This window comes from Ruegeria sp. HKCCD6157 (assembly GCF_013110685.1).
Classification (GTDB): Bacteria; Pseudomonadota; Alphaproteobacteria; order Rhodobacterales; family Rhodobacteraceae; genus Ruegeria.
The window spans coordinates 1-225,766 of sequence record NZ_WVRB01000002.1 but is presented as its reverse complement, the minus strand read 5'-3'; the positions used below and the strand labels follow the sequence as shown (position 1 = coordinate 225,766).

The following is a 225,766-nucleotide window of genomic DNA, read 5'->3' as shown; positions in this document are numbered from 1 at the left end:
GCATTGGCCATCGCTTCGATACGGGTGGCGTCGACACCTTCGGGCGCAACCAGCGCCGCGGTTCCAGCGGACTGAGACGCGTAGCGGTCGAAGGCGTAGCCTGTCATCAACCAGCCAAAGCATTCCGTCTCCAGACGGTCAGCGGGAACGCCGGACGCGATATGATAGGTTCCTTCGGGCAAAGCCGTGGCTGCGGCGGCCAATGGGAACCTTTTTCGCGCGCGCTTGTCTTCTGTTCCATACCCGGCCAGCACAAAATCAACCGCGCCATGCGCGCCGGGCGCCAGCAGGGTCTGACCCATCGCACCTGTAAACCCGTTTGCGGCAACCCAGGCCCGGACGGTATCCGGCTGGTCCTGCAACCAACTGTCCAAATCCGGCTGTGCAAGCACATGAAGCGGTATGGACGGGTCAGAGGATGGGGCGAAGGACAGGGTCATGGGCGTCTCGGCTGATGGTTTCTGCGCACAGACTAGCCGCGCATGATCTGCCCGCAACCCCTGTCAGACGGAAAGGTCCTGCTGGTCCCAGACGGCGGTCAGCGATCGTTCGCCCACGCGGATCAAACGCCCAAGCGTCGCGCCCGCCGCAACTGCGTCACCGGCATCGACGGTGTGGGCCACGTCACTCGCCACCTGGGCCAGGGCCGTCATCCCGATCTGTTCGGATATAGCGACCAGTGACCTGGCGCATTTGCGCAGGTCCGCCCATTCGCGCCGACGCCAGTAGCGTTCGCAGTTTGACAGGCGCACGGCAAGCTCTTCGACCGTGCGACACAGAACATCCAGCGCATTCTTGTCGCCAAGTTGCCGGTACAGTCCGCTCAGTTGATCCGAGTCCAGACGGACGGATTCCTTGTGTTCAAGCGTGATAATCTTTTCCACCACATTCACCCTAGTTCAAACGCCCCCACGGCGCGGTGTTGATCCTGGCAGAAAATTCCTTTGCAAAACCTTGCAGGGAAACTGGATAATGGCTCGAATTTTCTTTGAATTCGGTTTAGATCATCCGTCAGCGACAAGAACGGGGACATTGAAATGGAATTTGCCAAACCTCTGCCGAGCTACCTTGTAAAACGGTATCACGGATGGAAGGCCACAACATATTCGGAAAACCAGGTTTGGTATCGCCGTCTCGCCGATGAAGGGCAACGCCCCCGCGCCATGGTCATATCCTGCTGCGACAGCCGGGTTCACGTCACGTCTATGTTCGGCGCTGACCAGGGCGATTTCTTTATTCACCGCAATATCGCCAACTTGGTGCCGCCCTATGCTCCGGACGGGGACCACCACGGCACCAGCGCCGCCATCGAATATGCCGTAACGGCGCTCAAGGTCGCTCATTTGATCGTGCTGGGGCATTCGCAATGCGGCGGCGTGCAGGGCTGCATCGACATGTGCAAGGGGCAGGCGCCGCAGCTGGATGCCAAGGACAGCTTTGTTGGCCGCTGGATGGATATTCTGAAGCCGAAATTCGAACTGGTCGCGGATATCGAGGACGGTGTCGAACAGGCCCGGCAGTTCGAACGTCAATCGGTTGTCGCTTCGCTGGAAAACCTGATGACCTTCCCCTTCGTCTCGTCAGCCGTTGATCAAGGCGCGCTGAGCTTGCACGGCTTGTGGACGGATATCGGCGCAGGCGGGCTTGAAAGCTATGACCCTTACCAAAAAAAGTTCGTCCCAGTTTGATAGCGGCAGAGCTGGAGATCCGAAACAGCAATGGTGGCTCTGATTCAGGGCTGTTTTTGGTATTTTCCACCCATTACAAATGAAAATCGGAGCCTGCCATGAAAGTCATCAAGCGCATCTTCGCTGGATTGGTCGTTTGTATTCTGGTTCTGGTCGCGGTTTCCTATCTGTTGCCGGGAAAGGCGGAAGTTTCGCGTAGCATCGCGATCGACGCGCCGCCAAGCGCCATCTTTCCTTACGTGAATTCGATGCAGGAAACCGAAAAGTGGTCTCCGTGGCTGCACCGGGACCCCGAAACCAAATTGACTTATTCCGGCCCTGCCGCCGGGGTCGGGAACACTCTGAACTGGGCGTCGGATCACCCGCAGGTCGGCACGGGATCCCAGGAAATCGTCGAGAGCGTGGAAAACCAACGGGTCAAAACGGCGCTGGATTTCGGCCCGATGGGTACTGCCACAGCGTCCTTCATCCTTGAGCCTGACGGGGCGGGAACCAGAGTGACCTGGGGGTTTGACTCGGATCTGGGCCTGAACCCCATGTCCCGCTGGATGGGGTTGATGATGGATACGTGGGTGGGCGAGGATTATGACCGTGGTCTGACCAATCTGAAAGCACTGGTTGAAAACCAAAGCTAGGCCGCTTGTTTGTATGGAAGCATGCGTCGGCGTGCTTGACCGAAGTCCTAGCCCAGTCGAAACCGGGCAAGCTTTCCCAGGTGATCGGATCCCATGAAGGGGCGCAGTTCAACCGTTCCGGTTGTGCCTTTGGGGAACAAAAGGTTGTCTATCGGCAATGGGATTTTCCAACTGCCGAGGTTGTGGGTGTTCAGGACGGTTCCAAAGCTTTGGTTATTTGCGGCTGCTCCGATCCGTCTGACGCTTTCGCCCCAGGGCACCATATTGAAATCCCCGGCAATCAGAACCGGTCCTTCAAGTTGGCTGATGCGGTCGGCAATCACCTGGCTTTGCCTGGACTGGTCGTAAGGAAATGGCCAGTTCAGATGAACTGAAACAACCCAGACCAAGTCACCGCCGGGCGCTTTGACCTGTAACCCCACAAGCCCATAACCTTGCAGACAGAACTCGGAATTCTCGACGATCGGCAAGGTCGTCAGGATGGCGACGTTTTGTTCAGGACGGAATTCACAGATCGCCTGTTCGGGGTAATGCTCGAACAGATTGCTCATGTACTTGCGGTTGTGGCTGGAGACTTCCTGCAAGGTCACGATCTGCGCGCCTGATTCAAGGATATCATCGGCCAGCGAATACCGGGGCCAGGCTTTGCTCATGAGGTTCTTCTGGTACAGCGTCAGGCAGGAGTCGTCGCAATCGTCCGAGGGCGCGGCAACGCTGGCCGCGATGGATCCGATGGCCACCCCGGAAAAGACCAAGGTGGCCAATGCAAGATATCTGGCGCGCATAAAAAGCAGAATTACCGCGCAGAGGAGAAGCAAAACACCAGCCTGAGGCCGGAGCAGAGCGATTGAATCTCCTACGGCAAAAACCTGCCCCGTAAAGCCAATGACGACCAGTATCATCAGAATGCATGTGCATCCGATGGTCAGGGTTCTGGCAATCCTGCGTCTGGTCGAAATGTGCATGCCCTGCCTCATCTACCTTGCACGAGACACTATTATTCGGACTTCTGACATCCGCCACGAACAAGGTTCAATTTTAGGTGGCAAGCGCGTTCGGTTTTGTCAACAGTTCGGCGACTTTCACCGCGCGCAAGACTGTACCCCAACCGAGGTTCATAGCGCAGCCATGATGGATGTGGGTGATGGACCTGAAGGTGCCGGTTTGGTGGGAGAGGTGATCCGAGGCGGTTCTGCTGAGCGCACGTAAGGGCCGCTCCGGACGCGGCTCACCTGTGACGTTTACTGCTGATCACGGTCGTAACGGTTCGTGTTGCGCGACTTTGTGCAAGTGCAATGGCGCTCAAAACCAAGGCGCAGGCCACTGCTTGCGCACCTGTGATTGTTTCACCGAAGGCAAAAACGCCCACGGCAAACATTGTCGGCAGTTCAATGCTGCCGATAACGGCCGTGCGCGATGCTCCGATGACAGGGGAACAGACGGTGTAAATCAACTGGGGAACCAGTGCCGTCATAAGACCGATCCCGACGATCAGAAACCAGTCACTGCCGCCTGCTGGCAGGACTTCGCCAATTTCCGAAGAGATAATCAAAGGGGTTAGCCCGACGACCGACCCCAGCGACACCGACGCTATCCTGGCCAAAGGAGCAATTCGTGAAAGACGGTGTACAAGCACGCATATGCCGAAGCCAAATCCGAAAGGTGCAGCCAAAGAGACAAGCAGCGTTGGAATTTGGTCAATCGGTACAGATGCCGGAGACCCTGCAATGACTGCCGCAAGAACAATCAAACCGGCCGCAACAAGGCTGCGCCGCGTCGGCGGATCGGCGAATATCGCCCAGGCGATGATGATCGTAAACACCGGGTAGGTCATGTAAAGAACACCCAGCGTTGATGCTGGCACTGTTTCAAGTGCGGTTACATATCCGACCCACCCAAGCCCCATGACCGCCCCCGCAGCCATACCCCATGCTATTTCCCGCCGGTTTGAGCGATGCTTCAAAAGGGCGGGCAACAATAGGATCGCCGTCAAGATGTACCGATAAAACGCAACTGCGTAAGGCGCGAGTCCCTGGTCAGTGAGTCCACGGCTGAAATAGGGTACAAAGCCAAAACAGATGGATGCAAAGAACACTCCCGCCCCGGCAAGGGCGTAGGGTATTGGATCGTGCTTGGTTGATGTTGGCCGGCCCATCTTTGACACCTACCATGCAGTATTTCCGTTGGCATCAGCAACCTGAACGAACCGTCACATCGTCTGCAAACCGGCTATTGGGAAACGAAAAAAAAACCCGCCGAACAGTCAGCGGGTTTCCTGGTTTTCAAGCTTTGACGAAAATCGGGATGTCAGCCCTTTTTCAGAACCTCACGGCCCAGCAGTTCAGCGATCTGCACGGCGTTCAGCGCGGCGCCCTTGCGCAGGTTGTCGCTGACGCACCACAGGTTGATGCCGTTTTCCACGGTCGAGTCCTGACGGATACGGCTGATGAACGTGGCGAAATCGCCCGCGCATTCGACCGGCGAGACGTAGCCACCCGCTTCGCGCTTGTCGATCACCATGATGCCCGGTGCTTCGCGCAGGATGTCGCGGGCTTCGTCTTCGTCCAGGAATTCCTCGAACTCGATGTTCACGGCCTCGGAATGGCCGACGAAAACCGGCACGCGGACGCAGGTCGCGGTGACCTTGATCGACGGGTCGACGATCTTCTTGGTCTCGACAACCATCTTCCATTCTTCCTTGGTCGAGCCGTCTTCCATGAAGACGTCGATCTGCGGGATGACGTTGAAGGCGATCTGCTTCTGGAATTTCTTCGGCGGCACGTCCGTGGTGGGGTTGTAAACCGCCTTGGTCTGATCCCAAAGTTCATCCATGCCTTCCTTGCCCGCGCCCGACACCGACTGATAGGTCGACACCACGACGCGCTTGATCCTGGCGCGATCATGCAGCGGCTTGAGTGCCACCACCATCTGCGCGGTCGAACAGTTCGGGTTGGCGATGATGTTCTTGTTCTTGTAGTCGTGGATCGCCTGCGGGTTACATTCCGGCACGATCAGAGGGATCTCGGGGTCATAGCGATACAGCGACGAGTTGTCGATCACCACACAGCCGGCCGCAGCCGCCTTGGGGGCATAGGTCTTGGTTGCGTCCGAGCCGATGGCGAACAGGGCCATGTCCCAGCCGGTGAAATCGAAGGTGTCGATGTCCTGGGTGGTCAGTGTCTTGTCGCCAAAGCTTACTTCCGTACCCAGCGAACGACGGCTTGCCAGCACGGCAAGTTCATCGACCGGGAACTGGCGTTCCGCCAGAATGTTCAGCATTTCGCGGCCCACGTTACCCGTGGCGCCGGCGACAACGACGCGATAGCCCATTTCATGTCTCCAAAGTTAAGGACGCGCGTTCATAGCCGCGTTGCAGCAAAGAAAAAAGGGCTATCACGGGTGAATTGGCCGAATTGACGTCGATTTTAACCCGAATGCGCGTTTTCACCCGTGTTCAGCAAAGACCGATAGACCCGCACGATGGCCTCGGCCTCACCTTCGATTCGAAAATGCTGCTCGACACGCTGTCTTGCGGCCTGACCGGATTGCACCAGCTTGTCCGGATCGCTCAACATCTGTTCCAGTGCTTCGGCCAGCGCCCCGGCGTTGTCCTTTTCGATCAAGCGGCCGGTTTTCCCGTCCTCGATCTGGGCGCTGAAGGCTCCGACCCCGTGGCAGGCGATTGCAGGCACGCCGGAGGCCATCGCCTCAAGCGGTGTAAGGCCGAACCCTTCGTGTCGGGCCGGGGCCACGAACAGGTCAAGGGCGCGGTAGGTTTCAACGATTTCCTCCCAAGGACGCTCGCCCAGGAAGTGCACCCGGTCCGACAGACCGGCAGCTTTGAGTTTGGCCTCCTGTTCCCGTTGGAACGCTTCAAATTCTTTGGTGGCGCGCCCGGTGAATACGATGCTGGCGTCGGGATGGTTCGGCAGAACCTCGATCGCCGCATCCACCAGCAGATCGACGCCTTTCTGAGGTCGAATGCGCCCGAAACACCCGATCAAGGTCCCTTCTGGCAGCCCCAGTTTCTGCCGCAGGGCGGTTTTGTCCTCGGCCGGGTGAAACAGTTCGGTGTTCACACCGTGCATGATGACGGTTGCGGGATGTTCCAGAAACGACGCCGCTTGCGGCGTTGTGGCGATCAGCGCATCCATTTTCGAAATCAGCCATTTAGTGAACCCCGAATGATTTCGTTGCGCAGCCGAGGTGAACAGAAGTTTCAGATTGCGTCGCAGCACATGTTTCAGAAACAAACCCATCAGCATCTCGGTGTTGCGCCGTGCATGCCACACCCGAAGCGTTCTGTTCGAAAGGAACGGAATTTTGATCAATCGGATGTGGGGCAGATCATCCGGCAGGCCGGGTCCCGTGGCAACGATCCCGATCATATGCTTCTGGATCGGCAGCAGGCGGATGACGGTTGTGGTGACGCCGGAGAGGCTGTGTTTCAGGTTCGGCGCTATAACCTCGATTTCCTGCACGGCTTGCTCCGCAATTGCTTCAATCCACATTATCCCGGCTGAATAGATATATCACGCAACCGAAGGCAAGGGTTACGGCAAAAAACCCGAAAATCGCGGTGTAGGGCGCGGTCGTTCCGGCCTGGGTAGTGGCGGCATGAATGCGCCCGGTGACGAATTGGGCGATGCCGACCCCTCCGATTCCGAAAAGGTTCAACAGGGTTACGCCTCGGCCCACCAGATTGGGGGGAACGAAGGCCCGACCATGGGCCATGATGACCGGAAAACTGGCCCCGGTGAACCCTATGATGGCCAACAGCAGAACGGACAGCCATGTGGCATGGTCGATCCAAACGCAAAGCAGGGTCAGTGCCACGACACCCAGCGCGTTGCCCGTGAAGATAACCCATTTCCGAGTGCCGAAGACGCGATCCAGCGGTCCGTAGACAAATGTACCGACGATCATCGCAGACCCCATGACCAGAGTCGCGGTGCCGATCTGGGTGGTGCTGAGCCCGAAGACATCGTTCAGATACGGCCCGGCCCATAGCCCGCGCAGCGCGGCAGAGGGCGCATAGGCCACCAGCATCAAAGGCATGATCAGCCACAGTGCAGGCTCTTTCAGCAGGTCCAGAAGTGAACCCTTGTGTTCCGTATCAACCTTTGCTGGGTCACGCAGGCTCAGCCAAATACCCAAAGCAATCGCAGCAGATATCACGGCCAGCCCAACCATGGTGGCGCGCCATCCCATCCATTCGACAGCCAGCGCAGTCGGATAAGAGGCCACGAGATTGCCCACCGAGCCAACACCCAGCATGACGGCGGCCAGGGTCGCGAATTTCGCAGGCGGGTATTCGCGGGCAAAGATGAAATAGGAAGCCATCAGAACCGGAGAGCACCCAACCCCGATCAGGCCCATGGCAACACTGACATGCAACGGTGAGGTCGCGACCGCAAAAATTGCGGATCCTCCTGCGCCGCCAACCAGAAGAAGCGCGGCTGCGGTCAGCCTGGGCCCAACCTTGTCCAGCGCCCAGCCGACCGGGATTTGCATTGCAGCGAACACCAGAAACCAAAGGCCGGATGCAAAGGCCAGATCTTCGGGTGTAGCACCGATATCGCGTTCAAGATCCAGGCTGAGCACAGCCAGAAAGGCACGGAAAAACTGGCTGAGCACATAGCCCAGGCACAAAACCACCAAACCCGCCTGCATATCCCGCCTCTTTTCCGCTCATCCGAAAGGAATGCTTGGCACGCAATGATGCAACGCACAAGCATGTGTACTATGTTTCAAAACGAGGACTCGGGCCGCATTCCGGCTATCATTGCCAGAAGTTTGATTTCGAGGGGGAAAATGAAAGACCTCCATTCCGCATTTTACGAAAACCTGCCCCTGCTGAGGGATTTCACCCGTCTGGCGGACCCGGCACAGTTTTCGCCGATGCCCGACGACTGGTTTCTGGGGGTCGCCGACATTGTCGATTCAACCGGCGAGATCGCGCGGGGACGATACAAAACCGTCAACACCGTGGGGGCTGCCGTTATCTCGGCGATGATAAACGCGATGGACGGCAAGTTGTTTCCCTATGTCTTTGGCGGCGACGGGGCGGCGTTTGCGATCCCCCCCAGCGAAGTTGAAGCAGCGCGGGATACTCTGTCAGCCATGCGGCGCTGGGCGGAAGAAGAGTTTTCCATGCCGTTGCGTGCGGCGCTGGTGTCGGTGGCGGATATCCGAAAAGCCGGCAGGGACTTGCGCGTCGCTCGTTTTGCGCCCTCTTCCGGGGTGGATTATGCCATGTTCTCTGGCGGAGGCTTGGCCTGGGCCGAGGCAGAGATGAAAGCGGGTCATCATATGATCGCGCCTGCCGAACCGGGTGCGCAACCGGACCTGACAGGCCTGTCATGCAGATGGTCCAACAGCCCGGCGCGGCACGGTCAGATCGTGTCACTGGTCGTTGAACCCACTGCGTCGGCAACTGAACGCGACTTTGCCGACCTTGCGCAATCGGTTCTGTCCGCGTCAGAAGAGCTGGAGCGCGCAGGTCATCCGGTGCCGATGAATGGTCCGCCCATGAGTTGGCCGCCCCCCGGCCTCGACATTGACGCGCATGTTTCGCGCAACGGGCGGAATTTGTTTCTGCACAAGCTCGTTCTTCTGTTTCAGAACCTGCTGATCGCGATATTGTTCAAAACAAGCAAGAAGCTGGGGCAGTTTGAACCCGAACATTACAGGACGATGGTCAGCAGCAATGCCGATTTCCGCAAGTTCGATGACGGCCTGAAGATGACGTTGGATTGTGACCCGGCCACTTTGCGACAGATCGAACACTTGCTGAAAGAAGCACGCGGGCGCGGCAAAATCCGATACGGTCTGCACGTGCAGGACGAGGCGATGATGACCTGTTTCGTCCCGTCGGCCACACGGGACGATCATGTGCATTTCGTTGACGGTGCCTCGGGCGGCTACGCCCAGGCCGCAGCGGCCATGGTCCGTTGAGCGGTTAGTTGGCTTTCCATCGTGCGGCGAGATCACGTGCCGTTTGCGTCAGCAGCATCACATCAATGCCAACCGCCAAGAACTGTGCGCCCATATCCAGATATGCCTGACGGGCCTCGTCATTTGTGGCCAGAATGCCCGGCGCTTTGCCTGCGGCCTTGATCCGGGCCAGTGCATCCCGGATAACCGCTCGCACCTCGGGTGCCGCGCTGTTGCCCTGATGGCCCATATCGGTCGACAGATCAGCAGGGCCTATGAATACGCCATCCACACCTTCAACATCCAGAATGTCGTCCAGAGCAGCAATTCCGGCGCGGGTTTCCACCTGCAACAACAGGCAAATCTCCTGATCGGCGGTCTGAATATAATCTCCGACCGATCCGTACATCGTCGCCCGCGATGCCATCGCGCCCACGCCGCGGACACCGGCAGGGGGGTAACGGCAGGCCCGAACCAGCTCTTGCGCCTGCTCGGCGCTTTCCACGATCGGAACCAGAATGGTCTGAGCACCCGCATCCAGAACCATCTTGATCAGCCAGGTCTCACCCACGGGAACCCGCACAACCGCATGAGAGTCGCTTGCCGCAAGCGCCACAAGCTGGTCCCGGATCGACCGGATATCGTTGGGGGCATGCTCTCCATCGATTACCAGCCAATCGAAACCCGCGGTTCCCATCATCTCGGCCGCTGCGGGCTCGGCAAAGCTCATCCAGCACCCGATCTGCGTTTTTCCCTTTTTCAGAGCCTGTTTGAACGCGTTCTGCTGCGCAGCCATACTGTTTCCTTTTGTTGCAAAACCTTCGGCGCGACGTGGTCGCGAAAGTGGCCATTTTCTCATCTTCTTCCGTGGCGCGAAATTGTCCAGTTTTAATGCAATTTGGCGTCATCGGATTGATGTCGGCAAAGGCGTGTCTCGCAAGGGCGGCGGCGTCCCGGCGGTTCTTGTGCTTCAAACCGAAGACCGAGGGTTCCCTTGCGTAAATCACGGATTTCGGCGATAATTTTGGCATGACCGACGACCTCCCTCTGACGTCGCGATCTTTGCCCATTGCGCTTTTGCGGGCGCGGGAAAAGGTTATGGGACCCATCCGAGCAATGCTGGCCGACGCCGGTGTCACCGAACAGCAGTGGCGCGTGTTGCGCGTGTTGAACGAAGAAGGCCCACAGGAACCCACGCATATTGCCGAACGCGCCTGTCTGTTGTTGCCAAGCCTGACACGGATATTGCAGAAACTGGAGCATCGCGGCCTGATCTCCCGACGGTGCCATCCGGCGGACCGGCGTCGCCAGATTGTCGAGATCGGCGAGCGTGGCGTTCAGATCATTCACGCCAATCAGCCCGCCAGCATGGCGCAGGCGGAACGCATTCGTTCCCGCCTGGGGCCGGAAAAACACGAATTGCTGCTGGATCTTCTGAACGAGTTGAACGACCTGGATACCTGATGCCGGTCGCCGAACATGGGTGTCATCTGCAAGGACCCCGCCGGAGATTTTAGGGGCGATCTCCGACGGGGTGGCCAGACTTGGATTTGGGTTAGGCCTGGCCTGAGGCCGGTTGCGTCACGCCTTGCCTGACGGTCCGGCCTGCGCATCGGAGTATATGGCGAGCCGGAAATGTGGCTCTGATTAGGGCCTTTTGGCCTTTGGGGGAAAGGCCGTGCACCTATGCTCTCCGAAACAGTCTTGGGCAATTGCCGAAGGAAAACCTGGCCCGCAAGGCATGACTTGGCGTCATTCTGGCCAATTGTTTGCGCATGCGCGGTGATGTGCTGCCATCGCATTCCTCAAGATGGATGCGCCCCGCATTTCCTATTCAAGACCTAGCCCGACTTGCGCCAGAGCCAAGTTAAATTCCGATCTGCCCAAGTTCCGGTGCATCAATAAAGACGGATGTGAAGCTGCTTTGGAACGGCACTGGGCGTTCAGGTCAGAATTGAGCAGGTTCGCGCTGAAACAACTCTTGGATATTGGCGAAATCCAGCGTGCATTCCCGGCTTGCTGGCAGCTCTGGCAGGCGTAAGATGGCAGCGATGAAAAATTCAGGAACCACGATGTCAGACAACCTGTTTTCCCTTCCCGATCCCATAACCATTCCTGTTGTTGGCGAGACGGCCGGGTACCCTGTCGGACGCATTTTCTGCGTCGGGCGAAACTATGCCGCGCACGCAGCAGAGATGGGCAACGAGGTGGATCGCGATGCGCCCTTCTATTTCACCAAATCCGCGCCAAACGCGATCCTGTCCGGCGCGACGGTTCCGTATCCGGCGGGGACGAAGAACTACCATCACGAAATGGAGCTGGCGCTGGCAATCGGAAAACCGGTGTTTCGTGCCTCGAGTGCGCAGGCTTGGGATGCGGTTTATGCCTATGGCTGTGCGCTCGACATGACACGTCGCGATCTACAACTCCGCGAGCGGGACAAACAGCGGCCTTGGGATCTGGGTAAAGATGTCGAAAACGGAGCAGTCTTCGCGCCGCTGACCCCTGCCGCGGACTGGTCGCCGGACGATGGCAAACGCATCCGGTTGAGCGTGAACGGCGAATTGCGTCAGGACGCTACCCTGGAAGAGCTTATCTGGAAGATCGATGAAATCGTCAGCCATCTGTCCGGTTTCTACCATCTGCGCCCAGGCGATCTGATCCTGACAGGTACACCGGCCGGCGTAGGCCCGGTTGTGGCCGGCGACATCATAACAGGAGAGATTGACGGGCTGGAGCCGATCAAACTGATCCTGACGGACGCGGAATAGCCCCTATTTAGGGTCTTTCAGCCAGCCCCTTGCAAATTCCACTTGGGTAACGCATGCCAGCCGGCGCACCCGGTCCAGCTCGGCGTTCAGGCGTCGGCTGCGGGCGTCAGACCAGCGCACCCCGCGTTCGGGCCAGAGCGCTTTGACATGCAGCAGGTCGCGATCGCGATGCGCCTTCATGTCGATCCGGCCGATCAATCGATCGCCTTCAAGCAAGGGGAAGACGTAATACCCATATGTGCGCCTGGCTTCGGGAACGAAAACTTCGATGCGATAGTGAAAGCCAAACAGCCGCTCGGCCCGGTTTCTGTCCCGAAGCATGGGATCAAACGGGCTGAGCACACGGATCCGACCGGGCGGTTGCGGCAAGTCGGTTTCTCGATCCATCAAATCAGGGCGGGCAAAGGTTTTGCGCAGGCGTCCATCGGCGCAAGTGACCTCGATCTCTTCGATATTTCCTTGAGCCAACGCCGTGGCACACCAGTCTTTGGCTTCGGCGGCGGTGACCGTGCCCCAGAACGCGGCCAGCTCTCCGGACGTGGCAAACCCCAACCGGTCCAGCGCTGCGTTGCACAGCCAATCCACGGTCGCCGTCGCATCACAGGCCATGTTCCCGGGGCACAGGTGGGTTTCGATCACACGTTCGGTCAGATCATACCGTTTCTGAAACCCGTCGCGGCCCACAACGGTCAGGGCCCCGGAACGCCACAGAAACTCCAATGCGGTTTTTGACGGGTGCCAGTCCCACCAACCGCCCGAGCCTTTCTTTTCATCCTTGCCAACGTCTGACGAACACACGGGCCCGTGGTCGCGGATGTGTTGCAAGACAGTCTCGAACTGTTGCTCGAACCCATCCCGCCGCCAGTTCTTCCAGCGCGCCTTCAAGAGATCCGCATCACGCTGAAAGCGCAGATGCCAGTGCGGATAGAACGACATCGGGATCACGGCCGCATCATGTGTCCAGTGTTCGAACAGCGCTTTTTCCCTTTCATAGAGCCTTTTCAGGTTGGCGCTTCGATACGCAGGCCGTCGGGAAAACAGGATCATGTCATGAGCGCGGGCAACCGTGTTGATGCTGTCGAGCTGCACGAACCCCAACCGCTGGACAAGGTCCAGAAGCCCGGCGCCCTTGGCCGCGCCCGTGGGCTGTTCGGCCAAAGCATGGCGATCCAGAAAAATGGCGCGGGCCGTTCGGTTGTCGAACCGCTTCAGGGGCGCATTCATCGTCGTTTCAGGGTATCGCCATAGCTGATCTTGGGGGTCAGCGTGACCCGTGTCTCGATTTCGGACTCCGGGTCCTTCAGGCGTTCAGCGATGATCTGTGCGGCCTGACGTCCTATGTCCAGACGACAGGCATCCATCGTCGCCAATTTGCGCGGAAGACCCTGCAAAAGTTCCACGTTGTTGAACCCGGCCAGACCGATCTGCCCCGGAATATCCACGCCTTGCTCCAGCAGGTACAACAGACCACCGGCGCCGATCATGTCGTTGGAATAATAAAGAAAATCCAGATCAGGCGACCGATCAAGCATGGCCTGTGTCATCTCGCGCCCCTTGGCCAGGGCAGAGCCACCGGAGTAGAACTCGCGATCTTCGATCTCGATCCCGTGTTTGCCCAGCACTTCGGTAAACCCTTCAAAGCGTTTTCGGGCACGGTGATCCAATGGCATCTTGGTGCCCATGAAGCCGATATGTTGATACCCGGCCTTCAGAATCGCCTGCGCCATCTCGCGCCCGGCGCGGCGATGCGAGATGCCCACCATCGCGTCGACAGGTTTGCCGTCGGTATCCATGATCTCGACCACCGGAATGCCCGCCGAATCCAGCATGGCGCGGGCCGCGTCGGTGTGTTCCAGCCCGGCAATGATCACGCCCGAGGGTCGCCACGAGAGCATCTCGTACAGCACTTTTTCCTCTTTCTCGGGCAGGTAATCTGTCACGCCAACCACGGGTTGCAGTTCGGTATCTTCCAGCACCTGATTGATGCCGGTCATCACCTCGGGAAATACCATGTTCGAAAGCGAGGGGATGATTACCGCGACCAGGTTGACCCGGCTGGATGCCAGCGCGCCCGCGATCTTGTTGGGGACATATCCCAGCTCTTTCGCGGCCGCCAGAACGCGGGTGCGGGTGGCGTCGGACACATCCCCCCTGTTACGCAGAACCCGGCTCACCGTCATCTCTGAGACACCGGAAGCCTCGGACACATCACGAAGGGTAAGCGGGCGTTTGGTTTCACTGTTCACGGGAGGCACCTGCGTAGTTGTTTTGTCCGATGCTAGCGCGAACAGGTCGGTGTGTACAACAATTGTGCAAAGGCGATGACAACACGGAAATTCCCGGTTACAGAAGGCGGGCGCGGCCCCGTGGCTCAACTGGATAGAGCAGCCCCCTCCTAAGGGGCAGGTTGCAGGTTCGAATCCTGCCGGGGTCGCCAGTTTTTGTAAGTCTTTTTTTTAGTGATCATTTGGCGTGCGTGGTGTCACGGGGGTGGTGGACTTACGCGACGAATTTAAAACACGAAAAGCAGGCCATGAGTAATGATAGGAATCTTGAGCAACCAAGCGAACCCGGTACAGCTTGGCGGGTTAGGATGTCTACGCCCAAGATTTTAAAGGGCACCACTGATCCAGAGACGGGTAAACCTTTTGGTCGAAACATCACAAGAAGCCTTGGAGGTGTTTAGCACAAAGTCACGGCACGACTAAGTTACGCGAGGTGGAACTTAGCAAGGTTCGAGAGTTGGAATTATAAGCGCTAGCCTCAGAGCTCATAAGCAGTATATGACGATAGCCGCGAGTGCGATTGCTTACAGGAAAGTCTTCGGGCAGCGGTCGTATCGCGTTGAAACTCACCGCCAATCTTTCAACCTGCCGAACATGATCTCAATACGGTTGCGACGTTTGTAGCGTCGCTTGTCGTATCGGATGGGCTTCTTTCGCTGTCTTCGACCAGGTGTGCAGGCCTTTATCCCTTTGTCTTGTAACGCTTCTCTGAACCAATCGGCATCATATCCACGATCTCCAGGCAGCCAATCCACGTCCGGCAGACCGTTTAGCAGGGCCTTTGCACCGGTATCATCACTGACCTGACCGGCGGTCATAAAGAAGTTCAACGGGCGCCCCTGGCTGTCACAGATGGCATTTAGCTTCGTGTTCATGCCGCCTTTGGTGCGTCCCCTCTCGGCAGCATCCTGTAGATGCGCCTGCCAGGCAGTGTATCGGTCGTCCTCGCCCCTTTTTTGACCCCAAGAATGGATGCCATGCGGTACGCCGTCAGATAGGTCGCATCAATCACCACGGTCTTTTCTTCGCCGTGATCGGCGGACAGGCCCATCATCATTTCCGCGAAGATGCCCTTATCACTCCACCGCTTCCAACAGTTGTACAAGGTCTTGTGTGGCTCGTATTCCTTGGGTGCATCACGCCATCTTAACCCGTTACGATTAATGAATATAATCCCACTCAAAACACGCTTGTCATCGACACGAGGTTTCCCGTGGGACTGCGGGAAGAAAGGCTCAAGACGCGCCATCTGCGTGTCCGTTAGTCAGAAGTGATCAGACATGTTAATCGCTCGTTTTCGAACCGTGAATCACGCCGCATAACTTAATCCAATGGGTCATGAGGCTGGTAAAAATAGTGTTCCGTTTCCAGCAAGCATCCTAATCTGGCTATTATCCTGACTTTTTTCTACTTTCCGACAAGAATTGCGTGTTCCCGTTCGATGACCTTTTCCCAATCGCCTTGCGCCTTCAGACCAGTCGAAGAGTCTCCCATTAGCGACGTGACCATGAGTCTTCCACGCGCTTTCGCTTCCTCATTCGAGAAACCGGCCTGTTCAAACATCCAGGCGGCAAATTGGAAGCGTTTGCCGATGGTTCTTTGATACGATTCATTCACCTTCTCATCGGTATTCGCCCAGACTGAGACAGCGTGATCTGGCAATGCGGCGTCCTCTTCAATGACCTTTTTCATAAGAAGAAGAATTCGGTCTTCCGGGGGGCCGCCAAATGTCTTTGCCTGTGCGATCACTTTGTCAGTCAGTTCCTGCTCCCAATATCTGAGAACCTCATCCAAAAGCTCACGGACGTTTTTGAAATGCCAATAAAAGCTACCGCTTGTCAGGTTCAGTCGCTTTGCCATTGGTACGACTTTTATCGCGGAAACGCCGCCCTCGTTCAGGACTTTGTAGGCCAGCAATATCCAGTCTTCTTTGGTCGCGGCGTTTTTGGGTGAGGCTCGGGTGATAGTTTCTGACATTCAGATTACAGCATTCTTTGTTTGACATAGAGCAGTCTATGGACTTACCGTAGAGAAGTCTATGGTTGACTGGGAGTTCACGACATCGTGCTCTCCCAAACGCCATGCAGAAAAGGGGGGGATCAATGAATAGCATTATGAATTCCACGACTGGCGCACTATTGGCATTGGGTTTGTCGTTGGCTGGCACCGCTTCAGCGCAAAACGCGCTGCCGACTGGTCGAACTGCTTCTGCAATTGAAAACGGTGTTTATCCCGCGTCATACTTTCCCAACACTGAAATCCTGGGCGCGGATGAAATGCGTATCACGGCATTGGGGACGGGGATGCCCAACCAAACCAAAGCTGCCGTTTCGATTTCATTTTATGTTGAACTAGGAAATGGAGACGTTTTCCTGTTTGACGTGGGCACGGGTGCAACTGGAAACTTGTTTTCATTGAGACCGGATTTTGCGAAGGTCGATAAGGTCTTTTTCAGTCATTTGCATGTCGACCACGTTGGAGACTTCATGGGTCTTCATGTTGGGGGTTGGCTTTCGGGCAGATATACTCCGCTCCGCGTCTTCGGCCCGTCCGGATCAGAGGATGAACTGGGCACCAAAGCCTATGTAGAAGGCATGTCAAAAGCCTATGCTTGGGATCTGGCCACACGTACGGGGGCGCTGCCGGATGATGGTGCCAAGCTTGAAGTTACCGAATTCGATTACATGCAGGAAAACGAGATCGTTTATCAGGAGAACGACGTAACTATCCGTTCCTGGCCTGCTATCCACAGCTTAGATGGCTCGGTGAGTTATTCTCTGGAATGGAATGGACTGAAATACGTCTTTGGCGGAGATACTTACCCAAACAAATGGTATGTAGAATATGCCAAAGGGGCGGATATCGCTTCTCACGAGGCTTTTCTGCCACCTGACGCTTTGGCCCCGTATTTTGGCTGGGACATGAAACAGGCGACCTATGTAGCCACGCGCGTTCATACCGAACCTGCGGCCTTTGGCAAGGTGATGTCTGCGGTCGAACCGCGCATGGCGCTGGGGTATCACTCTGTTCTTTCACCCGAAAATTATCAGGCGATCTTGGAAGGTGTCCGTTCGACTTACGATGGACCGCTTACGCTGGCGCGGGATCTTCAGGTGATCAACGTAACCAAAGACCAGATCGTTGTTCGGGAAGCGAGTGTTGATGACTATGCGTTGCCACCTGCTGTGAGCGACGAGTACATCACTGCCCAACGTTCAAAAGAAAAAGAGCCGTCCGACAAAGTCAAAGCGGGAAAATGGGAGGGTTACACGCCACCGCCAATGCCGGATAATTAACGTTCAGGGGTGAACAAAATTCCGATTTGGCAGTATCTGTACCGACTAATCCTGATGCTGAGCCTGATGGCCTCAGGTGCGCGCGCCGTTTCGGCGGATGTCGTTCTGACTAACGGATCAGAAGTCGCCCCCAACATCGCTGTCCTTCATATCAAAGACGATGGGGTCTACGTCGACCTTGAGATCTATGTCGAAGATATTCCGTTGTTTACTGATATGTTGCCAATCGGTTGGTCATCGGATTTCGTCGAGGGTGAGCCGGAGGCTAAACAAGAGACCAATCAAGGTTTTGCCCAAGCCGAAAGTCGGGCGCTATCGATTGTTGGACGGGACAAACAGCCCCTAAACGCTGAAATCAGAAATTTAGAATACCGAACACGCATCGACCGGGCCTCGCCACTTGCAGGTCAGCGGAATCCATTCTCGGGTCAAATTGTTCCCAGCCCGCCAAAAGATCCGCGTGTTCTGTTCGTCAAAGTGTTCTTTGCGTTTCAAAACACAGTTCCCAACGAGCTGACTATAGTGCCTCCATCGCGGGATGGTGAACCACTGGCGACTATCGGGATGCAGGTTTTTGACCGAGAGGTTCCGGTCACCGATTTTAGCTTCTTGTCAAAGCCGGCAGAGTTAAAGATTCACTGGCCTGATCCGTGGGATAGCCGTTTTTCTGCTGAAAGCCTAAATCGAAAAGCGCAGGACGGGACATCCACCTTTCTCTACATCGAACCTCGTGAAGTTCGGCATGAGACGCTGATCCGCTTGCGTGAACTGGCGCCTTGGATTGGTGAAACTACCGAAGTCGGTCAAACACTTTCGCCACAGCGTAGCGCCATGATCGTAAACCAAGCGGCGTCCTTCCTGGCTTCTCGTAACCCGGTGACAATTGATGGCAAATTAGTGCAACCGTCGAACGCTACAGCAAAGCTCCTGGAGCTGACATCGCAGGGTTATCAGGTTGTCGAGCCTGGAAAGGAAGTGTCCGTGAACAATGCGTTTATCGGAGCTATCCTGTCCTTCTCATCGGTAGAGCTTCCCGATCAGGTGACAGTCACATGGGATATGTTTGACGAGGAAATTTCCCGCGTTGCAACCATTTCAAACGATATCGCTGGGCCATTCTTTGGAGCTGTGACACCTGCGGACCCTCAGTTTCACTGGCAGAACCACCTGCTCCAATACCAAAGAGCATCTGTTACTCAGATTCCATTTGAGCAGCAAAAACGGCAGAACCCGGCTATGGCGTTGATCGCCGGGATTATCAGCGCCGTTTCACTCGGTTTTCTCCTGCTAACCAGGGACAAAGTCGCAAAGCGTGCCAGTTGCGTGACTATGATTGCCGCTGCTTCGGCAACGTTTGTATTTTCGGGATATTTGCCGGAATTACTTTGGAACAAGCCCGAGCCCCCTGAGCAGCAGGTTGCGGAAGACATACTGCGCTCGATGGTCAAAAACTTGAACACGGTGACCCTGGAAACTTCGCCGGCAGCAAGAAAGGCAGAGCTGGCCCACATTGTAACGGCGGCATCTCTGGGCGACATCGCAACGGAGGTAGAGCGTGGTCTCGTGATCCGAACGCCAGGAGGCAGTCTTGCTACGGTTACTGATATTAGAGACCTGAAATTAGAGCGCGTTGACCCGACCCTCAAACCGGGTGGATTTAGCACTCTGGCAAAATGGACAGTGAAAGCCCAAGGCGGTCATTGGGGACACGCTCATATGCGCGCGGTTGCGTTTCGGGTGCTAGCCGAGGTCGTACCTGAGTCAGGGCAATGGAAGCTGGATGGATTAACTGTAATCGAGGCTCGCGATCCAAATGCATAAGTATTTAAGATCAAAGGTTTTTACTTTCGGCGCTCTGTTTGTCGGTGTGCTTTTATCACTGACGCTGTCAGCCTCTGCGCATTTTTTGCTTAACCTCAACGTTCGAATTTCGCATGTCGAGCATTCCGAGGGCGGTCTGCGTGTCTACATGCGTACGCCCATGCCTTATCTGGTTGCAGACAAGGTCGGTGATCAGAATGGAGATGCCTTGCCGGAAGCTGCACCATTCACTACCAATGCCATGAGCGATGGTCAGGTGGTCCACTTCGTCGACTTGCCGGCTGTCATGAGCGATCCCAATGGGCTGGGGCAATTCGCGGAAGGTGGGTTGCATCTGTTGGGCGACAATCAGCGCTTGAGAGGAACAGTTAAGTCCGTTCGCTTGCATCGCGTTGGAAATGAGCCCGGATTTGCAACTTTGGCCGAAGCTCAACAGGCCGTGGACACCGAAACGGCCTTAACGCCACCGCTTTTTGTTGGTGATACGATTGTCGATCTCGTCCTGTATTATGAGACTGACGGCCCGATCCAATCGTACAGCATTTCTAACGTGCTGGACCCCGGCTTGCCGGATCAGCACCAAACGGCCAACCTCATTCTCGACTACGCGTCTGACACGCCTCAGATATTCCGATCTCGGGGCCTGATGACTGAACCATTGGTGGTTCAGAAGAAGGGGTATGGAGGATTCCTCAGTTTCGTCTGGGAAGGCATACGACATATCCTCGAAGGGTTGGATCATGTTTTGTTTGTTGTGTGTTTGGTCATCGGAGCGCAGACACTCAGGGCACTATTGCTGCGTGCAACCGGTTTTACCGTTGGGCATAGCGTGACGCTGTCGCTGGGGTTCTTCGGGTTTGTGCCATCGGGCGCGTGGTTTGTTCCTGCCGTCGAAACCGGGATCGCGATTTCTATTATTTTTGCAGCCGCAGCAGCGTTTATGAGTTTCAAGGACAACGCGCGTTCTGAGGTCACGATGGTGCTTCTGACGACACTGATTGGCCTCCTGCATGGGCTCGGGTTTAGCTTTGTGTTGCACAAGATCTTGCAGGTCACCTCCCCAAACATCTGGCAAAGCCTGCTTGCCTTCAATCTTGGCGTCGAGCTTGGCCAAGTCGCCATTATTCTTGCGCTCTGGCCTGCCTTGATAATGTGTCGGCGCGTGAACTCCAGTTTGTGGATGTCCCTACGAGTGGGCTTAGCCGGTGGATGCGCGGCTATCGCCTGCTTTTGGACCTTTCAGCGAGTTGCCGAGGTTTATTCCACGTTGGCTTAGGGTCATTGCGAAGGCGCGGTCCGTGATGGTCGCCTAAGACATGCGGACTTCGGCTGTTCCGAAGAATAAGGCAGATTAGGCTCAATGCAGTCGTTTGCTGCGCAGCGCATCAATGGCCGCTCTGGGGACAAAGCTAACGTTTATTGAGGTCGTTCTCCGAATATCTTCAAACTCGGGAGGTTAAGCCAAAAGTCGCAGCTAACCATAGCAACACGCTTAACAGTCCGGCATCCGACAAAAAGACAAGACCGCTTATGGACTCGTAACGCCAATCTCGCTCAATGCTTGACCCGCAGCACTGCTCGGTTGGCTGATACCTAGAATAGTGCTCAGAGTGACGGCCACGTCTACCGTGGAAACAGGACGGTTTACACGAGTTGGCTTGATACCTGGACCAGCAAAAATGATTGGAACATGTGTGTCATAGCGCCACGGCGATCCGTGCATCACGGCAATTGGACCATCCTCAAAGAGAAATGAATAGGGTGTCTGTACAACATAAATATCGCCGGAGCGTGTTGGATGATAGTTCCGCCGTATCTGCTCTTGAAGAGTATGCCCTCGCTGTTCAGCAAGCGGTTCGGTCGGCATTGCCAGCTCAATGCCAGATGCAGCCATCAGGATATTGACGATGCGTCGTTCGATTGCACGCCGCTCAACACCTGACGCTTCTACCTCGCCATTGTCCAGATAAACGTAAGGGCGGAAAAAAAACTGTATTGCGGCTTCGACTCCAAACTCATCGGCGATCACCGAATTCACGTCCATCATCAATGCTTCGGTTGAGTTACGGAATGTAGAAAGACCAGCTTCGGCCATCTCCTCTGGCGCCTCTGGCATGCCATGATCGGCGGAAAGCACGTAAAGCACATTCGCACGTCCAACCTCTCGATCCATGAACTCAAAGAAATCTGCCAATGTTTCATCCAAACAGCGCACCATTTCTTCATTTTCTAGGCTGGATGGTCCGAAGAAATGGTTGGTTGCGTCTACACCAGAAAAACTGACGCTTAGGTAGTCGGGCCATTCGTCAACACCAAGCCCTTCCTCTTTGACTATAGTTTTTGCGAAGTCGGCCGTAATCCGGTCCCCATGCGGCGACAATAAGACCTGTGTGTAGTAAAGCCCGTCGTCCGGCTTCCCATAGAAATGCGGGAACGTGCGACCGAACGTGCCAAGGTTCGTTACGAAGGAGCGTTCCTTTCTTTCCATCAGGTAAGGCGCGTCTGAACACTCCGGCCACCACTCACTTTCGATCTTCGCATCTGCGGGGCGCTTAGAGTTCCAATCGAGAACCCAATCAGGATACGCGTCGTAGTAAAATTCACTTGTTTCAAACGCTCCTGTGGCCGTCGACAACCAAAAAGCCTTTCCAGAGTGTCCCGCCATTGCAACCGCTGAACGGTCTTTACCAGATACGGAAAAAACTTTTGATCGCCCAACATTGGCTTTTACCAGTTCATCTCCGAAAGTCGTCGCCAACAAGTTAACGGGAGAACGTCCCGACGTCGCAGCGGCGGCTTGCGTCGGGTCGACTTGATCAACGTTTCCACCGAAGCCAGGGACTGGCAACATCGGGTAGTCCGGATCTTCAATATTGTAACCCAATCGCTCTTCAGCCCTGTTGAACCAGGCATTACCAATCATTCCATGTTCGGAAGGATGGGCGCCAGTAGCGAGGGTCGCGTGACCAACGATGGTTTCGGTGTTGGCGTGACGATGATGAGCATCGGTGTACCAGACGCCGTTTTCAATCAGTCTATTGAAGCCTGATCCCCCGAAGGCGGCCTGATAGCGAGAGATCAAGTCTCCGCGTAGTCCATCAACTGTAATTTGTACAACAAGCCTGATGTCTTCCGTCGCACTGGCTGCCGTCGTGGAAATTGATAGAAGGAGAGTTGAGACTAACGCCAGTGATCGCTGCATTTATGACCTCCTAGGACAAACTAGTGCCCTGAATACCAGAATCTGCATCCACCGGCCACTGAGGGGCAATTAAGATGCCCTTTCAAACATCCGCTATGGGCTCGAAGCGATCATTCGCTATAAAGCGAGCGGATGTCCGTTTTAACCGCGTAAAACATATCCCGGCACAAGAACATAGTAAGAACAATTCTTTCTTAGCAGAAGTATTTCCCTTACGATTTCGATGAAATCTGGTGCCGCTGAAGGGACTCGAACCCCCGACCCCATCATTACGAATGACGTGCTCTACCAGCTGAGCTACAGCGGCACCGTAGGTCATACCGAACACATTATGACCGGATGCGAAGCTTCGTTTAAACTGTCAGTCTGGCGCCTGCAAGCCCGGTTGTAACCGTTTTGGCGTTGCTCAGCACGGCCGGGCCTTAAGTTGTGAACCGAAAGCCTGCGGCCAATCTTTCAAATTGGCGCTCTGATCCGTGAATTTTTTGTGACGACGCGGAATGAAATTGAGTCGCTCGCTATATTTCAATATTTCATGAAATATGATAGAACAGATAACCGATCAATTGACCATCCTTGGCCACCCGCAGCGCATCACCGTGTTTCGCATGTTGATGCGACGGTTTCCTGACAGGGTTCCCGCAGGCGAGCTGGCGGCGGAGCTGGATATCAAGCCCAGCACCATGTCGAACTATCTGAATGCTTTGCAGCGGTCGGGGCTGGTGAAACAGGAACGATCCGGGACGTCTCTGCTCTATTCGATTGAAATGAAAACTGTGCAGCAAATGCTCGATTTCCTGATCGTGGATTGCTGCCGTGGCCGCCCGGATATCTGCATGCCCTTTCCCAAAGACACCGCGACGAACCGAAAGTTCAATGTGCTGTTCATTTGTTCCGGCAACTCAGCCCGTTCGATTTTTGCCGAATCCTTGCTGCGACAGATCGGCGGCGACCGGTTCAACGTTTATTCAGCCGGGACGCGGCCCAGTTCAGAACTCAATCCCTTTGCTGTGCAGGTTCTGCGCGACAAGGGGCACGATATCTCGGTCCTGCGGCCGAAGAATCTGTCCGAGTTTTCGGCGCCGGACGCGCCCGTCATGGATTTTGTCTTTACTGTCTGCAATCAGGCCGCCAACGAGGAATGCCCGGCTTGGGAGGGTCAACCGATAAGTGGCCATTGGGGCGTGGAAGATCCGGTCAAGGCCGAAGGTACCGACGCCGAGAAAAGCCTGGCCTTTCAAACCGCCTACGGCGCACTGAAGCGCCGGATTCAGGCCTTTTCGTCATTGCCGGTCGAAAGCCTTGACCGGATCGCATTGCAATCCGCCGTCGATGAAATCGGGCGCACGCCTACCGAGGAAACGAAATGACCACCTACGCACTGAACGGCCTTGGCCGTATGGGAAAACTGGCCCTGAAGCCCTTGCTTGAAAAAGGCGCAAAGATAGACTGGATCAACGATGCCGTCGGTGATCCCGAGATGCATGCGCATCTGCTGGAGTTCGACACAGTCCATGGGCGCTGGGACGCGGAATTCGACCTCAATGCAGACAGCATCACGGTCAACAGTACCCGCCTGCCGTTCGTTGGCACAAAAGACCTGAGCGCGTTGCCGCTGGACGGTGTTGACGTGGTGATCGACTGCACCGGCGTGTTCAAGACCGAAGCGAAGCTGGCACCGTATTTTGACGCTGGGGTGAAGAAGGTTGTTGTCTCTGCTCCGGTCAAGGACGGGCCGACGGCCAATATCGTCATGGGTGTGAATGACGGAACCTACGACCCCGCGGCGCATAGGATCGTGACGGCGGCCTCGTGCACGACAAACTGTCTTGCGCCTGTCGTGAAGGTCATTCACAAAAACCTGGGCATCCGCCATGGATCGATGACGACGATTCACGACGCAACCAACACGCAGACAATCGTGGACCGGCCTGCCAAGGATCTCAGGCGCGCACGCTCGGCCCTGAACTCTTTGATCCCCACCACGACCGGCTCGGCCACGGCCATCACTCTGATCTATCCGGAACTCAAAGGTCGTCTGAACGGCCATGCGGTTCGGGTGCCGTTGCTGAACGCCTCGCTGACCGATTGCGTGTTCGAGGTTGAGCGTGAAACCACGGTTGAAGAGGTCAACGCCTTCTTCAAAGCCGCTGCCGAGGGTGAACTGAAGGGCATTCTGGGCTATGAGACGCGCCCGCTGGTGTCCACCGATTACACCAATGACGAACGCTCTTCGATCGTCGATGCGCCCTCGACCATGGTTGTGAACGGGACGCAGGTGAAAATCTATGCGTGGTACGACAACGAGATGGGCTATGCGCATCGGCTGGTGGATGTCGCGTTGATGGTCGGGGCATCATTGTGACGCAACGCCCCGAAGGACTGTCGGCCTATTTCGCGGTCACGGCTGCCTATTGGGCCTTCATGCTGACCGACGGGGCGCTCAGGATGTTGGTGCTGTTGCACTTTCATACCCTGGGCTTCTCGCCGGTTCAACTTGCCTATCTGTTTGTGCTCTATGAAATCGCCGGGATCGTCACCAACCTGTCCGCCGGCTGGATCGCCGCACGGTTCGGGTTGACCTCGACCCTCTATGCAGGGTTGGGGGTGCAGATTGTCGCGTTGCTCGCCATGACGCAGCTTGACCCGAACTGGACGGTCGCGGCTTCGGTCACTTTTGTCATGATCGTGCAAGGGGCCAGCGGCGTGGCCAAGGATCTGGCCAAGATGTCTTCGAAATCGGCGGTCAAATTGCTGGCTCCTTCCGAAGGAGGCGCGTTGTTTCGATGGGTTGCGGTTCTGACGGGTTCGAAAAACGCGGTCAAAGGGCTGGGATTCCTGTTGGGTGCCGCCATGCTTGCAACGCTGGGCTTCATTCCGGCAGTGCTTGCCATGGCCGTCGTTCTGGCGGTGATCCTGGTCGCGGTGATGCTGTTCATGCCAGCAGGCCTGCCGAAGGGGCGCAAGGGCGCAAAGTTCTCTGAGGTTTTTTCAAAATCCGCAAATGTGAACTGGTTGTCCGCGGCGCGTGTCTTCCTGTTCGGCGCGCGGGACGTCTGGTTCGTGGTCGGCATTCCGATCTATTTCTATGCTGTTCTTTCAGACGGCACCGAAGAGGGCAATCGGGCCGCGTTCTTCATGATCGGAACATTCATGGCGGTGTGGATCATCCTCTATGGCGCCGTGCAGGCCAACGCCCCAAGGATCCTTCGTGCGTCAGATCGAACCGAAGGTGATCTGATCCGTGCCGCACGCAGCTGGGCGGCGATCCTGTTCTGCGTTCCTGCGGCTCTGACACTGGCTGTTTTGCTGTCACATGGGCCCGAGACCTGGCTGACCCTGACGCTGGTCGTCGGGCTTTTGGTCTTTGGTGCGATCTTCGCGGTCAACTCATCGCTGCATTCCTATCTGATTCTTGCCTTCACCCGGTCCGAGCGTGTGACGATGGATGTCGGCTTTTACTACATGGCAAACGCGACGGGGCGGTTGGCCGGCACCGTCTTGTCTGGCCTGACCTATCAGGTCGGGGGGCTGCCCATGGTGCTGGGCACGGCGGCCGTGATGGTCGGGCTTGCCGCGCTGACCTCTGGCAAACTTACGGATCAAACGGCTGAGGCGCTATCATGAGCATTTTTGAACGGTATCTCACGATCTGGGTTGCACTTGCGATGATCGGTGGCGTCCTGATCGGACTGGCCGCGCCGGGGCTGGTGCAGCTGGTGGCAAGCGCTGAAATTGCCAGCGTCAACCTGGTGGTGGCGGTGCTGATCTGGGCAATGGTTTACCCGATGATGGTCAATGTCGATTTCGGTGCAGTCGCCGGAGTCGCCCGCCAGCCACGTGGTCTGATTGTGACGCTGGTGGTGAACTGGCTGATAAAGCCTTTCACCATGGCGCTGCTGGCCGTCCTGTTTTTCGACTATGTCTTCGCACCCTGGATCGCGCCCGAAGATGCGGCGCAATACACTGCCGGTCTGATCCTGCTGGGGGCCGCCCCTTGCACCGCCATGGTGTTCGTATGGTCGCAGCTAACCAGAGGCGACGCGACGTACACGCTGGTTCAGGTCTCGGTCAATGATCTGATCATGGTCGTGGCATTCGCGCCGATCGTGGCCTTTTTGCTGGGTGTCACCGACATCGAAGTGCCGTGGCAGACTTTGGTTTTGGCCACGGTCCTTTATGTGGCGCTGCCGCTTGTCGCCGGGTTGATCACCCGCCGCAGGTTAGGCTCTAAACAGGCGATAGAAGCCTTTTCTTCGCGGGTGAAACCGTGGTCCGTCATGGGATTGATTGCAACCGTGGTCATCCTGTTCGGCCTGCAAGGTCAGACCATTCTGGCGAAACCGACGGTCATCGTTCTGATCGCCGTTCCCATTCTGATCCAAAGCTATGGTATTTTTGCCATTGCCTATGGCGCCGCTTATGCGCTGAAGGTTCCCCACCGGATCGCAGCGCCCTGTGCCATGATCGGGACATCGAACTTTTTCGAGCTGGCCGTTGCCGTCGCAATCAGCTTGTTCGGTCTTCATTCCGGCGCGGCACTGGCGACGGTTGTGGGGGTCCTGGTCGAAGTACCGGTAATGCTGTCGCTTGTGGCTTTCGCCAACCGAACACGCCAGCGTTTCCCGGAACCTGCGACATTATAGAATCGGTCAACGCGGCAGGGCGATAATCGGAACTGGCGGCCATGCACCGCCAGCCTTGCAGCAACGCTGCTTCAGAAATCCACACCGCGCTGTGCTTTGATGCCCGCTTGGAACGGGTGTTTCTCCTCGGTCATTTCCGTGACCAGATCAGCATAGTCACGCAGCGCGTTCGGCGCGTCGCGGCCAGTCAGGAATACGCTGGTCTTTTTCGAGCGCGCGTTCAAACCTTCGATGACCTGTTCGACCGACAGGTATTCGTAACGCAGGGCGATGTTGATCTCGTCCAGAACAACCAGATCGTATTCGCCGCTGGACATCAGCGCGCAGGCCTTGTCAAAGGCGGCATTGGCAGCTGCAATATCGCGCTCCCGGTCCTGTGTGTCCCAGGTAAAACCTTCGCCCATCGTATGCCATGTCACCAGATCACGCTCTTCGAAGAAACGGCGCTCGCCGGTTTTCCACTTGCCCTTGATGAACTGCACCACAGCAACCTTCTGGCCCCAGCCCAGGGCGCGAATGACCACGCCGAACGCGGCCGAGGACTTACCTTTGCCCTTGCCGGTATTGATCAGGACCAGACCGCGGCCTGGATCCACGGCCTCGGACACTTTCTTGCGGTGCTGGGCCTGCACCTTCTGCATCTTTTCCTTGTGATCCTGCGCGTCGCTCATTTGGGAACCTCTTTGACTGTTCGGCCCAACCTAGGGGAAGATTGCAAAAGGTAAAGTCATGCTTTGGGGTCTGTAACCGACCGGACCTTGCCGCGCTCCAGCCCCAACTGGTGTTCGCGCCAGATGACGACAACATTGCCTGCAATCACCAGCGCGGCCCCGATCAGGATTGCAAGCGTTGGCAGTTCATCGAACCAGACATAGCCGATCACGATCGCAAAAAGCATCGTTGCATAGTCATAAGGTGCCAGCATCGAGGCCTGGCCAAACCGATAGGAAGATGTGACCAAAATCTGCGCGACGCCGCCGATCAGGCCCATCATGACCATGATCAGAGCCTGATTCCATGTGGGCATCGTCCATCCCCAGAATGCCGTCAGAGCGGACAGAAGCGTCGCGGTCATCGAGAAATAGAACACGATGGCCGCAGGGTGATCGACCTTGACCAATTGCCGGATATGGATCTGAACGAAGGCACGGGCGAGGGTTGCACCCAGCACGCATAACGCGCCGATGGTGGCGGCGACCTCCATCTCGGTGGTGCCCAGGCGCGGCCAGATCATGATCAGAACGCCCAACAGACCAAGAGCCACGGCGCCGATACGGATAAGCCGAATCCGTTCGCCCAGCATGACGGCGGCCAGAATCAGGGTGAAGATCGGTGTCGCATAGCCGATGGCAGTGACTTCCGGCAGGGGCAACAGGCTGAGGCCGGTAAAGGTAAGACCCATGGCGCTTGTTCCCAGAACACCGCGCCAGAAATGGCCCATGGGTTTCTTGACCACAAAGCCTTTCGACAACTCCCCCCGCGCGATGAGCCAAAGAATGATCACGGGGATTGCGAACAGGGACCGAAAAAACACCAATTGGCCCGGCGGGAATTCATCAGAAAGTGCTTTGACCAGCGCGGACATCGACGTGAACAGGAACAAGGCGCACAGCTTCAGCGTTACGGCAAGCAGAGGTCGATGCGAAGTTAAGGGTTTTGTCATCGGCGCGAACCTGCGTCTTTGACGGGCAAAGATCAACGGGTGGATTCAGCAATTCACCCAGGATTGCGGCAAGGAACAGCCGATTTCTTCGGCGAATTCTTCAAGAAAGCGGATCATGCGCGCGGTGCGTTGTTCTGCAATCCGCCTTCCGGTCTCGGTCAACATGTCACCTGGCAGGCGCAGCAGTTTCACCTTCCAGTGGTCGAGCGAGAAATGAAGGTCATCCAGTGGCCGAGCTTGGGCAAAAGGGTCAGCCGGATCGTAAAGAGTACGCCCCAAGGCTCCGGAAACGGAAAAGTTGCGGGCGATACCGATGGCGCCCAGGGCGTCAAGGCGGTCTGCATCGCGCAGAATGCGTGCCTCGATTGTTTCAGGGGGGATATCGGCCGAAAAACTATGGGCTTCGATCGCGTGCTGGATCGCACGGACCTGATCGGCCTCAAACCCGATTTCTTCAAGAATAGGCTCTGATTCCGTTGCGGATCTGCGCGAGGCAAGATGCCGGTCGGGATCGTCCTTGGGCAGATTCACAAGATCGTGCAGGTAACTTGCGGCCAGCAGCACGGACATATCGGTTTGATCATCTGCGATGGCCCGGGCGTTGGTCCAAACACGATCCAGATGGGCCAGATCATGGGCCGGATCCGTTTCCATGCGATGTGCGACCACGGCCCGCAGGCGGGTGCGCAGATCAGCCGATCCGTCCACGGTTCTCTCCGATCTGGCCGCGATGCAACAGCAGGTGGTCGAGGATCACGCAGGCCATCATCGCCTCTCCTACCGGGACCGCGCGAATGCCTACACACGGGTCGTGACGGCCCTTGGTGATGATCTCGGTCTCTTCGCCTGATTTGGTGATGGTTTTGCGTGTGGTCAGAATCGACGAGGTCGGCTTGACCGCAAAGCGCACGACGATGTCCTGCCCGGTAGAGATACCGCCCAGAATCCCGCCCGCATGGTTCGAGCTGTATTGCGGGCCGTTCTGTCCCATGAATATTTCGTCGGCGTTGGCCTCGCCCGTCAGTTCAGCCGCGGCCATGCCTTCGCCGATTTCGACGCCTTTGACCGCGTTGATCGACATCATCGCAGCAGCAAGATCAGTGTCTAACTTGGCGTAAACCGGCGCGCCAAGCCCTGCGGGCACGCCGCGCGCCACAACTTCGACAATTGCGCCAACCGAGTTGCCGGACTTGCGCAGATCGTCCAGATAGGCGGCCCACGTCTCGGCGGCTTGCGCATCCGGTGTCCAGAACGGGTTCTGTTCGATCTGGGACCAGTCGAAATTGTCGCGCTCGATCTTGTGCGGCCCGATCTGGGTCATGTACCCGGTGATCTGCACGTTGGGTGCGATCTGTTTGATCGCCTCACGCGCCAATCCACCCGCAGCCACACGCGCGGCTGTTTCGCGTGCAGAACTCCGCCCGCCGCCGCGATAATCCCGGATCCCGTATTTCTGCCAATAGGTGATATCGGCGTGCCCCGGGCGGAACTTTTCCATGATATCGCCATAATCTTTCGAGCGCTGATCGGTGTTCTCGATCATCAGCTGCACAGGCGTTCCGGTGGTCTGCCCTTCGAACACACCGGACAGGATCTTCACCTGATCGGGTTCGCGCCGCTGGGTGGTGAACTTGTTCTGTCCCGGTTTGCGCTTGTCCAGCCAGTGCTGGATCATGGCCTCGTGGATGGTGACACCCGGCGGACAGCCGTCAACGGTGGCACCCAAGGCGGGTCCATGGCTTTCACCCCAGGTGGTAACACGGAATAGATGGCCAAAACTGTTCATCGACATGGGGCGGGCTCCTTTGGGATCGTGATTAGCGGGGAGCGCCTTGAGCCTCAAGGGGATTTGCGAATTGGTGGGCGCCACCTTGCGGTGGCGCGAATGAGTATTTTTGAAAAGATGAAGATCAGGCGGCCTGCGTCAGCGCCGTTCGGGTTGCTGTGATTTTCAGCGCAGCTTGTGCGGCTTCGCGGCCTTTCTCAACAAAATGCGTGCGGTAGATGGCGTTGTGGTGATCGGTTTCCTGATACTGGTGCGGCGTCAGGGAGACGGACAGGACCGGTACGCCGGTATCCATGCCGGCGCGCATCAACCCGTCCACGACGGCCTGCGCCACGAAGTCGTGCCGGTAAATGCCGCCATCCACGACAAATGCGGCGCAGGCGACAGCCGCGTAGCGGCCGGTTTGGGCCAGATCGCGGGCCAGCAGCGGCATCTCGAACGCGCCGGGAACGTCGAAAACATCGACCTGATCGGCCGGGATCCGTTCAAGAAAACCGTCAAGCGCGCGGTCGACGATGTCGGAATGCCAGTTGGCTTTGACAAAAGCATAGCGGGTGTGTGTCATCGTGATCTCCTTTCAGTTCGGTGGCCTGCTGGCGGTCGCGAAAACCCTCGCTGCCAGCCCGGCATGACACGTCACCCAAGGCGATCACGAGCAGGCGCGCCGGTTCTCCGGCACGGCTTGCACGTTCTCTTCCATCCGGACTTTGACCGTCGGCTCTGGCCTCTCACCAGATCTGCTGACACTCTTTCGTGGTTCCACACTTTGTCCGAATACCGGCCCCTGCCGTTCGGATCGTGGTCACGGCAGAGCCGCTCGCGGGCTTGCGGGTCATGGCCCGCATACCGCCGGTGGGGAATTCCACCCCGCCCTGAGAACGAGGCAGACCTTGCCAAGAACCAACCCCATCTGCAAGAGATTTGGCAGGAGGTCGCCCATGCACCCAAATCCAGCCTTCCGCGTCGAGGATCGAGCGCGTCATATTGAATTCGCCCGTGACCGGGCTTTTGGCGTTCTGGCGATTTCGGGCGACGGCGCGCCATTGATCAGTCACGTGCCCTTTCTGCTGTCAGAGGACGGTGCGGTGGTCGATCTTCATCTGGTGCGATCAAACCCGATTGTCCGTATGCTGCACGGGCCGAAAGAGGTCAGGATCGCGGTGCAGGGGCCTGATGGCTATGTCTCGCCCGACTGGTACGGTGTCGCCGATCAGGTTCCGACTTGGAACTATGTCGCCGTGCACCTGACCGGACGGCTTGAACTGCGCCCGCAGGACGAGCTGCGTGATTTGCTGGATCGACAATCCGCATTCTTTGAAGATCGACTGCTGCCCAAAGCGCCATGGGTCACCGGGAAAATGTCGGATGACGCGTTGGCCAGAATGATGCGGATGATCGTACCATGCCGGATGCAGGTAGAGGATATCCAGGGCACCTGGAAACTGGGCCAGAACAAGCCTGAGGAGGCAAGAATCGCTGCCGCCGACAAAGTGCCCGGCGGATTTGGCAGTGAAACCGGTCAGCTGGCCGCCTTGATGCACAAGGCGTAACCAGCACCGGGAAACAGGATTACTCGGAACTGAACGTTGCCAGATAGGCGGCGATATCTTCCGCGCCTTTTCTGAGCTTGACGCTCATGTTCGGGCGGGCGGTTTCGTCATCCAGATACTCTTTGATGAAACCGATGGGGTCTTTGGAATAGGCGGCGATGTTTTCTTCGGTCCAGATCAGACCTTCTTCGCCGGCGCGGATCATGTCATCGGTGAACATGCCGACCGGCAGGCGCTCGCTGCCATAGCGATAGTCTTTTTCGGACCCGGCGACACGTCCGACGACGCCATAGAGATTCGGGCCGGTGATTCCGCCTTTGACCAGTACTTCGCCGTCCTTGATGATCGCATGACACGAGGAACAGCGGTTGTACATCGCCTCGCCTTTCGCAGGATCACCTGCTGCAAGTGTTTGCGAGGACAGGGCCAATGTGAACATCGCAGTGGCCAGGGTGATTTTTGACATAGGGGTCTCCTTGCAGGAGTTCGCGCGATTTTCGCGCTGTCCGGTATTCGCGCAAAAAGTGCAACTGTGTAATTGCGCTCAATTTTCGATTTAATTCATCTATTTGGCGAATATGATTTACTCAGCAGACAATCGTTGCTTCGTGATGCTGATTGTCAAGAATACGCTCTCAAATGACTGGCCGACTGGTGGTCAGAATCGGGCTGGATTTCGCCTGCAAAACGGAGTTCGAGGTTCGAATCAACCCCACTTGATTCGAAGCCGCAGGCAAAGTTGCGGACGAGAATCACCAAAAAAAGCCCCTCGTCACGTGCACGAAGGGACACATGCGGCGTATTGCGCGTTTATGAACGCTGGACGAACACTATTCTCCCCGATAGTAAGCGCGGTTAAGACACCGCATTCGTGCGGTGCGCGAGCTATTTGCCCGTCCTCGGGCGCCAGATAATCGGAGATAACCTCGTGTCCCACGCAGAAGACCACGAAGGCACCCGCAGAGATTTCCTGTACTACGTCGCTGGCGGCGCAGGTGTCGTTGCAACGGGTGCAGCCGTATGGCCACTGATCAACCAAATGAACCCGTCGGCAGACGTTCAGGCGCTGTCCTCGATCCGTGTGGATGTGAGCGGCGTCGAGCCGGGCACGCAACTGACGGTAAAATGGCTGGGAAAACCCGTTTTTGTCCGTCACCGCACCGGTGCCGAGATTCAGGAAGCACAGGAACAGGACGCCGAAGGTGTTGATGCGCTGCCAGATCCGCTTGCACGCAACTTCAACCTGAGCGCAGATGCGCCTGCGACTGACGCAAACCGCGTCATGCCGTCACCGGAAGGCGAAGCGCCGGGTGCCTGGATCGTTCAGATGGGCGTTTGTACGCACCTCGGCTGTGTGCCTTTGGGGGATGCCGGCGACTTCGGTGGCTGGTTCTGCCCGTGCCACGGTTCGCACTACGACCTCGCCGGTCGTATCCGTAAAGGCCCCGCGCCTGAGAACCTGCCTGTCCCGCCCGCAGAATGGGTGGACAACAGCACAATCAAACTCGGCTAAGGGAGACCCAAACTTATGTCCGGAATTCCCCACGATCATTACGAGCCGAAGACAAACGGCGAGAAGTGGCTGAACAGCCGCCTGCCGATTGTCGGCCTGCTGTACGATACCCTTATGATCCCGACCCCCAAGAACCTGAACTGGTGGTGGATCTGGGGCATCGTTCTGGCATTCTGCCTGGCGCTGCAAATCATCACCGGTATCGTTTTGGTGATGCACTATACCCCGCATGTTGATCTGGCCTTTGCCAGCATCGAGCACATCATGCGCAACGTGAATGGCGGTCACTTTATCCGCTATCTGCACATGAATGGCGCATCGCTGTTCTTTGTGGCGGTTTACATCCATATGTTCCGCGGCCTGTATTATGGCTCGTACAAAGCCCCGCGTGAGATCACGTGGATCATTGGTATGCTGATCTACCTGATGATGATGGGCACCGCCTTCATGGGCTATGTTCTGCCCTGGGGTCAGATGTCCTTCTGGGGTGCGACCGTGATCACCGGCCTGTTTGGTGCGATCCCGTTTGTTGGTGACGCGCTTCAGACCTGGTTGCTGGGCGGGCCCGCCGTGGACAACGCCACGCTGAACCGCTTCTTCTCGTTGCACTATCTGCTGCCGTTTATCATTGCGGCATTGGTTGTGGTGCATATCTGGGCCTTCCACACCACCGGCAACAACAACCCGACAGGTGTTGAAGTGCGCCGGGGCTCGAAAGCTGAGGCCGAGAAAGACACGCTGCCGTTCTGGCCGTACTTCGTGATCAAGGACCTGTTCGCCCTGGCCGTGATCCTGGTCGTGTTCTGGGCCGTCGTGGGCTTTATGCCGAACTACCTGGGCCACCCCGACAACTACATCGAAGCCAACCCTCTGGTGACACCTGCACACATCGTTCCCGAATGGTACTTCCTGCCGTTCTACGCGATCCTGCGCGCGTTCACCGGTGAGGTCTGGGTCGTTCAATTCGCCAGCTTCATCACCGGCGGTATCATCGATGCCAAGTTCTTCGGTGTTCTTGCGATGTTCGGCGCGATCCTGGCCATGGCGCTGGCGCCCTGGCTGGACACGTCTAACGTGCGTTCAGGTAAGTACCGTCCGATGTTCAAATGGTGGTTCTACCTGCTGGTCATCGACTTCTTTGCCCTGATGTGGCTGGGTGCGATGCCCGCGGAAGAGCCCTATGCGACCTTCTCGCTGATCGCGTCCGCCTACTGGTTCGCCTATTTCTTCGTGATCCTGCCGATCCTCGGAGTGATCGAGAAGCCTCTGGCACAGCCTGAGACCATCGAAGAAGACTTCAACGCGCATTATGGCAAGGCTGATGCCGACGCCACGCCGGCCGAGTAAGAAGAGGGACCGGAAACATGTTCAAGAAACTTGCAATCGGCGCCGCGTTTGCCTTGGCCCTGACCCCTGTTGCATCCATTGCAGCAGGTGGGGGTGAGCAGCATATCGAAGACTTCGACTTCTCGTTCGAAGGACCCTTCGGTACCTGGGACCAGCATCAGCTGCAGCGCGGCCTTCAGATCTATACCGAGGTCTGCGCAGCCTGCCACGGTCTGCAATACGTGCCTCTGCGCGATCTGGAAGCGCTGGGCTATTCGGAAGAAGAAGTCATCGCCTATGCGGCTGACAACTTCGAAGTGTTCGATCCCGAGCTGGACGATTTCCGCCCGGCGATTCCGACTGACCACTTCCCGGCCAACAACGGTGTCGGCGCACCGGACCTGAGCCTGATGGCCAAGGCCCGCGCGGGCTTCCACGGACCTTACGGTCTGGGCATCAATCAGTTGGTCAAAGGCATGGGCGGAGCCGAGTACATCGCCTCACTGCTGGACGGCTATACTGGTGAAGAGAAGGAAGAGGCAGGAACTGTCCTCTACGAAAACAAGGCCTTCCCCGGCGGCTGGATTTCGATGGCACCGCCGCTGGCGGATGAACAGGTCGAGTTCGCTGACGGGCACTCGAACTCTGTCGAACACATGTCAGAGGACGTCTCGGCGTTCCTGATGTGGGCGGCCGAGCCGAAGATGATGGAGCGCAAGAACGCTGGTTTTGTTGGCGTGATTTTCCTGACCGTTCTGTCGGTGCTTCTCTATCTGGTCAACAAGCGCCTGTGGGCTCCGCATAAGGGCAAACTTCGTAAAGAAGACTGAGACCCTTTTCAGTAAGCATAAATTGAAACCCCCGCGCCATCCGGTTGCGGGGGTTTTTGTTTCCAGAAGGGGTCACAGGGCCTTGCCCCCCCTTCTTGGCCATTGGCCAGTTTCTTCCCGGGGTCTTTCTTTACTGATGAAGGGAATCAGGCCGTGAGTTGGGTCATGGTCTGCCCGGTGATTGCAGCGCGCACGATCTGGCCTTCGGGTTGAGGTGCTTTGAACGAAACCTCGGTGAACTGTTCGGTTCGGCCCATATGCGGGTTTTCCATCAGGATGTGATGGGTTTTGCCGATTTGTTGTGACAAGTGCTTTGCGACCTGAGCGTCGCCTGCCGCGCGCAGGCGGGCGGCGCGATCCTTGATGACCGTTCCATTCACCTGCTGCGGTATGCGGGCTGCCGGTGTTCCTTCTCGCTTGGAATAGGGGAAGACATGCAGCCAGGTCAGGTCGCAGTCGGTGATCAGCTTCAGCGAGTTTTCGAAATGCGCTTCGGACTCGGTCGGGAAGCCTGCGATGATATCCGCGCCAAAGGTCATGTCGGGGCGCAGCTTGCGTGCCTCTTGGGTAAAGCGGATGGCGTCGTCGCGCAGATGGCGGCGTTTCATGCGCTTTAGAATCAGATCGTCGCCGTGCTGAAGCGACAGGTGCAGGTGCGGCATCAGGCGCGGTTCGGTTGCGATGGCCTGCATCAGATTCTCATCAACCTCGATCGAATCGATCGAACTGATGCGCAGGCGTGGCAAATCCGGCACCAGCTTGAGGATGCGCATCACAAGATCGCCCAGCTTGGGGCTTGCGGGCAGGTCGGCACCCCAGGATGTCAGATCGACCCCGGTCAGCACGACCTCGTTATACCCCTTGTCGACAAGCCGCTTGATCTGATCCACCACCACACCGGCCGGGACGCTGCGTGAGTTGCCCCGGCCATAGGGAATGATGCAGAAGGTACAGCGGTGGTCACAGCCGTTCTGAACCTGCACATAGGCGCGCGAGCGGGTGCCGAACCCGTCGATCAGGTGGCCTGCGGTTTCGGTGACCGACATGATGTCATCGACCTGCACCGCCTCAGTCTGGCCGATGAAATCGGCAGCCATGCCTTGCCAGGTCTGGGGGCGCATCTTTTCAGTGTTGCCGATGACCGCATCGACCTCGTCCATCCGGGCAAAGGTTTCGGGCTCGGTCTGGGCGGCACAGCCTGTGACGATCAGACGGGCATTCGGATTCTCGCGCCGTAGCTTGCGGATTTCCTGCCGGGCCTTGCGCACGGCCTCAGTCGTCACTGCGCATGTATTCACCACCACAGCGTCTGTCAGACCGGCCTGTTGCGACAGCTCTTTCATCGCCTCGGTTTCATAGGCGTTCAGGCGGCAGCCCAACGTGGTGAACTTGGGCGGGTTCATCCCAGCGACCTCAGAAATTCAGGCGTCAGAGTGCCAGAGAAAACGTGACATGTCGGGCCGGTCATCCAGACACCATCGTCGCGCCAGTCGACCCAAAGCGTGCCACCATCCAAATCAATCCGCACCTTGCGCCCGGTCAGCCCCCGTCGCGCGGCAGCCACGGCTGTTGCACAGGATGAAGACCCAGATGCCAAAGTGATGCCTACTCCGCGCTCCCAGACGCGCATACGGATGTGATCCGGGCCAATGACCTGGGCCACCTGGACATTAGTGCGTTCGGGATAAAGCGGGTGGTATTCGTAACGCGCGCCGAATTCTGCCAACGGGATCGCTTCGGCGTTTTCAACGAAGAATGTGCAATGCGGGTTTCCCATTCCCGTTGCCGTCGGGGTGCCTTCGATTGGCAATTCCAGCGTGTCCATCTCTTCTGCCAGAGGAACTTCGCGCCAGTCCAGCTGCGGGTGCCCCATGTTGACTGAGGTAAGCCCATCGCCGGCATCCCGCGCATGAAGGGTTCCACGTTCCGTGGTGAGCTTCAGGGCAGAGCGACCCGTCTCATCCATAAGCAATCGTGCAATACAGCGGGTGGCGTTGCCGCAGGCGGCCGAGGTTGATCCATCGGAATTGTAGAACACCAGATGCGCGTCGGCTTCACCTTTTTCGATAACGGCCAACTGATCGAATCCCACACCAAATTGCCGATGCCCGATTCCCCGGGCCAGCGCCGGCGTGATCGGGGCATCCTGCGCGCGTGCGTCAACAATGACAAAGTCATTGCCCAGCCCGTGCATCTTTATGAACGGCAGTCCGGTGTCGAGTCTCTGTTGCATGGCGGGCATATAACGTCGGTCCGAACATGAATCCACCCTGTCGAGAAGATTCCTCAAAAAAGGGGTTGACCCTCCAGCGCCACCTGCCTAATTAAGCCGCCTATCGGGTCGCCGGAAACACGCGTTGTTACGGTGAAACGAGGCGCGAAATAAGGGCTTGAACCCGGTCGGGGAATTGCCATAAAGAGCGCCACGGATCGACAGATCCAACAAAAGAGTGGGCCGTTAGCTCAGTTGGTAGAGCAACTGACTTTTAATCAGTGGGTCGCAGGTTCGAATCCTGCACGGCTCACCACTTTTTTCAGTAAAAACAATTATTTACACGGAGTCGTGTAAAATGCGCTTCATGGCGTTCGGCTTGCCGGAAGCAATACGGAAGCACTGTGACAAAGAATTAAGTGTGCCTATCGGGTCATAAAAATTTATCGCGGCGGCAGCTTCTGGACACGTGTGTGCAATCTCCCAGACAAACTCAAGCGGAACTTGAGCGGGTCGGCCACAGAGCTGCCGTTCGCTGCAGGTAAAGTGTTGATCATTTGAAATAGCAGTGATGCGGAGAAACCTGACTTAGAAGTGTTGATTGATCTCCTAACGCTAGTTTTGTCATTAGAAAACCAGAAGCATTCACTCACTCAAGGATTTGACGATAGTAGGGTTAGGGCCTGCCTCCACGACCCCAATACTCCTTATCACGATCTTGGTATCCAACGCCTTCATAACTGTCATGGCTGCACACTTTGAAAACAATGATTGCGAAGAGTGCCATGAGGATAGCCTTGGCAGTTGGGGTTCGGAGTAAGTATTTCATTGTTCTATTTTAATATTGCATAATTGACCTCGAAAAGAAGCTCTGCGCCTTTTCATTCAGCTATCCAGTAGAGCCGAACTAGACGAACGCGAACTTACACTAATGGCTGCACAGGGGCAGATCGCTTCCGTGGCGAACTTTGCGTGAGCGTCGTCCAACTTCTTTGGCGCAGCAAAAAATCTAACCCTCGAATTGACTCCCGTAGTTGGTTGCATGCTCAGGATACTTTCAAACAATTGAGCTATTGACACCGACGCCGCGAGCGCCACCCGTTACATCGTTGGCAGAAAGGGACGTGCTTATTGCTGTACCTCGCAAGCCTAATTCGAGAAAGTCCTCTATATCTAACGCATAAATTGGAATGGAAATAGACGGATGCCGAGTATCGAGAGAATAATTGAACCAACCAACACTTGAACGGCTCAATAGAATTTAAGCGACAGTAGAAGCGCAGGGTTGGAAGCCCATTGGATCACCTGTGAAATCCGAGACGGGCTATCCACAACTCATCCAACGGAACTGCTGTTTGTGCTGAACGCCCATTTTAAGTTCCGAACGTTTCTGCTGTCCGGCAGCTTGGGTGTTGCTCATTGGGGCGTTGTCAAGCCTCGGTACAATCCACTCGCCAATAAAGTCTAATACACGAAGAAAAATGGCATAAAATAAAAAGTGCTCGTCGGTTATACTCTCTATTTTAGCCCAAAGCCTTTTTGCTTGAGTTTCATCGTGACCGACATGTCCAATTCCCTTCCACCTCTCACCAGCTCTTTGCGGCCCAAATTGCGCGCCGATCAAGCAACATCGGAAATAGCTACGCATCAATTTGATTTTCTGTTCAGTACAACCGAATTGGAAGACGTGGCAGTATTGGCCCCTTTAATCCTTTTTGGCCTCGTTTTTTTGGCATTTCGCTTTGCGCCTCGCTCAAATAGCAGGGCTAAATTCGGGAACTCCGCTCAGTATCGCCAAACTCCCGAAAAGCCAAAGGCTGTTACGCAGTCTTCAAGACGGCAACCCACACCATTTGATGTCAAAACCGCAGATCATTTACCGGTAAGAATAGTTTTGCAAGGGAAAGCATGGGTTACGGATGGCGATACAATCGTCATCAACAAAACGCAGATACGATTGTTCGGTATTGACGCACCCGAGATCGATCATCCTTTTGGGCAGAAGGCAAAGTGGGCGATGGTGAAACTTTGCAAAGGTCACGAAGTAAAGGCGGTAGTAACTGACGTGGATCATTACGGCCGTACCGTTGCGCGTTGTACTTTACCTGATGGTCGAGATTTATCAGCTGAACTTGTGAAAATGGGATTGGCAATCGATTGGCCTAAATTTTCTGAAGGTAAATACAAGCATTTGGAGGTTCCGGGTGTGCGCAAAAGGTTGTGGTTGGCTAATGCGCGTCAGACAGGGAAGATGTATCTCTGGGAACAGTTTGAATACGATCAACGAAATCCGAAGAAGCGGTGAACGAAACGACTTGGATTTTAAGTCGGAAACTGGGCTCGATGCTGTCGAATGCACTCGCAGCATCCTGTTGTCGTGGCGACCGCTGCATAGGACTCAAACTGCACAGATGGACACGGCACAAATGAATGCGGCCGACCGTCAGTGGTTTACGCAGTAAACCGATACCTACTCTTGGCTTCATGCAGTTTCTTTGCGGCTCGCTGAGGATCCGCCTTAATGCTCTCTGCGAGCTTGCCTCTAACACTGTCGATAGAATCACTAAGCTCATTTTCCTGAATGTTTTCCAGTGCGGCCAATGTAACTCCAAGGCCTGCAAATTTCGTCGTTATCAACCTAATATGCTGATAGCGATGCGCGCGCTTAACGCTTGTGGTGTCGATGTGGCCGCGCATTTCCAGTAGGTCATCCTCGGATGATCCAGCAACCAAGCCCTACATTGTATGGTTAGACCACCGCGCGTGGTTTCCATCGTCAAGATCAGGCTCGCAGTATCGTACCTTCTTTAAAGCCTCGGCAATGGCATCGTCGAACAAGGCATCGAACTGGGACCACGTCCTGATCTGCCAACGATCTGTGGCAAGCTATTCCCCGCAACGCGCCACACGCAGCTTTGAGACGCATCAGAAGGGTCAAATGGGGGTGTAAATGCGGACATCGTCCAAGCCCGCCGACTTACGTATGCGCCGCCGCGATTTTTACAGGTCATTTCGCGGTCCACTGTCAGAAGCGCTTAATTTTATACATGGATTTCCCGGTTGACGAGGTAATTCCATCAGGATGTCATAGGCTTCTCTCGGTAGAGGAATGCGGCGGCTTCCGGTCTTGCTGCCCTGCAATTCCAGATGGTGCGACGTTACATAGCCCCAGCGCAGCGTCAGAATCTCGCTGATGCGACTTCCAGTGTAAATCAGCAGCAATAGTGCCGACACTCTGTCCCGCTTCCGGCGATTAATCTGAGTGTCAGAAGACCAAAAGCATCTAGTCGGACACTGGGAAGACGTGACTCTCATGGTTGTTAAGTCATTGAAAATCAGGAAGTGGTATAGGGTAGTTGTGACCGAAGGGTCGTGACAATGCGTGATCTGGTCTTTGAGAATAGATTCGCCGACTGAATCACTGGCGTGGTTGCGGTCACGCGACGACGGCAATTTGGCAGAAAGAAATCATCCAACAGAATTGGTCAGATGACTACAACGAGCCCAAAGCAGACAATCTCGGAACGAAATGATATGGTCGCGGAACCAGAGGCGCTCATACATTCAGGAACCGTGCTTTACGGAGGTCGGATGAATGATCATGCGTATTTTTCAGGTCGTGACACGGCCGGGCAAAGAGGAAGAGTTCAGCAAGTTCTTCCATGAAACAGCTATCCCCTTGATGAGAGGTACCAAGGGCATCGTTCAAGTGTTTCCTGGTGCCGCACGTGCTGACACACCGCGAGAGTTCAGCTTTGTGATGATTTGGGAAAACCTGGAGTCACTAAAGGCTTTTGTCGGCGATAACTACCAGAGTCCGCATATCGATCCGGCGGAGGCCGAATTGGTCGAGTCGCGTTCTATCAAGCACTACGAACTTGTCCAATAAGAGCGATGGCTTGAATGCAAAGAAGCAATTCGGGGGGAAACAATGATCAAGGGGAAATGCGGTTGCGGAGCCGTAACGTATCAGATGACGTCACCACCCATGTTCGTGCATTGCTGCCACTGCAGCGAATGTCAGCGACAAACCGGAGCGGCCTACGTCTTGAACGCCATCATTGAGGCTGATCGCGTGCAGTTTGAGGGGCCAATCACTGAATATGAGCTCTCTACTCCAAGCGGGAAAGGTCAGATCATTACGCGCTGTAGAGATTGTGGCGTCGCCGTTTTTAGCAGCTATATGATCCGCCTTGGCAAGCTAAGGTACGTGCGTGTCGGAACACTGAACAACCCGGATCAATGTCCTCCGGATGTACAGATTTTCACCAAAAGCAAGCAGGCCTGGGTGCCACTCAGCAAAGACATTCCTATCTTTGAGGAATTTTACAAATTCGATGAGGTGTGGCCGCCCAATGCGTTGGACCGTTTGGAGATAGCTCTATCCTGACGGGTCAGTCGCTCGGGTCAAATGGCAGCTTTGTCCGTATTTCGGTCGTTCGCAAAACTATGGCGAACGCAGCCATCGAGATCAGTGCGGACGCTTTGGCGAGGCTACCATTTGGCGCAAAGAACGCTTCTGTTGGTGTCAAAAAAACGTTGATGCTACTCTGGCCCGGCTTGGAGGATGCATGAACGGCCTAAGTGATTTTGAAAAGTTGGAGCGCGAAGGCTGGGCCAATCCAGCTATCGCCAAAGGTTATGCTGATGGATTCCACCATGCAACGCGCCTCGTTGCGCAGAGGCTCTCGGATGCGGTTTCCGCAGGACCCAAGTCAACGGTTCTTGATTTATGCACCGGGCATGGTGTTGTTGCTGCAGAACTGTCGGCAAGAGGGGCATCCGTAACGGGGCTCGACTTCTCGGGAGTTATGATATCTCTTGCTCAATCAGCTGTGCCAGACGCTTCCTTCATTCAAGGAGATGCGATGTCAATGGACTTTGCTGATAGCAGCTTTGACGCCGTCACTATTGGTTTTGGTGTCCCGCACTTTCCCGATCCTGGACGCGGTTTGGCGGAGGCGGCAAGGGTTTTGAGACCAGGAGGGCGAATCGCGTTTTCAATCTGGAAGGGGAAAGGATCAGATGGTGCTTTCGGTTGGTTGTTCGATGCGGTTGGGCGACTGGGCGATCCGTCTGTAGAACTGCCTTTAGGACCGGATGCCCATATGCTTGCCGACCGTTCTTCTGCTGAGCCTATGGTCACTCAAGCGGGATTTGCAGAGTTTCAGTTGTTCGATGTGCCTTCTGAATTGCACGTACAACACCCTGAGGACTTGTTTGATGCATTTGACCAGGGTGCCGTTCGCGCGGCATCACTATTAAGATCGCAACCTGCTATGAAACGAGATTCAATTCGCTCCGATCTGGCGGAACGCACTCGCTCTTTAGGCAACATGCACAATGGCGGTTTTCTTGTCCCGGCCCCGTCTGTCATCATATCAGCCGTTCGCCGCTAACTTTTTCGAACCTTTGACGATTACGCACGCTCTTCGAACAGCAGCTTTGTCCGCATAACAGACTTGAAAGCACTTGAACCGCTGGTTCAGGAGTGGCAACCCGAAAGGGAACCAGCGTCACTTAGGAAACGTAATATGAAAAACCTTATTCTAACGTGTTGCTTTGGAACTATTTCCCTATGTTTCACAGCGTTTCCGTTGACTGCACAGCCGCGGCTAGGTTGGGCGTATCAGGTTGATGGGCTTGCCGCTTTTCAAGGGGATGCGGATTTGAGCGGCGGTGGCGAATTCTCTGCAAGTCGAACATTTCTTCGTGCGACCGCACTATACAATCTGGACGGAGGAAATTCAGTTGGGCTTTCCACCAGCTTTGGCAAGCTGGATTATCGCTTCAGCCAATCGAACAACCAGCCATGGGAAAACATCCGTGACCTCCGCGTCGCCGTTCCTGTGCGGCTTCGAGTGAGTGATACAGCAACAGTTTTTGTGTCGCCACAGATCAGATGGGACTATCAAAGCGGGGCCTCCTCATCTGAAGGAAGAACCCATGGTATTTTTGCAGGAATTGCTTGGCAACTGAGCGAGCGCTTGACGATAGGTCCGGCCTTTGGCGCGTTTTCTCAATTTGACGAAAGCGGTACAGATTTTTTTCCAGCCCTGCTGATCGACTGGGACATAAACGATCGCTGGAACTTGAATACTGGCTCTGGTGTCGGAGCGACGCAAGGTCCCGGACTGACACTGAGTTACGCGTTGAATGACGCCTTGGACATTTCGTTGACCGCGCGATCGGAAAAAATTCGATTCAGGTTGGATGGGGATGGCCTTGCCCCGAATGGGGTGGGTGAGGATAAAAGTATCCCTGTAGTTCTTTCTGTTGGGTATAACCCGAACCCTGGGGTTTCATTAAGTGTCTTTGCTGGCGCAGAATTTGACGGCCGCCTGACGCTAGATGATGCGAATGGATTGGAAATTAGTCGTCAGAGCTATGAAACAGCGCCATTGGTTGGGCTGGCGTTCAGAGTCAGGTTCTGACCACAGCATTGAGCCAGTTTGCCAGTTGTGTGCAGAGTTTTCTCGGGGCTGAGTTCACGCGTCTACTTTGTCCAGAAAGTAGACGTTCAATGAATTTGGGCGAACGATTACAACGAACCCATTTTCGCCATGAAACATGAGCGCGTTTTTGGTGAAGTTCTATCCCTCCGGAGTGTACCAAATGGGCGAAGTATAAGCCCGTTCTTGTGTGGATGTCGGTACTTCTTCGGGTAGTTCGTCGCCGAACCTAATAGCTTCGTAAACCGTCCATCGCGGCGTGGGGATTTCCAGCACGCGCGCGTAGTAAAAAGCCTTTTGTTCCGGATCAAATTCGGGATCAGACCAGACGGTTATCAATTCTGGCGATCCGATTGAGTTCGTGAACGTACCGGTTTCGACGTCCACGGTGTTGCCGACAGGCGGCAGCTTGCCTTCCGCGCCGAGATCCCGATCGCCGGACCAGACGACATCAAAAACCTTTTCTTGTGTCTCACCGTCTTCTGTTACCCAGCCCTTGACTATCTGAATACGATCCAGATTACCCGAGTACGGATCTTTGAGTGCAGCGACGAGAAAATTTGGCGCTAAGGCATCACCGGGCGCTTCCGGTAGATCTGCCCCCATGGGTACGCCTTTGTCATAACCAATCTTCGCAGGAAGCCGCGATTGAGCGTCGTTTTCTTCGAAATCCCATCCCCCGAAGAAACGTACCGTGATCCGACTACCTGTTGTCCCATATACTTCCTTACGTTCCATCGCGTCGAAAATAGATGCTCGTGTATTTTCTTCGGCCCAAACCGCCGCATAACCAGAGGCAGCCATCTGCCAGCCCAGAATTTTGGTCGCTTCAAACTCGCCGACAACATGCTGCCAACGCCCAGGCTCAGGTTCCACGCCCGAGTGCTTACCAAAAAAGTTATCTTCCTGGGCTGTCGCCAAAGCCGTGTGACTGTCTGTGGATCCCACGACACCAAACTTGTAAGGGTTGGTCCCAAGCTGCGCCTCGAGCTTCAGGCCATTTTTTAAAGCCTCGCGAGCATACTCGTACTGCAACATCCAGTCTTCTTTGGGGACAGGGCCAAGGTTTGCGACATCCCATGTTTCGTAATCTGCAAACTCATCATTTGGGCTCAGGAACGGGTGGGCCTCGCCGTCGCCTTTGATCTGAGTGATCTCATAAAGTGGCTCCCATTTTGCGCGTCTGTCCGCGTAATCTCCTGTGAGCGGTTCGCCGGTATCGGGGTTTGTCTCGACAGGAAACATCAAGCCATTGGAAACATTGCCATTGTGCGCCAATGCGAGGACGCGCCCTCCTGTCGTTTCTTCGTATCTTTCCATCCAATCCCACAGATCTTCCGGATTGAATGTCTCGGCAGTCGTAAACGGCAACATTTGCCGCGCCCGAATCCTGTCGTCCCTATAGATGACATTGCGGTGCAAGTTGTTGCCACCTTCCGTCGAGGTCCATTCGTAGCCGATAAACGCGGTAAACGATCCCGGTTGATCATAAGCATCTGCAGTTTCCGTAAAGTCATCCCAAACTGACTGTACGAAACGACGGTCAGCAATCGCCTCCGGCAAAGCTTCACCGGTAATTCCAGCGAAAGTCTCGATAACCTCCATTGTCGCTCCAAGGGCAACATTCCCTCCTTGGTTCAACCTGTCGTTCCAGTCGCGTAACGTTGGATCGCCCATCAAAGTTGCGTTCCCCGCGACGATCTCGTTCATCGCGCCCATCGCGTCTGAATGGTCTGAAACAACGAGCCAATCGAGCGGGCGAGACAGCTTCGCCCGTAGGCCGTGAGAAGTAGTTACTTCTTCTCCACGCGCAAATCGAAACGCGTCTGAAGGCGAAAGAAGTACACCAAACGCACGCGCGTCGAGTGAGAGCGACGTATGCAAGTGGGTGTCGCCCCAAAGAGGTCTAGTTGGAAAGTCACGTCCTGCATAAGGCGAAAACGCATCTGATGCAGGGGCATGCATGTCGGCCCCCGAGATGGTCATTTCACCAACTTGTCCACCCTCGGCGGTTTCCTGTGCCCAAGCAGAGGTCGAGGACAAACAGAGACAAAAGAAAAAGGTCGCACTGAAAGGAACTTTCATGGCTGTATTCCCAGCTAATCAGATTATAACTCATGCGACCATTCTCATATGCTTGCTGTCAACCTCGTTTTTGTTTCCGCGAAGAGCGTCTGTACTTGGTTGAATTGGTGTGTAACTACCCAAATCCCTCGCCGCGTCTTAGTCTCGTTTACTGCGGAACCAAACAGCGGCTTTGTCCGCAGAGCATTCACTGATGCACTGCGCAACGAGGACTGCTCCGAGCCCAGATCAACGTTCATTTCTAACCGTTTATAGCCTTTGAAAGTCGCATGCGGGTGTTCAGCGTAAGCCTGATGGTAGCTGCTTTCGTTGACTTCCGACTTCCTCAAAGTACGCACATGCGATTGCACTATAGCTTGATGCGGAATGCCGCGAAGCCATCTGCACCATCTCCGGCATCTTCGATTAAAACGCCTTTGACATCGGCGATGTAGTCTCGGGCCTTTGGGCCGGTCTCGAATAGCACGGTTGTGTTCTCTAAAGGAGCAAATGACCAGTTGCCGTCCGCTTTTGGGTTGATCGTTCCCTGTTCGACAATATAGCGCACGATAACGTCGCGATTAGTGTCCGGGGCTTCGAACACGATTGTATCACCCAATGCGCCGGGGAATGAACCGCCACCCGACGCACGATAATTGTTTGTGGCGATGATGAACTCCATGTCATCGGTGACCGGTTCGCCTTGGAAGGACAAGTTCACAATTCGGGCCGCATCGGGATTCACCTCTTCCCCCTTTGGCCCAAAGCGCGACGGCTGCGACAGGTCGATCTGGTATGTTACGCCATCCATCACATCGAAATTGTAGGATGGAAACTCTGGATTCAGAAGAACCGCATCCTCTGAGCCTCGCTCGATCTGGTTGAACATACCGGCCGAACGCTCCAGCCAACCACGCAGTTGAACACCGTTCACTCGCACCGCGCGCACTGTGTTGGGATAGAGATACAGATCAGCCACATTTTTGATAGCAACATCCCCGACCGGGACGTCGGTGTAATAGTCCGGGCCCCCGCGACCACCCGCCTTGAACGGCGCCGCCGCTGACAGGATCGGCAATCCTTCGTGCTCGGTGCCTTTCAGCATTTCTTCGACATACCATTTCTGTGCGATCGAAACGATCTGTACAGACGGATCATCAGCAACCAATGCAAAATAGCTGTGCAACGGGGCAGATGTTTTGCCAACGGCTCGACGGACATAGGCGAGCGTTTCGTCGTGATCCTTCGCAACCGAGTAGAGAACCTTCTGATCGTCTCCGACCAAAGCGGTGATTGAGCGGTCTTCATTGCGTTTGGAAATCGCGCGGGCCTCGGACGTGGTGGTAACCACGCGCCACTCATTTCCTTCCCGTTCCAGCAGCAGGTCCAACAACCCAAGATGTGAGCCCCAGAAGCCGCCCATAACAGCAGGTTTACCCATCAGGGTTCCCTTTTCGACGTCGATGCCGGGTCGGTCCGCAAATGTCGGCGAGGGAAAGACAAGGTGATTGTGCCCCGCAACCAGAGCGTCGATACCGTCAACACCCGCCAAAACGACTGAGGCGTTTTCCATACCGTCCACATGATTGGCGTCGCCGATCCCAGAATGTGAAAGGGCGATGATTAGGTCACATCCTTGTTCCTTCATCTCTGGCACGTATGCCCGCGCGGTTTCAACGATATCGCGGGCCTGAACATTGCCTTCCAGATGCTTTCGGTCCCAGTTCATGATCTGCGGCGGCGTAAAGCCTATGACACCGATTTTGATTGAGTGCTTGGTTCCATCACCCATTTCGATTTCACGGTCGATGATTGTATATGGTTTGATGAGCGTTTTGTCGTCGCGCGGAGTTGCGCCTTGTGCCTTTGCAACATTGGCCAAAACGACCGGGAACTCTGCGCCCGCGAGTGATTTTTCCAGGAAATCCAGCCCGTAGTTGAATTCGTGATTGCCCAGAGTTGCAGCATCATAGCCAACCGTGTTGAACGCGGTGATGATGGGGTGCGCGTCCCCTTCTTTCATGCCACGCTCATAGGCGATGTAGTCGCCCATTGGGTTCCCTTGAAGAAAGTCACCGTTGTCTACCAAGATCGAATTTGTCGCCTCAGCGCGAATTTCGTTGATGATTGAGGCCGTACGGGACAAGCCCACCGTGTCACGGGGTTTGTCAGCATAATAGTCATAGGGGAACACATGAACATGGATGTCCGTTGTTTCCATGATGCGCAGATGCGCTTGATTGTTGGATGCCAAAACTGAAAAAGGATGCAAGGTGATGGCCGCTGCACCGGCTGTTGTTGCAAGAAATTGGCGACGCGAAATTGACGAGCGGTTGGAAAAAGACATGGGTCACCTTTCGAGTTGGCTGGCAATGAGAATAGTTGCCGGTATTGCATAACGATCTTATGACAGTGTCTTCTAACACATTTTGCAGACTTATTTCAGGGGGTATGGACGAGGCCATGCGCCAGATCCGTGAAGTCGCTGAATGATTGGATCAGGTGAAACCAAGCCGGGACTGGAGTGATAACGTATGTGAAGAATACCCGGTGCCTTTTACCATCGCCCGTGCTGTATTGTCGGCGCAAAACTATTCTGGAGATGGTTGTTGGAGCCGGCATTTGCCGATGTGTTGCCCATGCCCGCCAGCGACGTACACTACCGATAATCGACGTGAACGACGCTGCCGACACTACCGTCGCCATGACTAAAGGAGGACGCACCGGGATACATCTTTTTTTGTCACGCAATCTCCGTACCTGCGGCCCAGTGAAAGCTGACTGTAAACATTTAGCCAATCGTCGACTCAGAGCAGGCGGCCGAGAAACATTTAGCTCCGCCGCGACATTTCGAAAGTCTGGTGCTACTGACGGTGAGTTATGATGCTAAAACCCTCTTCGGGTGATGGTGGCACAAAATGCCGCGCAATACGCCGATATTGATCTTCCGTCGCTGCAAATGCATGTGCGCCTTCTCTGTTGCGCTTGTGCAGCCGGTGCAGACAAACCTCATCTGACACATCCAAAAAGTGAAGGTGGTGCTGCGCAGCAGTGTCTTCCAGCAGGTCGCGCATCCAGGCCCTGTTTTCAATTGTGTTCGCTGGAAAATCGAGAACGACCGAAACGCCAGCCTTCAGCAGAGCAGCCACGTGAGGACCCATGAGCAGTCGCAGTTTCAAAGCGCAGTCTACATAATCCTGCAGGGACTTCATTTGATCCCCAAACAGCGGGCCAAGCCATTCATCTTCTGAAATGAGCACGGCCCCGTCTCTTTTCGCAAGTCTCGCTGCCAGAGTTGATTTTCCAGAAGCAACTTTGCCGCATAACAAGTGGAGCGTTGGAATAGCCTGTGACATAGAGCGAACTCCCGGATTACCTGATGGTCCCTGCGCTAAGTTGGTCTGCCAGTTGATCAAACACCAACCTGATCCTTCGAGCGGTATGTAGCTCGGAGTGCGTCGCCAGCCAAATCGGGAACTTAAACGGCTCGCGGTCGGGAAACACGCGCTCCACTCCTGGTGTTAAGGCAGCCACATCATCCGACATTACACTTATGCCAAAACCTTGGCGCACCAGTTCCCAGGATACGATCCCGCTTTGTGAGCCGACCCGGAAGCTTTTTCGGGTGACCTTAATGCCCGCCGGATCAAGAAAACCGATCATCGTGTCAATGTCACCAAATCCGACAAAGTCCAACTTAGCGAGTTCGCCTTCATTTTTTGGCCGTCCAACCTGATCAAGGTACGAAGGTGCCGCGTAGAAATGTGCCGTGGCCTCGGCGACAAGCTTTGCCGTCAGATCCGGCTGCGTCGGACGTACATGTCGGATGGCGATATCAGCCTCACGTCGCTGTATGTCTCGTATGTCATTTGTAGCAACGATGTCTATCTCCAGTCGCGGTGCTGCAAGTCGGATCTTTTTCAGTATTGGCGGCATCTGATAGGCAGACATCACGTCGGACGCAGTGATCCTGACTTGACCTTCAACAGCTTGCGACTGACTTGTCGCAGTAAGTGAAATCCTGTTTGCCACATCCGCCATTTCTCTGACATGCAACAAAAGCTCGGCGCCAGCAGTCGTCAAATTAAGCGACTTTCCGACTCTTTCAAACAAGGTGATGCCAAGCGCCGTTTCCAGCGCAGCAACTTGACGGCCGACAGTGGGTTGAGTTTGCTCAAGAACGCGCGCCGCTGCTGAAAACGAGCCTTCTTCGGCGGTGGCAAGAAAGGACCGCACCTGATTCCAGTCGAAATTGATGGCTTTCCAGTTCATGCATTTATGCATAACACTTCTGCAAATTGGGGCAATTCCATAAATGAATGTTTGGTATTACAGGATACGGCGACAACCTTGTTAGAGAGTATTGAAATGGCTGCTTTGTCTAAGGATGCCGCGTTCTGGAGCAAAATCTCGCGAAAATATGCGGCAGACCCAATCCGCAACATGGAAGGGTACCTGAAAACACTGGAACGTACCAAGTCGTACCTGAAAGCGGAGGACAGCGTACTCGAAATCGGGTGCGGGACGGGTTCAACTGCGCTGCTGCTTGCACCGAATGTCGCCCATGTCACTGCCACGGATCTCGCTCCGGGCATGATCGAAATTGCCGATGAGAAGCTTGATAAAGAAGGGCTGGAGAATGTCACTTTCAAGGTGGCCGACGTTCTTGAGCACAGTCTTGACGAAGGCTCTTACGATGCCGTCTTGGCGCATAACTTGCTTCATCTTCTGCCCGATTTGGACCAAGCGCTCGAGCACATTGCTGCGCTGACAAAACCGGGTGGGCTTTTCATATCCAAAACCGTTTGCGCGCCTGAGAGCGGTGGTTTCAAGTTTGCGATGATCAGTCGGATCGCAATCCCAATCATGCAGGCTTTTGGGAAAGCCCCATTTGTGAGTTTCGTGTCTGGATCGGCACTTGAGAGGAAAATTGCGTCCGCAGGCTTCGAAGTCCTCTATACTTCTGATCAAGCCTCGATGCTCCGGAGTCGTTATATTGTCGCGCAAAAATCATGAAGCTCCAGTTCGTGCAGCTCCGTCCTTTGAAATGATCTTTGCATCACAGTGTTTTATATAAACCATTCTCAAGTGATCGGATGTTACAAAGGTCTGTTTTCAATTTCATTAAGCGACTGCGAGTGGCAGCATTGTCCGCATAGCGATCGTTCGCGATATTCAGGCGAATGTCAGCATCGATTCTCAAGCAGAAGAAAAAGTGGTCCAGCAAACGCTTTGGCGGGGTTCCGAAATGCGGCGAATTCAGTCTTGACCAATTACGTGTTTGAAGCGCTGGAAAACGGTATCGGCCAGTTCGTTTAGTAAAGCCATTTAAGTCGACAGGGTTTTAAACTTCACTTGCGCGTTTCCGCCTGAAATCCTGGAAACCACAAGGGCCCCAACAAAAAACTTCGAATTTGTGGTAGGTTATTCGGTGTTAGCAAGAAATTTTGGGAGGACGAATATGAAAAACAGAACAAAATCCACCATAGTAGCGGCATTATTTGCCGCAACCGCTACGGCCGTTTACGCACAAGATGAACCTCCTATGAACTTCCTGATTATTTGGGGAGATGACATTGGGTTTTGGAATATTAGTGCCTACAACCATGGCATGATGGGTTATCAGACACCCAACATCGACCGTATAGCCAAAGAAGGCGCGCTATTTACTGACTGGTACGGAGAGCAGTCCTGTACTGCAGGACGAGCAGCTTTCATAACTGGACAATCTCCCATTCGTACAGGTTTGACAAAGGTAGGTCTTCCTGGCGCACCTGAGGGCATGCCCGTGGAAGACCCCACCATCGCTGGACTACTCAAAAACCACGGGTATATGACAGGCCAGTTTGGCAAAAACCATTTGGGTGACCGTGACGAGCACCTCCCCACCAATCACGGTTTCGATGAATTTTTCGGGAACCTCTACCACCTCAACGCAGAAGAAGAGCCTGAAAATCCAGATTATCCCAAGGATGAAACCTTTAGGGAGAATTTCGGCCCGCGCGGGGTGATCAAGTCAACCGCAGATGGCTCGATCGAGGACACCGGGCCGCTTACGAAAAAACGCATGGAAACCGTTGACGAAGAAGTCACGGCAAGCGCGTTGGATTTCATGGATAGAGCTGTTGAACAGGACAAGCCTTTCTTCCTTTGGTGGAATTCCACTCGCATGCACATTTTTACGCATCTTAAGGAAGACTCCGACGGAGTGACGGGACTTGGTGTTTATCCTGACGGTATGGTCGAGCATGATGGGCACGTCGGTGTACTACTTGATAAACTTGAGGAGCTTGGGATCGCCGAAAACACTGTCGTAATGTATTCAACAGACAACGGAGCCGAGACCTTCACGTGGCCGGACGGTGGTACTACCCCTTTCCGCGGCGAGAAAAATACGCAATGGGAAGGTGGCTATCGTGTCCCGACTGTCATCAAGTGGCCGGGCGTCATCGAGCCGGGATCGAAGATCAATGGCGTAGCTTCACATGCGGACATGTTGCCAACCATTATGGCTTCTGTCGGCGAGCCAGACATCAAAGAAAGGCTACTTGATGGTGGCGTTGAAGCGATCGGTCGCCAATACAAGGCACATCTGGACGGCTACAATCTACTTCCGTCGCTCTCAGGTGAAACTGATGATTGGCCACGCAGTGAATTCATTTATTGGACTGACGATGGCAGCGTAGCCGCCTTGCGCTATGAACAGTACAAGGTGACATTCCTAAAACAGAACGCACATGGACTTGATGTTTGGCTCTCACCTTTCGAGGTGTTGCGCGCACCGATGCTTTCAAACTTACGGAGTGATCCGTTCGAGAGAGCCGAGGAAGAGAACGCTATGGGTTACCAGCGCTGGTTCCTTGAACATATGTTCGCGATAGCTCCTGCTGCTGCCTACGTTGGGCAGTGGTTGCAAAGCTTCGAGGAGTTTCCGCCAAGGCAAAAACCCGGCAGCTTTAACCTCGACAACGTTATGGAGGAACTCACCAGCCGTGCCGGCAACCAATAGCTCTGACGGAAGCCAGTGAGCTTGAATTCAAAGACAACATTCTGTCGAATTTCAACGCGCGAATCATCCTCTTGGACTGAAAATTGGCGCAGTCCAAGGGAGAGAATGAACGGCGGCTTTGTCCGCGAAGTATTCGTTCACGCCGAGTGCACCGAATGACTCTGCCGAGCCCATTGCCGACTTTGCCGGGTGATTGAAAACAGAATTGACTTGAGTAGTCCTGAAGCGATTGAGCGAGAAATTGGTTAACATTCCTGCCGGACACACACGGTGGGAGCGCAACAGGGTTTTGGAAAAATACAAGAAAATTCAAAAAATTCTATGTATATATAAATCCCTTGGTATTCTTACGTTATGAATTCACTAACGAGAATTACGCGAGGTATAAGCGTCGCCTTTAAAGATGGCAGGGTGAAGGGCCTTCTAGCATTCACTACTGGCATGATCCTCTGGGCGTCGGTGTTTTACCGTTATGTCGAAGGTTGGAGCTGGCTTGACTCAATCTATTTTTCTGTTGTGACAATTTCGACCGTTGGGTTCGGTGACTTTTCCCCTGAAACAGCGGCAGGGAAAATATTTACAATTTTCTACATCATCGTTGGGCTCGGTATCTTCGTGACCGCAGCGACTACGGTGGCAGATACAATCCTGTCCCAGGACGACAAGCAAGAGGACAACTAGTTTTGCCCCGCCGAGCCAATGCGATTTCATACGCAGGCAATACGTCGACCGAATAGCCCCTCTGAAATCCAGGTTATCGATTTACTTCAAATGGTTACAGGTTTTTTGGTATTTTAAATATACATATTAATTTATTTGAGTGTAAAGTTTGAACAAACAAATGTTGGAGGGATGGTATGGAAAAGACTCAGGACGCGAAGATTGTCGATCTCGCGATTAGATTGCTGTTTCTCGGGCTATTCCTTTACAGCGCTTTGGTAATGGTCGCCCCGCTGGCAAGCGTGGTCATCTGGGCGACGATCCTGTGCGTCGCACTCTATCCGGTTTTCGATTGGCTGCAGTCCAGGTTGGGCGGAAGAAAGAAGCTTGCGACGACGATACTGGTGTTGTTGGGCCTCGTTCTGACCTTGGGGCCGGTCGCGACAGCGGTATCCGGAGCAGCCGAACTTGGGTCTGGATTTGCAGAACAAGCTGACAACGGCGAGCTAAAAGTCCCACCGGCACCCGATGGCTTAAAGGAGCTGCCGCTGGTCGGAAACAAAATTGCTGAAGTCTGGGGCTTGTTTGAACGAAACCTTGACGGCGCGCTTGCCAAATACGGCGCGCAGATTCTTGAGATCACCAAATCACTGTTCGGAAAGGTGCTAAGCATCGGGCTTGGGCTCTTGGCGTTGGCCCTGTCCGTCTTGATCATGGGGGCTTTGTTCAGCCCTGGTCCAAGTCTGGTGCAAGGCCTGCAGCGCTTTGCCAACCGTGTCTTTGCGCCCCGTGGCGGTGAGTTCGTTACACTTGCCGGCGCTACGATCCGCAACGTGACAAAAGGTGTGATTGGCGTGGCTGCGATTCAGGCGGTCGTGGTTTGGATATTGTTGGCGCTGTTCGGAATTGGCTCGGCCGCCACGCTGGCGTTTATCTGTTTGATCCTCTCGATTATCCAGATCGGGCCCGGCTTGGTTCTTTTGCCAGTGATTATTTACGCTTGGAGCACCATGTCCGGCGGTGCTGCGTTGATCTTCACAATACTGGCTATTCCCGTTGCGATAATGGACAGCTTCCTAAGGCCTGTATTCATCTCAAAAGGCCTCGAAACACCAATGCTGGTCATACTCATTGGTGTTCTTGGCGGCATGATGGCCTATGGCTTGATCGGCATTTTTATGGGACCTGTTCTGTTTGCCGTGTTTTATGAGCTTTTCAAGGTCTGGATCGACGCCCCTGCAGAAGCTGAAAGCGCGGCTGAAGGAGCCACGAAATGAGAAAGACGATTTGGACCACTTTGGCCGTCATTCTTGTTTTTCTTGTCTGGTATCTTGTCGCTGACCGAAAAACGCCGTTTACCGGGAATGCCAGAGTAAAGGCCATTGCGACCCAGATCGTTCCACAGGTCACGGGTACAGTGACCGAAGTTCTTGTCGAAAACGGACAGATCGTCTCGGCAGGTGATATTCTGGTTCGGATCGACCCCAGGCCCTACGAAATTCAACGCAACAAGGCGGAAGCTGATCTGGAAGCGGCAACGCAGGAGGTGGGTGCATCCTCGGCAGAGGTAAGAGCCGCGCAAGCCAAACTGGCGCGGGCCCAGAGCGATCTGGACACAATACGCATTCAAACAGAGCGTGTTTTTGCGCTGGAAAGAAAGGGATTGATCGCCGTCTCAAAAGCCGACGATGCCCGAGGTCAACTGGCAGAGTCCGAGGCAAATTACGAGAACGCCAAAGCGGATCTTGAAAAAGCAAAGCAGAGGCTGGGTGACGACGGGATCGAAAATCCAAAAATTCAGCGCGCGTTAGCTGCCTTGGCGGATGCAGAGCTAAACCTGGAATGGACTGAACTGCGTGCTCCGGCGACGGGTGTCATATCCAATCTGTTGATCGCCCCGGGTACGTATGCACGGTCCGGTCAGGACCTTTTGACGTTCCTGGATGCAACCGACATATGGATAGAGGCGTATTTTACGGAAAACAACCTAGGCCGGGCTGGGGTGGGTTCTCCTGTTGATGTCGTGTTGGATATGCACCCCGGTCAAATTATCCCGGGTGTCATTGAGAGCTTCAGCGCGGCTGTATCCTTGAGCGGTGGCGATGAACCTGGCCAGTTGGCCAGCCCGCCAAGTACCAAGGGGTTTCTGCGCGAACCAGAACGGTTTCCCGTTCGGATCGTGCTGCCGGGATACGAGGCCGGAAACGCCGAAGACGAACTGCGCTTCCAACTCAACGGGCAGGCCGACGTGATCATGTATTTGAGCGACAATTCCCTGCTGAATGTGGTCGGCCGGACCTATATCCGTTTGGTCTCAATACTATCCTATGCCTATTGAGGATCGAAAATCCGTTATCCGGCTTGCGCTGGGTGTGACCGGCGTTTTCGCCTTGGGCTTGTTTCTTGGGTGGCCTTTGGCGGTTGTGGGAGCAGTTTTCACCGCGCTGTTCCTACAAGCGCCCACCGCGCTGCCGTTGGCGGCATTCGCAAAGCTGTTTGTTTTCTCTATAGGATTGATGTTCATCTCATTCCTGTTGTCGTCCGTTTTCGCTCCCTATCCCGTGGTATTCCTTATTCTGGTTGCCATCGGGATCATCCTGTCCTTCATGTGGTCAGTTTCAGGGGCCGGAGTTCTACCCGGTGTCATAGCACTCATGGGGGCGTTGATGATCCCGAACCTCGTTTTGCAATCGCAGGATCTGGCGCTTGTGCTTGTATTTTGGATACCGATTAACCTGCTATTTGCAGGTTTCGTATCCACGCTGATGTTTGTGATGATCCCAGCGGAACCTCAAACAGTCGCCCAGAAAAAAGCCGACGCGCCACCAGATTTTGACCGGTACCGGCGGATCGTCAGAATGTCGCTTGTGACGCTTCCATTTGCCATGGTGTTTTTTGTGTCCGGGGCATCTGCTTTGCTGGTTCTGTTCTTTGTCGCTCTTTTGAGCCAGCAGTTGGCCGCCATGCCGTCGATGGGAAAAGCCGTCGCCAAAGCTATGCTTACGGCAAACCTGCTTGGGGCAGCGGTGTCGATCATTTGTTACGAGGTGAACGTGATCGCACCGGTTATTCTGACGCCCATTTTGTTATGTCTGTTCTTCTGCTTCACCCTGGGAGCGCTTGGGAAGTCTCAGGCCGCACTCGCGGCAGCAGCCGGTTCGGCGTTGACAACGGTTCTGATCGTTTACGGTGGGTCGGTTGCACCGTTTTCGGATGAAGCTGACGTCAAAAGTATCACGCGCGTTTTGCAAGTTGCAGGGGCCGCTTTCTTCGTGATTGTCGCTTATGTCATAGTGGACGAGTTCTGGCCGGAGAGGGAAATGCAAGCTTCATGAGTTGCCTGAAGTAAAGCTTTCAGGCCTCCACTCCAGCAACAAGAAGATTGCGTTTTGAAATCAGTGTTACTATCCAAGCACGCGTCGACAACTCAGGTTAATCCGTTTCAGATTCAATACTGTTCTTCCGAATTTGGCAAACACGGCGCGCTTATATTGCCGGCGGAAACACGGGTGCGATCGTATAAACCATCGTCTGCCTAGCCCGCCAAGTAGACACTCAAGCAAAGCTCAGCGAAAGTCGGCGATGCGGACAAAGCGGACGCTCAATCGTTTGGCTTTCGCTCTGGTTTGTATTCTGGAAGCTTGGACAAGGCCGATTTCAACGCGTCGCCCCACACCTCGGAAATGGTGCGAAAGTACTGATCGTCGGGTTCGAATCTGGACCGTGTGCCGCCTTCAAGACTGTCTTCATCGTAAAGAAGAAGGTCAAGCGGAGCTCCGACAGATAGATTGGCCTTGATCGTGGAGTCGAAGCTGACAAGCAGGAGTTTCACAGTTTCCGCAAAGCTCATCTCCGGATCATAGGCGCGCACCAGAATTGGACGACCGTATTTCGTCTCTCCAATCTGAAAGAATGGAGTGTCAGCGCCAGCCTCGATAAAGTTGCCTTCGGGGTAGATCAGAAACAGGCGAGACGGGCCACCTTTGATCTGGCCACCTAAAATGAGTGTCGCATGAAAGGCGCTGTCGGCTTGCTGACCGGATCGGGAATGCTCCTGTATGACGTCATTCAACGTAGCCGCGACCAGTTGCGCGACTTGGAACATTGTCGGTGCTTCCAGTATGGACGGCGAGCGATCTTCTGGCGCTTTGGTCCGCTCTTCCAGAAGGCTTATGGTGGCCTGAGTAGTCGCAAGGTTTCCGGCCGTTAGGATAGTGATCGACCGATCGCCATCAACTGTCCAATTGAACATCTTGTTGAAGGTCGAAACATTATCGACGCCTGCATTCGTGCGCGTGTCGGACATGAACACCAACCCGCGATTCAGCCGCATACCCACAGCATAGGTCATCAAGTTCTCCGTTATTGCTGTGCGACCTGCAACTGCACTGTCAATTGCTCACCCGCTGCCCCAATTCTGTTCCCTATTACTGGGGCAGCTTGGGAATAGTCCAGACCGGTCGCGACGCGTACGTATCGATCGTCAGGTGAAATCCCGTTTGAAACGTCGAACCCAACCCACCCAAGCCCGTCCAAGTACACTTCAGCCCAGGCATGGGTCGCGTCCTGTAGTTCCGTTTCGTTCATCATCAGGTAACCCGATACATAGCGTGCCGGAACTCCGATCTGTCGTGCGCAGGCAATGAAAATATGCGCGTGGTCCTGACACACGCCGCACCCGGATTCGAGTGCGTCTTCTGCGCTCCAGCCCGGGTGCGAACTTCCAATCTCGTACGCGACCTGAGTGCGAATGCTTTCGGAAAGGGCATGCATCTTTTCCAGCGGTTCGCCTTTGGGCAACGCGCCTATAACTTCGGCAACCCCTTTCCCCGGCGTTGTCTGCGGGGTGCTCCTTTTGAATAACCATAATGGAGTCGACCCTTCGTGACGCCCGAGGACGCCATGTGTGTCTTCCACTTCTACAACGCCTTCTGAAATCAACGAGATGCTTTGGGTGTTTACGTCGAAACTGATCAATTCCACGGTGTTGCGGTGGTAGTCTTCAAAAGTCAGTTCTTTGCGCCCGCCAGTGATTTGGGTGCTCCAACTTACAATGTTCTGATTGCGGAATGACTTTGGTGTCTTTCTCAGCTGTTGCAGCCCGAAGGGAACGGGTGCATCGAAATCGTATCGTGTCTCGTGTCGAATGTGCAGTTTCATTGGCTACTCGTAGAACCTGTAATCAACCTCGATCTGTCGACTTAAGCTGCCGAGATCTGTCAGAAAATCCTGAATGTACTCATGCAGACCGATTTCGAAGATATCAGAGATTTTTTGATCCAGGTATTTCTCGTAGAGGCCATTCGAGGCCTCGCAGGAAGGCCCGGCAAAGCCATAGTCTTTCTTTAGGTAAGAAAGGTTTTCTTGAATTTTTCTGCAGCAAAAGTGAAGGCTGCGCGGCATTCGCTGATCCAAGATCAAAAACTGTGCGATATCAGACGGCTGGGTTTTCTCACCGTGGGTCATTCGATATCCTCCGCCAGCGCCGACGGAACGGAGAATGCTTTCCCATTGGATGTTGTCCAGTGATGAGCCAACTGAGAAAGCTGTGGGCAGAAGAACGTAGTATTTCACATCCAGAATGCGCCCGGTATTGTCGGCTCGTTCGACGAAGGTACCAATGCGGGTGAAGTCGAAAATGTCATTGCGTAGCATCGTGCCCAATGTAGCGCCACGAACCAGGGCCGCCTGTTGGCGAATAAGCTCCAGCGTCGCAGGCAGGTCCCGCTCATTCACGCGGCGCTTCATGACATCATCAATCTGCATCCAGGTAGAGTTTACTGCGCTCCAAACATCGTGTGTCAGTGCGGTTCGAACAAGGCGCGCATTGTCTCTTGCCTGCTTGATGACTGACTTGATCGAGGATGGATTATCCGCATCACGCAGCATCCAATCCACCGCGTTGTCTTTTGAAACATCATCGTATTTGGCGTGGTACCCATCCAGAACGCCGGCCGTTTTCAGAACAGAACCCCATTCTTCGGTCGAATTCTTGGTGCGGGTCAACGCCATCCGCTGACCTGTTTCAAGCAGCCTGGCCGTGTTTTCCGCTCGTTCCAGGTAGCGGGACATCCAGAACAACCCACCAGCAGTTTTTCCCAGCATGGTCAGTCCTCCAGAACCCAGGTGTCTTTGGTTCCACCGCCCTGGCTCGAGTTGACGACCAATGACCCCTTTTTAAGTGCCACGCGGGTCAGGCCGCCGGGAGTGATCTTGATCCCCTCAGGCGACACTAATACGAAAGGCCGCAGATCGACATGTCTGGGGGCCAGCCCCGAGCGCGCGAAGATCGGAACGGTTGAAAGCGACAGTGTCGGTTGAGCAATATAGTTCGCCGGCCGCGCTTTGAGCTTGTCGCGGAAAGCTGAAATCTCTTTCTTGCTGGCGGTCGGGCCGATCAACATCCCGTAGCCGCCAGACCCGTGCACTTCTTTCACAACAAGCTCGGACAGATTGTCCAGTACGTAGGACAGAGATTCGGGATCGCTGCAACGCCACGTGGGAACATTTTGAAGCAGGGGCTTCTCACCCGTGTAGAATTCAACGATTTCAGGCATGTATGAATAGATCGCCTTGTCATCGGCTATACCTGTTCCCGGGGCGTTCGCAATCGTGATACCGCCAGCGCGATAAACGTCCAGAATACCCGGCACGCCCAATGCGCTGTCGGGGTTGAAATTCAACGGGTCCAGAAAGTCGTCATCCACTCTGCGATAGAGAACGTCAATGGGTTTATAACCTCTGGTGGTGCGCATGCAGACACGCCCGTTTACAACCCGCAAGTCGTGACCTTCGACCAATTCCACGGCCATCTGATCTGCCAAGAAGGCGTGCTCGTAGTAGGCTGAATTGTAGATGCCAGGCGTCAACACGGCGACAGTGGGTTCTCCCTCGGCGCAAGCTGGCGCGCATGCAGCCAGGGACCGTCTTAAACTACGCGGGTAATCGGAAACATTCCGGACATTTGTGGCGCTAAACAGTTCCGGGAACATTTTGAGCATCGTTTCCCGGTTCTCGAGCATATAGCTCACACCGGACGGTGTACGCGCATTGTCTTCCAGCACAAAAAACTCGTCCGGCCCGGTTCGCACCAAATCAACACCGACTATGTGCGTATAGACCTTACCAGGTGGCGTGATGCCCAACATCTGCGGCAGGAACGCTTCGTTTGCGGCGATCATCTCAGCCGGCACACGGCCAGCGCGAACAATTTCCTGACGGTGGTATATGTCATGAAGAAACGCGTTGATTGCCCGAACTCGCTGTTCGATACCTCGTTCCAGCCGCTGCCACTCTCGTGCCGAAATGACACGCGGCACGATATCAAACGGTATCAGTCGTTCTTCTGCCTCTGCTTTGCCGTAAACATTAAAGGTGATGCCCGTCAGCCTAAAAACTTCTTCGGCTTCACGCTGTTTCGCCCTCAGCCGTGATACGTCTTCAGCATTGAACCAGCGGCCGATCTCTTCATATGGACCTCTGAGTGATCCATCGCCGTTGAACATTTCATCAAAATACTCACTCATGTGTTAAGTTTCACGCTCAAATCAGAATTTTCAAGTCGTTCAGGCTCGATTTGATACTGTCGTCGTAAGTAACGTCTAATTTTCAGGCGAATTGAATATCGTGGTGATTCTAAAACCGTGGCGTTGTTCGCGTTTCCAGCTGTTGAAGCACAACGCAGCGAACGGGCAAATGAAGCCTATAGATATTGCCAATTTTTGGTGAAGGATGACCGCCCAAACTCGGATAGAGAAGGTTAAGTTCGCGCCAAGACGCCACGAACTCCTCCAATGGCTTCATCAATCAGCCTAGCCATTTTGAGTAGTCGCTGACCAGAAGATGTGTCGGCGCGACGTCCTCCTGAACCTCGGCAAATCGGCCAATTGGGTCGCGAAAAACATTGTCGGTCTCGTCGTCATTTACGGTCGAGACCTCGCCGATCAGCACATCGCCACCTTCGCCCCAAAACGCGTGCCAATCACCAGGGCGAAGGGTGACGCTTTCACCGGGGGCCAGGCGCAGTTTCTCGCCCGGGCCGTAGTCGCGGCGGATACCATCCAGCCAGACTACGCCGCCGCGATCCTCTGCAAAACCACCGGTATCATCCGAGCCGAAAAGCTCGACCACTAGGGTCGCGCCACCACGGTTGATGATATCTTCTGCCTTCAGAACATGCGTGTGCATCGGCGAAAGCTGATCCTGCCGTGAAATCAACAGCTTCTCAGCGTAACACATGCCACCGCCTTTCGCTAAGTCGTTCTGCAGACCGTTGCGCAGGGTGAAAAGAAACAGGCCCATCCGATCAAAATCACCGTCGCCGTAATCAGTGATATCCCAACCGCAACGCGCGTCAATCACGTGACGGGCATCGCTTTCACGAGCCTTAAATTCTTCTGGCGTCCAATAGGCAAACGGCGGCAATGTGAAACCGTGAAAGCGTATTAACTCATCTGCTTGAGCCATAATCTCGTTGATGCGCGAACGTTTCATGCGGGCACTTTTTGAATCTTGAGAATTTCAATCACCATTGCAGCTGTCCAAGTGAAATCTCCACCCCCACACGGTTCACCGCTGATGGGATCATAGTATTCCGCAAAGCCGCTTTTCTCAATGAGGCGCAAGCTGCCAGCAAGGATACGTTGTGCCATTGCTTCCTGTCCTGATTGGATAAGCCCTTCGGCAATCATATAGTTCACGACCAGCCATGTCGGTCCACGCCAGTAGCGTTTACTGTCAAAGGCGTCATCCGCCGGGTCGTGGCTTGGCACCAGATAATCGCATCGCTCGGACAGCAAGGCGATCCTTCGCACCAGGGCTTCGGCGCGCTCGGGAGGCACCTGAGCAATTGCCGCAAGTAACCCGCCGACCGTTGGCGTGTCTTGCAGAATCCCGGCGGCGCGATTGTAACACGTGTATTGTCCAAGATTTGCATTCCATAAGCTTTCCAACGCTTCACGGCCCTTGGTGGCCATTTCGCGTGCTTCAGAGGCCATAGCAGGAATACCCAAAATCTCCGCCAATTCCGCAACATCGTCACAAGACCGAATAAGGATGGCATTGAACCCTGGGTCAACCAGTCGGAAAGGCGAGGCGTCATGTAGTTTTGTGTTATCCCATCGCAATCCGCGGAAGTGTTCCACCAACCAGATATACCTTTGGTACTGATCATCTGTCGGGCGATGATCGGGATTGGCATGAGTTGTATCGCGTCGCGTGAACGGTGCTATGCCCTCAGTCGGTACAGCATCCAGCCCTTCGTCCCAGTCCACCGAGTTGTCTCGCCCGGATTCCCACGGGTGAATGATTGCCACCAGCCCGGTGTTTTCTGGATCGCGGTTGCGGTAGAACCACTGATGCCATGCGTGGACCTTGGGCAGAAGTTCAGCAAGCCGCGTCCGGGCGGCGGCTTTGTCTTCGGCCCGATTATAGAGTTTTCGCAGGGCAAGACCCGCAACCGCCGGCTGGGTGATACCGGTCGTCGGTACAGATTGGCCGGTTTGCCAGACGTCAGGACCGGGGAAATAGCCGTCATCGGGTTCGTGAAACACGATATGGGGCACCATACCGTCTTCCCACTGATGGGCCATTAGAGTCTCGACCTCGACCCAAGCCCTGTCCATGTCGAAATGCGAAAAGCCTAACGCAGACAATGCGCTATCCCAGTTCCACTGAAAGGGATAGAGACCGTGGGTAGGCACGGTATAACTGCCACGGTCGTTGCCTTCCATTACTTTGCAGGCCTGATCGATCAGCGCTTGGCTCATCGTGGTTCTCCTTTACGCAACGGCCAGAGTTGTTTTGGGGTCAAACCAGCGTCCGCGACCCTCTTGCGGCGCCAAGGTGAGTACGTCACCGGGTTTCACGTCGAGCTCACTATCCAGCACAGCGCGGAATTGGTGCCCGTCCACATCGCAAGTCACCAGCAAGTGCGCGCCCAGAGGCTCCACAACTTTGGCCCGCGCTCCGAAACCCTGATCTGCAATGCGCAGATCTTCCGGTCGAATCGCCCATTTCAGCTCTTTGCCGTTTGCCGGCCCGTCAAAGTTTTGCCCGGCCACATTCCAGCGCCCGGAACCCGCTGCTTCGGCAGGAAGGAAGTTCATTGGCGGATTGCCGATAAAGCTGGCCACAAACTCGGCCGCAGGATCCCGGTACACCTCGATAGGCGAGGCGGCCTGAACTATTTTGCCCTGATGCATGACGCTGATCCGGTCAGCCATGGACATGGCTTCGACCTGATCGTGGGTCACGTAGATTGCCGTGGTTTTACTTTCAGCCAGAACACCCTTCAGCTCGGCCCGCATCTCCATCCGCAACAATGCGTCAAGGTTAGACAGCGGCTCGTCCATCAGGATCACATCCGGTTCCATCGCCAACGCACGGGCAACGGCGACCCGTTGGCGCTGTCCACCCGAAAGCTCGCCCGAATAGCGCTTCAGAAGCTGCTCGATATGCATCAACCCAGCGGTGCGTTCGACCCGACGTTTGACTTCCTCATCGGGCAGTTTCTGCATCCGCAGACCAAAGCCGATATTTTCGAACACCGTCAGATGCGGGAACACCGCGTAATTCTGGAACACCATCGAGATACCGCGATCCTTTGGCGACAGGTGATCCACCCGGCGGCCACCGATCCAGACCTCGCCGGTGGTCGCTGTCTCGAGCCCCGCAATGATACGCAAAAGCGTGGACTTGCCACAGCCCGAAGCACCTAAAAGCACCATGAATTCCTGATCTGAGATGGTCAGGTTGATGTCGTGCAGAGCCTGGTAGGACCCAAAGTTCTTGGCGATGTTTTTGATCTGTATTTCAGCCATAACAGTTTCCTTTCAGCCACCGCTCAGCGGTTGGCAATACCCCACATGGCAAAGAGATATTTGCGCACGGCGAAGATAAAAATCAGTGCAGGCACCACGAGAATGAACCCGCCTGCAAATTTCAGATGCAGCGGTGCTTCGCCCAGGGTCTGCAACAGGAACGCGGGAAGCGTCCGGTTTTCGATGGTCAGAACGGCGGCCGCGAAAACCTCGTTCCACGAGATTACGAAGGCAAAGATAGCCGAGGCCGTGATCCCCGGGAGGACCAACGGCAGGATCACCTTGGTAAAGGCGGTCAGCCGCGTGCAGCCCAATGTCCAGGCCGCTTCTTCCAGCTCAAGCGGAATGCCTGAGAATAGCGAAAAGGTTATGAGCACCGCAAAGGGGATTGCCAGTGTGGTGTGGACAAGGGCCAGACCGAAGGCTGTGTCATCCAGACCCGTGCGGATAAAGAGAACCGCCAGAGGCAACGCCAGCAGTGGCAGTGGGAAAGCCCGTGTCAGCAGGATCAACAGGCGGAACAGTTCCTTCCCCCGGAAGTCGAACCGTGACAGGGCGTACCCAGCCGGGGCTCCGATCGCGATGGACATCACCATCGTCATCAAAGCAACCACAACTGAATTCCACAGTGCCGCCAGCATTCCCTGGAACCCCGCAAAGAATTCCAAGGATCCCATGTCAAATTCCGGGAGGAAGCTCTTGGGGAAGCTGTTCACAGTATCCGGTGAGGACATCGTATTCACAAACAGCAGGTAGAGCGGGACGATCACCCAGGCGCACAGCAGGATAACCCCGGCCCGGTAAAGCCCTTTGCCCGCCTTACGCGCGTCGGGGGCAACTACGTCTGCAACAGCCGTCATATCGTGGCTCCTTTCGGGACGCGCAAGGCGCGCATAATGATCAGAGTGAAGACGATCGAGATAATCAGAACGATGATCGCGAGTGCTGCTGCCGCACCGCCATTTTGCAGATCAAACTGATAGGCGTAGATCTCGCCCATAAGCACCGGAAAAATCGTGCCCCCAAGGGCTGCGACCACGGCAAAAACCTCAAAGGCAAGGATGACGCGCAGGACCAGGGCCGTTTGCAGGGACGGGCGCAAAAGGGGCAGGGTGATCCGCGTGAATTGCTTCCAGCGCGAGGCTCCGAACACGTCTGCGGCCTCATAGTATTCCTTGGGTATCAAGCCGATGCCTGCGACAAGGATCACAAGCATAATCGCGGTTGCGCGCCAAATCTCGGCCAGCATAATCGCAAGGAATACAATCCAGGGGGTCTGATAGCTCAGCAAACTCACAGGTTGGTCAGTGACACCCAATCCCACCATCATCGAATTCAGGAAGCCTGACTGCTCGAAGATAGCCAACCAGATGATACCAGCTGCAAGGTCCGAAATGCCCAGCGGGATGGTCCAAATGTACAGAACCAGATCGCGTCCCCTTTGCATCTTCGTGACCATTGTGGCCATCAGAAGCGAAAGGGCCAACTGGATCGGCACCACAGCCGCTGCCAGAAGAAAAGTGTTCTTCATTGAAATCGGGAACTTCCAGTAGTTCACAACCTCGCGAAAATTATCCAGTGAGAAACCGCTCTCGGTTCCAAAAGCCTGCTGCGCCACCAACGCAAACGGGTAAAGAAAGAACAGGCAGAGAAACAGAGTCACCGGGAGGATCAGAAGGTATGGCAATAGCCGCGCTTCCATCGGACCGCTCCTTCAAGTTGGGAAAATGCTGGGGAGCCGGGCCGCTATTTCAGCGGCCCGACCGTTGGAAGGTCTTACTCAACCGGGCAAGCGCCTTCCGAAGGTGCATCAGGTGCCCAGCAGGGCGCGCCGGTTTCAGTCATGATTTTTTCAAGCTGTTTCTTCTGATCATCCAGGACCTGCTCGATGGGCTGGCCAGCCAGAACAATGCGTTCAAACGTATCTACGTAGACACGATTGAAATCACCGCCCATGCTGCCCAGACCCGCGGGCAACAATCCGGGATTGGCATCTGCCGAACCGCTCATCTTGGCGACGGCTTCACCGGCAGCTTTTACCGAAGGCGGCAAATCGTCTGGCAACTCGACGTCAACTACAGGGAAGAAGTTAGTGGCTCTCAGAGTTGCGATCTGCGTCTCTGGCTGCATCAGATAAGTTACCAGAGCTTTGGCACCTTCTGCATCCGGCGCGGTGCGCGGGATGGCAACACCTGCCAGAACAGGCATGAAGCCACGGCCGGTCGGACCTGCGGGCGCCGGGAAGGCGACGAAATCATCGGGGCGTTCATTGAATGCCTGCGCCAGGCGTGAGGTGTGATCGAAGACGATCCACGCATCTCCGTTCAATAGCTGTTCCTGCATAAACGAGAAGTTGGTTGATGCAGGGTTCGTATGGCTCCAAAGCTCTTTGAACTTCTCCCATGCGGTCACAGCCTCGGGCGAAGCAAACGTTCGCACGACACCGTTAGTGTAGGACGGGTAAAGATAGCCTTGGAAGAAACGGTGTTTCAGCCCTTTGGGCCCAGCCGGAAAACCGAATTTCTTCTGACCAGTCGCTTGTTCGACATTGGCTGTCCATGCGATCAACTGGTCATAGGTCAGCGCGTTAATGTCTGCACCTTCTGGCAAGTATTGCAGCGCTTCCTTGTTGGCGGCCATGATATAGCTCGCTTGCATCCACGGCATGTATTGCAGGCTGTCCGTTCCCAGCTTAGCCAGATCGTTGAAAGTGTCCGACGCCGACATCACACCCAGATCGCTGAGATCCATCAGATCATCGGGGTTCATTGCCGAGAAGTTGCCGTGCAAAGAGCCCAGCAGATCAATACTTCCCGAGCCCGCCTGCAACTCGGCTTGGAGCCGGGTTAACCAAGGGCCATCTTCGTTTGGCTGGTAATCAACTTCGCCATCAAATCCACCAAGCACCTCGGCCCGCATGGCTTGCGCCTCTTCAGCAGGACGGGCTTGGGTCGACCAGAACAGAGTTTCGGCTTGTACGGCAGCTGCGCCAACAAGAATAGCCAAACCTGATACGGCACCCGCAAGTTTCGATTGAATGGACATGTTTTCCTCCGTTTGTCTGAGGCTGGCCAAAATCTGGCAACCTCCCTCCCTCGCCGACAATCTTGGATCAGTCTATGGCGAATGTTGGCACTATGATATATCGTTTTATCATGAGTCAAGTCAGATAGCCCGTTTATATTCCCATATTTTACTTGAAGTATTCGATTTCGACTGCAAAATAGACAAAACGTTATATCTGTAAAAACTCATCCATGGCGAAGAAACCCACCCTTTCCAGCGTTGCCAAAGAAGCTGGCGTGTCAGTACCAACTGTTAGTCAGGTCTTGCGCGACACAGGTCGAATTTCAGAAAAAACGCGTCAAAAAGTTTTGAGCGCGGCTAAGCGGCTTCGATACGTCCCAAATCACGCAGCGGCCACAATGCGATCGGGCGACAATCGCGAAATCGGCTTTATCCTTAACAAGTTGGCAAACCCGTTCAACGCAGAGGTTGTTAGCGGTGCTGTTAACCTGCTGGAGGCCGAGGGCTTTATGGTTTCGGTCCTCGATGCTCAAGGAAACCTTCAGCGCCAGGACCGCCTTCTGGAAGCCTGCATCAGATTTGGTCGACGTGGTCTGATCTGGGTTCCGGCACTCAACACCAGCGGGGACGCCATGGGGCTTCTGGATGCTCACGGTGTTCCTGCTGTCACATTCATGCGAAAGGTGTCTCAGTCTCTGGATCACGTTGGTGTTCTAAACAAAGAGGCCCTCGTGCAGGCCACACAACACTTGATTGACTTGGGGCACAGGCACATCGCCTACTTAGGCGGAACCGAACAGACGTCTGTGCGCGAAGAGCGCATCGCCGGTTATCTGAGTGCCTTGGAGAAATTGGGCGGCGTGCATCCGGTTATCTGGCCATGCGAAGAAACCAAACGCTCTGGTGTTGAAGCGATCACCGCACTTCGTCAGCGACACCCTGAGGTAACAGGCGTTGTTTGCAATGGCGATGTTGTTGCACTTGGGGCATGCTTTGGCTTGATCCAATCCAATTTGAAACCCGGGCGTGACTTTTCAGTAGTAGGCTTCGACGACATCGAAGATGCCGCCGTCTCGACGCCTGGCCTCACAACAATGGCGATCAACCCAAAAAAATTGGGTACGCGATTGGCTGAGATCCTTCTGGACCGCATGCGAACACCTGAAATGCCAGTTCGCCATTTCGAGTATTCTGCAACCCTGACAATTCGAGGAACATCAGGGGCAGCCTCTGACCAATAAAGTGTACGTCTTGGCTGCTGTTGCGCGTCCATTCCGGGTTTCGCATTGTACTGTCCGTCTTGCCATGGCCAAGCAACAGTTGGACAGCGCGCATAGTACCCGTTTTCTGATAGATCAACTGAATCAACGCTGCTTTGGTGCGTCTTAGTGAATGGGTTCTCTGGCCTGATGACGCTCATCCAATCGCTTACACCTACTCTCGGACAAGCTTAGCGTATTGGCTCCGGGCCCAAGCTTCGACACCGCGCCGACGAACACATTATCCACTGCCATGATTGATCAACCGGTCTGCGGACGATGAAGTCGTCAGCTTGAGCTGATTGCCGCAAGGGGTCGTCTGCGAGGCGCGTGCCTGTGATCATGTTTTCGTTGGTTTTCCAGATGTGCTGTCTTTTTGACTGACCGCCAGAACTTCTTCAAACTCTTGTAAGGGTGCTCAGGATCGGCCGCAGGGAACAGCCACGGGCATTGTGGGGCTCTCTCTTCTTGCGTTTTCGATGACAGCGTGATGGCCGGCGAGGACAAAGGCAGATGCTTGCGCCGCGTCTGTGAGATGGCGGGAAGGCCCCGAAAGCGCCGGACATCCGGCGACCCGATCTGGCCCGCGTTCTGCAACGGGCAGAAAAACCGCGCCGAAAACCGCAGCGGGTGTCAGCCACGCTGCGGCTTTGATCGGGATGCGAAGCACCTAAACCTCGACTTCGACCTTGCCGATCGGGTTCGAGCAGCAGGCCAGAATGTACCCCGCGTCGATGTCGTCTTCCGAGATCCCTCCGTTGTGGACCATATGGACCTCTCCGGCAGTTTTCTTGACCTTGCAGGTACCGCACACGCCGAAGGTACAGCCTGACGGAATGTTCAGGCCAACCGAGCGGGCGGCGGCAAGCACCGTGTCGGTCTCGGCAACCTTGGCCGTCACGCCCGAGGTCGCGAACAGGATCTCGGCGCTGCTGTCGTCGTCCAGAACAACGTCATCCAACTCGGGCTGATCCGCCTCGGTTTCCACCGGCGCGCCGAAGCTTTCCTGATGGTAGTTGTTCATATCAAAACCAAGACCGGCCAGCGCGTCGCGTACCGCTTGCATGAAGGGCTCAGGACCGCAGCAATAGACTTCGCGCTCAAGGTAATCCGGCGCCATCAGCCCCAGCATCAATTGGTTGAACTGACCCTGATATCCCGTCCATGGGCGGTAGCGGTCCGGCTCTTCCACCACGAATTTCAGGTCCAAACCATCCGTGCGGCTGGCCATCTGTTCCAAGCGCTGGCGGAAGATGATCTCGGATGGCCTTTTGGCGCAGTTGATGAAGACAACGTCCAGATCGCGGCCTTCGTCCCACATGCAGGTGGTCATCGACATCATCGGCGTGATGCCTGAGCCAGCCGAGATAAACAGGAACTTGCGCGCATCGCTCAATGCGTTGGTGAACAGGCCCGCAGGCCCAATGGCCTTGATCCGCATGCCGGGTTGAAGATTGTCCAGCATCCAGCGCGTGCCGATACTGTCGGGTTGCGCTTTGGCGGTGATGGTGATCGACCGCGGCCGCGACGGCGACGATGAGATCGTGTAGGTGCGATGCACAACGCCTCCGGGCTGGCCGGGCGCCGGAATCTCGAGCGTCAGGAACTGACCGGGGTGATAGGCGAACTGCGCCCCCGAGGGGGCACGGAACGAAAAGCTGGCGGTGTTCGGCATCTCGGGCACGACCGAGACACATTCCAGCATCTCTCCATCCTGCCAGACGGCTGATGAAAGCGTGTTCAGGTCTTTCATCAGCCTTACTCCGCCGCCATGGAGTCAGGCGCCAGGCGGGCCGAAACTGTGTTGCAATACCAATCCACGAATTGCAGCACGCCGGATTCCTGAATGGCTGAATACGGGCCGGGTACATAGGCCGGGCTGTTGATGCCCTGCTGGTTGTCCTCGACCACCTGACGGTCTTCGTTATTCGTGGCGACCCAGACTTCGGTCAGACGTTTCACGTCATAGTCAACGCCTTCAACGGCATCCTTGTTGACCAGCCATTTGGTCGTGACCTCGGTCTCTGTCGGGCTGATCGGCGTGACGCGGAAAACAATCGAGTGGTCGGCAAGAAAGTGGTTCCACGTGGTCGGATAGTGGAACTTCAAAAGCGATCCCGCATCCGCAAAGGGCGACCGGCCCAACCAGCGGCGCACGGCGGATTTCCCGTCCATCGTATAACTCTCGGCCCCTTCTTTCAGCGGCATCCGCGCCAGTCGATATTGGCCGTCCTCGTGCAGGTAGAACTGCGATGGCATACCCGCTGCCTGGCACCTGTCGAAATGGGCTTGCATATAGGCTGGGGTTTCACCGCCTTCGATCCCCGTCACGCCCGGATCATCAGGGAAGGTCCGGCACAGCGCAGGGTGGTTGCCGCCGCAGTGATAGCACTCGCGATTGTTTTCCCAGACCAGCTTCCAGTTGCCGTTCTCGATGATCGTGCTTTCGAAGGCGACCTTGGCATTCGCAAGATCATGCGGCTCAAGATACGGGCGCGCGATATTGGCGAACGTGTCAAAATCCGGGGCGACATCCGCCAGACAGATGTAAACCAACCCGGCAAACTCGCGGCAATGAACCGTCTTCAAACCATGCTGCCTGGGATCAAACTCCGGCCTCATGTCGCGGGCCCACAGCAAAGAGCCGTCAAGCTCATAGGTCCATTGGTGATATGGGCAAACCAGCTTCGGCGCGTTGCCTTTTGCCGCCTTGCATATGATCGAGCCGCGATGGCGGCAGGTGTTGTGAAACGCCCGGATCTGGTTGTCGGCGCCGCGCACGATGATCACGCGATAGGCACCCACGTTGTATGTTACATAGTCGCCGGCTTTCACCAGTTCGCAAGCAGGAATGGCAAAGAGCCATTCGCGATAGTGGATGGTTTCCAGGTCGGTCTGAAAGATCTCGGGGTCGGTGTAAAAGGCCCGTTCCAGAGCATAGCCCGGGATTCGACGCGCCAACAGGTTTTGGACATTGTTCACTTCTGGCTCTCCTGCCGCGCCCCGCGGCATTGCTTGGGCAGATGACAGGGAGGAACCGTCCGGAGGCGCGCGAGGACCACGTCCGAAACCCGTGCCCCCACCGCCACCCGCGGTTTGACATATCTGCAAGGCTGGTTTCCGGACTTGAAAGGGGCTTGCACCCGGTTGCGACACCTTCCCGGGATCCTCGTCCCAGTGGTTGATTGTCGAACCTGACCTTCCTTACCGTTGCGGGGGCAGTGCCGGAATTCCACCGGCTTCCCAATTCTCCGCTGTCTGAGAATCAAGCAGCGGCACCTCACGATGGCAGCCTACTTTTTACCCGCTTGAGCGCTGAAATGCTTGCGACATTTCCGGTTTCAAAACAGACATGGCAATTTTCCGGCAGCGTGGACGGCGCCGGGATCACAGTCCTTGGCACAGGGGCGTGGCAGGCCCGCCAGCATGGCGTTTTGCGGTGGCCGATGGCCTTGCGATGGATGCGGCCACGTCTGACATCGGCGCCGCCAAATTATCCCCCAACCGCGACGGCGAAGGCCCGGCTGCTCTGATCAGAAACGAAACGCTGCACGTCGCCTGAGCATGGCTGGAAAAGAGAGTGTCAAGCCAAGTGAAGGAGGTTTGCAGCAAGCCCTTTTGGGTGAAGTTGATCCTTTTGGGATAGCGCTGGCTTTCAATGGGACAGGTGAAGAAGGCGAATATCCGTCATGCGAGAGTTGTCAGTCCACCTTGTCAACGGCCGGTAGAAAACCTCATTTTGTCCATAAAAAATTGTCTTTTTCGGGAAAAACCATTACGTTTTCCGAAAATGGTGGAAAACACCGGAGGCAGTAAGAGAGCAGATGCCAAAACCGAAAACAGGTGTTTTGCGGACAACAGTTCCTTCGCGCCTCATGGGAAAACGAGATGGTCTGTTTTTCCTCTGGGGGCAGATAGAACGCGCGCGCCTGAAGGTCGAGGGCGGCGAACGCGCCGAGGGTGCAGCCTCGGACGGGCCAAGGGCAAACACGGCCGGTGAGGTCAAGGGATCGACGACAGCATTGGTGGACGAGTTTATTTTCTACTGACTTTTGTGATGAAACCGGTCCTGGCGGCCCTATTTCTTCTCGAAGAACAGGATGACTTCACCCAGACGGACGCCATAGCGTGAGACATACGCGCGGTTCAGCAGACGGTCGTCATCCAGCAGCCACATCCAATCGTCGAATTTGACACGCATGGTCCCGTCCTTGATCGGCAGGTCGATCTTGTATTTCCAGTTGAACGTATCCCCGCGCTCAATCCCGCTGGCGGTGCCCAGCACGCCAGGCGCCGTACCGGTCCACGTATCCTCTCCGGTTTTGGTCAATGTCCAAATGCGCTGTTCCGTCGCGCCATCGTCGTAGACGAAGTCTTCGACCAGGGTCAGGGTTTCGCCGTCCCATGTCCCGTCGATATCAACCGTGAATCTGCGGGGGATATTTCCCAAAACATCCTGAAACTGACCGTAGGCCACTGTTTTGCCTTCGAAAAATTCCTCGAGGTTCAACTGTCGGTCCGACAGAAACGTTTTTGGTATCTTCGGTTTGCTGGAGCAGGCCGCCAAAATTGCAAGGCTTGCGATGGCAATGCAGGCGATGAAAGAGCGAAAGGTGATCATTGCAACGGCTTCCCTTCCGAAGTCGCGTCATACCCGTTTGACCCACTTGGATGAATCGGTTTCGATCTGGGGCTTGGACGCATTGTGGCGATCAGTTCCGCGACCTTGACGCCAAACTTGCGCATCTCGGACCGATTCATGATGACGCCGGTTTCTGTCAGGTACATCCAATCGGTGACGTCCAGCGTATGTCCACCGGCGTCATCTGGCAGAATGATGCGATAGGTCAGTTTTACCGTGGACCCCGAGATGATGCCCCGACCTTCGCCCACGATATCATCCGCCATTGCCGTGAACGTGTTGCCGGTTCCCAGCGTCAGGTACCATTTGCGGGTCATCTGTTTTCCGTTGGAATAGGTGAAGTATTCGGTCAGCGTGCCCGAGTTGCCTTGCCATTCGCCGAACATGCGCGCGACAAAACTGTTCGACATTTTGCCATTGGGGCCATAGATCAGGCCCTCGGACAAGATCTCTCCGTTCAGGTGTTTTTTCAGCGAAAAATTTGGCCCGGTGCCACTGTAATCCGACGGCGATTGCGCGCGAAAGCTCAGCAGCCTTGCGCGGATGAAGACAGCGGTCAGAAGGACCAGAAGGATGATGGTGAAAGCGTTCATTTGCTTGTGACCTCGGTGGGCAGGGTCAACACCATCCCGAACGCTCCGACTTTCAGGATACAGGGCAGCACCGCATAGGCAAGATTGAGTGTATCCAGCGCCTGTGCGGAATTGGTTTGACCGGGGGTGAAACCGCTGCGTTCCAGCAGCGGCAGAGTGAAAAAGGCAGCTAGGGCGAGGCCCAGTTTGCCAGCGAAGGACCAGATGCCAAACGCGGCTGATGCGTTCAGCCCGGCCCGTGTAAGGACGATCGAGAACATTGCCGGCAACACGACCATATCCGCGCCCAACGCCGCGCCCGAGGCGAGACAGATCATTGCAAAACCCGCAATATTTCCTGCACTCAGTGTGGCAGCGCCGATAAAGCCGGCAATCGAGAGCGGCATGGCGATAATCAGAGTCTGTTTCGGGCCAATTCTGTTGCTGAGCTTTGCCCAGAGCGGGACGCTCGCGCCTGCGCTCAGGAAGAACAGGATCAACAAAGGACCCGCCTTGCCCGGCAGTTGCAGCCGATCTTCCACAAAAAACAGAAACAGGGTGGAGGTTATGGCAACCGGGAGGCTGTTGACCAAAGCCAGCGCAAGAAGACGCAAGCCACCGGCCTGACCCAGACCTGCAAAGGACAAGCCTGATCCGGTGATCGGTCCGCGTCGCCAGATCGGGATCGTCAGTATCAAGGTCAGAACGGACAGCAGCCCCAGAAACGCTCCGAATGCGGGGTAGCCTTGGGAGTGTGCCCCGAAAGCAACCAACAGGGCCGGAGCGCTGGCTGCGATGACCACCCCGGTCAACTGCCCGCCTTCACGATAGGCGGCCAGTGTCATCAGCTCTTTCGGATCGGTTCGCTTCGCCAGAGTTGCGCTGCGACCATACAGAAGAATGGTTCCCAGGCTGTACGCCGAGAACAGCAAGATCAGGATCGCGACCAGTTCCGGCACGCTGGCACCCTGCGGCAGATTGAAAAGCAGGGGAAACCCGATTGCCAGCCCCAAAGCCGCCATCGCCGCAAATGCAAGCTGGCCGCCGGGCCATCGGTCGATTGCCCAACCGATCAGCGGATCCTGCACCAGATCCACCAAGCGGATCACCAGCAGCACCGTACCAATGACCCCAAGGCCAATACCCAGGTTCACGGCTGCAAAGCGCGGCAAGTGGATATAAAGCGGGATACCCGCCGCAGCGAGCATCAACGCATAGAGACTGACCCGGGGATAGCGCATCACCGCCCCTGTAGCCTGCGCGTGAAGGACGCGGACCGCGTGTTGTCTCCCAGGAACACGGACATGAAACTGCGCTTGATGCCCGGATACGCCATGGTACAGGTCTTTTGCCCGTTCAGCCAGAAACTGACCTTGTCGGGACCATCAGAAACCGCCAGATAACTGTCCCCTTTCGCCACGGCTTTGAAACACCGGTTCAGTTGGTCGCGAACGGGTGCTGAACGGCCGATGCGGTCCATCTCGTCAAGCGTCGAGTTGACCAGCGCTTTCTTCTTGATGTTCTTGCGATAGGTCAGTTGCAGGGCGATATCTTCGCTCCAACTGAACGGCGCACCTTTGGGCGTATAGAGTTTGGCGTCATAGATCGGCAAACCCAGATACCGGAACGTCGCGGTTCCGCGCAGCTGGGCATCGTTCAGTTCTTCCGTGACCGGCGATGCGATCAGCCCATTAGGGATCAGCAAGGAAAGTGCAAGAAACGCTGTGCGCCATATCGCCTTATTCAGCGGCAACAGATAGGGCCGGGTCTTTCCCAGGAATGCCATTTTCAGCTCCGATGGTTTGCGGGGCACCATTTATTCGAGCAACGACATGCATCGCGCTGGCTATCCCGTCTTCGTGAAATCCGTGCCGGTTGTAAGCACCGGCAAACCAAGTTCGGTTCTGTCCCTGCATCTCGCGGATTTGCCCTTGCGCCTTCAGGGCGGCCTTGTCGAAGACCGGATGGGCAAATTCGACCTGGTCATAGATCTTTTCCGCGGGAATTTCTGATGAAGCGTTCAGCGTTACAAACAGCGGGTCACTGTCCGGAATGTTCTGAAGCCGGTTCATCCAGTAGGTTACCCCCACATCTCCGGCTTGCGAACGATAGGTCCAGCTTGACCAGCAGGCGCGCCGCTTGGGCATCTGACCTGGGTCACAATGCAATATGGCCGTATTGGGCTGGTAGCGGATTGCGCCCAATGCAGCGGCTTCCGCGGGGGTCGCGCCATCCCCCAAAATGGCAAGCGACTGGTCCGAATGGGTGGCCAGGATGATTTCATCGAACTGATCCACGGCGCCCTGGCTTTGGATGGTGACGCCCATCTCGTCACGGGATACATTCTGAACAGGGCTGGCCAGACGTATTTCTGCCCCCCGCGCACGAAGGGCCGCGTCGATCCGGCGGACATACTCTATGCTGCCGCCTTTGACCGTGTACCATTGATGCTGGTTTGCGCGACCACTTGCCAGCAAAGCGTGATTGCGGAAAAACTGCACCAAAGAGCGTGCGGGAAACTGATCCACGAACTCGACCGGCGTAGACCAGATGGCACCGCACATCGGCATCAGATAATTGTGCCGGAACCAATGACCCAACCGCAGCTGGTCCACCAATTCGCCAATCGTGGTGTCATCGTCCTTGGCGGCTTCTGGGGCTTCTTTGCCAAACCGCAGAATATCAGCGATCATTTTATAGTAAGCCGGACGCGCCAGATTGCGCTTTTGAGCGGTCAGTGTGCGCAGATTGTTCAACCCGTATTCAATGCGGCCATTGTCGATTGTCGCGCCAAAACTCATCTCGCTTTCGATCACGGGCACGCCCAGCTCATCAAACAGCCGGGTCAGGTAGGGATATGTCGCATAGTTGAAGACGATGAAGCCCGTATCGACCGGTTGATCCCCGTTCTTTCCGGCCATCACCGTGCGGGCATGGCCACCAAGCCGAGGTTCGGCCTCATAGACTGTCACGTCGTTGTTTTCTGAAAGATAGTAAGCGGCGGAAAGTCCCGAAATGCCTGCACCTACAATCGCGATTTTCTTCCGTACACCCCGGGGTTCGTCGAACATTCCAGCCTCTTTATGTGACAGTTTACAAGAAGATACGCAGGGTAGGCACAAGTGGATCAATCCGATTAGAAGTTTTTAACAGATGCACTATCTTGTGGCTTCTGGTTTGAGCTTCCGTGACCTGCGCCACCGTTTTGATCCGAAGCGGATGCGAGGCCGTATTATGGTGAAACACAACTGAATCGGCCCACACATGAGCAGCTTTGACGGCAAAACCATTTGGATCATCGGCGCAAGCGAAGGGCTGGGTCGCGCTTTGGCGCGTGCGCTTGGCCAACAGGGTGCTTCCCTGATCCTGTCTGCGCGCAATCTTGAGCGGTTGTCCGAACTGTGTTCTGAACTGCCGGATGCGCGCGCGATCCGGTGCGATGTGACCGAGTTAGACTCTGTTCGTTCGGCTGTTGCCGAGGCGGGGCATGTCGACGGGCTGGTTTACAATGCAGGTGCGTATGACCCCATGCGTTCGGCCGAATGGGACACCGAGGCGTCGCTCAGGATGAGCGATGTGAACTATCTGGGTGCGCTGCGGGTTCTGGGTGAAACCGTTCCGGGTTTTGTCCGAGCAGGCCAGGGAGAGGTTACTTTGATCGGGTCACTGGCCGGATATCACGGGCTGCCCGCCGCCATCGGGTATGGCGCCAGCAAGGCCGCACTGATTTCTCTGGCCGAGACGATGCGGCATGATCTGGCAGGTACGGGCGTGACGGTGCGTATCGTCAATCCGGGCTTCATCAAGACCCGCCTGACCGAGAAGAACGGTTTCAAGATGCCGATGTTGATGTCGCCCGAGGATGCGGCGGATCGCGTGGTCAAGGCGATGGCGCGTCGTCGTTTCCGTACGGATTTTCCGGCACCGTTTTCCTGGTGCATTCGTCTGATCGACTGTCTGCCGGATCTGCTGGTTTATCGTGGAAAATAGACTCTAACAAAACTGCCCCTGACAGAACCAGCCGGCGGACATCGCGCCTCCGTGGCCATAGAACAACCACAGGCGCTCTCCCTGTTCTGTCACCACCACCCAGTAATCGCGTACTCCGCTGCGCCAGTTGGGGTCATCCAGCCACCATTCCGGCGCGATGCGTTCCGGGCCGGTGGCCTGCGCCAGTCGCCAATCTCGTCCACGCCAGCGAAAGGTGCAGGGCACATTCGGGGTTTCCGGGGCCATCACGGGTTCGGGCTGCCACATCTGCAAGGGGCGGGGGCGCGGCGGGGCAGGCCAGTCGCGCGCGGGTTCCGACCACGCAGCCGCCAGCGTTTGCGCCGTTTTCTCGGGGATATGAGAGGCCGCAGGATGCCGCCGGGTGATCGCGTCCAGCCCGACCCGCGCGCCCAGCTTGGCCGTAAGGTCATCCACGGCTGTATTGCCCTCAAGCCGGTTGCGGGCCACGCGGCGCGCTTCGGCATGACCGGCGATGGTGCGGGCGTGGATGGGTTCTGTCTGGATCGCTTCAAGCCGCAGCAAGTCGATGCCATAGCCTGCGTCGATCTTGTCAACTTTCATCTCTAACAAAGGGCGAATGCGATTTTTGTCATAGGTCGGACGGGCCAGGCCGATCTCGATGATTTCAGCGGCCTGATCCGCACGGTGGGCTTCCAGCCGCAGCGTGCGGGCCCCGCGCCCCTTCTCTTCCAGTTTGGTGCAGAGCGTTGGCAGAATCCGATCGACAGCGGCCATCACGTCTTCGACCAGGCCAATCGGGTTGGGCAGAGTCATCCGCACCGCAAAGTGATGTGGCGGACGGGCGGGCGAAACCGGCTCGGGCGCGCTGCCCATGGCCTGATCCAGACGCAACACCAGCCCGCGGCCGAACCGCCGTGCCAAACTGGCACGCGGCTGGCCCAGCAGATCACCGATCCGGCGCAGGCCCAGGCGGTTCAGTTGCGCCACGGTCTGATCGTCCAGCCGCAGCGCCGCGATGGGCAGGGGGCTGAGCGCGCCATAGGCCTGCCCCGGCGCGGCAATCCGCGCGCCACCGCCCAGCGCCATCACCTGTGGCGCGGCCCCGCCCCTGGTCCAGTGCCGCCGCTTGCTTGCCCGGGCGCGGGTGGCGCGGGCCTCTTGGGCAATGGCGTCGCCGTTGCGGTCAGACGTGGCCTCTTGCCCGGCATAGCGGGCCAGCGCCCAGGCCGCGCCCAGCGTGTCGGCGATACCCATCTGCACGCTCAGGCCCATGTCGGCGCAGTCGGTCTCAAGCACGCTCAGCAAGGTCTCTTCACCGCCGAACAGATGGGCACAGCCTGACAGGTCAACGATCAGGCCATCGGGGGCCTCTTCGGCCACCCATGGGCTGAACTTGCCCGCCCAGCGGCGCAGCGCGGTCAGAAACGCAGCCTCGGCCGGGGCGTTGCGAGGGCGGGTGATCAAGCTGGCGCACATGGCATGGGCATCGCGTACCGGCTGACCCACGCGCAATCCGGCGGCCTGTGCCTCGGCATTCAACGACGTGACGATCTGCATGTTCGACTGTTCGGCCACAACGGCCAAAGGCCCGCTATGCAGGCCCCGCGCGGCGCGGACCAGCCGTTCGGCCCCCAGACGGGGAAACCACAGCGAAAGAATTCGGCGTTTGGGCATCGGCAGGCATCATTGATGTTCTTATTTTGTTCTTAATTCAGAATCACCTGCCGAGTCCACGCTTACCCGCAGGTCAGACGCTGAATAACACCGGCGTCGTTCACATAGACGTTCAGCCTGTCGATACGGTAATCCTGTGTGGCGATGTCATCCGGGCCCAAAACACGAGACCGTTCGGGAAGGTCGGCTTGAATCGTTGATACGGGCTGACCGACCGTTTCGGCAAAGGGCTCGCCCTTGCAAAATGCCAGATCAACAGGAGCGTCTTCTGAGGTGGTGGCGACATCCTGCGGAACGCTTGTGTCTGCGCAGGCCGCCAGAAAGATAAAGATCGGTAAAAAACGGTGCATTGGCGTTCCTCATTCTGGCAATGTCGTTTCTGCAATATCAAACAATTAGCCAACCTGCCAAGAAAGCACAGTTGAAAACACCCTGTATTTGACGCAGGGTCGGGGCAAAAGTGACAGGGAGATAAGTACCATGCGTACCCGTGCTGCCGTCGCCGTACAGGCGGGCAAACCTTTGGAAGTGATGGATGTGAACCTTGAAGGCCCAAAGGCGGGCGAGGTTCTGGTTGAAATCAAGGCCACTGGCATCTGTCATACGGATGAATTCACCCTGTCGGGCGCCGACCCCGAAGGCCTGTTCCCGGCCATTCTGGGGCACGAGGGCGCCGGCGTGGTGGTCGAGGTCGGCCCGGGTGTGACCAGCCTGAAGCCAGGCGATCACGTGATCCCGCTCTACACCCCCGAATGTCGCGAGTGCGAATACTGTCTGCATCCCAAGACCAACCTGTGCCAGGCCATCCGCGAGACGCAGGGCCAGGGGCTGATGCCCGACGGCACCTCGCGCTTTTCGACGCTGGATGGCGATCCGATCCTGCACTACATGGGCTGCTCGACCTTCTCGAACCACACGGTTCTGCCGGAAATCGCGCTGGCCAGGGTGCGCGAGGACGCGCCGTTCGACAAGATCTGCTATATCGGCTGCGGCGTGACCACCGGCATCGGCGCGGTGATCAATACGGCCAAGGTGGAAATCGGCAGCCGCGCCATCGTGTTCGGCCTGGGCGGCATCGGTCTGAACGTGATTCAGGGCCTGCGTCTGGCCGGGGCCGATCAGATCGTCGGCGTCGACCTGAACCCCGCCAAGGTTGAGATGGCCACCAAGTTCGGCATGACCGATTTCGTCAACCCGTCCGAGGTCGAGGGCGATCTGGTGCCCTATCTGGTGAACCTGACCAAGGGCGGCGCGGATTACACCTTTGATGCCACCGGCAACGTGCAGGTCATGCGCGCGGCGCTGGAATCGGCGCACAAGGGCTGGGGCGAATCCATCATCATCGGCGTCGCACCCGCGGGGGCCGAAATCTCGACCCGCCCGTTCCAGCTGGTCACCGGCCGGTCGTGGCGCGGCACCGCTTTCGGCGGCGCACGTGGGCGGACGGACGTGCCCAAGATCGTCGACTGGTACATGGAAGGCAAGATCGAGATCGACCCGATGATCACCCACACCATGGGTCTGGACGACATCAACACCGGCTTTGACCTGATGCACAAGGGCGAAAGCATCCGGTCGGTGGTGATTTACTGACAACCAGAAATTGCAAGGGCGGGGTTTAACCCGCCCTTTTTGTCTCCTATCTTCAGGATATTGATAAATATCTGAATTGAGGGACTAAATTGACCACTGCAGCAACGGAACGCCTGGCCGTTCTGATTGACGCCGAAAACGTTCCGGCAAAGCATGTTGCCGAGATTTTCGAAGAAGTTGCCACACTGGGTGAGGCAAGCCTGCGCCGGATCTACGGAGATTTCTCGGGCGGCACGCCGCAGGGTTGGAGCGCCGAGAAACTGGCGGAATACGCCATCGTACCGCACCAGCAATTCGCCAATACCACTGGCAAGAACGCCGGGGATATCGCCCTTGTGATTGATGCCATGGACATATTGCATTCCGGCCGGTTCGGTGGGTTTGTACTGGTGTCGTCAGACAGCGACTTTACCCGGCTTGCCAGCCGGATCCGAGAACAAGGGTTGAGCGTGTTCGGGATCGGTGAGGAAAAGACGCCCAAAGCCTTTGTCGCGGCTTGCAACCGATTCATCTACATCGAGAATATCAAAAAGGAGGAGGTGCAGGCGAACGATTCCCCGGAGAAAGCTAAGAAGCCCTCTGCCAAACAAGAGCTGAACCATGCTTATCAGTTGATCCGGAATGTCGTGCTCAAATCCGAGGAGCCGGACGGGTGGGCGGGCCTTGGCTGGGTCGGCAGTCAGCTCGGCATGAACTATCCGGATTTTGACACGCGAACCTATGGCTTCAAGCGGCTGAGCGACTTGGTACGAGCCACCGGGAAGTTCGAGGAAACAGGCGAAAACGGTGGCCGGAAGATCAGACTGAAAGATCAGTAGCAGCCGCCCTACGACCCTGGCCGCGCCGAGGCGCCGGTGTCAGAGCGCGGCGAGCGGACGCGCAGAACCGGCTTGTTCGGCGATACATTGGCGCGGCTCTCGCGCCAGACAACGAACACACCGGACGCGATGATGATGCTGGCCCCGACTGCGACCCACATGTCAGGCGTTTCGCCAAAGAACATCATGCCGAATATCGTGGCCCAGATGATCTGGCTGTACTGGCTGGGCGCGACCACGCCGGCGGGCGCAGCCCTATAGGCCAGGATGATCAGGTGCTGGGCGATCACAGAAAACACGCCGACCAGCGCCATCATGGCCAGATGCAACAGGGACGGCGGCTGATAAACGGCCGGTTGGGCCAGGCTCATGACCACGATCGCCAGCAGCATCGGATACAGGATCAGGACGGCCGAGCGTTCCTCGTTCCCGATCTTGCGCACCAGCACCGATGCAAAGGCGCTACAGAATGCGGCCATCAGGGCGGCCAGATGGCCGAGCGTGATATCCGTTGCGCCGGGGCGCAGAACGATCAGCACCCCGATCAGACCCACGCCAACCGCAGCCCAGCGCTGGGCCCGGACGACTTCGCCCAGTATCGGAATCGACAGGACCGTGACGATCAGCGGGAAAGAAAACAGCAACGAATAGACCTCGGCCAGGGGCAGGACCGAAAAGGCATAGAACGCGCAGGACATGGCCGTGACCATCAGACCCGAGCGTAGCAACACCAACCAGGGGTGATGCGGCAGGAAGTTGCCCGTGGTCCGGTCCGTCAAGATCGTCACTGCCATCGGGACAAAGGAAAACAGCGTGGCAAAAAAGATGATCTGCATCACCGAGTAGGTCCCGCCCAGCGTCTTGATCAGCGCGTCATGGGTGGCAAAGACCGCAAAGCCCGCGAATGCATAGCCAAGACCCCGGAGGGTGGTGTTCTGAGTGCTCATGGGTCGGCCTCGGGTGATGTGTCGATGTGAAGGGGCAGCGCAAAAGGGGCTGTCTTGTCTCTGACTAACCCTATTTCCTCGACCCGCATAGCCCCTAATTTACCGCTAACATCGCAAGGCAGCCATGACGTGGGCTCAACGCAGGATCGGTGGCGCGTCCTTGGGCTGGCGGGCCGATTGCACCCCAGCCTTCATCCCAACACCGATGCGGCGCGCCAGAGCGACCCATGGTGTGGCGGTTTCCGGAGGCAGGGTCTGGGTGGCGACCTTTTCGAACAGGTCCAGCCAATGGGCGAACATCTCGGGCTTTACGTCCGGTCGTTCGATATGCACCCGCTGCGGGTTGCCGTCATAGCTGCGCTCGAACAGGATGGCGTTGCGCCAGAAGGATGCGATCTTTTCCTCATGCGCGGGCCAGTCGGTGACATGGTTGGCGAATACCGGGCCAAGTACCGCGTCCTGCCGCACTCGGGCGTAAAAGGCGCGAACCTGTGCGTTGATCTGCTCGGGCGTCGCGGGAAAGCGCGGCGAAAGGGTTGGTCTGGTCATGGTGGCCTGTTTTCGACTCTGTTTTTTGGCAGATAGGCGGTTCCGGCGTTATGTGACAGAGGTGGTATTGTCGCGCCGGCCCGGCGTCAGCAGGTGCCGCAGCAGGGCCACCGGGTGCGCCCGCAGGCTCAGGCGGGTGGCGACGTAATCCTCGACCACCTGTTCGCCCAGCGACATCCGGGGCAGATGGGCGGCGGGTTCGTCCAGCGCCTCGCCTTCCAGGTCCTGTGCAAACAGCGGCAGAGGACGGGCGGTGGCGATCGCCTTGGCCTGCCACAGCGCCTCGCGCCGGGTCAGGCCACAGGCGGCAAAGGCATCCGCTTCGGCCAGCCGCTCGATCACCGAGGGGCCAAGGCCCGCGCGGCGCCAGACGTCGTCAACCTGATGGTAGCCGTTGCCGCGCGCGGCGGTCAGCCAGCTGGCGTCCTCCTCGCTCAGGCCTTTGATCTGGCGAAAGCCCAGCCGCAGGGCCAGCCCGCCATGGCCGTCGGGCTCCATCACGTTGTCCCAGAAGCTGGCATTGATGCAGACCGGGCGCACCTGCACGCCATGCTCGCGCGCATCGCGCACGATCTGGGCCGGGGCATAGAACCCCATCGGCTGCGAATTCAGCAGCGCGCAGGCGAAAATCCCCGGATGGTGACATTTGATCCAGGCCGAAGCATAGACCAGCAGCGCAAAGCTGGCCGCGTGGCTTTCGGGGAATCCGTAGGAGCCGAATCCCTCGATCTGCGAAAAACACCGCTCGGCAAATTCGGCGTCATAGCCGTTGCGCTGCATCCCGCGCAGGAACAGGGTGCGGAATTCGCTGACATTGCCGTGTTTCTTGAAGGTCGCCAGCGACCGCCGCAGCCGGTCGGCCTGTTCGGGGGTGAAGCCCGCGCCGACGATGGCAATCTGCATCGCCTGTTCCTGAAACAGCGGCACGCCCAGCGTCTTGCCCAGCACCTCGCCCAGTGCGTCCGAGGGAAAGCTGACCTCCTCCTCGCCATTGCGGCGGCGGATATAGGGATGCACCATGTCGCCCTGAATAGGGCCGGGGCGGATGATGGCGACCTCGATCACCAGGTCATAGAAATTGCGCGGCCGCATCCGGGGCAGAAAGTTCATCTGCGCACGTGATTCCACCTGGAACACGCCCACCGAGTCTGCCTTGCACAGCATGTCATAGACCGCCGGGTCCTCGGGCGGCAGGGTGGCGAGCGTATAGCTGGTCTGATGATGCTGGCCGATCAGGTCGAAGGCCTTGCGGATGCAGGTCAGCATCCCCAGGCTCAGAACATCGACCTTCAGGATGCCCAAGGAATCGATGTCATCCTTGTCCCAGCAGATGACGGTGCGGTCCTCCATGGTGGCGTTCTCGATGGGCACCAACTCGTCCAGACGGCCCTCGGTGATGATGAACCCGCCCACATGCTGGGACAGATGACGGGGGAAGCCGTTGATCTGATGCACCAGTGTTAGAGTCTGTTTCAGGCGGCGGTCTTGGGGATCGAGGCCGATTTCGCGCATCCGTTCCGCCTCGAGCCCCGAGGCCGAGAAAAACCCCCACAGCTGCGAGGACAGGGCGGAAATCGTGTCCTCGGTCAGGCCCATGGCGCGACCCACCTCGCGGATGGCGCGCTTGCCGCGATAGTGGATCACCGTGGCGCACAGCCCCGCGCGGTGGCGGCCATAGCGGTCATAGATGTGCTGGATCACCTCTTCGCGGCGTTCATGTTCGAAATCCACGTCGATGTCGGGCGGCTCGTCCCGCGCCTCGGAGACGAAACGTTCGAACACCATGGTGCCCATCTCGGGGCTGACCTCGGTGATGCCAAGACAAAAGCAGACCACCGAATTGGCCGCTGACCCGCGCCCCTGGCACAGGATACCGCGCGAGCGCGCGAAATGGACGATGTCGCGGACGGTCAGGAAGTAGGGTTCGTATTTCAGCTTGCCGATCAGCGTCAGTTCATGCGCCAGCATCTTTTGGGCTTTCTCGGACGCCCCGGCGGGATAGCGCCATTTCAACCCTTCATGCGCCAGCCGATGCAGGCGCTGGGTCGGGGTTTCCTTGTCGCTGCCCTCGCTGGGATATTCATAGCGCAGCTCGTCCAGCGAGAATGTGAGTTCCTGGCTGAGCGCATAAGCGCGGGCCACGGCGTCCTCAAAGCCCTTGAAGATGCGCAGCATCTCGGGTTCCGAGCGCAGGCGCTGTTCGCCATTGGCCAGCGCGTGGCGGCCCAGATCGTCCACCTTGCGGCGCAGGCGGATCGCGGTCAGCACATCACCCAGCTTGCGGCGCGAGCCGTGATGCATCATCGGTGCGGCGCTGGCGAGAGTGGGCAGGCCCAGATGATGCGATTCAGCCTCTAACAAATGGAAAAATGCCGTGTCCGCCCCGTCATAGCGGGGATGCATCAGCAGATGCATGCGCCCGGCAAAGCGGCGCGTCAGCTGTTGCGCCTGTGTCCGCCACCCGCTCGCGCCGCCGGTCGGACGGCCCGCCTGTGGCCAGAGCAGCAGGTGCAGACCGTCGGAAAATTCCAGCAGGTCGGACAGGTGCAGGATGCACTCGCCCTTGGCCGCGCGCAGCCGTCCGGTGGACAGGAGGCGGCACAGGCTGGCCCAGCCCTGCCGGTTGATGGGCAGGGCGGTGACGGGCGGGGCATCGGTAAAAATCAGCCGTGCCGCCGGGATCAGGCGCGGCACCACATGCACCGGGAACGAGGGCGGTTTCGGGATGTGATCGGGGCAGGGCGGGCCGATGGGCGTGTTCTGCTCCTCCCACGCGCGGCGCTCACGCACCTTGCGGGCGATCTCGCGCGCCTGGGTGTGGGCGCGGACGATGCCCGCCACCGAGTTGTCATCGGCGATGGCGATGGCGGGCAGGCCCAGGGTGACGGCGCGCTCCATGTACTCCTCGGGGTGCGAGGCCCCGGTGAGGAAGGTGAAGTTCGACGTGATCGACAGCTCGGCATACATGGCGATTCGTCATTATATTCTTGTTTTGTTCTTTTTCGAGTCCTTTGCGCAGGAAACGGGTCGTCTGGACCAGGCCAGGCGCGCATGCTTGCAGAAAAAGGAGACCTGATATGTTCAAGATCACCGCTCTGCCCACTGACGAAGTCCGCGCCCTTCAGGCAGGTCAGCCTGATGCATATGGCGCCGCGCCCGAGCGCGCCGTTTCGTCGGGGGCTGGCAATCCCTGTCGCCACTGTCTGAAGAACATTCCCGAAGGCGCAAAGATGCTGATATTGGCGCATCGCCCCTTTTTAGAGCCACATCCATACGCTGAAACAGGGCCGATCTTTCTGTGCGCAACGCCTTGCGAGCGCTATGAAGGCGACGCCCTGCCCGAGATTTTGACCAGTGCACCCGACTATCTGATCAAGGGGTATGGACCGGATGACCGGATCGTTTATGGCACCGGGGCAATCACGCCCAAAGATCAGATCGACGCAAAAGTCAGCGACATTTTTACCCGCCCGGACGTGGCCTATATTCACGTCAGATCGGCGCGGAACAACTGCTACCAAGCGCGGATAGACCGGGCTTAGAGCTTGACCCGGTGCAGGCCCCGGCGCGGCTGGTCCTGATCGTCGGCCGGGGCATCGTCGGTCCGCGAGGAGGTCAGGGCCAGGAACACATCCTCGAGATCGGCCTCTTCGGTACGCACGTCGCGGATGCGGATGCCCGCCGCCCGGACGGATTCCAGAACCTGCTCGGCGCTGGTCCGGGCGCTGCGATATTGCAGTATAAGGCTGCCGTCTTCACGTAAGCTGGCCTCGACGCCTTCGGTCACCGGCAGGTCGACCACCGGGGTGTCCGGCACAATGACCATGGTCCGGCTGTCCATGCGGCCCAGCAGGTTGGCGGTACTGTCCTGAGCGATCTTTTCACCGTGGTTGATGATGGCGATTTCGTCGCACATCTCCTGCGCTTCTTCCAGATAGTGGGTGGTCAGGATGATGGTCACGCCCTGCTGGTTCAGCTTGCGCACATTGGCCCACAGCATCTGGCGCAGTTCGATATCGACGCCCGCCGTGGGTTCGTCCAACACGAGGATTTTGGGGTGATGCACCAGCGCCTTGGCCAGCAGCAGCCGCCGCCGCATCCCGCCCGACAGCGTGCGGGCATAGGCCTCGGCCTTGTCGCTGAGGCCGACCAGTTCAAGGATTTCATCGCTACGACGTTCGGATTTCGGAACGCCGTACAGGCCTGCCTGCACCTCGAGCGCGCCCCGCGGGGTGAAAAACGGGTCAAGGTTCAGTTCTTGCGGCATCACACCAATCGCGGCGCGGGACTGCCGCGGATTCTGATTCTGATCGAAACCCCAGATCGACACACGGCCCGAGGACTTCACCACCAACCCGGCCAGAATATTGATCAGGGTCGATTTCCCGGCGCCGTTCGGGCCCAGCAGCCCGAAAACCGAGCCCCTGGGAACAGTCAAATCAATGCCTTTCAACGCGTGTTTCTCAGGCTGACCCTTGCCGCCACGATAGGTCTTGCGCAGACCTTCGATCCTGATTGCCGCATCGCTCATGTGGCTCTTGCCCCCGGATTGCTCATCGCTCATAAACGCACCTAATACATGCCCGCGAGGCCGACAACCGAAGAAGGATCGCCAGCCGTGACCATCGAAGCGCCGGAAACTAAGATCGTCGAAACCGCCCGTGTCGCCTGTGACGGCGGCGAAGGCGCATTGGGCCATCCGCGCGTCTGGCTGCAAATCCCCGAGGATACGGGCTGGGTCGAATGCCCGTATTGCGACTGCAAATATGTGCTGAAGGGCCGTGAACAGGGCTGATTGCCCGATCAACCGGGTTTTGCCCAAATCTTGCCTCGGTTTTCATGTTAGTGCTTTGCCGCAACCAAAGCAGGGATACGTGATGACCGGAACTTCGGCCACTGACACTGTGAACCCGGTTTTCGGCTGGGTTGGGTTCTGCATCGCGTCTTTGGCGTTGCTTGCTGCGTTGTTCGTATTCTGGGCGGGGCCCTTTGCACCTCAGCAGACTGCGGGTGTGTCGCTGGGCGAACTGGCGGCCGAGATCGGCAAATCGACCCTGAGGGCCGCCGCGGGGATGGAACAGCCCGAACCCGTTGCCCGCGCCCGCGATCTGGATGATTTCCTGCGGATCGGTGTCGCCATGCTGGGCGGGCTTGCGATCGTCATATCAGCCGTTGGCATCCTGCGTCACGAAAAGCGGCGCCCTGCCATCGCCGGAATGGTTATAGGTACGGGGGCAATCCTGTTCCAGTTCTTTGCCTTTGCGTTTTTTGCCTTGCTGGGGGTGTTGGTGATCATGGCTTTGCTGAACAGTTTCTCTGACGTCTTCTCGGGATTGTTTGGCGGTTAGGCTGCGTTCTTGGCTGGTCACCCGCGCGACCCTGTGGCAGAACCATCCCTGACCGACAGGGAGCGCGCGCATGAGCAATTTCGGAAAAGGATGTCACCTGCATCTTATCGACGGATCGGCCTTTATTTTCAGGGCCTATCACGCGCTGCCTCCGCTGACACGCAAGTCGGATGGTCTGCCGATCGGGGCGGTGTCCGGGTTCTGCAACATGCTTCAGAAATATGTCGAAGGAAACACCGGGCCGGATGCGCCAACCCATGTGGCGGTGATTTTCGACAAGGGGTCGCACACATTCCGGAATGATCTGTACGACCTGTACAAGGCCAACCGCGAAGCGATGCCCGAGGACCTGCGCCCGCAAATTCCACTGACCCGCGAGGCGACAAAAGCGTTCAACATCGCGTGCAAGGAACTCGAAGGCTATGAGGCCGACGACATCATCGCCACCCTGACCGTGCAGGCGCGCGAGGCTGGGGGCCGCGTGACCATCGTAAGCTCTGACAAGGATCTGATGCAGTTGGTCGGTGACGGCGTCGAGATGCTGGATGCGATGAAGAACAAGCGCATCGACCGGGACGGGGTGATCGAGAAGTTTGGAGTTGGCCCCGAGCGCGTCGTGGATGTTCAGGCGCTGGCGGGGGATTCCGTTGACAATGTGCCGGGCGCTCCGGGAATCGGGGTCAAGACGGCGGCGCTGTTGATCAACGAATACGGTGATCTGGAAACACTGCTGGACCGGGCCGAGGAAATCAAACAGCCCAAGCGCCGGCAGACCCTGATCGAAAAGCGCGATCAGATCGAACTGTCGAAGAAACTGGTGCAGCTGGACGAGAACACACCGCTGGATTTCACGCTGGATGACCTTGAAGTGAGAGAGCCCGATGCAGAGACCCTGCTGGGTTTTCTGGCGGATATGGAATTTCGCACACTGACCAAACGGATCGCCGACAAGCTGGGGGCCGAAGCACCGGCCATCGCCGACGCTCCGGCGCCTGCGGCCAAGGAAGTTGAGGCCGAGACAATCCCGTTTGACGCGGCAAAGTATGAATGTGTCCGTGATGCAGCGGCTTTGCAAAAGTGGATCGATCAGGCCCATGAACGAGGCTGGATCGCTGTTGATACCGAAACCACCGGTCTGAATGAAATGATCGCCGATCTGGTCGGTATCTCGCTGTGTGTCGAGGCCGGCGAAGCCTGTTACATCCCGCTGACCCACCGCGATGGCGCGGCGGATGATCTGTTCGGGTCGGACGCGCTGGCTGAAGGGCAAATGCCGCTGGATGAGGCGCTGACGCTGCTGAAGCCGGTGCTTGAGGATCCGTCGATCATCAAAATCGGGCAGAACATGAAATACGATGCCAAGATTTTCCGGCGTCACGGTATCGATGTGGCCCCGATCGATGATACGATGCTGATGTCCTATGCCATGCATGGCGGTGAGCACGGGCACGGTATGGATACACTCTCGGAACGGTATCTCAGCCACACGCCGATCCCGATAAAGCCGCTGCTGGGGTCAGGCAAATCTGCGATCACCTTCGACAAGGTGCCGATCGACGAGGCCACCGCCTATGCCGCCGAGGATGCGGATATAACGCTGCGCCTGTGGCAACTGTTCAAACCGCAGCTCCACCGGGTGCAGGTGACGACTGTCTACGAGACGCTCGAACGACCACTTGTGCCGGTTCTGGCCGAGATGGAGATGCATGGCATCAAGGTCGACCGCGACGTGCTGAGCCGTATGTCGAACGCCTTTGCCCAAAAAATGGCCGGTTTAGAGGCTGAAATCCACGAGTTGGCGGGTGAGAATTTCAATGTCGGCTCACCCGCGCAGCTGGGCGAGATCCTGTTCGAAAAGATGGGGCTGGAAGGCGGCAAGAAGGGGAAAACCGGCAAGTACTCGACCGGGGCCGATATTTTGGAAGATCTGGCGACCGAGCATGAACTGCCGCGCAGGGTGCTGGATTGGCGCCAGTTGTCCAAGCTGAAATCGACCTATACCGACGCGCTTCAGACCCATATCAACCCCGACACGGGCCGGGTGCACACGTCTTATGCCATCACCGGGGCGAATACCGGGCGTCTGGCCTCGACCGACCCCAATTTGCAGAATATCCCCGTGCGCACCGAGGAGGGCCGCCGCATCCGCGAGGCCTTTGTCGCCGAGCGGGGCAATGTTCTGGTCAGCCTCGACTACAGCCAGATCGAGCTGCGCATCCTGGCGCATATCGCCGACATTGCGACCCTGAAACAGGCCTTTGCCGATGGGTTGGACATCCACGCCATGACCGCGTCGGAAATGTTCGACGTGCCGCTGGACGAGATGACGCCGGACATCCGCCGTCAGGCCAAGGCGATCAACTTTGGTGTGATCTATGGCATCTCGGGCTTCGGACTGGCGCGCAACCTGCGCATCCCGCGGGCCGAGGCACAGGGTTTCATTGACCGCTATTTCGAACGCTTTCCGGGCATTCGCCAGTACATGGATGACACGGTGGCATTTGCCAAAGAGCACGGTTATGTCCAAACTCTGTTCGGGCGCAAGATCCACACGCCCGAGATCAACGCCAAGGGGCCGCATGCAGGATTCTCGCGCCGGGCGGCGATCAACGCGCCGATTCAGGGCACGGCGGCGGATGTGATCCGACGCGCGATGGTGCGGATGCCGGGTGCGATCAACGGGCTGCCCGCCAAGATGCTGTTGCAGGTCCATGACGAATTGTTGTTCGAAGTCGCCGAGGATTCCGCGGATCCGCTGATCGACGTGGCGCGCGAGGTGATGGAGGGTGCCTCGGACCCGGCGGTGAAACTGGATGTGAAGCTGAGCGTGGATGCCGGCCAGGGTGCGAACTGGGCCGAGGCGCACTAGCACCAGGTCAGCCTTCCGGGTCAGCCCTGTGGCCTGACCCACCCTTCGACCAAACGTTTCACCGAAGGTCCTAGGACCAGGATCACCGTGAACGCGATGGGCCAGCAAAAGGCCCAGGACGCCATCCAGTCGCCCAGCGTTTCAGGATGGAACCCCACTGCCTTGACCGTAGCGATCCCGGTGACAATGCACGACATCAGCCCTGACATGATCAGACCAAAGATGGCATTGGCAAAGCGGGCAGGAATCATATCGGGCATCCTCGAAAGCGATTTGCCCGTTTTGTGCGCCTTTCGGGCAGCGAATTCCAGCCCGATGAACGGCGTCAACGTCGCATCCAAGCCAGTGTCGCATCCGTTCGAGCCGTCGAAGGCGCGTATTCGGCGCTGACCCAACCGCTGTAACCAGCATCATCCATTGCCGCGAAAAGCTGCGTGAAATCCGTGGGCCCGCGCCCCGGTTCAGAACGTTCGGGGGCGGCCCCAATCTGGGCGTGGACAACACTGGGGTGAAAACGCTCCCAGACGGCCAGCGCGTCGCCGTGGATCATATGTGCGTGAAAACTGTCATATTGCAGACCGACATTCGGGCGATCCACGCGGCCCAGTACCTCGGTCGCCAGATTATAGTCGTTCAGGAAATAGCCGGGTTGGGACATCGGATTGAGGGGTTCGATCGTAAATGTCTGCTGCGGTGCGAAATCGGCGGCCCACTGCAAGTTTTGCACGAAGCAGTCCAACGCATCCGTCCCGGCTGCGTATCCGGACATGATATGAATGAAGCCCGGCCGCAGCACCTGAGCGTAGCGCAGAACGCGGCGGATATCAGACTGAAACCGGGACGCACCGCCGGGGATGGCGGCATAACCCGGTGCGCCACCGGTATAATTCGGCGGGGGCGCGTTGATCAGAACCAGTTCGAGCCCGTTGGCCAGCAAGGCACGCCGGGTTTCTTTTGCAGCAAGTTCGTACGGAAACAGGATCTCGACCGCCTGGAACCCGGCATCTGCCGCTGCCTGAAACCGATCCAGATACGGAAGTTCGGCAAAGAGCAATGAGATATTCGCGGCGAATTTTGGCATAGGCGGCCCATGGATTTCTGGTGGCCCGACCTTATCCGCGCGTTGATTTCTGTGAAAGTGACAGAAAACGACAGTTTGTCGAAATTCGACCAGATCGACCCGATGAAATCGGAAACGCTTCCTGCATTGCGGCGAATCAATTTTCTGACGCCGTGCCAATGGAAGGTTTGAAAACGATGGCGATGAGCCCAGACCCCGTCCGCGGGAACAGCCTTTCTGCGCCGGCGGGACAGCATTCTGCCTTGTCGGGCAACGGGTTGGCCGTGGCATCGATGCTGACATGGGCGGCCGGGTTTCCGGCGGCCGAAGTGCTGTTGCAAACATGGCCGCCCGTCGCCCTGTTGGCCGCGCGACTGGCGCTGGCCGTGTTGGTGATGGTGCCGGTCTGGGTGATTCTGGACGGGCCGCGCCGGGTTGTTTCAGCCCGCTGGGGTCATGCAATGACCGTCGGCGGCCTTGGAATCGGGTTAGGAATGTTCCTGTTGATCTTGGCGCAAAAGCTAACCGACCCGGTAACGGTGGCAATCATCGTCTCTTGCGCACCTTTGGTGGCCACATTGCTTGAATTGGCTGCTGGCACACGCCGGCTTAAGTGGAATTTTGCGCTGGGCGTAGCTGTATCGATTGTCGGCGGGTTGATCGCCACCAGCGCCTTGGCCCCGGCCCAGTTGGGTCTGGGCGCGGCCTGTGCGGTTGGATCAACGGTGCTATTTTGCTGGGCCAGCATGGCAACCGCCCGGGATTTCGCCGAACTGAGCCAGACTGGACGCACGACGATCACCTTTGTCGGAGGGCTGGCCATGGCATCGCTGCTGGTTTTCGGATCGGCGCAGTTTGGTCTGGACGTGATGCCTGCAACTGCGTTCGACATGCAGCAGGCAGGCATGCTGATGATCTATGCGCTTATCTCCATGGGTCTCAGCCAGGTATTTTTCATCACCTCCGTCGGCAAGCTGGGCGTTGCGCTGGCCTCTTTCCACATCAATGTTGCCCCGTTCTACGTGATGCTGATCATGCTGATGCTGGGGGACGAATGGAACTGGACCCGGGCATTGGGTGCGGGCATTGTTGCAATGGCTGTCGTGCTGGCACAGGATCGCGCGCCACGGTCAGCTCAGGTCGGCTGAAGGGATCAGGCCAAAGAACTGCCCGCCTGACCAAACACCGAACCAGCCGTCATGGTGCGTTCCGATCTCGACGAGGCGGTAAAAGCTTTTGCGATCTATGCGGGCTTCGAGGTTGTCGCGGATCAATATGTAGGGTGAGGGTTCGTCTGTCTCCGGGTCGATTACAATTCGGATCGGATGATCAACTCCGGCCACGGCCCTGTCGCCAACATGGGTTGTGAAGGTCAAGGACTGGTCCTTTCCATCCCCGTCCCGGTCGAAATCCACAGCGACAAACGGCGCGTCTTCGACAGTGATTCCCACCTTCTCGACCGGGGTGACGAGGAAGTATTTGCCGCCTTCCTTCTTAAGAATTGAGGAAAAAAGCTTCACAAGCTCGAAACGGTTGATGGGTGAGCCTAAATAACTCCATGTGCCATCTTTTGCGATCTTGATGTCCAGATCGCCGCAAAACGGAGGATTCCAGAGGTGAACGGGCGGTAAACCGTTGGTTTTGGCCGCCTTGACCGATACCGCCAGACCATCTGGCGACGGTTTCACAGGTTTTTGTCCGCTCATTGCTTTTGCCATTTCCTCTCAGCGCGATACACTTCAATCATAATAGTCCACGGAAGGGAAAGTCATGACCGAACCTGCCGACCTCGTAGCCGAGATCGAAGCGCTGGAAAACAAGCTGCAAGAGGCCAAGGCCTCGATCACCCGCCGCTTCATCGGGCAGGAGAGGGTCGTGGACCTGACGCTGACCGCACTTTTGTGCGGCGGCCATGCCCTGTTGATCGGTCTGCCGGGTTTGGGCAAGACACGCCTGGTCGAGACTTTGTCGACGGTGATGGGCCTGCATGGCAGCCGCATTCAGTTCACGCCCGATCTGATGCCCGCCGATATTCTTGGGTCCGAGGTTCTGGACACTGCCGACGATGGCAGCCGCCATTTCCGGTTCATTCCCGGCCCGATCTTCTGTCAACTGTTGATGGCGGATGAAATCAACCGGGCAAGCCCGCGGACACAATCGGCGCTGTTGCAGGCGATGCAGGAACGCACCGTTACCGTGGCAGGTGAAGATCGTTCATTGGGTACGCCGTTCCACGTGCTGGCAACGCAAAACCCGATCGAGCAGGAAGGCACTTATCCGCTGCCCGAAGCCCAGCTTGACCGGTTCCTGGTGCAGATTGACGTCGAATATCCCGACCGTCAGACCGAGCGGGATATTCTGCTGGCCACGACCGGGGTTGAAGAGGAAGAGGCGCATCAGATTTTCAGCAAGGAAGAGTTGCTGGCTGCGCAGGTCTTGTTGCGCCGGATGCCGGTCGGAGAATCCGTCGTTGAACTGATTCTTGATCTCGTGCGGGCCTTCCGCCCCGAAGAACCCGGTGTGTCCGAACGGGTTGCCGAAACCGTGGCCTGGGGTCCGGGCCCCCGTGCCGCGCAGGCGCTGATGATGACGGTGCGGGCGCGTGCCATGTTGCAGGGACGCCTGGCACCAAATGCCGAGGATGCTCTGGAAATGGCGCGCCCGGTGCTCAGCCACCGGATGGCACTGAACTTTGCGGCAAGGGCGCGTGGTGACAGCCTTGCAGAGCTGATTGACTCGACCGCTGTCGGGCTGATCCGGACCGAGGCCGCGGCGTGAATGCCGAGCTGACCCTTCGCGAAAGATCTGAAGCCGAGGCATCGCGGCTGCCGCCCCTTTTGGCGAGGGCCGAGCACTTGGCCGGAACCGTTCTGCTGGGCGACCACGGTCGACGGCGGTCCGGGATGGGGGATGATTTCTGGCAATACCGCCCGGCGCAGGTCGGCGACAGCCGCCGCATGATCGATCACCGCCGCTCGGCGCGGGGGGATCAGCAGTTCGTACGTGAACGGGAATGGCAGATCGCGCAATCCGTGATGTTATGGGTCGATCAGGGGGCTTCGATGCGGTTTGCGTCCGACAAGACCCTGCCGACCAAAGCGGATCGCGCGCGGCTGTTGGGGCTGGCGACATCCATCCTTCTGGTGCGCGGCGGTGAACGCGCAGGTCTGACCGGCACCACCTTGCCGCCCCGGCGCGGCAATGCGCAGATCATCCGGCTGGCGCAGGCCTGGTCCGAGGATAATCAAGCGGATTACGCCCCGCCCGAACACCGCGCCATGATCCCTCATGCCCGCGCCGTGTTCATCTCGGATTTTCTGGGCCCCATGGATGAGGTTGAACTTGCCCTGACTAAAGCCGCCGACCGTGGCGTGCGCGGCGTGGTTCTGCAAGTGCTGGATCCGGGTGAGGAGTCGTTTCCCTATCGCGGGCGCACCATTTTCGAAAGCGTCGGAGGGTCTGTCCGACACGAAACGCTCAAGGCTGCCGAGCTGCGGGACCGTTATCTGGAACGCCTGGCGCACCGCAAGGACGCGCTGAGGCAACTGTGCCGAGCGACGGGCTGGCAACTGGGCCTGCACCACTCGGGCGACAGCGCGCAAGCGGCTCTGTTATGGCTTTATCGGGCCTTGGATGGGGGCACGCGATGACGGTTCTGGCGGGCATCGGCTTTACCGCGCCATGGGTGTTGCTGGGTCTTCTGACCCTGCCGATCCTGTGGCTGATCCTGCGCGCGGTTCCGCCCGCACCGATCCGCCGCTTGTTCCCGGCGGTCACGCTGCTGTTGGGCCTGAAGGATGACGAAAGCGTATCTGACCGCACCCCATGGTGGCTGCTGCTGCTGCGGATGCTGGCGGCGGCTGCGATCATCATCGGGCTGGCAGGGCCGGTTCTGAACCCGTCACGGGATGAAACCGGAACCGGGCCGCTGCTGCTGGTGCTGGATGCCAGTTGGGCCGGGGCCGCGCGCTGGCCGGCGACACTTGACCAAATCGACACGCAATTGTCGGAGGCCGGGCGCGCGGGCCGAACCGTTGCGATTTTGCGCCTGACAGAGCCGGAAACACCGGTGTTTCAGGCTGCGGAAGCGTGGCGCGGGCGTTTGCCTGGGCTGACCCCGAACCCCTGGCAGCCGAATGCGGATCAGGTTGCTCAAACCATTGCCGCGTTGAACGCCGTTGACGGCGGGTTTGATACCCATTGGTTCAGTGACAGGCTGGACTATGCAGACCACGCTGAACTGGTGTCCATCCTTCAGGCGCGCGGAGATGTGACGGTCTATCAGGCGGCCTCCCGGCCCGTTGCGATCCGGCCTGCGGCCTATCAGGACGGGCTGATCCAATTGACCGTTCAGCGCGCGGGCCCCGGACCGGAAGACCGCGTGACGGTACTGGCGCAAGGCCGTGATCCGGCGGGTACGGCCCGGGTGCTGCATTCCGTTGAGCTGACCCTTGAAGCCGGCGAAACCACGGCGCAGGCCGATCTGGCGCTGCCGTCGGAATTGCGCGCCCGTATCACGCGGTTTGAAATACAGGGCCAAAGGTCCGCCGGAGCCGTGACTTTGACCGATGACAGTCTGCGCCGGCGCGAGGTTGCGCTGATTGCCGGAACCCGCAACCGTGAAGGGCTGGAGCTGTTGTCACCCCTGCATTACCTGACGCAGGTCCTGGTCCCGACCGCGGATTTTGTCGATGGCGGCCTGCTTGAGGTTCTGCCCGCCAACCCGGATGTGATCGTCCTGTCGGACGTGGCGCAGATGTCGGAGCCGGAAGAGGCCGCTTTGATCGAATGGGTCGAACAGGGCGGGCTTCTGCTGCGTTTTGCCGGTCCGCGCATGGCGGCCAGCGATCTGGGCAGGGACACCGAAGACACCCTGTTGCCGGCGCGGCTGCGCAGCGGTGGACGATCCGTCGGCGGTGCGATGAGCTGGGGCGAAGCCAAGACGCTGGCTCCATTCCCCGAAAGCTCTCCGTTTTTCGGCCTGGATATCCCAAAGGACGTGGTTGTTTCGACCCAAGTCATGGCGCAACCAGACCCTAACTTGGCGGATCGCGTGATTGCTTCGCTGTCCGACGGGACTCCGTTGGTGACACGCAAGGCTTTGGGGCTTGGGCAGGTGGTGCTGTTTCACGTCACTGCGGATGCCGAATGGTCCAGCCTGCCGTTGTCGGGCCTGTTCGTCGAGATGCTGGATCGTTTGGCCGTGGCTTCGGCAGCCAAGTCGCGGCAAGAATCGCAACTGCAAGGCACCACGTGGGAGCCGGTTCAGATCATGGACGGGTTTGGCGCCCTGTCAGATGCCGGAACCCTGGCCGGTGTGGATGGCGTTCAGCTGATCTCGGGCCGGATCGGGCCAGATTTGCGTCCGGGTCTCTATGAAAGCGGCAAGCAGAAGCTGGCATTGAACGTGGTCTCGGAAGAAACCGAGCTGCGCCCGGTGACCTGGCCCGCCAATGTGCCGATCAAAGGGCAGGAGGTCAGCACGGAAACCCCGCTTGGTGGCCTGTTACTAAGCCTCGCACTGATCTTGCTGACGGTTGACGTGATTGCCTCGCTGGCCTTGTCGGGCAGGCTGGGTCTGGCGCGAACGGCGGCTGCCGCGCTGGCCGCTTTTCTGCTGGTGCCGGACGTACAGGCGCAGACGCCCGAAGATACCGAATTTGCCCTTGCCGCAACGCACGAGCTTGTGCTGGCGCATGTGCTGACCGGTGAGGCGCAGGTGGACGATATTGCCGAGGCCGGATTGCGCGGCTTGGCGCAAACCCTGTTCTTTCGCACCTCTGTCGAACCGGCGGACCCAATCGGCGTTGATCTGGAACGAGACGAGCTGGCATTCTTTCCGCTTCTCTACTGGCCCATTACGCCGAACCAGCCGCAACCTTCGGCCGAGGCGTATATCAAACTGAACGCCTATTTGCGTTCGGGTGGGATGATCCTGTTTGATACGCGCGATGCGGATATTGCCGGTTTCGGCGCATCCAGTCCGAATGGCCGCAAGTTGCAGCAACTGGCCGGACCGTTGAATATCCCTGCATTAGAGCCGATTCCCCGCGATCACGTCCTGACCAGAACATTCTATTTGCTCCAGGATTTCCCGGGCCGCTATTCCGGCGCAGAAGTCTGGGTCGAAGCTGCACCCGGGGATGCAGAACAGATCGAAGGGATGCCTTTCCGAAACCTCAATGACAACGTGACACCGGTGGTTATCGGCGGCAATGACTGGGCCGGGGCCTGGGCCGTGGATCGCAACGGCCAGGCCCTTTTGCCTGTCGGTCGTGGGTATGCCGGGGAACGGCAACGCGAACTGGCCAATCGTTTTGGCGTCAATCTGGTGATGCACGTGCTGACCGGGAATTACAAATCCGATCAGGTCCACGTGCCCGCTCTTTTGGACAGGTTGGGACAATGACCGGAACCGTCATATTCGACCCTCTGATCCCGTGGCCGCTTTTGGCTGCTGTGGGGGCGATTGCCGCTGTCGGAGTAGCTCTGGCCTTGTGGCGCGGCTTGTCGGGCTGGGCCCTGCGGGGATTGGCGGCCCTGGTTGTCATCGCGGCACTGTCCGGTCCGGTCTATCAAGTCGAGGACCGCGCGCCGCTGACGGATATCGTTTTGATGATCGAGGATGAAAGCGCCAGCCAGTCACTTTCGGACCGGGGCGAACAAACGGCGCAGGCCGCCGAAGACCTGGCCGCCGAGATCGAGGCGCGGGACAATACGGAACTGCGCCGCATTCGGGTCGGCGACGGTGACGGGGATGAGGGCACGCAGGTCATGGCCGCCCTGAATGAGGCCCTGGCCGAGGAACCGCGTGCGCGCATCGCAGGCATTCTGGTGGTATCGGACGGGATCGTGCACGATGCCGATCAGGCCCCGGAATTGCCGGCGCCGATGCATCTGCTGCAAACCGGGCGTGCGGACGACTGGGATCGCAGGCTTATCGTCCGAAATGCGCCTGCTTTTGCCATCATCGGTGAATCGGTGACTTTGACCCTGCGGGTTGAGGACAGCGGAGCAGCCCCCGCGGGTGCCGCGACAGCGCCGTTGGAGATTTCCGTGGATGGTGGTGAGCCTCAGCAACTGAGTATTCCAATCGGTCGGGATGTCGAACTGCCTGTCACCCTGCCTCATGGCGGGCGCAACGTGATCCAGTTTTCCGTGCCCCTGGCCGAAGGCGAGTTGACCGACCGCAACAACACCGCGCTGATCCAGATGAACGGCGTTCGGGATCGCCTGCGCGTTCTGCTGGTCTCGGGTGAACCTCATCCGGGCGGGCGCACATGGCGCAACCTGCTGAAATCCGACAGCTCGGTCGATCTGGTGCATTTCACCATCCTGCGCCCGCCCGAGAAGCAAGACGGCGTGCCGGTGGACGAATTGTCTTTGATCGCCTTCCCGACCCGCGAGTTGTTTCTGGAAAAGATCAACGATTTCGATCTGATCATATTCGACCGCTACAAGCGGCGCGGCATCCTGCCTGCGATCTATCTGGACAACGTCACCAGTTATATCAATGACGGCGGCGCGGTTCTGATTGCGGCCGGTCCCGATTTCGCCGGAGCTGACAGCATTTTCCGGTCGCCGCTGGCGCCGATCCTGCCGGCGCAACCTTCCGCGCGTGTCTTCGAGGAACGCTTTGTTCCGAAGGTCAGCGAGTTGGGTCAGCGCCATCCGGTGACAACAAATCTTGGCGATTCCGAGGATTGGGGGGCCTGGTTGCGCCAGATCGATGTGAACCATCGCTCGGGCGAGGTTCTGATGACGGGCATTGACGAACGCCCCCTGCTGGTTCTGGACCGGGTGGGCGAAGGGCGTGTTGCGATGCTGGCATCGGACCATGCCTGGCTGTGGAGCCGTGGCTTTGAAGGTGGTGGCCCGCAACTGGAGCTTTTGCGCCGGCTGGCCCATTGGATGATGAAGGAACCCGAACTCGAGGAAGAGGCGCTGTGGGCCGAAGCCAACGGCCAATCCATGCGCATCATTCGACAGACGCTTGGGGATGATGTGGGCCCGGTGACTGTGACGCGCCCGAACGGCGAAACGCTGGAAATCACTTTGCAAGAGGTCTCTCCGGGGCGGTTCGAAGCGCAATACTATGGGCCCGAGATTGGTCTTTACCGTTTGCAGGAAGGTGACCACATGGCCGTGATCGGGCTTGGTCCCGCCGCGCCGAAGGAGTTTGAACGCACTATCGCAACGGGGGATGTTCTTGAACCGGTTCTGGCCGGCATGCGGGGCGGCGTGATCCGGGTGGAAGATGGATTACCGTCGATCCGCAACGTGCGCGCCGGGCGTCCGGCGGCTGGTCGGGGCTGGATCGGTCTGACCCCGCGCGATGCCTACGAGACACGGGATGTTACCCAGGCGGGTCTGCTGCCACCTTGGCTGGTTTTGCTGTTGGCAGGAGGTTTCCTGTTGGGCGGTTGGCTGCGCGAGGGGCGGCGCTAATCGATCCTGATTGACGCCCTGTCGGATTGACCTTGCGCATCCACCACGACAAGTGAGGTGAAGCCGGTCCCCGGATTGGGGATTTCGAACTCTCGTCGCCGCTGCCCGGTCAGCACCGGCACGCCATCTGCCAGTACGGAAAACGGCCCGACGCCGCCACGCAGTTTGACCGTCAGAGGTGCTCCTGACGTCTCTAACACGGCGTTATCGGGCGGGAACAGCAGGTCCGGCGCCGAGGGATCATCCTTGAAAGCGGTCGTGCGGGGGCGAAATCGCTGCAACGGCTGAGGCAATTGGGCCGCGCCGACAAGCAGGGTCGAAGGCGGCGGCGGGCGCAGGGGCGTGAGGTCGGGTTTCAACAGGTTGAAAGCCTCGGCCAACAGAGGTGCGGCAAGGTCGCCCCCGAATGCACCGGGAACAGGCGTTCCATCGGCGCGACCCAGCCAGACCCCTATGACGTGCTGCCCGTCAAAGCCGATGGCCCAGGCATCGCGGTGGCCATAGGACGTGCCGGTCTTGTAGGCCAGCGACCCTGTTGCACCGCCTGCCGGTGGCGCAAGCCCGGCCAGAATGTCCGAAACCTGCCACGCCGAAGTTTCCGACAGAACGCGCCGGGTGCGCTGGGCGTCTGCCAGAACGTCATGATGCAGGATCGGGCCTGTGCCGCCAGCTGCCAGAGTGGCGTAAAGCTGCACCAGATCGTGCAGGCTCAACCCCACGCCACCTAAAGAAATCGCCAATCCGGGTGTTGCGCCATTCAGACGTGGCTCTGACCCGGCCAACCGCAAAGCCGTCATCAACCGAGTGGGCCCCAGCTCATTCGTCAGGCGCACGACGGGGATGTTCAGCGACAGCTGTAGGGCGTCCCGCACCCGGACATCGCCACGGAAGGCGCCGTCGAAATTGCGCGGTGCGTATCGGCCAAACATCACGGGGCTGTCGCTGATCAGGGTCTCGGGATGGGCCAGCCCCTGATCGAAGGCCAGCCCGTAGACCAGAGGTTTCAGGGTCGATCCGGGCGACCGTACGGCCCGGGTCATATCCACGAACCCCTGACGGGCATCTTGGTACCCGGCAGATCCGACCGATGCCAGAACCTCGCCGCTGTGATGGTCGGCCACGATCAGAGCCCCGGAAACGCGTGGTCCGACGCGGGTGGCGGCCTGGGCCACCAAGATTTCCAGCCGGGCCTGCAATCCGGCATCCAGGGTCAGATCGAAGGTCTGGATTGCGGGTGCTTGCCGCCTTGCGCGGTCAGTCAGATGGGGTGCAAAGCGCGGAAACGGATTCATCCGATCCGGAAGGGGTTCGGTCATGGCCGCACGCGCTTGGGCATCGGTCAGGACGGTGTGGCGCACCAGCCTGTTCAGAACCCGGTCGCGGGCCTGTCGGGCAGCCTCTGGCTTGCGATCCGGGCGCCGGGCCTCGGGGGATTGCGGCAATGCAACCAACAGGGCGCTTTGTGAGGGGGTCAACCGCGTGGCGTCCTTTCCAAACCACGCGCGGGCGCCGGCACGGAGCCCTTCCAGATTGCCACCATAGGGGGCATGGGTCAGATAAAGGGTCAGGATTTGCTGTTTGCTCAGACGCCGCTCCAACGCCAATGCGACTCGGATCTGGCGAAATTTCCCGCTCCAGCGCCCGGTTGGGCCATCTTCGATCAACCGCGCCACCTGCATGGTCAGAGTGGACCCGCCCGACACGTTGCGCCCGTTCCACAGGCTTTGCCCCGCAGCCCGCAGCATCGCGATGAGGTCCACCCCGGCGTGGGTCCAGAACCGTTTGTCCTCGTACCGGATCAGCATAGCGATGAAATCCGGGTCAACTGCGCCGGGCCGCAGCCTCCAGATGCCATCCTCGACTGGAAACGCACGCAGAAGGTCGCCATTCCGGTCCCGCATCTCGACCGAAGTTTCAGCCAGAACGGAAGGCAGGGTTGTGGCATCGACCCAGCGGTCAACTCCATCCCGTGCCAGCGCCGTCAGATAGAGTGCTCCGGCCAGCGCAAACAAGAGCCGAGACCGCTTAGGCATGACGACCACCCAAACAAGGGTATGGCGCAAGGCCGGTCACTGGATCGCGACCCGTCCGGTAGATGTCCGCGCCCGGTTCTGCGGGCGGTACATGTCCTCGACCGAGGCCGCCGGATGATGGAACACGCCAGGTGTCACGGCGCGCGCCACGTAGGCCAGCGTCACGGTTTCACGACCGGACAAATCAACGGCGGCCAGGAACCGGTCCGAGCGGAACTCGGTATGGGTGGCGTCGGACAGGTCCAGCCAGTCCAGCGATCGGACATCGCCCGAGCGCAGCAGGCTTGGGTTGTCAATCTCGATCCCGGCGGCCAGTGGATCGTTCACCATCAGCCGCGCGCCGCCGTTTTCGAACGGTGTAACTTGCAGTACGGTGACGAACCGATCACCCACGGCAAAGCTGTCTGAATCGATCAGATCGCCATCCATCGAGTAATACCGCCGTTCGATTGCATAGCCGGTGCCGCCTGCCTCGGGCGGAACCTCCGGGATGCCTGTGACCGTCAAGGTGATATCCGTCGCCTGATCGTCGGCGGCCGTGATGTTGATCTCGTCCGCCTGTCCGGATTGCAGAACTTTCACGAACGGACCGGAAACCGGCGCCCCGTTGACCATCAAGCCCGACCCCGTTGGGTCAGACACAAGCGCGTGCGCCGCCAGCAATGACCACGTGGCCTCCTGCGTGGACAGCGGCGTGCGGCCCGTGCTCACCCGTTGGATCAAAGCATCGCGGTCGATCGCCTCGCTGCCCGCGTCCACGGCAAGGCTCAACAAGCCCGCTGCATCCCGCAGGTGGGTGCCGTAGTCAGCGCGCCAGACGTTCTGTTGCTGGTTCTGTTGCCGATCCAGCATCCGCGCGGCACGGTTGAACATCGCATCCGCGCGGGTCTGGTCGCCGTAAGAGGCCAGAGCTGCGCCCAGTTGCGCCGCCGCCAGAGGGGTGTCGAAGGCATCCCCTTTGACATCCGCGTAATAACGCAGATCGCCCATCGAGGCCGCGCCTTCCCGCGCAAGAACCATCAGGGCATAGGCGATGTCCTGACCGCCTTCGTCGAAATCAGGCGCGTAATTGACCCTGTTCCGAAGATTGTCCATCGCCTGAGCAAACGCCCGGTCCGGCACGGGATGCCCCTGAATGCGGGCACGGGACAGGAAATCGGTCGCATAGGCGTCCAGCCAGAAATCCCCGCTGACTGCGCGCCACAGGCCAAAGGCGCCGTTTGCGGCCTGACGGGTCAGGATGCTGCGGATCGAATCGGCGATGCGTTGATCCACACCCGGGCCATCCCCCAGCCCCGTGGCTTGCGCAACGGATGACAGGTACAGCAACGGCAGCGCTTTGCTGGTGATCTGTTCGGTGCAGCCATAGGGGTAATGGTTCAGCTGATCCAGCAGACCGGGCGTGTCGAATTTGGCCAACGCTCCGGCGGACAGGATGGCCTTGGCCGAACCCGGCTGGAACCCGTCAAACACATCCTGCGAAAACAGGAAGCTATCGCCTGCGCCCAATGCAAAACGCCGCGTCTGTGCAATCACCGGGTCATTGGCCTGCACCGGCATGCGCAGGGTTTGCGACAGGTCGCGCCCATCAGGTGTGGTGATCGATACGCTGATTTCAGGATCGCCGATGGCGCTGGCCGTGATCGGGATGTCGAAAACCGCCTTGCCACCGTCCTCCAGCACAAAGCTGGCCGGTGCCGCGCCCAGTTCCAAACCATCGGAGGCGGTCAGGCCAAGTGCCATTTCTCCGGATGTGCCATCCGCATGGACGATCTCAAGACGCATCCGGCTTTGATCGCCCGGGGCAAGAAAGCGCGGAAGGCTGGCGGTGACGACCACCGGGTCGCGGACGATCATATCAGCTTCGGCCTGACCGACGGCTTTGCGCGACCACGCGACGGCCATCAGCCGGACGGTTCCGTTGAAGGCAGGAAGGGGAATGTCGACCTCAACCTCTCCATCTGCGCCGATCTCGACCGGGCCACTGAACACGGCCATCAGGTCTTGTGTCGGTGGCGGAGACTGGCGACGCATCCCGCTGTCATTGTCGCCGCCCGAGCGCACTGTGCCCATGGCTCCGTTCATGCCGTCGATCAGTCGCCCGTAGACATCCCGCAGATCAACACCCAGACGGCGCTGCCCGAAATAGTATCCTTGCGGGTCCGGGCTTTTGAACCCGGTGAGGTTCAGAATGCCCAGGTCGACGGCGGCCAGCGTCAGCCAGACCGGGTCACCGTCCAAGATTTTTTCGACCCTGATACGTGCTTTTTGCGTCTGACGCGGTGCGGAGACCTCGGGCACATCGACAGTTACGGACAGTCTGCGGTCCCCTGGATCGATGCTGGCATGAGCCACGCCCATCGCCCGCGCCGGGTTCCGACCAGCTACAACATCCATTGGGCGGATCACGGTTGCGGTGACATAAGCCCCGGCGCCCCAATCCTGGGTCACCTCAATCGGGATCAGGGTTTCCCCTTTGGGCACCTCCACGATCTGGCGATGGATCAGACGATTCGAAAGGACTTCGATCTGAGCGACACCGGCCATGCGGGGCACGATCCGCAACTGCGCCGTATCCCCGATGCGATAACTGTCGCGATCCAACGACATTTCAAGCCGGTCCGGCGTGGTCGATGCATCGGCGGCCTGATACCAGCCCGCATAGAAATCGACGGCGGTTTCGGTATATGTTCCGTCAACTCGCTGCACCACCAGTTCATAGCGCCCCCATTCCACCGGTTGGGTCAGTGTCAGAGGGTCAGAGGAGACGTCCACTTCGCCGGTGGCGACACGGCTGCGGCGCGTTGTCGGTTCCCAGTTCCAGTCGCCGTGAAGCTGGTACCACTGATAGCGCGTTTCTATCTTGTTCAGCGTCCAGCGGAGACGCATCGGAATGGGCGTCAGCTCAGGAGACAGGCCAACGATCTCGAACGCAGCCTCGGTGCCTTCCGGGATGACTTCGTCGAACAGGGGTTTGACACCAATAACAGGCTGCGGCGGCAGGACGGGCGCGGTCAGGCGACGCTCGACCGGGCGGCCCGAGCCATCGGCCAGCCGGGTGATGATTTCGGCCTCGATTGGCTTTCCTTCAGTCTCTAACACAGGAATTTTGACCGCCACGGTCGCGTGCCCCGTCGCGTCTGTGCGCGTGTCTCCGAAATATGTGCTCCTGATCGAGGTTTCTGCATCATAGCGACCAAAGCGATATCCGTCGTAGCCCGGGACTGTGTCCGCCGGGCGTGCGATGACCTGCCCGTCGATGCTCAGGTCCGACCCCGGCGCTCCAAACAGATAGCGCGCGTCGATCGAGAGCGGTGGGCTGTCGCCGGGGCGCAAGGGTGCGTCGGGCAGGGTCAGTTCGAAATCGATCCGTTCGGGCAGGAAATCCTCGACAAGAACAGTCTGACGCGCCAGCGCATCGCCTTTTGGATCGGATTTGATTTCAATTTTCCATGCGCCGCGCGGTACGTCTGCGGCCACGGGCAGGGCAAAGACATGGCCCCCGGCAACACCGCCATCCGAGACAGACCGGCGGTATTCCACCCCGTCCGGGCGATACAGGATCGCCGTCAGAGGCAGGCCCTCGATGGCCTGCGCCTTGCCATCGCGGGACAGGGCGGTGACATGGATCACTTCGCCGGCCCTATAGGCACCTCGGTCGGTGGTCAGAAAGACATCGACCGGCCCCGCCGGTGCGCGCCCTTCAACGCCGCGATCCGACAGGTCAAAGGCAGGATCGATCAGCGAGAGAAAGCTGAAATCCCTATCATCGATTGCCGCCGTCACCAGAGCAGGCGCGCTGGCCCCTTTGCCGCGTGTCAGGCCCGGATCGAACCTTGCATAGCCGGTTTCATCGGTCTGTGCCGATGCGATGACAGCATTCGCCCCTGAGACCAGCGAAACTTCGACACCCTCGCGCGGTGCCGCATCGCTTAGCCCGCGCACGGTCACGTGCAGCCCGTCAGTGCCCAAGGCGGTGCTGATCCCCAGATCAGAAAGCACAAACCATTGCGTTGCGCCGGGATCGTCATAGGGATCGGCCTCCGGAACCCGGGCGGTCAATGCATAGATACCCGCAGGTTGATCCGAGATCGCTTCGGCCATGGGAAGACGTGCCGTCATGGTTTGGTTCAACTGGTTTGAAACCTCGGCAGTACCCGTCCAGATGTCTTGGGCAATCTGGTCCGAGAATTCTTCCTCCTGCCATTCGCTGAGCGGGCGGCCGAAAAAGTCCTGTTGCACGGCCCGCAACAGGTTCCGGTCGCTGACCCGCCGCAGGGTCAGGTCAAGTTCGGTGACATTGACCGTTTCGACGGGCAAGGCTGCGTCGGCAGATTTCGGAAGGACATAGCTGCGTCCGGGAAACCGAACCGAAGGCGTCCGGTCGCGTACATAATGGGTCAGTTCGATGCTGCGATTCAGTGCTTCGCCCGAGGCGGCAGGCAAGCCTTCGCGCAGCGTCAGGCGATAACGCTGGCCATGCGCGACCCCATCGATGCAAAGCTGGCTGTCTTCGGCCTGCACGACCAGCCCGTCGGCGTCACGTTGAACGAAGGGATCATAGTCAACCCCGGCCTTGACCAGTGATTCCGAGAATTCGATACAGATCCTGGGGGCTGCCGCATCGCTTTCGACCGAGCTGTCGACCACGCGGAAACCGTATTTGCCGATCGCTTTGTCCAATGCGGTCAGCACGTCTTCGCGCGGCTGCACCTGCTCGGCCAACCGAAGAACGGGAATCATGTCGCGCCCGCGCTCAACCTCTTCCAGGGCGTCCGCAAGGGTCACCAGGGCAGCGATCTGGGTGCCGGGGGTTTCGGCGCGCAGATAGCCATTGATCGACGCATTCAGCGCGCGGTTGCGCAGGTCGCGCCGCTCGTTCCAACCCGAAGGGTTCATGGCCAGCAGCAGGCGCGCATATTCCACCCAAACATCCGCGCTGTCGCTGAGCGATACGGCGACACCGGTCCACTGCATCGCTTGTGCGACACTGCCCGCGTCGCGCGCCGCATCCAGTACGGCCCGCAGATCATACCCCCCTGCCGGGTGCAGGAATCCCAAATCACGGGCTTGTTTTCTTGCGTGCCCCAGATCGTCAGAACTCAGGACGCTCAGCGCTTGTGCGCGCGTTTTTTCCAAGGTTAGGGTCTGTTCGCTGCTTGGCACCTTTTGCGCGGACAATGCGCCTTGATACGCCTCTTGTCGGTTCACGCCACTTTTGGGAAAGCAGGCATCGGATCGAGTGTTGTAGGTGAACGCCGTACATTGCGCGTTGGCCGAGCAGGCCTGAATACAGGACTTCAGATCGGTGTCAAACAACGGATCCAGATCCGACCCGTAAAAATCCGTGTCCCGAGAGGTGACATAGCGGAACTCGGGCACCGCACTCTGCGCCAGAACGGCAGTGGGAAGGATCAGAAGGCAAATTGTGTAAGTTATTGAAATAAAAACAAAGCGGTGCATCGTGCTCTCCTCTTTGCGCTCAACCTTGCATGGCGCGCGCCTGTAGCGCAACGGCTTAAGTAGTTTTTCATTCTCTGTCGCGATGCTGAGATCCGAACGTCCCGGAATCGATCAAAATGAGTCTTGCAAACAAACTGGCACAGGAACGGCGTGCGCGTCTGGCAGCCGAACGAATGCTTGCCTTGAAACAGGCCGAACTTTCGGCCGCCAATCGCAAACTGGGCCAACACGCCATGGCGTTGACCAGGCGCATTGGTGAAACTCAGGCCGAAGTTGAAACTGTTCGCGGCGAAAACGAAAAGGTCAAATCCGATCTCACCGTCGCTCATGCCAAGATCGAGATTGCCGAACGCCGCCTCTGGCATTCGATCCAGACCATTCAAGACGGGTTTGCATTCTTTGACGGCGACAGCAGGCTCATCAGCGCAAACGCTGCATATCTCAGCGTGTTTGAAGGGCTGGATGAGGTGGTGCCAGGGATTTCCTACCAGCGCATTCTGCAATTGCTGACCACCGAAGGAATTGTCGATACCGGTGACGAAACTGCCGAGGAATGGCAGGCCAGAATGCAGGCACGCTGGAATCGGGCCAATCCACCTCCGATCGTCATGCAACTGTGGAACGGTCACTACATCCGCCTGATCGATCAGCGTGGCAGCGGCGGTGACGTGGTCAGCCTGGCGCTCAACATCACCGCGTCGGTCCGGCACGAAACAGAACTGAAGGCTGCCCGCGAACGGGCGGAAGCAGCCAACAGGGCCAAATCAGCCTTTCTCGCCAATATGAGCCATGAAATCCGCACGCCGATGAATGGTATCGTGGGTATGGCCGAACTGCTTGATGAATCTCCGCTGGACGAAGAACAGCGGCTCTATGTCAACACGATCCGCAATTCGGGTGAGGCATTGTTGGTCATCATCAACGACGTGCTTGATTACTCCAAGATCGAGGCGGACAAACTGGTTCTGCACCCTGAACCCTTCGATCTGGAGCGCTGCATTCTTGAAATCGCGATGCTGTTGCAGCCAAGCGTGCGTGACAAGGGGCTCACGTTGCTTGTGGATTACGACCTGTTCCTGCCCACCCTTTTCGTGGGCGATCCGGGCCGAATACGGCAGGTTCTGACCAATCTGGTCGGCAACGCAGTCAAATTCACCACGGAAGGGCATGTCCTGGTCCGTGTGACAGGCGTTCCGCATGCCCAGGCTCAGACATGCGACATCCATGTTGCCATCGAAGATACCGGCATCGGTATCGATGCGGACAAGATCAACCACGTTTTTGGTGAGTTCAATCAGGTCGAAGACGAACGCAATCGCCAATTTGAAGGTACCGGATTGGGTCTTGCCATCAGCAGGCGCCTGATCACCATGATGGGCGGTTCGGTCTGGGTCGAAAGCGAACCGGGTCAGGGGTCCTGTTTCGGGTTCAGGGTGTCGCTGCCCACGGCAGAAGGCCCACAGCCCGAACCTCCGAAACTGGCGGATTGCGTGAAACACGTCATGGTGGTCGAGGATCTGGCCGTAAACCGTGCCATCTTGGCGAAACAACTTGGCCGTTTAGGAGCCGAAGTGACGGTTTGCGCATCAGCGGCCGAGGCGCTGGCAGAAATGCATGACGCGATTGAACTTGTCCTGTGCGATCATGATCTGCCGGATATGGATGGCTTGGATCTTGCCGTCACCCTCAAAGACCGTGGGTGGGGCGACGCTTCGGTCATCGTGATGTCTGCAAATCCATCTCTGATCCACACGCACCCAGCCCGCGAACTGATCGACGGTGTGTTGCAGAAGCCGATCCCCAGGGCCGAGTTGTATTCCAGGCTCGTGGCTCTCAAGGACACCCCGCCGCCAGAACGTCGTTCGACGCAGCGAAAACCCGTTGCTGACGGCCGAGAAACCAAGGTCTTGGAAACAAGGCGCATGAAGGTACTTGCGGCCGAGGACAATCTTACCAACCAGCTGATCCTGAAAAAGATGGTCAAAGACCTGCATATAGATCTGCGATTTGCGTCCAATGGAATAGAAGCCGTCGAGATCTTTCAGGAATTTGACCCGGACTTGATCTTCATGGATATATCGATGCCAAAAATGGACGGCAAACAGGCCACTGCTGAAATCCGCAGGCTTGAGGTCGAAACAGGGCGTCATGTCCCGATCGTCGCCTTGACGGCTCATGCAATGGCCGGTGACGATCAGGGCATCCTGTCCGCGGGGTTGGATCACTACATGACGAAACCGCTGCGCAAAAACCACATTCATCAAATGATCCTGCAACACCAACCAGATGGCGTAAGCGAAGTCATGGACAATCACCTCGCCCAGGAACACGCACCCATGTGTGACCGCAAACAGGATCCCACTTCATCTGGCTGAAAATATCCCGGGGAGCGCGAGGGGCTGGCCCCTCGCCCGGACCCTCGGCCCAAAACCGTGGAGGGAAGCATCGATCAGGCTGTCACGGTTTCAGGCCGAATAAGGTCGAACAAAGACAGGTTTGTCCTTTTCCGACAGGTCAGCACGATACGCGTAACCGCCCGTATCGAAATCCAGCAGGGCATCGGGGTCGGTCAGGCGGTGCTGAATGACATATCGCGCCATTGCGCCACGCGCCTTTTTGGCAAAGAAACTCACGATCTTCGGTGTGCCGTTCCTGTCTTCCATGAACACCGGCGAGATGACGCGCAATTTCAGCGCGTTCGGGTCCACGGCGCCGAAATACTCCTGACTGGCGCAGTTGATCAGAACGTCGCTGCCGATCATGTTGCCTTGTGCGTTCAGAGCTTTGCTCAGCTGGTCGCGCCAAAACTCGTAAAGGTTCTTGCCGCGCCGTGTTTTCAGCTTGCTGCCCATTTCCAGCCTGTAAGGCTGTATCGCATCCAGTGGCCGCAACACACCATAGAGACCGGAGAGGATGCGCAGATGATCCTGTGCCCATGCCAGTTCGTCAGGATCGAGCGAAGCTGCTTCCAGACCCTGATAGGTGTCCCCCGCAAAGGCCAGCGCGGCCGGGCGCGTTGCATCGGCGTCTGGCATGTCGGAAAAAGCACGATAGCGATCGCGGTTCAGGCGCGCCAGATCATCGCTCAGACCCATCAGCTTTTTCAGATCGCCAAGGGTCAGATTGCGCGCGGTTTTGGACAGTCTGATCGCATCATCCTGAAAATCGGGCTGTGTGACTTCAACATCCCGCTCTGTCCAGTCCAGCCGTTTGGCCGGGGAAATCACCACCAGCATACCTGCCCTCTTTCCTTACCTGTCCCGGTGTATCTAGCCCGCCTCACGCAGCACGTCCAGAAAGGCGGTGCCGAACCTTTCGTGACGCCGGTCTCCCAGCACCTGTTCAAGCCCGCGCAGGTCATCTGGGCGCATCTGTGCCACCTTTGCCAGTTGCGAGGCCGAGCAGGTCAGAGGCTTGTCTATCCCGTCGGGACCGCGGGACAATTGGGACTGTACTTCCAGCAAGCGGTCATAGATGTCGCCCTGATCGCGACCGGCCAGCTTGCGGCGCGCCGGGTGCAACGCCTGGGCCTCGCCCGCGATCACTTCAAGGAAGGTGTCGCCATACCGTTCCAGCTTCTTGGCGCCGACGCCGCCAATCCGGGCCATCTCGTCCAGCGTCATGGGGCGCTTTTCCGCCATTTCGATCAGGGTGCGATCCGGAAAAATGACATAGGCCGGGACCCGGGCGGATTCTGCCAAAGCGCGTCTTTTGGCCTTGAGAGCCGACAGCAAGGGCGCATCTTCATCGGACACCATGGCTTTCACGGCGGGGCGACGGGTTGCCTTGCGCAGGGCGTCCTTGCGCAGATTGATCTTTGCCTCGCCCTTGAGAATAGGTTTGGCGGCCTCGGTCATGCGCAAGGCCCCGTGGCGTTCGGGGTCGGGGCGCACCAGATCGTGCCCCATCATCTGGCGGAATATCGCCTGCCATTGCGCGCGCGACCAGTCCTTGCCGATGCCCCAGGTGGACAGGCCATCATGACGACGGGCGCGGATCTTGTCGGTCTCGTTCCCCAGAAGGATGTCGATCAGATGACCGCTGCCAAACCATTCCTCGGTGCGAAGAATCGCGGACAAGGCCATTCGGACAGGTGTTGTGCCATCAAATACTTCGGGCGGTGTATCGCACAGGTCGCATGTGCCGCAGGGTGCGGCCTGTTCCCCGAAATAGCCCAGCAGGGTCTGGCGGCGGCATTCCAGCGCCTCGGCCAACCCCAGCAGCGCGTTCAGCCGCGCATGATCCGCCATCCGGCGTTCGGGTGGCGCCAGCCCCTCGTCAATCTGGGACCGCCGCAAACGTATATCGTCGGGGCCGAACAGGGTCAGGGTCTCGGCCGGCCCGCCATCGCGGCCGGCGCGGCCGATCTCCTGGTAATAAGCCTCGATCGATTTCGGCAGGTCCGCATGGGCGACCCAGCGAATGTCGGGCTTGTCGATGCCCATGCCAAAAGCCACGGTGGCCACCACGATCAGCCCGTCCTCGCGCGCGAAACGGGTTTCGACGATGCGGCGGTCCTCGGCCTCCATCCCGCCGTGATAGTGGCAGGCGCAGTGGCCCTGTTCGCGCAGCGCCTGCGCCAGAACTTCGGTCTTGTTGCGGGTGCCGCAATAAATGATGCCCGACTGGCCTCGGCGGGCGTCCGCGAAATCCAGGATCTGCCTGCGCGGACTGTCCTTGGCGGCAAAGGCCAGGTGGATATTCGGCCGGTCGAAGCCCCGCAGAAACTTGCGCGGGGGTGTGCCGTCGAACAGTTTCTCGACGATTTCGTCCTGTGTTTCCGCATCCGCCGTGGCGGTGAAGGCGGCCAACGGCACGTTCAGCGCGCGCCGCAGCTCTCCGATCCGTAAATAATCAGGGCGGAAATCATGGCCCCACTGGCTAACGCAATGGGCCTCGTCCACCGCGATCAGGCTGACATTGATCCGCCGCAACACGCCCAGTGCCGACCCGGCGGCCAGCCGTTCGGGCGCCATGTAAAGCAGTTTCAGCCGCCCGGCTTCGAGCGCCGCCCACACGGCATCTGTTTCCTCGGGGGTGTTGCCCGAGGTCAGCGCGCCGGCTTCGACCCCGGCTTCTTGCAGCCCCCGCACCTGATCGCGCATCAGGGCGATCAGCGGCGAGATCACCACCGTCACCCCGTCGCGCAGCAGGGCAGGCAGTTGATAACACAGGGATTTTCCGCCGCCCGTGGGCATGATGGCCAGCACGTTCTGGCCGGCGGTTACGGCATCTACGATCTCTTCCTGCCCGGGGCGGAATTCATCGAATCCAAAGACATCTCGCAGCAGAGGCGCGGCGTCGAACATGTGCGGGGGTGCCCTGTTTCAAGATTTGACTGCTCTTGAAAGGACAATCACACAGTCGGAATCGGGGAACAAGAGGTCAGTAGAAATAGACCGCGTTGTTGATCAGGATGATCCGCAGCGCATAGACCCCGATCAGCACCACCAGCGGCGTCAGGTCCAGACCGCCCATATTGGGCAGGATACGCCGGATCGGGCCATAAATAGGCTCTAACAGGCGGTTCAGCCCGTACCAGATTTGCGCGACCAGCTGTTGGTGCAGGTTGAGCACCTGAAAGTTGATCAGCCAGCTCATGATCACATGGGCCAGGATGATGAACCAGACAATGTCCAGGATCAGCAGCAGGATTTGGATCAGCGACAGCATGGGTTCTCCGTATTCTTGTTGGCCGAGACCTAAGCACCATAGCGACAAAGAGCAAGTGTCTGGCACTCAACGCTTGCGATTTGAATTAAAGCCCAGTCATATAATCGCAACGATAAACAGGGGCAGAGATGGCAGAAATATCCAAGCGCAGGCGCATCTGGGGCTGGTGGTTCTTTGACTGGGCCAGCCAGCCCTATCACACCCTTCTGGTCACCTTTGTCTTTGGCCCCTACTTCGCAGGCGTCGCCGCCGGGTATTTCACCACTGAAGGGCTGGATGCGCAGGCGGCTGCGGCGCGCGCGCAGACTGTTTGGGCGAACTGTCTGACGATCACCGGGTTGATCATCGCTTTTGGTGCGCCGCTGCTGGGGGCGATGGCGGATGTCTCGGGGCGGCGCATCCCGTGGATATTTGCCTTTTCGGTCATGTATGCGGTCGGGTCTGCGGCACTTTGGTACACGATGCCCGATGGCTCGAACATGTGGCTGATGCTGTCGGCTTTTGGTTTCGGCTTCGTCGGCGCGGAATATGCGCTGATCTTCATCAACTCGCAGCTACCCGATCTGGGTGATGACAGCGAAGTGGGAGAGATCTCGGGCTCTGGCTTTGCCTTTGGCTATTTTGGAGGGCTGATTTCGCTGGCGATCATGCTGGCGCTGTTTGTGGAACAGCCAAACGGCAAAACCCTGATCGGGATGGTGCCCGCCTTTGGTCTGGATGCCGCCACCCGGGAAGGCACGCGTTTTGTCGGCCCCTTTACGGCAATCTGGTTCATTCTGTTCATGGTGCCGTACTTCCTGTGGGTCCGCGATGATGCGGCGACAGAAAGGAAAGGAAGCGTGGGTGAGGCGCTGCGCCTGTTGTCGAAATCAGTGTCTAACTTGCGCTATCGCGTTAGTCTGGCCAGTTATCTCGGTTCGTCCATGTTCTATCGCGACGCACTGAACGGGCTGTACAGTTTTGGTGGTGTCTATGCGCGGCTGGTGTTGGAATGGGATCTGATCAAGATCGGAGTATTCGGGATCGTCAGCGTTCTCGCTTCGGCCGTTTTTGCGTGGATCGGGGGGAAGGCAGACAAGAAATACGGCCCGAAACCAGTGATATTGGTGGCGATCTGGGTATTGATTTTTGTCTGCGTCACAGTGGTGTCGATGGACCGGACGCAGATCTACGGCATCGGCCTGCCTGACGGATCCAACCTGCCTGACCTGGTCTTCTTTGGCTGTGGTGTGCTGATCGGTGGCATGGGAGGCATTCTGCAATCGGCCAGCCGTTCGATGATGGTGCGCCACACCGACCCCGAAACCCCGGTCGAAAGCTTTGGTCTTTATGGTCTGTCGGGGCGCGCGACCGCTTTTGCGGCCCCGTTGTTGATCGGGATTGCAACAACCGCGACCGGCAGTGCGCGTCTGGGGGTGTCACCAATCATTCTGTTGTTTATTCTGGGTCTATTCCTGATGCGCTGGGTCAGACCTGAAGGGGATCAGAGCAGATGATTTTACTACGTTTTTTGGCACTACTGGTAATAACCGCGCTGGCGCATACGGCATCGGCGCAGCCCTTGGCAAAGCAGTTGTTCGGGGCACAGAAGGTAAGCTCGCAACAAAAAGCGGCTGCGTTCGGCAGTTATTCGCGCGGATGTGCGGCCGGATCGGTGCAATTGCCGGAAACCGGTCCAACATGGCAGGCAATGCGGCTGTCGCGCAATCGCAACTGGGGGCACCCCGAAGCGATCGATTACGTGCAGGACCTCAGCCGGTTCGCGGCGAAACAGCCGGGTTGGAACGGTCTCTATATCGGGGATATCAGCCAGCCGCGGGGCGGGCCAATGACTTCGGGCCACCGCTCGCACCAGCTGGGGTTGGATATCGATATCTGGATGCTTCCGGGTGACAACATGCGCCTGTCGCGCAAGGCGCGCGAGAATATTTCGTCCATATCGCTGCGCCGCTCGAACGGTGCCTACGTCAACAGCAACTGGACCAAACAGCACCACGCGGTGCTGCGCGAAGCCGCCAAGGACAAGCGCGTGGCACGTATCTTCGTGTTCCCCGGGGCGAAGGTTCAGATGTGCAACGATGAAAAAGGCAACCGGGCCTACCTGCGCAAGATCAGGCCCTGGTGGGGGCATCACTACCACTTCCATGTGCGCCTGAAATGCCCAAGAGGATCAAAGGGATGCGTCAACCAGGATGCACCACCCAAGGGCGATGGCTGTGCCGAGGCGCAACAATGGGTGCGTAACATCCTGAACCCGCCGCCGCCAGACCCGAACGCGCCGGCGCCCAAGAAACGCCGGGAATATGTGCTGGCCGATTTGCCGAAACAATGCGCCTCAGTCTTGCAATCCAAGTAAGTGCGGCACTGTTTCTGGCCACGGCGGCCCCCGGAGTGGATGTAAAAACCGCCACACATCAAAGCAGTTTTGCATGGCGTGACAAGGCGGATTGGTTCGGTGGATTCTCGGCGCTGCACATTTCGGACAATGGGCAGCAGATGATGGCGCTGAGCGACCGGGCACGGTTGGTGACGGCGCGCATTGACCGTCTTGATGGCGAGATCACCGGCATTCGCATTCTGGGGCAATGGCCGGTTCTGTCCAGCAACGGGCATCGCATGTCCGGCGGCGTTGGCGATTCCGAAGGGATTGCGGCGGCCCCTGACGGTGGGTTCTATATCTCATTCGAAGGGGTGCACCGCGTCGCCCATTATCCCGCACCGGGCACGAAGGCGCGTGTATTGCCACGCCCGCGGGCATTTCAGCATCTCGCCGACAACGGGTCCTTTGAAGGTCTGGCCATCGACAGGCGCGGGCGGCTGTATACGCTGCCGGAAACGAACCGCACCTCGGGCGGAGATATTCCCGTCTATCGCTGGAATGGCCAAGCCTGGTCGACCCCATTTGTTCTGCCCCAGCGTGGTTGGTTCAAACCGGTTGCCGCTGATTTCGGTCCTGATGGGCGGTTCTACGTGTTGGAGCGAAACCTCTCGGCAATCGGCTTTCGCTCGCGCCTGCGGCGATGGGATCTGACAGGCGACGTGCCAAACGCCGAGGAAACCCTGTTCGAAACCGGAACCGGCGCCCATGACAACCTCGAAGGCTTGTCGATCTGGCGGGATGATCAGGGACGTTTGCGGGCCACGATGATCTCGGATGACAACTTTCTGGCACTGCAACGGACCGAGTTGGTCGAGTATCTGCTGCCCGATTGACACGCGGCAGATGAAGGTCTAAACGCACAGCTTGCCTTGGGACGGTCCCTTGGCCAAGTCGCCGCTACCTTGTCAAAACGGGCATCAAAAAATGCAACGCAACTATATTCCCGGCATTCTTGCCATGGCCGCCATCGTCGTGGCCTCGAACATCCTGGTCCAGTTCCTGATCTTTGATGGTCTGTTGACCTGGGGTGCCTTCACCTATCCGCTGGCCTTTCTCGTCACTGACATCATGAACCGCGTCTACGGTGTGGGCCCGGCCCGCAAGGTTGTCTTCGCGGGCTTCGTCACCGGGGTGATCTGCTCGCTGATCGGCAGCCAGATCATGCTTCAGGGCGACGGGTTCACCTATGCCGCCGTGCCGCTGCGCATCGCCGTCGCCTCGGGCACTGCGTTCCTGATCGCGCAACTGACCGACGTCACCGTGTTCAACGCCATGCGCGGCGGTCAATGGTGGCGTGCGCCGCTGGTCTCGACCCTGGTAGGTTCAGCGCTGGATACCGCGATCTTCTTCACCATCGCCTTCTCGGCCTCGGTCACCTTTTTTGGTGCCGATGCAGATGCGGCCATCAATTGGGCGTGGGAGCCCGTGCCCTTCATGCTGTCGGGCCCCGAGGCGCCCCTGTGGGTGACGCTGGCCTTTGCCGACTGGTTGGTGAAACTGTCGCTGGCCCTGATCGCGCTGATCCCGTTCAAGGTGATCGTTGCGCGACTGACCGCTGCACAGCCTGCGTAAAAAAGTGCTTTGAGAATGGCGCATCTTGTGTCACGCTTCTTTTCAACCGCAACAGATAGAAAAGGAGGTGATCCAGTGTCGAGAAAGAGATTGGAGAGAGGTGTCGGAACAACCGGGGGGACCGCCTGCTAGGGCAGCCCTTGGCCGAGCGTGCGCTCCGGCTGGTCGATTGATCTAACCGACCCGACCTCCTGAACTTTCGAAGGGCCGTCCCACCGGGGCGGCCCTTTCTGTTTTTAACCGCTCCAGCTATGGTCTTGTCCATGTTGCGCATCTCTGACGATATCACTCTGCAAGACTGGGAAATGACCGAGAGCTTCATGCGTTCCTCCGGACCTGGCGGGCAGAACGTGAACAAGGTCTCGACCGCCGTTGAACTGAGGTTCGAAGCCGCGCGCTCACCCTCGCTGCCCGATCCGGTCAAGGCGCGGCTGAAACGGCTGGCCGGGCGCCGCTGGACCAAGGATGGCGCGATCATCATTCAATGCGAAGAAACACGTTCCCAAGCCCGCAACAGGGAAATTGCGCGAACAAGGCTGGCCGAGCTGATCGGCAAGGCGCTGATCAAACCCAAGCGGCGCATCGCGACGAAACCCACCTATGGTTCGGTCAAACGCAGGCTTGCGGCGAAAAAGGCGCGGGGCGACGTCAAGGCGCTGCGCGGCAAGGTGTCCGAAGATTGATCTGGCATCTCGTCCGGGCGTTGATAGTCTGGCCTTCAAAAGGTGCAGGAGAGTAACGCCATGAGGCTGGAGGGAAAAACCGCAATCGTCACTGGCGGTGCATCCGGGTTTGGTGCGGGGATCGTAAGGAAGTTCCTGGCCGAAGGTGCGCGCGTCATGATCGCTGACATCAATGGCGATGCTGCACATGAACTCGCAACCCAGCTTGGGTCCGAGGCGGTGGCTCAGCAGGTCGATGTAGGCAAGGGCGCCTCGGTTCAGAAGATGGCGGATGCGGCTTTCTCAACCTTCGGTCATCTGGACATCCTTGTGAACAATGCCGGTGTGACCCACCTGCCAACGCCGCTGGAGGAGGTCAGCGAAGCGGATTTCGACCGTGTTTTCAACGTGAACATGAAATCCGTCTATCTGACCGCTCGCGCATTGGTTCCACCCATGAAGGCGCGCGGGGCGGGTTCAGTACTGAACGTTGCTTCAACCGCAGGCCTGTCGCCGCGCCCGAACCTGAACTGGTACAACGCTTCCAAGGGCTGGATGATCACTGCAACCAAAACGATGGCGGTCGAGCTCGCCCCGTCCGGCGTGCGGGTGAACGCGATCTGCCCGGTCGCCGGGGAAACGCCGCTATTGAAATCCTTCATGGGCGAGGATACGCCCGAAATCCGTGCCAAATTCCTGTCGACCATCCCGTTGGGCCGGTTTTCAACCCCCGAAGATATGGCCAATGCCGCCTGTTTCCTGTGTTCGGACGAGGCCAGCATGATCACCGGCGCCGCGCTCGAGGTGGACGGAGGCCGATGCATCTGATCCGTTCTTCATCTGGCCAAAAATATCCCCGCCGGAGGCAGCGCGCGCCAGCGCGCTTTCCCGCTCAACCGCCGAGGCTTGCATGATCCCCGGACCCAGAAACCTGATCACGGATGTCCCCGGCCTGAAGGTCGGCAACGCACAGGACGCAACTTTGAAATCAGGCGTCACCGTCCTGACCGGCGCGCAACCACTCCGAGCCTCGGTGCACGTGATGGGTGGCGCTCCCGGCACGCGCGAGACAGATTTGCTGGCCGCCGACAAGACCGTTGAACAGGTGGATGCGATCGTGCTTTCGGGCGGGTCGGCCTTCGGGCTAGATGCCTGTTCGGGCGTCATGGACGCGCTGCATGCCCTGGGCCGCGGGTTTCAGGTGGGTTCCGCCGTGGTGCCGATCGTGCCTGGGGCAATCCTGTTCGACCTGCTGAATGGCGGCGACAAGGCGTGGCACGAGAATCCCTATCGCGCCTTGGGCCGTGCGGCGTTCGGATCCGCGTCGGACCGGTTCGAACTCGGAACTGCAGGTGCAGGAACCGGGGCTTTGACCGCGATGCACAAAGGCGGGTTGGGTTCGGCCTCGGTTGTTTTGGACAGTGGTGTTACCGTTGGCGCATTGGTTGCGGTCAATCCGCTGGGCAGTGTCACCACGCCGGGTGACAGGCATTTCTGGGCAGCCCCCTTTGAAGTGGGCGGCGAATTCGGTGGGTTGGGGCCTGATTCCAATGCCGGACTTGGCCAACCAACGGTCAGTCGCAAAGCGCAGGTGATGCAGTCCGCGAACCCGGACAAAGCCAATACCACGATTGCCATCGTTGCGACGGATGCGGCCCTGACCAAACCGCAATGTCAGAGACTGGCCGTTGCCGCCCATGACGGTATTGCCCGCGCCATTGTACCCGCCCACACGCCGGGGGATGGTGATCTGGTATTCGGGGTCAGCACGGGCGCTCGGGGTGTCGCCACCGACACCGAACCAGGTGTCATCGGGCATGCGGCCTCGCTGTGCCTGGCGCGAGCTATTGCGCGCGCCGTGTATCTGGCGACTCCGGCCGCGGGCGATCTGTTGCCTTGCTGGTCCGAGGTACATGACAAAAGTTAAGGACATCCTATTTGTCGCAGTGGCACATTAAGCGCGCGCGGCAATCTGCGCGTTGACTCTTTTTTGCGCCGACGGTCCATTCGGTGCAGCCAATTTCTATCGGAGCAAAAGCTATGAATCGCATCCTCGCTACCGCAATCGTCGGCCTTCTGGCCCTTCCTGCTTATGCTGAAGGCGACGCTGAGGCGGGCAAGAAAACCTTCAACAAATGCAAGTCCTGCCACATGATCGCCGACCCGGCAGGCGAAGTGATCGTCAAAGGTGGCAAGACCGGCCCCAACCTCTATGGAATCGCGGGCCGCACCGCCGGTACCGTTGAGGGTTTCAAATACGGAGACAGCATCGTTGCCGCCGGTGAGAAAGGTCTGGTCTGGGACGAAACTACTTTCGTCGAGTATGCTCAGGACCCCAAGGCATTTTTGAAAACCTATCTGGATGACACATCCGCCAAATCGAAAATGACCTTCAAGCTGAAAAAGGGTGCCGAAGACGTCTATGCCTATATCGCAAGCGTGTCGGGTGAATAACACCTGATACTGTGCACCACTGCACAAGGACCAAAGGCCGCAGCCCCTGCGGCCTTTGGTGCGATTGATAACAATGTGGAACAGCGACACTTTGAAGTCAGACGGCGGATTGCCAAGCAACGCCGCAAAGCCAAGCCGGTCCGGCACCAGCTATAATCAAAATCAGGGCTCGTCAGGCGGATTGGCAGCAGGAGAGGACAGATGGGTATCATGATCCCAGCTTGGGTCGATGGTGAGTTGACCCCTGTAGACAAGCTTGAAGTTCACGAGAAGGGGCTCAGGCACAAGGCTGTGTCGGTTTTTGTCGTACGGGGCACCGAGATCCTGTTGCAGCGCCGGGCGCTGGGAAAATACCACACGCCCGGCCTTTGGGCGAACACCTGCTGCACGCATCCCGATTGGGACGAAAGCTCGTCCACCTGTGCCGTGCGCCGCCTGCGTGAAGAGCTTGGGATCACAGGTCTGTATCCCGAATACCGACACCGGCTGGAATATCACGCCGATGTCGGCAACAGCATGGTGGAAAACGAGGTTGTCGACGTCTTTCTGGCCCATGTCCGCGGCCCGCTGAAAATCGCGCCCAACCCGGATGAAGTCATGGATATCCGTTGGATCGACTATCACGATCTGTTGGCCGAGGTGAAACGCCACCCGGACCGGTTTACGCCCTGGTTGAAGATTTATCTTCACAACCACGCGGACACGATTTTTGGCCCGGATCTGATCATTTCTGCCAAATCATGACCGCGGCTGGAAATCCGTGCCTTGCAAGGGCGGCGCAAGCCGCCTAAATCAACGCGTCATGGCCAAGCAGAAGACAGACCCGAATTACAAAGTGATCGCCGAAAACCGGCGCGCCCGCTTCGATTATGCCATCGAGGACGACATCGAATGCGGTATCGTTCTGCAAGGATCCGAGGTCAAATCCCTGCGCGCGGGTGGCTCCAACATCGCGGAAAGTTATGCCACCGTCGATGATGGCGAGCTCTGGCTGGTCAACAGCTATATCGCGCCATACGAGCAGGCCAAAGTGTTCAAGCACGAAGAACGCCGCCGTCGCAAGCTGTTAGTGTCCCGCAAACAGATGTCCGATTTGTGGAATGCAACCCAGCGCAAGGGCATGACGCTGGTGCCGTTGGTTTTGTATTTCAACCACAAGGGGTTGGCCAAGATCAAGATCGGCATCGCCAAGGGTAAGAAAACCCATGACAAGCGCGAAACCCAGGCCAAGCGCGATTGGTCACGGCAGAAACAGCGTTTGTTGAAAGACCACAGCTAGAACGCCATCGCAGCCTGTACCGCGCGTTGCCAACGCTCATAAGCCGCATCGCGTTCGGCTTGTTCCTGCGTTGGTTCGAACCGGCGGTCCAGCGCCCATGTTTCCGCAAACCCGGCCTGATCCGGATAAATTCCGGCTTTCATGCCTGCCAGCCATGCGGCGCCCAGGGCTGTCGTCTCTTGCATGACAGGGCGGTCCACAGGCGCGCCAAGACAGTTCGACAGGCCTTGCATGGTCCAGTCAGACGCGGCCATCCCGCCATCGACGCGCAGGATGACATCGGCATCGGCGCCCCAGTCGCCCTGCATGGCATGCCACAGGTCGCGGGTCTGGAAGGCGATGCTTTCCAGCGTGGCGCGGGCGATCTCGGCCCGTCCGGAATTGCGCGTCAGCCCGAACAGCGCTCCTCGACAGTCAGGCTTCCAATAAGGCGCTCCGAGGCCGGTGAAGGCGGGCACAAGCACCACATGCTGGTTCGGATCAGCCTGAGCCGCCAATTCGCCGCTTTGAGGCGCCGCATCAATGATCTGCAACGCGTCGCGCAGCCATTGCACTGCGGCCCCCGCGATAAAGATCGATCCCTCCAGCGCATAAGTCCGCCGGTCGTCCAGTTGATACGCGATCGTCGTCAGCAGGCGGTTTTTCGACTGAACCGGCTGCGCGCCGGTGTTCAGCAGCGCAAAGCAACCCGTGCCATAGGTTGATTTCATCATACCGGGCTGGAAACAGGCCTGCCCGATGGTGGCGGCTTGCTGGTCGCCTGCAACGCCCAGAATGGGAATGTCGCCCCCGAGCAAAGTGGTGGTTCCGAAATCCGCGGCGCAATCCTTCACTTCGGGCAAAAGGTTCAGGGGCACATCCAGCAGGTCGCAAATCTCGGCGCTCCACGTGCCCGAGTGAATATCGAACAGCAGAGTACGGGCGGCGTTGGTGGCATCGGTTGCATGAACACGGCCTTCGGTCAGCCGCCAGATCAGGAAACTGTCGATCGTGCCGAACAGCAGGTCTCTGGCTTCTGCGCGCTCGCGGGCGCCCGAAACGGTATCCAGCAGCCATTTGACCTTGGTGCCCGAGAAATAAGGATCCAGCAGCAGACCGGTCTGAGCTGTGACGTCATCCTCGCACCCGGCCTGTTTGTAGCGCGCGCAGATATCGGCGGTGCGGCGGTCTTGCCAGACGATGGCATTGTGGATGGCCTTGCCGGTCTGTTTGTCCCAGACGACCGTCGTTTCGCGCTGGTTGGTGATGCCGATACCGGCAATCTGATCCGCTGAAACACCGGTGGTTTCCATCACCTCGCGGCACACGTGCAGAACGCTGGACCAGATATCCTCGGGGTCGTGTTCAACCCAGCCTTCCTGCGGAAAGTGCTGTGGAAACTCCTGCTGGGCGGTGCCAACAGGCCGCATCTGCGCGTCAAACAGAATTGCGCGCGAGGATGTGGTGCCTTGATCGATTGCCAGAATATGGGTCATTTCCGCTCTCCCCCGGTATCGTTTTGCCGGACTTTAGCGCAAACAATGGCGAAGGGGCCAGTGCAGAAATCAGGCCGGATTGACAGGGATATTGTCGATCAGGCGGACACCGTCGGCCCAGGCTGTGACGAACAGGCGGGCGGGTCGACTTGCGCTGGACAGGCTTTCCAGCGTCTCGGCACAGCGCAGGTCGACATACTCGACTTCGGTGAACCCGACCTTCAGCAGGATTTCCCTGGCATCCTGCGCCGGCACGGCAAAGTCTGCGCCCTTGGCCAAATCGTCCGCCACCTGCCGCATGACGCCGTTCATTTGCTCTGCGATCTTCAACCCTTGGGGGGAAAGAAGAAGATTGCGCGACGACATCGCCAGGCCCGAAGGTTCTCGGACGGTCGGGCAGCCGATCACCTCGATCGGGATGTTCAGATCGCGCGCCATCCGGCGGACAACCAGCAGCTGTTGATAGTCTTTTTCCCCGAAATAGGCTCGATCCGCCTGTGTTTGCAGGAACAGTTTGGCGACCACCGTGGCCACGCCTTCGAAATGTCCGGGGCGGAAAGGTCCTTCCATCACGTCGGTCAGACCGGCAACCGATACCGTCGTCGAAAAACCTTCCGGATAGATTTCCTGCGGGTCCGGCACATAGATCGCATCCACGCCATACGGGGCCAGCTTTTGGGAGTCTTCATGTTCGGTGCGGGGGTAATTTGCCAAGTCTTCGGGATTGTTGAACTGCTTGGGATTCACAAAAATCGTCACGATCACCCGGTCGCAGCCCTGTTTCGCAGCCTGCGCCAGTGACAAATGCCCCTCGTGCAGCGCACCCATGGTCGGAACCACGCCGATCACCTCACCGTTTCGGCGCCATGTAGTGGTGTTGGCATGCAGCTCGGCCAGAGAGCGCAGAATCGGTGCGGTCATGTATTTTGTCCTTTGGCCGGAGCCTGATCGGCAAAGACATGTTCGTCCGCCGGGAAGGTCCGCGCGCGGACTTCGGCCGCGTATTCCGCGATGGCCGCTTCGGCCAACGGACCAAGCTCGGCATAGCGTTTGACGAATTTGGGTTTGAAGGCGGTGAAAAAGCCCACCATGTCGTCCACGACCAAAATCTGCCCGTCACAGCCCGCAGATGCACCGATGCCGATGGTCGGGATTGCAATCTCTTCGGTGATCTGGTTCGCCAGACCTTGGGGCACTTTCTCCAGAACGACCGAGAACGCGCCAGCCTCGGTCACGGCGCGGGCATCCGCCATGACGGCTTCAGCCTGCTCGTCACGGCCCTGCACCTTGTAGCCGCCCAGCGTGTTGATCGACTGCGGCGTCAGTCCGATATGAGCCATCACCGGGATGCCTCGTTTCACCAGAAAGCGAATGGTTTCAGCCATCTCCACACCGCCTTCCAGTTTGACCGCGCCTGCATTTGTGTGCGCCATCAGGCGTGCGGCATTGCGAAAGGCCTGTGCCGGGCTTTCCTCATAGCTTCCGAAAGGCATGTCGATGACCATCATCGCACTTTCCAGGCCGCGTGATACGGCCTGACCATGCAGGATCATCATCTCCATCGTGACCCCCAGCGTGGATTCCAGCCCGTGCAGCACCATGCCGACGCTGTCACCGACCAGCACGAAATCGCAATGGGCGTCCATCAGGCGCGCCATTGGCGTGGTATAGGCGGTCAAAGAGACCAGAGGTTCGCCGCCTTTTCGGGCGCGAATGTCCTCGGCGTTCGGGGCTTTCTTGCGGGCGGTGGCGCTCATGGATCGCTCCTGCAGTATTATGTTGCAGTGCGGCATAGCAGATCGGGAGGGGCCGAAGAAACCCCGGTTGCGCGAACATTCCCTTGATTGACCTGAGGTTTACAGGAAGACTGTCAGTAAAATGGCCCTGAAAACAAGGGCACAACCTGTTTCAGTAGGGAGAGTTCACATGACAAAATTCCTGTTCCGGACATTTGCATCGACCCTGGCCGTAGGGGCCAGCCTGCTTGCCACGCAGGTTTTGGCCAAGTCGGACATCACCATTGCGATGCAGCTTGAGCCTCCGCATCTGGACCCGACAAGCGCCGCGGCGCAAGCCATCGACTCGGTGGTTTACACCAATATCTTCGAAGGCCTGACACGTTTCATGGGCGACGGCTCGGTCGTGCCCGGATTGGCGGAAAGCTGGGAGATTTCCGAAGACGGGACGGTCTATACCTTTAACCTGCATGACGGGGTGACCTTCCATGATGGCACCAACATGGACGCCGAGGATGTCAAATTCAGCCTTGACCGCGCAACCGCGGAAGACAGCGCCAACGCGCAGAAGGCCCTGTTTGCCGGTATCGAAACCGTCGAGGTCGTCGACCCGCTGACGGTGAAAGTCACCCTGTCAGAACCGAACGGAAATTTCCTGTTCAACCTGGCCTGGGGGGACGCAGTCATCGTCGCGCCTGAGAGCATTGAAAACATCAAGACCAATCCAGTTGGTACCGGTGCCTATACCTTTGGAAACTGGGTGCAGGGCGACAGTATCACGCTGAACCGAAACCCCGATTACTGGGGCGAACAGCCCGCATTAGAGACTGCTACGTTCAAGTTCATCTCGGACCCGACCGCCGCTTTTGCCGCCATGATGGCAGAGGATGTCGACGTGTTTGACAACTTCCCGGCGCCGGAAAACCTGCCCCAGTTCGAGGCCGACCCGCGCTTTCAGGTCCTTGTGGGGTCGACCGAAGGTGAGACGATCCTGTCCACCAACAACAAGCAGCCTCCGTTTGATGATATCCTTGTTCGTCAGGCATTGGCCCATGCCATTGACCGGCAGGCGATCATCGACGGCGCAATGTTTGGCTATGGCACGCCGATCGGAACCCACTTTGCGCCGCACAATCCGGCTTACGTCGATCTGACCGCGCAATCCGCTTACGACCCCGAAAAAGCCAGACAGTTGCTGGCAGAGGCGGGATTCGAAAATGGGTTCGAGACGACATTGCATTTGCCTCCGCCGTCTTACGCCCGTCGTGGGGGCGAAATCATAGCGGCGCAGCTGGCCGAGGTCGGCATCACGGCCGAGATCATCAATGTGGAATGGGCCCAATGGCTGGAATCCGTGTTCAAGGGCAAGGAATTCGGTCTGACCATCGTCAGCCATACCGAGCCTATGGATATCGGTATTTATGCGCGGCCTGATTATTACTTTCAGTATGACAGCACGGATTTTCAGGCGCTGATGGACACTCTGAACACCACCACCGACCCCGAAGAACGCACCCGTTTGCTGGGTGAGGCGCAGCGCCTGATCGCAAGCGACTATGTCAATGGCTACCTGTTCCAGTTGGCCAAACTGGGCGTTGCGAAAGTCGGCGTTCAGGGCCTTTGGGAGAACGCGCCCACCGCTGCAATCGATCTGACTCAGATCAGCTGGTCCGAGTAATGTTACAGCCCGGGCCGCGCCGGGCGGCCCGGGCCTTCCATTGTGTCAGGGTGTTCTCAAGTATGTTCTTGCTCCGTGCCATTCCCGTCTTGGTTTTAGGTTTTTTCCTGGTGTTCGGTTCTTCTGTCGCGGCCACGGCGCAGAATGTGTTGGGGGGCCGGCTGGATGCCCTGCCCGGAACGCCCGAGAATCCGTTGAACGTTGGGATTGGCATTCGCATCGACCAGATCACCGGTGTTGATCAAAAGGCTGAAAACTATGGCGCGGTTGTGGTCTTGCGGGTGGAATGGACCGATCCGGCGCTGGCGTTTGATCCCGAGGAACTGGGGAGGGATATCAGGGTCTTCAACCCGCCCGACCTTGCCAATCATGCGGCAAGTATCGGGTCCGTTCTGCCGGCTTTTGTCATTCACAATCAGCAGTCCAACAAGTGGATCCACGAATCCGCTGCATCCCTGCGTTACGACGGACGGGTGCTGTATGTCGAAAAATCGTCTCTTACACTCCAGGCGCCTCATTTCGATTTCCGAAAATACCCGTTCGACACGCAGGAGTTTCATTTCGAGGTCGTTTCGGTCTTTCCCTCTGAATACGTAAATTACCATCCGTTGAACGAATTCTCTGGCCTCGGAGATCAGTTGGGCGAAGAAGAATGGATTCTGAACAATGCACGGTTGGAAACATCCAGGGTCTTGGGTCTATCCGGCAAAGAAAGCGATCAGGTCGCGCTTGTTTTTGAGGGCAATCGACACCTGACCTATTACGTCATTCGGGTTTTCCTGCCGATGCTTGTCTTGATATCGGTCGGCTGGGCGCTGTTTTTTCTGGATGAATACCGCCGGAGGATCGAGATTGCGGGCGGCAACCTGTTGGTCTTCGTCGCGTTCAACTGGGCAATATCCGCAGATCTGCCCAAGCTGGGTTATCTGACTTTTCTGGATTTTGTCCTTCAGTGCATGTTCCTGATGACCGGCGCGCTGATCGTGTTCAACGTCGCGCTGCGACGATTGAAAGTGTCCGGCAAGGAGGGGGCGGCGCGCACTTTGGACAATTATGCGATCAAGTGGATCTATCCACTGGGCTATGCCGCGATCGTTGCCTATGCGGTTTCCGCTTTCCTTCTGGTGCCTTAGACGCTGGACCCGTGCCTGATGTGACCCTAACGTGGTGCCAATGCTCCGCTACGTCCTCAAACGACTGATTTCCTTGCTTGTCAGCCTGGCCGTCGCCTCGGTGGTCATCTTCGCCGTGATCGAGGTTGCCCCGGGTGATCCGGCTTCGTTCATGCTGGGCGTCAACGCGCAGGAGGACACGCTGGCGGCGCTGCGGGCCGAGCTGGGCCTCGATGGGTCAAAGATACAGCGCTATTTCCACTGGGTTGGCGGCATGCTGGTGGGCGATTTCGGCACGTCATACACCTATCGCACACCGGTGTCGCAGATGATCGCTGACCGGCTGTGGGTGTCGTTGCCCCTGGCGCTTTACGCGCTGACGCTGTCAACGTTGATCGCCTTTCCCGCCGGAATCTATGCCGCTGCGCGTCGGGGCAAACCGGGGGACCTTGCAGTGATGGGGGCGACGCAGCTTGGCATCGCAGTCCCGAACTTCTGGTTCGCGATGATGCTTGTGCTGATCTTCGCCATCAATCTGCGCTGGTTCAACGCGGGCGGGTTTGCCGGTTGGAACGACGGTCTGTGGGTCGGCCTGCATTCCCTGACCCTGCCTGCCGTGGCGCTTGCCCTGCCACAGGCGGCGATTCTGGCGCGCGTCATGCGGTCGGCCTTGCTGGACATTCTGGGTGAGGATTTCATGCGTACGGCTCGGGCCAAGGGTCTGTCCCGTCGTCAGGCCCTTTGGCGGCATGGGGTGCGAAATGCGCTGATTCCGGTGCTGACCATCATCGGCTTGCAGTTTTCCTTTCTGCTGGCGGGATCGATCATCATCGAACAGGTGTTCTATCTGCCGGGCCTCGGGCGGCTGGTGTTTCAGGCCATTTCTGCCCGAGACCTCATCGTCGTGGAATCGGTCGTGATGTTGCTGGTCTTTGCCGTGATAACGGTCAATTTCCTTGTCGATCTTGCTTATGCGGCCGTGGACCCACGACTGAGGAGCAGGACATGAACCGGAACCTGATCGCTGGGGCCTTGTTGTCGTCGCTGGTGGTTCTGGCCGCGTTGGTCTCGTTCATTTGGACCCCTTACGACCATGCCGCGCTGGACATTCCCAATAAATTGCAGCCACCAAACGGGCAGCATTGGTTTGGGACCGATCATTTCGGCCGCGACATGTTCTCGATGATCATGGTCGGTGCGCGTACGTCGATTGCGGTGGCGTTGGTGGCCGTCGGCATCGGCATGGCAATCGGCGTTCCTCTTGGCCTGGCAGCGGCCGCGCGCAAAGGCTCATGGCTGGATGAGGTCATCATGCGTGGCAATGATCTGGTCTTCGCTTTCCCCTCGCTGGTGATCGCCATCCTGATCACGGCCGTCTATGGCGCCGGAGCGATCAACGCCATTGTTGCGATCGGTATTTTCAACATCCCCGTCTTTGCCCGTATCACCCGCGGGGCTGCTTTGTCGCTTTGGGAGAGAGAGTTCATCCTCGCCGCCCGTGTGTCGGGCAAAGGGGCCGCGCGGATATCGGCTGAACATATTCTGCCCAACGTGGCCAATCTGCTGATCGTGCAGGGGACCATCCAGTTCAGCCTTGGCATTCTGGCCGAAGCGGGCCTGTCATATGTAGGTCTGGGCGCTCAACCTCCGACGCCCAGCTGGGGCCGGATGCTGGCAGACGCGCAGACGATGGTCAGTTTTGCCCCGCATTTGGCTCTGATTCCGGGTCTGTCGATCATCGTCACGGTGCTGGGTCTGAACGTGTTGGGCGACGGAATGCGGGACTGGCTGGATCCCCGGATCAGGGTGGCGCGGGCATGAGTTTGTTGCAGATTGAAAACCTGTCGCTGACGATCTACGGGAGACCGATTCTGAAACAGGTCAGCTTGTCGATCGACCCCGGCCAGATCGTGGCGGTGACGGGTGAAAGCGGCTCGGGCAAATCGATGACCGCATTGGCGGTGATGCAACTGCTGCCGCATGGGGCCAGCACGGAAGGTGCGATCTGGCTGGACGGTCAGGATCTGTTGACACGGTCAGAGCCCGATTTGTGCGCCTTGCGCGGCGCGTCCGTGGGGATGGTGTTTCAGGAACCGATGACAGCGCTCAATCCGGTGAAAACCATCGGTGATCAGGTAATGGAGACGATCCTGATCCACAAGGCGATGCCCCCGACCCAGGCCCGAACACGCGCCAAAGAGGTGTTGACCCGCGTCGGCCTGCCGCCTGATCGGTTCCCCCTTTCCCGCTATCCGCACGAACTGTCCGGCGGGCAACGGCAACGCGTGGTCATTGCCATGGCCATCGCTCTGCGCCCCAGGCTGCTGATCGCGGACGAGCCAACGACAGCGCTGGACGTCACGACACAGGCGCAGATTCTCGACCTGCTCAAGGGGCTGGTGCGCGAATACGACATGGGGCTGCTGATGATCACCCATGATCTGGCCGTTGTCTCTGATATGGCCGACCAGATCATCGTCATGCGCCACGGAGAAGTGGTTGAAAGCGGGGCCACACAGCACCTGCTGAGTCACATGCAACACCCTTATACCCGAATGCTGTTCGAGGCGTCTGGTCATCAGGTCACTTTGCCGGAATCCGCGCAACCGCAAACGTTGCTGGAGGTAACCCAGGTTGTCCGGGACTACCGATTGCCCCGAAAAGGCCTGTTGGACGCGCCGCGCCATCACCGGGCGGTGGATGGTGTCAGCTTCCGCCTCAACCGAGGCGAGCGGTTGGGGCTGGTCGGGGAATCCGGATGCGGAAAATCGACCCTGACACGGGCAATTTTGGGCTTGGAGGAGGTTCAGTCCGGTCAAATCCGGCTGGGTGGTCAGCCGGTATTCACCGGTCACAAACCCAACCTTGCCGTGCGTCGGAGGATGCAGGTTGTGTTTCAGGACCCATATGGCAGCTTCAACCCCCGCCACCGTGTCGCGCGCCTGATCACCGAGCCTTTCCACCTGCTGGACACCCCGCCCACTGGATCAGATCGACAGGATCGGATCTCGGAAATATTGACGGCCGTCGGCCTCAGCCCCGACGACGCGGGCAAGTACATCCACGAATTCTCGGGCGGGCAACGACAACGGATCGCCATTGCGCGCGCCCTGATCATCCGGCCCGATCTGATCCTGTTCGACGAGGCGGTTTCGGCGCTTGACGTTTCGGTCCGTGCTCAGATCCTCGATCTGCTCGCTGAACTGTGTGACGCCTATGACCTGACCTATCTGTTCATCAGCCATGACCTGAGCGTTGTCCGCACGATCACCGACCGTGTGCTTGTGATGCAGTCCGGGCGGATCGTCGAACAGGGTCAGACCAAGCAGGTGTTCGAAGATCCGCAACATCCCTATACGCAAACCCTGATTGCCGCTGCGCCCCGGTTGCCCGAGATAAGACCACTGACGGCGTAAAGTTCCCTGTTAGAGCCTGATAGGAGGCCCAAAAAATGACCCAGAAGATTTGGTTTGATCCCACCTTGTGCTTGATCGGCGGGCGCTGGATCCGGGCGGCTGCGGACGACAGCCTGCCCTTGATCAACCCTTCGGACGGGACCGAGATCTGCCGGATCGCCCGAGGGTCCGAGGCGGATATCGACGCGGCGGTACAAGCCGCCCGTTCTGCGTTGAATGGTGATTGGGGGCGAAAGGCGGCGTTGGAACGCGGCCGCATCCTGACCCGGCTGGGCCAGCTGGTGCTGGAACGGGTGGACGATCTGGCGCGGCTTGAGGCGATGGATGTCGGCAAACCGCTGACACAGGCCCGGGCAGACGCGGTCGCCCTGGCGCGCTATTGCGAGTTCTACGGCGGCGCGGCCGACAAGGTGATGGGCGAGACCATTCCCTATCTCGATGGCTACACCGTCTATACCCTGCGCGAACCGCATGGGGTGACGGGCCATATCGTGCCCTGGAACTACCCGATGCAGATTATCGGGCGTTCGGTCGGGGCGGCGTTGGCCATGGGCAACGCCTGTGTTCTGAAACCTGCGGAAGAGGCCTGTCTGACCGCGTTGGCCTTTGCCCATCTTGCGCAACAGGCCGGGCTGCCGGCCGGTGCTTTGAATGTCGTGCCCGGTCTGGGGGCCGAGGCGGGTGCGGCGCTGTCCGGACATTCGGGTGTAAACCACATCTCGTTCACCGGTTCAGTTGCCACAGGGGCCCTTGTGCAGCAGGCGGCGGGACGCAACGTGGTGCCCGTGACGCTGGAACTGGGCGGGAAATCCCCGCAATTGGTTTTTGACGATGCCGATCTGGATGCGGCGCTGCCGTTTCTGGTGAATGCGGGGATCCAAAATGCGGGCCAGACCTGTTCGGCCTCGTCCCGGATCCTGGTGCAGCGGGGCGTTTATGAGCAGGTCAGATCGCGCATGTCCCAGGCCTATGAAGAACTGACTGTCGGCCCGGCGATGCGGGATCTGCGGGTTGGGCCGTTGATCTCGGACCGGCAGAAACAGATTGTCAGGGGCTTTCTGAAAACCGCCACGGACCTGACGATCGCTGCGCAGGGACAGATTGTCGAAGACGCGCCAGAGACCGGAGCCTATGTCCGGCCCACTTTGTTCGCAGACGTGCCGCCAGATCATCAGTTGGCACAGGACGAAATTTTCGGCCCCGTCCAGGTTCTGATCCCGTTCGACACCGAAGAACAGGCCCTGACCATAGCGAATAGTACAGAGTACGGCCTTGTCGCCAGCGTCTGGACGCGGGATGGCGCGCGGCAGATGCGGTTGGCGAAAGCGCTGCACTCGGGTCAGGTTTTCATCAACAATTACGGTGCAGGCGGCGGTGTTGAACTGCCGTTTGGCGGGGTGGGAAAATCCGGCCATGGCCGCGAAAAAGGGTTCGAAGCTTTGTACGGCTTTTCACAGTTGAAGACAGTTGCCGCGTTTCACGGATAACACTTCCCCAGGCAATTCAGATCAGCTTTGCTTCCAATGTGTGATTGCCCCAAATCTGTGATGTCCGCGTGGCAGAATGCCCGCTGAACCAACCTCCGACGACCTCGTCGGCAACGTTGGCACTGGCGGGGAACTTTTGTCTTCCGCCATCTGCCAGGATCACCAGGTCAAACCAGACCCGAACAGAATACGGCACATTGATCCGGCCTGAATTCAGGTTGTATTTGTGCCAGTGTATCGGGCAGCTCAAGAAAACGACCTTGTTGAAATGTGCCCCCATCTCGGCGGCTTTCATGACGACATTGCAGCCGTGGCTGTGGGCCACCACATCGCAGCCGTGATAAGCCTGAAGATCTATCCAGTTTTTCAAGTGTTTGGCAGCAATATGTCGGCCGCGGTCGGACCACCGGCCCTCCCATTCATAGTAGTTTTGCCCTGAATAGATGTCGTTGCGATGCGGCCTGATGTAATTGTGCAGATCTCCGACATGGGGATAGTACCATGTGGGGTCGGGATTGACTTCGAAGTGTGTGCCATGAACCAGAAGCAACCCCGGCGCACCGGCTTTCTGTTGCGCGGGCGCCGGTGGAATCTTCGAACCCGGCGGGTCTGAAATCAGAGCGGACGACAACACAGTAAGCAAATCTTGCGAGAGCGGCTCCAACTGCGCCCAACGCGCCGTAAACACACCAAGCCAAAGACGTGGCGGAAAAGATTCCGGCGAATACAGTTTGAGGCACGAACTCAGTGCGGCAAGAGCAACAATTGAATCAGGGGCCGCCAGTCCAAGCTTCAAAGCAGCGTCAATATGTTCGACGTTCGGCTGTTCTTCTGCTGCTTTGATCGCCTCGAACAAATGTTGGTAATACCCCTCAGGCTCTGGCGAAGTAAGCAGGTCAACGGGCCTTAGATCGCCGGGGCCATCAAAGAAACGCATGTATTCGTGGGCGGATATTTGGCGGTTGTCAATTGGCCGGAATCCGAGCATGACAAGCTGTTTGGACAGAACGGCATCTTCGGTTTCTTCCAAATCGCGGCCCAACAGGAAAAGGTCGCTGTCATCGCCGTCGGCTTGCAGAAACTGCGCGCGGGATATCAGGTATGCGGCGTAGGAAAAAAGTGAAAGCTCATCCCGGGATCCGCCGGTATCGTAGAAGTTCTTTGGTTCAAAAATCATTTTATCTCAACCTTAATGCTCAATGGGAATGCCTTCCAAAATAGCATCAGGTGAGGTGCCGATAAATGATGAATGCACCGCCGTGGTTCAGACGATCACCTCGATCGCCTTTTGCGCTCCGACGCCGAACACCCGCTTGTAGCGTTTGATCTGGTCCTCCGGACCCATAGCCTTTTCCGGGTTGTCCGACAGTTTGACCGTCGGGCGGCCATTGGCGGATACCGCTTTGCAGACCAATGAGAACGGCGCCAGCGCGTCATTGGGGACGAGTCCGCGAAAATCGTTGGTCAGCAAGGTTCCCCAACCGAAGGAAATATTGGCGCGGCCCGCGAACTGGGCATGCAATTCCTGAATTTTCTCGACATCCAGACCATCAGAGAAAATGATCCGTTTCCCTGTCGGGTCTTCGCCGCGTGCGTTCCACCAGTCTATTGCGACCTCGGCCGCTGCTGCCGGGTCTCCGCTGTCGATGCGAATGCCGGTCCATCCCGCCAACCAGTCAGGAGCATTGTCCAGAAACCCCTTGGTGCCATAGGTGTCGGGCAGGATGATGCGGAGGTTGCCGTCATGCTCGTCATGCCAGTCGCTGAGCACATCATAAGGCGCCTGCGCCAACGCTTCATCCGTATCGGCCAGCGCGGAATAGACCATGGGCAGTTCATGCGCATTGGTGCCGATCGCCTCGACCTCGCGTCGCATGGCGATCAGGCAGTTCGAAGTGCCGGTAAAGGATGCGCCCAGCCCTTCGATCATCGCCTGCACGCACCAATCCTGCCACAGGAAGGAATGCCGCCGTCTGGTGCCGAAATCCGCGATCCCAAGCCCGTTTATCGAGCTCAACTTTTCGATCTTTTCCCAAACCCGGGTCATCGCGCGGGCGTAAAGCACCTGCAATTCGAACCGGCGCATGTCGTTCAGCACCGCGCGCGAGCGCAGTTCCATCAACACCGCCAGCGCGGGGATTTCCCACAACATGACCTCGTGCCACTTGCCTTCAAAGGTCAGTTCAAATTGGTCACCTTTGCGTTCAAGGTGATAGGGCGGCAGGCGCAAATTCTCGAACCACTCCATGAAGTCCGAGCGGAACATCTGCCGTTTTCCGTAGAACATGTTGCCGCGCAGCCAGGTGCTTTCCCCACGGCTGAGGCTGAGAGAGCGGATATGATCCAGCTGTTCCCGCAGCTCGCCTTCATCGATCAAACGCGCCAGTGGTACGTGATTCGACCGGTTGATCAACGAAAACACGACATCTGTTTGAGGCTTGTTTCGAAACACTGACTGGCACATCAGCAGTTTGTAGAAATCAGTATCGATCAAAGACCGTACAATCGGGTCAATCTTCCATTTGTGATTGTAGACGCGGGTCGCGATGTCGACCATGGGGAACTCCTGCGATTTCCGTAGTTAGATCAATCGACTCTGGAAATAGCAAGAGTCACTGATTTGGTGACAATGCCAGTTTGACGTCACAATACCGGCATATTGTGCATTGTTTTTACCGGTTAGTGAGAAGAGGGGATGGAAAGTCGAAACTGAGTTTGTGAATGGGTATCGAGTACGATTTTGATATTGTTAACGTAGCGCTGGAAGATCTGGACCCCGAAAAGCTGGGGTCGGCCTCTGATACGGAACGCCAGGTATGTGCGGTGTTCCGCGATATCAGAGCCGCCGACGCGTTGCGTGGAACATCGCCGAAAATCCGCAAGATTTTCATGGATGCCGGGTTCAGCCTCGAGTCGCGCAACAGCGGCATCGTGCCGGGTGTATTTCCGGCCGAGGATCATGCGGACCGGGTGCGAATTCTGCGGTCGCTGTTTGAAAACATCAGGACGCGTGGGATTCAGGGTGAATATTGCGGCGATTTCAACCTTAGGGATTTTCTGCATTATGTGCGAACCGCGCAACCCATGGCTGGGATCGTGCGCAGCCGACCGATGCGCGTTCCGCCACCTCCGTCAAACCAAACCAACCCGGAACGTCGCACGATACCGGGGCGCATCGGGTTCGCGCTGGGTCTGGCGGTTGTTCTGTTCGTGATGATCAAGCTTCTGGCCGCAGCCGGGGCCACACCTTAGGTCAATACGACTCCGGCGTCCCGCATCGCCTGTTCGGCGGCTGCCAGCGAACCGTCCATATCAATCGCGCGGCACGCGCCCATGCGGACCGTGACATCGAAACCCAACCAGGCGGCATCCACCGCAGAATAACGCACGCAGTAATCGGTGGCCAATCCCACAAGGGTCAAACGGTCGATACCGCGTGTATCCAAATAGCCTTTCAGGCCTGTCGGTGTCTGGTGGTCATTCTCGAAGAATGCGGAATAGCTGTCGATGGCATTGCGGAACCCCTTGCGAAGGATCAGGTCGCCATCCGTGCGCAAGTCGGGATGAAAACCGGCGCCGCGCGTGCCCTGCACGCAGTGGTCGGGCCACAGAACCTGTGGGCCATAGGGCATGTCGACCAGGTCGAACGGGTTTTTGCCATCGTGGGAACTGGCAAACGAAGAATGCCCCGCCGGATGCCAGTCCTGAGTCAGGATCACGGCATCGAATTCATCCATCATGGCGTTTATCGGTGCGACGATCTCGTCCCCTTCCGCCACGGCCAGTGCCCCACCTGGGCAGAAGTCGTTCTGGACATCGATCACGATCAGGGCATGGGTCATGGCGGCCTCCTTTTACCGCTCTATCGGTAGGCGGCGGCGCGCGGGGCGTCAATGCAATCCCTTGCGACTCTGGGTCTGCAAAGGTAGATCGCGCGTATGTACACAATCGCTGCCCTCTATCACTTTACACGTTTCGCGGACCCGGCCGCGTTGCGCGACCCCTTGCTGGACCTGTGCCGCGCGCAGTCCGTCACAGGTACGCTGCTGCTTGCCCAGGAAGGGATCAACGGCACGATCGCCGGCCCGCGGGCCGGAATTGACGCCGTGCTGTCACATATCCGATCCTTGCCCGGTTGCGCTGATCTGGAGTGGAAAGAAGCGACCTCGGACCACCCGCCTTTCGGCAAGATGAAGGTGCGGCTGAAGAAAGAGATCGTGACCATGGGCCAGCCCGATGTGGACCCACGCGCCCGCGTGGGCAACTATGTCGGCCCGCAGGAGTGGAATGACCTGATCCGTTCTGACGATGTGGTTTTGATCGACACGCGAAACGATTACGAAGTGGCAATCGGGACGTTTGAAGGCGCAATAGACCCTGAAACAGCCAGTTTTCGCGATTTCCCGGCATGGTGGGAACAGAACAAGGACCGCTTTCACAACAAGCGGGTCGCCATGTTCTGCACGGGCGGCATCCGTTGCGAGAAATCCACCAACTACCTGTTGGGGCAGGGGGTCGAGGATGTCTATCACCTCAAAGGCGGTATCCTGCGGTATCTGGAGGAAATCCCCGCCGAAGACAGTTCCTGGCAGGGTGAATGCTTTGTGTTCGACAATCGCGTTTCGGTTGGTCACGGGCTTGTTGAAGGGCCGCACAAGCTCTGTCATGGCTGCCGACGTCCTATCCTGCCCGAGGATATGAAGCGCCCGGAATACGAGCATGGCGTTTCATGCCATCAATGCATCGATGAGACGTCCGATGCTGACAAAATGCGCTTTCGCGAGCGGCAAAAGCAGATCCTGCTGGCGCGGGAACGGGGTGAGGCGCATCTGCGGCAGGATTGAATTCGGGTTGCGGGCGATGCCGTTAGGTCGGATGATTGCCCGAAGACCGGATTGAAGGGGCGTTCATGCACCGCACACCCACGACGTTGGACGAATGGAAATCGACGCTGATTGCGGCACTGGGGCTGGTCCTTGCCAGCTTCCTGGCCTGGTATGGCCTGTCCCGCTTGAGCGAGGCGGCTGCGGGCGATACGATTGGCACAGTCGCCTCAATCGGGTTGTTGATCTGGCTGGTGTCACAGTCCTGGTATTACATGACACAGGTGAAATCGCCCCGCAGGCTATTGTTTCTGATGGGTGTTTCGTTCATACAGGTCGTTCCATTCCTGTTCGCCGCAGTTTACGGGGCCTTTGGGTATAACGACCACTGTGTCATCGGTGCGCAGGGTCCGGGGGATATCCTGTATTTTTCCTATGTCACCTTCACCACAGTCGGATATGGCGACATGTCACCGACCGGTCTGTGCCGTGGGCTCGCCGTGTCCGAGGCCGTAACAGGCTATATCCTACTGGGTATGTTTGTTGCCGCAGCAGTTTCGCTTTATGCCCGCAACCACAATCCGGATAGACCCTAATTCGGGGCTATTTGTTGTGATCGATCCAGCGCGACATCATTTTCTTGTCGCGGAAACACTCGGATGGGATCGGGCGACGTTTGCTGCGTGAAATCCGCTCGGCAAACGCGACTTGTTTTCCCGTCGGGTAATTGTCGAACTGCGAGGTCCCGCGTGGTTTGTGGGCTGAAATCCAGTCAGATAAAAGCCGACGGTCACGCTGTGCCTCAACCGGAATCTCAAGGGCTGACTTCTCGGCAATCGCACGCGCATACCGCATCTGCCGATCGGTGACCGGAAGCAGGTGATAGTCGTTGTTCGGCCCGTTCAGGGCTGTGGGGCGTGTTTGCTGGGTCATCGGTTTGTCCTCTGACTATGTAGAACATAAATAGAACATTAACCAAAAATTTCAAGGTTTGCGGGGTTTGACAGGCGTGAAACCGCCCCTTTGATGATTTTATTGACTGGTCAATCAATAACCGATAGGCCGATTTTCGACTGACCATTTGTCCCGTCCTGACGGGTGCGAAAGAAAAGGACACGGTATGAAGTTTCAGCCCCGGGCCAGCCATTTCATTGACGGCGAATATGTCGAAGATACAAACGGCGCGGCCATCGAAGTGATCTATCCCGCTACAGGCGAAGTGATTGCACGGTTGCATTCAGCGACGCCGGCGATCGTGGAACAGGCTCTAAACAGTGCAAAAAACGCTCAGGCAGCATGGGTGGCCCTGTCCGGGACGGAACGTGGCCGCATCCTGCGCCGCGCCTCTGATATCATGCGCGAACGCAACTACGACCTGTCCGTTCTGGAAACCCATGATACCGGCAAGCCGATTCAGGAAACCACAGTGGCCGATGCCACCTCGGGGGCCGATGCGCTGGAGTATTTTGGTGGATTGGCCGCCTCTCTGACTGGCGAGCATATTCCGCTGGGCGGGGGGGATTTCGTCTATACCATCTGCGAGGCGCTGGGCGTGTGCGTCGGGATCGGCGCCTGGAATTACCCCACGCAGATCGCCTGCTGGAAAGGTGCACCTGCACTGGCTTGCGGCAACACGATGGTATTCAAACCTTCGGAAACCACGCCCCTTTCGGCATTGAAAGTGGCCGAAATTCTTGTCGAGGCCGGTGCACCCAAGGGTGTCTACAACGTGATCCAGGGATACGGTGATGTCGGTGCTTCGCTGGTCTCTGATCCGCGCGTGGCCAAGGTCTCTTTGACAGGTTCTGTGCCGACGGGCCGCAAGGTCTATGCTGCTGCTGCGGATGGCATGAAGCATGTGACCATGGAACTTGGCGGCAAATCCCCGATGATCGTCTTTGACGATGCCGACATCGAAAACGCTGTTTCAGGTGCGATCCTGGGCAATTTCTACTCTTCGGGCCAGGTTTGTTCCAACGGCACCCGCGTCTTCGTTCAGAAAGGTATCAAAGAGGCATTCCTGAAACGTCTGTCGGAACGTCTGGCGCACGCGAAAATCGGCGATCCAATGGACGAGGACGTCAGCTTTGGCCCGATGGTCAGCGAGAACCAGATGAACATCGCCCTGGGCTATATCGAAAAGGGCAAAGCCGAAGGCGCAAGACTGGTTTATGGCGGTGAACGGATCGAAAGAGACGGCTATTTTGTGCAACCCACGGTTTTTGCTGACGTCACGGACAACATGACCATCGCGCGCGAGGAAATCTTTGGCCCCGTCATGTCGGTGCTGGATTTCGAGACCGAGGAAGAGGTGATGGCCCGCGCCAATGACACCGAGTTCGGTCTGGCCGCAGGTGTCTTCACGAACGATCTGACCCGGGCGCATCGAATCGTGGCCGGATTCGAAGCTGGCACTTGCTATATCAACACCTACAACCTTGCCCCGGTTGAAGCGCCGTTTGGTGGATCGAAGATGTCCGGTGTCGGGCGCGAGAACTCGAAACTGGCGATCAATCACTTCTCGGAAATGAAAACCGTCTATGTCTCGATGAATGATGTTGAGGCTCCGTACTGAAGCAAGGACGGTTGTCCGCTGTTTTTGACGTCTCTGCTCCCGCTGCCTGGCACCGGGAGCAGAGAAAACGCCAGCCAGTGGCGTGCAATACTGCACTGGCAATACCGATGCCTGTCAGCGTGTCGGAAAAGGCGGGCTTGCAGAATTTGTGTCCAAAGACGTTGCCATCCCAAACCGGTTGGCCAGGCCCAAACCGGTTGGCCAGGTTTGATGAGGAGACACGTCCGCGATTTCTCTGACCACGGAACTCATTGAAGGCGTGGAACTTTTACCGCCGTCCTTCGGATGTGGCGTCTCGTTTTCACGCATCTGCCGTCAATGCCACGGCACCGGTTGCTTCACAGGCGGTCAGCCGTCGTGACCTTTGTGGTTGAGGAACGCGGCCTGAAGTTCGGCGGCCTGTTCTTCTGTGTCATGTCTGGAACACAACATCCTTGAAAGTAGTTGGAGCTTTTTTGCATCCCCGCCTGATCGGGCGTTCTGATTGGACCCGCTTTGAAGCAACGGCGCCGGGTTGCCAGCGGTTGAAACGCATCGCAGGGTATACCGGGATCGGCGTTCACTTTGCCGGGTGCGGCCGGAACAGTCGCGATATACGTCATTTTACCCCAACTGCGTTCAACATCTCATCGATCCGCTGGCGGGCCGACTGGCTGTCCTTCAACAGGTTTTTCGCATCCGCCAGCGGTTTTTCCGCCAACCGTTTCGGCAGGTCAGACAAGGCTTGGGTCATTTGATTCAATGCCGCGTATTTCCCGCCCGCAGGTTCCAACCTTTCTTCTGATACTCCGGCCAGCCAGAAGTACCGGATTGCCGATTCGTTTTGTTCGAGATCTCGGAGCATATCGCCGGCGGCTGCAAATTCTTCTGTTGAAACCATCGCCTGCGCGCGCAAGGCAATCGCCTCTTCGGAATTGTCATCAGCCAGTTCCAGCAGGGCTTGATGAGGGCGCTCCGACAGCAAAGCGGCCCGAGCCCGCAACCGAGCCCGATCCGAGCGCCGAGACTGATCTTCCGGTCTGTTCGCCAGCGCGAATGTCTGCTGAGCAAAGCCCAGATCAGCAAGACGGCTTGCCAATGCAATTACAGTATCGGTTGTCAGCACTGCCGTCATGTCTGGCTGCATTACCTCCATCGTCTGGCGTAGAAAGGTTGCGTCGTCCGATCTCTCGGCAAGCAATTGCAGATGCCGATTGATCGCGCCGTCACTATCGGGTCCGGGTGGCTGCGCTTCGATCACGTCAAATGCGCGGTCGAATTCCTGGCTCAGGCTCAGAGCGATCGCATAGGTGCGGTTCATCATCGCGCCCAGCTCCGATCGTCTGAACTCGACCGCATAAGATGCCGCCAGATCAAGCTCCTGAGAAGAAACAGCTTTGCGTTCAGACCAACGTTTTTCCACCAGGCGCGCCAAAGCCAGCGGAGATTCAGCGGCGGCGTCGGTAGAGGTTATAACCTCGGTCAACAACTCTTCTTCACGGTCACTGTCCCCTTCCGCCTTGGCAACGCTGGCTTTGGCCTGAGCGACACTGGATATCGTTTCCGGTTCAATCCGGTCAACCGAACGAAGGATTCTGCGGGCAGCCTCCAGTTGTTGTGCGCTCACCAGTAATTCTGATAACCGCGGCCCCAGCTGGCGGCGAAGATGATCTGGCAGTCTTGAATACGCGTTTTCGATTGCTTCCACGTTTGCGTCAGGTGCCAGTTCCCCTTCGGACAACACAGCCCAAAGCGCGGCATCGCTGTCACATCGTTGCAGGTCGTTGAATGGATTCCTGGGCAGCGGCGGCCGGTTATCTACAACCCGCGCAATTGCCGCAACGGGTTCGAAGCCCTCTGGCGGCGTCTCCAACAGCCTAAAGACACTCAACACTTCGGCTCCGAAACCGAAAGAGGCGTAGAGCTTGGCCAGGTTCATGGCCTTTTCGCCGTCAAGTTTGTCAAACTCTTTGTACAGCCCAGAGCGGAGAGCTGATACCTGGTCCGGAAAAGGCGTGTCCCCTGACCAGGACGCAAAATTCATCTCAGCAGTCGAGATGCAGGCCGGTCTGTGGTCAATTGGTTGCAGTTCTGCGTTCAATACATTCTGCAAATCGTCCAGAACCGTGGTCAGACGTACGTTCGAACGCAATCGGGGCGGCACAACGCTTGTACCGGACGGGGCGGTATTGCGTGGCCCGACAGGAGCAAGCTTCAAATCCAGCAACTTGCGATCGGTCCCTTGCAGAAGACGAGTGGACAGCTGGTCTTTTATCCCCTGCTCAGTCATGGTGAGGGGCGGAAGATGCAACCCTGTCTCAACCGATGGCGGTTTGCCTTCGGCCGTTTTTCCGATCAAGGGTGGCGGTACATTCTCAAGAAGCGGCGGCAACAATTCCCCTGGCGCGATGTCCAGTACGATCATCGAGTTTCTGTACAGAAACGCCGACGCCACGCAGTCGCACCCGAACTCCAGCTCCAAAGCGCTGCCGGGGTTTTCCTGCGACAATGAGGCCAGGCGGTTCGTGGTCAAACGCCCAAAAATCGAGCTGGTTTTGAATGTGACATCGTCCAGGGCAATGGTAAGGCTGGCGCCGTTCTTCCGTTGCGCCAGCACCCAGCGGGTATCCGGTGGCACGTCGAAAACCAGACGTGTGAATCCGTCATGCTCACCGGATCGCACCACCACGTCCTGTGCAGTCACGGCAGATGCAGCCATGACCAAAACAGCAATCAGAAACCCGATGCGCTTCATGCCGCAGCCTGCTTGAGCTCTTTCAATGCGTCTTCCAGCTCGGAAAAGCCCGGGCGGTTATGGGTTGGGGTGTTCTGGCGTCCGACTTCAATGCACATGGCGGCATTGTGGTTGTGCAGGTTGGCCACCAGTACTTCCTTGATCAGCTGATAAAAGTGGTTGTCTTCTTCAACCACGGCTTTCAGTTTGCCTGCGAAGGGGCCGACCAGACCATAGGCCAGAAAAACGCCCAGGAACGTGCCTACCAGGGCACCCCCAATCAGCTTCCCCAGCACTTCGGGCGGCTGATCGATTGATCCCATCGTCTTGATCACGCCCAGAACCGCAGCAACGATCCCCAGCGCGGGCAGGCCGTCTGCTACTGTTTGAAGCGCATGGCTTGAGTGCATGGCGTGATGAAAATTCGCCTCCATGCGCTTCTCCAGAACCTCTTCAACCTGATGCGGATCGTCATAATTCATCGCCGCCGACCGCATGGTGTCACAAATCAGGTCGACGGCCTCCTTGTCTGATTGGATCTTGGGGTATGCGGAAAACAAGCTGGAGTTTTCGGGGTCTTCTATATGCTGCTCGACCTCAACAGGGTTGGCGCGGGCAATGCGGATCAACGAAAACAGAAGGCACAGAAGGTCACGATAGTCTTCGGGCTTCCATTTCGGGCCCTTGAAAACCTTGGCCATGTCTTTGATCGTATGTTTCACGCCGCCCATGTCATTGCTGATCAGAAAGGCTCCTACGGCGGCGCCACCGATCATCATCATTTCGAAGGGAAGAGATTTCATGATGATGGTCATCTTGCCACCTGCCGCGAGATAGCCGCCGAAGACCATTACGAAGATGACAACAATTCCAACAATTCCAATCATTTGAGATCTCCAGATGAGTTCTGTGCGTTACCGGGCAACACGGGCGACTACTCCTGTGGGGCAGAGGCGTTGCGTCCGGCCATGACAACGCTGATCGTATAGGCCGCTTCGGGGCTCAGACCCGCCAGTACGCCAGCCGCTGCGTCCGCCGGCATGCGGGACAGGAACCCTGCGGCAAAGGTCGGGTCCATAGTTTCAAACAACGCGGCTGCGTCCTTGGGTTTCATGTTCTGGTAAACATCCGTCAGGCGCGCCAGATCGTTCTCTGCCGCCTTGTCCGCAACCGCCAACGTGGCACGCAGGGCATCTTCTGCTTCCTTCAGGGCCGTCAGACGCGTTTCAACGGCCTGGGTTGCGATCTCCAGTGCTTTTTCCTGATCGCGCAACTCAGCCTCTCGCTGTTTGACGCGTTCCTCCCGGCGCAAAAGCTCTGCCAGCACAACCTGAACATCGCGTGTTTCGGATGCGGCAGGCTTGTTTTCCACGACTTCGGGTGTCGCCGGTTTGGCGAGCGCGGGTCCTGCCTCCAAGCCAACGCGAATGGCTGCCGAGCCGATCATCAGCAATGAGATGACAGCAAGCACACCGCCACGCGGGCGTGTATCGTGTTTGGCGTTGCGCGCAAGGCTCATGCCTGCGCCCCGTTCTGCTTGCGGTCATGGCGGAAGAACATCAGGCCCTCTGGTGCTTTGGGTTGCTCTTCACGCGCACCAGTTTCGACCGGTTCCGCTGCTTTCTCGTGCTTGGTGCCCTGTTCCTCTTCAGGCTGGGGCTCGTCTTGGACAGGCTTTGCTTTTTCCGGGGCAGCAGTTTCTTCTTCGGGGATGACATCATGCAGAGATGCCATCATCAGCTCCAGTCGCTGAGCCACGGTCTCAGCCCTTTGCGTCAGCGCCTTCAGCTGATCCCCCGATTGATCAGAGGCATTTCGCGCGCTGTCCAGGGATTTCTTCAACTCTTCCGCCTGGGTCGACAACACGGCCACCGCGCCACCGACGCCTTTTTCAAGATCGGTGAACCGCCTGAGGCGGCGCGACAGCACAAAACAATAAAGACCCGCGCCCAACGCACCGGCGACCAGCAAAATATCCGCAATCAGCTCCAATTCCGCCTCCTAATTCAGTACAAATTCCATCACCAGCACATCGCGAACGCGCCCTTCGCCAACAACAATTCCAATGCGTCGCAGCAGGTGACCTCGGATGCGCGTCAATGCCAGCGAATCCTCAAGGTCCTTCAATTCAACAGCTCGCAGGTATCCGTTCAGGACATCCATGATTCGTGGCTGCATTTTTTTCACATCAGCTATGTACGGCGCGTTAACTTCGAGCTGAGCGTGGAACTTCAAATGTCGCGAATTGCCGGAATTCACCGATACAACAACCGGCGGCAGATCAATGAAACCGACATCCGCCAGCGCTTTGGCAGGTTCCTCTTTCGCCTCGTCCTTGCCGGCCTCAACCGCGGCCTTGCCACCCAGCGGAATCAATCCGGATGACGTCAGGAAATACCCGCCCGCAGCGCCGGCGATGGCAAGAAGCATCCCGATCAGCATTCCCTTTTTCCCTTTTTTCCCGGTTGGTTCCGCCAGTTCGTCGGTTGCGTCGGTCATGACGTCCTCATTCATCAGTTCCGACCCCGTCATAACCGCGCAGGGACTAACCGATTGTTAAGAGCAATCGTCCAAACAGAGAGTGCGTCGGGCAGAATGCCGGCGAGTCGGAGGTGAGCGTGCAGCAGATCGGAACTGTCTGGGCTAATTTGGACAGGCGTAAACAAATCATCGTCGCCGGTGCGGTTGCGCTGGTGTTTCTGGGAATCCTTGGCATGTCGCGCCTCGTGACGGCTCCGTCCATGACGCTGCTTTATGCGGGTCTGGAAAGCGGTGCCGCCGGGGAAATAGTACGCGCGCTGGACCAGCGCGGCGTCACATATGAAATCCGGGGCGGATCGATCTACGTATCCGGCGCGCAGCGCGACGAGCTGCGAATGACCCTGGCCAGCGAAGGCCTGCCCGCAAACGGCAACAAAGGGTACGAACTGCTTGATTCGCTAAGCGGGTTTGGCACCACCTCTCAGATGTTCGATGCTGCCTATTGGCGCGCGAAAGAGGGTGAACTGGCGCGGACGATTGTCGGAAGCCCGCATATAAGTCAGGCGCGCGTCCATATTGCCAACGGGACGGCAAACCCGTTTCAGCGCAGCGTGTCACCAACGGCTTCGGTCTACCTCGTGCCCTCCGGGACCGAAATTACCGGGGATCAGGCCAAGGCCATCCGGTTCCTTGTTGCCTCGGCCGTCAGCGGCCTGACGCCCGAGAACGTTACGGTGGTTGATTCGCACGGGGCCGTGATTGGCGGGCAGGATGCCGCAGCGCCTGCGGACACTGCGGACGACAAGTCGCGCCAGTTGCGGGAACGCGTTCTGCGTCTGGTCGAGGCGCGTGTCGGTACAGGCAATGCCGTGGTCGAGGTCAGTGTGGATACCGAAACCAAGACGGAATCCATTCGCGAGCGGCGCTTTGACCCCAAGGGCCGCGTGGCGATCAGCACGGATGTCGAAGAACGTTCGGACAGCGCCCGAAACCAGTCATCGGATGTCACCGTGGCGTCGAACCTGCCGGATGGCGATGCGGCGGGCGGGGACGAATCGAACTCGACGGCTACCCAGACTCGTGAGCGGGTGAACTACGAAGTCTCCGAGACAGAGCTGGAAGTTCATAAGGCTGCCGGCGCGATCAAGCGCCTGACGGTTGCAGTTCTGGTTAATGGGAAAAGATCGGTGGACGCCTCCGGTGCCGAAGTCTTCACGCCCTTGCCCCAGGAAGAGCTGGCCGCTCTGGAAGAGCTCGTGGCGTCGGCAGTCGGGTACGATGCGGCGCGCGGGGACGTTATCACACTGAAATCCATGGATCTGCCGTCGGTCGAACCACAGGGCACCCTGGTATCGTCGTCGCTCTGGCAGAACATCCATCTGGACGTCATGTCCTTGATACAGATGGCTGTGCTGGCTTTGGTTTCGCTCGTGCTGGCCCTGTTCGTGATCCGCCCGATCCTGACGAATGCAACACCGACACCGGCGCTGCTGGCGGCGTCAGGAGGGGCGGATTCGGATACCTTGGCGCTGACAGGTGAAATCGCGCCGGAGGAACCGGCAGAGCTCTCGACCCTGCCGGCAGAGCGTGGTGTTCCGGCGCTCGGCTCGAGCGCCACGGAGGATCCTGTCGACCGGCTGCGCGCCATGATCGGTGAAAAGCAGGAAGAAACTGTCGAGATCCTGCGCAGTTGGCTTGAAGAAGGTGAGGAGCGGGTGTGATGTCGATTGCTCATCTTCTTGAGGATTTCACCACCCAGACCGGTACGGGGCCTGTTCTGATCTTGAATGAGGACACGCTGGAAGAACAACGGCTCGCTGCCTTCGAAGACGGGTATGGGGCCGGTTGGGAAGATGCCTCGCGGGCGCAGGAGCAAAGCCGCAGCCAGATTTCGGCTGAATTGGCAAGGTCGCTTGAGGATATGTCTTTCACCTATCACGAAGCCATCGCCCGCATGACCCTGTCGTTGGAGCCCATGTTCACCAGCCTGGTTCAGACCGTACTGCCTGAGATGGCCGAGCGCGGCCTTGCAGCCCGCATCGTGGAGCAACTCTGTGAAATGGCGCGTTCGCGGATAGAGCAGCCGATGCAGATTTTGGTGCCGCCGGGTTGTGCCGAGAGTGTCGCAGCGCTGTTGCCGCAAGATCTGCATTCCACTCCTCAGGTGATCGAACACTCGGACCTGGAGCCGGGTCAGGCCCGCCTTCAAGTCGGCACGAGCCGGCGTGAGGTTGATTGCACCGCTTTGCTCGCCGCCATCGAACAGATCTTTGACGCTTATGTCTTTGAGACAAGAGAGGCTTTGTCCAATGAATGACACCCAGATCCCGAAATCTGAAAAACCCAACCCCTTCGACTCGGTCCCGATTGAAGTGACCGTTTCCGTCGGTCGTGCGCGCCCGTTGATCAAGGACCTGTTGAACATGGGAGAGAATGCCGTGCTGACTCTGGACAAACGGATCGAAGATCCGGTTGACCTCTATGTTGGGGATCAGTTGGTGGCGCGCGGGCTGTTGGAAGAAATAGAAGGCGATCAGGCAGGGCAACTTGCAGTGCGCTTGACCGAGATTGCGGATTTGCACAACGGAATCGGTTGATGCGCTATGTAATCTGCCTGGCTTTGGTGGCCGTGTTGACGCCCTCACTGGCCGCTGCCCAGGATTTGACCTTGTCCCTGGGCGAGGGCGGGTCGATTTCCGCCCGGACGATCCAGCTGATTCTGCTGATCACAGTACTGAGCATCGCTCCGGGGCTGGCGATCATGATCACCTGCTTTCCCTTCCTGATCACCGTTCTGTCGATCCTGCGGCAAGGGATCGGCCTGCAACAATCTCCGCCCAATATGCTGTTGGTCAGCCTGGCGTTGTTCCTGACCTATTTCATCATGGACCCGGTGTTTTCAGAAGCATGGGCGACAGGGATACGACCGATGATGGAAGAGACGATGGAAGTGGAACCAGCGTTGGAGCGCGCGTTGGAACCGTTCCGTGCCTTCATGGCGGCCCGACTGGATGCGGATACGTTCTATGCCATGGCGGCTTTGCGCCCCGGTGGTGAGGCTATGGAGTTGTCCGCACAAGCGCCATTGTCGGTCTTGATGCCGTCCTTCATGCTGTCGGAAATCGCACGGGCGTTTCAGATCGGGTTTCTGATTTTCCTGCCGTTTCTGATCATCGATCTTGTCGTGGCTGCTGTATTGATGTCGATGGGCATGATGATGGTGCCACCGGCCATCGTATCCTTGCCATTCAAGCTGGCGTTTTTCGTGATTGCCGACGGGTGGGCTCTGATTGCGGGCGCATTGGTGCGCAGTTACATGCCGTGAGCTCGACATGTAGCCGCGGCGCGCTGAAAAAACAGGCGGTCAGGCGCTTCTGCCCCACTGTTGTCAAAGGCGTAATTCAATGCCTGGTCGCAAGTGAACCGGATCAACCCGTCTTTTTCAGGTCTTTGATCAACTGGTTCAGGTTGCCTTTGCGGGCGTCCAGCATCGCGCCGATTTCGGTGCGTTCGGTCAGCAGCAGATTCACGCCTTCGATGAACATGTTGTAGAATTTTTCACGCCCCGACTTGTCCGAAACAAGGAACGTCACATCAAACGGCGCCGAGCCGCGCAGCTTGACCATTGTGCGCACTTCATATCCGGCCTTGATCTTGCGGGCATTGCGCACGTTGACCTCACCGCCGATGAACTCGCGGAAGCGGCGACCATATTTGCGGGAAATATAGCCCTGAAACGCCTTGGTGAATTGCTTCAACTGGGATGGGGTGGCCGTGCGGGCATCGGCACCGAGGGCATAACGCGCCATGATCGGGACGTCGGCATATTGCACAAAGATCTTCTCGAAATCACGCAGCATCGCATTCTCTGACTTTCCCGAATCGATAACCCTGTTGATGTCGTTGACCACACTGTTGACCAGTGCCTTGGCTGATGCCTCGGTTTGGGCAAACGCAGATTTGGGCAAGACGGCCAAAGCAAGACCAGCTGCGACAAAGTTACGGCGGTTCAACTCGTTATTCAGCATAGGGGTCCTCGTAGGGGTCTAAATAGGGGTCCCTGACCGGGTCTGTACCGGTTTCTGCATAGGGGTCAGAATACAAATCCAGATAGGCGTCTTCGTCATCTCTTGCCAGTTCGAAGCGGCGATTTTGCAGATAGATCAGGCGGGCCTGCGCATAACTGTCTGCGCTTTCATACAGAATCGAGTCCACGGTGTCCGAGAACCGCCCACGATCGCCCATGCGGCGAACGACTTCGGCATAAACGCCCAGATTGTCGGCGGGCCGGACCGGGGTAAAATTGATCGGATTCGAGAACAGGTTGATCACGACCCCGATGGCATCCCTTTGGGTCGACGGGCCATAGAAAGGCAGTTCAACATAAGCCCCTTCACCGACCCCCCAGACGTGCAGGGTCTCACCGAAATCAGTATCGACGGGCGGCAGGTTCAGCTCATCTGCGGGCGCGGACAGGCCAAAGCCGCCCACGGTCATGTTGATCACAAAGCGCAGCAGCGCATTGCCCATCTGTTTCGGGTTGCCCTGAAGCAGGTAGTCGACCGCTTGTCCGGGCAGCGAGATGTTTTCGGCGAATGTGCTGAAACTGGTGACCATGGGATCAGGAACGATCTTCACGTACCCTTTCGACGCAGGTCGAAACAGAAACCGGTCAACGCCCAGATTGAACTTGTGAATTCCCCGGTTCGCGTTTTCGTAGGGGTCAAACACGTCGCTGCGTGCGGCGCCCTCGGGCGGGGTCGTTGCACAGGCGGACAGAATGGCCATGAGCGACAGGACAACCAGGTGTTTCAGGCAAAATCTGCTCGACACGATCTTTGCTTCTCCCAAATGCCCGACATCCGTTCTGCCGGGCCAACAATCACACATCACCAATACTTACACGCCTGTAAGGCACAAGTTCTTGTCACATAGTCGTTTCAGGTCTCAAATGAAACACCTAGCGTGTAACCTGTTCGTCAGGTCCGGGTAAAGCAATTGAGCATCTGCAAGTCATAATAAGTAAAGATATGCTCAGATCGCATGCAAGCCGGAATTTGCCGCATTCCGTCTTTCCACGGATGTGCTTCCCGGTTAGCGTCCGGCAGAGTCAATCAGGGAAGGACCCTCTCAATGAGCATCGCTGCAAAATTGGAAAGCCTCGGTGTCACGCTGGGCGACGCACCGGCTCCAGCGGCAAATTATGTGCCGTATGTACGTGTGGGCAATATCGTGTACGTGTCCGGCCAGATATCGAAATCAGACGAGCTGATCACCGGCAAGCTGGGCGATGACATGGATGTCGAGGCCGGAGCCGCAGCGGCGCGGGTCTGCGCGATCAATCTGCTGGCGCAGGTCAAGGCGGCCTGTGGCGGAGATATCGACAAACTGGTGCGTGTCATCAAGCTGACCGGTTTCGTGAACTCGACCGCAGATTTCACTGCGCAGCCGCAAGTGATCAACGGCGCATCCGACTTTCTGGTCGAAGCGCTGGGCGACGCCGGTCGCCACTCGCGCTCTGCCGTAAGTGCCGCGTCGCTGCCGTTGGGCGTGGCGGTCGAGATCGAAGGCATTTTCGAGATCGAATGATACCGCCCCTGCCAGCTGCGTTTTTGCAGGCCCCGATTGCTCATCGGGCGCTGCATGACGTCTCGAACAACCGCCCGGAAAACAGCCGGGCGGCCATTCGTGCCGCCATTGATGCCGGATACGGGATCGAGATCGACCTTCAGCTGACATCTGATGATCGTGCCGTCGTATTCCATGATTACGACATGGGGCGTCTGACCGGCCAGCCCGGGCCGATCCGGCAGGTGTCGGCGGCGGCGGCGTCCGAATTGACCCTTCTGTATGGTGATGACGGCATTCCAACGCTTGATGAGGTGCTGGATATGGTCGCAGGCCAAGTGCCGCTGCTGATCGAGCTGAAGGATCAGGACGGCGTTATGGGTATGAATATCGGTGCCCTCGAGCACGACACCGTGCGCGCATTGCAGGGCTATGACGGCCCGGTGGCCCTGATGTCCTTCAATCCAAACTCGGTTGCGGAACTGGCGCGGCTGGCCCCGCACCTGCCGCGCGGCATCACGACTTGCGCCTATGAGCCCAGTGTCGAGCTTCTGCCGCATGACGTCTGCGACACCCTGCGCGACATTCCTGATTTTGAACGTGTCGGGGCCGGTTTCATCAGCCACGAGGCGGAAGATCTTTCCCGCCCGCGCGTGGCCGAACTGAAGGCGCAAGGCGTGCCGATCCTGTGCTGGACCGTCCGAACGCCCGAACAAGAGGCAGAGGCCCGCATTGTTGCCGACAATGTGACCTTCGAAGGGTATCTGGCTGCGCATTCAGCTTGAACCCTGCCGCTTCGGTCACAGATAAAGGGCTGGTGCGGAGGAAACATGGATCAGGCCCAAATCGAAGTTCAGGTCATTGGGTCTCTGTCGCGGATTTCAGCGGCCGAGTGGGATGCCTGCGCCTGCCCCGAGACCGCCGATGGTGGACGGCCCCTTGATCCCTTCACCACGCATCGCTTTTTGCTGGCGCTTGAGGAAAGCGGCTCGGTCGGGCGCGGTACGGGTTGGCAACCGCAATACCTGACCGCCTTTCTTGACGGGATCCTGATCGCAGCGGCCCCTATGTATGCCAAATCGCACAGCCAAGGCGAATACATCTTTGACCACAGCTGGGCCCATGCCTATGAAAGCGCAGGCGGGCGGTATTATCCCAAGCTGCAAATTGCGGTGCCGTTCACACCCGCCACCGGGCGGCGGTTTCTGGTGCGCCCGGGCTATGACAGGATCGGAATGTCGGCTTTGGTGCAGGGTGCCGTTCAACTGGTGGCCGACAATCAGGTTTCTTCGGTTCACGTGACCTTCTGTACAGAAGCCGAGGCATTGGCGGGTGAGCAGATGGGGCTAATGCTTCGCAGCTCGCAACAGTTTCACTGGCTGAATGATGGCTACGCCGAATTCGATGACTTCCTTGCGGCCTTGTCCTCACGCAAGCGCAAGAACATCCGCAAGGAACGGGCGCAGGCCAATGGCTTTGGCGGTGAAATCCGCACATTGACGGGCGATGACCTGCGCCCGGAACACTGGGATGCGTTTTGGCGGTTCTATCAGGACACCGGGGCGCGAAAATGGGGCTCACCCTATCTGACGCGCCGGTTTTTTGACATCGCACAAGAGACGATGGCGAATGACATGGCCCTGGTTTTGGCTGAACGGGATGGTCATGCCATTGCGGGTGCGCTGAACTTCATAGGCCACGAAACGCTTTTTGGGCGGTATTGGGGCTGCATTGAACATCATGCCTGCCTGCATTTCGAACTGTGCTACTATAGGGCGATAGATTTTGCCATTGCCCACGGTCTGGCCCGGGTGGAAGCGGGCGCTCAGGGCGAACACAAGCTGGCGCGGGGCTATTTGCCGACGCGCACGCATAGCTTGCACTGGGTCGGCGATCCGGGTTTTGCCGATGCCGTCAAAAAATATCTGGACGCCGAAGGCCGCGCAGTGGGAGAAGAGATCGAGATTCTGACGGATTACGGCCCGTTCAGGAAATCGAACCCGGAGGAACAGCAATGACTGAACTTTTGTCCGCCGAGACCCGTGGCCCGCTGCTGGATCCGCTGTTCAAAAACGGCTGGACCATGGTCGAAGGCCGCGACGCGATCACCAAGACCTTCATTTTCGACAACTTCGTGCACGCATTTGGCTGGATGACGCAAGTGGCGATCTGGGCCGAGAAATGGAACCATCATCCAGAATGGTCCAACGTCTACCGCACGGTTGAGGTGGTTCTGTCCACCCATGACGTAGGTGGCCTGTCGTCACTGGACGCCAAGCTGGCCCGAAAGATGGACAGCCTGTGCTAGCGGTCGTTGCCTGACCCCTGGCCACCGGCAAGCGACGCAGCCGTGCCCATCTGCTTGAATTCCGCAGGTGTGACGGTGCCATCGCTGACATCGATGGACCGTGGAATGCCAGTGGTCTTGTTCCCGATCTGGCGCACGCTGCGCGCCGCTGGGTTGATATCCAGACACCGGTTTTCATAGCAGGTCAGGCCAGACGAATTGATCTGGATGCGGACCTGTCCGTCCGGCCCCGTCACCACGGGAGCTTGCGGAACGTCACAGGCCGCGGCCAGTGCCAAAGCACCCATTCCGATCCATTTCTTCATAGCAAGCTCCTTCAAGCGGGCTTAGTCCAGTTGACCATTGCCGTTCTGGTCTGCCGCGCCGAAATCTTCATTCATCTGTGCATCATATTCCGATCTTGAGATAAAGCTGTCCTTGTTGCGGTCAACATTCTGGAACTGCTTTATGTCCAGAAACGGCTTGGCCTCGGCCTGACCCAGTGTGCCGTTCTTGTCTTCGTCCATGGCCTGAAACGCATAGTCCGAAAAAGCGTCGAACTCGTCTTTGGACAGGAACCCGTCATTGTTTGCGTCGATGGCATTCAATTCTTTTTCATGCAGCTCGGCCACGGTTTCGGCATTGGTGGCCGAGGCCAGGAATGCAGCTGTGAATACAAAAATCGCCCGTTTCATGTCCAATCTCCTCAGCATGCAAATCTTTGGCCTTCAATGCCACCGGCGGCAGCCCCGGCTGCGGTCAGGATCGTCTTGCCCGATCCGCCGCCGAACTGGTTGCCGATTGCGCCGCCGATCAAGGCGCCGCCCAGTGTGCCGCTGAGGCAGGCAATCTCGTGCTGTCGTGCGGCTTGCTGTTGCGGGGTTGGGGCCGGACCGCAGGCTGCCAAAAGCGCTGCGCCGGTCAGGATGGATGAAAATACCTTAAGTTTCATAAAAATCTCCCCAATAATGTGCGACGAGTATTCGCGCATTGAGGCAGTGCTTCAAGTTAATTTGGGTTCACGCGGCCCCGGACGGACCGGGGCCGGCCAAATTCAGATCACCTCCAGCAGGCCTTCACCCGCCGAGATCCCGCAGGCACCGGGGTTATCTTCCAGGTTCAGGGCCGTGACCTTGCCGTCCTCGACCAGCATCGCATACCGTTTCGAGCGTGCGAACAGGCCAACGGGCGGGGCGTCGAAATCCATGCCGATGGCTTTTGTGAATTCTGAGGCCGCGTCTGAAACCATGGTCAGTCCGGCCGCGGTCGCGCCGGTGGATTCACCCCAGGCCTGCATGACGAACGGGTCGTTGACCGACAGGCACATGATCTCGTCCACGCCCTTGTCGTCGAACTGCTTTTTGGTGCGAATGAAACTTGGCACATGTGCGGTGGTGCATGTGCCGGTATAGGCGCCGGGCACAGCGAAAATGACAACCTTGCGCCCTTTGGTCTTGTCTGAAATCCGAACTTCCTCTGGCCCGTCGGCCCCCATCTGGATCAGTGTGGCCTCGGGCAGGGTGTCTCCTGTTGAAATCATTTTTCAGCTCCTGTCGTTTGGATTTGCAGAATTGGGCTAAGCCGCAATATAGGTGGTCAAATCAGAGAGACCACGGGAAAACTGCGGAGTGGGCAAAGCATGAGCCATATTGTCGTGATTGGCGCGGGTCAGGCAGGAGCGTCCTTGGTGGCGCGGCTGCGCAAGGACGGGTTCGACGGAGAGATTACTCTGATCGGGGCCGAGCCGCATCTGCCGTATCAGCGCCCGCCTTTGTCCAAGGCCTATCTTTTAGGAGAGATGGAGCTGGAGCGCCTGTTCCTGCGACCCGAAAGCTTCTATGCCGAAAACAACATCACTCTGCGGCTTGGCCAGCGCGTGACCGGCATCGACCCCAAGGCCAAAACGGTCACTGTTGGGGATGAAGTCATCCCGTATGACGAACTTGCGCTGACCACCGGGTCAGATCCGCGCCGCCTGCCTGCCGCCATCGGAGGCGATCTGGACGGCGTGCACGTGGTGCGCGACCTGGCCCATATTGATGAGATGGAACCCAAAGTGACCAAAGGCGCCCGCGCGTTGATTGTGGGCGGCGGTTACATCGGGCTCGAGGCCGCCGCCGTCTGCGCGAAACGCGGCGTTAAGGTCACCTTGGTCGAGATGGCCGACCGCATCCTGCAACGGGTGGCTGCGCCCGAAACCAGCGCGTATTTCCGCGCATTGCACAGCGAATACGGTGCCGACATCCGCGAAGGCGTCGGGCTGGATCGTCTGATCGGCGAAAATGGCCGGGTTGTGGGGGCCGTGTTGACGGACGGCACGACGCTGGACGTTGATTTCGTCGTGGTCGGTGTGGGCATCACCCCCTCAACCCAACTGGCCGAGATGGCAGGGCTTGAACTGGATAACGGCATCAAAACCGATGCCCATGGTCGCACATCTGATCCGTCGATCTGGGCGGCGGGCGATTGCGCCTCTTTTCCGCATGGCGAAGGGCGTATCCGTCTGGAAAGCGTCCCCAACGCGATCGACCAGGCCGAAATCGTGGCGCAGAACATGCTGGGTGCGGCCAAGGATTATGTGGCGACCCCATGGTTCTGGTCGGACCAGTACGACGTCAAGCTTCAGATCGCGGGCCTGAACACCGGATATGACCGCGTGGTGACCCGCAAGGGCGAGGGTCAGACCGTGTCCTTCTGGTATTACAAGGGCGACAGGCTGATTGCTGTGGATGCGATGAATGACCCGCGGGCATACATGGTCGGCAAGCGATTGATCGAAATGGGCAAGACCGCTGATCCCGAAGTCGTGGCAGACCCGAACGCGGACCTGAAACCGCTGCTCAAGGCGTGAGGATCATAGCCGGAGAATTCCGGGGCCGCGCCCTCGCCCCGGTCGGCAAGGGTGATGCGGGCGCGCATCTGCGCCCCACCACCGACCGTGTGCGCGAAAGCCTGTTCAATGTGCTCAACCACCAGATCGATTTAGACGGTCTGCGGGTGCTGGATCTGTTCGCGGGAACCGGGGCGCTGGGGCTCGAGGCGCTGTCGCGGGGGGCGTCGCATGTCACCTTCGTCGATGACGGGCGGGTGGCTCAGGGGTTGATACGCAAGAATATCGACCTGACCCGCAGCGCCGACCGAACCGACTTGGTCCGCCGCGATGCGACCCGGTTGGGCGACAATCCCGGCGCGCCTTATGATCTGGTTTTTCTGGACCCGCCTTACGGGAAATCCATGGGGCAGAAGGCCGTCGCCGCCTTGGCCAATGGCTGGATTGCGGATGATGCATTGTTGGTTTGGGAAGAAAACGCCCCGATGCAGGCGCCGGCGGGGTTCACATTGCAAGACAGTCGCAAATATGGCGACACGCATATTTCCCTGATGTGGAAAGGTGTGCCAGGCTGAGACGTTCCGCGCGGTTTCGCCGGCGGCCTGTGTTTGCAATGACCAGACAGCTTGGATAGGCCAAGCGCGAGGCACAGCAGGAATCCCAAATGCACGATCTTGTCATTTTCGATTGCGACGGCGTTCTGGTGGACAGCGAGGTGATCTCGAACCAGGTGCTGGTGGACAATCTGGCGCATCATGGCCTGCATCTGGCACTGCGTGAATGCATGTCCCTGTTCGTGGGCGGAACCATGGTGGGGGTGCGGGACAAGGCCCGCGCGATGGGTGCCGTTCTGCCCGAAGACTGGATAGATCAGGTCTATGCCGAAACCTATGACCGCCTGCGCGCAGGCGTGCCATTGGTCCCCGGTATTGCAGACCTGCTTGCGGGGCTGGATCAAAAGGGTATCCCCTGTTGCGTCGCGTCGAATGGCAGCCCGGACAAGATGAAGATCACTCTGGGTCAGAACGGGCTTTGGGACCGTTTCAAAGACGTGATGTTCTCGGCCCATGTGCTGGGTACCGGAAAGCCGGACCCAAAGATGTTCCGCCTGGCCGCCGAGCACTTTGGCGCGACGGATCCGGTGGTGATCGAAGACAGTCACAGTGGTGTCACGGCGGCGATCCGTGCCGGCATGCGTTGCCTTGCTTATGCGCCTCATGGAGGCGGCGAAAAGCTGGCGGATCTGGGGGCCGAGGTGATCACGGACATGTCACAGGCGCATGGGTTGTTGGGACTTTGACCCGCGGTTGTGCTAATGTGCACGCATGGACCGCACCCTGACACCTTTTGCCTGGACCTTTTCAAGCGACAGCGAAGCCTCAACCGGCCCCGAGAGCAAACCCATGCGCGCGCCGGTCTTCATCCACGACGCGGTCACGCCGTGGGGGGCTGAAACGGTGCTGCTGAAACTTCTACGTGAGCAGGCCGCTGATCAGGACGAATAAGTCGGGTGAAATTTGCCAGCGGGTGACAGGGTAAAGATATCGACCCCATCCGAGGTGACGCCCACCGAATGTTCGAACTGTGCCGACAGCGATTTGTCGCGGGTTACGGCTGTCCAGTCGTCGGCCAGGGTCTTGGTTTCGGGGCGACCCAGATTGACCATGGGTTCGATGGTAAAGAACATACCCTCTTCCAGAACGGCACCGGTGCCCGGGCGGCCATAGTGCAGCACGTTAGGTGGCGCGTGAAACACACGACCCAGACCATGACCGCAGAAATCACGCACGACGCTCATCCGATGTGCTTCGACATAGGACTGGATGGCATGGCCGATGTCACCAAAGGTATTGCCCGGCTTTACCATCTCGATGCCCTTGAACAGCGCGTCATGGGTCACCTGGATCAGCCGTTCCGCCTTGCGCGGCAGCTTGCCCGCCACATACATGCGTGAGGTGTCGCCAAACCAGCCATCGACGATGACGGTGACGTCGATATTCAGGATATCGCCGTCCTTCAGCTTTTTCTCACCGGGAATACCGTGGCAGACCACGTGGTTCACGCTTATGCAGCTGGCGTGCTGATAGCCTTTATAACCGATGGTGGCCGAGGTCGCACCGGCGTCTTCGACCATCTGCGTGATCAGCCCGTCAAGTGCGCCGGTGGTTTGACCGGGAAACACATGTTCTGCAATATCATCCAGAATCCGCGCAGCCAGCGCCCCTGCCGCGTGCATCCCGGCAAAGTCACCTTGTTCATAGATGCGAATGCCGTCCTTGGTCAGGCGGCCACGATGCTCTTTCATCGACGCTAAGCTCCAAATGTTGCGCGCAGCATTCCTTTTACGCTGCTTGTGCAGAAAGTACCAGAGGGCGCGCGTTCAGACTGCGTAAACCATGCGAGAAACTTGGTTCCGTTGGCTCAGGATTCAAGAGTAGGGGCTGCATTGCAGCATCTCGGGCCCCACCGCCTCGACTGCAATCCGTACGGCTACTGGCTTGGACACTTTTCACGGCAGGCGGATCAGTATCTAATGATTGCACTTTTTCTTGAGAAAATCAGGGAACCGGATGCATGTCACAGAAACGAGAATTGATCTCTAACGGAAACCCCATGGAAAGCATCGTTGGGTTCAGCCGAGCGGTTCGGGTCGGGAACTTCATCGCGGTCGGGGGAACCGCACCAGTCGATGCTGAGGGCAACACTGTGGGTGTCGGCGATGTCTATCTGCAAACCAGACAATGTTTCGAAATCATCAAAGATGCGCTTGAGCGTGCCGGGTCAGGGCTGCACGATATTGTCAGAACGCGTGTCATCCTGACCGAAATCGAAAACTGGAAACAGGCGATCGAAGCCCGAAAGCTGTATTGTCTGGATGCTCGCCCTGTAGATACTATCATGGCCATCGAACGATTTGTGAATCCCGAGTGGCTGGTCGAGATTGAGGTTGATGCTGTCGTTGCGGACTGACTCAGCCGGCCAAAATCCTCATTTCAGTCTGCACCCGAACCCCCGACGGCGTTATCCGCGTCCCGCAAACGATCCGCTCGACCCCTTGCGCCTGCGCCGCCTCAAATGCCGCCGCGTAGGCTGGATCAATATCGGCCGCCAAAGCAAACCGGTCGCAATCGGTTCGCTGAACCAAATACAGCATGATCGCCCGATGCCCTTGTGACGCCATCGCGGCCAACTCGCCCAGATGCTTGGTGCCACGGGCTGTGACGCTGTCGGGAAACTCGGCCAGTCCAGGCTGGCGTGACAGTGTCACGCTTTTCACCTCGACATAGGCATCTGGCAGGCCCGGCCCCGTCAGCAGGAAATCGATGCGGCTGTTGTCGCCGTATTTCACCTCGGGCCGGACGGTGTCATAGGCGGCCAGTTCGGGAATCTCACCGGCTTCCAAAGCGGCCCGCAGCGCCCGGTTCGGAACCGAGGTATCGACGCCGGTAAAATGCCCGTTCTCGTGGTCCACCAGCCGCCATCCGAATTTCAGCTTTTTCTTCGGATCGTCGTTGGGCTCCAGCCAAATCTTTTCGCCGGGCTCGGCCAGCCCCATCATCGATCCCGGATTGGCGCAATGGGCCGTTACCTCACTCCCGTCCTCAAGCCTGCAATCGGCCAGAAAGCGTTTGTAGCGGCGGATCAGCCGGGCGGGGACAAGAGGGGTTTCAAATCGCATGGTTCAGGGCCTATACCTGCCCCTGAGGACGATCAAGAGGGGACAGTGCCATGGCCAATCCAACCGCAGCGATGCTGGTGATCGGGGATGAAATCTTGTCGGGTCGCACCCGCGATGCGAATATGCATTTTCTGGCGCAGGAGCTGACCAAACACGGCATCGACCTGAAAGAGGTCCGCATTGTCAGCGATGACGCCCCTGCCATTGAAGCGGCCGTCAAAGCGCTGTCCGACGCTTATGACAATGTCTTCACCAGCGGTGGCATCGGCCCGACCCATGACGATATCACGGCCGATTGCATTGCCCGCGCTTTTGACACACCCATTGATGTGCGCGATGACGCGCGCGCGCTGTTGCAGGCTCATTACGACAAATCCGGGCTGGAACTGAATGCCGCCCGCCTGCGCATGGCGCGTATTCCGGACGGTGCGACGCTGATCGAAAATCCGGTTTCGACGGCGCCCGGGTTCACGCTTGCGAATGTGCATGTCCTGGCGGGTGTGCCGTCGGTTTTTCAGGCGATGGTGGCGAGCGTGTTGCCAACATTGACCGGAGGCCGCCCTTTGCTGTCGCAAACTCTGCGTGTGGACCGCGGAGAAGGCGATATCGCCGCAACCCTGGCGGCCTTGGCCGAAGATTTCAGCGACCTGTCCATCGGGTGCTACCCGTTTCAGATCAACGGTGCCTTCGGGGCCAATGTGGTTGTACGCGGCACCGACGGGGGCCGGATCGACGCGGCCACCACCCGCCTGGCGAAAGAGCTTGAGCTTTGAGCGATAACTGGGCGGAAATAGTCGACGGAACCTGGCCCGCTGCACGCTATCAGCGGCTTGGCCCGTTTCTGCTGCGTGAGGGGCAGGGCGGAGGGTCGCGCGTGTCTGCGGCCAGTGCATTGGGTCCGGCCAATGAAGACGATATCGACGCCGCCGAGGCCGCGATGCTGGCCATGGGGCAAAAACGCATCTTCTGCCTGCGGCCCGGGGATGAGGCCCTGGATGCAATGCTGGCCCAGCGGGGATACGACATTCTTGACCCGGTCAACATCTATGTCTGCCCCGTCTCTCGGCTGATCGATCAGCCGATCCCACCGGTCATGGTGTTTTCGATCTGGGAACCGCTTGAGATCATGCGCGAAATCTGGGCATCGGGCGGGATCGGACCCGAGCGGATCGCGGTGATGGAACGTGCCAAGGGCCCCAAGACAGGATTTTTGCTGCGTCACAACGACAAACCCAGCGGCGTGGCTTTTGTGGCGATACATGCAGACACTGCGATGGTCCACGCGCTGGAAGTGTTGCCCGAACACCGTCGTCAGGGGTTGGGCCACTGGACCATGCGCGCGGCGGCATTCTGGGCGCGGGATCATGGTGCGCAGAACCTCGGCGTGATCTGCACCAAGGCCAATGAGGGCGCCAACGGTCTTTATCGTGCCCTCGGGATGGAGATCGCGGGCGAATACCATTACCGTCATCTTGTCTGAACCGAAGAGGCCGCCGTGACACAAAAAGACATGCCTACCGCGCTGAACCTGCCCATGGTCGATCCGCTGCCGCCGGAAACGCAGAAATACTTTGATATCTGTGTCGAAAAACTGGGCATGGTGCCGAACGTGCTGAAAGCCAACGCGTTCGACATCGACAAGCTGAACGCCTTCACCGCGATGTATAACGACCTGATGCTGGCTGACAGCGGGCTGACCAAACTGGAACGCGAGATGATCGCGGTCGTCGTCTCGTCAATCAACAAATGCTTTTACTGTCTGGTCGCCCATGGGGCGGCGGTGCGTCAGCTTTCGGGCAATCCGCAACTGGGCGAAATGCTGGTGATGAACTATCGCGTCGCCCCGCTGGAGCCGCGTCAACGGGCGATGCTGGACTTTGCCGCAAAGATGACCACTGCCAGCGCCGAGATCGAAGAGCCCGACCGCCAGCGCCTGCGCGATGCAGGCTTTTCCGACCGCGACATCTGGGACATCGCCAATGTCGCCGGGTTTTTCAACATGTCAAACCGGGTGGCCAGCGCGACGGCGATGGTGCCCAACGAAGAATATCACGCACAGTTTCGATGATCCGCGCCGCCGCCCTTGTTGCCCTGCTGATGACAGGACCTGTTGCCGCGCAGGACCTGACCCTGCCGGCCAGTGCCCGACAGATCAGCGACCGAACATCGCCACTGGACAGCTATGACCTGCCGACGGGGCCTTATGCAAATGGCTCGGTTCCCGCAGAAACGCGCGAAGGGCGCGTGGAACGCTATACGTGGCGGCTTCAGGCGGGGTCGAGCACGACATTGCAGCTGCTGGCACCGTTGCGGGATCAGATCGAGGCGCAGGGCTACAAGATCCTGTTCGAATGCGACGCGCGGGTTTGCGGTGGTTTCGACTTCCGCTTTGGCACCGAGGTCGTGCCAACCCCGGACATGTATGTCGCCATTCAGGATTACCGGTTTTTGTCGGCTACCAAGGGGCCGGTTGCCCTTAGCCTGCTGGTCAGCCGCAACCCGCCGGATGGCTATGTGCAGATGATCCGGGTCACACCCCAGGATGCGCCGGACCCGGACCCTGTGGTGGTCGAGCAAGCCGTGGAAGGCCCGGTCGGATTGCTGGAGGCCTTGGCGGCAACGGGCCACGTGATCCTGGATGATCTGCATTTTCCGACGGGCGAGGTTGCCCTGGGCGAAGGGCCGTTTGACTCGCTGACCTTGCTGGCCGGATACTTGACCGACAACCCGAACACACGCCTGGCGTTGGTGGGGCACACTGATGATACCGGTGCCCTACAGGCAAATATTTCGGTCAGCAAAAGCCGGGCCGAGGCGGTGCGAACCCGCCTGATTGATGCGCATGGCGTGGCACCCGACCGGATCGAAGCGCAGGGTGTTGGCTATCTGTCTCCGCTCACATCGAATGCAACCCCGGAAGGGCGCGATCTGAACCGTCGGGTCGAAGCGGTATTGCTGGTCAACTGACCCACCACAGGTACAGCGGCAACCCGACGGTGATGTTGAACGGAAACGACACCCCCAGCGACAAGGTCAGATAGATCCCGGCCTCGGCCTTTGGAAGGGCGATCTTCATCGCGGCGGGAACCGCGATATACGAAGCCGAGGCTGACAGCACCATGAACAGGAACAAGCTGCCCTGTGGCAAGCCGATCACGGCACCTACCGCCCAGGCCATAAATGCGCCGATCAGGGGCATCAAGACACCAAAGGCGAACAGGCCAACCGACAGCTTGTCTCGGTTGCTGATCAGGCTGCGCCCTGCCGACAGGCCCATATCCAGCAGAAACAGGCACAGGATTCCGGTGAAAGGCGTCACGATGAAGGGCGCGATCATCTGCATGCCTTCACCACCGGTGATGGCTCCGATCAGGAAGGCACCGGTAAGCAGCACGATCGAGCCGTTGGCCAGCAGATCGCGCCACAGCTTGTCATCCTTGACGCCATTGCTTCCGGTCTTGTGCGCCAACCAAAGCGCCGACAGGATTGCGGGCACCTCCATCGCAGCCGCAACCGCCACCATGAATCCGTCATGGGTCAGCCCCACCAGATCCAGCAAACTGGTAGCTGTTACAAAGGTGACGATCGAGATCGAACCATAGTGCCCTGCCACCGCCGCCGCGTTCAGTGCATCCAGCCGTGTCATCACCCTGAGCAGCCCAAAGGCCACGAATGGGATGGCAAAGGACAAGGCGACACCGCCCAGCAGCGTCAGGAACAGTTGCAGGTGAATGCCATGCGCGGCCAGACTGGCACCGCCTTTGAACCCGATGGCCAGCAGCAGGTAAAGCGACATGAACTTGGCCGCGCCCGCCGGAATGGACAGGTCACTGCGTACAAAGGCCGCCAGAAGCCCAAGGGCAAAAAACAGTATGGTCGGCACCAACAGGTTGCTGGAAAGTGTCTCGATCACTCCGGGCATAATTGACTCCTGATCCCTCGTTTTCGAGTTAGGTGCCTTGCAAAACAGATTTCGCCAAATACTATCTTTCTAAGTTATATATAGTTTCAGGCTATGAAATGCGCCCGACACTGCGACAGTTGGAATACATCGTTACGGTCAGTCGCCTTGGGCGATTCAGTTTGGCTGCCGAGGTGCTGAATGTCAGCCAGCCCAGCCTGTCGACGCAAATTGCGACTGTAGAACAAGAGCTTGGCGTTCGGATCTTTGAGCGTAACCGCGGTGGTATCCAGGTGACGGCAAAGGGGGAAGAGTTCATCTTGCGCGCACAGAAGATCCTGGCAGAGGTCAAGGACCTGCGCCACGCCATGTCGAACGATATGCCCGTCGGAGGAAGGTTGCGACTGGGGGTTTTGCCTTCGATCGGGCCTTATCTGTTGCCGCAAGCCATCAAACAGGTGCACCGGATTCGCCCCGGATTGCGCATTGTGGTGCGCGAGGAAAACACACTGGATCTGGAACAGGGTCTGAAATCCGGTCGATTTGATCTGATATTGTCCACGCCCGAAGACCATCCGAATACCGTGCAACACCGGTTGTTCAACGAACCTCTTTGGGTCGCGGTTGCCGTTGATGACGTTCTGGCGCGGGATTTGCAGGGTGTCAGTGCCACCGATCTTCAGAACCGGATTTTCCTTACCCTGGATCAAGGCCACCGCCTGTCGCGCATCGTCTATGCATTGGCGGCGGAATGCGGTGGGGTTGTTTCGGATGAGTATGAAGGCACGACGCTTGATTCCATTGTTCTGATGGCGGCTTCGGGTGTTGGTGTTGCGGTACTGCCTGATCTTTATGCTCGCAGACAGGGGATCTACCGCGACGAGGTGCGCTTGCGACCGCTGTCCATCGCCAATGCAAATCGCGATATCGCCCTGTTGGCACGCAGTTCCGAAACCCCACCGCCGGGTCAGAATGTGCTGACGGACAGCTTGCGCACTTCCGCCCGGTCCATGGGACTGTCAGTAATCGACCCGTAAAAAAAGGCCCGCACTTTTACATGCGGGCCAAAGGTTGGTCTTCAGGGAGAAATTACCAGTCCATCGGACCCTTCCCGTGGAAGGAATCAACGAGGAAATCGATGAAGGCCCGCACTTTGGGTTGCGTAAAGCGGCCCGGCGGGTAGACAGCGTAAACGCCTTGAACTTCGTCAGGCAGGGACGGCATTGCATCGACAACCAGCCCGGCCTTTAGGGCTTCAGCGTAAAGATAGCTGGGCAGATATGCGATACCCAGGCCGGAAACCGCTGCGTTCAACAGGGATTGGCCATCATTGACACTCAACCACCCGGCGGTACGAACCTGACGTTTTTCGCCGGATGGCGCGGTCAGTTTCCAGACATTGCCCGAGGATTGGCTGGAATAATGCAGCAGCTTGTGTTCGTTCAGATCATCGATCTTCTGCGGCCGGCCGAACCTTTCGACATAACTGGGCGCGGCGACCATGCGTTTGACCGTCTCGGTCAGTTTGCGGGCGCGCAGTGTACTGTCTTCCAGCTCACCAATACGCACGGCCACGTCAAATCCTTCGGAAATCAGCTCGACATAGCGGTTGTTCAAAACCATGTTCACAGTGATGTCGGGGTAGGCTGCAAGGAACTCGGACAGAACAGGCGACAGGTGATTGACGCCGAAATCCGTGGCAACGCTGATGCGCAAAAGACCAGACGGGGCCGATTGCATTGACGTGACCAATGAATCCGCTTCTCCGGCATCATTCAACACGCGCCGCGCGCGGTCATAATAGGCCAGCCCGATTTCCGTTGGTGAAACCCGGCGCGTGGTGCGGTTCAACAGCCGCGCTCCCAGGCGCGCCTCAAGGCTTGATACGTGTTTGGACACAGCTGATTTGGAGATGCCCATCTTTTTGGCCGCATCGGTGAAGCCACCCTGGTCCACCACATTGGCGAAGGCTTCCATTTCGGTCAGTCGGTCCATACTCGTTCCCCAGATCTTGATTTCCGTCCTGACTATGGCGCTGAATCTGGGCGGAAACGGGGCAGACATGGGATAATATCAGGGATTTGAATCGGATCGTTTGCGTATGGGAAACGTAGAAACAGTGGTTTCCAAACGCGCCTCAGGCATTGTGATGCTGTGTTTTTCAGGCAATCGCGCTAAGATCTCACAATGAGAATGGCATTTTTGTGACCAGGGAGGAGATCATGAGAACCTTTTTCGCCATTGCTGCGCTTTGCCTTTCGGTGGGCTTTGCGCATGCCGGAGGAGAGACCCCATCGAATCCTGATGCAAAGGTCTATTTCGTCAACCTGTCGGATGGCGATACCGTGCAATCACCGGTCACGGTTGTCTTTGGCCTAAGCGGCATGGGCGTCGCACCCGCCGGAACCGAGAAAGAAAACACCGGGCACCACCACCTGTTGCTTGACCGTCCTCCGCTGGGTGAAGGCGAGGATGGCGCAGATGAGTTGGCCAATGGCCTGCCCGCCGACGATAATCACATGCACTTCGGAGGCGGTCAGACCGAAGTAACGCTGGATCTGGCGCCGGGCCAACACACCCTGCAATTGGTTCTGGGCGACGCCGGGCATGTGCCGCATTCCCCGCCGATTGTATCCGAGGTGATCACGATCACCGTGGAATAGCCGCAGGTCGTTGAAACCGTCCGTTCGGTTCATGTGATGGAAAGGCATTTACATTTTCGGCGCACTTAGTGAATCTGCCTGCATTTGCAGGGGGGTAATAATGTCGCTGGAATTCTTCGTCACATCATTGATTGTTGTTTTGCTGCCGGGTACCGGCGTCATCTATACTTTGGCTGTCGGTCTTGGGCGCGGGTTTCGCGCAAGTCTCGCCGCAGCCTTCGGTTGCACACTTGGGATCGTTCCGGCGGCCTTGGCCAGCATCATCGGACTTGCAGCCTTGCTGCACACCAGTGCCGTCGCGTTTCAACTCATCAAATATCTTGGCGTCTTGTACTTGTTCTACATGGCATGGGGAATCCTGAAGGACGGCGGTGCCATGGACGTCGCGGCGGAGAAATCCGCAAAAAGCGACTTTAGAATTGCCGTGACAGGAACGCTGATCAACGTTTTGAACCCAAAGTTGTCGCTATTCTTCCTGGCCTTTCTGCCTCAATTCCTGCCGGCGAATGCAGCAAATGCAGGAATGGAACTGGCCAAACTGGCGCTGGCCTTCATGGCCATGACATTTGTTGTTTTTGTCGGGTATGGCGCATGCGCCGCACTGGCGCGGGACTATGTGATCCGACGCCCTGCTGTGATGGCGTGGATAAAGCGGTGTTTCGCAACCGCTTTTGGTGCCTTGGGTGCAAAGCTCGCGCTGTCGGACTGAAGACACTCTGAACGAGTGGCTTCAGAACTCTGCGGCAAGGCGTGTGCCCTGATTGATCGCGCGTTTGGCGTCAAGTTCCGCGGCCACGTCCGCGCCGCCGATCACATGCGGGGTGATCCCGCGTTCGATCAGCGCGTCGGCCAGCGACCGCTCGGGCACCTGTCCTGCACACAGAACGATCGTATCCGCCTTGATGACGGTCGGATCGGCGCGCTCTTCTCCGAACGAGACATGCAGCCCCTCGTCGTCTATGCGTTCATAGTTCACGCCGCCCACGAAGCTGACATCCTTCATCTTCAGTGTGGCGCGGTGGATCCAGCCGGTGGTCTTGCCCAGCCCCTTGCCATGCGCCTGCTTCTTGCGCTGCAGCAGGGTGACCTGCCGCTTGGGCGCCTCAGGCTGCGGGCCTTCGGGCGCCAGGCCTGCGCGGTGCTGTTCAGGGTCGGCAACGCCCCATTCCTTCATCCACAAGGGCAGGTCGGTGGTGGGCGAATGGCCTTCCTCCAGCAGGTATTCCGACACGTCGAAGCCGATGCCGCCCGCGCCGATCACGGCCACCGATTTGCCCACCGGGGCCTTGTCGCGCAGCACGTCGATATAGTTCACGACATTGTCGCTGTCCTCGCCCGGAATCTGCGGGTCGCGCGGGTTGACGCCCGTGGCGATCACCACCTCGTCGAACCCGACCAGATCGTCGGCGCCGATTTTGCGGCCCAGTTCGACCTTGACGCCCAGATCGTTCAGCATGGTGCGGTACCAGTCCACCAAGCCCCAGAACTCTTCCTTGCCCGGCACCTGCTTGGCCATGTTCAGCTGGCCGCCGATCTCGTCGGCTTTGTCAAACACGGTCACGTCATGGCCGCGCTCCGCCGCCGTCATCGCCGTGGACAGGCCCGCCGGCCCCGCGCCCACGATGGCCACGCGCTTGGGCGTGGCGGCCTTTTCGATCACCAGCTCGGTCTCGTGGCAGGCGCGCGGGTTCACCAGGCAGGAGGTCAGCTTGCCGCTGAAGGTGTGATCCAGGCAGGCCTGGTTGCAGGCGATGCAGGGCGCGATCCTGGCCGAGTCACCTGCCATCGCCTTGGCTACGAAATCCGCATCCGCCAGCATCGGCCGCGCCAGAGAGACCATGTCGGCACAGCCCTCGGCCAGCACCTGCTCGGCCACTTCGGGCGTGTTGATCCGGTTCGAGGTGATGACCGGAATCCCCACCTTGCCCATCAGTTTCTTCGTCACCCAGGCAAAGGCCCGGCGGGGCACCGATGTGGCGATGGTCGGAATCCGCGCCTCGTGCCAGCCGATGCCGGTGTTGATGATCGTGGCCCCGGCCTTTTCGACCGCTTGCGCCAGTTGCACCACCTCTTCGAAGGTCGAACCATTGGGTACAAGGTCGATCATCGACAGCCGGTAGATGATGATGAAATCGGTGCCCACCGCCTCGCGGGTGCGGCGCACGATTTCCAGCGGCAGGCGCATCCGGTTCTCATAGGACCCGCCCCAACGGTCTGTGCGCTTGTTGGTGTGGGTCACCAGAAACTGGTTGATGAAATACCCCTCGGACCCCATGATTTCGACCCCGTCATAGCCCGCCTTCTGGGCCAGCACAGCGGCGTTCACGATGTCACTGATCTGTTTCTCGATGCCGTCCTCGTCCAACTCGTTGGGGGGAAAGGGCGAGATCGGAGACTTCACCGGGCTGGGCGCCACGCATTTCGGCCCATAGGCATAGCGGCCCGCATGCAGGATCTGCATCGCGATCTTGCCACCCGCCTGATGCACCCGGTCGGTGACGATCGAATGGTTTGCCACGTCCTTGTCGCTGGTCATCATTGCAGCCCCCGGCAGGACCGAGCCTTCGAGGTTCGGCCCGATGCCGCCCGTGACCATCAGCGCCACGCCACCGCGCGCGCGGGCGGCATAGAACTCAGCCACCCGGTTCCAGTCGCCGGTTTCCTCCAGCCCTGTATGCATCGAGCCCATCAGGACCCGGTTCTTCAACGTGGTAAAGCCCAGATCCAGTGGTGCCAGCATGTTTGGGTACACAGTCATGGCAAAACTCTCCCTCCTGAATTTGCGTGATAGATTGACGTTCGCGTAAACTTTGTCACGCGAAACCCCACGTCACCCTCTTTGCTGTTGCGCCGGTGATTGCTAGAGGTGGGCGAAACAACACGATGAGGCCGCGCATGACCCCCGAAGAAATTGCCAAACTGCCCTATCGCCCCTGCGTCGGGCTGATGCTGATGAACGATCAGGGCCAGATCTTCGTCGGTCAGCGCAACGACCGGTTCGAGGACGCGTGGCAAATGCCACAAGGCGGCGTGGACAAGGGCGAAGACCCTCGTGATGCGGCCTTGCGAGAGCTGTGGGAAGAAACCGGTGTAACCGGTGATCTTGTGGAAATCGTGGCCGAGACCGAGGGCTGGCTGCCCTATGACCTGCCGCATGACATCGTGCCCAAGATTTGGAAAGGCCGGTATCGTGGGCAGGAGCAGAAATGGTTCCTGATGCGGTTTCTGGGAACCGACGACCAGATCGACATCCAGACGGATCACCCCGAGTTCACCCGCTGGAAATGGCAGGACCCCGACTGCCTGATCGCCGAGATCGTGCCCTTCAAACGCGAGGTATACGAGCGCGTCATGGAGGCCTTTCGTGGGTATCTGCGCTAAATAAGGCTGTCGTAATTCCGCGCCGGGATCCCGGCTCAGGCATTCTGTTTTTCGTAGACAGGCGTGCCGTCGGGCTCATAGCCGATGACCCCCGGTTCCCACCACCAAATCGGGTTCGCCTTGAAACTGTCGCGCGCATCCAGCCGGTCGAGCAGCGCCGAAACTTTGCCATACCGGTCCAGCTTCAGATCCACCCCAAGCGGCCTTGCCTGCACGAACCGCACATGGGCGGCCAGAAAGATATCCTGCATCGACAGGTAGCTCGGCACGAAACCGTCCTCGCCACTCAGCCGGTCTTCCAGCCAGCCCAGGATATGGGCCAGCTTCTCGGCTGACCGCTGAAGATGCGTGTTCTGGCCCACGCTCACGCCGGACCACTTCATTTGCGAGATGGTCGTGGCCGCGTTGCCGAAGGTCTGGATGGTCGAGAACACCAGCTTGTCCTGCCACTGCGCGTCCCCGGGCCGAAAGGCAAAGGGCGCCAGTTTCGGCGCGGCCTGCGGCCTGTCCGGATAGGTCGACAGCAGGTATTCGGCGATGGTGCCGCTTTCCCACAGCACAAGATCGCCGTCCCAAAATGTCGGCACCTGTAATGTCGGAGTAGCCTGCGCACGTTGCTCGGCGCTGGGCGTGGTGATTTCCTCTCGCCTTTCGTAATCCAGCGAAAGTTCGTCCAGAACGATCCTGACCGCCCTTGCAAATGGCGATCCCGTCGTGAACAGCAGTGCTCTCATGACGGCCCCCTTTTTTGATGCGAAAAACATAACGCCGTCAGAGCTAGCCCTGCCAGCAAAAAAGGGGCGTCGCGGCCCGGTGTTCAGGCCGCGCTCGCAGGGTCGAGCCGAATTTTTTTCCGAAGAAAGGCGCGGGAAACCCGCGTCCTCAAACCAACCCTTCTTCCCTCAGCAGCTCCAGCATGTTCGCCTCGGGGCGGGGGCCGATATGGCTGATGACCTCGCGGGCGCAGACATTGCCGATGCGGGCGCAGGTCTCGTAATCGCGTCCCGTCGCCATGCCGAACAGGAACCCGGCGGCAAACTGGTCGCCGGCACCTGTTGCGTCAACGGGGACGACCTTCTCGACCGGTACGTCAATGCGAGCATCGCCGTTCATAACCGTCACCCCGTCACCCGAACGGGTGCAGACCACCAGCGGGCAGATCGCCGCCGTGCGCCGCAGCGCCTCTTCCAGGTCGTTGGTCTCGAACAGGGATTTGATCTCGGCCTCGTTGCCGATCACGAAATCCAGCTCGTTTTCAATCAGCAGCAGGAAATCCACCCGATGCCGTTCCACGCAGAACGGGTCGGAGATGGCAATCCCGGCTTTGCCGCCACCGTTGTGACAGGCACGTGCGGCCTCAAGGAATGCCGCCTTGCCTTTTTCCTTGTCGAACAGATATCCCTCGAGGAACATGATCTGGCTGTTTCCAGCGACCTCGTCCGGAACGTCCTGAGACGACAGTTCCGAGGAAATGCCCAGATAGGTGTTCATCGACCGCTCGCCATCTGGCGAGACAAAGATCATCGAGCGTGACGTGGGCAATTCGCCACCCGGAACAGGCGGGTTCACGAAGTCAACGCCATCTTCGTTCATCGCATCTGCATAGAACCGGCCCAGAGCGTCATCGTGTACCCGGCCGATAAACGCTGCATCCAGCCCAAGCGCGCCTGCGCCCGCAATTGTATTAGCTACTGAGCCGCCCGGCGTTTGAACGCGGCTTTCCATCGAGGCGTACAGCACCTCGCCGCGTTCCTGTTCGATCAACTGCATGATGCCTTTTTCGATGCCCATCAGCTCCAGGAAACTGTCATCGGCCTGGGAAATCACGTCCACAACGGCATTTCCGATGCCGGTCAGTTGATAAGTCTTCATAGGGTTTTGTCCTCGAATTGGCAGAGATCACGGATGATGCAGGTCGGGCATTGCGGCTTGCGCGCCTTGCAGTGGTACCGGCCATGCAGGATCAGCCAGTGATGCGCATGAAGTTGAAAGTCAGCGGGAATATTGTCTTCGATGGCGCGTTCGACCGTGTCCACATCCTTGCCGGGGCAAATACCGGTGCGGTTGCCGACGCGAAAGATATGGGTGTCCACCGCCTGCGCCGGTTGCCGCCACCACATGTTCAGAACCACGTTGGCCGTCTTGCGGCCCACACCCGGAAGGGATTGCAGGGCAGCCCGGGAATTCGGAACCTCGCCACCATATTCGTCAACCAGGATACGGCTGAGCTTGATGACGTTCTTGGCCTTCTGGCGGAACAAGCCAATGGTCTTGATGTGCTCGATCAGGCCGTCCTCGCCCAGATCCAGCATCTTTTGCGGCGTGTCGGCGATCTTGAACAACTCGCGCGTCGCCTTGTTGACGCCCGCATCCGTGGCCTGCGCCGAAAGGGCCACGGCGACGACCAGAGTATAGACGTTCACATGCTCCAGCTCGCCCTTGGGTTCCGGGTCGGCCTCTTGAAAGCGCGTGAAAATCTCGCGGATCGTATGATAGTCGAGTTGCTTTGCCATCCGGGCCTTAATGCCGTCCACCGCGCCCTGACACAAGCACAAAGCCAATGCGCAAGTTCCGGGTCGCGGCAGCGTGGCCGTCGCGCTATGGTTTTGTCAGATGATGAGGTGGAACCATGAACGTCCAGACCCCAGAAAGCGGTTATCATTACAACGTCATGCGCCGGGCAATCGAGTTGATCGATCAGGGTGGTGAAAGCCTGAGCCTTGATGAACTGGCACGCCAGATGGATATGAGCCCGGCCCATTTCCAGCGTTTGTTCTCGCGTTGGACCGGAGTGTCACCGAAACGGTATCAACAATACCTGACGCTGGGCCATGCGAAGGCATTGTTGCGTGAACGGTTTACGACATTGGAAACGGCCCACAATGTGGGCCTGTCCGGCAGCGGGCGTCTGCATGATCTGTTCCTGAAGTGGGAATCGATGAGCCCCGGCGAATATGCCCGCAAGGGCGAAGGCCTGACGATCCATTGGGGGTGGTTCGAATGCCCCTTTGGCCCTGCGCTGGTCATGGGAACCGACAAGGGCATCTGCGGCATCGCCTTCGGTGCCGAGACCGGCGAAGAGGCCGCGATGGAAGACATGATCTCGCGCTGGCCCAAGGCAACGTTTGTCGAAGATCCGATGCGCCTGCGCCCTTGGGCGCTGAGTGCTTTTGGCGCTGCCAGCGACCGGTTGGAGCCGACACCGCTTTTCCTGATCGGATCACCTTTGCAAATCAAGGTGTGGGAAGCGCTGATGCATATCCCGTCCGGGCAGGTCACGACCTATTCCGAGATCGCCCAGCGAGTCGGCTCGCCGCAAGCCGTTCGCGCCGTTGGAACGGCAGTTGGTCGCAACCCGGTCAGTTGGTTGATCCCCTGCCATCGGGCATTGCGCAAATCAGGTGGTCTGGGGGGCTATCACTGGGGCTTGCCTGTCAAGCGTGCCATGCTGGCCTATGAGGCGGCGCAGGCAGACGCCTGATTGACATGCGGCCCGGCCGCTGCCAAAAGGCACCTCAGGTTCGGGTCCCCTGCCGTTCGCGGCCATTGGCTTTGGTGAAACCCGGTTTGAAGAGCATCTGTTGCCCTTTCCCGGCGCGCGGATGGAAATGCGAGCCCCGTCCTGATTTCGCGCCCGTTCAAGGAAACGAGGCACATGATGACACGATCCCGAACCGTTGCTCCGGTTGAAGAGCTGAAAGCGCAGGCGAAACGCCTGCGGGAAGAACTGAAAACGAAGGGCGTTTCGCTGTCGCACAGTGCGGCATTGGAACTGCTGGCCCATCAGCATGGCGTTCGAGACTGGAACACCTTGCACGCAATGGCCGGAAACCGGATGCATCTGCGCGTGGGTGATCGGGTCGAAGGGCGCTATCTGGGTCAGGCGTTCACGGCCGAAATTCGCGGTCTGACCATGCTTGGCGATGGCGCGCGTCGCCGAGTGACCCTGCATTTCGATACGCCGGTAGATGTGGTGCGCTTTGACAGCTTTTCCGCATTTCGACAGCGCGTCACCAGCGAGATTGGGTGGGACGGTCGATCCCGGCGCCGCACGTCCGATGGCGTACCCCAGCTTGTAGTGCGGCCGCTATAGGGGGTTTCGGGCGGGGCCAACCGCGTTGCCCCGCCCGATCTGTCTGCTTTGCAGGTATAGTTACTCTGCCGCCCAACCACCGACAGCTTTGATCTCGAGGAAGTCCTCAAGCCCAAAGACGCCGCCTTCACGCCCGTTGCCGGATTGCTTCATGCCGCCGAACGGTGAGCCCGCGCTGCGCGATTGTCCGTTCATTTCGACCATGCCCGACCGCAGCGCCCGCGCCATGCGATTGGCACGCGCGCTGTCCTGCGTCTGAACATAGTTGGTCAGGCCATAGGGTGTATCATTGGCGATTTCGACAGCCTCTTCTTCGGTGTCGAAGGGGATCATGGTCAGAACCGGGCCAAAGATTTCTTCGCGGGCGATGGTCATCTGGTTGTTTGCATCGGCAAAGACCGTGGGGCGGACATAGTAGCCCTTGTTCAGCCCCTCTGGCCGTCCGGTGCCGCCTGCGACCAGCCGCGCCCCTTCATCGATGCCTTTCTGGATCAAGTCCTGAATCTTGGTCCACTGAACTTCATTCACCACCGGGCCGATATGGCGGCCTTCCTCTGAGGCAGGGCCAACCTTGACCATGTTTGCGACCTCGGCCGCGGTTTCCACAGCCTTGTCATAGATCGGGCGCTGCACCAGCATCCGGCTGGGGGCGTTGCAGCTTTGGCCGGTGTTTTGCATCATGTGCAGCACCCCACGCTTGACCGCTTTTTCGTCCGCGTCCTCAAAGATGACGTTGGCCCCTTTGCCCCCAAGCTCAAGATGTACTTTCTTGAGGGTATCTGCCGCATTTTTGGAAATCGCGGTGCCTGCGCGGGTCGAGCCGGTGAAGCTGACCATGTCCACATCCGGATGGCCAGAAAGTTGCGAACCAACACCCGCGCCGTCGCCGTTGACCAGATTGAACACACCGGGCGGGAAGCCTGCCTCGCCCATCATCTCGGCAAAGATCATCGCGTTCAGCGGGCTTTGTTCCGACGGTTTCAGCACCATCGTGCAGCCCGCAATCGCAGCAGCCCCAACCTTGAGCGTGATCTGGTTCATCGGCCAGTTCCACGGCGTGATCAAAGCGGCAACGCCAACCGCCTCGTAAATGATGCGATCATTCGGCGCATGATCCCCCAGCGGGCGTTCAAATTCAAACGACCTGGCGGCGCGGATGAAGTTCTTCAGGTGATAGATGCCGGCGCCCGCCTGCGCCGAACGCGCCAGATCGATCGGGGCGCCCATTTCCAGCGACATCGCCTGCGCCAGATCCTCTGCCCGGGTTGCATAGAGTTCGACCAGTTTTTCCACCAGCGCGATGCGGGTTTCCACTGGCGTGGCCATCCAGCCCGGTAGGGCGGCCTTGGCCGCGGCAACGGCCGCATTCGTGTCGGCTTCGGCGCCAAGCGAGATCACGGCGCAGGGGTCTTCGGTCGACGGGTTGATGACCTCGAAGTCATTGGGCTGCGATGGGGCCACCCACTGACCATTAATATAGAAATCCCGCTTTTCGATCATCCTGAGCCCTCCTGAAGGTCTGCCTGAAACCGGTTGTTCGGGGCCACTCTGTCACCCATGCACAGGCAGAGCAATAGTGAATTTGATCAAATTATTTTCTGGCAATGCCCACGAATTCCGTATCCCCAAGCGTGATGGACGGTTTAACCTGCACACAAAGTGATTAGGTTCCAAACAACCGATTCAGGTTTTTCACAGAGAAGGAGATGCCCCATGGGTTTGCGTATCAACGACACCGTTCCGAATTTCACGGCAGAAACGGATCAGGGCACCATTCAGTTTCACGACTGGATTGGCGACAGCTGGGCCATTCTGTTCTCGCACCCAAAGGATTTTACACCTGTATGCACCACCGAGTTTTCGGCCGTTGCGCAGTTGAATGACGAATGGGCCGCGCGCAACACCAAGGTGATCGGCGTATCGGTCGATGGCGTCGAAGACCACAAGAAGTGGAAGAAGGACATCGAGGAATACGGCAAGGCCAACCCCGGCTTTCCGATCATCGCCGATGACGGTCTGGCTGTGTCCAAGGCTTTCGACATGCTGCCTGCCGAAGCATATCTGCCCGATGGCCGTACACCGGCTGACAGTGCCACGGTGCGTTCGGTCTTTATCATCGGCCCGGACAAGCAGCTGAAGCTGTCGATGACGTACCCGATGACCGTGGGCCGGAACTTTGCCGAAATCTTGCGCGCGCTTGATGGGTTGCAGATGTCGGCCAAGGGGGTTGCGACGCCTGCCAATTGGGTGCCGGGCGAAGACGTGATCATCCCGCCAACCGTGTCGAACGAAGACGCCAAGGCCAAGTTTGGCGAGTTCGAAACGATCTTCCCCTATCTGCGCAAGACCAAAGCGCCGTCGTAAACCGGTTGCCGGGTCAGGGGGGCTGTCTGCCCCCCATCGTGCCCGCAGGCACGATCCCCCCCGAGGATATTTTAGCCAGATGAAGCAGGCGGTTGTTGCAGATCGGGCAACCACAGGCATATCCAGCGCGCGCTGCATTATTCGGGGTTTTCCGGGTGCCCCCGCGCCTGAGGCGCGAGGGCGAAGAGGGGCAGGAAACCGGAGAGAAACCTGACACCCGAAGCAATCAGAAATTATGGCGAAGTCCGAAATTGATGCTGAAAGTATCCAGATCGTCCTCTACGTTGCCGGTCAAAGCTCCGTTGGGGGCCAGGCGCTGCGACGAAACATCAAAGGCACGGGCGTAACGGGCATCAACGGTGAACGCTGTCGACGCGTTGATGTCATATGCCACACCGGCGATCAGCTGGGCGGCCAAGGTGGTGTCGGTGTCGTTCAGCGCCACACCCGGCCCGTAAGAAAAATCCAGATCCGAATAGGTGGCCCCCAGACCAAACCCGGCAAACGGTGTCAGCGCGCCGGCCTGTTTGAAATCGAACAGCAGATTGGCAAATAACGAGGTTTGCGTGACGTCGCCCGAGATATTGCCCTCGGGCCCCGGACCATTGCCGGTAAAGTTCACACCATCCACGTCACTGTCGCGATAAGACAGTTCCAGCTCGATCCGCGTTCCGATGATGTCGTTGGACCATTGCGGGATTTCCTTGCCTATCGCGAGGCCCAGTCCGAAACCTGCGTCGAATTCGGTATCGACCGATTGCGTCGCGCCACCGATGGTCCCGGTGAAATCGCTGTCCTGTAGCTGGCTGTAGCCGATGAAGCCGTGAATATAGGTGCCGTCGCCCAGGCTTTGCGCGGCAAGCACCGTTGCGCTGATCGCCAGTGCCGAAGAGGCGAGAATGAGGCGCGTGAACATAACCATCTCCAGTGTTCCAAAGTCCGCATGCCATGGATGTGGACGAGGCTGGCCCAAAAAGAAAGGCGCCGGGCCTTCACTTCGTTTCACAGGTTTTTAGGAATGTATGAGTGAATAGGCACGAGGTTCAGCCACTGTTTCAGGGCACATCCCTGACCAAGGGTTCTGAAAGAAGTTCGTCGACAAAGAAACTGAGCAACTGCACCCTGCTGGAAACGCCCGCCTTTCGATAGACCGCGGCGCTTTGGGCCTTGATCGTTCCTTCTTTCGTCTGTCGCATTCCGGCGATTTCCGCGATGGAAAGACCCTTGATCGTCAGCATGGCGACGTCACGCTCAGCATCACTGAGCTGCCACGCGCTGAACTGGGTTTCGATGACCTGGGCAAAAGCCCCTTGCGCCACTTGCAGTTGCCGCTGCATGTCGCGCACCCGTCTGGACTGGGAACGGATCAGGGCGATCGTGGCGCTCAGGCCGCCGACAAGCGCCAGCGACAGAAACAGCTCGAACGAATGAAGGTGACGAAACCCTGCGCCGTCGCCGCCTGTCCAATCCAGCAGCGCATCGGTCATGAAAAAGGCGGCGCAGAGGGCCTGCACCACCAGAAGAAGCCAGAGCAAAGACGTTTGAGGTACTTTCATGCGGCCCCTTGGACGTTGCAGGTTCAGTCGTCGTCTTCTTCGAGCTCGATGGCCGTCACCACCCCGTCCGTGTCAGACAGAACCAGTTCAGTTTCCACGCCATCCTTGGTGAGTTCAACCTCGATCTTCCCACCTTCGAATTCGATCTCTTCGATTTGGTACCCCTGGGCTTCAAGGGCCGCGCGGATATCGGCTTCGCTTGTGCCCAGTTTGTCGCCCAGTCCGACATTGGCCAAAGCAAGAACCGGTGCGGTTGCGATCAATCCCGTCAGTGTCAGCAGTTTCAAGGTTTCCATATCGCATCTCCTTTTTGCGTTGTGGCGATGCGGTCGAACTGGGGATGGCAGCGGACACCTGCGATTGGTTTTTGGTTGAAACAGGGCGAATGGAACCAAGGTTTATGCCATTTGCGGCCGTTTGCGCGCGTCAGGTTCAGATTGCAATCAAGCTGTGATAGTTTGTTTTGCGGGAACATACGGGCATGTAACCAACGATGTCGGGCTTTCTGACTGTCCTGAACAGGAGAAAACCATGGCTTTTACAGATTGGTACGTCGAGGGAGAAAGCTTCGGAAACTGCAACTGCGGCTATGCCTGCCCCTGCCAGTTCGAGGAATTGCCGACGCATGGCGAATGCCGCGGCTTCGAGGTGCTTGAAATATCCACCGGATATTTTGGCGAAACGGATCTGAGCGGGACCAAGGCTGCGTTGATCTATGCATGGCCCGGGCCAATATTCGAAGGTGGCGGCGAAATGCAGGTGATCGTCGACCCCGCGGCCTCACCGGCGCAGCGTGATGCGCTGGAGAAAGTCTTTCACGGCGAAGAAACCGAAGAGATGGCAACCCATTGGTACGTGTTCCGGGCCATGTGTGAGACGGTGCACGACACGCTGTACCTGCCGATCAAGCTTGAGATGGATATCGAAGGACGAACGGCCAGCGTTGCCGTTGGCGACGTTCTAAAGTCGACCGGGCGCCCGATTCAGGCCCCGCATGGTGGCGGCGAACACCGTGTACGCATCGATATTCCCGGCGGGATCGAATTCACTATTGCCGAGATCGGCAGCGCCTCGACCCGAGCCGATGCGGCGATCAAACTGGATCTGAAAGACAGCTACGGCCAGTGGCACCTGTTGAAACATGGCCCCGGTGGCGTCGCGCACTGACCTGCGGTCAGGCGGCTTTCGCGGATTCACTGGGGCGGACCTTCCAGCCCGGAACCGCCAGATCCGCTGACAGAACCCGGACTTCGAAGGGTTTGAGGACCGGCAATGCGGTTGAACCGTAACTGCCTTCACCATTGGCAAGTTCCGGGAACAGTTCGAACAGCTCGCTTCGGGTGGCGGGTGCCATTGCCCCAAGGCTGGTGTCACCGGGGTAAAAGGACTCGGACCAGAGTCCTTCGACATTCACCAACTCATGCTGATCAAAGAGGATATGAATGTACTCTACACCATGTGCGGGCGTTTCCTGAACGATGGTATGCCCATTGATCAGCCCCTTTGCAGGGGCCAGCATCGCTGCTTCGCAATGCATAAGCTCCATCATGGTCGAGGTCACGGCAATCCGGTGCTGTGGGGAAATGACGAGATCGCGGCTTGGGCTGTTCGGCCCGAAACAGCCCGCCTTGATCCGTACAGGGGACAGGTGCGTGTTTCGCCGCAACTCAGCCGCGGACAACCGGCGCTTGCCGATCCAGCGGACCGGTCGGGCATGGCCTCCGGCGGTGATGACCGGGTCGCCGGGCTCCAGCGCCTCGACCCGGCGCAGTCCTGTCGGTGTCTGGATCAGAGATCCTGTGGTGAAACACACGAAAGAAGGCAAAGTGTCATACGCGGATGGCGGCGCGGTGCCGGCAAAACTGGTGTCTGAAATCGTGTCATTCAGTTCGGCCTGACCCGAAGTGACTATGATGTAACGCGGGTTTGAAAACTGGATCAGGATGAACGTGACCGGCGCGCCATCGACCGTGCCTGTGTAGTTTTCGAAAGTACTGAAATTCTGGGTCGAGCCGGAAAAGCCGGGAAGAGACCCGAGGTCAAGTTGCGAGCTGCCATCCGGGTCGGGATCTTGCAGCAGGGCGTCATTATCCGTGACTTCGACCGAATAAGCAGCAGTAATATCAACACTGCGGTTGCTGAACGGGTCTGCGCTGATTTCGTAAACAGTAATCGATGCCACGGTCGAACAGCTTCCTTGAAAACGGCAATATACCCCTTAAGGTTGAGCTAATACACGCAATAAGTGTTAATAATTGATTTACCAAAGTTGCGGCGCAGTTAACCGTCCTGCTGCCGCGCAAACAAAAAAAGGCCCCGGATGAAACCGGGGCCTTCCGCTGTCTGTCAGAGGGGCAGATTACTCTGCGTTTTCCTCTTTCTTTTCTTTCTTTTCCGGAACGATCTCTTCGCCGGTTTCCTGATCGACGACTTTCATCGACAGGCGCACCTTGCCGCGATCGTCAAAGCCCAGCAGTTTGACTTTGACTTCCTGACCTTCTTTCAGAACATCCGACGGATGGTTCAGGCGGCGGTTTTCGATCTGCGACACGTGGACCAGACCGTCACGCTTGCCAAAGAAGTTCACGAAGGCGCCGAAATCGACGATCTTGACGACTTTGCCGGTATAGATCTGACCTTCTTCAGGTTCTGCCACGATCGAATGGATCATGTCATAGGCCTTCTTGATCGACTCCCCATCGGGCGAGGCGATCTTGATCACGCCATCGTCGTTGATGTCGACCTTGGCACCCGAAACCTCGACGATCTCGCGGATGACCTTGCCGCCCGAGCCGATCACTTCGCGGATCTTGTCCGTCGGGATGTTCATGGTCTCGATGCGCGGGGCGTGGACCGAGAAATCGTTGGTCTCGGACAGGGCTTTACCCATCTCGCCCAGAATGTGCATCCGGCCTTCCTTGGCCTGTGCCAGGGCGGTTTCCATGATCTGCGGCGTGATGCCGGCAACCTTGATGTCCATCTGGAGCGAGGTGATGCCGTTTTCGGTACCCGCAACCTTGAAGTCCATGTCGCCCAGGTGGTCTTCGTCACCCAGGATGTCGGTCAGAACAGCGTACTCACCGTCATCTTCCAGGATCAGACCCATGGCCACACCGGCAACCGGTGCTTTCAGCGGAACACCCGCATCCATCATCGACAGCGAACCGCCGCAGACAGAGGCCATCGAGCTTGATCCGTTGGATTCAGTGATCTCGGACACCACGCGGATGGTGTAAGGGAAGTCGGTCGGCGCAGGCAGAACCGCCTGAAGCGCGCGCCATGCCAGTTTGCCGTGGCCGATCTCGCGACGGCCGGGCGAACCAACGCGGCCAACTTCACCCACCGAATACGGGGGGAAGTTGTAGTGCAGCAGGAAGTTCGATTTGAAGTTGCCGTGCAGCGCGTCGATGAATTGCTCATCGTCGCCGGTGCCCAGCGTGGTCACGGCCAGCGCCTGTGTTTCACCACGGGTGAACAGGGCAGAACCGTGGGTCCGGGGCAGAATCGAGGTTTCCGCAACGATCGAGCGGACATCGGTGGTCGAACGACCGTCGATCCGCTTGCCGCCCCTGACGACGTCGCCGCGCAGAATGCCGGCTTCCAGCTTTTTCATCGCGGAACCGAGGTTGCCGTCTTCCAGCTGCTCTTCGGTCAGCGCCTCTTTGATCGCTTCGCGGGCGGCGGAAACGGCGGCGGTGCGCTCTTGCTTGTCGGTGATCGCGAAGGCGGCGCGCATCTGTTCTTCACCGGCGGCCTTAACGGCGGCATAAAGCTCGGAGTAATCCGGCGCCTGGAAGTCAAACGGCTCTTTCGCGGCTTCTTCCGCCAGCGAGATGATCAGGTCGATGACCGGTTGGATCTGCTCATGCGCAAAGTTCACCGCACCCAGCATTTCCGCTTCGGACAGTTCGTACGCTTCCGATTCCACCATCATCACGGCGTCTTTGGTGCCGGCCACAACCAGGTCCAGACGCTGTTCGGGGTTCAGGCGCAGGTCCTGCATGTCGTCCACGGTTGGGTTCAGGACATATTCACCGTCGGTGTATCCCACGCGGCAGCCCGCGATCGGGCCCATGAACGGCGCGCCCGAGATGGTCAGAGCAGCCGAAGCAGCAATCATCGCAACGATGTCGGGATCGTTGACCAGATCGTGGCTCAGCACGGTACACATCACCAGAACTTCGTTTTTGAAGCCGTCAACGAACAACGGGCGGATCGGACGGTCGATCAGACGCGCGGTCAGCGTCTCTTTCTCGGTCGGGCGCGCTTCGCGCTTGAAGAAGCCACCCGGAACCTTGCCGGCGGCATAGTATTTCTCTTGGTAATGCACGGTCAGCGGGAAAAAGTCCTGACCGGGCTTCTGTTCCCTGGCGAAGGTCACGTTGGCCATGACGCTGGTTTCGCCCAGGGTGGCAATCACGCTGCCGTCAGCCTGACGGGCAACCTTGCCGGTTTCCAGTGTAAGCGTTTCCTCGCCCCACTGCATCGATTTCTTCGTTACATCAAACATATGCGTATCCTAGATGGGAGCACTCCCGCCCCTGCGGGTCTCCCGTTTTGCGTGGCGGCCCCATTGCCGCCGACCCCAATTTATCTTCCATTCGAGTGCCGGGGTCAGGGCACAACGTCTCAGATACCGCGCGCATACATGAGAATGCGTTGGAAGGAAAGCGAAACTGCATCGGATGGCCGTTTCATGCCGGGACTGGCTTGTGCTGCCACCGGGTGCAAAAGTTTCAAGCCCGAACAACGTTCAACTTATCAAGTCGCTGTTGGTTCTTCAGGTCCGGGGTTACGGGAACCCGGAACAGCATGTAGCGCTAACATATCCGCAATCGAATGCATTTTGTAAAAATATGAAGGCAGTATAAGCTCTTATCACTAAGCCTGCGGTCGAAATGACGGAAACGCGCCAAGGGGGTTAACTAACTCATTCCCGTCCGCCGACCGAATACCTTGGCGTTTGCAGACAGCGAACAGAAGGGCAATCGAATGGCACAAACAAAGAAGATGCTGGATCCGGACCCCCGGATTTACGACTTCGAAACGGAATATGAACTGGGGCAGGATAACGTCCGGCCGTTTGGCTTGGACATTCACAACCCGGTCTTTCTGATCTCGAGTATCATGATCTTTGCGTTCGTTCTGATCGCATTGGCCAACCAAGAGGCCGCAGCTACGTTTTTCGGCTGGCTCCGGCCTTGGCTGACCAGCACGTTCGATTGGTTTCTGGTCCTTTCGGTAGATGCAATCACCCTGTTTTGCCTCGTTCTGATCATCCTGCCCGTCGGCAGTGTGCGGATCGGCGGCAAGGACGCCAAGCCTGATTATTCCTACGCCGGATGGATTGCGATGATGTTCGCCGCCGGTATTGGTATCGGTCTTTTGTTTTTCGGTGTGATGGAGCCGGTCTACTACAACTTTGCCGAAGACGGGAATGCGCGCCCGCTGGGTATCGATATCGCTGTTCCGGGCAATGAGTATATCGGCGTTGTTGGTACTATTCACCATTGGGGGCTGGAAGGCTGGGCGGTTTACGCCGCAGTCGGCCTGAGCCTGGCGATCTTCAGCTATAATCTGAACCTGCCCCTGACTTTGCGTTCGGCCTTCTATCCAATTCTGGGTGAACGGGTCTGGGGCTGGTGGGGCCATATCATCGACACGTTGGCGGTTTTTGCCACGTTGTTCGGATTGACCACATCGCTCGGTCTGGGTGCTCAGCAGGTTGCCGCTGGCCTTTACGAGGTTTTTGGCATCGAACCCAGCCCCACCGTCGTGGTTCTGCTGATCATTGGTATTACATTGATCGCGCTGGGCTCGGTTTTGCTGGGAATGGATGCGGGCGTCAAACGGCTGAGTGAGATCAATATGATCATGGCCGTCGGTCTGTTCCTTTTCGTCATCGCTGTGACGGGCATTGGCACCGCCATCGCGCGGTATTTCAACGTGATGACTGATTACGTGCTACACCTGCCCGCGCTGTCGAACCCGTTCGGACGGGAAGACACCAGCTATTTCCACGGTTGGACGACCTTCTACTGGGCGTGGTGGATTGCATGGTCACCGTTTGTTGGCATGTTCATTGCCCGCATTTCAAAGGGCCGTACGGTGCGCGAGTTCGTAATCTGTGCGCTGCTGGCGCCAACAGCCGTCTGTGCCCTGTGGATGTCGACCTTCGGTGGCGCGGCCATCGACATGTTGAACGCAGGCGGAGCAGAAGGTGTGCGCGCGACCGTGATCGACAGCTACGCCCCCGAGGGAGCGTTGTTCGGTTTCCTGAAGGAGCTGCCGCTGTACGGCATCGTAGCCCCGATCGCCCTTGTCCTGATCGTGATCTTCTTCGTCACCTCGTCTGATTCCGGATCTTTGGTGATCGACACGATCACCGCAGGCGGCAAGATGGACGCACCCGTGGTTCAGCGCGTGTTCTGGTGCACTTTGGAAGGCCTGGTTGCCATCGCATTGCTGTTGGGAGGCGGTCTTTCCGCATTGCAGGGCGCGGCGGTTTCAACCGGCATCCCCTTTACGCTGGTGGTTCTGACAATGTGCTACTGCCTGTGGCTGGCGTTGAAATCAGAAAAGGCGAAAATGTAGAGCCGAAGATTTTTCCCATGAACGAGACGCCCGCCGATTGGTGGGCGTCTTCGGTTTTGTGGAGCCTGCATAAAGTGAAGAGATCTGCGCGGTGTCTTGACCGGAATTTTACACCCGTCAGCGCGAAGAAAACCGCACAGGTCGGGCTCTGCGCTTGATGCCGGATGCCGAACACCCGGGCGCAGGATGTCAGCAAAGCAGGGAAGCGGCCAACTTTGCGTTGACCGGTAAACTTGCCCGCTTTGCCACATGTTCCGGGACGTTGCTATTGCGTTGACATTGAATCCTCAGAATAGGACGTTCACGCGAAGAAAACCGCTTTGGACCACCCTTCGGAGGAATGAGTGTCAATTGTTGATGTCCTGGCTGCGCGCCTGATCGAAGATGTCAAATCCAATGACCTGTCAGGAAGCTTTCTGATGCTTGGGCGGCAGGATTGGATCGGTGCGCGCCGGTCTGCGTCCGCCGCATTGTTCAGGGAAACCTTGCAGAAATACCTGCCCGGAGTGGCCGAAGCTGACCTTTGCAACCCGGATGATGGATATTCGGAAACGTTCTTTCGGAAACTTGGGTTCTCGGAAGTGGATTCGCTGGATTTTTCGGATTTCGAAGGTGCGAGCATCGTTCAGGATCTCGCGGGGGACCTGCCTGAAAACCTGGTTGGTCGGTTTGACGTTATCTATGACGGTGGAACCTGCGAGCACGTGTTCGACTTGCCGACCGCCTACCGGAACATCGACAAGATGCTGAAGCCCGGGGGTGTGTTTATCGCGCATTCGCCATCGAACAACTGGATCAATCACGGCTTCTATCAGATTTGCCCAGAGATCGTGTACGGCTTTTGGGTCAACGCCATGAACTATGAGGCTCTGAAATGCGTGTGGCAGCCATTGAGGCCATACGCCGCCCGTAACGTGGTGAAGATGACGGATCCCAACAAGACAAAGAAACGTCCGCGACCGCTGGGAACTTTTGGTCCGGGATTGCCTGTTCTTCTGGATTATGTGGTTCGAAAACCTGTTGCCGGCACCAAGACAAGTGCAAGTGTGTCGCAAAGTGACTATGCCACGCGCTGGGAAAACACGCAGAAAGCTTAGAACCAAGTGCCGCAACGGACATTCCCTGACGGCCACGGAATGCTCAGCTGCTCTGGCAAGTTAAGGGGGATGTATCGCTTGAGGCGGATCCAACGGAAAACGCCCGCCGGTTGGCGGGCGTTGAACCGGAAAACCCGGTTTCAGGTCATTTGCAAAAAAGCGCTTAGCGGCGGATGCCCAGCTTTTTGATCAGGTCCTGGTAACGTGCTTCTTCTTTGCCTTTCAGGTAGTCCAGCAGCTTGCGGCGCTGGGCAACCATCTTCAGCAGACCGCGACGACCGTGGTTGTCTTTCTTGTGGGTCTTGAAGTGCTCGGTCAAAGTGGTGATGCGCGAGGTCAGGATGGCAACCTGTACTTCAGGCGAACCGGTGTCGCCCTCTTTGGTTGCGAATTCTTTCATGACGCGTGCTTTTTCTTCAGCAGTGATCGACATCGGGGTCTCCTTCAAAGGTTAGAGTTGATGGCGCAGGCCGGGATGTCGTCCAGCACAGGCCCATGGAGAAAACCGCACCGATTCCGATGCGGATGGGCGCGTATAAGCGCATTTTCACCAAATGGCAAAGGGAATTTGCGGGCTCAGACCATCTGCCCGTACTGGGCCAGTTGCGCTTCGGTGATCAATTGAATGTCGGCCACCGTCATGCCTTGGGCCCCGTATACCTGCGCCACTTCCTGACCGTTGATCATGACCCGGGTCAGATTGGCGTTTTCAGCGTCAGGTTCCACCTCAATCTCCGGGTCAGCCTCATCCTCCCAGGTGACAAGCAACTTGTCCTCACCGGGTTGGAATCCCATGACGGTCACGTCTTCGTCACCCGGGCTCAGCACAATGTCATCGGCGCCCTGCCCACCGTCAACCACATCCCCGCCGCCTGCCACAATGGTGTCGTCACCGGCGCCCCCATTAAGGAAGTCTTTTTCGGCTGCGCCTTCTTCGAGGCCAAAGACAAAGTCATCGCCGTCGCCGCCAAAGACCGTATCTTCACCTGCGCCACCGTTCAGGGCATCGTCTCCGAACCCGCCCTGCAACGCGTCATCATCGGCCCCGCCCGTCAGAGTGTCGTCGCCTTGACCGCCATGAAGTTCGTCTTCGCCTTCGCCGCCATCCAGGGTGTCGTCCCCGAAATGGCCGAACAGGGCGTCGTCCCCCTCATTGCCGAACAGAAAGTCGTCATCGGCCTCTCCGTGCAGAACATCATCACCCTGACCGCCCGAAATCGTGTCCGTACCTTCGCCCCCGTGCAGAACGTCATCGCCCTTGCCGCCGTCGATGGTATCATCGCCGCCAAACCCGTTGATCTGGTCGACACCGTCCTGCCCGGTGATCTGGTCAGGGCCATCGCTGCCGGCAATCACCAGGTCTCCTTCGAATTCAGAGATTACGGTGCCAGTGGACTGGGTTTCGATGTCGGGATTTACCGGGTCTTCGACGTTTTCGCCAATTTCAAGAAACTCTCCGGTGTCGGGTTCCGTTTCCGGGTCCTCGTTGGGGCCGTCCTCTGAAACGTCGTCGTCTTCGATCAGCATGTCGCTCATCGCGTATGCGGCACCGCCGATGGCGGCGAGTCCGATCAATCCGGCCAGAAACATGACACCTCTCCGATCGCAGAATGCTCCGAGGGTGAACATCCCATGCAATTGGCAATCGGGTCAAAGCCAAGTTATTGAAATGGTTAATACTTTATCACCATTGCTCGGGCTGTTGGCTGTAGGCGATATAAAGCGGGTGCTTGGGGTGGCCGTCTTTGGTCAAGCCCAGATGGAACAGCGGCTGGCCGGTCCGGCGCAACAGGGTCTCCACCGCCGGGCCCCGATCCAGATGCGCACCATGGGTGCCCCAGGCGGCGATGACCTGATCGGCCCACCGAACACCTTCCAGAATGGCGGCGTCATTTTCCGGGCCCACCGGGTCGGAAGCAGCGCGCATCTTGCGCGGATCGGTGTCGCGCCAGGCAAAGATGTTGGTCACCTGAAACGCGCCGAACCCCAGCGCCCGGGCACGACGTTCGCAGCGTTCAACCGTCGGGTCGTTCTGCACTTCGGTCGCGGTAGACGGGTTCAACATGACAAACAGCGCCTTGCGCCCTGCCGGGTCCCACACGCGGGTCAGGCTATAGCGGTATTTCTCGCAGTCGGAATAGATGGCGGTCGAGGGCGCATCGCCCTTGGTGTGCGTTCGGGTGATCATGCCTTTCGCCTAACACGTGGTTCAGGCGGCGAACACCCGGCTGGGATGCAATTCGCCCGATTTGTAAACCCCCACGGCCACGGCCTTGCCATCCAGCGAGGCCCATGCCTCGTCGCCGTATTCAACATCCGAGGCCAACACCATGCCCGGGTTGCCGTTGCGCAGGCGGGTTGCGCCTTCGGGGGTGCATTTGAGCTCTGGCAGGTCGGACAGGCCGGCTTCCAGCGGGTGCAGATAGTCGTCCAGCGCCGTGGTCTTTGCCATTTCGTCGATCTGTTCGATGCTCAACCCGTCTTCTGCCTCGAACGGTCCGGACCAGATCCGGCGCAGTTTCCGGACGTGGCCGCGGCATCCCAGCGCTTCACCCAGATCGCGGGCGATCGAGCGGACATAACCGCCTTTGCCGCAGGTCATCTCCAACACCACGTGATCCGGGTCGGGGCGGTCGACAAGGATCAGTTCCTCGACCCAAAGAGGCCGGGCTGTCAGTTCCACGTCTTCGCCGTCGCGGGCCAGTTTATAGGCGCGCTGGCCGTCGATTTTCACGGCGGAAAACTTGGGCGGAACCTGCATGATGTCGCCTAGAAACGGGGTCAACGCCCGCTTGATGTCTTCGTCTGACGGGCGGGCATCGCTTTCGGCAATCACTTCGCCCTCGGCATCGTCAGTGTTGGTGGCCTGGCCCAAACGGACAGTGAAGGTGTAAGCTTTCAGAGCATCCGTGATGTAGGGAACGGTTTTGGTCGCCTCACCCAGGGCCACGGCCAGAACGCCGGTCGCTTCGGGGTCAAGCGTGCCCGCATGGCCCGCCTTTTTGGCATCCATCGCCCAGCGCACCTTGTTGACCACAGCGGTCGACGTCATGCCCGCGGGTTTGTCCACCACCAGCCAGCCGGAAATGTCGCGACCCTTGCGTTTGCGTCCCATATAGCACCTTCAATCTTGCTGAGGCGCGCGACCTAGCGGATCGCCATCGTCCTGTCAATTTCAAGGTGCGTCTTCGACCACACCCACGATCGGCCCCAGCGAAAACCCGACATCGGACCGATTGTTCGCGCGGTCATACATGCGAGAGATATTGCCATCGAAGAACAGCGCATTCGGAGTTTCCAGCACGTCGCGGAACAGACGGCCGAATTCGTGGAATGTGACGTAATCTTCGGAAATCGCAAACACCGCACGGGTGCCATCGGCGCTGGTGCCCACCCCGTTGCGTACATAGAGCGAGGTCGAATCGGGCAGGAACCGGGGGTGCAGTTCACCATCGATCACCAGCATCGGGCCGGATTGGCTGGCGAACCGGCAGTCGGGGGCCCGGTCGATGAAATCCAGCGTCTCGAACACGTCAGCGCGGCCCTCGCGGATGCAGAACACGCCGTTGGGCAGCAGGCCGAAATTGCCGGGGCCGGGGTTGGAGATCACCCGCATGACCTCTTTGCCGTTCTCGACATAGTGGCCGACGGGCGAACGGTCATCGTGGTACATGCCCGCGTTCATTGCAAAGGCCAGACGCTTGCCGCCGGGGGCCAGCGCCTCGTTCACCGACGAGAAATGCCCCAGCAGATTCCCGTTTTCGTCGTTGAGAAACAGGCGCAGGTCTTCGTTTTCCGCGTCGACTTCGCAGACGGTATAGCGCTTGTCGTCATGGGTCAGCTTTTCGCAAGTGACCGCAGAGGCTTGCGCGGCCCAGACAACCGCGCCCAATGTGACGAATGCTCGGATCACTCGTCCAGATCGCGGCGCACCGCGTCCTGTTCGAACATGCGGCGGGTGTCGTCCAGGCGGTCAAACGTGTCATCAAGGCGGAACCGAAGATCGGGCGAGAATTTCAGGCCGACCTTTTTGCCAACCATGCGCCGCAGTTCACTTTTGTTGCGGGCGAGCAGATCGATCACGTCCTCCCGCCCTTTGCCGCCCAGCGGCAGCACATAGGCGGTGGCGATTTTCAGATCGGGCGAGGTGCGCACCTCGCCCACTGTGATCGACATGCGGTTCAGGTCGGGGTCGTGGACATCTCCGCGCGCTAGAACCTCGGACAGGGTGCGGCGGATCAGTTCGCCGACGCGCAGCTGTCGTTGGGACGGGCCGGGGCCATCGTGGAATTTGTTCTTTGCCATAATCCCCGATCTAAGCGCAAACCGGGGCTTTGCCAAGCGGGCGCGAACGGGGTAGGAGGCTTTGAGCAGTTTGCAGCAAGGGAATACCGCCATGACCCATATTCCGGGTATCGTCATCACAGGGGCTTCGGGCCGCATGGGGCAGATGCTGATCAAGACCGTAACCGACAGTGATCAGGCGCGTCTGGTCGGCGTGGTCGAGCGCAAAGGGCATGACTGGGTCGGTCAGGATGTGGGCGAAGCGATGGGTGGCCAGGCGCTGGGCGTCAAAGTTACCGATGACCCGCTGGAAGCTTTTGCGCAGGCACAGGCGGTGATCGACTTTACCGCGCCCGAGGCGACGCTGGACTTTGCCGCTTTGGCCGCACAGGCGCGTTGCGTGCATGTGATCGGTACGACCGGCATGACGGATGAGCAGATCGCCGCGCTGGAACCGGCCTCGCGCCACGCGGTGATCGTGCGGGCAGGGAACATGAGCCTTGGCGTCAATCTGCTGGTGCAACTGACCAAGAAAGTCGCGGCTGCACTGGATGAGGATTTTGATATCGAAATCATCGAAGGGCATCACCATCACAAGGTGGACGCGCCATCCGGCACCGCGCTGATGTTGGGCGAGGCCGCCGCCGAGGGGCGCGGCGTCAAACTGTCGGATGTGGCCGATCGGGGGCGGGATGGCATCACCGGTGCGCGCAAGCGTGGTGACATTGGCTTCCACGCCATTCGCGGCGGCGACATCGTTGGTGAACATGACGTCCTGTTCGCCGCGCCCGGCGAGCGCATCGTTCTGCGCCATCTGGCCAGCGACCGCGCGATTTTTGCCCGCGGCGCGCTGAAGGCGGCGCTGTGGGGGCAGGGGAAGGCACCCGGCCAATATGACATGGTGGATGTGCTGGGTCTGTGAGCCATAGACGAAGCGGTCGCCGACGCTAAGCTTTGATTCATGAGGATTCGGCGCTCTGGACTGGCAACCGGCATTCTGCTTGCGGTGTTTTACCTGACACTGTTGCCATTCGTTGCGCATGGCGTTGGAATGATCGGCAAAGGCCTGTCGCAGGACGCCGCCCGGAACAGCTATTTGTTCGCTGATGGTGAGAATGTCGGCAATGCCGCGATGTTGGTGCACATTCTGGCAGGAACTTTTTTGGTCGCACTCGTCCCGCTTCAACTGTTGAAGGGGTTGCGGCTCAAGTACAATCGATTTCACCGCATGATGGGAGCCTGTCTGGTGGCGCTGGCATGGATCACCGGGCTGGCGGGCATGATCTATATTCCCCTGCGCGGAACCATCGGAGGGCCGCTGATGTCTGCCTCCTTTTTTCTGTACGGGCTGTGTCTTTTCACGGCTGCGCTGATGGTGGCGCGCAGGGCTTTGGAAGGGGATCGCGCAGGCCATTGGGCATGGGGATTGCGGCTGTTCTGGCTGGCGTTGGGGTCGTGGCTTTACCGCGTGCATTACACACTGTGGTATCTGCTGACCGGCGGGTGGGGGTCAGAGCCCGATTTCTCGGGCCCTTTTGATCTGGTGCAGAATTTCGCGTTCTTTGTGCCTTATCTGCTGGCCGTGCAGATCTGGATTGCACGCCGGCGCCCGAGGCATCAGGGGGCGTTGGTCACAAATCCCTGACTTTGTCCGCCCGCAGCGGGCAGGCCAGATAAACGCCGAACTCTTTGCCGATATCGGCGCTGACCCGCGCGTGGACCCGGCCCTGACGATCCAGAAAACGCTGGTTGTCCTCGACCGGGAAAATCCCCTCGTGCCAGATGCCGGGATGGATATAGAGCCCCTTTGACCCGTCACACCAGAATGCCACCACCTTGTCCGGGGTCAGATTGTCGCCAGGCAGGGCCGCGGGCACGATGAAGGGCTTGTTGTCCAGCGGCCAGAACATCTGCCCGCCATCGGGGTGATAGTTCATATGCCACAGCAACACTTGATCCCGCGGCGCTGTTTGTCGGTCGGTTTGCGCTTGCTGAGGGTCGGCGGACCAACCCAGCACGTAATGGCCTTTGACTGCCTCGTTCTCACCGTAAAGCACGTCACCCTGCCAATCGCATTTGAACGTGCCTTCAACCCAGCCGCCTTCGTCACCCGTGCCGTCGTCAATCGGTCGCCAGCCCTGCTGCGGCCAGCGTACGATCTCGATTTCAAAGGTCTCGGGGTCGTCGACCAAACAGCCGTACCCCCTAACCGTGCTGTCCGTCGCCCGGATCAGGGGAACCTCGTGCCACGGCAGGGATGGCTTGGAACTGGCCTCGAAGATGTACTCGGGTGCGGTCATGATGCCCCCAAGTGCTTGTCGACCATGCGCTGCACCATCGGTGCGAAATGGGCGAAATCCGGCGTCTCCATATCCGCCCGTTTGCCGGCCTCATCCAGATACCGGACCTGAATGATCTCTTTCAGGTTCGGATTGGATTCGAAGGCGGCGACTTCTACGGCGCTCATCGGGCCGCCTTGCAGTTCCAAGGTATGGACCGAGGCGGCAGAGAGGCGGTTGAAGTATTCGGGCTTGGTTGCGCAGAGATACCGTTTGGCGGCCACGTGATATCGGCAGCAATCGGTGATGACCGAAGGGAAGAACTGTTCCAGCACCTCAGCACCCGCATCTTCGTGGTGGCGATCTTCGGTATCATCGGGGTGGTAGGTCCCGAACTCGGATGTGAAATGGCCGATATCATGCAACAAGGCGCCGACGATGATCTCTTCAGGCTGGCCGTTCTGTTCGGCGATGGTGGCGCCTTGCAGCATGTGCTGGGCCATGGTGACGGGTTCTCCAAGATATTCCTCACCGCCGCGGCGTTCGAAGATATCCCCGATGAAGGCGACGATATTGTCCCGGTTCAGGGTCGAGAAATCGGGCTTCATTCCGCCGCCTCCGGCTGCGTCATCTCCATCGCCGCCAGTGTGGACAGCAACCCGTCCTTGTCGGCATAGCATCCCTGCAACCAGCGTGACCCCGTGCCGGAATAGCCCAGCCGTGCATGCAGGACACGGGTGTTGTCGACGATGAAGCTTTCGCCCGGCTCCAGTTTGAACGACACGCCCATGGCCGGGTCGTCGATGATCTCGCCCAGTTGGCGGTAAGCCGCGTAATAGGCTTCCATCCTGTCGAAAGGCACGTCCACGAATGGCGCTGAGGAACGGTTGTTGAAGCGGATGCCAACCAGTTCGCCATCCGGCGACAATTCGATCATCGGACGGCGAGACCGCAGGCAGACACCGTCTGACCCCTTGTATTCAAACCGCGCCGGGTAGCCTGCCAGCAGTGCAAAACCTTCGGGGTTCTGCGCACGCAGCTTTTCGGCAGCGCGAAAGCCGTCGACCACGATCGAGTCGCCCCCTTCGGCGCTGTTTTCCAGACAATAGAGGATTTGCAGCGTCGGCACAGGGTCGCGATAGGGGTTGTCGGTGTGGGCCTGCAAGCCAAGCCCGGTATAGGCGAGGTTGGTCGGGTTCACTTCCGTCCGAACCTCGAAATAAGGGCCATAGTTGGTTTCGCGGACATAGCCGAACAGGTCGGCCACTTTCAAAAGCGATTCCGGTTCGGTTGGACCGCCCGTCAGCTTGGCAAAGCCGTAACTCGCCACAGACGCCAGCCAGTTGCGTTTGGCCGCAGGGCTGGCATGAACCTCGTTCCAGTCGCCACTGGGTGCGGCGATCCCGCCTTCCCAGGTGATGATGCCGGGGCCGGTGCGGCCCAGCGTGTCGTCCCGTTCGCAATCATAGTTGTGTTCGGCCAGCCATTCGGCCGGGAAGGTAACGGTTTTGTCTTCGGGCTGGAACGTGACCTGAAGGCCGCCCGCGACAACCTCGGCTGAACTGACCGAGATGTCAGCGGGGATATCGCCGATGGTGATCAGTCGCTGGCCGTTGCCCGGGGCGCGGGTTTCCGGGTCCAGCGCGTTGTCGCGCAACCAGACGGCGTGAAAGCGGGCTTGCGTTCCTGTGTCGAACGCGACGGTGACGACCGAAGTGTCGTGGTTGGCGGTGCGCAGCATTTGGGGTCTCCTGTTCGGCGCGAGCTTTGGTTGAGCAGATACGCTGTTCATGGCATTACGACAATTAATCCTTATTTCGGCTGAGGCTTGGAAAATCTAATGGCTAGGAAAAAGATCGGGCTACCGCCACTGGACTGGCTGCGCGTGTTCGAGGCCGCCGGGCGTCTTGGTGGGTTCTCGGCAGCAGCCAGGGAGTTCGGGCTGACGCAGGCCGCTGTCAGCCAGCGGATCGGCAACCTCGAAGCCTGGCTGGGCCGATCCTTGTTCGTGCGCGAGGCGCGGGGCGTGTCACTGACGGTCGAAGGTGAAAGCTATCTGCCTTTGGTGCAGGACAGCCTTCGCGCGCTGGAGCGAAATACCGAGGACCTGTTTGGCAAATCCCCGCGCGAGCTGCGCGTGGCCGGCTTGTCGTCGAACATCCACGCACTGGTTCTGCCTGCGCTGACCCGGTTTCACGAGATGCAGCCAGAGGTTCGGGTGATGACCGACTCGGTCGCGCGCCGGTCGTCTTTGGACGAAGAACGAACCTGGCTGCAAATCCGATATGGTCGGGGCATCTGGGCCGGGCGTGATGCCGCCCCGATCGCGCCTGAGGTCCTTGCCCCCATGGCGCCGCCGGGTGTCGATTGGGGCGCTCCATTGATTGACCTGCGTGGAGAACGCCCCGGCTGGAGAGAATGGAGCCAGAAAAACGGCCAGCTGGACCTGCCGCAATCAAAAATCAGCTTTGATTCGATGGAACATGCGATTTCGGCTGCGCGGCGCGGCATGGGTGTGGTTTTGGGATCGGTTCCCTTGGCCCTTGCCGACCTGCAAGAGGGGCGGTTGCGGCGGCTGGACTTACCCGAATTGCACACCAAAGACGGGTACTGGCTGACCTGGCCTGAAGACCGGGCGAAGTCCAGAAAACAGCGTGCCCTGATCAAGGATTTCCTGAATGCGCTGCGTGGTTGACCGTTCAGAAATCGATGGCGATGCCCTTCTTTTCCCAGTCACCGTAACGGGCCGGGTCCGGTCCGTCTCGGCCACCCAGCTCTTTCGGCAATTCCTGGGCCTCGGCTTTGGCTTTGCGGCGGCGTTCTTCCGCTTCGGCTAGGGCGCGCTGGGCGGCGGGGGGCAAGTCTTTGCGGTCGTCACTCATGACATCGGGTTCCTTTCCTTGCGCAGTCTTGATATACGCCCGCGTCCGCCATTGGCAATGCGGACGCAGGTCACATGAAGGCGGTACAATGTCTAACAGCGCGACAGCAGCACGGCGCAGCGCAATCTATCTTCTGGATCAGGTTCTGGGCGAAGGTCGCCTGCTGGCCGAGTGTCTGGCGGCGGGCGCAGTGGATCGGTTGGAACCCGAGGATCGCGCGCGTGCCCAGCGACTGGCGTTGGAAACACTGCGTGGGCTGGAACGGGCCGACCGCCTGCTGGCCAACCACCTGAACCGAACACCCGCTCTGACGGTCCACAACGCGCTGAGACTGGGTGCGGTCGAGCTTTGCAACGGCGAAGCCGCCCATGGCGTCGTCAATTCCATGGTCGAGATCGTCAGCCGTTCGCGCAAGCATGGTCGCCTCAAGGGGTTGGTGAATGCCGTTCTGCGCAAGGTTGCGGTAGAAGGCCCCGAGGCGTGGCCGAAGATGCGCGTTCCGCGTTTGCCGGACTGGTTGCGTGAACCGCTGATCGCAGCGTGGGGCACGGATGCCGTAACCGGAATCGAGCAGGCACATTTCGCGGGTGCGCCACTGGACCTTACCTTGAAACCCGGGGCGGAAGGCCCTTCAGACGAGATCCTTCCGACCGGGTCGGTGCGGTTGCACGATGCGGGTCAGGTCTCGACCCTGCCGGGGTACAAGGCCGGAGACTGGTGGGTGCAGGATGCGGCAGCCGCATTGCCGGTTCGCATTCTGGCCCCGAAGGCGGGCCAGAAAGTTCTGGATCTGTGTGCGGCGCCGGGTGGGAAAACGATGCAGCTTGCGGCCGCAGGGGCTGATGTCACGGCACTAGACGTGTCGGAATCACGGATGGAACGGGTGCGCGAGAACCTTGCAAGGACCGGCCTTAGGGCGAAGGTCATCGTGGGCGATGCGCTGGAACACGAAGACCGGTACGACGCGATCCTGCTGGACGCGCCGTGCTCGGCCACGGGTACGATTCGCAGGCATCCTGACTTGCCGTTTGCCAAGGACGGTTCGGAATTCGGCGGCCTGATCGAGCTCCAGTCGCGCATGTTGTCCCATGCGTGGGGCTTGCTCAAACCTGGTGGGCGTCTGGTCTATTGCACCTGTTCCCTGCTGCCGGACGAGGGGGAAGTTCAGATTGACGAGGCGCTGGACATGTATTCGGACATGAGCGTGGATCGCGACGCGCTGAACTTACCCGGTGTCGAAACGGATTGGATCACCGAAGAAGGCGGCTTGCGATTGCGCCCGGATTATTGGCCGGATCGGGGTGGTATGGACGGGTTCTATATCGCGTGTCTGACCAAATCCGTCTGAACGCACGCTTTTCGATGACTTGACGATCGGCGCGGTCTATCGTTGGGTCTCAAGCGCCAGCAGAGCGCAAGGGGCAGAGTAACACGCGTCATGTCGAAATCAGACACCATGGCCAGTCGGTGGATGCGGTTTCAGAACCGTTTCTATGCGCGCCTGAGCCAGCGGCAAAAGGCGGTCACAGGGTTTGTTGCGCAACCGGATCCGCGCTCGGTGGGTTCGTTCGCACGTGGCCGGCAACTGGTTGCCGGAAATCTGTTGTTCGCCGGCTATCTGGTCGAGGCCGAAGATACCGGGCTTTGGGACGTCACCGCCCCCAGTGCCGGCTTTGACGAAGAACGTCACGGCTTTGCGTGGCTGGATGATCTGGCCGCGGTCGGAGACATGCGTGCGCGGGAAAAGGCGCAGCGCTGGGTCTGGGGATGGATCGAATCTCATGGCCGCGGGCAAGGGCCCGGCTGGGCGCCTGATCTGACCGGACGTCGGGTGATGCGCTGGATCAACCATGCGCTTTTTCTGCTGCGAGGGGCGGATGAAAAACAAAGCAAATTGTTTTTCCGCTCGCTGGCCCAGCAAACATGGTTCCTGTCCAAACGCTGGCATGCCGCAACCCCGGGTCTGCCCCGGTTCGAGGCGCTGGCCGGACTGGTACAGGCCGGGCTGGCGCTGGAGGGGCTGGAGCGGATGGCCGACCCGGCCCTGCGCGCCCTGGCCGGGGAATGCGACCGTCAGGTGGATGCGCAGGGCGGAATTCCAACCCGCAACCCGGAAGAATTGCTCGAGGTGTTCACGCTGCTCAGCTGGACTTCGGCGGCGCTGAATGATCTTGGTCGCGGGACGCCTGCCGCCCAGGCCAATGCGATCAAACGGATCGCGCCGACCTTGCGCAGCCTGCGCCACGCGGATGGGGCGTTGGCGCGGTTTCATGGTGGCGGGCGCGGTGTCGAGGGGCGACTGGAACAGGCCCTTGCCCAAAGCGGCGTCAAACACAAGGCGGCCACCGAATTGCCGATGGGCTATGCCCGTCTGTCGGCTGCACGCACCACGGTGATCGTGGATGCCAGCATACCGCCGTCGGGGGCGGCCTCTTACAATGCGCATGCCTCTACTCTGGCGTTCGAGTTGACCTCGGGGCGGCGGCCGCTGATCGTGAATTGCGGGTCGGGGGCCAGTTTCGGGCTGGAATGGCGCCGCGCAGGACGGGCGACGCCGTCGCACTCGACGCTTTGCCTGGATGGGTTCTCAAGCGCCCGGCTGGCCAACCCGGTGCCGGGGCGTGAAGCGCAGGCGCTGGTGGACGCACCACAGGAGGTGCCCGTTGATTTCGAGGATGCGTTCGAGGGGATCCGCTTTATGGCGGGGCACGATGGATACGCAAAGGTCTTTGGTCTGACCCATGCGCGGACCTTTGAGTTGCGATTTGACGGGCGCGAGCTGACGGTCGAGGATATTCTGCTGACGGCGACCGACAAGGCAAAGCGTCAATTTGACAAGGCGATGGACGCTTCGGGCCTCAAAGGCATTGGCTATGACATCCGGTTTCACCTGCATCCGGATGTCGATGCGGCGCTGGATTTGGGCGGTGCGGCGGTATCGATGGCGCTCAAAAGCGGTGAAATCTGGGTTTTCCGCCATGACGGCGTTGGAAAATTGTCCGTCGAGCCAAGCGTTTACCTTGAAAAAGGGCGTTTGAAGCCACGCGCGACAAAACAGATCGTTCTATCCGGGCGCGCAATGGAGTATGCGACGCGCACCCGGTGGACTCTGAGCAAGGCACAGGACACAGCCTATGCCGTGCGCGATACGCATCGGGACGAGCCCGAGTTTGACTGACGCCAAAAGGACCTTTGGACCCATGACCGATCTTCACCCCGTGCGCCGCGCGTTGCTTTCCGTTTCCGACAAGACCGGGCTGATCGAGCTGGGAAAGGCGTTGGTCGAGCGCGGGGTCGAGTTGCTGTCGACCGGCGGAACCGCCAAGGCGCTGCGCGATGCGGGGCTTGCGGTGAAGGATGTCAGTGAGATCACCGGCTTTCCCGAGATGATGGACGGCCGTGTGAAAACTCTGCACCCGATGGTGCATGGCGGTCTGCTGGCACTGCGCGACAACGACACCCACATTGCCGCGATGGAAGAACACGGCATCGGTGCCATCGATCTGCTGGTGGTGAACCTCTACCCGTTCGAAGCGACAGTCGCCAAAGGCGCGGGCTATGATGAATGCATCGAAAATATCGATATCGGCGGTCCCGCGATGATCCGCGCGGCCTCGAAGAACCATGCCTTTGTGAACGTGGTTGTGGATGTCGAGGATTATTCCTCGGTGCTGGATCAGTTGGAAGAGAATTACGGCAAGACATCCTACGGTTTCCGCCAGTGGCTGGCACAAAAGGCTTATGCCCGGACGGCCGCCTATGACACCGCTGTTTCGAACTGGATGGCCGATGCGCTGCAGCTTGAGGCGCCCAAGCGCCGCGCCTTTGCCGGTGAGCTGAAGCAAACCCTGCGCTATGGCGAGAACAGCCATCAGCAGGCGGCGTTCTATACCGACGGCACCAACCGTCCGGGCGTGGCAACCGCCGTGCAGCATCAGGGCAAAGAGCTGAGCTATAACAACATCAACGACACCGATGCAGCGTTTGAGTTGGTGGCTGAGTTTGATCCGGCCCAAGGCGCGGCCTGTGCGATCATCAAGCATGCCAACCCCTGCGGCGTTGCCACAGGTGCGACTTTGCTGGACGCTTACAAGTCGGCGTTTGACTGCGACCGCACCTCGGCCTTTGGCGGGATCGTAGCATTGAACCAGCCGCTGGATGCCGAAACCGCGCAGGAAATCACCGGCATCTTCACCGAGGTTGTGATTGCGCCGGGCGCATCCGATGAGGCCAAGGCGATCTTTGCCGCCAAGAAGAACCTGCGCCTGCTGACGACCGAAGCTCTGCCTGATCTAGCTGCAGGTGGCAAAACTGTGCGTCAGGTCGCAGGTGGTCTGCTGGTACAGGACAAGGACAATGGCTTTGTCGGTATGGATGACCTGAAAGTCGTGACCAAGAAGGCCCCGACTGATGAGCAGATGCGCGACCTGCTGTTTGCCTGGAAAGTCGCCAAGCACGTCAAATCCAACGCTATCGTTTACGTGAAAGATGGCGCGACTGTTGGTGTGGGCGCAGGGCAGATGAGCCGTGTCGACTCGGCCCTGATCGCGGCCAAGAAAGCCGAGCGCATGGCTGACGTTCTGGGCTTGGCCCAACCGCTGACCATCGGTTCGGCGGTAGCGTCGGACGCGTTCTTCCCGTTCCCTGACGGTCTGATAGAGGCCGCTGAAGCCGGTGCAACCTGTGTGATCCAACCAGGTGGGTCCATGCGGGATGACGAAGTCATCGCCGCTGCGGATGAGGCCGGCCTGGCCATGGTCTTCACCGGCATGCGCCATTTCCGTCACTGATGCGGTCACGCCTGCTTCTCTGGGCGGCGCTGGCCGCTTTTGCGATCGACCAGATCAGCAAATATCTGGTCGTTCATGTCATGCGCGTGGCCGATCAGCCCGGCGGCATTGATGTTGTGCCGCCGCTGCTGGTGTTCAAATACGGCGAGAACCGGGGCATCAATTTCGGTCTCTTCCAAGGAAACTCGGAGGCTGCGCGCTGGATTCTGATCGGTATTTCCGTGGCGATCTGTGTCGGCGTGCTTGTCTGGCTCGGCCGTGCAGCCCATTCGGGTCTGATGCTGTTTTGTGGCGGCCTGCTGATCGGCGGTGCGCTGGCGAATGTGGTGGATCGGGTTCTTTACGGCTTTGTTCTGGATTTCCTGAACATGTCCTGTTGCGGCATCAACAATCCGTTTGTTTTCAACCTCGCAGATGTCTTCATATTTGCAGGAGCTATCGGGCTGGTGCTGTTTGACGGCAAAAAGGCCTCGTGACGCGCGGAATGATATGCGATAAAAGCGCCTGAAACAGGCTGGAGACACCAATGCGGATGCCGCGCGCCCTATTTGTTTTGACTGTTGCCGCTGCGGTTGCGGCGTGTTCGAATCCCGGCCTGCGGGATCTGGAGGCTCCGGGCCCGGGGCCGGATGAGTTTTCGGTGCTGCCGGTCAAGCCACTGACCCAACCTCAGGACTATGCCTTCTTGCCTGCACCCACGCCGGGTGGCGCGAATCTGACGGATCCGAACCCAAATGCCGATGCGGTGGCTGCGCTGGGCGGAAATGCTGCTGCGCTGAACCCGAACGCGGCTGTGCCATCCTTGGATGCAGCGCTTGTCACGGCCTCCAGCCGCTATGGTGTTTCCCCCGATGCGCGGCAGGTGGTCGAGGCTGATGACGCCGCGTTCCGCAAACGCCGGGGGCGCTGGACCGGCCTGCGTCTGTTCCCGGTCGACCGCTATGGGCAAGTTTACGAAAAACAATCGATCGATCCGTTCGCGGAAACAGAAGCCGCCCGTCGGGCCGGCATAGAAACTCCTTCTTCGCCGCCGGGTGAATAATTCTTAACTTTCCGTCATCGGGCTTGAACCCGGGCCGCGTCACCGTAGTTTGAATACCAGAAACGAAACGGAGGATGCCCTATGGTTCGGGCCCTGGCCTTGTCGGCTGCCCTGATCGCGGCCGCCCCGGTATTTGCCGAGGACGGGAAAGAAGCGGTCACCACATTCACATTGGACAACGGCATGGATGTCGTCGTGGTCGAAGACCACCGTGCCCCGGTCGTGCAGCATATGGTCTGGTATCGGGCCGGATCCGCTGATGAGCCGATCGGATCCTCCGGCGTGGCGCATTTCCTGGAACACCTGCTGTTCAAAGGCACCGACACGCTGGCCCCGGGAGAGTTCTCTGCCACGGTTGCTGCCAATGGCGGCAACGACAACGCCTTCACTTCGTATGACTACACCGCCTATTTTCAGCGTGTCGCCGCCGACAGGCTAGAACTGATGATGCGGATGGAATCCGACCGGATGCGGAACCTTCGGCTGAGCGAAGAGGACATTCTGACCGAACGGAACGTGATTCTCGAGGAACGCAACCAGCGCACCGAAAACAATCCGCGTGCCCTGTTCGGCGAACAGATGAGTGCGGCCCAGTATCTGAACCACCGCTACGGCGTGCCGATCATCGGCTGGATGCACGAGATGGAGGATCTGGACATGGAGGACGCGCTGTCCTTCTACCAGACCCATTATGCGCCCAACAACGCCATTCTGGTGGTCACAGGTGATGTCGATCCCGCTGAAGTCCGCGCGCTTGCCGATCAGTATTACGGTGTGATTCCCGCCAACCCGGACCTGCCCGAACGGGTTCGGTCCCAAGAGCCGCCGCAAACGGCCGAACGTCGCCTGACCTTCAAGGACCCGCGCGTCGCCCAGCCTTACGTTCAGCGCAGCTATCTGGCCCCGGAACGCGATCCGGGCGAACAGGAAAAAGCGGCGGCTCTGTTTCTGCTGGCCGAGTTGCTGGGCGGCAGCACGACGTCTTACCTGAACGAAAAGTTGCAGTTTGATCAGCGAAAGGCCGTCTATGCCGGTGCGTTCTATCGCGGTGTTTCGCTGGATGACACGACCTTTGATCTGATCGTCGTTCCGGCCGAGGGTGTTTCCCTGCAAGAGACTGAAGACGCCATGGACCAGGCCGTGGCCGACTTCATCGCCGAAGGTGTGAACGAAGACGATCTTGAGCGCATCAAGATGCAGCTGCGCGCCGCCCAGACCTATGCGCGCGACAACGTGGACGGCATCGGCAACCGCTATGGCCGGGCCCTGACCAGCGGCCTGACGGTCGAAGATGTTCAGGCCTGGCCCGACATCCTTCAGGCCGTGACCGGGGATGAGATCATCGCCGCGGCCCGCGAAGTTCTGCAACCCGAGGCGTCGGTCACCGGTTGGCTGATGCGCGATGACGAGGTGACGCAATGAAACGGTTTGTTGCAACGCTGATTGCCTGCCTGGTCGCCCTGCCGGCTTTGGCCGAGATCGAGATCGAAGAAGTGACCTCGCCCGGCGGCATCAAAGCCTGGCTGGTCGAGGACCATTCCATCCCATTCACCGCGCTGGAGTTACGCTTCCGTGGTGGCACGTCGCTGGACGACCCTGACAAACGCGGCGCGGTCAACCTGATGAGCGGGCTGATCGAAGAAGGCGCGGGCGACATGGATGCGCGGACCTATGCCCGCGAGCTGGAAGCTCTGGCGGCTTCGTTCCGATACAATGCCGGCGACGATTCAGTTTCGATTTCCGCGCGTTTTTTGTCCGAGAACCGGGATGAAGTGGTCGATTTGCTGCGCACGACGATCCACGAACCGCGTTTTGATCAGGATGCGGTTGATCGGGTGCGCGCCCAGATTCTGTCGGGCCTGCGCTCGGACCAGACTGACCCGAACGAAATCGCAGGCCTCACCTTTGCGCAGATGGCCTACGGCGATCACCCCTATGGATCCGAAGGGAAAGGCACCATCGAAAGTGTCTCGGCTCTGACCCGCGATGACGTAGTCGCGGCTTACGAAGGCGTGTTCGCCAAAGATCGTCTGTACGTGGGGGCCGTCGGCGATATCACGGCAGAGGAACTGGGTACCCTGCTTGATACCCTGCTTGGCGACTTGCCGGACACCGGCAAGCCCATCCCCGGCAAGGCCGAGGTGAACATTCCCGGCGGCGTCAGTGTTGTCGAATTCGACACGCCTCAGTCCGTGGCCTTGTTCGGTCAGGCCGGGATTGATCGGGATGACCCGGATTTCTTTGCGGCCTTTGTTCTGAACCATATTCTTGGCGGCGGCGGGTTTGAGAGCCGGCTGATGCAGGAGGTGCGCGAAAAGCGTGGCCTGACCTATGGGGTCGGGACCTATTTGGTGCCCAAGGATCTGGCTTCGGTCTATCTTGGGTCCGTGTCCTCGGCCAATGACCGTATCGCCGAAGCCATCGACGTAATTCGCGATGAATGGGCGCGCGCGGCCACCGAGGGTGTGACGCAAGAGGAACTTGACGACGCCAAGACCTATCTGACCGGCGCCTATCCGCTGCGGTTCGATGGCAATGGTCAGATTGCCTCGATCATGGTCGGAATGCAGATGGAAGGCCTGCCGATTGACTATATCGCCACCCGCAATGACAAGGTGAACGCGGTGACATTGGAAGATGTGAACCGCGTTGCTGCCGAACTGCTTGACCCGGACGGTCTGCACTTTGTCGTCGTTGGCAAGCCGGTGGGCCTGGAAACAACGAACTGAACCTTTTGGGGTAAGCTGCGGCTTACCCCTTTTTCATGCTGCGCAGCATGTCTCCCATCATCTGGCCGAACTGGCCCGAGCCGCGCTGATACAACGCCCCGTCCACTGCCAGAACGGTACCGCTGATATAGCTGGCCATGTCCGAGGCCAGAAACAGGCAGGCATTGGCCACGTCTTGTGGCGTACCCCAGCGGCCCAGCGGCACGTCCCTGCGCAGCTGCTCGCCCGCGTCGGGGGTGGGGGCCAGCCGTTTCGCGCCTTCGGTGCCCTCGATGAAGCCCGGCACCACCGAGTTCACCCGGATGCCTTCCACGCCCCACTCCATCGACAGGGTACGGGTGATCTGATCGACCCCCGCCTTGGCGGCACAGACATGGGCCTGGCCCTCGTAGGGCAGATAGGATTGCGGGGCTGAGATGTTGATGATGTTGCCGCCGGGCCGTTTCAGATAGGGATAGGCGCCTTTCAGAACATGCACGGTGCCCATCAGGTCGATCTCAACCACGGTGCGGAAGGCGTTGGCCGACATCTCCGCCATCAGCGCCGGGAAGTTGCCCGCCGCCCCCGAAACCAGCACGTCGAAATCGCCGAGCGCCGCTTGGAACTGTTTCAGCCCCTCGGCGACCGCATCGGCGTCGCGCACGTCAAAGGCCGCGCCGACCGCCTCGGCCGCGCCTGCCGCCTTCAGCGCGGCGACGGTGTCATCCACCTTGTCCTGCGAGCGGCTGGCCGCGGCCAGTTTGGCGCCCGAGGCCGCGAAGGCCTCGGCGATGCCCCGGTTGATGCCACTGGTGCCACCGATGACGATGACCGTTTTTCCTGCAAAGTCCATGTAGAGCCTCCCGCTTTGGAAGGGGCCCTACTCGCCGTAGGGCACCCAGATGTTCTTGATCTCGGTCGCAGCCTGCAGGAAGCGGCGGGTGTGGTCCATGCCCCAATCGAATGCCGTCGCGTTATTGACCCAGGTCCGTTTCAGGTTCCCGGCCGAGACGACCTCGATCTGCGCTGAAAGGTCCGACGACGAGAAGGACCACACCGCATCCACGTTCAGATGCGAGGCCAGCGGTTTGGCCAGTTCCTCGTGGCTGCCGGTCAGGATGTTGACCACGCCTGCGGGCACGTCTGAGGTGTCCAGCACCTGATAGAAATCGGTGGCCGCCAGCGGATAGGGCTCGGACGCCACCAGGACCACCCGGTTGCCCATCGCGATCGCCGGCGCCATGGCCGAGACCAGACCCAGCAGCGGTGCCTCGTCCGCACAGAGCGCGCCGATCACGCCCACCGGTTCCTTCATCGCAATCGCCACGCCCCGGATCGGAACGCCATGCACCTGGCCGTCATACTTGTCGGCCCAGGCGGCGGCGGTGAACAGGCGCTGGATTGCGGCGTCGACCTCTTTCGCGCCGTCCTTGCGGCCGGTCATCGCGTCGATGCGATGCGCGAACTCGTCGGCGCGGGCCGAGAGGTTCTCGCCGATGTAATACAGGATCTGCGCCCGTAGATGGCCGGTGGTTTTCGACCAGTTCGCCGCACCTCCCGCGGCCTCGACCGCGTTGCGCACGTCCTTGCGGTTGGCCAGACCCACATGGCCCAGCAGCCCCGCCTTGCCCCAGACCGCGCGGGAATAGCCGCCATCAGGCCGGGCCTGCTTGCCGCCGACATAAAGCTTGGCGGTGCGGTCGACCGGATCGACCGGGCCGCCTTCGCCCGCGACGGATTCGATCTTGGTCAACGGTTTGGTTTTACCCTTGGGCTTGGTATAGGCGCTCAGCCCTTCCCAGCCGCCTTCCCGGCCAAAGCCGCTTTCGCGCACGCCGCCAAAACCCGCGGCCGCGTCGAACAGGTTGGTGGCATTGACCCAGACCACGCCGGCGACCAGCTTGGGCGCGATGTCGAGCGCAAGGTTGACGTTTTCGGTCCAGACCGTGGCAGCCAGCCCGTAGCGGGTGTTGTTGGCCAGCTCGACCGCCTCGGCCGGGGTTCGGAAGGTGGACGAGACCAGAACCGGGCCGAATATCTCCTCTTGCATCAACGGGTCCGAGGTTTCGAGCCCGGTGATCAGCGTCGGGGGGTAGTAGCAGCCATTTGCGGGCAATTCGCAGGCAGCCTGATGCACATGGCCCACCGTATTGCTGTCGACCATGGAGGTGATCGTCTGCAACTGAACCGGATCCACCACGGCGCCCACGTCGATGCATTTGTCCAGCGGGTTGCCGATGCGCAGCGTGTCCATGCGGGCGCGCAGCTTGGCATAGAACCGTTCGGCGATACCCTCCTGCACCAGAAGGCGCGAGCCCGCGCAGCAGACCTGGCCCTGGTTGAACCAGATCGCATCGACCAGACCTTCGATGGCTGAATCGATGTCGGCGTCGTCAAAGACGATATAGGGCGACTTGCCGCCCAGCTCGAGCGTCAGGGCCTTGCCCGATCCGGCGGTGGCCTCGCGGATGCGGCGGCCCACTACGGTCGAGCCGGTAAAGGCGATCTTGTCCACGTCCGAGGCCACGATCATCTCACCCACTGCACCGTCGCCGGTGACGATGTTGACCACGCCCTTGGGCAGACCGGCCTGCATGCAGATATCGGCAAACAGCAGCGCCGTCAGCGAGGTGTATTCGGCGGGCTTCAGAACCACCGTGTTGCCCATGGCCAGCGCCGGGGCCACCTTCCACGCCAGCATCAGCAGCGGGAAGTTCCACGGGATGATCTGGCCGCAGACCCCCAGCGCCTGTGCGTCGGGCAGCTCGGTTTCCATCAGCTGGGCCATGCCCGCGTGATAGTAGAAATGCCGCTGCACCAGCGGAATGTCGATGTCGCGCGATTCCCGGATCGGCTTGCCGTTGTCCAGCGTCTCAAGCACCGCGAACAGGCGGGCGTGTTTCTGGATCAGCCGCGCGATGGCATAGAGGTATCGGGCGCGGGCGGGGCCGCCCAGCTTTTCCCATTTGGGCTGGGCCTTGCGGGCGGCGGCAACGGCGGCGTCCACATCGGCCCGTGTGGCCTGGGTCAGCTTGGCCAGAACCTCGCCCGTGGCCGGGTTACGGCTTTCAAACCCTTTGCCGGGCTTGGTGAAGGCGCCGTCGATGAAATGGCCGAACTTGTCGCCCTGATCGACCAGCCATGCCAAGGCCTCGGCGGCGCTTTCCGGGGCGGGTCCGTATTCCATGGTCTCGAAAATCTCTTTGACTGTCATTGTTCCTGTCCTCAGCCCATCGGGTGCCGGTAGCCGGCCGAGTATGCCCCGGTGACGAAATGTTCCAACTGCCGCTCGATATCGCCCAGCAGGGACGAAGCGCCGAACCGGAACAGGTCGGGTTGCAGCCAGCGGTCGCCCAGCTCGTCCTTGATCAGCGACAGGTAGACCAGCGCGTCCTTGGCCTTGGAAATCCCGCCCGCGGGCTTGTAGCCCACGCGATGGCCGGTGCGGTCGTAATAATCACGGATCGCGCGGATCATCACCAGCGACACGGGCAGGGTGGCGTTGACGCTTTCCTTGCCGGTCGAGGTCTTGATGAAATCCGCCCCCGCCATCATGCAGACCAGCGAGGCACGCGCCACGTTGCGCAGGCTGCCCAGCTCACCCGTGGCGAGGATGGCCTTTACATGCGCCTCGCCGCAGGCTGCGCGGAACGCCTTCATCTCGTCATAGAGAGCCTGCCAGTCACCTTTCAGCACATGGCGGCGCGAGATCACGATGTCGATTTCCTCGGCCCCGGCCTTCACGCTTTCTTCGATCTCGGCCACGCGCAGGTGAAAGGGCGACAGGCCCGCCGGAAAGCCGGTGGACACGGCCGCGACCGGAATGCCGGTTCCTGTCAGCGCATCCACCGCCGTTTCGATCATGTCGTGATAGACGCAGACCGCGCCGGTGGTGATCGGCGGCATGTCCAGCGCTTTCAGCAGGGCGGGCGACACGGGCTGGCGGGCCTTGGAGCACAGGCGGCGCACGCGGCCCTCGGTGTCATCGCCCGACAGCGTGGTCAGGTCGATCATGGTGATCGCCTTCAGCAGCCAGGCGGCCTGATGTTCCTTTTTCACCGACCGGCGCCCGGGCAGGGTCGCGGCCCGGCGCTCGATGGCCGAGGTGTTGGCCTGCAAGGCGCGTACCCAGTCCAGGTCCAGATCCATGCCGGGATTCCGGGCTTCGGTCACTTGCGGCAGATGCGCGGTGCGCACGGGGCTTTCTGAGCTCTGCGTATCCATTGTCACGTCCTTTGGGAGGTTTGCGACAAAATCGCACGGGAGACCGGGGAATGGAAGATGCAGGCGGGCAATGTTTGGATAATTTTTGACCAAATGGACAAAATGTAATCGCTTTCTTGCGAATAATTCGCATTAGCGTTGACTTACTTGCGAATGGTTCTCATATTCAGTTCGAATGAGATGCAAAAACTGAGGTAGAAGATGATTCGCCGGAATTTTCTTGCGGTATTGGCGCTGGCCTTTTCCCTGCCGGTCGCGGCCTGGGCCGATGCACCCCTCAAGGTTGTGGCCACGACGGGCATGATTGCTGACGCGGCCCGTCAGGTCGGTGGTGATCAGGTGGACGTCAAGGGGCTGATGGGGCCGGGCGTCGACCCGCATGCCTATCGTCAGACCCGCAGCGATATCGTTGCGATGACGCGGGCCGACCTGATCCTGTGGCATGGTTTGTACCTCGAAGCGCAGATGGAAGATTTCTTCCATGACCTTGAACGCAAGCGGACCGTGGTTGCAGTTGCCGAAGGTATCGACACGTCGAAGCTGCGCGCGCATGACGATTACGCCGACAAATATGATCCGCATGTTTGGATGACGCCCGAATTGTGGCGCGACGTGGTGCTTGAAGTGCAGGCAGCCCTTACCGAGGTGCGTCCTGAAGCGGCCGAAGTTTTTGCAGCGAATGCGCAGGCACACCTGGCAGATATCGATCGCCTGACAGCCTATGCAGATCAAGTTCTGGCGTCCGTTCCGGACAACAACAAGGTTCTTGTCACCGCCCATGATGCCTTTGGGTATTTTGGTGAAAGCTTCGGGTTCGAGGTTCTGGGAATTCAGGGCATCTCGACCCAGTCCGAGGCGGGCCTGAACCGGATAGGCGAATTGGTCGATCTGCTGGTTGACCGCAAGATCACGGCTGTTTTCGTCGAAAGCTCGGTCTCGGATCGGTCAATCCGCGCGCTGATCGAGGGCGCGGCCGCCAAGGGACATGAGGTGCACGTGGGGGGCGAGTTGTTCTCGGACGCCATGGGTGAAGAAGGAACCTATGAAGGCACCTATCTTGGCATGCTGGACCATAACATCACGGTCATTGCCAGTGCTTTGGGTGGCGATGTGCCAGATCGTGGCATGGACGGAAAACTGTCGGCGGGGTTTTGATCGATGCTGGGCCTGATCAGCAATGAAGGCGTGACCGTCGGTGACACGGGGTTGGCCGACAGCCCCCTTGCCCTGCGCGGCCTGACGGTTTCATACGGGCAGAAACCTGCGGTGTTTTCAGTCGACATGACCGTACAGCCCGGGGCGATGACCGCGATCATCGGACCGAACGGGGCCGGGAAATCCACATTGCTCAAGGCGGCGCTTGGCATCGTTTCCCCTCTGTCAGGTCAAGTGACCGTGTTTGGCCAGCCATTGGACACGCAGCGCGCGCGCATTGCCTATGTTCCTCAGCGTGCCAGCGTGGATTGGGATTTTCCAACGCGTGTCATCGACGTGGTTCTGATGGGCCTGTCGCGCGAACTTGGCTTGCTGGGCCGTGTGCGTGCCCGCCACAAGGCGTGCGCGATGGATTGTTTGCACCGTGTCGGAATGCGGGATTTCGCGGATCGCCAGATCGGGCAGCTGTCCGGCGGGCAGCAACAACGTGTCTTTCTGGCGCGCGCGCTGGCGCAGGGCGCGGATCTGTATCTTCTGGACGAACCTTTTGCAGGCGTCGATGCCGCCACCGAGAAAGCCATCATCTCGGTGCTGAAATCCCTGAAAGAGGCGGGCAAGACGGTTGTCGTGGTGCATCACGACCTTGCGACCGTGACCGATTATTTCGACCATGTCTTCCTGATCAACACCCGCAAGGTGGCCGAAGGACCAGTGGCCGAGGCCTTCACGGCGGAAACCTTGCAATCAGCATATGGCGGTCGACTGGCAACCGCGCAGATCGATCAGATATCGCGTGCGCTGGGGTAACGCATGCTTTGGGATGCTCTGACCCTGCAACTTGGCTACAACGCCACGCTGGTTGCTATAGGTGCAACCTTGCTGGGTGTTTCAGCCGGTGTGACGGGGACGTTTCTGTTTCTGCGCAAGCGCGCCTTGGTCAGTGACGCAATCAGCCACGCAACCCTGCCGGGCGTCTGTCTGGCTTTCATGGTGTTGGTCGCGCTCGGAGGAGACGGGCGCAACCTGCTGGGCCTGTTGGCAGGATCGGCCATCTCGGCCTGGATCGGGCTTCTTTGCATGAACTGGCTGACGCGTCACACGCGTTTGGCCGAAGATGCCGCGATCGGAGCGGTCCTGTCGGTCTTCTTCGGCTTTGGCATCGTGTTGCTGACGGTCATACAGACGATGGGCGTAGGCCGTCAGGCCGGGCTGGAAGGCTTCCTTTTGGGGTCCACTGCCGGGATGCTCTGGGCTGATGCGATGATCATTGCGGTCGGCGGCGCTGCGACGCTGCTGCTGGTCATGATCATTCGTCGCCCGATGATTCTTGTGGCCTTCGATCCTGAATATGCCGCAGCCCGCGGGTTGCCGGTGCACAGGATCGATCTGGCCATGATGGGTTTGGTCATGGCCGTGACCGTGGTCGGCCTGAAAATCGTGGGTCTGATTCTGATCGTGGCTTTGCTGATCATTCCCGCCGTGACCGCGCGGTTCTGGTCCGAACGCTCGGACCATGTGGTTCTGCTTGCGGGATTGGCCGGCGGGTTGGCGGGGTACATTGGCGCTGCCATTTCGGCCTCGGCGCCGAACCTTCCGACGGGGCCGATCATCGTTCTGGTCAGCTTTGCATTCTTTGTCGTGTCTTTGTTTCTGGCGCCGATACGTGGCGTTCTGGCGGCGGTGCTGCGCCATTTGCGCTTTCAACGTCGGGTGCATATTCGTCAGGGTCTTTTGGCCTTGGCGCAGGGGCAAAAGATCTACGAGCCCCTGACCCTGCGCTTGCTGCGCCGCGCTGGGCTGGTGCGCGCGGACGGCGTTGCGACCGACATCGGCAAAGCCCGCGCGGCCAAGGCGTTGCGGGACGAAAAGCGCTGGGAAATCGTGCGCGCGGATCAGGCACATGAGGCAACAGCCGCGCTCTATGACGGGTTGCGGGACATCGAAACCGTCCTGACCCGCGACCAGATCGCTGAGATAGACCGCCGCATCGGCGGGCCAATGGGGGTGCCGGTATGAGTGGTGAAGAATTTGTTCCCCTGTCTCTGACACCGTTGCTGATCGGCACGTTCGCGGCCATCGCCTGCGCGTTGCCCGGCAATTTTCTGGTTTTGCGCAAACAGGCATTGATCGGAGACGCGATAAGCCATGTGGTGCTGCCGGGAATCGTCGTGGCGTTTCTGATCACAGGGGCGATATCGACCTGGCCGATGATGCTGGGCGCGGCGGGCGCTGCCGTTGTGGCCGTGGTGCTGATCGAAGCCATTCGCCGATTGGGTCAGATCGAACCAGGGGCCGCCATGGGCGTGGTCTTTACCACCATGTTCGCCGCGGGCGTCCTGCTGCTCGAGCAGACGGATACGTCGACGGTGCATCTGGATGTGGAACATGCGCTTTACGGCAATCTCGAAAGCCTGATCTGGCTGGACGCCACCGGATGGTCGTCCTTGCTGGACGCAGAGGCGCTGTACGGGTTGCCCCCGGAATTGCCCCGCATTGCGCTGACACTGGTCGGTGTGTCTTTGTTCACCTGGCTGTTCTGGCGGCCGCTGAAGATCTCTACCTTCGACGAAGGCTTTGCCCGGACCATTGGCATTCGCACCGGCGTTCTGGGCATGGCACTGGTCATCACCGCGGCAATTGCGGCGGTGGCGGCCTTTGACGCGGTGGGCTCGATCATCGTGATCGCCATGTTCATCTGCCCGCCCGCCGCGGCGCGGATGCTGACCAACCGGCTGGAAGCGCAGATTGCCTGGAGCGTTGTGTTCGCCATTGCCTCGGCGGTGTCGGGCTATGTGCTGGCAGGTTATGGGCCGCTGTGGCTGGGCGGCGCGGATGCCGTCAGCGCGGCGGGTATGATCGCCACGATGTCAGGCCTGATTCTTGCGGCGGCCGCGATGTTCGGACCCTGCCGGGGCAGGATCGGCGCGCGCATATCTGCCTGATCAGGCATTTTCCCGCCACACATGCCCACACGTCATCGGCCAATCTCTGCCAAGAAACTGAGCGCGAGAATCTTAAGCAGATTTTCCGACAGGTGCGTGATACATGCGGTCTCATTAATTAGCTGAAACACACCACTCACTTGGCACGTCCGGGTGATCCTGAATGAGTTCTCGTTCGCGGATACCCGGGCGCCCCCTCTCTTTGAAATCTGCGCTTCAAACCGGTGGCAGAATCGTGCGCGACTGTGCTAGGTGTAGGGGTATGGCGCAGGCAAACCCCAATATCGGCGAAAAACGCCCCGTAATTAGGCAGCTCGACGATGCCGCAATCAACCGCATCGCGGCAGGTGAGGTGGTGGAACGACCGGCCTCGGCGGTCAAGGAACTGGTCGAGAATGCAATCGATGCCGGGGCCACGCGGATCGCCATCGATATCGCGGATGGCGGCAAGACCCTGATCCGGGTCACGGATGATGGCTGCGGTATCGCGGCGGACGATCTGCCGCTGGCCCTGTCCCGCCATGCCACGTCAAAGATTGACGGTTCGGACCTGCTGAACATCCACACTTTCGGCTTTCGGGGCGAGGCGCTGCCATCCTTGGGTGCCGTCGGGCGTCTGACCATCACCAGCCGCGTTCCCGGCGCGGATGCGGCGCAGGTGCACGTCGCGGGTGGCAAGATGGATGCGGTCAAACCCGCCGCCCTGCGCGCGGGGACTGTGGTCGAGCTGCGCGATCTGTTCTACGCCACACCGGCCCGCCTGAAATTCATGCGCACGGACCGGGCCGAGGGGCAGGCGATCACCGACATAGTGAAACGGCTGGCCATGGCCGAACCTTCCGTGACATTCGCCCTGCGGGATGTATCCGGCGGCGGAGAGGGTCGCGTGACCTTCCGCGCGGATCGCGAGAACGGAGATCTGTTTGATGCACTCCACGCCCGACTGGCCCGCGTTATCGGGCGCGAATTCGCAGAAAACGCTTTGCAGATTGATGCCTTGCGTGACGGTATCCGGCTTTACGGCTATGCCGCCCTGCCGACCTACTCGCGGGGGGCTGCCGTGGCACAGTATCTTTTCGTCAATGGACGCCCCGTGCGCGACAAGATGCTGACCGGTGCGCTGCGGGCGGCCTATTTCGATTTCCTGAGCCGCGACCGCCACCCGGCGGCAGCTCTGTTCATCGACTGCGACCCCACACTGGTTGACGTGAACGTCCACCCCGCGAAATCCGAGGTTCGGTTCCGGGATCCCGGTGTCGCGCGGGGGCTGATCGTGTCCAGTCTGCGCCATGCATTGGCGGAAGCCGGGCACAGGGCATCCTCAACCGTGGCGAATGCGACGCTGGGCGCGATGCGGCCGGAACCCGCACAGCCTGCTCCGGCGCGGGTTTACCAGATGGATCGCCCGTCACCTACCGCGCGCACGGCGGCGTATCGCGCGCAGGCTCCGGGTTTTGCCGAGCTGGCCAACGACTACAGCGGCAGCATTGTCGAGCCGACCCCGGTTGCGCAGGTCGCCGAGGTGCAGGAGCAGCCTCAGGCGCAGGATCTGCCGCTTGGTGCAGCCCGCGGACAGGTGCACGAGAATTACATCATTGCCCAGACCGCCGATGGCATGGTGATCGTAGATCAACATGCTGCACATGAACGGCTGGTTTATGAAAAGCTGAAAACGCAGATGGCCGAGAATGGCGTCGCGGCACAGGCCCTGCTGATTCCGGAAATCGTGGAATTGTCCGACGGGGATTGCGCCCGCCTGATGGCCGTCGCAGATGACTTGACGCGCCTTGGCCTGACCATCGAGCCCTTCGGCGGAAGCGCCATTGCCGTACGCGAAACCCCCGCCATTCTGGGTGAAGTCGATGCACGCGCCATGATCCTCGACATCCTGGATGAACTTGCCGATCAGGGTGAAAGCCAGATGGTGCAGGCAAGGATCGAGGCGATCCTCAGCCGGGTGGCCTGCCATGGGTCGATCCGATCCGGTCGTCGGATGCGCGCCGAGGAAATGAACGCCCTGCTGCGCGAGATGGAGGCGACACCGCATTCCGGCCAATGCAACCATGGGCGGCCCACCTATGTGGAACTGAAACTCAGCGACATCGAACGCCTGTTCGGGCGCAGTTGATCCTGCGGCCCGGCGGGGCTATGAAGAATAAAACAAGAACACGCGAGTTGTGATGATCGAGATTGCAGGCACCCAATATGCATTTAATGACCCTGTCATACTGGTCGGGGGTGGCGTGGTGGCGTTGATTCTGCTGCTGCTGTTCCTGTCGTTGCGGGCGGCCAACCGCTCGGCCCGGATGGCGGAACCTTTGGCGCGGCAGATGGCGCATCTGGGTCAGCATGTTCAGCAACTGGGCCAGGGGCAGGAACAGTTGCGCGGCGGTCTTCAGCATGTCTCGGACACTCAGGCCAACGCGCAGATGCAGGTGATTCAGACGGTCGAGGCGCGTTTGGCTTCGGTCCAGCAACAGATGAATGACCGGCTGGCGGATAATGCGATGAAATCGGCGCGTGCGCTGGCCGAGATGCAGGAACGGATGAAAGAGACGTTGCATGGCTCGTCGAAACAGACTGCGACCTCGCTGACCCAATTGCAGGAACGTCTGGCCGCCATCGACAAGGCGCAGGACAATATCACCAAACTGTCAGGCGATGTGCTGTCTTTGCAGGATATCCTGTCAAACAAGCAAAGGCGCGGGATGTTCGGTGAAATCCAGCTGAACGATATCGTGTCCAAGGCGCTGCCCGCTGACAGTTATTCGTTGCAGGCCACGTTGTCGAACGGCAGGCGGGCGGATTGCCTGATTCACTTGCCGAACCCGCCGGGACCGATCGTGATCGACGCAAAGTTCCCGTTGGAGGATTTCGAGGCGCTGGCCGCTGCGCAGACGAAGGCGGATGTCGAGAGATGCCTGCGGGCCTTCGGCGCTGCGGTGAAAGTGCATATCAAGGCGATTTCCGAAAAGTACATCCTGGACGGGGAAACTGCGGACGGCGCCTTGATGTTCGTACCTTCCGAGGCGATTTACGCCGAGCTGCACGCGCGTCTGCCCGACGTCGTGCGTGAAGGGTTCGCCGCGCGGGTCTGGATCGTGTCCCCGACGACGTGCATGGCCACGTTGAATACCATGCGGGCTATCCTGAAAGACGCGCGTATGCGCGAACAGGCCGGAGCGATCCGCAAAGAGTTGGGGTTGCTGCACAAGGATGTGGACCGCCTGGGTGATCGCGTCTCGAACCTGGACCGTCATTTCGGGCAGGCGGCCAAGGATATCTCGGAAATCAAGATCAGCGCCGAAAAGGCTGGCCGACGTGCGCAGCGTTTGGACAATTTCGACTTTGAAGAAATCGAGACCAAGGCCGAAAACGGCGTTGTACCCCTTGCTCGACACGAAGGTTGAAATCTACTGGATGGACAGATCCAGGTTGTACCCCACGGTTTTTCCGGTATCCCTGTCATTGCCCATCAGATAGACGCGGATCGTATAGTCTCCATCGTCGGGCAAGGTGATCCGGGCCGTATTGCCGTCAATCGACCCGTTATAGATCGCCACACCGTCGCTGCCCGGCGGCAGGATGTTGAAATAGATCACGCCGTTACCATTGGTGTCGCTGACCTGAAGATCGGCAAACATCTCCTGTCCGGCTTTGGCGCCCAGCGAATAGTTGAAGTACTCATCTCCTGAGATGGTTCCGCTGACCATGGTGCCAAAATTGCCGGGCTGAAACTGAACCTCGGCCGACATTTGGGCCGATGCGACGGGCGCGATTGCAACGAGAAGCACGCACACAGCAAGTCTTGCGAACATAATCATTCCTTTCAAAACACGCCGTACGCGGCCCTCGCGGGCAAATTCAGATGCGCAGGAAGGGTTGGAACAGGCGTGGCATCAACTTGGTGAATTTCAACGGTGCATCCGTAACCGCCAGACAAATGCAATCTTCCGAAATGTCCGCCACAGGCGTGTGTTCCAAATCCTCGTCCGCGATCTCGACGTCGCCACGGGCGAAGCGATCCACTTCGTCCGAGAATGCGCCCTGAAGCACCATCGTCAATTCTATACCGTTGTGGCTATGATCTGGTACCGCCGTTCCGGCTGGAATGAACAGCAACCGGGCCGAGGCCTCGCTTGTGGTCGGAAGAATGGCCTGTTTCACACCCATGCCGATCGGTTTCCATCGGATATCTGAAACCGTACCGCCGACATAATCCTGCAACGGGGCCGGCAATACCGAGCAGTTCGGACGCGCCGGTTTAGCTGCTGGCGCACCTTTGGAGATCAATGCCATAGTCGCGGCCAGAGATTTGTCACTCATGGCGATGGATTCAGTCTGTTCCTCCAGAACATGCCCACCCACGGCGTCGTAACTTTCCGCCCGCGCACGGCAATGGTCACACAGCGACAGATGCGTCGCGACCATCAGGTCGAATGCCTCGGGCAGACTGCCTGCGGCATATGCCATCAGCAGGTCATCTGTCAGGTGATGTTTGATCGATTTACTCATCGTACTCATCTCTGTTCATCGCATGACGCAAGCGGTCCAGCGCCAGCCTGATTCGTGATTTGATCGTTCCCAGGGGCAACCCGGTCTGAGACGCAATTTCCCGATGACTCAGATCACCGAAATACGCCTTTTCGATCAGCTCTCTCTGCGCGTCTGGCAACGCTGTCAAAGCGGTGCGAAGCTGCGCGGTTTCTTGTTGTAGCGCGATAACATCGTCCTGCTCAGGCTCGGCCTCGGGACCCCACCACAATTCTTCGGGTTCGGGGCGGCGTTGCTTTCGCAGAACGTCAATGCGCTTGTTCCGAGCAATCGTGAATACCCAAGTAGCCACTGTTGCCCGCGTCGGGTCGAACAGATGGGCTTTGTGCCACAAGGTCGCCATCACCTCCTGCGCACACTCCTCGGCCATCGTGGCGTCTGATCCTGACTTCATCAGGAACGCCTTGATTCGTGGCGCGAAGTGCTGGAACAGCTCGGCAAATGCCGCCTGATCCTGCGCGTCGCGGATGCGCCTGACGTGATCCACCCATTCGGTTCTGGTCTCGCGCCTGCCGTTACTTCCGTTCACCCGTCTACCCTTGATGCGTTTCTTTTCGCGCCGAGGCTGAAGGGCGGCCGGTTCAGCCGCAGGTTCGTCCAAGGTCACGGTATCGATCTCGGTAAACATAACCTCATTACGGCGCGTTCCCCAAGCCGGATCACTTTATCGGGACATTATGATCCAAATTGTGCAAATTGCCGTATCGGAATTACCAGCATCTGAACGAAATCAGTGTAGTTCAAGGCATTTACGGGAAGGCCAGAAAGCAGCGGATGACGCAGAAAATAGACCATATCGCGGGTCATACCTATCACGGGCGCAAGGGTGCGATTGAAAACGCATTCCGATACTCGGTGGATTACATCCTGCTGGACCCGGAAGAAGAGCTGGACACCCCTTTGCTGTTTTCGGTTGATCGCGCGAATGTCACGAACTGGCGCACCAGCGATTATGGGGGAGAGCCGGGTCATGGGGAAGGGGCCCAATGGCTCCGCGTTCGATTTGATGAAATGTCGGTGCAACAACCGGCGCGTTTCAAGTTGCTGACGCAACCGCGCGTTTTGGGGCACGTTTTCAATCCCGTCAGTTTTTGGTTCTGTTTTGACGACAGCGATCACCTTTATGCCGTGGTGGCCGAGGTCACCAATACCTATGGCACCCGGCACAGTTACCTGTGTCACAAGCCCGATTTCTCGGTCATCGAACCGACTGACAGGGTGGTGGCGGACAAGCTGATGCATGTTTCACCGTTTCAGAAAATCGAAGGCAGCTATACGTTCCGCTTCGACTATCGCGCGGATCGGGTCGGTGTCTGGATTGATTACGGCCGCGCTGATGGCGGGCTGATCGCGACACTGACCGGCCCGCGGCACCCCCTGACCAACCGCGTGATCCTGTGGTCCTTGCTGCGGCGGCCATTCGGCGCCCGGCGAACCTTTGCACTGATCGTCTGGCAGGCGTTCAGGCTGTGGCTGAAAAAAGCGACCTTTCGCCCGTTTCGCAGGCAACCGGTACCGGACCAGCCGATTTCGCGTGCGCGGAACTAGGGCCGTTGTTTGCGTAAGATCAAAGACGCGGCTGGTGTTCGGTGATTGTGATGGCACGACAACCGCGAACACGAGGAGCTGATGCATGTTGGAAATATCGGCAAGAAAGGTCGCTCAGATTGCCATGATGGGGCGCGAGCTGAACCGGGCAGAAGGTGAAATGCGCGCCTTCATCGAACGTATGAGCGAAGACGAGCAAGCCGAACTGGTTGCCATCATGTGGATCGGCCGCGAAAGCTTTTTCCCCGAGGATCTGGCCGAAGCGATTGCCACTGCCAAGGCCGAGGCCTCGACCCCCTGCGCTGACTATCTGATCGGCACTCCGCACATGTCAGACCACCTTGAGAACGGTCTGGACGCGCTGGGGATATCAGCCGAGGACGTCGAAAACGATCTGATGTGACTTGCCTGCAAAGGGGCGGTTTCTGCGACGGATCGATATTCGCGTTATCTTGATCCGCCACTGAAAGGACATGTCGCGGGCCTGGATCGAAATCTGCAATCAACGCGCCGGTCCAGCCCGAACTTTCCCTCCAATACAGTCTTAACAAACCTTAATGAACCGGTTTGGCAACGTTAAGGCAGCCTTCCCAAATTTGATGTCAGGAAGACAAAGACATTGAGTTCAGGAGGAGAAAGACATGTCACATACACAAACATTCGAAGGCCGGGGTGGTCTGCTTGACGGTCTGTTTTCAAACTATGCAGAAGCAAAGGTCGAGCATTTCCGCCGCAGAATTTTTTCGAAAACCGTGCGGGATCTGGAAAAGCTTGATGACGTACAACTGGCCGACATCGGCATCCAGCGGGATCAGATCAAAAGACGCGCATATGAAAGTGTGTATCACAACAAGCCATACCGGCAGTGATCAAGCATTCAACGTGCACTGAAACCCATCCCCAAAAGCCTGTCAGTGAGGTTACCAGAATGTTCGACGTCGTACCGCCCACCAATCAACCGGCTCCGGCCGCCAGCGCGCTTTTGCTGTTCGATCGTGCCATGCGGATCCGTTCGATCAGCCCTGATATTGTCCGCGCAGCCCAGCATCTGAATGCTTTGACCGATCATCAGTTGTCCGAGCTGGGCATCAACCGCAGTGATATCGAAGATACCATCCAGCGGTATATCTGAAGGCCGGGTGAGGGAAACCCGAACGAGGACAATATGCGTAAAGTACAAAAATGAAAGCCATTCCAGACAGTCTGGAATGGCTTTTTTGCATTCAGGCCGTGTGATCGACGATTTGCAGATGCTGGGCCAGCTTGTCGATTTCACCCATCCATCCCTGCACCAGCTTGGGATCGCTGGGGGCCGCGTGAACACCGGCCGGGATGGCGCGGTTCAATACGGCCTCGACCGCAAGTGAGACCGGAATCGACACCAGACGCGCCATCGCCGTGCCACGTTCGTCGCCCCAGGCGTCCATGACATAGGTCTTGTGCCAGACTTCGACGCCGTCTTTCTCGGCTTTCAATCCCACGCACAACACAACACGATCAGGCTCGCCTTCGTCATAGGCGTTTTCCTCCCAGAACTGGTCCGACATCTCTTTCAGACGCGCATCCCCTTCCGGGCCGGACAGGGTTTCGATCTCGGTGAAAACATTCGACCACGCGTCGGCCCAGCCGTTCAGACGCAGGGTGCCGCGGACGAATTCCTTGACCGGCCAGTGATCCTCGAAATGGTACTGCGCCATGAAGGGGATCGAATCGCGGTTCGGGTAGACCTCGAAGCTTTCCGGTGTCGGCAGCGGGGCGATATAGCTGCTGATCGCATCCCAGGGGCGGGCAACGTCCAGCGGCGCGTAATCGCGGATCGATTTCGACGGCGACCGCAGCGCCTTCAACACGCCCAGCGGCGACCAGCTGAATTTATAGCGGAACGGGTTGGGGTTCTTGGGAATGCCGCCGCAATAGGAAATGAAGCTCAGGTGGTTTTCCGGGTCGAACGCATCGGAGCCGCGGTAGTCGTCGATCAGGGCATGTGCCATCAGGTGATCGATGCCCGGGTCCAACCCGACCTCGTTGACCAGTGCGACACCGGCCTCGCGCGCCTTGTCATCCAGCGCGCGCATCTCGGGCGCGATATACGAGGACGAGACGAAATTGGCCTGTTTCGAAATCGCCAGTTCCGCCAGCGGCACATGCCAGTCGCCCGGCAGCATCGAGACGATTACATCGCCCTTCTCCAGTACGACGCCAAGCGCGTCGATGTCGAAGGCGCGGATGTCGTCGGTCAGGTCTCCGACCTCGGCCCTGGCCTTGTCGACGGTCCGGTTCCACACGGTGACCTTGTGGCCGCCTTCGATCAGGCGGCGCAGGCCGGGAATGGCCGAGAGGCCGGTGCCACACCAATGAATGGTCATCGTTCAGAGTCCTTCAATATGCGTTTTGTAAGTTGCTTCTGCCCGACCCCAGACACCGCTGTCCAGATCGGCCAGAGTCAGCAAGGACGGCAGCAGTTGCGCGGCATAGTCTTCCGAGCTTTCGACCGGCAGCATCGACGGCAGGTTGTCGATCGCCATCACGTCCATCACCGGGTCGGTGGCCACGCGCAGGGCGGGTTCTTCCCATGTGGTGGCGCGGTCATAGACGGGCACCGGGTTGTAGTCGCTGTCGGGGTCGCAGGCCACATCGCCGATGGCGGTCAGCTTGCGCGGGGCGGTCAACGCCTCGCGCGGGACAAAGACCGGAGTGCCGGGGCGCGCGAAGATGCAGTTCAGGAACAGATCATGGTCAAGGATTTCGGGGAACGGTCCGCCGCTGGCTGTCTCGGCCATGTCCCATTTGGTGACTGCGACGCCCATTGCCTCACACAGGTCTGCGGCACCGGTGCCCACACGGCCCAAAGCTCCGATGACGATGGCGCGGGGGCGGGGCGCGCCGGTGGCGTCCAATTCTGCCAGAAGTTCGGCGTTCAGCGCGTCCTTGCCGGGATAGACGCCGACGGGGCCGCAGATCCCGCCCCGTTGCTGCGCCGCCCAGGTCTTGAGCGTCACCGCCGCGCCCGCGTAGCCTGCCCAATAGCCGAATGCCGCGACCCGGCGTCCGTTTTCATCCACGAGGTATTCCAGATCATAAAGCGTGCCGCCGCCCGCCTTGAACCGTTCCAGCAGAGCCCGGCCCGAATGCTGGCCCTTGAAGGCATGGCCGAACATGATGTGGCGATGCGGCAGGGGTGTACCGTCTTCGGGCAGTTCCTTGAGGCCAAAGATGATCGCGTCCAGCGGGGCCTCGGGCCAGGAATTCTCGGGCGCGATCTCGCAGCCTGCGTCCTTGTAGCCGTCCAGTGGAATGGCACGGGCATGGCTTTCCTCGACCGTCACGCGGATGCCGGCCGCGATCAGCGCGGCGGCACCTTCCGGCGTCAGCCCAACCCGTTCTTCGTTCGGGCGCTGTTCTGCCCGGACCCAGAGATGTGTCATCTTATTTCCTTTTGTCAGAGCATTCCGGCAGCACGCACTGCCTGAACCGAAGGGCGTGCCTCCATCGCCTCACGGAAGGCGACGATTTTGGGAAAGGCCGAAACGTCCACGCCATCGCCTTCCAGCCAGCTGCACACCACATGCAGATAGGCATCGGCCAGCGAGAACGCCTCGCCCAGCACAAATGGACCACGCAGGCCGTTCGACGAAATATAATCGCAGGACGCGGTCATCGTCTGCGCGACCTTGTCTTTCATGTCTTTCCAGCTGGATTTCTTGTCGGCCCAGCGGTGCCCGCGCAGCTTGTGCGCGTGGTTCACATGCATGGTCGAGGCAAGGTAGAACATCACTTCGCGCATCCGGGCAGCCATCACCGGATCGGCCGGCACCAGCCCGGCCTCGGGTACCTTGGCTGCAACGAATTCCAGCAGGGCTCCGGTTTCAGTCAGGATGCCGCCATCTGCCACCAGCGCCGGAACGCGGCCTTTGGGGTTTATTTGCCTGTAAGCTGGTTTCGTCTGTTCGCCCCCGGCGAAGTCGAGCTTGATCGCTTCGTATTCCAGCCCGGCCTCTTCCAGTGCGATCGCGACAGCGACCGAGATGGTTCGGGGTGCATAGTAGAGCTGCATCAGGCGTCTCCGATCTGGTTACAGGTGGGTCTGTGCGAACTGCCGATCAGGGGCTTCCAGATGCGGAACGGCATTGAAAAGAACCGGGCTCAGCTGAGCGCCAATCGGATGCAGACGATGCATCGACGTGTTCATGATGGCAAGGGCCACCCGTGCCATTGACGGGATATCCAACCCCATCGCCTGCCGCACCACCATCGAAATCAACCCGCCCGAGGTCACGACGATTGCCGGTCCGCCCTCGGTCCCGATCTCGTGCAGCGCGTCGCGCACGCGCGTCTCGAATTCTTCGAAGGTTTCCGGTGCGTTCTTGATTTCGCCATTGGCCCAGGCCGCAAATGTTCTGGGCAGGTGTTCGACGAAACCTTCGCGGTCGGTGGGGATAGCGACGCCGTGTTGGTCCTCGAACAGTTGCGCCAGCGTGAAATACTCGATCTCGTTCAGTCGCGCGTCACGGATTGGATCGTGCAATCCCATGCTGTCCGCTGTCTCGGCATGGCGGGTCAGAGTGCCGCAATAGACCCGGGCATAGTGGCTGCGGGTGTCACGCAGATGCGCCCCCAGCCAGCGCGCCTGCTGATGCCCCAAGTCGCTGAGCCTGTCATAGCTTGCCTCGTCCCGCGCCGTTGTGTTTGCCTGCCCGTGGCGCACCAATGTGATATGTGACATGTCGGTCCCTCTTGCGCCGAAGTCTTAGGGCAGGTTCCCCTCCGGTGCCAGAGGGGTTTCACGCCTGTCGAAAAAAACCTCGCTCCTTTACTGTTTCTGGCTATGGTTCGCCCCGTACAAACCTTCGGAGGGGTTCATGACCGTCGATCACACGCGTTTTCTGACCGACCTGCATAAGTTGCGTGAATTCGGCGCCGCGGGTGTGCGCAAGGGGGTTGTCCGCCCTGCCTATTCCGACGCGGATATCGCTGCGCGCCAGTGGCTTGCCGGACGTATGCGCGAAGCGGGCCTGACCCCGCAGTTTGACCCGGTGGGAAACCTGTTCGGATTGGCGTCCGGTCCTTCGCTGCTGATGGGATCACATTCCGACAGTCAGCCCGAAGGCGGCTGGCTGGACGGCGCCCTTGGCGTCATCGCCGCGCTGGAAGTCGCACGTTCCGTCGACCGTCCCATTTCAGTTGTCAGCTTTCAGGACGAAGAGGGGCGTTTTGGCGTGACCACAGGTTCTGCTGTCTGGTCGGGCGGGTTGTCTCTGGAAAAAGCCGATGTGTTGACCGATGGGGCGGGCGTCAGCTTTGGCCAGGCCCGATCCTCCATGGCAGACTTGTCCCAGGGCTTCGTGGACCCGTCCCGTTTCGATGGCTTCATAGAGATGCATATCGAACAGGGCCCCTCTCTGGACGCGTCCGGAGACCAGATCGGAGTTGTCACCGATATCGTTGGCATCCGCGATATGTCGATCACCTTCGAAGGTCAGCAGAACCACGCCGGCACCACCCCCATGCACCTGCGCCGCGACGCATTTCAGGCCCTGTCCCTGTTCAACACCCGGCTCAATGAGAGGTTCCGCAATGTCGTCACGCCGCAGACGGTCTGGACCATCGGGCGGGTCAACCTGCATCCAAACGCTTCGTCCATCGTGCCGGGGCGGGTTCGGTTCTCGATGCAATGGCGCGATGCCGATGCAGACCGTTTGGCCCGGATGGAGAAGATCATTCGAGCGACAGCACAAGAAACCGCTGAGCAACTGGGGATGAGCTTGGATTACGGCCCCATGCTGGGGCTGGATCCCGTTGCCATGGATCCGACCTTGCGCCGCGCTCTAGAACGCGGTGCGGAACAGGTCGCACCGGGTCGGTGGCGCAGAATGCCCTCGGGGGCCTTGCACGATGCCACCAACGTGTCTCGCCTGATGCCGGTCGCGATGTTGTTCACGCCCTCGATCGACGGAATCAGCCATGATTTTGCAGAAGATACGGCAGAGGTCGATTTGATTGCTGGGCTGGAAACTCTGGTGCGTGCCGTACGGTCCCTCTCTGTCTAAACGCCACTTTGCAACGAAAAATCCCGAGGAAGGTGGTGCATCGGCGGTGAAATCGTTGCCCCGGCACCCGGCCGGGCGCCGGGGATTTCACGCGATGGAAACGAGGGTTGTTGCCTAACGGAAAAAAGTTTCCTATAGGAACATTCATGATGCATGCGTCTGTATACCGCCTCATCTTCGGATCGGTGTTTCACTAGAAACCGGGTGGAATCATTGCATTCTATGCGGCTTGGGGCAGACTGACGGTTATGCATTTTGACCTTTGGATAATCGGAAGTTGACCGGATCATGACCACACCGAAGCGCACGCCTCTCCACTCTTTGCACGTCGAGCTTGGCGGGA

At 58.6% G+C, this 225,766-nt stretch carries 219 protein-coding genes, 3 tRNA genes, 3 pseudogenes and 2 riboswitches (1 of these 227 cut by a window edge); of the genes and pseudogenes, 114 read left to right on the top strand and 111 right to left on the bottom strand.

The features are described 5' to 3' along the window. A protein-coding gene (locus tag GS612_RS11175; protein WP_171640329.1) for a M17 family metallopeptidase crosses the window boundary here: on the bottom strand, positions 1-440 show its beginning. 943 nt of this gene lie to the left of the window's left edge; the window shows 440 of its 1,383 coding nt (coding positions 1-440); the start codon lies at positions 438-440; the stop codon falls past the left edge of the window. 63 nt (positions 441-503) lie between these two features. Next, positions 504-893 carry a hypothetical protein gene (locus tag GS612_RS11170; RefSeq protein WP_171640327.1) on the bottom strand — a complete coding sequence of 130 codons (390 nt, stop codon included), beginning with the start codon at positions 891-893 and terminating at the stop codon, positions 504-506. A gap of 144 nt (positions 894-1,037) precedes the next feature. On the opposite strand from GS612_RS11170, the gene GS612_RS11165 reads away from it, so the two are divergent. Next, positions 1,038-1,688 carry a carbonic anhydrase gene (locus tag GS612_RS11165; protein WP_152459543.1) on the top strand — a complete coding sequence of 217 codons (651 nt, stop codon included), beginning with the start codon at positions 1,038-1,040 and terminating at the stop codon, positions 1,686-1,688. Between the two features lie 98 nt (positions 1,689-1,786). After that, complete coding sequence (locus GS612_RS11160) at positions 1,787-2,323, top strand: SRPBCC family protein (protein ID WP_171116813.1); 537 nt, start codon at positions 1,787-1,789, stop codon at positions 2,321-2,323. Between the two features lie 47 nt (positions 2,324-2,370). Here GS612_RS11160 and GS612_RS11155 read toward each other — a convergent pair whose 3' ends face one another. The 5 genes from GS612_RS11155 to GS612_RS11130 all read right to left on the bottom strand — a co-directional run bounded on the left by GS612_RS11155 (position 2,371) and on the right by GS612_RS11130 (position 7,996). Beyond that, positions 2,371-3,288, bottom strand: a complete 918-nt coding sequence (locus tag GS612_RS11155) for an endonuclease/exonuclease/phosphatase family protein (RefSeq protein ID WP_216603570.1) — start codon at positions 3,286-3,288, stop codon at positions 2,371-2,373. Positions 3,289-3,551: 263 nt separating this feature from the next. Beyond that, positions 3,552-4,478, bottom strand: coding sequence for a DMT family transporter (locus GS612_RS11145; protein WP_171640323.1), 927 nt, complete (start codon positions 4,476-4,478; stop codon positions 3,552-3,554). A 152-nt stretch (positions 4,479-4,630) separates the two neighbouring features. After that, complete coding sequence (locus GS612_RS11140; protein WP_171640321.1) at positions 4,631-5,653, bottom strand: aspartate-semialdehyde dehydrogenase; 1,023 nt, start codon at positions 5,651-5,653, stop codon at positions 4,631-4,633. Between the two features lie 95 nt (positions 5,654-5,748). After that, positions 5,749-6,804, bottom strand: a complete 1,056-nt coding sequence (locus GS612_RS11135) for a glycosyltransferase (protein WP_171640553.1) — start codon at positions 6,802-6,804, stop codon at positions 5,749-5,751. 19 nt (positions 6,805-6,823) lie between these two features. Continuing rightward, the gene (locus tag GS612_RS11130) at positions 6,824-7,996 is read right to left on the bottom strand and encodes an MFS transporter (protein WP_171233575.1); all 1,173 of its coding nucleotides are present in this window, start codon (positions 7,994-7,996) and stop codon (positions 6,824-6,826) included. A 141-nt stretch (positions 7,997-8,137) separates the two neighbouring features. Here GS612_RS11130 and GS612_RS11125 point away from each other — a divergent pair, with 141 nt between their 5' ends. Continuing rightward, positions 8,138-9,280: a DUF3095 domain-containing protein gene (locus GS612_RS11125; RefSeq protein ID WP_171640319.1), complete on the top strand. Its 1,143-nt coding sequence runs from the start codon at positions 8,138-8,140 to the stop codon at positions 9,278-9,280. A 4-nt stretch (positions 9,281-9,284) separates the two neighbouring features. Here the strand turns inward: GS612_RS11125 and GS612_RS11120 are convergent, their stop codons facing one another. After that, on the bottom strand, positions 9,285-10,055 hold the full coding sequence (locus tag GS612_RS11120) for an aldolase/citrate lyase family protein (protein ID WP_171640317.1): 771 nt from the start codon (positions 10,053-10,055) through the stop codon (positions 9,285-9,287). Between the two features lie 233 nt (positions 10,056-10,288). Here GS612_RS11120 and hpaR point away from each other — a divergent pair, with 233 nt between their 5' ends. Continuing rightward, the gene (hpaR, locus tag GS612_RS11115) at positions 10,289-10,723 is read left to right on the top strand and encodes a homoprotocatechuate degradation operon regulator HpaR (protein WP_170345758.1); all 435 of its coding nucleotides are present in this window, start codon (positions 10,289-10,291) and stop codon (positions 10,721-10,723) included. A gap of 484 nt (positions 10,724-11,207) precedes the next feature. On the opposite strand, the gene GS612_RS20645 is transcribed toward hpaR, so the two are convergent. Then, entirely contained in the window at positions 11,208-11,342 is a 135-nt protein-coding gene (locus tag GS612_RS20645) for a hypothetical protein (RefSeq protein WP_256367760.1), read from the bottom strand. On the opposite strand from GS612_RS20645, the gene GS612_RS11110 reads away from it, so the two are divergent. Next, positions 11,332-12,030, top strand: a complete 699-nt coding sequence (locus GS612_RS11110; RefSeq protein WP_171640315.1) for a fumarylacetoacetate hydrolase family protein — start codon at positions 11,332-11,334, stop codon at positions 12,028-12,030. The genes GS612_RS20645 and GS612_RS11110 overlap by 11 nt on opposite strands. A gap of 3 nt (positions 12,031-12,033) precedes the next feature. Here GS612_RS11110 and GS612_RS11105 read toward each other — a convergent pair whose 3' ends face one another. After that, positions 12,034-13,254, bottom strand: coding sequence for a winged helix-turn-helix domain-containing protein (locus GS612_RS11105; protein ID WP_171640312.1), 1,221 nt, complete (start codon positions 13,252-13,254; stop codon positions 12,034-12,036). Further along, positions 13,251-14,276, bottom strand: a complete 1,026-nt coding sequence (locus GS612_RS11100) for a LacI family DNA-binding transcriptional regulator (protein WP_171116833.1) — start codon at positions 14,274-14,276, stop codon at positions 13,251-13,253. Before GS612_RS11100 ends, GS612_RS11105 begins: the two co-directional genes overlap by 4 nt. 114 nt (positions 14,277-14,390) lie before the next feature. Here GS612_RS11100 and GS612_RS11095 point away from each other — a divergent pair. Next, a tRNA-Arg gene (locus GS612_RS11095) sits at positions 14,391-14,467 on the top strand. 372 nt (positions 14,468-14,839) lie between these two features. Here GS612_RS11095 and GS612_RS11090 read toward each other — a convergent pair. Continuing rightward, positions 14,840-15,564: pseudogene (locus GS612_RS11090) on the bottom strand (IS5 family transposase). 158 nt (positions 15,565-15,722) lie between these two features. Then, complete coding sequence (locus GS612_RS11085) at positions 15,723-16,232, bottom strand: TetR/AcrR family transcriptional regulator (RefSeq protein WP_171640310.1); 510 nt, start codon at positions 16,230-16,232, stop codon at positions 15,723-15,725. Between the two features lie 185 nt (positions 16,233-16,417). Between GS612_RS11085 and gntH the strand changes: the two genes are divergently transcribed. Genes gntH through GS612_RS11070 form a run of 3 tightly spaced genes read left to right on the top strand, consistent with a single transcriptional unit; the run spans position 16,418 to position 20,708 of the window. Further along, the gene (gene gntH, locus GS612_RS11080) at positions 16,418-17,611 is read left to right on the top strand and encodes a guanitoxin biosynthesis MBL fold metallo-hydrolase GntH (RefSeq protein WP_171116837.1); all 1,194 of its coding nucleotides are present in this window, start codon (positions 16,418-16,420) and stop codon (positions 17,609-17,611) included. A 9-nt stretch (positions 17,612-17,620) separates the two neighbouring features. Further along, positions 17,621-19,432 carry a hypothetical protein gene (locus GS612_RS11075; RefSeq protein WP_171640308.1) on the top strand — a complete coding sequence of 604 codons (1,812 nt, stop codon included), beginning with the start codon at positions 17,621-17,623 and terminating at the stop codon, positions 19,430-19,432. Beyond that, a complete protein-coding gene (locus GS612_RS11070) occupies positions 19,425-20,708 on the top strand; it encodes a HupE/UreJ family protein (RefSeq protein WP_171640306.1) in 1,284 nt (427 codons plus the stop codon). Before GS612_RS11075 ends, GS612_RS11070 begins: the two co-directional genes overlap by 8 nt. 252 nt (positions 20,709-20,960) lie before the next feature. Here the strand turns inward: GS612_RS11070 and GS612_RS11065 are convergent, their stop codons facing one another. Next, positions 20,961-22,634: an alkaline phosphatase family protein gene (locus tag GS612_RS11065; protein WP_171640304.1), complete on the bottom strand. Its 1,674-nt coding sequence runs from the start codon at positions 22,632-22,634 to the stop codon at positions 20,961-20,963. Between the two features lie 231 nt (positions 22,635-22,865). Beyond that, positions 22,866-22,941, bottom strand: a tRNA-Thr gene (locus GS612_RS11060). A gap of 235 nt (positions 22,942-23,176) precedes the next feature. On the opposite strand from GS612_RS11060, the gene GS612_RS11055 reads away from it, so the two are divergent. From GS612_RS11055 to arsB, 4 genes are read left to right on the top strand one after another with little or no spacing between them, the layout of a single operon-like run. Beyond that, positions 23,177-24,004: a helix-turn-helix domain-containing protein gene (locus tag GS612_RS11055; RefSeq protein ID WP_171616487.1), complete on the top strand. Its 828-nt coding sequence runs from the start codon at positions 23,177-23,179 to the stop codon at positions 24,002-24,004. Then, positions 24,001-24,999, top strand: a complete 999-nt coding sequence (locus tag GS612_RS11050; protein WP_171640302.1) for an ArsJ-associated glyceraldehyde-3-phosphate dehydrogenase — start codon at positions 24,001-24,003, stop codon at positions 24,997-24,999. The genes GS612_RS11055 and GS612_RS11050 overlap by 4 nt, the downstream gene beginning before the upstream one ends. Beyond that, positions 24,996-26,261 carry an organoarsenical effux MFS transporter ArsJ gene (gene arsJ, locus GS612_RS11045; RefSeq protein WP_171640300.1) on the top strand — a complete coding sequence of 422 codons (1,266 nt, stop codon included), beginning with the start codon at positions 24,996-24,998 and terminating at the stop codon, positions 26,259-26,261. Before GS612_RS11050 ends, arsJ begins: the two co-directional genes overlap by 4 nt. Further along, a complete protein-coding gene (arsB, locus tag GS612_RS11040) occupies positions 26,258-27,280 on the top strand; it encodes an ACR3 family arsenite efflux transporter (protein ID WP_171640298.1) in 1,023 nt (340 codons plus the stop codon). The genes arsJ and arsB overlap by 4 nt, the downstream gene beginning before the upstream one ends. 71 nt (positions 27,281-27,351) lie before the next feature. Here the strand turns inward: arsB and cobO are convergent, their stop codons facing one another. From cobO to GS612_RS11015, 5 genes are all read right to left on the bottom strand, one after another. Then, complete coding sequence (cobO, locus tag GS612_RS11035; protein ID WP_171640297.1) at positions 27,352-27,951, bottom strand: cob(I)yrinic acid a,c-diamide adenosyltransferase; 600 nt, start codon at positions 27,949-27,951, stop codon at positions 27,352-27,354. 56 nt (positions 27,952-28,007) lie between these two features. Further along, entirely contained in the window at positions 28,008-28,943 is a 936-nt protein-coding gene (locus GS612_RS11030) for a DMT family transporter (protein WP_171206448.1), read from the bottom strand. Positions 28,944-28,988: 45 nt separating this feature from the next. Next, positions 28,989-29,651, bottom strand: a complete 663-nt coding sequence (locus tag GS612_RS11025) for an HD domain-containing protein (protein WP_371809333.1) — start codon at positions 29,649-29,651, stop codon at positions 28,989-28,991. Further along, positions 29,635-30,735 carry a chorismate synthase gene (gene aroC / locus GS612_RS11020; RefSeq protein WP_171640295.1) on the bottom strand — a complete coding sequence of 367 codons (1,101 nt, stop codon included), beginning with the start codon at positions 30,733-30,735 and terminating at the stop codon, positions 29,635-29,637. Before aroC ends, GS612_RS11025 begins: the two co-directional genes overlap by 17 nt. 118 nt (positions 30,736-30,853) lie before the next feature. After that, positions 30,854-31,294 carry a 6,7-dimethyl-8-ribityllumazine synthase gene (locus tag GS612_RS11015; protein ID WP_171640293.1) on the bottom strand — a complete coding sequence of 147 codons (441 nt, stop codon included), beginning with the start codon at positions 31,292-31,294 and terminating at the stop codon, positions 30,854-30,856. Positions 31,295-31,413: 119 nt separating this feature from the next. Beyond that, a riboswitch (FMN riboswitch) is annotated at positions 31,414-31,613 on the bottom strand. 54 nt (positions 31,614-31,667) lie between these two features. Here GS612_RS11015 and GS612_RS11010 point away from each other — a divergent pair. Continuing rightward, the gene (locus GS612_RS11010; protein WP_171640291.1) at positions 31,668-32,279 is read left to right on the top strand and encodes an FMN-binding negative transcriptional regulator; all 612 of its coding nucleotides are present in this window, start codon (positions 31,668-31,670) and stop codon (positions 32,277-32,279) included. 19 nt (positions 32,280-32,298) lie between these two features. Here GS612_RS11010 and GS612_RS11005 read toward each other — a convergent pair whose 3' ends face one another. Beyond that, on the bottom strand, positions 32,299-32,745 hold the full coding sequence (locus GS612_RS11005) for a cytochrome c family protein (protein ID WP_171640289.1): 447 nt from the start codon (positions 32,743-32,745) through the stop codon (positions 32,299-32,301). A gap of 462 nt (positions 32,746-33,207) precedes the next feature. Here GS612_RS11005 and petA point away from each other — a divergent pair, with 462 nt between their 5' ends. The 3 genes from petA to GS612_RS10990 are packed head-to-tail and all read left to right on the top strand — an operon-like array spanning position 33,208 to position 35,948. Then, positions 33,208-33,792, top strand: coding sequence for a ubiquinol-cytochrome c reductase iron-sulfur subunit (petA, locus tag GS612_RS11000; protein WP_152459513.1), 585 nt, complete (start codon positions 33,208-33,210; stop codon positions 33,790-33,792). A gap of 15 nt (positions 33,793-33,807) precedes the next feature. After that, positions 33,808-35,139, top strand: a complete 1,332-nt coding sequence (gene petB, locus GS612_RS10995; protein WP_171116929.1) for a cytochrome b — start codon at positions 33,808-33,810, stop codon at positions 35,137-35,139. Positions 35,140-35,156: 17 nt separating this feature from the next. Next, positions 35,157-35,948: a cytochrome c1 gene (locus GS612_RS10990; RefSeq protein ID WP_152459511.1), complete on the top strand. Its 792-nt coding sequence runs from the start codon at positions 35,157-35,159 to the stop codon at positions 35,946-35,948. Between the two features lie 146 nt (positions 35,949-36,094). On the opposite strand, the gene mtaB is transcribed toward GS612_RS10990, so the two are convergent. Together mtaB and dapF are read right to left on the bottom strand one after the other, a co-directional pair. Then, positions 36,095-37,351, bottom strand: a complete 1,257-nt coding sequence (gene mtaB, locus GS612_RS10985) for a tRNA (N(6)-L-threonylcarbamoyladenosine(37)-C(2))-methylthiotransferase MtaB (RefSeq protein WP_171640287.1) — start codon at positions 37,349-37,351, stop codon at positions 36,095-36,097. Continuing rightward, the gene (dapF, locus tag GS612_RS10980; protein ID WP_171230031.1) at positions 37,348-38,190 is read right to left on the bottom strand and encodes a diaminopimelate epimerase; all 843 of its coding nucleotides are present in this window, start codon (positions 38,188-38,190) and stop codon (positions 37,348-37,350) included. Before dapF ends, mtaB begins: the two co-directional genes overlap by 4 nt. Before the next feature lie 210 nt (positions 38,191-38,400). Here dapF and GS612_RS10975 point away from each other — a divergent pair. The 6 genes from GS612_RS10975 (at position 38,401) to GS612_RS10950 (ending at position 44,594) form a co-directional block, all read left to right on the top strand. Then, positions 38,401-38,476: transfer RNA gene (locus tag GS612_RS10975), tRNA-Lys, on the top strand. Between the two features lie 1,248 nt (positions 38,477-39,724). Then, positions 39,725-40,465, top strand: a complete 741-nt coding sequence (locus GS612_RS10970; protein WP_171640549.1) for a thermonuclease family protein — start codon at positions 39,725-39,727, stop codon at positions 40,463-40,465. Positions 40,466-41,755: 1,290 nt separating this feature from the next. Further along, positions 41,756-42,049, top strand: coding sequence for a putative quinol monooxygenase (locus tag GS612_RS10965; protein ID WP_152456701.1), 294 nt, complete (start codon positions 41,756-41,758; stop codon positions 42,047-42,049). A 42-nt stretch (positions 42,050-42,091) separates the two neighbouring features. Beyond that, positions 42,092-42,550 (top strand): GFA family protein, encoded by a 459-nt coding sequence (locus tag GS612_RS10960; protein ID WP_171640285.1) that lies wholly within the window; start codon positions 42,092-42,094, stop codon positions 42,548-42,550. A gap of 181 nt (positions 42,551-42,731) precedes the next feature. Continuing rightward, positions 42,732-43,559 carry a class I SAM-dependent methyltransferase gene (locus GS612_RS10955; RefSeq protein WP_253286151.1) on the top strand — a complete coding sequence of 276 codons (828 nt, stop codon included), beginning with the start codon at positions 42,732-42,734 and terminating at the stop codon, positions 43,557-43,559. Between the two features lie 135 nt (positions 43,560-43,694). Further along, a complete protein-coding gene (locus GS612_RS10950; RefSeq protein ID WP_253286150.1) occupies positions 43,695-44,594 on the top strand; it encodes a hypothetical protein in 900 nt (299 codons plus the stop codon). 159 nt (positions 44,595-44,753) lie between these two features. Here GS612_RS10950 and GS612_RS10945 read toward each other — a convergent pair whose 3' ends face one another. The 4 genes from GS612_RS10945 to GS612_RS10930 form a co-directional block, all read right to left on the bottom strand. Further along, a complete protein-coding gene (locus GS612_RS10945; protein WP_171640283.1) occupies positions 44,754-46,697 on the bottom strand; it encodes a DUF3604 domain-containing protein in 1,944 nt (647 codons plus the stop codon). A gap of 349 nt (positions 46,698-47,046) precedes the next feature. Next, the gene (locus GS612_RS10940) at positions 47,047-49,023 is read right to left on the bottom strand and encodes a bifunctional 2',3'-cyclic-nucleotide 2'-phosphodiesterase/3'-nucleotidase (protein ID WP_171640281.1); all 1,977 of its coding nucleotides are present in this window, start codon (positions 49,021-49,023) and stop codon (positions 47,047-47,049) included. A gap of 517 nt (positions 49,024-49,540) precedes the next feature. Next, positions 49,541-50,032, bottom strand: coding sequence for an ATP-binding protein (locus GS612_RS10935; RefSeq protein WP_171640279.1), 492 nt, complete (start codon positions 50,030-50,032; stop codon positions 49,541-49,543). A 16-nt stretch (positions 50,033-50,048) separates the two neighbouring features. Beyond that, a complete protein-coding gene (locus GS612_RS10930) occupies positions 50,049-50,948 on the bottom strand; it encodes a LysR family transcriptional regulator (RefSeq protein WP_171640277.1) in 900 nt (299 codons plus the stop codon). A gap of 96 nt (positions 50,949-51,044) precedes the next feature. Between GS612_RS10930 and GS612_RS10925 the strand changes: the two genes are divergently transcribed. The 6 genes from GS612_RS10925 (at position 51,045) to GS612_RS10900 (ending at position 57,680) form a co-directional block, all read left to right on the top strand. Further along, a complete protein-coding gene (locus tag GS612_RS10925) occupies positions 51,045-51,692 on the top strand; it encodes a class I SAM-dependent methyltransferase (RefSeq protein ID WP_171640543.1) in 648 nt (215 codons plus the stop codon). A gap of 445 nt (positions 51,693-52,137) precedes the next feature. Continuing rightward, positions 52,138-53,685: an arylsulfatase gene (locus GS612_RS10920; protein WP_171640275.1), complete on the top strand. Its 1,548-nt coding sequence runs from the start codon at positions 52,138-52,140 to the stop codon at positions 53,683-53,685. 411 nt (positions 53,686-54,096) lie between these two features. Continuing rightward, a complete protein-coding gene (locus GS612_RS10915; RefSeq protein ID WP_371807936.1) occupies positions 54,097-54,366 on the top strand; it encodes a potassium channel family protein in 270 nt (89 codons plus the stop codon). A 176-nt stretch (positions 54,367-54,542) separates the two neighbouring features. Further along, complete coding sequence (locus tag GS612_RS10910) at positions 54,543-55,622, top strand: AI-2E family transporter (RefSeq protein ID WP_171230012.1); 1,080 nt, start codon at positions 54,543-54,545, stop codon at positions 55,620-55,622. Then, on the top strand, positions 55,619-56,683 hold the full coding sequence (locus GS612_RS10905; RefSeq protein WP_171640271.1) for an HlyD family secretion protein: 1,065 nt from the start codon (positions 55,619-55,621) through the stop codon (positions 56,681-56,683). Before GS612_RS10910 ends, GS612_RS10905 begins: the two co-directional genes overlap by 4 nt. Then, positions 56,673-57,680 (top strand): DUF2955 domain-containing protein, encoded by a 1,008-nt coding sequence (locus GS612_RS10900; RefSeq protein WP_171640269.1) that lies wholly within the window; start codon positions 56,673-56,675, stop codon positions 57,678-57,680. The genes GS612_RS10905 and GS612_RS10900 overlap by 11 nt, the downstream gene beginning before the upstream one ends. A gap of 266 nt (positions 57,681-57,946) precedes the next feature. Here the strand turns inward: GS612_RS10900 and GS612_RS10895 are convergent, their stop codons facing one another. From GS612_RS10895 to GS612_RS10850, 10 genes are all read right to left on the bottom strand, one after another. Next, positions 57,947-58,696, bottom strand: coding sequence for a proteasome-type protease (locus GS612_RS10895; protein ID WP_171640267.1), 750 nt, complete (start codon positions 58,694-58,696; stop codon positions 57,947-57,949). A gap of 11 nt (positions 58,697-58,707) precedes the next feature. Beyond that, positions 58,708-59,505 (bottom strand): transglutaminase family protein, encoded by a 798-nt coding sequence (locus GS612_RS10890; protein ID WP_152459499.1) that lies wholly within the window; start codon positions 59,503-59,505, stop codon positions 58,708-58,710. A gap of 3 nt (positions 59,506-59,508) precedes the next feature. After that, positions 59,509-60,450 carry an alpha-E domain-containing protein gene (locus GS612_RS10885; RefSeq protein WP_152459498.1) on the bottom strand — a complete coding sequence of 314 codons (942 nt, stop codon included), beginning with the start codon at positions 60,448-60,450 and terminating at the stop codon, positions 59,509-59,511. Positions 60,451-60,452: 2 nt separating this feature from the next. After that, positions 60,453-61,871 (bottom strand): circularly permuted type 2 ATP-grasp protein, encoded by a 1,419-nt coding sequence (locus GS612_RS10880; protein ID WP_152459497.1) that lies wholly within the window; start codon positions 61,869-61,871, stop codon positions 60,453-60,455. A 280-nt stretch (positions 61,872-62,151) separates the two neighbouring features. Beyond that, positions 62,152-62,838 (bottom strand): D-lyxose/D-mannose family sugar isomerase, encoded by a 687-nt coding sequence (locus GS612_RS10875; RefSeq protein ID WP_171640265.1) that lies wholly within the window; start codon positions 62,836-62,838, stop codon positions 62,152-62,154. Further along, complete coding sequence (locus GS612_RS10870; protein WP_171640263.1) at positions 62,835-64,112, bottom strand: amylo-alpha-1,6-glucosidase; 1,278 nt, start codon at positions 64,110-64,112, stop codon at positions 62,835-62,837. The genes GS612_RS10875 and GS612_RS10870 overlap by 4 nt, the downstream gene beginning before the upstream one ends. 12 nt (positions 64,113-64,124) lie before the next feature. Continuing rightward, positions 64,125-65,165, bottom strand: a complete 1,041-nt coding sequence (locus GS612_RS10865; protein ID WP_152459494.1) for an ABC transporter ATP-binding protein — start codon at positions 65,163-65,165, stop codon at positions 64,125-64,127. 23 nt (positions 65,166-65,188) lie between these two features. Continuing rightward, complete coding sequence (locus tag GS612_RS10860) at positions 65,189-66,025, bottom strand: carbohydrate ABC transporter permease (protein WP_152459493.1); 837 nt, start codon at positions 66,023-66,025, stop codon at positions 65,189-65,191. Further along, positions 66,022-66,867 (bottom strand): carbohydrate ABC transporter permease, encoded by an 846-nt coding sequence (locus GS612_RS10855; protein WP_152459492.1) that lies wholly within the window; start codon positions 66,865-66,867, stop codon positions 66,022-66,024. Before GS612_RS10855 ends, GS612_RS10860 begins: the two co-directional genes overlap by 4 nt. Positions 66,868-66,941: 74 nt before the next feature. Continuing rightward, positions 66,942-68,210, bottom strand: coding sequence for an ABC transporter substrate-binding protein (locus GS612_RS10850; RefSeq protein WP_171640261.1), 1,269 nt, complete (start codon positions 68,208-68,210; stop codon positions 66,942-66,944). Positions 68,211-68,422: 212 nt separating this feature from the next. Here GS612_RS10850 and GS612_RS10845 point away from each other — a divergent pair, with 212 nt between their 5' ends. Further along, entirely contained in the window at positions 68,423-69,433 is a 1,011-nt protein-coding gene (locus tag GS612_RS10845) for a LacI family DNA-binding transcriptional regulator (protein WP_171640259.1), read from the top strand. A 40-nt stretch (positions 69,434-69,473) separates the two neighbouring features. Here GS612_RS10845 and GS612_RS20520 read toward each other — a convergent pair. The 3 genes and pseudogenes from GS612_RS20520 to GS612_RS10835 form a co-directional block, all read right to left on the bottom strand. Further along, positions 69,474-69,602, bottom strand: a pseudogene (locus GS612_RS20520) (integrase); the annotation flags it as partial. 519 nt (positions 69,603-70,121) lie between these two features. Next, positions 70,122-71,204, bottom strand: a complete 1,083-nt coding sequence (locus GS612_RS10840) for a hybrid-cluster NAD(P)-dependent oxidoreductase (RefSeq protein WP_171640257.1) — start codon at positions 71,202-71,204, stop codon at positions 70,122-70,124. Between the two features lie 5 nt (positions 71,205-71,209). Then, positions 71,210-72,463 (bottom strand): aromatic ring-hydroxylating dioxygenase subunit alpha, encoded by a 1,254-nt coding sequence (locus GS612_RS10835; protein WP_171640255.1) that lies wholly within the window; start codon positions 72,461-72,463, stop codon positions 71,210-71,212. An 81-nt stretch (positions 72,464-72,544) separates the two neighbouring features. Further along, positions 72,545-72,749: riboswitch (cobalamin riboswitch) on the bottom strand. 111 nt (positions 72,750-72,860) lie between these two features. Between GS612_RS10835 and GS612_RS10830 the strand changes: the two genes are divergently transcribed. From GS612_RS10830 to GS612_RS10820, 3 genes are read left to right on the top strand one after another with little or no spacing between them, the layout of a single operon-like run. Further along, a complete protein-coding gene (locus tag GS612_RS10830) occupies positions 72,861-73,013 on the top strand; it encodes a hypothetical protein (RefSeq protein ID WP_216603568.1) in 153 nt (50 codons plus the stop codon). A 2-nt stretch (positions 73,014-73,015) separates the two neighbouring features. Then, positions 73,016-73,267: a hypothetical protein gene (locus GS612_RS10825; protein ID WP_171640251.1), complete on the top strand. Its 252-nt coding sequence runs from the start codon at positions 73,016-73,018 to the stop codon at positions 73,265-73,267. A gap of 8 nt (positions 73,268-73,275) precedes the next feature. After that, positions 73,276-73,500: a hypothetical protein gene (locus tag GS612_RS10820; protein ID WP_152459486.1), complete on the top strand. Its 225-nt coding sequence runs from the start codon at positions 73,276-73,278 to the stop codon at positions 73,498-73,500. Positions 73,501-73,529: 29 nt separating this feature from the next. Here GS612_RS10820 and GS612_RS10815 read toward each other — a convergent pair whose 3' ends face one another. Genes GS612_RS10815 through GS612_RS10795 form a run of 5 tightly spaced genes read right to left on the bottom strand, consistent with a single transcriptional unit; the run spans position 73,530 to position 77,736 of the window. Then, positions 73,530-74,072 carry a DUF3833 family protein gene (locus GS612_RS10815; protein WP_171640247.1) on the bottom strand — a complete coding sequence of 181 codons (543 nt, stop codon included), beginning with the start codon at positions 74,070-74,072 and terminating at the stop codon, positions 73,530-73,532. Next, positions 74,069-74,686 carry a DUF3833 family protein gene (locus GS612_RS10810; RefSeq protein WP_171640245.1) on the bottom strand — a complete coding sequence of 206 codons (618 nt, stop codon included), beginning with the start codon at positions 74,684-74,686 and terminating at the stop codon, positions 74,069-74,071. The genes GS612_RS10815 and GS612_RS10810 overlap by 4 nt, the downstream gene beginning before the upstream one ends. Further along, positions 74,683-75,906, bottom strand: coding sequence for an MFS transporter (locus GS612_RS10805; RefSeq protein WP_171640243.1), 1,224 nt, complete (start codon positions 75,904-75,906; stop codon positions 74,683-74,685). The genes GS612_RS10810 and GS612_RS10805 overlap by 4 nt, the downstream gene beginning before the upstream one ends. Continuing rightward, complete coding sequence (locus GS612_RS10800) at positions 75,906-76,451, bottom strand: hypothetical protein (RefSeq protein WP_253284188.1); 546 nt, start codon at positions 76,449-76,451, stop codon at positions 75,906-75,908. The genes GS612_RS10805 and GS612_RS10800 overlap by 1 nt, the downstream gene beginning before the upstream one ends. Then, on the bottom strand, positions 76,405-77,736 hold the full coding sequence (locus GS612_RS10795; protein ID WP_171640241.1) for an NAD(P)/FAD-dependent oxidoreductase: 1,332 nt from the start codon (positions 77,734-77,736) through the stop codon (positions 76,405-76,407). The genes GS612_RS10800 and GS612_RS10795 overlap by 47 nt, the downstream gene beginning before the upstream one ends. Before the next feature lie 193 nt (positions 77,737-77,929). Here GS612_RS10795 and GS612_RS10790 point away from each other — a divergent pair, with 193 nt between their 5' ends. Continuing rightward, positions 77,930-78,655 carry an SDR family oxidoreductase gene (locus GS612_RS10790; RefSeq protein WP_171229994.1) on the top strand — a complete coding sequence of 242 codons (726 nt, stop codon included), beginning with the start codon at positions 77,930-77,932 and terminating at the stop codon, positions 78,653-78,655. A gap of 3 nt (positions 78,656-78,658) precedes the next feature. On the opposite strand, the gene GS612_RS10785 is transcribed toward GS612_RS10790, so the two are convergent. Together GS612_RS10785 and GS612_RS10780 are read right to left on the bottom strand one after the other, a co-directional pair. After that, positions 78,659-80,311 carry a DNA polymerase Y family protein gene (locus tag GS612_RS10785; protein ID WP_171640239.1) on the bottom strand — a complete coding sequence of 551 codons (1,653 nt, stop codon included), beginning with the start codon at positions 80,309-80,311 and terminating at the stop codon, positions 78,659-78,661. A gap of 62 nt (positions 80,312-80,373) precedes the next feature. After that, positions 80,374-80,661, bottom strand: a complete 288-nt coding sequence (locus GS612_RS10780) for an I78 family peptidase inhibitor (protein ID WP_171117012.1) — start codon at positions 80,659-80,661, stop codon at positions 80,374-80,376. Between the two features lie 130 nt (positions 80,662-80,791). Here GS612_RS10780 and GS612_RS10775 point away from each other — a divergent pair, with 130 nt between their 5' ends. Together GS612_RS10775 and GS612_RS10770 are read left to right on the top strand one after the other, a co-directional pair. Further along, entirely contained in the window at positions 80,792-81,904 is a 1,113-nt protein-coding gene (locus tag GS612_RS10775) for an S-(hydroxymethyl)glutathione dehydrogenase/class III alcohol dehydrogenase (RefSeq protein ID WP_171640237.1), read from the top strand. Positions 81,905-81,993: 89 nt separating this feature from the next. Next, complete coding sequence (locus tag GS612_RS10770; RefSeq protein ID WP_171640235.1) at positions 81,994-82,722, top strand: NYN domain-containing protein; 729 nt, start codon at positions 81,994-81,996, stop codon at positions 82,720-82,722. 8 nt (positions 82,723-82,730) lie between these two features. On the opposite strand, the gene GS612_RS10765 is transcribed toward GS612_RS10770, so the two are convergent. The 3 genes from GS612_RS10765 to GS612_RS10755 all read right to left on the bottom strand — a co-directional run bounded on the left by GS612_RS10765 (position 82,731) and on the right by GS612_RS10755 (position 87,185). Beyond that, positions 82,731-83,669 carry a DMT family transporter gene (locus tag GS612_RS10765; RefSeq protein WP_171640233.1) on the bottom strand — a complete coding sequence of 313 codons (939 nt, stop codon included), beginning with the start codon at positions 83,667-83,669 and terminating at the stop codon, positions 82,731-82,733. Positions 83,670-83,804: 135 nt separating this feature from the next. Further along, positions 83,805-84,218, bottom strand: a complete 414-nt coding sequence (locus GS612_RS10760) for a group III truncated hemoglobin (RefSeq protein WP_171640231.1) — start codon at positions 84,216-84,218, stop codon at positions 83,805-83,807. 48 nt (positions 84,219-84,266) lie between these two features. Continuing rightward, positions 84,267-87,185: an error-prone DNA polymerase gene (locus GS612_RS10755; protein ID WP_171640229.1), complete on the bottom strand. Its 2,919-nt coding sequence runs from the start codon at positions 87,183-87,185 to the stop codon at positions 84,267-84,269. Positions 87,186-87,295: 110 nt separating this feature from the next. Between GS612_RS10755 and GS612_RS10750 the strand changes: the two genes are divergently transcribed. Continuing rightward, complete coding sequence (locus GS612_RS10750) at positions 87,296-87,760, top strand: DUF1203 domain-containing protein (protein ID WP_171640227.1); 465 nt, start codon at positions 87,296-87,298, stop codon at positions 87,758-87,760. Here the strand turns inward: GS612_RS10750 and GS612_RS10745 are convergent. Next, positions 87,757-88,749, bottom strand: coding sequence for an ABC transporter ATP-binding protein (locus tag GS612_RS10745; RefSeq protein ID WP_171206754.1), 993 nt, complete (start codon positions 88,747-88,749; stop codon positions 87,757-87,759). The two genes, GS612_RS10750 and GS612_RS10745, sit on opposite strands and share 4 nt — an antisense overlap. 87 nt (positions 88,750-88,836) lie before the next feature. Between GS612_RS10745 and GS612_RS10740 the strand changes: the two genes are divergently transcribed. The 3 genes from GS612_RS10740 to polA all read left to right on the top strand — a co-directional run bounded on the left by GS612_RS10740 (position 88,837) and on the right by polA (position 92,435). Further along, complete coding sequence (locus tag GS612_RS10740) at positions 88,837-89,013, top strand: zinc-finger domain-containing protein (protein WP_152459472.1); 177 nt, start codon at positions 88,837-88,839, stop codon at positions 89,011-89,013. Between the two features lie 82 nt (positions 89,014-89,095). Beyond that, complete coding sequence (locus GS612_RS10735; RefSeq protein ID WP_171640225.1) at positions 89,096-89,566, top strand: hypothetical protein; 471 nt, start codon at positions 89,096-89,098, stop codon at positions 89,564-89,566. A 70-nt stretch (positions 89,567-89,636) separates the two neighbouring features. After that, positions 89,637-92,435 (top strand): DNA polymerase I, encoded by a 2,799-nt coding sequence (gene polA, locus GS612_RS10730; RefSeq protein ID WP_171640223.1) that lies wholly within the window; start codon positions 89,637-89,639, stop codon positions 92,433-92,435. Between the two features lie 20 nt (positions 92,436-92,455). Here the strand turns inward: polA and GS612_RS10725 are convergent, their stop codons facing one another. Then, positions 92,456-92,686: a DUF2798 domain-containing protein gene (locus GS612_RS10725; RefSeq protein ID WP_171617178.1), complete on the bottom strand. Its 231-nt coding sequence runs from the start codon at positions 92,684-92,686 to the stop codon at positions 92,456-92,458. 74 nt (positions 92,687-92,760) lie between these two features. Next, on the bottom strand, positions 92,761-93,516 hold the full coding sequence (locus GS612_RS10720) for a hydroxypyruvate isomerase family protein (protein WP_171640221.1): 756 nt from the start codon (positions 93,514-93,516) through the stop codon (positions 92,761-92,763). Between the two features lie 158 nt (positions 93,517-93,674). Here GS612_RS10720 and GS612_RS10715 point away from each other — a divergent pair, with 158 nt between their 5' ends. After that, complete coding sequence (locus GS612_RS10715) at positions 93,675-94,643, top strand: DMT family transporter (RefSeq protein ID WP_171640219.1); 969 nt, start codon at positions 93,675-93,677, stop codon at positions 94,641-94,643. Here GS612_RS10715 and GS612_RS10710 read toward each other — a convergent pair. Further along, positions 94,626-95,201, bottom strand: coding sequence for a DUF1285 domain-containing protein (locus GS612_RS10710; protein ID WP_171640217.1), 576 nt, complete (start codon positions 95,199-95,201; stop codon positions 94,626-94,628). The genes GS612_RS10715 and GS612_RS10710 overlap by 18 nt on opposite strands. A gap of 64 nt (positions 95,202-95,265) precedes the next feature. On the opposite strand from GS612_RS10710, the gene GS612_RS10705 reads away from it, so the two are divergent. From GS612_RS10705 to GS612_RS10690, 4 genes are read left to right on the top strand one after another with little or no spacing between them, the layout of a single operon-like run. After that, the gene (locus GS612_RS10705; protein ID WP_171640215.1) at positions 95,266-96,273 is read left to right on the top strand and encodes a MoxR family ATPase; all 1,008 of its coding nucleotides are present in this window, start codon (positions 95,266-95,268) and stop codon (positions 96,271-96,273) included. Continuing rightward, positions 96,270-97,145 carry a DUF58 domain-containing protein gene (locus tag GS612_RS10700; protein ID WP_171640213.1) on the top strand — a complete coding sequence of 292 codons (876 nt, stop codon included), beginning with the start codon at positions 96,270-96,272 and terminating at the stop codon, positions 97,143-97,145. The genes GS612_RS10705 and GS612_RS10700 overlap by 4 nt, the downstream gene beginning before the upstream one ends. Next, positions 97,142-99,904 carry a DUF4159 domain-containing protein gene (locus GS612_RS10695; protein ID WP_171640211.1) on the top strand — a complete coding sequence of 921 codons (2,763 nt, stop codon included), beginning with the start codon at positions 97,142-97,144 and terminating at the stop codon, positions 99,902-99,904. Before GS612_RS10700 ends, GS612_RS10695 begins: the two co-directional genes overlap by 4 nt. Then, on the top strand, positions 99,901-101,943 hold the full coding sequence (locus tag GS612_RS10690; protein ID WP_171640209.1) for a hypothetical protein: 2,043 nt from the start codon (positions 99,901-99,903) through the stop codon (positions 101,941-101,943). The genes GS612_RS10695 and GS612_RS10690 overlap by 4 nt, the downstream gene beginning before the upstream one ends. Here GS612_RS10690 and pbpC read toward each other — a convergent pair. Together pbpC and GS612_RS10680 are read right to left on the bottom strand one after the other, a co-directional pair. Next, positions 101,940-103,976 carry a penicillin-binding protein 1C gene (gene pbpC / locus GS612_RS10685; RefSeq protein ID WP_171640207.1) on the bottom strand — a complete coding sequence of 679 codons (2,037 nt, stop codon included), beginning with the start codon at positions 103,974-103,976 and terminating at the stop codon, positions 101,940-101,942. The two genes, GS612_RS10690 and pbpC, sit on opposite strands and share 4 nt — an antisense overlap. Before the next feature lie 36 nt (positions 103,977-104,012). Continuing rightward, a complete protein-coding gene (locus GS612_RS10680) occupies positions 104,013-109,439 on the bottom strand; it encodes an alpha-2-macroglobulin family protein (RefSeq protein WP_171640205.1) in 5,427 nt (1,808 codons plus the stop codon). A gap of 116 nt (positions 109,440-109,555) precedes the next feature. Between GS612_RS10680 and GS612_RS10675 the strand changes: the two genes are divergently transcribed. Then, positions 109,556-111,814 carry a response regulator gene (locus GS612_RS10675; RefSeq protein ID WP_171640203.1) on the top strand — a complete coding sequence of 753 codons (2,259 nt, stop codon included), beginning with the start codon at positions 109,556-109,558 and terminating at the stop codon, positions 111,812-111,814. Between the two features lie 90 nt (positions 111,815-111,904). Here GS612_RS10675 and yaaA read toward each other — a convergent pair whose 3' ends face one another. The 3 genes from yaaA to GS612_RS10660 all read right to left on the bottom strand — a co-directional run bounded on the left by yaaA (position 111,905) and on the right by GS612_RS10660 (position 115,112). After that, complete coding sequence (gene yaaA, locus GS612_RS10670) at positions 111,905-112,675, bottom strand: peroxide stress protein YaaA (RefSeq protein ID WP_171229978.1); 771 nt, start codon at positions 112,673-112,675, stop codon at positions 111,905-111,907. 33 nt (positions 112,676-112,708) lie between these two features. Then, positions 112,709-114,748, bottom strand: coding sequence for a DNA helicase RecQ (gene recQ / locus GS612_RS10665; protein ID WP_171640201.1), 2,040 nt, complete (start codon positions 114,746-114,748; stop codon positions 112,709-112,711). Positions 114,749-114,824: 76 nt separating this feature from the next. After that, positions 114,825-115,112 carry a YggT family protein gene (locus GS612_RS10660; protein WP_005980077.1) on the bottom strand — a complete coding sequence of 96 codons (288 nt, stop codon included), beginning with the start codon at positions 115,110-115,112 and terminating at the stop codon, positions 114,825-114,827. A gap of 128 nt (positions 115,113-115,240) precedes the next feature. On the opposite strand from GS612_RS10660, the gene GS612_RS10655 reads away from it, so the two are divergent. The 10 genes from GS612_RS10655 to smpB all read left to right on the top strand — a co-directional run bounded on the left by GS612_RS10655 (position 115,241) and on the right by smpB (position 123,459). Continuing rightward, positions 115,241-116,608: an MFS transporter gene (locus GS612_RS10655; protein WP_171640198.1), complete on the top strand. Its 1,368-nt coding sequence runs from the start codon at positions 115,241-115,243 to the stop codon at positions 116,606-116,608. Then, a complete protein-coding gene (gene mepA, locus GS612_RS10650; RefSeq protein WP_171229975.1) occupies positions 116,605-117,468 on the top strand; it encodes a penicillin-insensitive murein endopeptidase in 864 nt (287 codons plus the stop codon). Before GS612_RS10655 ends, mepA begins: the two co-directional genes overlap by 4 nt. Continuing rightward, a complete protein-coding gene (locus tag GS612_RS10645) occupies positions 117,441-118,325 on the top strand; it encodes an esterase-like activity of phytase family protein (RefSeq protein WP_171640196.1) in 885 nt (294 codons plus the stop codon). The genes mepA and GS612_RS10645 overlap by 28 nt, the downstream gene beginning before the upstream one ends. Positions 118,326-118,416: 91 nt before the next feature. Continuing rightward, complete coding sequence (locus GS612_RS10640) at positions 118,417-119,064, top strand: queuosine precursor transporter (protein WP_171640194.1); 648 nt, start codon at positions 118,417-118,419, stop codon at positions 119,062-119,064. A 263-nt stretch (positions 119,065-119,327) separates the two neighbouring features. Beyond that, on the top strand, positions 119,328-119,747 hold the full coding sequence (gene arfB / locus GS612_RS10635; RefSeq protein ID WP_171640192.1) for an alternative ribosome rescue aminoacyl-tRNA hydrolase ArfB: 420 nt from the start codon (positions 119,328-119,330) through the stop codon (positions 119,745-119,747). 60 nt (positions 119,748-119,807) lie between these two features. Then, positions 119,808-120,554: an SDR family oxidoreductase gene (locus GS612_RS10630; protein WP_171640190.1), complete on the top strand. Its 747-nt coding sequence runs from the start codon at positions 119,808-119,810 to the stop codon at positions 120,552-120,554. 82 nt (positions 120,555-120,636) lie between these two features. Next, positions 120,637-121,653: a P1 family peptidase gene (locus GS612_RS10625; RefSeq protein WP_171640188.1), complete on the top strand. Its 1,017-nt coding sequence runs from the start codon at positions 120,637-120,639 to the stop codon at positions 121,651-121,653. 113 nt (positions 121,654-121,766) lie between these two features. Further along, positions 121,767-122,180: a cytochrome c family protein gene (locus GS612_RS10620; protein ID WP_171172089.1), complete on the top strand. Its 414-nt coding sequence runs from the start codon at positions 121,767-121,769 to the stop codon at positions 122,178-122,180. Positions 122,181-122,381: 201 nt separating this feature from the next. Then, positions 122,382-122,924 (top strand): isopentenyl-diphosphate Delta-isomerase, encoded by a 543-nt coding sequence (gene idi / locus GS612_RS10615; protein ID WP_171640186.1) that lies wholly within the window; start codon positions 122,382-122,384, stop codon positions 122,922-122,924. 58 nt (positions 122,925-122,982) lie between these two features. After that, positions 122,983-123,459, top strand: a complete 477-nt coding sequence (smpB, locus tag GS612_RS10610; protein ID WP_152459447.1) for an SsrA-binding protein SmpB — start codon at positions 122,983-122,985, stop codon at positions 123,457-123,459. On the opposite strand, the gene glpK is transcribed toward smpB, so the two are convergent. From glpK to panB, 3 genes are all read right to left on the bottom strand, one after another. Continuing rightward, positions 123,456-124,934, bottom strand: coding sequence for a glycerol kinase GlpK (glpK, locus tag GS612_RS10605; RefSeq protein ID WP_171640183.1), 1,479 nt, complete (start codon positions 124,932-124,934; stop codon positions 123,456-123,458). The genes smpB and glpK overlap by 4 nt on opposite strands. A gap of 69 nt (positions 124,935-125,003) precedes the next feature. Next, positions 125,004-125,855, bottom strand: coding sequence for a pantoate--beta-alanine ligase (gene panC, locus GS612_RS10600; protein WP_171640181.1), 852 nt, complete (start codon positions 125,853-125,855; stop codon positions 125,004-125,006). Then, positions 125,852-126,691, bottom strand: coding sequence for a 3-methyl-2-oxobutanoate hydroxymethyltransferase (panB, locus tag GS612_RS10595; protein ID WP_171229967.1), 840 nt, complete (start codon positions 126,689-126,691; stop codon positions 125,852-125,854). Before panB ends, panC begins: the two co-directional genes overlap by 4 nt. Before the next feature lie 169 nt (positions 126,692-126,860). Between panB and GS612_RS10590 the strand changes: the two genes are divergently transcribed. The 6 genes from GS612_RS10590 (at position 126,861) to GS612_RS10565 (ending at position 134,363) form a co-directional block, all read left to right on the top strand. Then, on the top strand, positions 126,861-128,348 hold the full coding sequence (locus GS612_RS10590; RefSeq protein ID WP_171640179.1) for an ABC transporter substrate-binding protein: 1,488 nt from the start codon (positions 126,861-126,863) through the stop codon (positions 128,346-128,348). 110 nt (positions 128,349-128,458) lie between these two features. Beyond that, entirely contained in the window at positions 128,459-129,481 is a 1,023-nt protein-coding gene (locus GS612_RS10585) for a hypothetical protein (protein WP_371809332.1), read from the top strand. A gap of 40 nt (positions 129,482-129,521) precedes the next feature. Then, on the top strand, positions 129,522-130,469 hold the full coding sequence (locus tag GS612_RS10580; RefSeq protein ID WP_171117079.1) for an ABC transporter permease: 948 nt from the start codon (positions 129,522-129,524) through the stop codon (positions 130,467-130,469). Next, a complete protein-coding gene (locus GS612_RS10575) occupies positions 130,466-131,281 on the top strand; it encodes an ABC transporter permease (RefSeq protein ID WP_171640175.1) in 816 nt (271 codons plus the stop codon). Before GS612_RS10580 ends, GS612_RS10575 begins: the two co-directional genes overlap by 4 nt. Further along, on the top strand, positions 131,278-132,876 hold the full coding sequence (locus GS612_RS10570) for an ABC transporter ATP-binding protein (RefSeq protein WP_171640173.1): 1,599 nt from the start codon (positions 131,278-131,280) through the stop codon (positions 132,874-132,876). The genes GS612_RS10575 and GS612_RS10570 overlap by 4 nt, the downstream gene beginning before the upstream one ends. Before the next feature lie 35 nt (positions 132,877-132,911). Next, a complete protein-coding gene (locus GS612_RS10565; RefSeq protein WP_171640170.1) occupies positions 132,912-134,363 on the top strand; it encodes an aldehyde dehydrogenase family protein in 1,452 nt (483 codons plus the stop codon). 16 nt (positions 134,364-134,379) lie between these two features. Here the strand turns inward: GS612_RS10565 and GS612_RS10560 are convergent, their stop codons facing one another. Both GS612_RS10560 and pncB read right to left on the bottom strand, forming a co-directional pair. After that, entirely contained in the window at positions 134,380-135,540 is a 1,161-nt protein-coding gene (locus GS612_RS10560) for a hypothetical protein (protein WP_171640168.1), read from the bottom strand. Between the two features lie 87 nt (positions 135,541-135,627). After that, complete coding sequence (gene pncB, locus GS612_RS10555; protein WP_171640166.1) at positions 135,628-136,920, bottom strand: nicotinate phosphoribosyltransferase; 1,293 nt, start codon at positions 136,918-136,920, stop codon at positions 135,628-135,630. A gap of 164 nt (positions 136,921-137,084) precedes the next feature. Between pncB and GS612_RS10550 the strand changes: the two genes are divergently transcribed. Next, the gene (locus GS612_RS10550; RefSeq protein ID WP_171640164.1) at positions 137,085-137,615 is read left to right on the top strand and encodes a hypothetical protein; all 531 of its coding nucleotides are present in this window, start codon (positions 137,085-137,087) and stop codon (positions 137,613-137,615) included. Here GS612_RS10550 and pncA read toward each other — a convergent pair. Beyond that, positions 137,612-138,205 (bottom strand): bifunctional nicotinamidase/pyrazinamidase, encoded by a 594-nt coding sequence (gene pncA, locus GS612_RS10545; RefSeq protein WP_171640162.1) that lies wholly within the window; start codon positions 138,203-138,205, stop codon positions 137,612-137,614. The genes GS612_RS10550 and pncA overlap by 4 nt on opposite strands. A gap of 96 nt (positions 138,206-138,301) precedes the next feature. On the opposite strand from pncA, the gene GS612_RS10540 reads away from it, so the two are divergent. Continuing rightward, entirely contained in the window at positions 138,302-139,207 is a 906-nt protein-coding gene (locus GS612_RS10540; protein ID WP_171640160.1) for a rhodanese-related sulfurtransferase, read from the top strand. Positions 139,208-139,272: 65 nt separating this feature from the next. Further along, positions 139,273-139,782, top strand: coding sequence for a potassium channel family protein (locus tag GS612_RS10535; protein ID WP_171640158.1), 510 nt, complete (start codon positions 139,273-139,275; stop codon positions 139,780-139,782). A 7-nt stretch (positions 139,783-139,789) separates the two neighbouring features. Here the strand turns inward: GS612_RS10535 and GS612_RS10530 are convergent, their stop codons facing one another. Further along, positions 139,790-140,119, bottom strand: coding sequence for a hypothetical protein (locus tag GS612_RS10530; protein ID WP_152459432.1), 330 nt, complete (start codon positions 140,117-140,119; stop codon positions 139,790-139,792). Positions 140,120-140,306: 187 nt separating this feature from the next. Between GS612_RS10530 and betB the strand changes: the two genes are divergently transcribed. After that, entirely contained in the window at positions 140,307-141,761 is a 1,455-nt protein-coding gene (gene betB, locus GS612_RS10525) for a betaine-aldehyde dehydrogenase (RefSeq protein WP_171640156.1), read from the top strand. A 598-nt stretch (positions 141,762-142,359) separates the two neighbouring features. On the opposite strand, the gene GS612_RS10520 is transcribed toward betB, so the two are convergent. The 5 genes from GS612_RS10520 to fliL are packed head-to-tail and all read right to left on the bottom strand — an operon-like array spanning position 142,360 to position 146,973. After that, positions 142,360-144,495 (bottom strand): hypothetical protein, encoded by a 2,136-nt coding sequence (locus tag GS612_RS10520; RefSeq protein ID WP_171640154.1) that lies wholly within the window; start codon positions 144,493-144,495, stop codon positions 142,360-142,362. Further along, the gene (gene motA, locus GS612_RS10515; protein WP_152459429.1) at positions 144,492-145,361 is read right to left on the bottom strand and encodes a flagellar motor stator protein MotA; all 870 of its coding nucleotides are present in this window, start codon (positions 145,359-145,361) and stop codon (positions 144,492-144,494) included. The genes GS612_RS10520 and motA overlap by 4 nt, the downstream gene beginning before the upstream one ends. A gap of 47 nt (positions 145,362-145,408) precedes the next feature. Continuing rightward, positions 145,409-145,993 (bottom strand): MotE family protein, encoded by a 585-nt coding sequence (locus tag GS612_RS10510; RefSeq protein WP_171617049.1) that lies wholly within the window; start codon positions 145,991-145,993, stop codon positions 145,409-145,411. Then, positions 145,990-146,466, bottom strand: coding sequence for a hypothetical protein (locus GS612_RS10505; RefSeq protein WP_171640152.1), 477 nt, complete (start codon positions 146,464-146,466; stop codon positions 145,990-145,992). The genes GS612_RS10510 and GS612_RS10505 overlap by 4 nt, the downstream gene beginning before the upstream one ends. A gap of 9 nt (positions 146,467-146,475) precedes the next feature. Next, positions 146,476-146,973, bottom strand: coding sequence for a flagellar basal body-associated protein FliL (gene fliL / locus GS612_RS10500; RefSeq protein WP_171117108.1), 498 nt, complete (start codon positions 146,971-146,973; stop codon positions 146,476-146,478). Between the two features lie 119 nt (positions 146,974-147,092). On the opposite strand from fliL, the gene fliF reads away from it, so the two are divergent. Genes fliF through fliP form a run of 4 tightly spaced genes read left to right on the top strand, consistent with a single transcriptional unit; the run spans position 147,093 to position 150,280 of the window. Further along, the gene (gene fliF / locus GS612_RS10495; RefSeq protein WP_171640150.1) at positions 147,093-148,676 is read left to right on the top strand and encodes a flagellar basal-body MS-ring/collar protein FliF; all 1,584 of its coding nucleotides are present in this window, start codon (positions 147,093-147,095) and stop codon (positions 148,674-148,676) included. Further along, on the top strand, positions 148,676-149,272 hold the full coding sequence (locus GS612_RS10490; protein WP_171640147.1) for an ABC transporter ATP-binding protein: 597 nt from the start codon (positions 148,676-148,678) through the stop codon (positions 149,270-149,272). The genes fliF and GS612_RS10490 overlap by 1 nt, the downstream gene beginning before the upstream one ends. Then, entirely contained in the window at positions 149,265-149,552 is a 288-nt protein-coding gene (locus GS612_RS10485) for a FliM/FliN family flagellar motor C-terminal domain-containing protein (protein ID WP_171640145.1), read from the top strand. Before GS612_RS10490 ends, GS612_RS10485 begins: the two co-directional genes overlap by 8 nt. Further along, the gene (gene fliP, locus GS612_RS10480) at positions 149,552-150,280 is read left to right on the top strand and encodes a flagellar type III secretion system pore protein FliP (RefSeq protein WP_171117115.1); all 729 of its coding nucleotides are present in this window, start codon (positions 149,552-149,554) and stop codon (positions 150,278-150,280) included. Before GS612_RS10485 ends, fliP begins: the two co-directional genes overlap by 1 nt. 103 nt (positions 150,281-150,383) lie before the next feature. Here fliP and GS612_RS10475 read toward each other — a convergent pair whose 3' ends face one another. Both GS612_RS10475 and GS612_RS10470 read right to left on the bottom strand, forming a co-directional pair. Next, positions 150,384-150,983, bottom strand: a complete 600-nt coding sequence (locus GS612_RS10475) for a phospholipid-binding protein MlaC (protein WP_171640143.1) — start codon at positions 150,981-150,983, stop codon at positions 150,384-150,386. After that, the gene (locus tag GS612_RS10470) at positions 150,973-151,743 is read right to left on the bottom strand and encodes a VacJ family lipoprotein (protein WP_171230055.1); all 771 of its coding nucleotides are present in this window, start codon (positions 151,741-151,743) and stop codon (positions 150,973-150,975) included. The genes GS612_RS10475 and GS612_RS10470 overlap by 11 nt, the downstream gene beginning before the upstream one ends. Positions 151,744-152,088: 345 nt before the next feature. Here GS612_RS10470 and GS612_RS10465 point away from each other — a divergent pair, with 345 nt between their 5' ends. From GS612_RS10465 to GS612_RS10450, 4 genes are read left to right on the top strand one after another with little or no spacing between them, the layout of a single operon-like run. Beyond that, positions 152,089-152,544, top strand: a complete 456-nt coding sequence (locus GS612_RS10465) for a RidA family protein (protein WP_152459420.1) — start codon at positions 152,089-152,091, stop codon at positions 152,542-152,544. Continuing rightward, a complete protein-coding gene (locus GS612_RS10460; RefSeq protein WP_171117120.1) occupies positions 152,541-153,308 on the top strand; it encodes a glycerophosphodiester phosphodiesterase family protein in 768 nt (255 codons plus the stop codon). Before GS612_RS10465 ends, GS612_RS10460 begins: the two co-directional genes overlap by 4 nt. 45 nt (positions 153,309-153,353) lie before the next feature. Then, positions 153,354-154,541: a GNAT family N-acetyltransferase gene (locus tag GS612_RS10455; protein ID WP_171640141.1), complete on the top strand. Its 1,188-nt coding sequence runs from the start codon at positions 153,354-153,356 to the stop codon at positions 154,539-154,541. Next, complete coding sequence (locus tag GS612_RS10450) at positions 154,538-154,831, top strand: 4a-hydroxytetrahydrobiopterin dehydratase (protein ID WP_152459417.1); 294 nt, start codon at positions 154,538-154,540, stop codon at positions 154,829-154,831. The genes GS612_RS10455 and GS612_RS10450 overlap by 4 nt, the downstream gene beginning before the upstream one ends. On the opposite strand, the gene GS612_RS10445 is transcribed toward GS612_RS10450, so the two are convergent. The 4 genes from GS612_RS10445 to GS612_RS10430 all read right to left on the bottom strand — a co-directional run bounded on the left by GS612_RS10445 (position 154,828) and on the right by GS612_RS10430 (position 156,350). After that, entirely contained in the window at positions 154,828-155,136 is a 309-nt protein-coding gene (locus tag GS612_RS10445; RefSeq protein WP_171117123.1) for a hypothetical protein, read from the bottom strand. The genes GS612_RS10450 and GS612_RS10445 overlap by 4 nt on opposite strands. Positions 155,137-155,157: 21 nt before the next feature. Then, positions 155,158-155,505: a hypothetical protein gene (locus tag GS612_RS10440; protein WP_170346724.1), complete on the bottom strand. Its 348-nt coding sequence runs from the start codon at positions 155,503-155,505 to the stop codon at positions 155,158-155,160. Between the two features lie 11 nt (positions 155,506-155,516). Further along, positions 155,517-155,762, bottom strand: a complete 246-nt coding sequence (locus tag GS612_RS10435; protein WP_152459414.1) for a glycine zipper 2TM domain-containing protein — start codon at positions 155,760-155,762, stop codon at positions 155,517-155,519. Positions 155,763-155,864: 102 nt separating this feature from the next. Beyond that, positions 155,865-156,350 (bottom strand): peroxiredoxin, encoded by a 486-nt coding sequence (locus GS612_RS10430; protein WP_171229944.1) that lies wholly within the window; start codon positions 156,348-156,350, stop codon positions 155,865-155,867. A gap of 99 nt (positions 156,351-156,449) precedes the next feature. Between GS612_RS10430 and GS612_RS10425 the strand changes: the two genes are divergently transcribed. The 4 genes from GS612_RS10425 to GS612_RS10410 all read left to right on the top strand — a co-directional run bounded on the left by GS612_RS10425 (position 156,450) and on the right by GS612_RS10410 (position 159,145). Then, positions 156,450-157,661 (top strand): NAD(P)/FAD-dependent oxidoreductase, encoded by a 1,212-nt coding sequence (locus GS612_RS10425; RefSeq protein WP_171640139.1) that lies wholly within the window; start codon positions 156,450-156,452, stop codon positions 157,659-157,661. Beyond that, complete coding sequence (gene rsmD, locus GS612_RS10420) at positions 157,658-158,215, top strand: 16S rRNA (guanine(966)-N(2))-methyltransferase RsmD (RefSeq protein WP_171640137.1); 558 nt, start codon at positions 157,658-157,660, stop codon at positions 158,213-158,215. The genes GS612_RS10425 and rsmD overlap by 4 nt, the downstream gene beginning before the upstream one ends. An 89-nt stretch (positions 158,216-158,304) precedes the next feature. Next, positions 158,305-158,940, top strand: a complete 636-nt coding sequence (locus tag GS612_RS10415) for an HAD family phosphatase (RefSeq protein ID WP_171640135.1) — start codon at positions 158,305-158,307, stop codon at positions 158,938-158,940. A gap of 25 nt (positions 158,941-158,965) precedes the next feature. Then, complete coding sequence (locus GS612_RS10410) at positions 158,966-159,145, top strand: hypothetical protein (RefSeq protein ID WP_171640133.1); 180 nt, start codon at positions 158,966-158,968, stop codon at positions 159,143-159,145. Here GS612_RS10410 and map read toward each other — a convergent pair. Then, positions 159,133-159,945, bottom strand: coding sequence for a type I methionyl aminopeptidase (gene map, locus GS612_RS10405; protein ID WP_152459408.1), 813 nt, complete (start codon positions 159,943-159,945; stop codon positions 159,133-159,135). The two genes, GS612_RS10410 and map, sit on opposite strands and share 13 nt — an antisense overlap. 269 nt (positions 159,946-160,214) lie before the next feature. Here map and GS612_RS10400 point away from each other — a divergent pair, with 269 nt between their 5' ends. After that, complete coding sequence (locus GS612_RS10400; RefSeq protein WP_253283520.1) at positions 160,215-160,610, top strand: RidA family protein; 396 nt, start codon at positions 160,215-160,217, stop codon at positions 160,608-160,610. Position 160,611: 1 nt separating this feature from the next. Here GS612_RS10400 and sfsA read toward each other — a convergent pair whose 3' ends face one another. Further along, a complete protein-coding gene (gene sfsA / locus GS612_RS10395; RefSeq protein WP_171640131.1) occupies positions 160,612-161,319 on the bottom strand; it encodes a DNA/RNA nuclease SfsA in 708 nt (235 codons plus the stop codon). A gap of 50 nt (positions 161,320-161,369) precedes the next feature. Between sfsA and GS612_RS10390 the strand changes: the two genes are divergently transcribed. The 4 genes from GS612_RS10390 to GS612_RS10375 are packed head-to-tail and all read left to right on the top strand — an operon-like array spanning position 161,370 to position 164,286. Then, a complete protein-coding gene (locus GS612_RS10390; RefSeq protein ID WP_171640129.1) occupies positions 161,370-162,092 on the top strand; it encodes a molybdopterin-binding protein in 723 nt (240 codons plus the stop codon). Continuing rightward, positions 162,089-162,799 (top strand): N-acetyltransferase, encoded by a 711-nt coding sequence (locus GS612_RS10385; protein WP_171640127.1) that lies wholly within the window; start codon positions 162,089-162,091, stop codon positions 162,797-162,799. Before GS612_RS10390 ends, GS612_RS10385 begins: the two co-directional genes overlap by 4 nt. Positions 162,800-162,829: 30 nt before the next feature. Continuing rightward, positions 162,830-163,387, top strand: a complete 558-nt coding sequence (locus GS612_RS10380; protein ID WP_152459932.1) for a peroxidase-related enzyme — start codon at positions 162,830-162,832, stop codon at positions 163,385-163,387. Further along, positions 163,384-164,286, top strand: coding sequence for an OmpA family protein (locus GS612_RS10375; protein ID WP_171640125.1), 903 nt, complete (start codon positions 163,384-163,386; stop codon positions 164,284-164,286). The genes GS612_RS10380 and GS612_RS10375 overlap by 4 nt, the downstream gene beginning before the upstream one ends. Here the strand turns inward: GS612_RS10375 and GS612_RS10370 are convergent. Beyond that, on the bottom strand, positions 164,279-165,241 hold the full coding sequence (locus GS612_RS10370; protein ID WP_171233437.1) for a sodium-dependent bicarbonate transport family permease: 963 nt from the start codon (positions 165,239-165,241) through the stop codon (positions 164,279-164,281). The genes GS612_RS10375 and GS612_RS10370 overlap by 8 nt on opposite strands. Before the next feature lie 98 nt (positions 165,242-165,339). On the opposite strand from GS612_RS10370, the gene GS612_RS10365 reads away from it, so the two are divergent. After that, on the top strand, positions 165,340-166,257 hold the full coding sequence (locus GS612_RS10365) for a hydrogen peroxide-inducible genes activator (RefSeq protein ID WP_171640123.1): 918 nt from the start codon (positions 165,340-165,342) through the stop codon (positions 166,255-166,257). A 52-nt stretch (positions 166,258-166,309) separates the two neighbouring features. Here GS612_RS10365 and GS612_RS10360 read toward each other — a convergent pair whose 3' ends face one another. Further along, entirely contained in the window at positions 166,310-167,215 is a 906-nt protein-coding gene (locus GS612_RS10360) for a LysR family transcriptional regulator (RefSeq protein ID WP_152459401.1), read from the bottom strand. Between the two features lie 227 nt (positions 167,216-167,442). Here GS612_RS10360 and GS612_RS10355 point away from each other — a divergent pair, with 227 nt between their 5' ends. Continuing rightward, a complete protein-coding gene (locus GS612_RS10355) occupies positions 167,443-167,883 on the top strand; it encodes a DUF4399 domain-containing protein (protein WP_152459400.1) in 441 nt (146 codons plus the stop codon). Positions 167,884-167,983: 100 nt separating this feature from the next. Next, positions 167,984-168,592 carry a LysE family translocator gene (locus GS612_RS10350; protein WP_171640121.1) on the top strand — a complete coding sequence of 203 codons (609 nt, stop codon included), beginning with the start codon at positions 167,984-167,986 and terminating at the stop codon, positions 168,590-168,592. Positions 168,593-168,613: 21 nt separating this feature from the next. On the opposite strand, the gene GS612_RS10345 is transcribed toward GS612_RS10350, so the two are convergent. After that, positions 168,614-170,641 (bottom strand): NADPH-dependent 2,4-dienoyl-CoA reductase, encoded by a 2,028-nt coding sequence (locus tag GS612_RS10345; protein WP_171640118.1) that lies wholly within the window; start codon positions 170,639-170,641, stop codon positions 168,614-168,616. A 137-nt stretch (positions 170,642-170,778) separates the two neighbouring features. Between GS612_RS10345 and GS612_RS10340 the strand changes: the two genes are divergently transcribed. Beyond that, positions 170,779-171,264: an RNA pyrophosphohydrolase gene (locus tag GS612_RS10340; protein WP_171640116.1), complete on the top strand. Its 486-nt coding sequence runs from the start codon at positions 170,779-170,781 to the stop codon at positions 171,262-171,264. A 35-nt stretch (positions 171,265-171,299) separates the two neighbouring features. Here the strand turns inward: GS612_RS10340 and GS612_RS10335 are convergent, their stop codons facing one another. From GS612_RS10335 to nth, 3 genes are all read right to left on the bottom strand, one after another. Further along, complete coding sequence (locus GS612_RS10335) at positions 171,300-171,998, bottom strand: glutathione S-transferase family protein (protein WP_171640114.1); 699 nt, start codon at positions 171,996-171,998, stop codon at positions 171,300-171,302. Positions 171,999-172,146: 148 nt separating this feature from the next. Then, positions 172,147-173,136, bottom strand: a complete 990-nt coding sequence (locus GS612_RS10330) for an adenosine kinase (protein ID WP_171640112.1) — start codon at positions 173,134-173,136, stop codon at positions 172,147-172,149. Continuing rightward, complete coding sequence (gene nth, locus GS612_RS10325) at positions 173,133-173,777, bottom strand: endonuclease III (protein WP_171117154.1); 645 nt, start codon at positions 173,775-173,777, stop codon at positions 173,133-173,135. The genes GS612_RS10330 and nth overlap by 4 nt, the downstream gene beginning before the upstream one ends. Before the next feature lie 116 nt (positions 173,778-173,893). Between nth and GS612_RS10320 the strand changes: the two genes are divergently transcribed. Together GS612_RS10320 and GS612_RS10315 are read left to right on the top strand one after the other, a co-directional pair. Beyond that, positions 173,894-174,745 (top strand): bifunctional helix-turn-helix domain-containing protein/methylated-DNA--[protein]-cysteine S-methyltransferase, encoded by an 852-nt coding sequence (locus GS612_RS10320; protein ID WP_171640110.1) that lies wholly within the window; start codon positions 173,894-173,896, stop codon positions 174,743-174,745. A gap of 177 nt (positions 174,746-174,922) precedes the next feature. Next, positions 174,923-175,357 carry a glyoxalase superfamily protein gene (locus GS612_RS10315; RefSeq protein WP_171640108.1) on the top strand — a complete coding sequence of 145 codons (435 nt, stop codon included), beginning with the start codon at positions 174,923-174,925 and terminating at the stop codon, positions 175,355-175,357. Between the two features lie 60 nt (positions 175,358-175,417). On the opposite strand, the gene GS612_RS10310 is transcribed toward GS612_RS10315, so the two are convergent. After that, positions 175,418-176,857 carry an aldehyde dehydrogenase family protein gene (locus tag GS612_RS10310; RefSeq protein ID WP_171640106.1) on the bottom strand — a complete coding sequence of 480 codons (1,440 nt, stop codon included), beginning with the start codon at positions 176,855-176,857 and terminating at the stop codon, positions 175,418-175,420. A 213-nt stretch (positions 176,858-177,070) separates the two neighbouring features. On the opposite strand from GS612_RS10310, the gene GS612_RS10305 reads away from it, so the two are divergent. Further along, entirely contained in the window at positions 177,071-177,721 is a 651-nt protein-coding gene (locus GS612_RS10305) for a peroxiredoxin (RefSeq protein WP_152459391.1), read from the top strand. Positions 177,722-177,947: 226 nt separating this feature from the next. On the opposite strand, the gene GS612_RS10300 is transcribed toward GS612_RS10305, so the two are convergent. The 3 genes from GS612_RS10300 to GS612_RS10290 all read right to left on the bottom strand — a co-directional run bounded on the left by GS612_RS10300 (position 177,948) and on the right by GS612_RS10290 (position 179,573). Further along, on the bottom strand, positions 177,948-178,637 hold the full coding sequence (locus GS612_RS10300) for an outer membrane protein (RefSeq protein ID WP_171640104.1): 690 nt from the start codon (positions 178,635-178,637) through the stop codon (positions 177,948-177,950). Between the two features lie 139 nt (positions 178,638-178,776). Further along, positions 178,777-179,277, bottom strand: coding sequence for a helix-turn-helix transcriptional regulator (locus tag GS612_RS10295; protein WP_171640102.1), 501 nt, complete (start codon positions 179,275-179,277; stop codon positions 178,777-178,779). A gap of 23 nt (positions 179,278-179,300) precedes the next feature. Continuing rightward, a complete protein-coding gene (locus tag GS612_RS10290) occupies positions 179,301-179,573 on the bottom strand; it encodes a PepSY domain-containing protein (protein ID WP_171233448.1) in 273 nt (90 codons plus the stop codon). 235 nt (positions 179,574-179,808) lie between these two features. Between GS612_RS10290 and GS612_RS10285 the strand changes: the two genes are divergently transcribed. Further along, the gene (locus GS612_RS10285) at positions 179,809-180,444 is read left to right on the top strand and encodes a DUF1326 domain-containing protein (protein ID WP_171640100.1); all 636 of its coding nucleotides are present in this window, start codon (positions 179,809-179,811) and stop codon (positions 180,442-180,444) included. Positions 180,445-180,658: 214 nt separating this feature from the next. Here the strand turns inward: GS612_RS10285 and GS612_RS20515 are convergent. Both GS612_RS20515 and pnp read right to left on the bottom strand, forming a co-directional pair. Further along, positions 180,659-181,090 (bottom strand): annotated as a pseudogene (locus GS612_RS20515) (Hint domain-containing protein); the annotation flags it as partial. 546 nt (positions 181,091-181,636) lie between these two features. Continuing rightward, the gene (gene pnp, locus GS612_RS10275) at positions 181,637-183,787 is read right to left on the bottom strand and encodes a polyribonucleotide nucleotidyltransferase (protein ID WP_171640096.1); all 2,151 of its coding nucleotides are present in this window, start codon (positions 183,785-183,787) and stop codon (positions 181,637-181,639) included. A 482-nt stretch (positions 183,788-184,269) separates the two neighbouring features. Here pnp and GS612_RS10270 point away from each other — a divergent pair, with 482 nt between their 5' ends. Both GS612_RS10270 and GS612_RS10265 read left to right on the top strand, forming a co-directional pair. Continuing rightward, entirely contained in the window at positions 184,270-185,871 is a 1,602-nt protein-coding gene (locus GS612_RS10270; protein ID WP_171640094.1) for a BCCT family transporter, read from the top strand. A gap of 344 nt (positions 185,872-186,215) precedes the next feature. Continuing rightward, a complete protein-coding gene (locus tag GS612_RS10265) occupies positions 186,216-186,968 on the top strand; it encodes a methyltransferase domain-containing protein (RefSeq protein WP_171640092.1) in 753 nt (250 codons plus the stop codon). 163 nt (positions 186,969-187,131) lie between these two features. On the opposite strand, the gene rpsO is transcribed toward GS612_RS10265, so the two are convergent. The 6 genes from rpsO to rbfA form a co-directional block, all read right to left on the bottom strand. Beyond that, positions 187,132-187,401 (bottom strand): 30S ribosomal protein S15, encoded by a 270-nt coding sequence (gene rpsO / locus GS612_RS10260; RefSeq protein WP_152459381.1) that lies wholly within the window; start codon positions 187,399-187,401, stop codon positions 187,132-187,134. A 143-nt stretch (positions 187,402-187,544) separates the two neighbouring features. Beyond that, complete coding sequence (locus GS612_RS10255) at positions 187,545-188,558, bottom strand: calcium-binding protein (protein ID WP_171640090.1); 1,014 nt, start codon at positions 188,556-188,558, stop codon at positions 187,545-187,547. A gap of 94 nt (positions 188,559-188,652) precedes the next feature. Beyond that, positions 188,653-189,156, bottom strand: a complete 504-nt coding sequence (locus tag GS612_RS10250; protein ID WP_171640088.1) for a DUF1643 domain-containing protein — start codon at positions 189,154-189,156, stop codon at positions 188,653-188,655. A gap of 21 nt (positions 189,157-189,177) precedes the next feature. After that, the gene (gene truB / locus GS612_RS10245; RefSeq protein ID WP_171640085.1) at positions 189,178-190,083 is read right to left on the bottom strand and encodes a tRNA pseudouridine(55) synthase TruB; all 906 of its coding nucleotides are present in this window, start codon (positions 190,081-190,083) and stop codon (positions 189,178-189,180) included. Between the two features lie 60 nt (positions 190,084-190,143). Further along, positions 190,144-190,881: a phosphodiester glycosidase family protein gene (locus GS612_RS10240; protein WP_171640083.1), complete on the bottom strand. Its 738-nt coding sequence runs from the start codon at positions 190,879-190,881 to the stop codon at positions 190,144-190,146. Continuing rightward, positions 190,878-191,273, bottom strand: coding sequence for a 30S ribosome-binding factor RbfA (rbfA, locus tag GS612_RS10235; RefSeq protein WP_171640081.1), 396 nt, complete (start codon positions 191,271-191,273; stop codon positions 190,878-190,880). The genes GS612_RS10240 and rbfA overlap by 4 nt, the downstream gene beginning before the upstream one ends. A 91-nt stretch (positions 191,274-191,364) precedes the next feature. On the opposite strand from rbfA, the gene dapB reads away from it, so the two are divergent. Together dapB and GS612_RS10225 are read left to right on the top strand one after the other, a co-directional pair. Then, positions 191,365-192,174: a 4-hydroxy-tetrahydrodipicolinate reductase gene (dapB, locus tag GS612_RS10230; RefSeq protein ID WP_171640079.1), complete on the top strand. Its 810-nt coding sequence runs from the start codon at positions 191,365-191,367 to the stop codon at positions 192,172-192,174. Positions 192,175-192,213: 39 nt separating this feature from the next. After that, positions 192,214-192,897, top strand: coding sequence for a DUF2306 domain-containing protein (locus GS612_RS10225; RefSeq protein WP_171640077.1), 684 nt, complete (start codon positions 192,214-192,216; stop codon positions 192,895-192,897). Here the strand turns inward: GS612_RS10225 and GS612_RS10220 are convergent. Genes GS612_RS10220 through GS612_RS10210 form a run of 3 tightly spaced genes read right to left on the bottom strand, consistent with a single transcriptional unit; the run spans position 192,884 to position 195,272 of the window. Next, complete coding sequence (locus GS612_RS10220; RefSeq protein WP_171640075.1) at positions 192,884-193,552, bottom strand: ureidoglycolate lyase; 669 nt, start codon at positions 193,550-193,552, stop codon at positions 192,884-192,886. The genes GS612_RS10225 and GS612_RS10220 overlap by 14 nt on opposite strands. Continuing rightward, a complete protein-coding gene (locus tag GS612_RS10215) occupies positions 193,549-194,139 on the bottom strand; it encodes an HD domain-containing protein (protein WP_171640073.1) in 591 nt (196 codons plus the stop codon). Before GS612_RS10215 ends, GS612_RS10220 begins: the two co-directional genes overlap by 4 nt. After that, positions 194,136-195,272 (bottom strand): TauD/TfdA family dioxygenase, encoded by a 1,137-nt coding sequence (locus GS612_RS10210; protein ID WP_171640070.1) that lies wholly within the window; start codon positions 195,270-195,272, stop codon positions 194,136-194,138. The genes GS612_RS10215 and GS612_RS10210 overlap by 4 nt, the downstream gene beginning before the upstream one ends. Positions 195,273-195,371: 99 nt before the next feature. Here GS612_RS10210 and GS612_RS10205 point away from each other — a divergent pair, with 99 nt between their 5' ends. After that, positions 195,372-196,226 carry a LysR family transcriptional regulator gene (locus GS612_RS10205; protein ID WP_171640068.1) on the top strand — a complete coding sequence of 285 codons (855 nt, stop codon included), beginning with the start codon at positions 195,372-195,374 and terminating at the stop codon, positions 196,224-196,226. 4 nt (positions 196,227-196,230) lie between these two features. On the opposite strand, the gene GS612_RS10200 is transcribed toward GS612_RS10205, so the two are convergent. Further along, positions 196,231-196,413 (bottom strand): DUF1674 domain-containing protein, encoded by a 183-nt coding sequence (locus GS612_RS10200; RefSeq protein WP_171330384.1) that lies wholly within the window; start codon positions 196,411-196,413, stop codon positions 196,231-196,233. A gap of 88 nt (positions 196,414-196,501) precedes the next feature. Between GS612_RS10200 and GS612_RS10195 the strand changes: the two genes are divergently transcribed. The 7 genes from GS612_RS10195 to GS612_RS10165 all read left to right on the top strand — a co-directional run bounded on the left by GS612_RS10195 (position 196,502) and on the right by GS612_RS10165 (position 204,974). After that, positions 196,502-197,761: an RsmB/NOP family class I SAM-dependent RNA methyltransferase gene (locus tag GS612_RS10195; protein ID WP_171640066.1), complete on the top strand. Its 1,260-nt coding sequence runs from the start codon at positions 196,502-196,504 to the stop codon at positions 197,759-197,761. Between the two features lie 90 nt (positions 197,762-197,851). After that, positions 197,852-199,591 carry a heparinase II/III family protein gene (locus GS612_RS10190; RefSeq protein ID WP_171640064.1) on the top strand — a complete coding sequence of 580 codons (1,740 nt, stop codon included), beginning with the start codon at positions 197,852-197,854 and terminating at the stop codon, positions 199,589-199,591. 22 nt (positions 199,592-199,613) lie between these two features. After that, on the top strand, positions 199,614-201,203 hold the full coding sequence (gene purH, locus GS612_RS10185) for a bifunctional phosphoribosylaminoimidazolecarboxamide formyltransferase/IMP cyclohydrolase (protein ID WP_171640063.1): 1,590 nt from the start codon (positions 199,614-199,616) through the stop codon (positions 201,201-201,203). Continuing rightward, positions 201,203-201,679, top strand: a complete 477-nt coding sequence (gene lspA, locus GS612_RS10180; protein ID WP_171233463.1) for a signal peptidase II — start codon at positions 201,203-201,205, stop codon at positions 201,677-201,679. The genes purH and lspA overlap by 1 nt, the downstream gene beginning before the upstream one ends. Before the next feature lie 50 nt (positions 201,680-201,729). Continuing rightward, positions 201,730-202,245 carry a DUF3035 domain-containing protein gene (locus GS612_RS10175; protein WP_171640060.1) on the top strand — a complete coding sequence of 172 codons (516 nt, stop codon included), beginning with the start codon at positions 201,730-201,732 and terminating at the stop codon, positions 202,243-202,245. A gap of 81 nt (positions 202,246-202,326) precedes the next feature. After that, positions 202,327-203,667, top strand: coding sequence for a pitrilysin family protein (locus GS612_RS10170; protein ID WP_171640058.1), 1,341 nt, complete (start codon positions 202,327-202,329; stop codon positions 203,665-203,667). Then, positions 203,664-204,974 carry a pitrilysin family protein gene (locus GS612_RS10165; RefSeq protein ID WP_171233465.1) on the top strand — a complete coding sequence of 437 codons (1,311 nt, stop codon included), beginning with the start codon at positions 203,664-203,666 and terminating at the stop codon, positions 204,972-204,974. The genes GS612_RS10170 and GS612_RS10165 overlap by 4 nt, the downstream gene beginning before the upstream one ends. 22 nt (positions 204,975-204,996) lie before the next feature. Here the strand turns inward: GS612_RS10165 and GS612_RS10160 are convergent, their stop codons facing one another. The 3 genes from GS612_RS10160 to deoC are packed head-to-tail and all read right to left on the bottom strand — an operon-like array spanning position 204,997 to position 209,177. After that, on the bottom strand, positions 204,997-205,806 hold the full coding sequence (locus GS612_RS10160) for an SDR family oxidoreductase (RefSeq protein WP_171640057.1): 810 nt from the start codon (positions 205,804-205,806) through the stop codon (positions 204,997-204,999). 27 nt (positions 205,807-205,833) lie between these two features. Next, entirely contained in the window at positions 205,834-208,167 is a 2,334-nt protein-coding gene (locus GS612_RS10155) for an aldehyde dehydrogenase family protein (protein ID WP_171640055.1), read from the bottom strand. Between the two features lie 11 nt (positions 208,168-208,178). Further along, a complete protein-coding gene (gene deoC, locus GS612_RS10150; protein ID WP_171640053.1) occupies positions 208,179-209,177 on the bottom strand; it encodes a deoxyribose-phosphate aldolase in 999 nt (332 codons plus the stop codon). A 201-nt stretch (positions 209,178-209,378) separates the two neighbouring features. On the opposite strand from deoC, the gene GS612_RS10145 reads away from it, so the two are divergent. From GS612_RS10145 to GS612_RS10120, 6 genes are all read left to right on the top strand, one after another. Beyond that, positions 209,379-210,332: a metal ABC transporter solute-binding protein, Zn/Mn family gene (locus GS612_RS10145; RefSeq protein WP_171229906.1), complete on the top strand. Its 954-nt coding sequence runs from the start codon at positions 209,379-209,381 to the stop codon at positions 210,330-210,332. 3 nt (positions 210,333-210,335) lie between these two features. Beyond that, on the top strand, positions 210,336-211,139 hold the full coding sequence (locus GS612_RS10140; protein ID WP_171640051.1) for a metal ABC transporter ATP-binding protein: 804 nt from the start codon (positions 210,336-210,338) through the stop codon (positions 211,137-211,139). Positions 211,140-211,142: 3 nt separating this feature from the next. Further along, the gene (locus GS612_RS10135) at positions 211,143-212,348 is read left to right on the top strand and encodes a metal ABC transporter permease (RefSeq protein ID WP_170346667.1); all 1,206 of its coding nucleotides are present in this window, start codon (positions 211,143-211,145) and stop codon (positions 212,346-212,348) included. Further along, positions 212,345-213,274, top strand: coding sequence for a metal ABC transporter permease (locus tag GS612_RS10130; protein WP_171640049.1), 930 nt, complete (start codon positions 212,345-212,347; stop codon positions 213,272-213,274). Before GS612_RS10135 ends, GS612_RS10130 begins: the two co-directional genes overlap by 4 nt. A 262-nt stretch (positions 213,275-213,536) precedes the next feature. After that, entirely contained in the window at positions 213,537-215,402 is a 1,866-nt protein-coding gene (gene mutL, locus GS612_RS10125) for a DNA mismatch repair endonuclease MutL (RefSeq protein WP_171640046.1), read from the top strand. Between the two features lie 52 nt (positions 215,403-215,454). Continuing rightward, complete coding sequence (locus GS612_RS10120; protein WP_171640044.1) at positions 215,455-216,684, top strand: DNA recombination protein RmuC; 1,230 nt, start codon at positions 215,455-215,457, stop codon at positions 216,682-216,684. A gap of 3 nt (positions 216,685-216,687) precedes the next feature. Here GS612_RS10120 and GS612_RS10115 read toward each other — a convergent pair whose 3' ends face one another. The 3 genes from GS612_RS10115 to GS612_RS10105 are packed head-to-tail and all read right to left on the bottom strand — an operon-like array spanning position 216,688 to position 218,456. Then, positions 216,688-217,092, bottom strand: a complete 405-nt coding sequence (locus GS612_RS10115; RefSeq protein WP_171640042.1) for a hypothetical protein — start codon at positions 217,090-217,092, stop codon at positions 216,688-216,690. A 46-nt stretch (positions 217,093-217,138) separates the two neighbouring features. Continuing rightward, entirely contained in the window at positions 217,139-217,789 is a 651-nt protein-coding gene (locus GS612_RS10110) for a ChrR family anti-sigma-E factor (protein ID WP_152459352.1), read from the bottom strand. Continuing rightward, complete coding sequence (locus tag GS612_RS10105; RefSeq protein ID WP_171640040.1) at positions 217,782-218,456, bottom strand: sigma-70 family RNA polymerase sigma factor; 675 nt, start codon at positions 218,454-218,456, stop codon at positions 217,782-217,784. The genes GS612_RS10110 and GS612_RS10105 overlap by 8 nt, the downstream gene beginning before the upstream one ends. A gap of 146 nt (positions 218,457-218,602) precedes the next feature. On the opposite strand from GS612_RS10105, the gene GS612_RS10100 reads away from it, so the two are divergent. From GS612_RS10100 to GS612_RS10085, 4 genes are all read left to right on the top strand, one after another. After that, entirely contained in the window at positions 218,603-219,376 is a 774-nt protein-coding gene (locus tag GS612_RS10100) for a DUF1365 domain-containing protein (protein WP_171640038.1), read from the top strand. A gap of 85 nt (positions 219,377-219,461) precedes the next feature. Continuing rightward, positions 219,462-219,779, top strand: a complete 318-nt coding sequence (locus GS612_RS10095) for a DUF3775 domain-containing protein (protein ID WP_152459349.1) — start codon at positions 219,462-219,464, stop codon at positions 219,777-219,779. A 238-nt stretch (positions 219,780-220,017) separates the two neighbouring features. Beyond that, positions 220,018-220,245, top strand: a complete 228-nt coding sequence (locus GS612_RS10090; RefSeq protein ID WP_152459348.1) for a DUF1127 domain-containing protein — start codon at positions 220,018-220,020, stop codon at positions 220,243-220,245. A 59-nt stretch (positions 220,246-220,304) separates the two neighbouring features. Then, positions 220,305-220,508 carry a DUF1127 domain-containing protein gene (locus tag GS612_RS10085; protein WP_152459347.1) on the top strand — a complete coding sequence of 68 codons (204 nt, stop codon included), beginning with the start codon at positions 220,305-220,307 and terminating at the stop codon, positions 220,506-220,508. A 91-nt stretch (positions 220,509-220,599) separates the two neighbouring features. On the opposite strand, the gene GS612_RS10080 is transcribed toward GS612_RS10085, so the two are convergent. Genes GS612_RS10080 through GS612_RS10065 form a run of 4 tightly spaced genes read right to left on the bottom strand, consistent with a single transcriptional unit; the run spans position 220,600 to position 224,099 of the window. Next, positions 220,600-221,742: a saccharopine dehydrogenase family protein gene (locus tag GS612_RS10080; RefSeq protein WP_171640036.1), complete on the bottom strand. Its 1,143-nt coding sequence runs from the start codon at positions 221,740-221,742 to the stop codon at positions 220,600-220,602. 3 nt (positions 221,743-221,745) lie between these two features. Beyond that, positions 221,746-222,801: a saccharopine dehydrogenase gene (locus GS612_RS10075; RefSeq protein WP_171640034.1), complete on the bottom strand. Its 1,056-nt coding sequence runs from the start codon at positions 222,799-222,801 to the stop codon at positions 221,746-221,748. Between the two features lie 14 nt (positions 222,802-222,815). Continuing rightward, positions 222,816-223,430 (bottom strand): glutathione S-transferase family protein, encoded by a 615-nt coding sequence (locus tag GS612_RS10070; RefSeq protein WP_171640032.1) that lies wholly within the window; start codon positions 223,428-223,430, stop codon positions 222,816-222,818. 18 nt (positions 223,431-223,448) lie between these two features. Then, positions 223,449-224,099 (bottom strand): histidine phosphatase family protein, encoded by a 651-nt coding sequence (locus tag GS612_RS10065; RefSeq protein ID WP_171229895.1) that lies wholly within the window; start codon positions 224,097-224,099, stop codon positions 223,449-223,451. A gap of 136 nt (positions 224,100-224,235) precedes the next feature. Between GS612_RS10065 and GS612_RS10060 the strand changes: the two genes are divergently transcribed. After that, positions 224,236-225,423, top strand: a complete 1,188-nt coding sequence (locus GS612_RS10060; protein WP_171640030.1) for a Zn-dependent hydrolase — start codon at positions 224,236-224,238, stop codon at positions 225,421-225,423. Positions 225,424-225,766 lie beyond the last annotated feature (343 nt).

What these genes read in the sequence shown, in the direction of transcription:
- GS612_RS10070 (WP_171640032.1), bottom strand. Translation starts at nt 223,430, where the DNA reads ATGCAGCTCTACTATGCACCCCGAACCATCTCGGTCGCTGTCGCGATC.
- GS612_RS10950 (WP_253286150.1), top strand. Translation starts at nt 43,695, where the DNA reads ATGAAAAACCTTATTCTAACGTGTTGCTTTGGAACTATTTCCCTATGT.
- GS612_RS10370 (WP_171233437.1), bottom strand. Translation starts at nt 165,241, where the DNA reads ATGCCCGGAGTGATCGAGACACTTTCCAGCAACCTGTTGGTGCCGACC.
- GS612_RS10530 (WP_152459432.1), bottom strand. Translation starts at nt 140,119, where the DNA reads ATGACCCAGCAAACACGCCCCACAGCCCTGAACGGGCCGAACAACGAC.
- GS612_RS11130 (WP_171233575.1), bottom strand. Translation starts at nt 7,996, where the DNA reads ATGCAGGCGGGTTTGGTGGTTTTGTGCCTGGGCTATGTGCTCAGCCAG.
- GS612_RS10460 (WP_171117120.1), top strand. Translation starts at nt 152,541, where the DNA reads ATGATACCGCCCCTGCCAGCTGCGTTTTTGCAGGCCCCGATTGCTCAT.
- GS612_RS10810 (WP_171640245.1), bottom strand. Translation starts at nt 74,686, where the DNA reads ATGAACGCTTTCACCATCATCCTTCTGGTCCTTCTGACCGCTGTCTTC.
- GS612_RS10215 (WP_171640073.1), bottom strand. Translation starts at nt 194,139, where the DNA reads ATGAAGCCCGATTTCTCGACCCTGAACCGGGACAATATCGTCGCCTTC.
- GS612_RS10880 (WP_152459497.1), bottom strand. Translation starts at nt 61,871, where the DNA reads ATGAGTGAGTATTTTGATGAAATGTTCAACGGCGATGGATCACTCAGA.
- GS612_RS10430 (WP_171229944.1), bottom strand. Translation starts at nt 156,350, where the DNA reads ATGATTTCAACAGGAGACACCCTGCCCGAGGCCACACTGATCCAGATG.
- pbpC (WP_171640207.1), bottom strand. Translation starts at nt 103,976, where the DNA reads ATGCCTAAGCGGTCTCGGCTCTTGTTTGCGCTGGCCGGAGCACTCTAT.
- GS612_RS10805 (WP_171640243.1), bottom strand. Translation starts at nt 75,906, where the DNA reads ATGCGCTATCCCCGGGTCAGTCTCTATGCGTTGATGCTCGCTGCGGCG.
- GS612_RS11055 (WP_171616487.1), top strand. Translation starts at nt 23,177, where the DNA reads ATGATAGAACAGATAACCGATCAATTGACCATCCTTGGCCACCCGCAG.
- GS612_RS11145 (WP_171640323.1), bottom strand. Translation starts at nt 4,478, where the DNA reads ATGGGCCGGCCAACATCAACCAAGCACGATCCAATACCCTACGCCCTT.
- GS612_RS10655 (WP_171640198.1), top strand. Translation starts at nt 115,241, where the DNA reads ATGGCAGAAATATCCAAGCGCAGGCGCATCTGGGGCTGGTGGTTCTTT.
- GS612_RS10680 (WP_171640205.1), bottom strand. Translation starts at nt 109,439, where the DNA reads ATGCACCGCTTTGTTTTTATTTCAATAACTTACACAATTTGCCTTCTG.
- GS612_RS10360 (WP_152459401.1), bottom strand. Translation starts at nt 167,215, where the DNA reads ATGGACCGACTGACCGAAATGGAAGCCTTCGCCAATGTGGTGGACCAG.
- GS612_RS10870 (WP_171640263.1), bottom strand. Translation starts at nt 64,112, where the DNA reads ATGAGCCAAGCGCTGATCGATCAGGCCTGCAAAGTAATGGAAGGCAAC.
- GS612_RS11030 (WP_171206448.1), bottom strand. Translation starts at nt 28,943, where the DNA reads ATGACAAAACCCTTAACTTCGCATCGACCTCTGCTTGCCGTAACGCTG.
- GS612_RS10925 (WP_171640543.1), top strand. Translation starts at nt 51,045, where the DNA reads ATGGCTGCTTTGTCTAAGGATGCCGCGTTCTGGAGCAAAATCTCGCGA.
- GS612_RS10750 (WP_171640227.1), top strand. Translation starts at nt 87,296, where the DNA reads ATGTTCAAGATCACCGCTCTGCCCACTGACGAAGTCCGCGCCCTTCAG.
- hpaR (WP_170345758.1), top strand. Translation starts at nt 10,289, where the DNA reads ATGACCGACGACCTCCCTCTGACGTCGCGATCTTTGCCCATTGCGCTT.
- fliL (WP_171117108.1), bottom strand. Translation starts at nt 146,973, where the DNA reads ATGACCGACGCAACCGACGAACTGGCGGAACCAACCGGGAAAAAAGGG.
- rbfA (WP_171640081.1), bottom strand. Translation starts at nt 191,273, where the DNA reads ATGGCAAAGAACAAATTCCACGATGGCCCCGGCCCGTCCCAACGACAG.
- lspA (WP_171233463.1), top strand. Translation starts at nt 201,203, where the DNA reads ATGCGGTCACGCCTGCTTCTCTGGGCGGCGCTGGCCGCTTTTGCGATC.
- GS612_RS11050 (WP_171640302.1), top strand. Translation starts at nt 24,001, where the DNA reads ATGACCACCTACGCACTGAACGGCCTTGGCCGTATGGGAAAACTGGCC.
- dapF (WP_171230031.1), bottom strand. Translation starts at nt 38,190, where the DNA reads ATGCCCGCCATGCAACAGAGACTCGACACCGGACTGCCGTTCATAAAG.
- dapB (WP_171640079.1), top strand. Translation starts at nt 191,365, where the DNA reads ATGACCCATATTCCGGGTATCGTCATCACAGGGGCTTCGGGCCGCATG.
- GS612_RS10695 (WP_171640211.1), top strand. Translation starts at nt 97,142, where the DNA reads ATGACGGTTCTGGCGGGCATCGGCTTTACCGCGCCATGGGTGTTGCTG.
- GS612_RS11015 (WP_171640293.1), bottom strand. Translation starts at nt 31,294, where the DNA reads ATGACACACACCCGCTATGCTTTTGTCAAAGCCAACTGGCATTCCGAC.
- GS612_RS10355 (WP_152459400.1), top strand. Translation starts at nt 167,443, where the DNA reads ATGAGAACCTTTTTCGCCATTGCTGCGCTTTGCCTTTCGGTGGGCTTT.
- GS612_RS10690 (WP_171640209.1), top strand. Translation starts at nt 99,901, where the DNA reads ATGACCGGAACCGTCATATTCGACCCTCTGATCCCGTGGCCGCTTTTG.
- GS612_RS10800 (WP_253284188.1), bottom strand. Translation starts at nt 76,451, where the DNA reads ATGGCATTCCTGGGAAAGACCCGGCCCTATCTGTTGCCGCTGAATAAG.
- GS612_RS10580 (WP_171117079.1), top strand. Translation starts at nt 129,522, where the DNA reads ATGCTCCGCTACGTCCTCAAACGACTGATTTCCTTGCTTGTCAGCCTG.
- GS612_RS10075 (WP_171640034.1), bottom strand. Translation starts at nt 222,801, where the DNA reads ATGACACATCTCTGGGTCCGGGCAGAACAGCGCCCGAACGAAGAACGG.
- GS612_RS10795 (WP_171640241.1), bottom strand. Translation starts at nt 77,736, where the DNA reads ATGTTCGACGAACCCCGGGGTGTACGGAAGAAAATCGCGATTGTAGGT.
- GS612_RS11070 (WP_171640306.1), top strand. Translation starts at nt 19,425, where the DNA reads ATGCATAAGTATTTAAGATCAAAGGTTTTTACTTTCGGCGCTCTGTTT.
- cobO (WP_171640297.1), bottom strand. Translation starts at nt 27,951, where the DNA reads ATGAGCGACGCGCAGGATCACAAGGAAAAGATGCAGAAGGTGCAGGCC.
- GS612_RS10095 (WP_152459349.1), top strand. Translation starts at nt 219,462, where the DNA reads ATGTTGGAAATATCGGCAAGAAAGGTCGCTCAGATTGCCATGATGGGG.
- GS612_RS10945 (WP_171640283.1), bottom strand. Translation starts at nt 46,697, where the DNA reads ATGAAAGTTCCTTTCAGTGCGACCTTTTTCTTTTGTCTCTGTTTGTCC.
- betB (WP_171640156.1), top strand. Translation starts at nt 140,307, where the DNA reads ATGAAGTTTCAGCCCCGGGCCAGCCATTTCATTGACGGCGAATATGTC.
- GS612_RS11105 (WP_171640312.1), bottom strand. Translation starts at nt 13,254, where the DNA reads ATGAATGCGCCCCTGAAGCGGTTCGACAACCGAACGGCCCGCGCCATT.
- GS612_RS10640 (WP_171640194.1), top strand. Translation starts at nt 118,417, where the DNA reads ATGCAACGCAACTATATTCCCGGCATTCTTGCCATGGCCGCCATCGTC.
- GS612_RS10910 (WP_171230012.1), top strand. Translation starts at nt 54,543, where the DNA reads ATGGAAAAGACTCAGGACGCGAAGATTGTCGATCTCGCGATTAGATTG.
- GS612_RS10350 (WP_171640121.1), top strand. Translation starts at nt 167,984, where the DNA reads ATGTCGCTGGAATTCTTCGTCACATCATTGATTGTTGTTTTGCTGCCG.
- GS612_RS10520 (WP_171640154.1), bottom strand. Translation starts at nt 144,495, where the DNA reads ATGAAGCGCATCGGGTTTCTGATTGCTGTTTTGGTCATGGCTGCATCT.
- mutL (WP_171640046.1), top strand. Translation starts at nt 213,537, where the DNA reads ATGGCGCAGGCAAACCCCAATATCGGCGAAAAACGCCCCGTAATTAGG.
- GS612_RS10550 (WP_171640164.1), top strand. Translation starts at nt 137,085, where the DNA reads ATGGGTATCGAGTACGATTTTGATATTGTTAACGTAGCGCTGGAAGAT.
- GS612_RS10295 (WP_171640102.1), bottom strand. Translation starts at nt 179,277, where the DNA reads ATGAAAGTACCTCAAACGTCTTTGCTCTGGCTTCTTCTGGTGGTGCAG.
- GS612_RS10115 (WP_171640042.1), bottom strand. Translation starts at nt 217,092, where the DNA reads ATGTTCGCAAGACTTGCTGTGTGCGTGCTTCTCGTTGCAATCGCGCCC.
- GS612_RS10510 (WP_171617049.1), bottom strand. Translation starts at nt 145,993, where the DNA reads ATGAGCCTTGCGCGCAACGCCAAACACGATACACGCCCGCGTGGCGGT.
- GS612_RS10140 (WP_171640051.1), top strand. Translation starts at nt 210,336, where the DNA reads ATGCTGGGCCTGATCAGCAATGAAGGCGTGACCGTCGGTGACACGGGG.
- GS612_RS10250 (WP_171640088.1), bottom strand. Translation starts at nt 189,156, where the DNA reads ATGATCACCCGAACGCACACCAAGGGCGATGCGCCCTCGACCGCCATC.
- GS612_RS10210 (WP_171640070.1), bottom strand. Translation starts at nt 195,272, where the DNA reads ATGCTGCGCACCGCCAACCACGACACTTCGGTCGTCACCGTCGCGTTC.
- GS612_RS10165 (WP_171233465.1), top strand. Translation starts at nt 203,664, where the DNA reads ATGAAACGGTTTGTTGCAACGCTGATTGCCTGCCTGGTCGCCCTGCCG.
- GS612_RS10340 (WP_171640116.1), top strand. Translation starts at nt 170,779, where the DNA reads ATGACCCCCGAAGAAATTGCCAAACTGCCCTATCGCCCCTGCGTCGGG.
- GS612_RS10320 (WP_171640110.1), top strand. Translation starts at nt 173,894, where the DNA reads ATGAACGTCCAGACCCCAGAAAGCGGTTATCATTACAACGTCATGCGC.
- nth (WP_171117154.1), bottom strand. Translation starts at nt 173,777, where the DNA reads ATGGCAAAGCAACTCGACTATCATACGATCCGCGAGATTTTCACGCGC.
- motA (WP_152459429.1), bottom strand. Translation starts at nt 145,361, where the DNA reads ATGATTGGAATTGTTGGAATTGTTGTCATCTTCGTAATGGTCTTCGGC.
- GS612_RS10330 (WP_171640112.1), bottom strand. Translation starts at nt 173,136, where the DNA reads ATGAAGACTTATCAACTGACCGGCATCGGAAATGCCGTTGTGGACGTG.
- GS612_RS10195 (WP_171640066.1), top strand. Translation starts at nt 196,502, where the DNA reads ATGTCTAACAGCGCGACAGCAGCACGGCGCAGCGCAATCTATCTTCTG.
- GS612_RS10825 (WP_171640251.1), top strand. Translation starts at nt 73,016, where the DNA reads ATGGCTGGAAAAGAGAGTGTCAAGCCAAGTGAAGGAGGTTTGCAGCAA.
- GS612_RS10895 (WP_171640267.1), bottom strand. Translation starts at nt 58,696, where the DNA reads ATGACCTATGCTGTGGGTATGCGGCTGAATCGCGGGTTGGTGTTCATG.
- GS612_RS10365 (WP_171640123.1), top strand. Translation starts at nt 165,340, where the DNA reads ATGCGCCCGACACTGCGACAGTTGGAATACATCGTTACGGTCAGTCGC.
- GS612_RS10755 (WP_171640229.1), bottom strand. Translation starts at nt 87,185, where the DNA reads ATGTATGCCGAGCTGTCGATCACGTCGAACTTCACCTTCCTCACCGGG.
- fliP (WP_171117115.1), top strand. Translation starts at nt 149,552, where the DNA reads ATGCGCTATGTAATCTGCCTGGCTTTGGTGGCCGTGTTGACGCCCTCA.
- GS612_RS10440 (WP_170346724.1), bottom strand. Translation starts at nt 155,505, where the DNA reads ATGAAACGGGCGATTTTTGTATTCACAGCTGCATTCCTGGCCTCGGCC.
- GS612_RS10315 (WP_171640108.1), top strand. Translation starts at nt 174,923, where the DNA reads ATGACACGATCCCGAACCGTTGCTCCGGTTGAAGAGCTGAAAGCGCAG.
- GS612_RS10820 (WP_152459486.1), top strand. Translation starts at nt 73,276, where the DNA reads ATGCCAAAACCGAAAACAGGTGTTTTGCGGACAACAGTTCCTTCGCGC.
- GS612_RS10155 (WP_171640055.1), bottom strand. Translation starts at nt 208,167, where the DNA reads ATGACAGTCAAAGAGATTTTCGAGACCATGGAATACGGACCCGCCCCG.
- GS612_RS10170 (WP_171640058.1), top strand. Translation starts at nt 202,327, where the DNA reads ATGGTTCGGGCCCTGGCCTTGTCGGCTGCCCTGATCGCGGCCGCCCCG.
- GS612_RS10960 (WP_171640285.1), top strand. Translation starts at nt 42,092, where the DNA reads ATGATCAAGGGGAAATGCGGTTGCGGAGCCGTAACGTATCAGATGACG.
- GS612_RS11155 (WP_216603570.1), bottom strand. Translation starts at nt 3,288, where the DNA reads ATGCACATTTCGACCAGACGCAGGATTGCCAGAACCCTGACCATCGGA.
- GS612_RS10375 (WP_171640125.1), top strand. Translation starts at nt 163,384, where the DNA reads ATGATCCGCGCCGCCGCCCTTGTTGCCCTGCTGATGACAGGACCTGTT.
- GS612_RS11005 (WP_171640289.1), bottom strand. Translation starts at nt 32,745, where the DNA reads ATGTCAAAAATCACCCTGGCCACTGCGATGTTCACATTGGCCCTGTCC.
- recQ (WP_171640201.1), bottom strand. Translation starts at nt 114,748, where the DNA reads ATGTTCGACGCCGCGCCTCTGCTGCGAGATGTCTTTGGATTCGATGAA.
- GS612_RS11125 (WP_171640319.1), top strand. Translation starts at nt 8,138, where the DNA reads ATGAAAGACCTCCATTCCGCATTTTACGAAAACCTGCCCCTGCTGAGG.
- GS612_RS10775 (WP_171640237.1), top strand. Translation starts at nt 80,792, where the DNA reads ATGCGTACCCGTGCTGCCGTCGCCGTACAGGCGGGCAAACCTTTGGAA.
- GS612_RS10760 (WP_171640231.1), bottom strand. Translation starts at nt 84,218, where the DNA reads ATGACCAGACCAACCCTTTCGCCGCGCTTTCCCGCGACGCCCGAGCAG.
- GS612_RS10305 (WP_152459391.1), top strand. Translation starts at nt 177,071, where the DNA reads ATGGGTTTGCGTATCAACGACACCGTTCCGAATTTCACGGCAGAAACG.
- GS612_RS10935 (WP_171640279.1), bottom strand. Translation starts at nt 50,032, where the DNA reads ATGTCACAGGCTATTCCAACGCTCCACTTGTTATGCGGCAAAGTTGCT.
- GS612_RS10745 (WP_171206754.1), bottom strand. Translation starts at nt 88,749, where the DNA reads ATGAGCGATGCGGCAATCAGGATCGAAGGTCTGCGCAAGACCTATCGT.
- GS612_RS10920 (WP_171640275.1), top strand. Translation starts at nt 52,138, where the DNA reads ATGAAAAACAGAACAAAATCCACCATAGTAGCGGCATTATTTGCCGCA.
- GS612_RS10675 (WP_171640203.1), top strand. Translation starts at nt 109,556, where the DNA reads ATGAGTCTTGCAAACAAACTGGCACAGGAACGGCGTGCGCGTCTGGCA.
- rpsO (WP_152459381.1), bottom strand. Translation starts at nt 187,401, where the DNA reads ATGTCGATCACTGCTGAAGAAAAAGCACGCGTCATGAAAGAATTCGCA.
- pnp (WP_171640096.1), bottom strand. Translation starts at nt 183,787, where the DNA reads ATGTTTGATGTAACGAAGAAATCGATGCAGTGGGGCGAGGAAACGCTT.
- GS612_RS10120 (WP_171640044.1), top strand. Translation starts at nt 215,455, where the DNA reads ATGATCGAGATTGCAGGCACCCAATATGCATTTAATGACCCTGTCATA.
- GS612_RS10060 (WP_171640030.1), top strand. Translation starts at nt 224,236, where the DNA reads ATGACCGTCGATCACACGCGTTTTCTGACCGACCTGCATAAGTTGCGT.
- polA (WP_171640223.1), top strand. Translation starts at nt 89,637, where the DNA reads ATGAGCAATTTCGGAAAAGGATGTCACCTGCATCTTATCGACGGATCG.
- mepA (WP_171229975.1), top strand. Translation starts at nt 116,605, where the DNA reads ATGATTTTACTACGTTTTTTGGCACTACTGGTAATAACCGCGCTGGCG.
- GS612_RS10335 (WP_171640114.1), bottom strand. Translation starts at nt 171,998, where the DNA reads ATGAGAGCACTGCTGTTCACGACGGGATCGCCATTTGCAAGGGCGGTC.
- GS612_RS10110 (WP_152459352.1), bottom strand. Translation starts at nt 217,789, where the DNA reads ATGAGTAAATCGATCAAACATCACCTGACAGATGACCTGCTGATGGCA.
- GS612_RS10535 (WP_171640158.1), top strand. Translation starts at nt 139,273, where the DNA reads ATGCACCGCACACCCACGACGTTGGACGAATGGAAATCGACGCTGATT.
- GS612_RS10780 (WP_171117012.1), bottom strand. Translation starts at nt 80,661, where the DNA reads ATGCACCGTTTTTTACCGATCTTTATCTTTCTGGCGGCCTGCGCAGAC.
- arsB (WP_171640298.1), top strand. Translation starts at nt 26,258, where the DNA reads ATGAGCATTTTTGAACGGTATCTCACGATCTGGGTTGCACTTGCGATG.
- panC (WP_171640181.1), bottom strand. Translation starts at nt 125,855, where the DNA reads ATGACCGCACCGATTCTGCGCTCTCTGGCCGAGCTGCATGCCAACACC.
- GS612_RS10380 (WP_152459932.1), top strand. Translation starts at nt 162,830, where the DNA reads ATGCCTACCGCGCTGAACCTGCCCATGGTCGATCCGCTGCCGCCGGAA.
- GS612_RS10200 (WP_171330384.1), bottom strand. Translation starts at nt 196,413, where the DNA reads ATGAGTGACGACCGCAAAGACTTGCCCCCCGCCGCCCAGCGCGCCCTA.
- GS612_RS10900 (WP_171640269.1), top strand. Translation starts at nt 56,673, where the DNA reads ATGCCTATTGAGGATCGAAAATCCGTTATCCGGCTTGCGCTGGGTGTG.
- GS612_RS10485 (WP_171640145.1), top strand. Translation starts at nt 149,265, where the DNA reads ATGAATGACACCCAGATCCCGAAATCTGAAAAACCCAACCCCTTCGAC.
- GS612_RS10445 (WP_171117123.1), bottom strand. Translation starts at nt 155,136, where the DNA reads ATGAAGAAATGGATCGGAATGGGTGCTTTGGCACTGGCCGCGGCCTGT.
- GS612_RS11120 (WP_171640317.1), bottom strand. Translation starts at nt 10,055, where the DNA reads ATGGCTGCGCAGCAGAACGCGTTCAAACAGGCTCTGAAAAAGGGAAAA.
- GS612_RS10705 (WP_171640215.1), top strand. Translation starts at nt 95,266, where the DNA reads ATGACCGAACCTGCCGACCTCGTAGCCGAGATCGAAGCGCTGGAAAAC.
- GS612_RS10135 (WP_170346667.1), top strand. Translation starts at nt 211,143, where the DNA reads ATGCTTTGGGATGCTCTGACCCTGCAACTTGGCTACAACGCCACGCTG.
- GS612_RS10145 (WP_171229906.1), top strand. Translation starts at nt 209,379, where the DNA reads ATGATTCGCCGGAATTTTCTTGCGGTATTGGCGCTGGCCTTTTCCCTG.
- GS612_RS10410 (WP_171640133.1), top strand. Translation starts at nt 158,966, where the DNA reads ATGGACCGCACCCTGACACCTTTTGCCTGGACCTTTTCAAGCGACAGC.
- sfsA (WP_171640131.1), bottom strand. Translation starts at nt 161,319, where the DNA reads ATGCGATTTGAAACCCCTCTTGTCCCCGCCCGGCTGATCCGCCGCTAC.
- GS612_RS10435 (WP_152459414.1), bottom strand. Translation starts at nt 155,762, where the DNA reads ATGAAACTTAAGGTATTTTCATCCATCCTGACCGGCGCAGCGCTTTTG.
- GS612_RS10540 (WP_171640160.1), top strand. Translation starts at nt 138,302, where the DNA reads ATGTACACAATCGCTGCCCTCTATCACTTTACACGTTTCGCGGACCCG.
- GS612_RS10850 (WP_171640261.1), bottom strand. Translation starts at nt 68,210, where the DNA reads ATGTCCATTCAATCGAAACTTGCGGGTGCCGTATCAGGTTTGGCTATT.
- aroC (WP_171640295.1), bottom strand. Translation starts at nt 30,735, where the DNA reads ATGTCGATGAACAGTTTTGGCCATCTATTCCGTGTTACCACCTGGGGT.
- GS612_RS10290 (WP_171233448.1), bottom strand. Translation starts at nt 179,573, where the DNA reads ATGGAAACCTTGAAACTGCTGACACTGACGGGATTGATCGCAACCGCA.
- GS612_RS10490 (WP_171640147.1), top strand. Translation starts at nt 148,676, where the DNA reads ATGTCGATTGCTCATCTTCTTGAGGATTTCACCACCCAGACCGGTACG.
- GS612_RS11010 (WP_171640291.1), top strand. Translation starts at nt 31,668, where the DNA reads ATGCACCCAAATCCAGCCTTCCGCGTCGAGGATCGAGCGCGTCATATT.
- GS612_RS10765 (WP_171640233.1), bottom strand. Translation starts at nt 83,669, where the DNA reads ATGAGCACTCAGAACACCACCCTCCGGGGTCTTGGCTATGCATTCGCG.
- pncB (WP_171640166.1), bottom strand. Translation starts at nt 136,920, where the DNA reads ATGGTCGACATCGCGACCCGCGTCTACAATCACAAATGGAAGATTGAC.
- GS612_RS10175 (WP_171640060.1), top strand. Translation starts at nt 201,730, where the DNA reads ATGCGGATGCCGCGCGCCCTATTTGTTTTGACTGTTGCCGCTGCGGTT.
- petB (WP_171116929.1), top strand. Translation starts at nt 33,808, where the DNA reads ATGTCCGGAATTCCCCACGATCATTACGAGCCGAAGACAAACGGCGAG.
- GS612_RS10590 (WP_171640179.1), top strand. Translation starts at nt 126,861, where the DNA reads ATGACAAAATTCCTGTTCCGGACATTTGCATCGACCCTGGCCGTAGGG.
- GS612_RS10840 (WP_171640257.1), bottom strand. Translation starts at nt 71,204, where the DNA reads ATGAAAGACCTGAACACGCTTTCATCAGCCGTCTGGCAGGATGGAGAG.
- GS612_RS10285 (WP_171640100.1), top strand. Translation starts at nt 179,809, where the DNA reads ATGGCTTTTACAGATTGGTACGTCGAGGGAGAAAGCTTCGGAAACTGC.
- GS612_RS10310 (WP_171640106.1), bottom strand. Translation starts at nt 176,857, where the DNA reads ATGATCGAAAAGCGGGATTTCTATATTAATGGTCAGTGGGTGGCCCCA.
- GS612_RS10625 (WP_171640188.1), top strand. Translation starts at nt 120,637, where the DNA reads ATGATCCCCGGACCCAGAAACCTGATCACGGATGTCCCCGGCCTGAAG.
- GS612_RS10130 (WP_171640049.1), top strand. Translation starts at nt 212,345, where the DNA reads ATGAGTGGTGAAGAATTTGTTCCCCTGTCTCTGACACCGTTGCTGATC.
- GS612_RS10855 (WP_152459492.1), bottom strand. Translation starts at nt 66,867, where the DNA reads ATGGAAGCGCGGCTATTGCCATACCTTCTGATCCTCCCGGTGACTCTG.
- GS612_RS10565 (WP_171640170.1), top strand. Translation starts at nt 132,912, where the DNA reads ATGACCCAGAAGATTTGGTTTGATCCCACCTTGTGCTTGATCGGCGGG.
- GS612_RS10865 (WP_152459494.1), bottom strand. Translation starts at nt 65,165, where the DNA reads ATGGCTGAAATACAGATCAAAAACATCGCCAAGAACTTTGGGTCCTAC.
- GS612_RS11110 (WP_171640315.1), top strand. Translation starts at nt 11,332, where the DNA reads ATGTCAGACAACCTGTTTTCCCTTCCCGATCCCATAACCATTCCTGTT.
- GS612_RS10220 (WP_171640075.1), bottom strand. Translation starts at nt 193,552, where the DNA reads ATGACCGCACCCGAGTACATCTTCGAGGCCAGTTCCAAGCCATCCCTG.
- GS612_RS10415 (WP_171640135.1), top strand. Translation starts at nt 158,305, where the DNA reads ATGCACGATCTTGTCATTTTCGATTGCGACGGCGTTCTGGTGGACAGC.
- GS612_RS10575 (WP_171640175.1), top strand. Translation starts at nt 130,466, where the DNA reads ATGAACCGGAACCTGATCGCTGGGGCCTTGTTGTCGTCGCTGGTGGTT.
- GS612_RS10390 (WP_171640129.1), top strand. Translation starts at nt 161,370, where the DNA reads ATGGCCAATCCAACCGCAGCGATGCTGGTGATCGGGGATGAAATCTTG.
- GS612_RS10890 (WP_152459499.1), bottom strand. Translation starts at nt 59,505, where the DNA reads ATGAAACTGCACATTCGACACGAGACACGATACGATTTCGATGCACCC.
- GS612_RS10930 (WP_171640277.1), bottom strand. Translation starts at nt 50,948, where the DNA reads ATGAACTGGAAAGCCATCAATTTCGACTGGAATCAGGTGCGGTCCTTT.
- GS612_RS10875 (WP_171640265.1), bottom strand. Translation starts at nt 62,838, where the DNA reads ATGAAACGTTCGCGCATCAACGAGATTATGGCTCAAGCAGATGAGTTA.
- yaaA (WP_171229978.1), bottom strand. Translation starts at nt 112,675, where the DNA reads ATGCTGGTGGTGATTTCCCCGGCCAAACGGCTGGACTGGACAGAGCGG.
- GS612_RS10345 (WP_171640118.1), bottom strand. Translation starts at nt 170,641, where the DNA reads ATGACTGTGTACCCAAACATGCTGGCACCACTGGATCTGGGCTTTACC.
- GS612_RS10560 (WP_171640168.1), bottom strand. Translation starts at nt 135,540, where the DNA reads ATGATTTTTGAACCAAAGAACTTCTACGATACCGGCGGATCCCGGGAT.
- GS612_RS10955 (WP_253286151.1), top strand. Translation starts at nt 42,732, where the DNA reads ATGAACGGCCTAAGTGATTTTGAAAAGTTGGAGCGCGAAGGCTGGGCC.
- GS612_RS10400 (WP_253283520.1), top strand. Translation starts at nt 160,215, where the DNA reads ATGTCACAGAAACGAGAATTGATCTCTAACGGAAACCCCATGGAAAGC.
- GS612_RS11165 (WP_152459543.1), top strand. Translation starts at nt 1,038, where the DNA reads ATGGAATTTGCCAAACCTCTGCCGAGCTACCTTGTAAAACGGTATCAC.
- deoC (WP_171640053.1), bottom strand. Translation starts at nt 209,177, where the DNA reads ATGGATACGCAGAGCTCAGAAAGCCCCGTGCGCACCGCGCATCTGCCG.
- GS612_RS10105 (WP_171640040.1), bottom strand. Translation starts at nt 218,456, where the DNA reads ATGTTTACCGAGATCGATACCGTGACCTTGGACGAACCTGCGGCTGAA.
- GS612_RS10965 (WP_152456701.1), top strand. Translation starts at nt 41,756, where the DNA reads ATGATCATGCGTATTTTTCAGGTCGTGACACGGCCGGGCAAAGAGGAA.
- GS612_RS10160 (WP_171640057.1), bottom strand. Translation starts at nt 205,806, where the DNA reads ATGGACTTTGCAGGAAAAACGGTCATCGTCATCGGTGGCACCAGTGGC.
- arfB (WP_171640192.1), top strand. Translation starts at nt 119,328, where the DNA reads ATGTTGCGCATCTCTGACGATATCACTCTGCAAGACTGGGAAATGACC.
- GS612_RS11065 (WP_171640304.1), bottom strand. Translation starts at nt 22,634, where the DNA reads ATGCAGCGATCACTGGCGTTAGTCTCAACTCTCCTTCTATCAATTTCC.
- GS612_RS10860 (WP_152459493.1), bottom strand. Translation starts at nt 66,025, where the DNA reads ATGACGGCTGTTGCAGACGTAGTTGCCCCCGACGCGCGTAAGGCGGGC.
- GS612_RS10660 (WP_005980077.1), bottom strand. Translation starts at nt 115,112, where the DNA reads ATGCTGTCGCTGATCCAAATCCTGCTGCTGATCCTGGACATTGTCTGG.
- GS612_RS10470 (WP_171230055.1), bottom strand. Translation starts at nt 151,743, where the DNA reads ATGGCCATTCTGTCCGCCTGTGCAACGACCCCGCCCGAGGGCGCCGCA.
- GS612_RS10065 (WP_171229895.1), bottom strand. Translation starts at nt 224,099, where the DNA reads ATGTCACATATCACATTGGTGCGCCACGGGCAGGCAAACACAACGGCG.
- GS612_RS10845 (WP_171640259.1), top strand. Translation starts at nt 68,423, where the DNA reads ATGGCGAAGAAACCCACCCTTTCCAGCGTTGCCAAAGAAGCTGGCGTG.
- GS612_RS10475 (WP_171640143.1), bottom strand. Translation starts at nt 150,983, where the DNA reads ATGCTGAATAACGAGTTGAACCGCCGTAACTTTGTCGCAGCTGGTCTT.
- GS612_RS10905 (WP_171640271.1), top strand. Translation starts at nt 55,619, where the DNA reads ATGAGAAAGACGATTTGGACCACTTTGGCCGTCATTCTTGTTTTTCTT.
- GS612_RS10450 (WP_152459417.1), top strand. Translation starts at nt 154,538, where the DNA reads ATGACTGAACTTTTGTCCGCCGAGACCCGTGGCCCGCTGCTGGATCCG.
- GS612_RS10990 (WP_152459511.1), top strand. Translation starts at nt 35,157, where the DNA reads ATGTTCAAGAAACTTGCAATCGGCGCCGCGTTTGCCTTGGCCCTGACC.
- GS612_RS10190 (WP_171640064.1), top strand. Translation starts at nt 197,852, where the DNA reads ATGTCGAAATCAGACACCATGGCCAGTCGGTGGATGCGGTTTCAGAAC.
- GS612_RS10100 (WP_171640038.1), top strand. Translation starts at nt 218,603, where the DNA reads ATGACGCAGAAAATAGACCATATCGCGGGTCATACCTATCACGGGCGC.
- pncA (WP_171640162.1), bottom strand. Translation starts at nt 138,205, where the DNA reads ATGACCCATGCCCTGATCGTGATCGATGTCCAGAACGACTTCTGCCCA.
- GS612_RS10255 (WP_171640090.1), bottom strand. Translation starts at nt 188,558, where the DNA reads ATGTTTCTGGCCGGATTGATCGGACTCGCCGCCATCGGCGGTGCCGCA.
- GS612_RS11160 (WP_171116813.1), top strand. Translation starts at nt 1,787, where the DNA reads ATGAAAGTCATCAAGCGCATCTTCGCTGGATTGGTCGTTTGTATTCTG.
- GS612_RS10090 (WP_152459348.1), top strand. Translation starts at nt 220,018, where the DNA reads ATGTCACATACACAAACATTCGAAGGCCGGGGTGGTCTGCTTGACGGT.
- idi (WP_171640186.1), top strand. Translation starts at nt 122,382, where the DNA reads ATGGGTATCATGATCCCAGCTTGGGTCGATGGTGAGTTGACCCCTGTA.
- GS612_RS10270 (WP_171640094.1), top strand. Translation starts at nt 184,270, where the DNA reads ATGGCACAAACAAAGAAGATGCTGGATCCGGACCCCCGGATTTACGAC.
- GS612_RS10940 (WP_171640281.1), bottom strand. Translation starts at nt 49,023, where the DNA reads ATGTCTTTTTCCAACCGCTCGTCAATTTCGCGTCGCCAATTTCTTGCA.
- GS612_RS10815 (WP_171640247.1), bottom strand. Translation starts at nt 74,072, where the DNA reads ATGATCACCTTTCGCTCTTTCATCGCCTGCATTGCCATCGCAAGCCTT.
- GS612_RS10225 (WP_171640077.1), top strand. Translation starts at nt 192,214, where the DNA reads ATGAGGATTCGGCGCTCTGGACTGGCAACCGGCATTCTGCTTGCGGTG.
- GS612_RS10735 (WP_171640225.1), top strand. Translation starts at nt 89,096, where the DNA reads ATGACCGGAACTTCGGCCACTGACACTGTGAACCCGGTTTTCGGCTGG.
- GS612_RS10710 (WP_171640217.1), bottom strand. Translation starts at nt 95,201, where the DNA reads ATGAGCGGACAAAAACCTGTGAAACCGTCGCCAGATGGTCTGGCGGTA.
- GS612_RS10465 (WP_152459420.1), top strand. Translation starts at nt 152,089, where the DNA reads ATGAGCATCGCTGCAAAATTGGAAAGCCTCGGTGTCACGCTGGGCGAC.
- GS612_RS11140 (WP_171640321.1), bottom strand. Translation starts at nt 5,653, where the DNA reads ATGGGCTATCGCGTCGTTGTCGCCGGCGCCACGGGTAACGTGGGCCGC.
- GS612_RS10715 (WP_171640219.1), top strand. Translation starts at nt 93,675, where the DNA reads ATGGAAGGTTTGAAAACGATGGCGATGAGCCCAGACCCCGTCCGCGGG.
- smpB (WP_152459447.1), top strand. Translation starts at nt 122,983, where the DNA reads ATGGCCAAGCAGAAGACAGACCCGAATTACAAAGTGATCGCCGAAAAC.
- GS612_RS10205 (WP_171640068.1), top strand. Translation starts at nt 195,372, where the DNA reads ATGGCTAGGAAAAAGATCGGGCTACCGCCACTGGACTGGCTGCGCGTG.
- map (WP_152459408.1), bottom strand. Translation starts at nt 159,945, where the DNA reads ATGAAAGAGCATCGTGGCCGCCTGACCAAGGACGGCATTCGCATCTAT.
- GS612_RS10080 (WP_171640036.1), bottom strand. Translation starts at nt 221,742, where the DNA reads ATGACCATTCATTGGTGTGGCACCGGCCTCTCGGCCATTCCCGGCCTG.
- panB (WP_171229967.1), bottom strand. Translation starts at nt 126,691, where the DNA reads ATGAGCGCCACCGCCCGCAAGAAAGCCCCGAACGCCGAGGACATTCGC.
- GS612_RS10570 (WP_171640173.1), top strand. Translation starts at nt 131,278, where the DNA reads ATGAGTTTGTTGCAGATTGAAAACCTGTCGCTGACGATCTACGGGAGA.
- GS612_RS10300 (WP_171640104.1), bottom strand. Translation starts at nt 178,637, where the DNA reads ATGTTCACGCGCCTCATTCTCGCCTCTTCGGCACTGGCGATCAGCGCA.
- GS612_RS10785 (WP_171640239.1), bottom strand. Translation starts at nt 80,311, where the DNA reads ATGCCCAAACGCCGAATTCTTTCGCTGTGGTTTCCCCGTCTGGGGGCC.
- truB (WP_171640085.1), bottom strand. Translation starts at nt 190,083, where the DNA reads ATGGGACGCAAACGCAAGGGTCGCGACATTTCCGGCTGGCTGGTGGTG.
- GS612_RS10970 (WP_171640549.1), top strand. Translation starts at nt 39,725, where the DNA reads ATGTCCAATTCCCTTCCACCTCTCACCAGCTCTTTGCGGCCCAAATTG.
- GS612_RS10085 (WP_152459347.1), top strand. Translation starts at nt 220,305, where the DNA reads ATGTTCGACGTCGTACCGCCCACCAATCAACCGGCTCCGGCCGCCAGC.
- GS612_RS10720 (WP_171640221.1), bottom strand. Translation starts at nt 93,516, where the DNA reads ATGCCAAAATTCGCCGCGAATATCTCATTGCTCTTTGCCGAACTTCCG.
- GS612_RS10425 (WP_171640139.1), top strand. Translation starts at nt 156,450, where the DNA reads ATGAGCCATATTGTCGTGATTGGCGCGGGTCAGGCAGGAGCGTCCTTG.
- glpK (WP_171640183.1), bottom strand. Translation starts at nt 124,934, where the DNA reads ATGACCCATATTCTGGCAATCGATCAAGGCACCACATCCTCGCGCGCA.
- GS612_RS10790 (WP_171229994.1), top strand. Translation starts at nt 77,930, where the DNA reads ATGAGCAGCTTTGACGGCAAAACCATTTGGATCATCGGCGCAAGCGAA.
- purH (WP_171640063.1), top strand. Translation starts at nt 199,614, where the DNA reads ATGACCGATCTTCACCCCGTGCGCCGCGCGTTGCTTTCCGTTTCCGAC.
- mtaB (WP_171640287.1), bottom strand. Translation starts at nt 37,351, where the DNA reads ATGAACCCGCCCAAGTTCACCACGTTGGGCTGCCGCCTGAACGCCTAT.
- GS612_RS10630 (WP_171640190.1), top strand. Translation starts at nt 119,808, where the DNA reads ATGAGGCTGGAGGGAAAAACCGCAATCGTCACTGGCGGTGCATCCGGG.
- GS612_RS10645 (WP_171640196.1), top strand. Translation starts at nt 117,441, where the DNA reads ATGCGCCTCAGTCTTGCAATCCAAGTAAGTGCGGCACTGTTTCTGGCC.
- gntH (WP_171116837.1), top strand. Translation starts at nt 16,418, where the DNA reads ATGAATAGCATTATGAATTCCACGACTGGCGCACTATTGGCATTGGGT.
- GS612_RS10620 (WP_171172089.1), top strand. Translation starts at nt 121,767, where the DNA reads ATGAATCGCATCCTCGCTACCGCAATCGTCGGCCTTCTGGCCCTTCCT.
- GS612_RS10835 (WP_171640255.1), bottom strand. Translation starts at nt 72,463, where the DNA reads ATGCCGCGGGGCGCGGCAGGAGAGCCAGAAGTGAACAATGTCCAAAAC.
- GS612_RS10725 (WP_171617178.1), bottom strand. Translation starts at nt 92,686, where the DNA reads ATGATTCCTGCCCGCTTTGCCAATGCCATCTTTGGTCTGATCATGTCA.
- GS612_RS10885 (WP_152459498.1), bottom strand. Translation starts at nt 60,450, where the DNA reads ATGCTGGGAAAAACTGCTGGTGGGTTGTTCTGGATGTCCCGCTACCTG.
- GS612_RS10455 (WP_171640141.1), top strand. Translation starts at nt 153,354, where the DNA reads ATGGATCAGGCCCAAATCGAAGTTCAGGTCATTGGGTCTCTGTCGCGG.